The sequence below is a fragment of the Devosia sp. FJ2-5-3 genome (assembly GCF_029201545.1).
Taxonomy (GTDB): Bacteria; Pseudomonadota; Alphaproteobacteria; order Rhizobiales; family Devosiaceae; genus Devosia.
Genome location: NZ_CP104007.1, coordinates 706050 through 935610, shown reverse-complemented (window position 1 = coordinate 935610; position 229561 = coordinate 706050). Strand labels below are relative to the sequence as shown.

Below are 229561 nucleotides of genomic sequence, written 5' to 3'. Positions count from 1 at the left end.
CTCGATCTCGTGGCTCACGCTGCGCGACAGTCCATCCGTGCCGAAGCGGGCCACCGGAGCCGCCGTTCGGCCCAGCCCGGCCAGATGGGCCGCCGTGATCAGCGCGCCGCCGCCCGGGGTCAGCTTGAAATCTTCGGCGAAAACTTCGCGACCCAGTTGTGGCGGGCCATCGAGCCCCCGGAAGACGAGGTCGCAATAGATGCGGCCGAGGCTGAGAACAGCCCCGGCTTTGGAAGAGGAAGTCATGCGCGGCCCAGGGCCTTTTCTGTGGCGGCATCGAAGAGATAGATCGAGCCTGCCCCTGCCCTGATCGAGACCATGCTGCCAACGGCCGGAACTACGCGCCCCGGAGCGGTGGCAATGATGAGGCTGTCGCCCAGCTTGACGTGGACCAGCGTTTCCGAGCCGAGGGGCTCGACCGCCTCGACCTCGCCGCGGGCGCTCAGCCCCGCGCCGCCGATTTCTTCCGTCACCACCAGATCATGCGGGCGGATGCCGACCAGCACCTTGCCGTCGTGAGGCGGCAGGGTCAGCCCCGAAACGGTCGCGCCGTTAACGGAAAGCACACCGGAGGCCACGGATCCAGAAACCATGTTCATGGAAGGGCTGCCGATGAACCGTGCCGTAAAGACGTCCTGCGGATTTTCATAGAGATCGGTGGGCGTGCCCACCTGCAGGATATGGCCGTCCTTCATCACCACGATCTTGTCGGCCATGGTCATGGCTTCGACCTGGTCGTGGGTCACATAGACGATGGTCGTCCCCAGCCGGCGATGGAGGCTCTTGATCTCCATGCGCATCTGGCTGCGCAGCTGCGCATCGAGATTGGACAGCGGCTCGTCGAACAGGAACGCCACCGGGTCGCGCACCATGGCACGGCCAATGGCGACGCGCTGGCGCTGGCCACCCGAAAGCGCCGCCGGACGCCGATCGAGCAGCTTTTCGAGTCCGAGGATCTTGCCGGTCTCGGCGATCCGCTGCTGCTTTTCCGCCTTGGACAGCTTGGACGTATAAAGCCCGAAGCCGATATTCTGCCCCACCGTCATGTGGGGGTAGATGGCGTAGTTCTGGAACACCATGGCGATATTGCGCTGCTTGGGCTCGCGCTGGTTCACCACTTCGTCGCCGATCAGGAGCTTGCCGCCCGAAATATCCTCGAGCCCGGCAATCATGCGCAGCGTCGTCGACTTCCCGCATCCCGACGGCCCCACGAAGACGACGAACTCGCCGTCCTCGATCTTGAGGTCAATGCCGTGCACGGCGCGGGCCTTGCCGTATTCCTTGACCAGTCCCTGCAGTTCGATCGAGGCCATTATGCGGCTCCCTTCAATGCGTTGAAGCGCTCATTGAGCGTGCGCGCGGCCTCAGCCTGACGGCGCAAAATTGTCTGGTGACGTGTGGCGAGTTCGCTTGCCTCTGCCCTGTAGCCGGCAATGGCCGCATTGAGCGGCTCCGGCGCCGGCCCGCCATAGCGGGTGCGTACCGCCACGAAATATTCCGGCGACACGATCTCGGCGAAAGCGGCAGCATCGAGCTTGGTCTCGCGCCCCGTCGCGTGCTGGAACGCTTTCCTGAAGGCCTCAAAACCGTCGCGCGCCAGATCGCCCTGTTTGGCAACCACATCCTTGGCCACGGCCGCGGCAATTTCGTGCCCCTCGCGGAAGGACAGCCCTTCGCGCCGCACAAGGCTGTCGGCCAGCTCGGTAATGGTGATGCACGACCGCGAGATGTTTTCCCGCACCCGGTCCGGATTGATCCGGATTTGCGCCACCAGCGCCGCCAGCAGATCGAGCACGCGATAGGCGCTGGCAAAGGCGCCATAGCCCATGGACTGCGTCTCGCCCTCGCTGTCGTTCATGTCGGTGAACGGGGTATTGTGCATCACCGTCAGCATGGCCTGCGCCCGCCCGACGGTCTGGCTCGAGAGATGCCGCAAATGCTCGATCGGCACCGGATTGCGCTTCTGCGGCATGATCGAGGAAATCTGCACGAGGCTGTTGGGCACATAGATCTGCCCCACCTCAAAGCTCGTCCACACCTGGAAATCCTGGATAACGCGCCCCAGGTGGAGGAACATCAGCTCGATGCCCGAATAGGTCGAGGTGATGTAGTCCACCCCGGCGATGCAGGAATAGGAATTCTGCAGCGGCGCGGCAAAGCCCAAGAGCTCCGCCACCCTGTGCCGATCGATCGGAAAACCCGAAGTGGTGATCGCCGCAGCGCCCATCGGCGACAGATCGAGAATGCGATAGGCTTCAAAGAGCCGCTCGATGTCCCGCCCGACAAATTCCACCACGGCTGAGAGATAATGCCCGAACGTCGTCGGCTGCGCCGGCTGGCCATGGGTATAGGCGACGATCAGCGTCGCCTTTTCCCGCTCCGCCGCCGCGATCAGTGCGCCATGCAGCGCCAGCGCCTTTTCGAGCAGCACATTCATCCGCTCGCGCAGCCCGAGCTTGAACAGCGTATGGTCGATATCATTGCGCGACCGCGAGGTGTGCAGCCGCCCGCCGAGGTCCGGCCCGACGCGCTTTTTCAGTTCCTTCTCGATGAGGAAGAAAAAGTCCTCCACCTCACCGGTGTAGACCAGCTTCGAGGGATCGATTTCGGCATCGATGCCCTCGAGCGCCTTGGCGATATCGCGGGACTGTTCGCCATCGAGAATGCCGGTTTCCGCCAGCATCACCAGATGCGCCCGGTCGATGGCCCGAAACCCAGCGACATGGTGGTCCTTGGCGCCATCGAACAGCGGCGCCAGGACGGTTTCCTTATAGACCGGATCGGGAAAGACCGAGATGTCTGAAAGTCTTGGATCGGTCATGACTTAACCCTTGAGGCCGGCGAGCATCACGCCGCGGACGATGTAGCGCTGCAGCACAAGGAAGACGAGCAGCGTCGGGATCGTGCCGATAGCCGCACCGGTCATGATCAGCTCCCACTGGATCGACGCTTCCGCCGAGAAGGAGGAGATGCCCACCGGCAGCGTATAAAGCTCCTTGGAGGTGGTCACGATCAGCGGCCAGAAGAAGGCCGTCCAATTGCCGAGGAAGGTGAAGATGGCCAGCGCCGAGATCGCCGGCACCACCATGGGCATGGCGATCTTCCACCAGATGGTGAATTCGTTCAGCCCGTCGACGCGCGCCGCCTCGAGGAAGTCGTTCGGCACGCCCTCGAAGAACTGCTTCATCAGGAACGTCCCGAAGGCCGTCATCATGCCGGGGAACATGATGCCCCAATAGCTGTCGAGCCAACCGAGCTGGCTGCTCATCAGATACCATGGGATCACCAGCATTTCGGTGGGGATCATCAGGGTCGAGAGAATGGCGAGGAAGATGAAATACCGCCCCCGGAACTCAAACTTGGCCAGCGTATAGCCCACGAGGCTGTCGAAGAAGACGTTCGACGCCGTCACCGTCAGCGCGATGAAGGTGGAATTGAAGAACCACTGCATGAAGCGGCCGTCATTCAGCACCTTGAAATAATTCTCGAGGGTCGGCGCGATCGGGATCAGCCGCAGATCATAGACCTGGGCCGAGGTCTTGAGCGAGGTGGAGAACATGAACAAGAGCGGCGTGATCATGATCAGCCCGCCGATCAGCAATAGCGTCCAGGCGATGATGCGCCCGGGGCGGATGTCCCGACGGTTGGCCGACAGCTCCGTGGTCGAATTGGTTGCGGTCATTTCTTTTCCCTCAGCACGTAGAGCTGGAGCAGGGATACGATGAGCAGGATGGTGAACAACACCACGGTCTGCGCAGCGGCATAGCCCATCTGGTAGGACGAAAAGGCGGTCTGGTAGATCATGAGCACCAGCGGCTTGGTCGCATTGAGCGGCCCGCCGGGATCATTAGTGGTCATGTTGTAGACCTGGTCGAAAATGCGCAGGAACCCGATCGAGGAGAACACCACGAGGAACACCGTGGTCGGCTTGAGCAGCGGAACGGTGATCTTGCGCAGGATCGCGCCTTCACCCAGCCCATCGATCCGCGCCGCTTCGTAGAATGTGCCGGGAATGGCGCGCAGGCCCGCCATGAAGATGATGATCTGGAAGCCGAGGCCCGCCCAGATCGCAGGAATGAGGATGGAGATCAGCGCCTGGTCCATCGAGCGAAGGAAAGGCTGCTGGGCAATGCCGACCGAGCTCAGCATGCCATTGATCACCCCGATCGGCACCGGCTGGTAGAACCAGCGCCACACCCAGCCCATGGCCGCGGCCGTGGTCAGGAAGGGCAGGAAATAGAGCGCGCGAATGAAGCCGTGCATGAACCGGACGCGATCGAGATAGAAGGCGATCACGAAGGAGATGACGAGGCTGAGCGGCGTACCGATGATGAGATAGAGGAACGTGTTCTGGAACACTTTCCAGAACACCGGGTCGGCAAACATCTTCTGGTAGTTCGCAAAGCCGATGAACTGGGCGGGACGCAAAAGGTCCCAATTGGTCAGCGACAGCCAGAACGCCTGGAATGTCGGATAAAACCGGATCCCGGCATAGAACAGGATGGGCAAGGCCAGGAACGTCCAGGCCCAGATGACACGTTTCGTGCCGATGCTCTGCCTGTCCCAGAAGCGAACAGGGCCAGCTTGTGGAGTTGCGTTCACCGACGCCATTTTCGCTCCTGCGCGTTTAGCCGGGGCTCCCTTGGGGGGCCCTGGCAATTGATCCCGCTTTCCGCCCCGGCGCGAGCCGGAGCGGAGAAAAGTCGGGGAGCCTGCTTACTGGCGACCGGCGTCGATGATCGCCTGCTCGGCCTGTGCAGCCTGGGCCAGCGAATCCTCGATCGACTGGCCTTCGAGCAGCACGCGATTGACCATGTCGATCGCAGTCTGGCGCTGGGCCGCTTCGTCGTAGAAGCGCGTGGTCTGGGCGTATTCGAGACCCTTGAGGAAAGGCGCACGAATTGGATCGGCCAGATTCGCCTCGGTCAGCGCCACGTCGCGGCGAGCCGGAAGCTCACCAACGGTGTTGAGCCAGATTTCCATCGCCTCGGGCGAGGAGATGTACTTGAGGAACTTCTGGGCCGCTTCGAGCTCTTCGCCCTCAGCGGTCGCACCGATGCCGTTGGCGAAATAGCTCGAATAGTTCGAGCGCATGCCGTTGGCGTCGGCCGGCAGCTCGACGACACCCCATTCGAACGGGTTGCCGGCAAAGGCGCCGAGGCGGAACGTGCCGTCGATGGTCATGGCAGCAAGACCGGCGCGGAATGCGGCCTGGCCTTCATCCATGAAGCCAACGAGGCCGACATTCTGTTCGGTCTGAAGGTCGGTGTAGAACTTCAGCGCAGCAGCACCGGCGGCGTCGTTATAGGCCACATTGCCTTCGGCGTCATAAGGCACGCCGCCGTTCTGGCGCACGAGAGCCTCGCGCCACCAGTGGTGGTCCTGGCCGGCCATGTCGAGCGTGATGCCGGCAGTGGTGATATTGCCGCTACCGTCGCGCTTGGTGGTGGCCTCGGCAGCCGCGAGGAATTCCTCGAGATTGGTCGGCGGCTCGATACCGGCTTCGGCAAACAGCGCCTTGTTGTAGAACAGGGCGAGCGAACGAACGGCCGTCGGCAGGCCATAATAGTCTTCGCCGCGCTTCATTGCCGAAACGATGGGGAAGAATTCGGATTCGATCTCGTCATGCGGGAACACGGCCGGATCGAGCGGCTGGATCAGCCCGCCATTCACGAACTGGTCGGTCCAGCCATAGAACAGCTGCACGACATCGGGACCCTGCCCTGCGACCTTGGCCGCGACGACGCGCGTCTGGTAGTCGGCATAGGGGAAGGTCGTGTGCTTGACGGTGATGTCCGGATTGGCTTCCTGGAACTTGGCGATCAGCTGATCCATGGCCTGGATACGGCTGTCGAACACATACTGCCAATATTCGATTTCCACTGCCTGGGCGGCACCCATCGCCAGGAAGCTGACGCCGGCGACGAGCCCGGCCAATTTTGCCTTGGTGAGCATTCTTTTCCTCCGTATGGCCGTCGAACCCTGCGACAGCCCTCTCTCCGAGCCTGAGGCGGACTCCCGCCTAGCTGTCCTTAGCGTCGAACAGATCAGCGGGGCCTGTCAATAAAATAATCTACTTGAGTTATTTTGTCCCCGTTCTATCGTTAGCGACAGGATAGGGGAGGGCATCACATTGAACGGCCGCACGAAATCGGAATTGCGCCAGCGCGTGGCCATCGGCTCGAACCCCGAGCGCAACCGCGCGCATAATCGCCGCGTCGTCCTCGAAGTCATCCGCATGCACGAGCACCTCGGCCGCACGGAGATTGCCCGCCGCGCTCGCCTCACCCCGCAGGCCGTTGCCAATATCGTGGAAGAACTGCTCTCTGAGGGCCTGCTTATCGAGCTCGGTCGCCTGCGCTCGGGTCGCGGCCAGCCGCCAATCCAGTTCGCCGTCAATCCCGACGGCCCGCTCACCGCCGGGGTCGAAATCGCTGCCGACCACATGGTCACCGCGCTCCTCGATCTCTCCGGCGGCATTCGCGGCCAGTCCACCATCCCCCTCACCGACGCCAGCCCCGACATCGTGCCCGGCCTCGTCGCCAAGGAAGTCGCGCGCCTCGAAGCCTCGCTCGGTGCCGACCGCAGCAAATTGCTCGGCCTCGGCATCGTCATGCCCGGCCCCTTCGAGGTTGAAGGCATGAGTTCGGTCGGCCCGGCGACGTTGCCCGGCTGGACCGGCGTCGATCCTGTCGCCCTTTTCGCCAAGGCAACCGGCCAGCATGTCGTGGTCGAAAACGACGCGACCGCCGCCGTCGTCGGCGAACGTCTCTATGGCGCCGGCCGCCAATTGGGCTCGTTCTGCTATCTCTATTTCGGCGTCGGCCTCGGCCTCGGTGTTATCCAGGACGGTCGCCCCCTGCGCGGCGCCTTTGGCAATGCGGGCGAAATCGGCCATGTCGGGCTCGTGCCGCGCAATGGCGCCACTCGCTATGGCCCGGCGGGCGCGCTCGAGCGCTTCGTCTCCGTCTTCGCCCTGCGCGAGCGCCTCGCCATGGCCGGCATCTATGCCGCCACTGTCGAGGATATCCAGAAGCTCCATGACGAGGGCGACAAGACCCTGCTCGACTGGATCGCCATGGCGGCCGACTACCTCGCCCCCACCGTCGCCATGCTGGAAAACATCTTCGACCCCGAAACCGTCATCTTCGGTGGCGGCCTGCCCGATTCGGTGCTCGAGGCGGTGATCGCCGCCCTCGACCCCCTGCCGGTTTCCGTCGCCACCCGCCAGCAGCGCACCCTGCCCCGCGTCATCCGGGGCCAGACCGGCCGCCTCACCGCCGCCCTCGGCGCCGCCGCCCTGCCGCTGCTCGACACGGTCTCGCCGCACCTCAGCGTCGCCGGCCCCGCCACCTGACACTCAACTACCGGACTTTCGTCATGCTGCCAGATCGTGATCGCCTGCGCCGCCGCGCTGCCCAGCCCCGCCTCGTTGCGCTTCACCGTGCCCTTGGGCGCCTGCGCTCCACGATCGGCGTGATGAATACCGGCGCCCATCCCGACGACGAGCACAACGAGATGCTCGCGACCCTCCGCCACCAGCATGGCGTGCGAATCATCGTCGCCTGCTCCACCCGCGGCGAAGGCGGCCAGAACATTCTCGGCCCCGAACGCCAGGGTCCGCTTGGAATCATGCGCAGCCGCGAGATGGAGGAAGCCGCGCGCGCCATCGATGCCGACATCGCCTGGCTCGGCCACGGCCCGGACGACCCGGTCCACGATTTCGGCTTCTCCAAATCCGGCCCCGACACGCTCGGCCGCTGGGGCGAGGACCGCACCATCGAGCGCCTCGTGCGCGCCTATCGCCAGTTCCGCCCCGATATCGTCATCCCGACCTTTCTCGACGTGCCCGGCCAGCATGGCCACCACCGCGCCATGACCGAGGCCGCCGAGCGCGCCCTCGCCCTCGCCGCCGACCCCGCTTACATCACCGAGGGCTTCACCCCGTGGCGGGTTGCAAAATACTATCTCCCGGCCTGGTCGGGCGGCGACAATGGCTATTATGACGACGAAGTCCGCCCGCCGCCGATGACCACGGAAGTGATCGCAAACGACAGCGACCCCGTCACCGGCATGAGCTTTGGCCGTCTCGGCGAAGTGTCCCGCGCCTATCACGCCAGCCAGAACATGGGGTTCTGGCGCCACCCGGCCCAGACGAGATGGCCCCTCCATCTCGTTGGCAGCAGCGCCGAGTCCAGCGTTTTCGACGGCCTCCCCACGCGCCTCGCCGATCTCGGGGACCATCCCGCCCTCGCCGAGGCCGACGCCGCCATCGGAACGGCCATCGCCGCCTTCCCACACGCTCAACCCCTCATCGCTGCACTCGCCAAAGCCCGCCGCGCCCTCACCGCAGCCAGCGCGACGATCGCCCCCGAACACGCCCACCGCCTGACGCGAAAACTGCGCGAAATCGACGCCGCCCTGTCCCTCGCCGCCGGCATCGACATCTCCGCCGCCTTCACATCGCCAAGCCTCACGCCGGGCAATTCCGTCGACCTCGTCGTCGAAGCCGAAACCGGCCTTGCCGGCGCGCTCACCATCTCCCCCCGCGCCCACCCCGCCATTTCGGCACCGGCAGCGATCACCCTCGAGAACGGCCGCACGACGCTCGCCATCGCAGCCGGCGCCGACGCCCCCATCGGCAATCCCTTCCATCCCGACTGGCAAAGTCTCGGCGGCAACGGTCTTTTGTCCCTTGAAGTGACCGCACATATCGGCGGCGAGGACATCAGCTTCTCCCTCGACACCGAAGAACCGCTCGCCATCGACCCGGCCCACGCGCTGTCCGTCGGCCCCAGCGCCCTGATCATCCCCAAGGGCGCGACCAATTCGCAATACGTCGCCATCAAGGGCGCAAAACCGAGCGCGCTGACCCTCCCCCCCGTGCCGGGCCTCGCCATCACCCCCACCGACACCGGCCTCACCCTCACCCCGGCGGAAAATCTCGCCCCGGGCCGCCACAGCCTCCCGATCTGCATCGACGGACAACAGGCCTATGCGCTGACCCCCATCGCCTATCCCCATATCGGCCGCACCCGCTTCGTGCGCCCGCAAGCCCTCGACATCCTCGCCCTCGATCTCGCCCTCCCGAAAACCCGCATCGGCTATATCGGCGGGGGCGCCGACAATGTCGGCCTCTGGCTCGAGCGCATCGGCGCCGACGTAACCCTCCTCGACGCCGATGCCTTCTCGGGCGATCTCGCGCGCTTCGACACCATCGTGGTCGGCATCTTCGCCTTCGGCACCCGCCCCGACCTCGCCGCCGCCACGGCGCGCCTCCACGCCTTTGTCAGCGCCGGTGGTCATCTCGTCACCCTCTATCATCGCCCCGCCGACGGCTGGCAGCCCCAGACAACGCCGCCGCTCCCCCTCACTATCGGCAGCCCCTCCCTCCGCTGGCGCGTCACCAATCCGGCCGCCCCCGTCACAATGATCGCCCCCGACCACCCCCTGTTCGCCGGCCCAAACCGAATCACTGCGGCCGATTTCGAGAGCTGGGACAAGGAACGCGGCCTCTACTTCGCCTCCTCATGGGACAGCGCCTACACCCCGCTTTTGTCCATGAGCGACGCCGGCGAAGCCCCTCTCACCGGCTCCCTGCTCTCGGCAAAAATCGGCGATGGCCGCCACACCCATACGAGCCTCGTGCTCCATCACCAGATGGACAAGCTCGTCTCCGGCGCCTTCCGGCTCATGGCAAATCTTCTGCAATCGGCCTGAAACCTATGCCCGCCCCATCGCGCCTCGCTGTCGCCTGGCTCCTCAGCGACATGGTGCTCGTCACCATCATGACCGTTCTGGTCAAGCTCGGCGGGGCGAGCTATCCGGCGGTGCAGATGGTCTTCATCCGCTCGCTGATCGGCCTCGTCAGCGTGCTGCCGCTGGCCTGGCGCCATCGCCATGCCCTGCGCACCACCCGCCAATGGAGCCGCCATGGCTTTCGCGTGCTCTGCAACACGCTCGCCCTCAATGCCAATTTCGCCGCGCTGACGGCCCTGCCCCTGGCGCTCGTCAACGCCATCGGCTTCATGCGCCCGCTGGTCGTGCTGGCGCTCGCCACTTTCATGCTCGGCGAACGCTCCGGCCCCTGGCGCTGGATCGGCGCCTGCATCGGCTTTGTCGGCGTGCTGATCATGGTCGGCCCCAGCGAAATCTCCTGGGATTTCGGGCTCCTCGCCGCCCTCGCCATGGTCGTCTTCGGCTCGCTCGCCACCGTACAGACCCGGGCCCTCGCCGGCGAAAACACCACCGTCCTCATGGTCTTTTACACGGTCGGGCTGACGCTCTTTACGGCCCTCCCCGCCCTCTGGGTCTGGCAACCCGTGACCACAGCCGACTGGCCTCTTCTCCTTGCCATCGGCGTCCTCGCCCAGATCGGCCAATATTGTTATCTGCGCGCCTATCAGTCGAGCCCGGCCAATAGGCTCGCCCCGTTCCATTATCTGTCCATCGTACTGGCCAGCCTCGCCGGCTTCCTCGCCTTCGGCGAAGTCCCCGCTCCCACCACTTTTGCCGGCATCGCCATCATCATCGCGGCGCTCGTGCTCACAACCCGCCTCGACCGGCGCAGCCAGAACACGCCCCAATAAAAAGCCCCCGGCCACGAGGACCGGGGGTTTCAGCCGCCTGGGGGTGCGGCCTTGTGGTTCGCGCCCGGGAGGCAAGCGCGAACCGTTGGGGGATCAATCCTTGCGCTTGGCCGGCTGGATCAGATTGGCCATGATGCGGAAAGCGCCCGGGGTCAGCTTGTCGAGCTGGTGATGCAGCACGAGGCTGGTGTGGGTGTGGCGCCCCTCGCCGATCTCTGCAGACAGCAGTGACCCGGTCAGAGGCTCTTCGCCCGCATCGCTCATCGCCAGCAGCGGCACATAGGCCTCGCCCCATTCCGAAGCGAAATAGAGCCCGCGTTCCTTGTCCCAGCCGGCCCAATCCTCGGGCCCGATCGTGTTGGGATAGTTCAGCAGCGGATGGTCCGGCACCAGCGCTTCCACCGGCGCCTTGGCATCGGTCACGCGATAGCGGATCGAGGGCGTGCCGATCTTGAGATAGGCCAGCGGCACGGTCTCGCTGTCCCAGCCGTCCGAGGGACGGTGGTAAAGCGTCACCAGATGCCCGCCATTGCGCACCCATTCATGCACGCCCCGCAGGGCCGCCACGAGGTCCTGCCGGCGCCCGAACGAGAAGATGCCGACCACGAGCGTATCGAGATTGCGATAGGCGCCCGCTTCCATATCGGCCGGGGTCAGTTCCTTGAGGTCCACCCCAAGGCGCTTGAGCCAGATCGCGACATTGTCGTTGCCGCCACCGATATAGCCGATCTTGCCTTCCGGGATGATCGCCTCGACCGACTGCACCGGCACCGCCACCTCGGTCGGCACGACAGAACGTCCGATATGAGGATAGCTGAAGACGTTGATCGCATAGGCCTGCTTGCCGAGCAGCTTTGGCGAGATGGTGATCCGCGTCGTGCCGAGGTCAGTCGGCGGCGTCAGGTCGAATGTTCCGGCCTCGCTGCCCTCGCCATTGGCGCGCATCGTCCAGCCTGCTGGCAGGTCGAAATCGAGATCGGCAATCGTACCGCCCGAAACGACAGCCGTCATTTCGACTGGATTGATCTCGGTCTGGGTGTTGAACACCACCGCATCCGGCTTGAGCTCGAGCGACGCCTCGGGCAGCACCCGCAGCGCATCTTCGAGGTCGACATCGATCACCGCCTGGTGGCCATCGATCTCGGCCGTCAGGCGCACAAAGGCGTCTCCATTGCCCCCGAGCGGGTCGAACTGCTCGTTGAGCGGGTTGGTCAGCGCGGCATTGTCGGCCACGGTGACGGTAACGCCATCCGCGGTGTTTTCACCGCCGGTAATCCCCTCGCGGGCAATCACTTCCACCTTGGACAAGGTGACCGCCTCGGGTGCATCGACGACCGTCTTGACCACGATCTCGTCGCCCGGATGCAGGTCCCCGCCATCGGTATAGGCGCGGATATGCATGCCTGCGGCCGTGGCCAGCGCCAGATCGGTCTCCTTGATCTTGCGATCGAGGCGATGGGCGATATTGGCTTCGAGCTCGACCGGCAGCGTCCTGCGGGCTTCGGCCAGGGCCTTGGCGATTTCCACCAGCTTGCCTGTCACCCCGACTGGATCGCCATAATCATCCACGGCTTCGTCGACCAGCCCCTGCGCATTGCGCAAGGCATCGGCGGCGGAAGCCGGCAGGCCATCGACTTCGGCGATCTGGCCGAGCGTCGCCAGGATGCCCTCGCGAATGTCGCTCTCGGCCTTGCCCGCTTCACCGATGCTGGCCCAGCTCAGATTGATCGGCCACTCGGTCTGCGGAGCGGGGCGCCAATTGCCCATGCCCTGAGTCAGATGGCAGGAGCGGGACCACTCGCCCATCTGCGGGAAGGTCGCGCCGGAGATCGGGTCGCGCTCGGGCGCCTTGACCACCAGGGTCGTCGGCGGCGGCGGGGTTTCGTCGTCATAGACGCCGCCACCACCACCCCATGCCGGCTGATAGATCTTGGGCACGGTCCAAGGCTTGAGCCCGGCCGCGATCTGCTCGGGAAATTGCGTCTCGTCGCCGGAAAGATCGGCCACGATGAAGGTCGCCACATTGGCGGCGCGGTGGTGGCCATGCTGGCCGCCCACATCGAGGAAGCAGTTCATGATGGCGTCGGGCTTGTACTGGCGGACGGCCCAGGTCATGCGCTCGACGACGCGGTCGCGGCCCCAGCGATCGATGGTCGCATTGGGGTCCTTGGAGAAACCGAAATCGTGCATGTGGTCGTGGTGACCCTGGCTGCCGAAGGCCAGCGAGGCGTCGAGCGAGCGGGAAGCCTCGGTCATTTCCCGCGTGCGCAGCACGCCCAGCACCGAGCCGCGCTCCGGGCCGATGGCGTTCTGTCCGCCTTCGCCGCGCGTAATGCAATAGAGCACCGGGTGAATGCCATAGACGTGGCGCAGCGCCGCCAGCATGCCGCTCGGCTCGTCGTCGGGATGCGCGCCTGTCGTCATCAGCGTCATGGTGGACGTCAGTCGCTCGAGCTGGCGATACAGTTTGACGATGGCTGGCTCGCCCTTCTGCGCCGCAATCAATTCAAGATTTGAGGCCGGTGCTGCCCAGGCGGGAATCTGTGTCGACGCAAGCAGCGGCGGCACGGAGGCGATGAAGGTACGCCGGGTCAAACGTGTCATGAAACTTTTCCTCTCCTTATCCGACACGGGGATCGAGGGGCGATCCCAATGACGGCTATCGAGGACTATGGGCGGACGAATAACTCAACTCAAGTATGTTATTGAAGACAATTTGCCTGTGAAGATCGGCATCGCCCCGCGATCAATCCACCAGTCATCCAACTGTCACATAAGGAAAAAACCGGACCACAAGGCGTCAGGGCTGACTTTCGGACCGTTGAAAAAAACGCATGTCCTACGAAAGGCTTAGGGCGCCGTTCCCACCCCGCCCCGACCACGTCCCTCCTGAAAACGACCGATTCGAAATACCGGGAGAGAACCCGCAGGACACACGTCGCACCGGCGCCCACATCGGATCGGCCGGCGCGATGGCCCGCGCTCAGCTGTCCTCTGAAAACCGGCCCCGCTCGTCCGCTTCCAGCAATTCGCTGATGACATTGCGGATATGGCGCGACATCGCCTTATAGGCGGCGTCGGGATTGCGCAGGCGCAGCGCCGCCAGGATCGAATGATGATCCCCGATCCACAGCGGCCGCACATTTTCGGCGTGGATATGCTCGTGCAGTTTCTTCCACATCACGGATTGATCGCGCTGCACCCACAGCGCCTCGATCATCGACACGATGATGGCATTATTGGTCATCTTGGCGATGGTGAGGTGAAAATCGCGGTCGCCCTTTTCGTGCAGCAGCACCACGTCGCGCTCGCGCTCCATCTGCACGATGCACTCTTCGAGCACCATCAGATCATAGGCCGTGGCCCGTTCTGCAGCCATGGCGGCGGCGCTGGATTCCAGCGCCAGCCGCGCCTCCAGCAATTCGAACGGTCCGGGCCCGACATCCACCCCGACCCGGTCGAAATTGACCTGACCGGCGCGCGGGGGCAGCACGACAATGCCCGCCCGTCCCCGCACTTCGACGACACCCCGCATCTCGAGCGCAATGACCGCCTCCCGGATTACCGGTCGGCTGACATTGAGCTCCTCGGCCAGTTCCCGCTCCGAGGGCATGCGCCAGCCTTTGACCTGCGCATTCTCCTCGATCAGCTTGGCGATCCGGCGGGCAACGACCTGATACAGGCGCTGCCCCCCGATCAGATGCGGAATGTGGTCCCCCTGCATGGCATCTCCTCTTGTCTGGCCGCTCAGGGCAGCCAGGACCTGTAGTACGGATGCTCTGGCGTCACGGGGAGCTTGGAAACCTGGCCTGTACGCTGGGAGTGATAGGCCGCTGTCACCAGCTCGATGGTCATGCGCGCCTGCTCGAGTGTCACCGGCACTTCCGTGTCATTGACCACCGCCTCGTGGAACAGCTGGAACTGGCGCGGATAGCTCACATCCTTGTCGACATATTCGGCCAGCGCCGCATCGATCTTGGCCTGGTGCGCCGGATCGCGCGAGGTAAAGGTCCAGGGATCTTCACCAAAAGTGTAGGGCGCATGGACGCTCTCGGCCGTCATGTCCGAGAAGCAGAAGCGCAGGCGCGACAGCTCCTTGTGCGAGCCCAGCGTCACCGACAATGCGGCCAGCGAGCCGTTCTGCATCGTCACCGAGGCCACCATCGTGTCCTCGACCTCGATCTTGTGCATCAGCGTCGCGCCATGGGCCGACACGGCCGCAACAGGCCCCTGGATATAGCAGAGCATGTCATGAATATGGATGGCATGGCCGAGGAAGCTGCCGCCCAATTCGCTCTTCCACTTGCCGCGCCATTCGACGTCGTAATATTCCGGCCCGCGCCACCAATGGGTTTCGATGGTCGAGAGATAGGCCTTCCCCGTCAGTCCCTTGTCGACCAGCATTTTCATCTTCTGCAGCCCGCTGCCATAGCGGTACTGGAAGATCGGCATGAATTTGCGATCCGACTTGGCGAGGATCTCCGCCATCGCATCGACCTCGGCGACCGAGCCGAACAGCGGCTTTTCGCAGATCACATGCTTGCCCGCCTCGATGGCCCGCTTGCAGAGCTCGAAATGCGGCACGGGCGGGGTGCAGATATCGATCACGTCGATATCGTCGCGGGTAAACAGGGAGTCGAGATCACTCGTGAATTCCCCCACCCCGTGCTTTTCGACCGCCTGCCGCCCCCGCTCCTCATCGAGCGAGGTCAGCACCGGAACCTCGAACAGGTCACTATTGTCGGCGTAGCCTTCCAGGTGCGCCTGCGCGATGCCGGCACCAATTACGCCGACGCGGAGTTTGCGGGTCATTACTGTTATCCTCCTTGAGAAATTCTTGCGGCCTTGGTCTGCGCCTCGAGCGAGAGGCGGCAGACTTCATAGACATGGTCCTGGGTCATCGCCGTTTCGGTCCGGTTCTCGACATCGCTGAGGAACTGACGGAAATAGTCGAGCTCCTCGCCCGAGCAGTCGATGTACTGCACCCCGCTCCCGTTCACGAGAAAGAGGTGATCCTTCCCCTCGCGTCCGGCAATGTCGATATATTTGCGCAGCTCGATATAGCCTTCAGTTCCCAGAATGGTCAGGCGACCATCGCCCCAACTGGGCAGCCCATCAGGCGTGAACCAATCGACGCGGATATACCCGCTGGCCTTGTCGCTGCGCAACAGCAGATCCCCGAAATCCTCGAAGCCCGGCGCCTGCTCATTGGCGAAATTGCCCACCTGCGAGGCCACCATTTCCGCCCTGTCCGACCCGGTATAGAACAGGAACTGGTCGATCTGATGGGAGGCGATATCGACGATGATCCCGCCAAAGGCATCGTGCTCCCAGAACCAGTCTGGCCGTCCGCTGCCCAGCCGGTGCGGCCCGACCCCCATGGTCTGGATCACCCGCCCGATCGCCCCCTCGGCCACCAGCTTTCCCGCCTTCACCGCCGAACGCACGCAATGGCGCTCGGTAAAGCAGATCGAAAACATCCGCCCCGTCTCCGCCACCGCCTGGCGCACGGCCTCGAGCTGCTCGAAAGTCGTGACGCCCGGCTTGTCGGTGATGACATCCTTGCCAGCCCGCATCGCTGCGATTCCGATCCCCGCCCGGTCGCGCGGAATGGCGGCGGTGCAGATAATGTCGATGCTGTCGTCGGCCAGCAGCGCCTCGCGCTCAATCCTCGGCGCATCCGGATAGGTCGCCGCAAACTGCTCGACCAGCGCCGGCACCGAGCTGCGCGGGCAATAGCCCACAAACTCCGCGCCGGCCCGCAGCAGCCCCTTCACATGATCATGAATATGGCCGTGGTCGATGCCGATCACTCCAAATCTGGTCATTGTTGCCATGACCTCCTCTGTGTCCAATAGTGTAGCTGAAAGTGCACGGAGTGCGTTTTTGGTAAGACCAGATAGAAACCACCCCGGGGTGTCAACCCTTCGAGCGGAACCGAGCCGAACCATCGATAATCGACCAAAATGGTCTAGATTTCCCGCGCTATGAGCCGTTTGATCTCCCCACCGGCACGGACCACAGCGCCCCCGGGCAGCCTCCTCGCCCCAACCTCTTGACAATCTGGTCTGACCAGAACAGGCTTTCTGAAATGACCGCAAAAGCGGCATCAGGAGGAGGAAAGTCTAGATGATACGCAGATCCTTGACGACATCCACCGCTTTGGCCCTGCTCATGGCCAGCGCGACTTCCATGGCCCATGGCCAGCAGATCACACTCATGGTGGGCGATACCGGCAGTGGCGGCACGCTGTTCGAGGAAATGTCCAAATCCTTCGAGGCCGAAAATCCGGGCGTGGACGTGGTCATCGAGGAGGTCAGTTACCAGACCATCGTCGAAAGCCTGCCCGTCCAGCTCGAAGCCGGTGAAGGTCCCGATATCGCCATCATCACCGATCTGGGCGGCCTGTCCCGTTTCTACCAGGACATCACGCCCTATGTGGATGCCGCCTATTTCGAGCAGGAATGGGGCCAGACGCTGCAGTGGCTGCGCGGCGGCATTGCCGGCAGCACGGCGATCAACGGCATGCCGACGACGCTCACCGTCAATGGCGCCTATGTCAATCTGACCCTCTTCGAGCAGGCCGGCGTGCCCGTTCCGCAGGAGGGTGCCACCTGGAAGGAATGGGCCGAGGCCACCCGCCAGGTCGCCGAAGCCACCGGCACCGAGTTCGCCATGGAAATGGATCGCTCCGGCCACCGCTTCGCCAGCCTCGCCATCAGCCACGGCGCCCAGATGGTCGACGAAGCCGGCAAGCCAGTGGTCGATGATGGCCTCAAGGCCGCCATCGAGCAGTTCGTCGAATGGCATCAGGACGGCACCATGCCGATGGATCTCTGGGGCGCTGTCGGCGGGGCCACCCACCGCGAACTCTTCTCCGACTTCCTCAACGCCAATGTCGTGCTCTATTTCGGCGGCTCGTGGACCTTGGCGCAGATGGATAGCGAAGTCGGCGATCTCTTCGACTGGGCCGTCATGCCCGCGCCCTGCGGCCCGTCCTCCTGCACGGTCATGCCGGGCGGCGGCGCCATGACTGTCTTCTCCCACACCGATAACCCCGAACTGGCGGGCAAGCTGATCGCCCATTTCGCCAAGCCGGAAAACCTCGACTACTACATCTCCAACGAAGTCGAGCTTCCCTCGGCCGCCTCCCAGATCGCCAATGGCGTCGACTATCCGTCGGCGTCCCAGCGCACTTCCGAGGCGCTTGCGACCTTCATCAACCAGATCCCCAAGATGGACCCAGCGGCCTTCCGCTTCCAGGGCTGGCGCTATCAGCGCGCCATGATGAACGCGCTGACCACCCGCATCAGCCAGGTGCTCAACAGTGAGCTGACCGTCGATGAGGCCCTGGTGCGCATCGAGGAAGACGTCAATCTCGCCATCCAGGCCGCTGGCGGCTAGTCCCGACACGATCCCGGGCCGCCCTTCCGGGGGCGGCCTTTCTGCGCCTCTCGGAGATATGCCGGATGAGTGTTCGAACCCAGTTCGCCTCGAGTGCCGCCGTGATCCTGGCCCTGCCGGCCCGGCTGATCGAGCCCTTCATGTCGGGCGTCCAGAAGCTCGTCGGCATCAAGCGCATGCCCTGGGTCTTCCTGGCGCCCAATCTCACCGCCGTGGTGCTCTTCGCCCTTCTGCCGGTGTTCATCAACATCTTCTATTCGGTCAGCGGCAGCGACCGCCTCTACCCCTGGGATCGCCCCCTGGTCGGCGGCGCCAATTACCAGACCCTCTTCGACTGCGGCAATTATTTCGATCCCTCCACCTGCTCGCGCGACCTCTTCTGGCGCGCCCTGGGCAACACCATGGTCTTCGTGCCCATTCAGGTGGTGTGCATGATCGTGGTGGCCCTGCTCACCGCCCTCTGCCTCAATCGCGACATTCGCGGACGCGGATTCTTTCGCGGCATTTTCTTTTTCCCGGTCATGCTGTCGCCCGTCGTCGTGGCGCTGACCTGGCAGTGGATCCTCCAGCGCAATGGCGCCCTCAACGGGCTGATCTCCTATGTGGGGCTGACGCCGGTCAACTGGCTGGTCTTTCCCAACACGGCCTTCTTCTGGTCGGTCTTCATCACCGTCTGGGCCCATATGGGCTTTTACACCATCATCCTCCTCGCCGGGCTCCAGGCCATTCCGCGCGATGTCTATGAGGCGGCGCGCATGGACAGCGCCACGCCCACCCGCGTCTTTTTCAAGATCACCCTGCCGCTCCTCAAGCCGGTCCTGCTCGTCGTCTTCATCCTCGCCGTCATCCGCTCGGTGCAGACCTTCGACGAGCTCTATGTGCTGACCGGCGGCGGGCCCGGCTCGGCCACGATGCTCATGGTGCAATATATCTACGAGGTAGGCTTCGCCTCCCAGCCGCGCAATTTCGGGCTGGCCGCCGCCGCCTCCCTGCTGCTCGGCCTCGCGCTCCTCATCTTCACCGGCATCCAGATGCGTATTTCCCGCGGGGGCAACAATGACTGACACCGGCCTCGTCCGCTCCGGCGCCTCCGTAACCGACTTCGTCCTCCGCCGGCGCGGCCGCAAGAAGCGCGACTGGACCGATTGGCTGACCTATCTCTACCTGCTGATCGGCATGGTGATCATGTTCACCCCGGTGCTCTGGGTCGTGGTGTCTTCGTTCAAGACCCCGGCCAATCTCACCGAATTTCCGCCCACCCTTCTGCCCTACGCCGCCGAGACCATAATGGTGGACGGCTACGACAATCCGCTCCCCCTATTCGATGTCGTCACCCAATCCGGCGAGACCGTCCGCCTCGCCCAGCTGCGGCGCGTCGGCATCCAGGCCCAGATGGTCGACCCGGCCAACCCCACCGAGCGCATCACCGTGCCGGTTGCCAATGCCACCCCGGTCCGGCAGGTCTATCTCGCCTTCGAAAACTACACCAATCTGCTTGAAGGCTCCGGCGGCCAGATCTGGCGCCATGTGTTCAACAGCCTCTTCATTACCGTGGTGGCCACCATCATCACCCTGGTGATGAATTCCATGGCCGCCTTCGCGCTCTCCAAATACCGCTTCCGCGGCTCCAATGTGGCGCTGGTTTCCATCCTCGCCACGCTGATGATCCCCGCGACGGTCGTCCTCGTCCCCACCTATATGATCGTTGCCCAGCTGGGCCTCGTCGGCAATCTCTGGGGCGTCATCCTCCCCACCGTGGCCACGCCCACCGGGGTCTTTCTCCTCCGCCAATATATGCTGACCATCCCCGACGAGCTGATCGAGGCCGCGCGCATGGACCACGCCAGCGAATGGCGCATCTTCTGGCGCATCATCCTGCCGCTCTCCTCGCCGGCCCTCGCCGTCGTTGCCATCTTCTCCATTCTCTCGCGCTGGAACGACTTCCTTTTGCCCCTCGTCGTCCTCACGCGGCGCGAGTCCTATACGCTCCAGCTCGCCCTCGCCTCGTTCCAGACCGAATACGGCATTCGCTACGAGATCCTACTGGCCATGACCACGCTGACGGCCCTGCCGCTCGCCTTCGCCTTCATTTTCCTCCAGCGCTACATCACCAGCGGCATCGCTTCGACCGGCATCAAGTAAGGATCTTTGTCATGGCCAATCTCACCCTCGACAATGTCACCAAATCCTTCGGCCTGGTCGAAGTCATTCCCGGGGTCGATCTCGAAATCAATGACGGTGAATTCGTCGTCTTTGTCGGGCCGTCCGGCTGCGGCAAGTCCACGCTGCTGCGCCTCATCGCCGGGCTCGAGGACGTCTCGGGCGGCGACATCCGCATTGATGGCCAGAGCGTCGTCGACACCCCGGCCGCAGATCGCGGTGTCGCCATGGTGTTCCAGTCCTATGCGCTCTACCCGCACATGACCGTGCGCCAGAACCTCAGCTTCGGCCTCGAGAACATTCGCATGCCCAAGCCCGAGATCGAGCGCCGGGTCAGCGACGCCGCAAAACTGCTCCAGATCGAACAATTGCTCGAACGCCGTCCCAAGCAATTGTCCGGCGGCCAGCGCCAGCGCGTTGCCATCGGCCGCGCCATCACCCGCGACCCCAAGATCTTTCTCTTCGACGAACCGCTCTCCAATCTCGATGCCGAGCTGCGCGTTCTCATGCGCGTCGAGATCACCAAGCTCCATGAGCGCCTCGGCAACACCATGATCTACGTCACCCACGACCAGATCGAGGCCATGACCATGGCCGACAAGATCGTCGTGCTGCGCAGGGGCATTATCGAGCAGGTCGGCGCCCCGCTCGATCTCTACAACAATCCGCTCAATCTTTTCGTCGCCGGCTTCATCGGCTCGCCCCGCATGAACTTCGTCACCGGCACGCTGACGGCCGATGGCCCGACCCTCGTCTTCAACGCCCCCGGCCTGCCGCCCCTGCCCCTCGCCGGCACTATCGTCACCCCGCGCGATCCCGGCGAGACCGTCACCCTCGGCGTCCGTCCCGAAGATTTCACCGTCTCCCGCGATCCCGGGGCCGGCTGGCCGGTCACGGTCGGGGTGGCCGAACAATATGGCGCCTCAAGCTATCTGCACTGCACCCTTGCCGGCGACATACCGCTCCTTATTCACGAGGCCGGGCAAAGCCAGGCTCGCCGTGGCGACCAGCTTTACGTCGCACCCCGCAACACCCACTGGCACCTCTTCGGCGCCGATGGCCTCGCCCTCACCCGCACCGCAAGCTGAAGGACCAAAACCATGCTGCTGGGCTTTGAACATGTCGGCATTACCGTCAGCGACCTCGACCGCAGCCTCCAGTTCTACTGCGACCTCATCGGCATGAAGCTGATCCTGCGCAAGACCATGCCGCGCGGCTCTGGCGAGCTCGCCTTCGTCGACATGGGCAATGGCCAGCTCGAACTCGTCTGCCCCTCGCCCGCGGTCGTCACCCCGGCCGCCGCGCTCGAGCCCACCCGCGCCGGCATCCGCCACCTCACCCTCGCCTTCACCGATATCGATGCGACCTATGCCAAACTCATCGCCGCCGGAGCGCCCTCGATCGAGCCACCGCGCGATGCGCACAATCGTGAAATCCTCGCCCGCGTCGCCTTCCTGTCCGACCCGGATGGCAATGTCATCGAATTAGCACAGCGCCAATCTCAACGTTAACAGTCTGCTAACATCTACACGGCACATGCGGACATTTCCGGGACGCTTGGTCGACTGTATTTCCCGCCCGACGGGCAAAGAAAATTCATGCCAGACGCCTTGCCGGAACAGCACTCCACTTGACTTGTATGGAAGATATTGCGATCTTCCGACGGTCTGAGCGGGGTCAACCTCTCAGGAACGGCCGGAGACACGTCATGGGCGAAAAGCCCAGCCAGGGTATGTGGTTAAGCGTGAGCTACGCGGTACGTCTGCTGTCTGACCGCCTAAACCCCGGACAGTTGCTCGTATCGACCTTCTGAGTTGCCCGCAAAAGGAACACAACCGTGCGGTCGCGGTTGGCGGGACGAGAAATTCTCTCCAGCAGCGCCGCCTGATGACCCCGAACGGGGCAGCGGGATATGGGATGGAGAACGGTCTTGCCGCAGGCGCGCCCTGCACCGACCTAGAGCGCTATCTGTTTGATCTCAATGGATATTTGGTCCTGCGCAACGCGCTGTCTTCCGAGGAAGTCGCCGCCTGCAATCGCCTCCTCGACGATGTCGATGGCTTTGTCGGCGACGGCTGGCATGGCCAGGTCAAGCTCTACAACAATCCCGACCGCCAGGAAGGATTGATCCTCCAGCAGGTCTACGAAGGCGGCCCGATCTGGGAGAGCTTCATCGACCATCCGTCCTGGTTCCGCAAGGCCGTCCACTTCATCGGTTCGGACGACCCCGAAAATTTTGACGGCCACCACGGCCCTGCCTTTATCGACGAGTGTTTCGCCTCGGTCCGCGGCCCCGGCCAGGCGCTGCGCCTCCACTCGGGCGGCCATGTCGGCACCATCCGCACCCAGTACCGCTTCCACGCCGGAAAATTCCACTGCGGCCAGGTCAACGTCTTGATTGCGCTCAATGATATCGGCCCCGGCGATGGCGCCACCATGGTCATTCCCGGCAGCCACAAATCCAATTTGCGCCACCCCCAGACCGTCGCTCTCGACAAGCGCGACGAGCAATCCTCGGTCGATGGCGTTGCCGGAGCAGTGGAAATTCATCTCAAGGCTGGCGATGCTCTGATGTTCGTCGACGCCATCATGCACGGCGCCGCCCGCCGCACCAATCCCGGCCAGCGCCGAATGACCGTCTACCGCTACGGGCCCAGCTGGGGCTATTTCCGACACTCATACGTGCCGAGCCCGGAACTACTGGCCCAGCTGTCGCCCGAACGCCGCCAGATCATCATGCCGCACAAACTGCCGGCCGCCGCCAATGGCTGACCGCAATCGGCAAAAGCGTCTGACTTGCCCCAACAAGAGGTACGTAAGTCAGCCTCAAGATTAGGACCTCGCATCGTTAGGGAGTGATGCGAGGAAGACGTAGACTGCTCACGGGAGGAACTAATGAGCAAACTCAACAGACGCCTGTTTATGGGAGCCGCCGGCTCCGTCATCGCGCTCTCGGCCCTTGGCCGCCCCGCCTTCGCGCAGGGCACGCAGATCCGCCATTTCTGGTGGGGCAACCCCGAGCGCGACAAGCGCACCTTTGCCGTGATCGAACTTTTCAACCAGAAGAATCCCAATATCACCGTCAGTGGTGAAACGCTTGGCTTTGCTGATTATTTCACCAAGCTGACCACCCAGATCGCCGGCGGCAACATGCCCGACGTGATCCAGCAGGGCTATGGCGTGCTGTTCGAATACATCGCCAATGGCGCGGTCGTTCCGCTCGACGACTATGTCGGCAAGACCCTCGACATCTCCAAGATCGACCAGTCCGCCATCGATGCCGGCACGGTGGATGGCAAGTTCTACGCCCTCTCCATCGGCGCCAATTCTCACATGGCGATCTACAACACCCGCCTCTACGAAGAGGCTGGCATCAAGATCGGCGAAGGCGCCGATTTCGATCCTTATGGCTACACCTATGATGACCTCGCCCGCATCGGCGCGCAGATCAAGCAAGCCACCGGCGTCCCCGGCACCGACGACAACACGGCCGACTACCAGAATTTCTCCGACTTCACCGCCCAGAAGGGCGTGGCGATGTACAATGATGACGGCACCTATGGCGTCACCCAGGAAATCGTCGAGGAATACTGGAGCATCTGGCAGAAGATCCGCGAGGCCGGCGCCACCCCGGCAGGTCCGGAATCTGCGGGTCTCGCTGGCGTGTCCGACCTCAGCCAGCTCGGCGTTGTCACCGGCAAGACGGCCACATCCTATGTCTGGAGCAACCAGCTTGTCGGCGCCCAGGGCCTGGTCCAGGATCCGCTCGGCGCGGCCATGTACCCCAATACCCCGGATATGATCCCCGGCTCGATCATCCAGCCGAGCCAGTTCGTCTGCCTCACCCGCGACAGTGTCGATCCCGAAGCCGCCACCGCCTATATGAGCGCATTCGTCAACGATCTCGACATCACCGCCATCCTTGGTCTCGAGCGCGGCATCCCCTCCAATCCGGACGTTCGCGCGGCCCTCGAACCCAACCTCTCGGCTGCCGAAGCAGTGTCGGTGGCCTTCTTCGATGCCATCCAGGGCAAGACCGCCGCCCTCGCGCCGCCGCCGCCGTCCGGCTCCAACGAAGTCGAACAGACTTTTGAACGCGTGGCGGTCTCGGTCCTCCTCGGCGAAAAGTCGATCAGCGACGTCGCCACCGACTTCCTCGCCCAGGCCAAGGCCATCCTGGCCCGCGCTTGATCTCCGGGCGTCGCAACAACGGCGCCACATTCACGAACAGCACCTCCCCCTTGAAGGGGGAGGTTGGGAGGGGGTGGCGGTTTGGCACCTGGCCTTGACCGTCGCCTGCCACCCCATGACCGAGTAGGACCAGTGCCATGGAAAAATTCTTCCGACGCAATTTCGCCGGCTATGCGTTTCTATCGCCTTGGCTGATCGGCTTTTTCCTGCTCGCGATCGGTCCGATCCTGGCCTCGCTCTATCTCAGCTTCACCAAGTACAACATCGTGCGCCCCCCGCAGTGGATCGGGCTCGACAATTTTGTCTACATGTTCGAGTTCGACGACCGCTTCAAGAAGGCGCTTCAGGTCACTTTCACCTTTGTCGTGATTTCCGTGCCCGCCAAGCTGATCTTCGCCCTCGGCGTCGCCATGGCGCTCGACAAGGGCATCAGGGCCATCGGCTGGTATCGCGCACTCTTTTACCTGCCCTCGATCCTCGGCGGCTCTATCGCCGTCGCCATCCTCTGGCGCCAGCTGTTCAATTATGATGGCGTTATCAACGGCATACTGCGCGTCTTCGGTGGCGACGGCCCCTATTGGCTGGCCGACCCAAAATATTCGCTCTGGACGCTGATTGTCCTTGCCGTCTGGCAGTTCGGCTCGCCCATGCTGATCTTTCTGGCCGGCCTCCGCGCCATTCCCCAGGAACTCTACGAGGCCGCCGAGATCGACGCCGCCGGCCCTATCCGAAAATTCTTCGCCATCACCGTGCCGCTGCTGGCGCCCGTCATCTTCTTCAATCTGGTCCTGCAGATGATCGAGGCCTTCAAGAGCTTTTCCGGCGCCTTCATCATCTCCGGCGGCAGCGGCGCCCCGCTCGACAGCCTTCTGTTCTTCACCGTCTATCTCTACGAAGAGGCCTTCAGCTATCTGCGCATGGGCTATGCCTCGGCTCTCGCCTGGGTGCTCCTCGTGATCATCGCGGCCTTCACCGCAATCGCCTTCTGGACCTCCAAATATTGGGTCCACTACGAAAACGAGCGGGGTTGAGCCATGACCGACGCCACTTTGCCCACCACCCCCATGACCGCCAGGGACTATCGTGAGCTCAAGGCCAAGCGCGCTAGGCGCGCGGGCGTGTTCAAGCACATTTTTCTCATCATAACCTCGCTGATCATGACCTATCCGCTGATCTGGATGCTGGCGGCCTCGTTCAAGCCCGACAACCAGATCTTTGGCTCGCTCTCGCTCTGGCCGACCGAGTTTGACTGGCTGAATTACTGGCAGGGCTGGAACGCGCTCTCGGTCGATTTCGGACGCTTCTTCTGGAATTCCACCGTCGTGACCGTGCTCTCGGTCATCGGCAATGTGCTCTCCTGTTCCTTTGCCGCCTATGCCTTTGCCCGGCTCGAATTTACCGGGAAGAACATCTGGTTCGCCCTGATGATGATGACGCTGATGATCCCCTATCACGTCGTTCTCATCCCCCAGTACCTGCTGTTCCTGCAGCTGGGCTGGGTGAACACCTATCTGCCCCTGATCGTGCCGCAGTTCCTTGCTGGCGACGCCTTCTTCATCTTCCTGATGGTGCAGTTTTTCCGCCAGCTGCCGCGCGAACTCGACGAGGCGGCCATGATCGACGGCTGCTCGCCGTTCAAGATCTATTGGGCCATCATCCTGCCGCTGAGCCTGCCTGCCATGGCAACCGCCGCCATCTTCAGCTTCATCTGGACCTGGCAGGATTTTCTGGGCCCGCTGGTCTATCTCAACAAGGTCGAGGACTACACCGTCCCGCTCGCCCTGCGCATGTTCCTCAGCCAGGATGGGGCCAGCCAGTACGGGCCGATGTTCGCCATGTCGATCCTCTCGATCCTGCCGATCTTCCTCTTCTTCATCATCTTCCAGCGCCTCATCATCCGCGGCATCGCCATGAGCGGACTAAAGTAAGGACGAAGCCATGGCATCCGTTACCCTTTCAGAAGTCCGCAAGGCTTATTCCGGCTTCGAAGTCGTCCACGGCATCGACCTCGAAGTGCAGTCCGGCGAATTCCTCGTGCTGGTCGGCCCATCCGGCTGCGGAAAATCAACGCTCCTGCGCATGATCGCCGGGCTCGAGGAGATCACCGACGGCACGATTTCCATTGGCGACCGCGTGGTCAACGACCTCCCGGCCAGCCAGCGCAACCTCTCCATGGTGTTCCAGTCCTACGCCCTCTACCCGCACATGTCGGTGCGCAAGAACCTGGCGTTCGGCCTCGGCAATCTGCGCATGCCCAAGGACGAGATCGCCCGCCGCGTTGCCGAAGCCGCAAAAATCCTCCAGATCGAGGAACTGCTTGAGCGCAAGCCCCGCCAGCTCTCCGGCGGCCAGAAGCAGCGCGTCGCAATCGGCCGCGCCATTGTGCGCGAACCGCAGCTTTTCCTTTTTGACGAACCCCTCTCCAACCTCGATGCGGAATTGCGCGTGCAGATGCGCGTCGAACTCGCCGGGCTCTACAATCGCCTCGGCACCACCATGATCTACGTCACCCACGACCAGATCGAGGCCATGACCATGGCGACCCGCATCGCCGTGCTCAACAAGGGTCGGCTCGAGCAGGTCGGCACCCCCTACGAGCTCTACAACGCGCCGAAAAACCTCTTCGTCGCCAGCTTCATCGGCTCGCCGAAGATGAACCTCATCAAGGGCAATTCGAGCGGCACCGCTATCGATCTGACGGGCCTCGGGACTTTGCCGCGCGCAGCCGGGGCTGGACCGGTCACCCTCGGCGTTCGCCCCGAACATCTGGCCCTCGGCGCCCCCGGCGACATCTCGGTCGAGGGCACGATCACCCTCATCGAATATCTCGGCAGCGAGGTCTTTATCTATGTCGCCCTGCCTGACGGACAGACCCTTCTCGCCCAGGCGCCCGGCAATGTCCGCCACCAGCGCGGGGAAAAGGTTAGCGTGAGTTTCCGCGCCGAAGACACCCACCTCTTCGACGCCGATGGCCTGCGCATCGAGGCCGCCCAGTGACCGAGGATCTTCTCGCCGCCTTGCGCGCCACCGACATCGCCGCAGCCATCGGCCCCCTCGGCAAGCCCGCGGACGCTGCCCTCCTCGACGAGTGGCAGCGTTCCGGCGTGCGCTTCGTGTCCAACGCGCCCAAACTGACCGCCCGCTACTATCAGGCGGTGCGCGAACTGTTCGACTGCATCGCCCCCGCCGCCGACGACACGCCGATCCTGCACGAAGGCGGCATTTATCACGGCTGCTGGCTCGAAAGCACCGGCACGATCAATGCCGAACTCCTGAGCCGCTTCCTGCCCTCCATCAGCGGCGCCACCTTTGCCGCCTTTGCCAGACACCAGCGCGACGACGGGCTCTTTCCCTATAAGATGACGGCCGGCGGCCCCGGCTTCAGCCAGATCCAGTTGGTAAGCCCCCTCGCCCGCTCCGTCTGGAACCATTTTTGCCTCAACGGTCGCGACACGGCCTGGCTGCGCACCCAATACGACGCCATGTCACGCTACGACGCCTGGATCGCGCGACACCGCGATACATTGGGCACCGGCGCCGTCGAGGCCTTCTCGACCTACGACACTGGCCACGACCTCTCCTCGCGCTTCTGGCATGTGCCGGACAGCCCCTTCGGCAATGACCCCGCGCGCTGCGATCCCGACAATCCCATCCTGCCCTTCATCGCGCCCGACCTGACGGCGAACATCGCCTGCCAGCGGCATTATCTCGCCCGCATCGCCGATGCCCTGGGCGAAGACGCTGCCGGCTGGACCGACAAGGCAGACGCGAGCACCGAGGCGCTGTTTGCCCAATGCTTCGATGCCGAGGACGCCTTCTTCTACGATCGAGACCGGCATGGCCGGCCTGTCCGGCTCCAGTCAGACGTCCTGCTCCGCGTCCTCGCCTGCGAGATCGGAGAGGGCGACCTGTTCCGGGAGGCACTCGGGCGCTATCTGCTCAACACAAGAAAATTCTTCGCCAAATTCCCGCTGACCTCCATTGCCCTCGATGATCCGCGCTTCGATCCAAACTTCGCGCAGAACAGCTGGGCCGGCCCAACCAATTTCCTCACCCTCATCCGCACGGCGCACGCCTTCGAGCACCATGGCCACCACGTCGAACTGAGCTGGATCACCCAACCCACGCTCGCCGCACTTTTCGAGGCCGACCGCTTTCCGCAAACGCTCAATCCCTTTACCGGAGCGGCAGGGTTCACCGAGAAATACTCCCCGTCCATTCTCTGCCTGCTCGACTTCATCGAGCGTCTCTCGGGCATTCTGCCTCGCCCTGACGGAACCGTGTGGTTCACCTGCCTCCTGCCCAAGCCCGTCACGCACAAGTACGAAACCTGGAACACCGCCTACGCCCGGACAATCGACGGCGTCACCTTCGAGCTCGTCAACACATTGGAGGGCGGCGAAATCTATCGGGCTCGTCACCTGCTCTGCCGCTTTCCAGCCGGGACACGGATGATCCTTGATCGCTCCGGCGGTCTCCTGGGCGTCGTCGGCCTTACAAGCCGGATCGTCGAGGGGAGCGTCTGGTTTGACGGCCGTGAACTGCCGCTCTCGCTCGCCCCAAACGATCAATGGACCTGGGACGGCGCGGCCTTGCATCCGACCGGCGGCCCTGGACTTGTCCTGCCGCAATATTCCTGAGCTTGCATGCTTTTGGTCCGCATCGGTCGGGCCAGAAACCCAGGTCAGGGGATGAGTTTGCCCCTGCCTCACCCCAGATGATGACATCTGGCCGTGTGACCGGGTCCCACAGCCGCAGCTTCCGGCATCGTCTCCTTGCAGATCGCGCTGGCGCGGGGGCAACGCGAGACGAACGGACAGCCACGGCTATGGTTGGTCCAGAGCGGGATGTCTGTTGCCCGACGGCCTGGCACGACGGCGATCTTTCGATGCGGGTTGGGCACGGCTTCGATCAGCAATTGCGTATAGGGGTGTCGGGGATTGTCGGTGATTTCCCGGCTCGGGCCCTGCTCCACCACATGGCCTGCATACATGACTGCGGCCTCTTCGGCAAAATAGCGGGCCGTCGCGATATCATGCGTGATGTAGAGCGCGGCAAGCTGCCGATCCCGCTTGAGGTCTTCGAGCAGATTGAGGATGCCGAGGCGCACGGAAACGTCGAGCATGGAGGTTGGCTCATCGGCCAGAAGCACTTGCGGCTGCACAGAAAGCGCGCGGGCAATGGCAACGCGCTGGCGCTGGCCCCCGGACAGTTCGTGCGGGCGGCGCTTGAGGTAGTCGGCGGCCGGTCGTAGTCCGACACTTTCGAGAAGTTGGAGCATTTCGGCCTCGATCGCCGCTTTGCCGACAATATCGGGGCGATGCAGGCGCAGTGGGCGCTCGAGGTGATAGCCAATGGACTGCGTAGGATTGAGTGATCCAAACGGATCCTGGAACACCATCTGCACATCCGAGCGATATCGCTGCAGGCGAGCGCCCCTGAAGCCGCTGATATCTTCGCCGTGGAAACGGATGACGCCACCCGTTGGCTCATAGGCGCGGGCCAGCATGCGGGCACAGGTCGATTTCCCCGACCCGGATTCGCCGACCAGCGCGAGGGCGCGGCCCCGCGTCAGCTTGATCGAGACCCCGGTCAGGGCCTTGAGAAGGGTCTGGTTGAGAAAGGCCCCGCCGAGGACGAATTCCTTGTCGACATTGTCCATCTCGATGACGGTATCGCCGGCCCGATCAATGGTGCCCAATGGGTCTAGTTCAGCAAGTGACATGCGGCCTCGCTCTTGCTTTCGGGATAAAAGCGCAACTCGGGATTGATCGAGCGGCAGATGTCCATCGCGTGCGGACAACGCGGGGCAAACCGGCAGCCTTGCGGCAGCGAGCGCAGATCGGGCGGCGTGCCCGGAATACCCTCCATGCGCAGTCGTGGCCCGGTCAGCGGCGGAAAGCTGTTGCCGAGCGCGCGGGTATAGGGGTGAAGCGCGTTCTCGAGGATGGACTCGGCCGGAGCGACTTCAACCAATTCCCCCGAATACATCACGCCTATGCGGTCGCAAAACTCGATCATCAGCCCGAGATCATGGGTGATGAAGAGGACGGAAAACCCAAGCCGGGCCTTCAGTTCGACGATCTGCTCGATGATGTCGCGCTGCACCACCACGTCGAGCGCCGTGGTCGGCTCGTCCATGATGATGAGGCGCGGATTGAGCGCCAGTGCGATGGCGATACAGATGCGCTGGCGCATGCCGCCGGAGAACTGGTGCGAATAATCGTCGAGGCGGCGCGGTGGAATGCCGACCAGTTCGAACAATTCGATGGCCCGCTTGCGGGCACCGTCTTCGCCAAGCTCTGGCTGGTGCGTCTCGATCACATCCATGATCTGCTCGGACACCGGGATCACCGGATTGAGCGCATTCATGGCCGACTGGAAGACGAAGCTGACCTCGTTCCAGCGATAGGCCTTGAGCCGCGCCTTGTCGAATTTGAGCACGTCCTCGCCATTGAGGCGGATTTCGCCGCCCGAGACGAGACCCGGCAAGCGGGTCAACCGGGCGAGTGCGAACGCCACGGTGGACTTGCCACAGCCACTCTCGCCTGCGAGCCCGAAGGCCTCGCCTTCGCGGATGTCAAAATCGATGCCATTCACCGCGCGGGCAATAGAATGCTCGCCCACATAATCGACGGTGAGGTTTCGGACCTCCATCAGGGCACGATCAGAAGACATCGGCACTTCTCCCCCGGCGCCGCAGATAGCGTTTGATACGGCCGATCCCGCGCGAGGCCTTGAGCTGGGGATTGGTGATCTCATCGACGGCGAAATTGATCATCACCAGCGCCGCGCCAGTGAGCATGATGGCGACGGCCGGCGGCCAGATCTCCCACCAGGCCCCCGATTGCAGCGCCATATTGTTCTGCGCCCAGTAGAGCATGGTGCCCCAGGTCACGGCGTTGGGATCGCCGAGACCGATGAAGCTCAGCGCCGCCTCGGCGAGGATGGCCGAAATCGTGCCCAGCACCAGCCCGCCCATGAAGAAGCTGAGCATGTTGGGGAAGATTTCCTTGAGGATGATGCGCCATTTCCTCTCGCCCATCAGCTCGGCGGAGAGAACGAATTCCCGCGTGCGCAGGGAAAGCGTCTGCGTCCTGATGGTGCGTGCGGACCAGCCCCAGCCGGTCAGCGCCAGGACAATGCCGATGACAAGGGGCCCTGCACTATCCACAAGGCTCGCGATGACGATGATCAGCGGCAGCCCCGGCAGGACCAGTACGACATTGACGAAGAAGGTGAGGATATCGTCGACCCTGCCCCCGAAATAGCCTGCCGCAATGCCAATGGCCAAGCCGATTGCCGCCGAGGCGAGGCCGGCCCCGAAACCCACCGCAAGGCTGATGCGCCCGCCATAGGCCACCTGCGTATAGACATCCTTGCCCATCCGCGTGGTCCCCAGAACATGTTCGTAGCCCGGCGCGACGTGGGGTTTGCCGGCGCGGCGGTGCGGATTGTAGTCGCTGAAAATGGGCGCAAGGATCGAAAAGAGGATCAAGGCGAGAAGTAGGATGACGCCGAACATCCCTTTTGGATTGGTGACGAAAGCGGCAAGTGAAGGCGGCAGGCTGCTCGTCCATCCCGGCCGCGCCTTGATGCACAATTCCCGCATCAATTCTTCCTGGGTCGGCGCAGCGCTGGCGAGGGCTGCCTCGTCGAGGCGATCAAGCAGTGAAGCCGCTCTGGTCTGGGTAATGTCGGCCATGGATCAACCCTTTCTCAAACGGGGGTCGAGAATGACATTGGCGATGTCGGACAGGAGGTTGGCGACCAGCACCGACATGGTCAGCAACAGGAGCTGGGCCTGGATGAAGGAATAGTCCCGGCTCTCGATGGCGGTGATGGTGAATTTGCCGAGCCCGGGATAGTTGAACACCTGCTCGGTCACGAGCGCCCCGCCAAGCAGGAAACCGACGGACAGCGCCAGCGAGGTGATCTGCGGCATGATCGCGTTGCGGGCGACATAGCGGTAGCGCACGCGGCGGTCGCTCAGCCCCTTGGCGCGGGCCAGGATCACGAAATCCTCGTTGAGCAGATTGATCATGACGTTGCGCATGCCCAGATGCCAGCCGCCGAAGCTGACGATCAGGATGGAGAGCACCGGCAGGGTCGCGTGATAGAGCACGCTGCCGATGAAATTGAGATCGAACCCCGGCGACAGGCCGGTAGCGTGTGCGCGCCCGAGCGGAAACCATTTGAGCTCAAGGGAAAACGCATAGAACAGCAACAGTGCCACCACCGCCGGCGTAAAGGCATTGAGCATGACATTGAGCGGGGTGAACACGCTGTCGAAAAACCCGCCGCGGTTCCAGGCCGCGTGGATGCCCATCATGGTGCCGATCAGGAAGGCGAAGGTTATGGCGATGCCAACCAGAACGAGCGTCCAGGTCGCGCCGTAAAACAACAGCGACGACGTGGGTTCGGGGAACTGGACGGTGGAGATGCCGAAGTCGAAGCGCAGCACCTGCAGGACATAGCCGACATACTGCTCCCAGAGGGACCCTGTCGCTCCATAGGATGCGCGGATGGCCTCCACCTGCGCTTCGTTCAACCGCCCCTGGAAAGAGGCGATGATCCGCGCCGAAGGATCGCCCGGCATGACGCGCGGAATAAAGAAATTGAGCGTCACCGCAACGAAGAACGCCGCCAGGTAAAAGGCGACACGCCGCAGGATGTAGATCATTGCGCTTCCTCCGAATGGGCCGGACCGCAGCAACGGCGCTCGCCGCCCTTCTCGCTCGGGGGAGCCAGGGTGGGCCGTTCCAAAGGGAACGATGCCCACCCCGACCCTCCCCCCGGGAGACAAGAGCCGCGAATGCCGTGGCTGAACGGCTATCGGGCGATTGGCTTCAGCGCGAGAGCGTGGATGACGCGCTCCCGTGTGCCTTCATGCACGGTGGGACGGACGAAGGGATTTTCCGCCGTCACCCAGCCCTCGAAATTGCGCGTCGAGTATTCGTACCAGGTCGGGTTGGCGAAGAGCCCGATGACCGGCAGGTTTTCGGCGATGGTCGTGTGGATGGTATTCATATGCACCATCTGCTCGTCGCGATCGGCTGTGCTGCGGAAGGCCTGGAGCGCCTCTTCGATTTCAGGCAGACGCATCTGGTGCATGGCCTGGTAGTCGACGCGGCCCTTTTCCATGTTCCGCGGATTGAACATCGGATTGTAGGTGTTGTATGGCGTCGCCCCGCCATTGGTCCACATGATGTAGCTGTCGAAATCGCCGGTGCGGGCCTGATCGTTCCAGGCGCCCTGGTCCATGGTGCGGACGCTAGCATTGATGCCGACGTCCTGCAGGTTTTCCGAAATCGTCTGCCCGGTATTGATCCAGTCGGTCCAGCCATTGGGAATGTTGATATCGAACTGGATCGGCGTGCCATCGGGATTGTCGCGCCAATTGTCACCATCGGCGTCCACGAACCCGGCGGCGTCGAGCAACTCGGCCGCCCGATCGGGATCATACTGCATCAGCCATGTATAGGGCTCGAGCGCCTCTTCGTTGAACCAGGATGCATAGGCCTCCCCGGTACCGACAGGAAAGCGCGTATGGCTGGTCAGCCCGAACGTTGAAATATCGACAATTGTCTCGCGATCGATGGCGACCGACAGCGCCTTGCGGAATTCCAGATTGTTGAACGGAGCCTTGGTGGTATTGATCTGCAGGTTCACGTCACCACCGGGCGGCAACCAGTAATTGTTGAATTCCGATTGCGGTTTGAAAGTGATTTCCGGATCGGTCAGCCCCGTCCCCAACCAGTCGACATCGCCTGCGGACATGGACGCGATGATCTGTTCATTGCCGTTGAGCTGGAGGAAACGCAGGCAGTCTATGGCGTTTTCTTCATTGTAGCGGCTGGTTTCATTGCGACAGAAATCGACCGACGAGCGACTGAAATTGGCCACTTCGGTCCAGGGGCCCGTGGCGACCGGCTTGGTATTGGCAAAATTCTTGGGGTCATCCACGTCGGCCCAGATATGCTCTGGCAAGGTGTAGATGCCGCCGATGGCGTAGCGCGCCAGCGAATCCGGCACCTTGAGGTTAAACTTGACCGTATGGTCGTCGATCTTTTCCACGCTGACGATACTGCCGGTATTTGTCGCCTCCACATAGACGTCGATCCCCATCGGATAATCCTGATGGGCCTTGGCGTATTCGAAGGTGAACACGACGTCGTCGGCGTTGAACGCCTCGCCATCGCTCCACTGCACGCCTTCGCGCAGCTTGTAGGTGATCGACATCAGATCTTCGGCGATCTCATAGGAGGTCGCGAGCGCCGGAAAATCGTTTCCTGGATTCCAGACATTGTCGATCCAGAGCGGCTCGTAGGCGAAATCGCGCACGATCTGCTGCGGCATGGTCGGATTGTTGGGATTGAAGTTTTCGACGAATGCGTCGCTGTCCAGCACATGCAGCCGCAGGATGACCGGATTGTCCTGGGCGAGGACCGGCAGGCTCAGACCCAGCGCCGCCAAACCGACGGTCGCCATGGCGAAACGTCTCACCTTGTTCATTTTTATTCCCTCCACTTGTATTCTCCTCCTCGAGAATGTGTTGGTGAGACAGGTCTCACGGTGAACGATGCCGTTTCGTTGGCTTTTGCCGACGCGGCGTCTTGGCTAGACAACCTCCACTTCTGGTGGGTGCACAGCCACGCTGGAGCGCACCACGAGTTGGGTCTGCACCAGCGATTGCAACGGCCCGGTTTCCGGGTCCGCCAGCAAGGTCAGGAGATGTTCGGCAGCCAAATCGCCCAGCCGATCCGGCTTCTGCCTGATGGTGGTGAGCGGGGGCGCCATGAACTGGGCGTGATAACCATCGTCAAAGCCGATGACGGACACATCGTCCGGCACGGAAAGCCCGGCCTCGCCCAGGGCCATGTAGAGGCCGGCGGCGATGACATCGGCGCCGGCAAACACGGCCGTGAAGTCGCGGCGGCGCTTCAACAGGTTGCGACCGGCCGCATAGCCGAAATTTTCATGAAAGAGGCCGGAGCTGATCTCGATATCGTCGAGCGACAGCCCGAACTCGGCCAGCCCCGCTTCCACGCCATTGAGCCGATCGATCGCGTCGCCGATCCCCAGATCTCCCGAGAGATAGACGATCTTGCGATGCCCCTGTTCGAGCAGGTACCGCATTGCTGCGCGCGCGCCTTCGAAATTGTCGAGAAGCACTTTTCCACCCGACAAGGGACAATGGTCGTGCCCGATGGATACGACCGGGATGCGGGCCTTGCGCAGGATTTCGACGGCGTCGGCGCGCATGGGACGCTCGAGATAGAGCACGAGGCCATCGCAGGAGCGGTCGACGAGTTCGATGATGGCCCGCGCCTCCTGGTCCTGGTCGGCATAGCCAGAGGATACCATCAGCGACTTGCCGGCCGGGCGGATGCTGCGCTGGACGCCATAGACGATATTGGCAAAGTAAGGCGTGCCGATATCCACCATGACGGCGCCGATGACGTTTGAACGGTTGGATCGCAGGGCCTGCGCCATGGCATTGGGACGATAGCCAAGCTCCGCTATCGCCAGCTCGATCGCCCGTCGCTTCTCGCTGGAGACATAGCCATTGCCGGCGACGACCCGGGACACGGTCGACCGGGAAACACCCGCGCGTTTCGATACATCGGAGATGGTCGCCATATCGCAGCTCCCCTCCCAAGGCGCGCTATGAAATCGATCCCACCCAGCATGGGATCGATTTCATAGCCTGTCAAGCGCCTCTACCACTTTCGTCGGACGCCTTCAGGCGCCATGGTCTTGCGCCATGCAAACCTCCCACAAAAGAGAGGCGGCGCGTCGATCCCGCCTGATGCAACAGCGCGGACCACTCTTGGTCCCGCAGGGAAATTCCCTGCGGCAACGCGCATCTCACACCTTAGATTGCTGCCGTCATTTTCAGGAAAATCGAGGGGATTGACTCCGGGCGGAAAATAAATGCATACATGACACCGATGTCATGACATCGGTGTCACAAAGCGCCGCGGACATCGTGGTCGACTGGATTGCACGCACGCGGGAGGCGCGAGGTGTAAAGAACAGCTCGACCGAAGGAGGAACGCATGGCCACAATTTATGACGTCGCCAAAGCCGCAGGTGTCTCACCCAAGACTGTGAGCCGGGTGATGAACGGGGATGCCCCGGTCAACCAGACGACACGTGAGGCCGTTGAAAAGGCGATGGCCGCGCTCAATTACGCGCCCTCGAGCGCCGCCCGGGCCATGCGCTCGCAGCGCTCGGGCCTGATCGGTATGATTACCGGCGCCATCAGCACCACCCACCAGTTCGAAGACACCGGCCTGCCTGAAATCTATCTCGTCCAGGGCGCGCAGCGCGTTATCGGCCAGAGCAATCGCACCTTGCTGATCGCGGACAGCGGCGGCCAGGCCGACCGCATTCCAGCGCTGCTGCAGACGTTCCGCGAACACCGGGTCGAGGGCATTCTCTATGTCGCCGAATACCACCGCGAAGTCACGCTTCCGGCAAATCTGCGCGACCTGCCCATCGTTCTGGTCAATTGCTTTGACGCGGATGACACCCCTGCCATCCTGCCCGACGACGAGGGCGGACAATTTGCGCTCGTCGATGGCCTGATCCGGCGCGGCCACCGCCGCATCGGTTACCTGACCCTGCCCGAGAGCCAGATTGCCTCCGGCCTGCGCGTCGACGGCTACGCAAGGGCGCTGCAGGCCAACGACATTGCCTTTGACGAGCAATTGGTCCAGGTCGGCGCGCTGCCCATTGCCGCCAATGAATTCGACATTCTCTGGGACGCGCTCGACCGCGTCCTGCGGGCCGAGCCGACGGTCATCTGCTGCGCCAATGATAAGATGGCCATGCGTGTCTACGGCCTGCTGCGGGAACGCGGCATCACCATTCCGCAGCAGATGTCAGTCGCCGGCTACGACGACTACCGCATGATCGCCGAGCACCTTCATCCCGGCCTGACCAGCGCCGAGCTGCCATACGCAGCAATGGGCGCGAGGGCCGCCGACAAGCTGCTGCGCCTCATCAACGGCGCCACCAAACCTAACGAGCCGAACCGCGAACTGGTCTCGGCACCGGTCGCCTGGCGCGGAAGCGTCCAGACGCGTGACGACAATGTCACCAATTTGCATTCACGGAGGAAAGACACATGACATCCCTGCGCATTCTGGCAGCCAGCCTTGCGATAACGACCGCCATGAGCACCGCCGCCATGGCTCAGACGGAACTGAGCTTTTGGTACCACGGCGCCGGCAACCCGGTTGAGCGTGAAATCCTGGTCGGCATCATTGATGACTTCAACGCATCCCAGGCCGATTGGAAGGTCGTACTGCAGGAGTTTCCGCAGGCCGCCTACAACGATTCCGTTGTCGCCGCTGCCGTGGCCGGCAACCTTCCCGACATTATCGACGTCGATGGCCCGGTCATGCCCAATTGGGCCTGGGCCGGCTATATGCAGCCGCTGCAGCTTTCCGAAGGCGCGCTTGATGGCTTCCTGCCCGGCGCCATTGGCGAATATAACGGCGAGGTCTATTCGGTCGGACTCTGGGATGCGGCGATTGCCATGTATGCCCGCAAGTCGACGCTCGAAAAATTCGACATCCGCGTCCCAACCCTCGAGGAACCCTGGACCCGCGAAGAGTTCGACGAGATCCTGGCAACGCTCAAGGCCTCCGGCGAATTCGAATATCCGCTGAACCTGGGCATGGCCGACCAGGGTGAATGGTACCCTTATGCGTTCGGGCCGTTCCTGTGGAGCTTTGGTGGCGACATGGTGGACCGCACCACCTACGAAACCGCTGAAGGCGCCCTCAATGGCGACGCGGCAATCGCCTTTGGCGAATGGTGGCAGAGCCTGTTCACCAATGAATATGTCCCCGGCACCAGCCAGGACATGGCCGATCACGAGACCGGCTTTATTGATGGCGACTACGCCCTGCAGTGGAACGGCAATTGGGTCGCCGTGAATACGCTTAACGCACTTGGCGATGACGTGCTCTTCCTGCCGGCCCCCGACTTCGGCAACGGCCCCAAGATCGGCGGCGCATCCTGGCAGTTCGGCGTGTCCGCAACATCGGCCAATCCGGAGGGCGCCAGCGCCTTTATCGAATTTGCCCTGAAGCCGGAATATCTGGCGGCCTTCTCCGATGCCATCGGCCTGGTTCCCGCCACCGCCGAAGCCGCCGCTTTGACGAAGAACTACGCGCCCGGCGGCGCCCTCGAAGTCTTCTACGGCCTCTCCGAAGCCCAGGCCATGTTGCGTCCGGTCACCCCGGGCTATGTCTTCGAAGCGCTCGAATTCCGCAAGGCGCTGTCTGACATCGCCAATGGCGCCGATGTCGTCGACGCCCTCGACGCGGCAACCGACGCCATCAATGCCGATATCGCCCGCAACAACAATTACGCGGTGGCCAACTAGTCGCCCGCTCCTGACCACGGTCGGCCCGGATCATCCGGGCCGGCCTCCCGGCCCGTCTTAAAGGCAGTCGCACATGCGCCCCAGTCAGACCAAATCGCTACAGTCCAATACGCTGGCCGGATGGCTGATGAGCGGCCCGGCCCTCGTGCTGATCACGCTGTTCCTGATCGTGCCGTTCCTTCTGGCCTTCTGGTTCTCCTTCACCAACCAGCGGCTGATCTCGCCCAATCCGACGCAATTCGTGGGCACGTCCAATTTCGAGCAATTGCTGGGCATGGGCACGCTGGTGCTGGAGCCTGAAACGGCAGCGGACGGCAGCCTTCTCGTTAGCGAAAGCGGCGAGTTGAGCTATCCGCGCGTGCGCGATTTCACCCGCAACAATCCCGATTTCCAGCACCTCAACGGCATGCGCGAATGGTTCGGCTGGGACTGGGGCAATTCCAGGGTCCTTGTGCTGGCGCGCGACCTCGTCTTCATGAAGGCGCTGACCAATACGCTGTTCTTCGTGGCTGTTGTCGCGCCCCTGCAATCCCTGATTGCCCTGCTGCTGGCGCTGATGATCAACCAGAAGCTGCGTGGCATCAATATTTTCCGCACCGTCTATTTCATGCCGGTGGTGGTCTCGATTGTCGTCGTCTCCCTCCTCTGGCGCTTCATCTATGACGGGCGCAGCGGGCTGTTGAACAATCTGCTGCAGTTTCTCTCTTTCGGGCATTTCCAGCCTGTCGATTGGCTCGGCAATCCCGATACGGCCATGTGGGCCATCATCGTCATGTCGATCTGGCAGGCGGTCGGCTTCCACATGGTGATCTGGCTGGCCGGCCTCCAGAATATTCCGCTGACGCTCTACGAGGCCGCCGACATCGAGGGCGCCTCGAGCTGGCAGAAATTCCGCTTCGTCACCTGGCCTGGGCTGCGCAACACCGCCGTCCTGATCCTCGTCGTTATCACCATGCAGGCCTTTGCGCTCTTTTCCCAGATCGACGTCATGACCAATGGCGGGCCGCTCGATTCCACCCAGACGCTGGTCTTCCAGGCCGTGCAGCGCGGATATGGGCAACAGAACATCGCCGGTGGCTCCGCCATCTCAGTGCTGCTCTTCCTCATCGTGCTCACGATCTCGATGGTCCAGCGCTACCTCACCCGGGAGCGCTAGGAAATGGCCGCTGTCACGTCGCCCAATCAAAGCCTCAAGACCAGTCTCAAATACCTGCTGCTGATCCTTGTCGCACTGGTTTTCGTCTTCCCCATCGTCTTCATGGTGGTGAGCTCGTTCAAGCCGGACCTGCAATTGCTGCGCGATACATCCTCGTTCCGCGCCTTCCTGCCGGTCGGCGACATTTCCCTCGACAACTATTTCGCCGCCTTCCGGCGCGCGCCGGTGGGGCTCTTTGTCTTCAATTCCATTTTCGTCACCACGCTGACGGTGCTGGGGTCGCTGTTCCTGTGCTCGATGGCCGCCTTTGCCTTCGTGTTCCTCGAGTTCCGGGGCAAGGAGATCGTGCTGTCGATCATCATCGCGACGCTGATCGTGCCGTTCGAAACCATCGCCGTGCCGATGCTGATGGTGGTCAATTCGCTCCCCTGGATCGGCGGCAATGGCATCACCTGGGGCTGGCTGAACACCTATCACGTCCAGATCGTGCCCTTCCTCGCCGACGCGCTGACCATCTTCCTCTTCGTGCAGTTCTTTCGCGACTTGCCGAAGGAGTTGATCGAGGCAGCGCGCCTCGATGGCGCCATCTGGTTCCAGATCTACTCCATGGTCATCGTGCCGATCGCCGGGCCGGTCTTTGCCACGGCCGCGATCCTCAAATTCCTCGCCATGTACAATCAATATCTCTGGCCGCTCATGGTGACCCAATCCGAGCAGTTCCGACCGGTCATGGTGGGCCTGCAATACTTCTTCCAGCTCAACACCGCCTGGGGCGAAGTCATGGCCTATCTGTCCATGATCACCCTGCCCGTTCTCGCCTTCTATCTCTTCCTGCAACGCGCCTTCATCACCTCGATCGCCTCGACCGGCATCAAGGGCTGACACTTCCAGCTAGAAAGACACGACCTTGGTTCTCGCACTTAAAGACAAATGGATTTGGGATTTCTGGACCTATCGCGATGGTGAGGACTACCACGTCTACTTCCTGCAGGCAGACAACACCCTGGCCCATCCCGACATGCGCCATCGCAATGTCACCCAGGGCCACGCAATCTCCAGGGACCTGATCAACTGGACCCATCTGGGCACGACCTTCGCCCCTGCTGCACCGACGGCCTGGGACGATTGGACCACTTGGACCGGCTCCACCCTGCGCGACGACACCGGCCTCTGGCATCTCTTTTACACCGGCACCGAACACGCCGAAGAGGGCATGAAACAGCGCATCGGCCACGCCACCTCCACCGATGGCCACAATTGGACCCGCGTCGGTGATGGACTGGCGCTAGATATTTCGGGCCCGGACTATGAAGAATACACCCCGGGACACTGGCATGACCGGGCCTTCCGCGATCCCTGGGTGATGAAGAACCCCCAGGGCGAGGGCTGGATCATGTATTTCGTCGCCCGCAAGCCCGGCATTGCCGAGCCCAATGCCGGCGGCAGCATCGGCTTTGCCACCTCCCCCGATCTCTACAGCTGGACCCTTCAGCCCCCGGTTTATGCCGGCGGCATGTTCGGCCAGATGGAGGTGCCGCAGGTCTTCGAGGTCAACGGCAAATGGTACATGCTGTTCTGCACCGATGGCACGCACTGGTCCGAGGCCTACAGGAAACTCAATCCGGAAACACCGGTACGCGGCTCGCATTACCTCATGGCCGACGATCCGTTCGGCCCCTGGGAAGTGGCGCCCGGCCCCTTCTTCGATGGCGCCCAGGGCAGCCGCTATGCCGGCAAGATTGTCGAAACCGACGCAGGCCTGGTGTTCATGGGTTTCCTCCATGACGCCGCCGATGGCTCGTTCATCGGTCAGGTGTCAGACCCCATCCCGGTGCGCGTCGATGCCGACGGCCTCTTGCATACCGAACTCGACAAGCTGCCGCCCGGCGCCCGGGTCTGAGCGGAAAGGGAGAGAACATCATGGCCGGACTGAGCCTACAGAACCTGCAGAAGACCTATGGCAAGGTTGAAGTCATCAAGGGCGTCAACCTTGAGATCGAACACGGCGAGTTCGTCGTCTTCGTTGGCCCGTCCGGCTGCGGGAAATCCACCCTGCTGCGCATGATCGCGGGGCTCGAGGATATCACCGGCGGCGAGCTCAGCATCGGGGGCAAGGTGGTCAACACCATGCAGCCGCGCGATCGCGGCGTCGCCATGGTGTTCCAGTCCTACGCGCTCTATCCGCACATGACCGTCTACGACAATGTTGGATTTGGCCTTCGCATCAAGAAGACGCCCAAGGACGAACGCGACGCCAGGATCCGCGAAGCCGCACGCATCCTGCAGATGGAGCATCTGCTCGATCGCAAGCCGGCGCAGCTTTCGGGTGGCCAGCGCCAGCGCGTCGCCATCGGCCGCGCCATCGTGCGCGAACCCGAAGTGTTCCTCTTCGACGAACCGCTATCAAACCTCGACGCGTCGCTGCGCATGGACATGCGGATGGAAATCTCCAAGCTCCATCAGGATCTCGGCGCCACCATGATCTACGTGACCCATGATCAGGTCGAGGCTATGACCCTCGCCGACAAGATCGTCGTGCTCAATGGCGGCGTGGTGCAACAGGTCGGCTCGCCGCTGGAGCTCTATCACCGCCCGGCCAATCTGTTCGTCGCCGGTTTCATCGGCTCGCCCAAGATGAATTTCATCGCGGTGAAGATCGATGCCATCGGCGCGGGGACGGTCACCGTCTCCGGCCCGGACATGAAGGCAGTGTCCGTGCCGGTCGCCACCGACGGCTTGCAGATCGGCAGCGCCCTGACCCTCGGCACCCGCCCGCATCAATTGCTTCCCGCCGAACAGGGCGCCATCACCGGGACGGTGACCCTGGTCGAGCATCTGGGCAATGAAACCATCGTCAATCTGCGGCTGGCCTCGGGCAAGGCCGTCGTGGTCGGGCTCGGCGGCGACTTCCAGGTAGCGCTGGGCGACAGTTTGCACCTCAATCCCGAAGTCAGGAACGCCGTGCTCTTCGACGCCGATGGCCAGGCTTTGCCCAATTAGGGAACGGAGCCCCGCCCTCACCGCAGCACCGCCACTCCCACTTTAAAGTCGGACGCATCGCGTCCGCCTTTGGAGCCCGCCTCCGCCGCACGGGGCTCAGAGGCCCGTGGGCATGCTCACATCGGCAAGCATCTCCTCCGCACACCGGCGGGTCCAAGGATGAGCTTTCAAAACTGTTTGGGACGGGGAGGCCTAACACGGACCATAGTGCCCACATTGGCTCGAAAATGGCGCACCCGACACGATTCGAACGTGTGGCCTCTGCCTTCGGAGGGCAGCGCTCTATCCAGCTGAGCTACGGGTGCATCCGTGGGCGCGGGGTGTTCTCCCCGGCTGAATGGGCGCAACCTAACCAAAGCCGCTCGGGCTGGCAACGGCTTCAGCGAAGTTTTGCGCAGAATGGCAGCGCAATCGCGAAAGGGCCACCCGGCCACCGTCGCCACCGCGACCGGCCGCAAGTTTCCCCGGAGAACTTCGCGCCGTCCCGCCTCGTTGAGCCCGACAAGGCCTCAGCGCACTGTTCCCAAGCCCGTCTTTGCCCCATCATCGGCGCAGATCCGATTCTCGCCTTGGGGAAAACCGATGAGCCTCTTTATAGGGCCCGACCAGAAGCCGCGATGCCAATGGTGCGGCGGGGCGCCGGAATTCCTCTCCTATCATGACACCGAATGGGGGTTCCCGGTCGCCAGCGACCAAAGGCTCTTTGAAAAGCTCAGCCTCGAAGCCTTTCAATCCGGATTGAGCTGGCGCACCATTCTCAACAAGCGCGAGGCCTTTCGCGCCGCCTTTGCCCAGTTCGATATTGCCAGCGTCGCGCGCTTCGGTCCGGCCGATGTCGAAAGGCTGCTTGCCGATGCTGGCATTGTCCGGCACCGCGGCAAGATTGAAGCCGTGATCAACAATGCCCAGCGGGCACTGGAGCTGATTGCCAGCGAGAATTCCCTGGCCGCCTATGTCTGGCGCTACGAGGCTCCGCTCGAAACCGGTCCGCAAACCGCCTCCACCTCGCCGGCCTCCATTGCCTTGTCGAAGGATCTCAAGAAACGGGGATGGAAATTCGTCGGTCCCACGACGGTCTTTGCCTTCATGCAGGCCATGGGGCTGGTCAATGACCACGCCGAAGGCTGTGTGGTCCGCGATCGGGTCGACGAGGCCAGGGCCGATTTCATCGTCCCGGGGAAATGATCACCCGCGACCAACCAGCCCGTACTAGAACACGAAACTCCACTCCCCGTCGCCCGGCACGAAGCGCCCCGGCGTAACCGCCGACCACCCCCGACCGAGCGAATAGATGCGCACCTGGCAGCTGAATTCCCCCCGCGGCATCGGCACGCAGCGGCTCGCATCGAGCCGCACATTGCGCAATTCGGACGCCACGGCATTCCGCGGCAGGATGCGGGGATTGCCCAGGACCGCCCGGATCGCCTCACTGGTCGTAGGCCCGCCATCGATAATTCGCGGCTCCGGCGACTGACAGGCCGCAAGCAGCAACACGAATGCAATCACGAACAAAACAGACGCGCGCATAGCCCCCTCACGCAACACCTCGACTTGAGCATAGCGGCAAGCCGCGTGCGGGGCCAGATGGCGCGTCCTCGCCACACATCTTCCACGGTCACGGCCCGTAAATATGCCTAAGGATTAATCACTTCTTAGAGCCGATTTCGTAGCTTCACCTCCTAGTGAAGGCACGAATTATTACGGCAGGGGAGCGGTTTAGTGTTACCGGTGGAGGGCAAGGAACATGTGATGGGGGCGCACGACCTCATTGTCAGCAAGACCGATTTGAAAGGTCACATAACCTACGCCAACGACACATTTCTCCGGATGGCCGAGCTTACCCTGGCCGAAACCATCGGCAAGCCGCATTCGGTGATACGCAGCCGCGCCATGCCGCGCAGCGTCTTCCAGCTTTTGTGGGAAAAGATCCAATCGGGCGAGGAAATCTTCGCCTATGTGGTCAACCGCAGCAAATCGAACAATCACTATTGGGTTTTGGCCCATGTGACGCCCAGCTATGACGCCACCGGCAAGCTGTGCGGCTACCACTCCAATCGTCGCAAGCCGAACTCTGCTGCCATCGCCCGGATTTCCCAGCTCTATGCCGAATTGCTGGCAGAAGAACAGGGCGTCAAGAACGCCAAGCAGGGCATGCACGCCGGATATGCACGGCTCACCAGCACACTCCAGAACATCGGCATGGACTATGACCGCTTTGTTTTCTCCCTCTAGGACTTTTGCCTGCGGCCTGATCCTTGCAGCGACCTCGATCATCGCCGCCATCGGCGTTGTGTTGGGCCTCTCGGGCGCAATCCTGCTGTCGATTGCCGGCCTGCAATTTCTGCTCGCCACCGCAGTGCTGGTGGGGCTGGGCAATCTGCGCGGCTTTCTCGGCCAATTGCGCAGCGTCAGCGCAGATATCGTCGGCGGCAATTTTGAAAGCCGCCTCGACCTGACCAAGGCCTCGGGCGAAACCCTTGCCGCCGGCCATGCCGTCAATGGCGTGATCGATATCAACGACACCTTCGTGCGCGAAGCAGCCCTGGCCATGACCGCCGCCAGCGAAGGCCGGTTCTATCGAAAGATCCGTGGTGAAGGCCTGCGCGGCGCTCACCTCAAGAGCGCCGGCACCATCAACACCGCCGTCGATCGCCTGGCCGACCGCCCTGCCCTGATGGCCGAGCTCCAGCAATCCTTCGGCGCCGTGGTCGACGCCGCGGTGGCCGGCGATCTCTCGCGTCGTGTCGCGCCGCGTTTCCCAGATCCGGAGCTCAACGCGCTCGCCCACAGCATCAATCTTTTCGTCGAAACGGTCGATCGCGGCATCGGCGAAACCGGTCGCGTGCTGTCGGCCCTCGCCAATGCCGATCTCGACCACCGCGTCGAGGGCGAATATCTGGGGGCTTTCCTCCAGCTCAAGGACGACACCAATGCCGTCGGCGACAAGCTCGCCTCGGTCGTCGACCAATTGCGCGACACTTCTCGCTCGCTGCGCACCGCCACCGGCGAAATCCTCGCGGGCATCAATGATCTGGCCGACCGCACCACGCGTCAGGCTTCGGCCATCGAGCGCACCAGCGCCACCATGCGCAGCCTTGCCACCACCGTGACAGACACCGCTTCGCGCGCCCAAAGCGCCAGTGAAAAGGCTCAGGCGGCGCGTCTCGTCGCCGAAGACGGGCGTGAGGTCATGGTCAATGCCACCCATGCCATGGAACAGATCTCCGCCTCTTCGGCGATGATCTCGAAAATCGTCACCATGATGGACGACATCTCCTTCCAGACCAATCTGCTGGCGCTCAACGCTTCGGTCGAGGCCGCCCGGGCCGGCGATGCAGGCAAGGGTTTTGCCGTCGTGGCCGTCGAAGTCCGTCGCCTCGCCCAATCCTCTGCCTCGGCCGCCGAAGACATCAAGGGTCTCATAGACAAGAGCGCCCGCGAAGTCACCTCTGGCTCCGCCCTCGTGCAGGAGGCCGCAGACCGTCTCGCCTCCATGCTCGATCTCGTGCGTGAAAACAGCGAAATGCTGGCGGAGATTTCCCGCTCGAGCCGCGCTCAGGCCGAATCCATCGAGGATGCCTCCGCTGCCGTTCTCGAAATGGATGAGATGACCCATCACAACGCGGCCCTCGTCGAAGAGACCAATGCCGCCATCGAGCAGACCAATGGCCAGGCCCACGAACTCGAAGGCCTGATCGAACTCTTCGGCTCCAGCAAGCGCGAGACCACCCGCTTCAGCCGAGCCGCCTGATCTGGCTTTGGACGCCGGGTTAAGCTCCCGGCGTCCAGTCCACCATCTGCAGCACATTGCCGCCCAGCCGTGCAAAGGCCCGCTGGCGGCAGGAAAAGACGAGGATTTGCTGGTCCCGCGCCTGCCGGTGCAGTGCGTCGAACATCCGCTCGATCCGGTCGTCATCCGAATAGACCAGCGCATCGTCGAGGATCACCGGCGCCGCCCGTCCATCCCGCGCCAGAAGCCGCGCAAAGGCGAGCCGCGTCAGGATGGACAATTGCTCGCGCATCCCCCCGCTGAGGCGGTCCACATCCTCGTCAAGGCCATTCCGGCGCACGCTCTGGGGCAACAGCGTCTCTTCGTCAAAGACGATGTCGATATCGTCGAACAGCAGCCCCAGCATGGGCAAAAGCTCGCTCACCACCGGCTTCAAATAGAGATCGCGCGCCGCTGAACGCGCCGCGACCAATTCCCGCCGCAGCCGCTCGAGCACCGCGATCTCGGTGCGGAACCGCGCAACGCTGGCGCGCGCCGCCTCCAATTGCTCCTGCACCTCGATGAGATGTTCCTCGACCGCATCGCTTGAGCGGCTGGATATCTGCCCGTTGAGGTCCGCGAGGACGACGTTGAGCTGCGCCATGGCCTGGTCCGCCGCGGCCTCGATGGAGCGCACGCGCCTCAGCGTATCTTCGGCCGCGCTCACATCCTGCGCCAGCGGCCGCAATTGCTCCACCTGCGCCTGCGCCAGCGCCAATGCCACCCGGGCATTCTGCTCGCGGTTCCGAAGCCCCTCGAGCCTCTCCACCCGCAACGCCTCGGCGCCGAGCAGGCCCTGCAGCGCAGCCCATTCGCTGTCGATCCCGGCCAGCGTCGTTTCTGCCTCCACCACGCCATTGCCGGCCTGTTCCACCAGCGGCGCCAGTTCCCGGGCTGCATTGCGGGTCCTGGCGACCTTGGCGCCGGCAGCCTCCACCGCCTGCCGCGCCCTCTGCGGGTCACCCTTGATTTCGAGCCTGTCGACCTGCGCGGCGGCCAGCCGGGCGATCTCGCCCTGAAGCGGAACCAACCCCTCCGGCGCCAGATCGGCGAGGCGCTGCCGCGCCAGTTTCACGCTTCCGGCCTTGTCCTGCGCTGCCGCAAGCCGCGTTTGCGCCGCCGCAAGAGTGTCGACGCCCAGCGCCGACACCATCTGGCGGCGCTGCTCCTCCAGCGCGGCCAGCCCGCCATCGTCGCGCTCCGCACCGGCCCGCAGCGTCAGCGTTCCAACGCCCTCGATCTCGAGCTGCGTCGTCGCGGCAAAGACCTGATCCTGCCCTCCGGCAATCGGCGTCCCCCCCTGCCTCACCCGCCCTTCGGCGCCCTCATGATAGTCGATCCGGAAATTGGGGCGATGGGCATCTCGCGCCGTCCTCCGGCGCAGCAGATCAAGCTCGATCTCCTGCAATTGCCGCACCTTTGCCGCCGGAATATCCAGCGCCACAAAGGCGGCCTCCTCCGCCTCGACCAGCGCCCGCTGCGCCTCGGCCTTTTCCAGCTGCTGACGGAGCCTTTCGAGATGCTCTGCCGCGTCGCGCGCCCGGAGTGCGGCGTCCAGCCGCCCGAGCAGGGCCTGCTGTTCGCGCTCCTCCGCTTCAGCCGCGTCCAATTCGGCCTGCGCCGCATCATTGTTCGCCCGCACCGAATCGCGCCGCGCTCTCGCCGCATCCCGTCGCTCCAGCGCCTGCTCGCGCCGCACCGCCAGTTCGGCCGCCCGCCGCAACCCCGCCTCGAAATCGGAGAGTGTCTTCAGCGCCTCTTCGTGCCGGTGTTGCGCGAGGCCGGCCTCGGCCTCCGCCGTCTTCAGCGCCTCGCCGTGCCGCCGCGCCGCCTCATAGGCCGCCTCCGCCGCTTCCGTATCGCGCCGGCGCCGCGCCTTCTCTTCCACGTTCTCCAGCTCGGCGAGCCTTTGCCGCGTTGCCCGACGCCGATCGAGCGCATCGCGCAGCGCCGCCATTTCGACGGCGAGACGCGCCTCCTCCGCGACCAGCCGCTCGAAATCCTCGATCGCGGCAGCATAGCGTCCGCCGACCTTGGGCCGCCCCGTCGCCGTCACTAGCGGCCCGAGTTCCGCTTCGCAGGCAGCCAGTATCCTGGCCATGCGCCGCCCGCCGGTCAGCGCTTCAACCTCGCCCTGCACCGAGGTGAGGAGCGTTTCGCGCACCCGCCGCTCGCCCTCTTCCTCGCCCTTCGTACGCTGGTCGATGCCGGTCAGCCCCTGCCGCACCCAGAGGAGCCCCGCCGGCCCGCCGGCTCCGCCCCGCGTCAGCTCGGCGATAAAGGCCTCCGCCTCGTCGGCCTGGGCAATCAGCCGCCCGCTGCCGAGATCGGTCACACTGGCCCGCTTGCCGCCGTAAAATTGCTTGGTCAGCCGAAACCGGCCTTCTACATTGTCGATATCGGCCTCGACCAGCGGATTGCCCCCACTATAGGGCCGCAGCGACTGCACTGCCTTTCCCGTCCCGCTATGGGCCTGGAAAAACAGCGCATGCAGCGCCTCGAACGCCGTCGACTTGCCCTGTTCATTGGCCGCGCAGAGCACATTGACCCCCGCGCCGATCCCCTCGATAGCCACACCCTTCCCGGCGAAGCGGCGCACATTGTGCAGCCGCAGGGCTGTCAGCTTCATGGCCCGACCTCTTCGCAATAGGAAAAGAGCCTCACCAGCGCCGCCGCCGCAATCTCCCGCTCCTGTTCCGATTTCGCTGCGTCAACGCTCTCCGCGAGGAGCCCATCGGCCGCCACCCTCAAAGCCCCGGCGTAGTCGATCCGGTCGAGGTCATCCGCCTCGCTCTGGGTCGCCAGCGCCGCATCCTCGAGTTCGAGATGGGCAAATTCGGGTGCAATATCCTTGATCGCGGCCACCAGCCGGCTGCGCGCCGCCAGCCCCGTGCGCCCCTGCAGCACGATGCGGATCATTGTCTGTCGCCGCGCCTGACTGGGCAAAAGTCCCCGCAGTGCCTCTTCGCCGTCCTCTCCAGCCAGCAGGTCCAGCGTCAGCGTGCGCCACGAAAACTGCCCGATATCGAGGCTCCGCACTTCGGGCACGGCCCCCGGTCCGGCCACACTCACCAACAACGCCTGTCCCGGCCGCTCATGCTTGAACCGGTCCGGCTCGGGCGAACCGCTATAATGGGTTCGCTCATTGACCGCGATCTGGCCATGCCAATCGCCCAGCGCCAGATAGTCGAGCCCCGCGCGCCTGGCCCGATCGGGCGCGATCACATCGCCCGCCACTCCGTCTTCGGAAAAAGTCTGGATCGGCCCATGCGCCAGCCCGACGCGCAACACCCCCTCGGCCGACGCCGCGCCGTCCATCCATTCGGTGAGATCGCGTCCCGGTCGCCGCGTCGTGCACGGGGCGGGCAGGACGATTGCCTGCTCGCCCAGGCGGATCGGCGTATTGGTCAGCGCCAACGTCACATTGGCCGGTGCCGCCCCCTGCACGCCGTCCCAAAGCTGGTCGGCCTGCAGACTGTCGTGATTGCCGGGCAGGATGACCCAGCTGAGATCGGCATGCTGCCCCATTTCAGCCAGCGCCTGCCGCAGCACGGACTCAGCCGGCGTTTCGGTATCAAAACTATCGCCTGCGAGCAGGATCGCGCTCGCGCCCTCCCGCCGCGCCGCCGCCGCCAGCCGGCCCAAAACGCCGTGCCGCGCCTCGCGCAACCGCCCGCGCAAATCCTCGGGAAAATTCCCGAAGCGTTTTCCCAGGTGAAGATCGGAACTGTGCAGAAATCGAACCATGCCCCACCCCTACCCATCACGCCGACAATTGCAACATCCTCGAACAGACCGCGCTCCCACCCCACGCACAATCTATCCCTCCCCCGACCAGGCGGAGGCTAGGTGGGGGTCTCCACTCCGCGAAAGACCGCCCCCATCCCTACCGACCACCTCAAACCGACCCGCCTCGGGCCCATCTCTCCCCAGCCGCAGTGCTGCCCTCGGGCCCGACCCGAGGGCCATGCCGAGCGCCCCATTGCCGGTTCCGCCCCCCATGCATCAAGCCCGACACGCGACCACCAGCCCTTACCCCACGCACAATCTGTCCCTCCCCCTACCAGGGGGAGGTCAGGTGGGGGTCTCCCATTTCGCGACAGCCCCCGGCCCCATACCGGCCACCTCAAAACCGACCGCCTCAGGCCCATCTCTCCCCCACCGCGACGCTGCCCTCGGGCTCGACCCGAGCTCCATGCCGAGCACCCCATTGCCGGTTCCGCCCACCGACAGCGCCCTGCGCATCAAGCCCGATACGCGACCACCAGCCCTCACCCCACGCACAATCTGTCCCTACCCCTACCAGGGGGAGGTTAGGAGGGGGTCTCCACTCCGCGACAGCCCCAGGCCCCACACCGGCCACCTCAAACCGACCGCCTCGAGCCCATCTCTACGCCACCGCGACGCTGCCCTTGGACTCGACCCGAGGGCCTCCCTCCACGCGGCACATGCCAATATTGGGCTCCCCACCGCCCCTCGAAACTGGCGCCCCGTTCAATCGAGCGATGCGAACCCATCCTCCATCCCCCCAAAAACAAAAAGAGCCGCCGCATTGCTGCGACGGCTCCAGCGCTCGAAAGCGCTCATAGTCTTGAAGCGTGAATTACTTCAGCAGGGTCAGGTTCACGGCAGAAACCTTGCCGTCACGACCGCTTTCGAGGTCGAAGGAAACCTTGTCACCTTCGTACAGGCCATCGATGCCCGAACGCTGGACAGCGGAGATGTGCACGAATGCATCCTTCTCGCCATTGTCGGGGGAGATGAAGCCGAAGCCCTTGGTGGTGTTGAAGAACTTCACGGTACCGTTGTAGGCTGCCATGGGATTATTCCTTATCTTAGCTCGAAGCGCAGGCAAACGAGCGGTTCTTCCAGGGCGACATGCCAGGGAAGCCGAAGACGTTTGCAATTCAAAGCGAGCCAGAACCGAAAATGATCGGAAGCAGCAGCCGACTTAGGCTGAAAACGTAGCCCATACAATGGCATCAACGCGTTCCGAAATCAAGAGCAAAGCAGACCCACGCCATTTGCCCGCCTTTTCTCGCAAACTGAGACAGGCCGTCAATTTTCGCGTCGCCGGATCAGTTCGGGCTCATCATATCGAAGAATTCCACAAGGAAGTCGGAACCAAGAGGCTCGCTCCCGACGCGCACGGCATTGGCAAATCCGATCAGCGAAGAGGTCCGATTGTGTCTCCCCGCGCCCGCCCGCAAATTCATGACCAGTGTCGGGCAGAGAAAGAGGCCCAACCGGATGACCTCCCGCCAGTCGGCCGGCAGGAGCCCTCGCGCCTTCAGCAGCGCCAAAAGCGGCCTCCAGCTCTCCTCGGCTTTCAGCCGGAGCATATCCCGGCGTACCGGGGTCAGCGCCCAATCGGTTTCCACACGCAGCACGCCATCATCAAAGCGCGCCTCTGCCGAATAGCGCTGCGCCGCCTCATCGGGGTCATAGAGCCAAAGCGGATGGGCCAGAATATTGTGAAACGTGGTCTTTACCTCGGCCAGCAGCGACGGCACATGCTCGCCGGCAAAGGCTGGATCAAAGAAACTCAGCTCTGCCGCGCCCTGCCCCTCGCTATACCAGACATTGGCATTATGCGCGTCGCCATGGGCCACCACGCCCCCGGCATCAGCGAGCCGGAGGGGATCGAGCCGCCCATGGGCGGAAGCGAACAATTCCCCCACGCTCCGCTCATAGGTCGTCCCATTGATGACGAAGCGGGCGGAGGAAAACTGCTCCCAGCCCAGCGTCACGCCGGGAAATTCAAAATCCTGCCCGACATAAAAGCTCTTGAGCCGCCCACCGGGAAAAGCGCCCGTCGGCGGGTCGATCAGCCGCTCGAAAAACAGCCTGTTGATCGGTTCGCTCCGCGCCTCGGCCGGGGTGATCGGGTGCAGCGATCGCTCATAGACCGCCATCACCTTCTTTGACAGCACCGCCTCGGCCGCTACGGCCCGCGCCCGGCCCGCCGCGTCATCGGACAGGTCCAGCGCCCGCAGTACATCGGAAAAGCGCGGATCGCGCCGCCTGCGATAAACAAGAATCTGCTCGCCCGGCAGCACCGACATATGCACTGCCTGGTCCACCGGCAGCCCCGCCCGTGCCAGGATATCGGCGCGATAATATTCCCCGCTCATCGCCTCTTCGCCTTCCTCCTGATGGAATTTGAAGAAGAATTCGCCCGCCTTGGTCTCGAAGAACCCATTGAGCGAATTGAGGCTGTACTGATCGTAATTGATCCTCACATTCTTCGGCGCAATGTCGAAAAGGTCCGCGAGCAAATCGGCGAGCATGGCCTCGGCCCCGGCACTGTCCGTCTGCGAGAGCGCGCGGATTTCCGCCGTCCGGCTCTTCACCCCACTCACGACCGAACACCTTCGTCCACCGCTTTCATCGGCCTACTTCACATATTTCTGGCGCAGATCCGACACCGCCAGCGCATGGGACGAAAAGCCCTCATAAAGCGCCAGCTCATGGGCGTGTCCTGCCAAGAGCGGGAAGCCCGCAGCCGTCACATAACCGATGGAGCTGCGCTTGACGAAATCGGTCACCGATAGCGGCCCAAAAGTGCGGGCCCAGCGGCTGGTCGGCAGCACGGCATTGGGCCCGAGCCCGAAATTGCCGATCGAGCAGGGCGTGTGCTGGCCCAGCAGGATTTCCGACGCCTCGCTGATCCGCCCCAGATGGTCGAACGGCTCCTTGGAGAGGATTTCGAGGTGCTCGGGCGCATAGGAATTGACGAATTGATAGCTCTCCTCGATCGAGGAGGTGAGGATCACCCCGCCTGTCTTGCCGGTTAGCACGGTGCGCGAAAATTCGACGCGCTGCGGCGTCATCTGCGCCCACAGCCCCGGCAGTTCGGCCAGCGCCTCTTCCGCCACGCGGCGGGAATGCGTCACGAGATAAGCCGAAGAATCCGGCCCATGCTCGGCTTCGATCAGCAGATCGAGCGCCGCTAGGCCACCATGGACACTGTCATCGGCAAAGATCAGCGCTTCGGACGGGCCAGCCGGCAGGCCGGTGTCGATCACGCCCGAGAGGAGGCGCTTTGCCGCCACCACCCAGGGGCTGCCCGGACCCACGATTTTCAGGGCCGGCAAAATAGTCTCGGTGCCATAGGCAATCGCGGCCACCGCCTGCGCGCCACCCACCTTATAGACCGTGCTGACACCGGCCAGCCGCGCCGCCACCAGTGTTGCCGCATCCACCGAACCATCCGGCGCGGGCGGGGTCACAATGGCCAGGTTCGGCACGCCCGCCACCACGGCCGGCACAGCGGTCATCATGGTCACGGACGGGAACGAGCCCTTGCCGCGCGGCACATAGAGCGCCACCGACTGGATGGGGGTAAACCGGTCCCCGGCAAATGCGCCGGGCCGGAATTCCTTCATCCACATGGTCTCTGGCTTCTGCTCCTCGTGGAAGCTGCGGATATTGTCGATGCCGAACTGGATGGCATCGATGACCTTTTGGTCCACCAGCTTGAAGGCGGCGTCGAATTCAGCCTCGGTCACCTTGAGATTGTGCGGCGTCACATTCTCGGCCCGGTCGAAATCCCGCGCAAACCGCGCCAGCGCCACATCGCCCTCGGTGCGCACGGCCTCGATGATGGGTTTGACCTTCTCGATCACGCCCGAAAGATCGGCTTCCGAGCGACGGAGCAGCGCCGCCTTTCCCTCGGCGGAGAGGGCAGCGTAATCGTAAAAGGACACGTCAGACATGAAACATCACTCGCATTGGCGACGCCGTGGCGTCACTTGGACTTGAGGAAAATATCGAGGCCCACCAGCTTGTCGAGGAGGGCAATCACCAGCGCCGCGCAGACGATGAACACCACCGAAATGGCGGCCAGGTCCGGCGTGATGATCGAGCGGATGGAATTGTAAATCTGCACCGGCAGCGTCACCGTGCGCGCATCGGTGAGCAGCAGGCTCACGAGGAACTCGTTGAGCGCCAGGATAAACATCAGCAGCGACCCGCTGATCACCCCCGGCAACACGGCCGGCAGGGTCACATGGAAAAAGGTCGCGACCGGCGGCGCCCCGCAATTGGCCGCCGCCAGCTCGAGATCGGGATCAAGGCTCGACGCACTCGCTGTCACCGCCCAGATCATAAAGGGCAGATTGATCACGCAGCAGGCAATGCCGATCGGCCAGATCTGCCCTATGATCCCCCACTGCCCGAACAGCAGCATCAGCCCGATCCCCGAGCCGATCAGCGGCACGGTAAACGGCAGCAGCAGATAGATCTGAAGCGTCTTTTCGAACTTCATCGCGTATTTGGAGAGCGCGATCCCCGCCAGCGTCCCCACCGGAATGGCAATCAGCGTGCAGATGGACGCCACCGCCAGCGAACGCATGAACGCGTTGCGCAGATCGGCCGCCATCGCAATCTTGGCGTACCATTGCAGCGAAAACCCGTCGGGCGGAAATTTGATGATATTGCCCGAGGTGAACGATGCACCCAGCACCACAATGGTCGGCGCCGACAGCACCACCAACACGGCGATCACCATGGTCCAGATGACGATGGACTTGCTCAGCGGCTGGATCATTTTTTCTCCCTCCCCATGGCCAGCGTCCCGGCCCCGAAGAGCGTGAAGACGATCCCAACCAGCAGCGACCCCACCCCGACAAGGATCAGCGTCAGCGCCGCGCCCATGCCCTGGTCGGAGGTGCGGAAGAACTGGTCATAGATCGCATTGGCGATGAAATCCTGCGACCCGCCGCCCAGAATGGCCGGCATGGCAAAATCGGTCAGCGACAGGGTCAGCACGACCAGCCCCGCGCCCACCAGACCCGGCTTGGCCATCGGCAACAGCACATGGACGAAGGTGCGCCACCAATTGGCCCCCAGCGAATTGGCCGCCGACTCCATTTCCTCGGGGATCGCCGTCAGCGCCGGCGCCAGCATCAGCACGGCAAAGGGGATCATATATTGCACGAGCCCAAACAGCACGGCGGGGTAATTATAAAGCAGCCGCATCGGCTCGATGCCGATCAACCCCAGCATCTCGTTGACCACCCCCTGATTGCCCAGAATGATCAGCCAGCCATAGGCCCGCACCACCTGACCGATGAAGAAGGGCAGGAACAGCGCGATCAGCAGGAATTTGCGCAGCAGCGCCGAGGGCGTGCGCACCATGAGATAGCTATAGGGAAAGGCAAAGACGAGGCTGATCGCGGTGACAACAAGCGAGCCCAGGAGGCTCCGCCACAATATGCTCCAATAGAGCCCATCGGTGAAAATGCGCCCGTAATTCTCGGCCGTATAATAGTCCGAGGGCAAAAATGTGGAGCGATCCAGCGTCCGCGCGCTCGAATCCCCGATCTGGATAAGACCGATGACCAGCAGCATCACCAGAAGGATCGCGGGCAGGACCATCACATAGGGCAGCGCCCGCGCAAAATTCTTCGGCCAGAGCGCCGCCACCACGGCCTCCAGACCATCCATGACCCGCCAACGCAGGGGATAAGCGGCTTTGGACATGAATTACTCCGTGGCACTCTTTTGTCCCTCGCCCCTCTTGCGAGAGGCGTGGGATGGAGGTGCAGGCCCTGTGACCAGCACCCTTTCTCCTCCCTCCCCACAAGGGGGAGGGCCGGGGTGAGGGGTGCAAGCCTCTCAGCTAACACCCCCATTCTTCTCCCGTTGTGGGGAGGGCCAGGGTGAAAGGCCTTGGGACAACCACCTCAACCCCGGCTCTATCGCCCCCTCGCCCCTTCGGGGAGAGGGCCGGGGTGAGGGGCCTAGGACACCCCCGCCCCCTCGGCTCTATCGTCCCCTCTCCCCTCAGGGGAGAGGGTCAGGGTGAGGGGTGAAAGCCTCTCGTCGAGCCACCCGCCCCTTCGCCCAACAGGCGACACTCACCCCTGCATGATCGACTTGAACTTGCCGAACCATTCGCTCTCATGCTCGACCTGGATCGCGGTCGGGATGCGGATGAGACGCTCAAAATCTTCCGGCTCGGTCGGATAGGACGGATCTCCCGCCAGACCTTCCGGAGGCGTCAGGCCCGGCACCACGCCCGGCAGACCCAGGCCATCGAGCCAGACCTGCTGGGCTTCCTTGGTCAGCGCGAAATTGATGTACTGCTTGGCCCAGTAGAGCTCGTTCTCCGGCAGGCCCTTGGGAATCCAGAGGCCATCGGTCTCGAACTTCGAGCCTTCTTCCGGCACGGTCCAGGCCAGGTCGATGCCGTTCTTCATGGCTTCGCGGGCATTGGTCGAGATGGTCACGGCAAGGTCGATTTCGCCGTTCTGGAACCAGTTGGTGAAGTCCGGATCTTCGCCCAGCAGCGGCTGCTGTTCCTTGACCTTGGCGATGAAGTCCCAGGCGGCATCCATATTGTCGGGAATGTCCTCGAGCTTTCCGCCGCCGGCGACCTGTGCCGGGAAGTGGAAACCGATGCCGTCATTATAGAGCGCGATGCGGCCCTTGAACTTGGGATCGAGCAGCACCTGCAGCGAGGTCGGCGCGCCTTCGGGGAAGGCCGAGGGGCGATAGGCCAGCACATAGACATAGCCATAGGTGTTGACGATTGGATAGCCGTCCATGCCGACGGGCTTGGCCAGCTCGGTCACATTGGCCAAATTCGGCAGGTCCGAGAGATCTTCGGTGATGCCGCGCAGCGCCGACTTGGTGGCGTTGGTGGTGGTGTCCCAGTTGATGTGGATCGGGGGCACGCGGCCCTGCGCCACGGCGGCCCAGACCTTGGGCTGAATTTCATTGTCTTCGGTCAGGTCGTGACGCACGGCAATGCCAGTGGCCGCGGTGAACGGATCCGACACCCCGGCCTGCAGGCTCGCCACCCACGAGCCGCCCCAGGCACGCACGATGATTTCGGCGGGCTTTTCGGGCTCTTGCGCGAAAGCCTTGCCGGTCCAGCCACTTGCCACCAGCCCACCCAGTGCAGCCGCACCGCCCAGAAACCGGCGTCGCGACAGGGCGAGGATCGATTTTGTCTTGGTCATCCCATTCTCTCCAGATGCAGCCGAAACCAGCCGGCCTTAATTGGGGAAGATCAGCACGTCGCGTGCATTCCACCCCATCGCCATCGTCTCCCCAATGGCAAATTGCTTATGCGTCGTCGGGTCATGATCGAATACCCGCACAATAGTCTGAGGCGAAGACGCCAGGGCAATCTCATAGACGATCCGCTCGCCCTCAAAGATCGCGTCCCGCACCACCCCGTCCCTTACGCTCTGGCAATGCGCAAGCTCTGCCGCCGTGGCGCCAAGCCGGATCTGCTCGGCCCGCAGGGCGCCGGTTACATTGCCCCCAATTGCCGGAGCGCCCGGTGCCGACCACGTTCCCGCCAGTGCCTCGCCGGCTGCCTCGAACTCCACGACATCGCCGTTGATCGCGCTCACCCGGCCCGAAAGAAAATTGGTCACCCCGATAAATCCGGCAACAAAGGCATTGGCCGGGGTCCGGTATGTGTCCGCAGGCGCCGCCTTTTGCTGGATGACGCCCTTGTCCATCACGATCACATCGTCCGACACCACCAGCGCCTCGCGCTGATCATGGGTCACATTGATCGTGGTCACGCCCAGCTCGCGCTGGATGCGACGGAATTCAAGCTGCATTTCCTCGCGCAGCTTGCGGTCGAGCGCCGCCAGCGGCTCGTCGAGCAAGAGCAGATCCGGCTCGAACACCAGCGCCCGGGCAATGGCCACGCGCTGCTGCTGGCCGCCAGACAGCTGATGAATCCGCCGATCCGCATAGGGACCGAGCTGAACGAGGTCGAGATAGCGCTTCACCCGCGCCGGAATGGTGGTCGCGTCGAACCGGCGCATCTTGAGCGGAAAGGCGACGTTCTCGGCCGCGCTCATATGCGGAAACAGTGCCAGCTTCTGGAACACCATGCCGATAGAGCGCTTGTGCGGCGGCGCGGCGCTCACCGGCGTTCCGTTGATGTAGATCTCGCCCGCGCTCGGCCGCTGGAACCCAGCGATCATGCGCAACAGCGTGGTCTTGCCCGACCCAGAGGGACCCAGAATGGTCAGGAACCGCCCCTCGGTGAGGTCGAAAGAAGCCCCTTTGACCGCATGAGTGCCATCAAAGACCATATCGACGTCTCTGACCGAAACGGCGACAGAAGGTCCGGGCTCATTGGTCATAGGCAGGCACCTCTACGGTCAGGCACGTCACGGCAGGGATTGCTATAAGAACGAGATGCCCAATCTTGTCCAGACTATCCCCGGCGCCCGGTACCGGTTTTTGTGAAACTCCCGCCCCGCCTACGCCTTTCGCACTAGATGGAAGCGAGATAGCCCCCGTCTATGGGCAGGCACTGGCCGGTAATATAGGCCGCGGCGTCACTGGCGAGGAACACCACCGCCCCTCCGACATCGCTCATGTCGCCGAACCGCCCCTGCGGGATTTTCGCCAGCATGCCCGTCGCCCAGTCCTCGTCGGCATAAAAACCTTCGGTCATGTCGGTGCGGAAATAGCCCGGCGCGATGGCATTGACCCGTATACCCTTGCCCGCCCATTCGGCCGACAGCGCCCGCGTCATGCCCAGGAGCCCGGTCTTCGACGCGCCATAGGGCACCGCTGTGGGAATGCCGACATAGGAGGTCAGCGAGCACAGATTGATGATCGCCCCGCCCCTTCCCCGTGCCGCCATCCCGCGCGCCACGGCCTGGGCGCAAAAGAAGCTGCCCTTCAAATTCGTATCGACGATGGCATCCCAGATCGCCTCGTCGACATCGAGCGAGGGCGCCACGTTCTCGAACCCCGCATTGTTGACGAGAATATCGATCGGCCATACCCCGTCGAGCGTCGCCAGCGCCGCGCCTGTTGCGGCGACGTCGCGCACATCGAGCACCAGTCCCCGCGCCGCAATGCCCTCGGCCTCAAGCGCCAGAAGCGTCCCTTCGAGCCCCGCATGCGAGCGGGCCGTCACGCAGATAGAGGCGCCCATCTTGCCCAGCGCCATGGCAATGGCCTGCCCCAGCCCGCGGCTGCCCCCGGTTACCAGTGCATTCCTGCCCGTCAGGTCGAACAATTGCGGACCAAACATCAGCTGCCCCCAGCCCGCAGGCCCTATTGACCCTGCGCCAGCGCCTCGCGCACCGCCAGATCGGCCATGGCGAGCGCGGCCTCGCGCGTCCGCGCAGCGGCGATGAACCGGCCATTATGGCAAAAGCTCGCGCCGGCCACGCCGCTCGCCGCCTCCAGCGCCTCATTGGTCAGTCCCGCCCAGGCCACGGGCAAATCGGCGCGCAACTCGAAACCCTCATCGCCCCGGCGAATACCGGTGAGGCACCAATCCTTGTCGCGCGGATGCACCACGAACAGGAGATGCTCGGCCTTCGCCTTGACCACTGCCGGGCGGAACGGCATGCCCATGGGCAACTCCAGCACCCGCTCGGCCCCGGCCGCCTCGATGGCACGCATAACCACCGCCTCAGCCCGCAGTTTCGCCGCGCTCTTGGAGATCGACGCCTCCACGAAGCTGCGGGCAATGCCCATGGCCGCATGAAAGGCGCGTTCCTCGGCCTCGGCTGAATTCTCGTCGAACGCCGGTTTGAGCGTTTCCAGCAGCGCCGTCAGCGTCAGCCCGGCCAGCGGCCCCGTCGCGTCGAGGGCGCCATTATCCACCAGATCCACGGGCAAGACGAAGCTGGCATCGAACTTGGCGTGCACCTGCTCGACATGCTCTGCCGGGATCCCCTGCGCGACCAGATAGTCGCCGCCGAAATGCTTCCAGATCAGCCCGAACGAGCTATAGGGCTGCCCATCCTCCCGCAGCGGCGCGCCGCGCTGGTGGTGGTCGAAAATCCGGAGGGCGGCATCGTAAGCCCCGCCCACATCATAAATGATGCGGTCCGGCGCGGGCGTGATCCATTCCGGCGAACGGCTGCGAACGACCCGGGCCTCCGGGAAAAGCCGGGTCAGGATGACGCTGGAGAGCAGTTCGTCGGCATGAAAGCCGCCCGAATGGGTGACGAGAAACTCTGGTGCCATTGCTGGAGGCGCTCTCTGTTCGCGAAAGTCTGCTGATCTGCGTTATGGAATAGCCATAGAGGCTCTCCATCACAAGCCGACATTTCGGGCGATCCGGTCGCACCCCATAGCTCCCGTCCGTGCAAAAGGGGCCGCCGGCCCGGCGACCCCTGCAGCAATGGCTCAGGCCAGCCAGATGCCGTTGTCGATCTGCTCGGCAACGCGCTGCTGGTTTTCCGGGCTCTCGGCAAAGAAAGCCAGCACGTCCGCCCGGCTGGAGGCCTGGGAATCGAGCCGCTGCGCCCAGAAATCGAGCCCCGCCTTGTCGAATGTCCGTCCCAGCGTATGGGTATACATCAGCTCCACGAAACGCGCATTGCTGACGCTCTGGGTGGTGCCGAACGTATTGATGAACTCGGCCGAGTGGATGAAGTGGTTGGCGATTGCCGTAAAGCTTGCCGCGCCGCTATCGAGCGTTCCCAGCCAGAATTCCAGCCCATCCGCATCGGGCGTGCGGTTGAACGCCGCCTGATAGATACGATAGGCCATGCCCGCATTTTCGCCTGCGCCGGTATCGAGCAGCAGCGTGCCCTCGAGGAAACTGACGCGCTCCACGTCGCGCATGAAATAGACCGTACCCTCATCGGCGAACACCACGCCGTTTCGCCCGACGGCAAAGCTCAGCCCCTCGGCGCTGCGGGCGAAATTGGCGATGTCGATATCGCCGCGCCCGTCCACATAGGTGGATTCCATCGGGATGGTGAAAATGTCCCGCTTGCTGGTGCCGATCAGCTGGTGATCGAAGGCATTGGGGTCGACCTCGCCATCCGGGTCGATCGGATCATCCGGCTTCAGCACGCCCCCGGGGCTCAGGAGCTTGAGCACCTCCCCAAGAATTCCGCCCAGCGAAAGCACGCCATTGTCCAGCAGGCCCGTCAGATTGAGCAGCCCTGCATCGCTGAGCAGCCCATCGAGCTCGATGATCTGCGTCAGCCCGCCCAGCGCTCCGCCACCCAGCCCGCCAGGCCCGAGCATGTCGGCACTGATGATGCCGCCATTATTGGGCAGGACGATCAGATCCTTGCCGAGCACGGTCAGTTGGACGACGCCCTTGTCGTTGAGCAGGTCGAAATCGAGCACGCCCCCGACCAGCCCGCCCGTCCCCAGCCCAGTACCGGCCCCGGTGATATTGGTAATCAGGCTGGTCACCGGCGACAGCAGGCCGCCACCCAGTCCCAGCCCGCCGCCGGTGCCACCGGTGCCGCCCGCGCCAACCCCGCCGAGTATCCCGGCCAGCGTCTTATCGATATTGAACAGACCACCAAAAATGCTCACGCCAAACCTCCACGCAACAACTCATGAAGTCAGCATCGGTTTGCGCACTTAATATATCAAGCACGTCCAATATACTTGGAATCTGCAATGTTCACGCAAAAAATAAGATTGATACAATTTTATCTGTAGTTGTACGTACTCGATAATTCTTGGAATTTATCCAGACAATATTTGGAACAACGCCAAGAAAAAAGGTCTCCGCAATCCGCCGCGGGAAATCCGGGCGTGATGAGGTCTGAAACCCGAAATGTGGGATGGAGAGCGTCGCGCCTTTGGCGTGCCGGCGGTGCCGCCTGCCCGCGGGCAGGAATCACGCGACGTGGATGCCGCCCTTGATCATGGATTTGCCCTGCAGCATCGCGCGGAACTTCACCTCGGGCACCGGCCGGCTGAAATAATAGCCCTGCGCTTCCGAACAGCCGGCATCGGTGATGATATCGAGCTGTTCCTTGGTCTCGACGCCCTCTGCCGTGGTCAGCATGTGCAGATTGTGCCCCAGCGTGGCGATGGACTGGATGATGGCCGAACTATCGGGCCGATCGCCGAGATCGCGCACGAAACTCTGGTCGATCTTGATCTTGTCGAATGGGAAACGCTGCAGATAGCTCAGCGAGGAATAGCCGGTGCCGAAATCGTCGAGCGCAATGGTCAGTCCCAGGCCGCGCAGGCGGTGAAGCGCGTTGAAATTGGCGGCATTGTTCTGCAGCAGCACGGATTCGGTGATTTCGAGTTCGAGGCGCTTGGGGTCGAGCGCCGTTGTGTCGAGCACGTCCTTCACCCCGTCCACGAGGCCTTCGTCGCGGAACTGCACCGGCGACAGATTGACCGAAAGGCGGACATTGTCCGGCCAGTTGAGTGCGTGCTCGCAGGCTTGCTGCAGCGCCCATTGGCCGAGCGCGCCGATCATGCCGGTGTCTTCCGCCAGCGGAATGAATTCGGCCGGCGAGATCATGCCCTTTTCCGGGTGGCGCCAGCGCATCAGCGCCTCGCCCGCCACGATCGCGCCGGTCGTCAGGCTCACGAGCGGCTGATAATACAGCTCGAATTGACCCAGCTTGATGCCCTGGCGCAGATCGGCCTCGAGGTTGCGCCGGTGCTGCAATTGCTCTTCCATCTGCGGCGAGAAGAACCGGTATGCCGCCGGTCCGTCGGCCTTGGCCTGGTAGAGCGCCAGATCGGCGTTTTTCATCAGCTGATCGGCGTCCAGCGCCTCCCCGGTCGACAGCGCGATGCCGACACTGGTGCTGACCAGGATCTCATTGCCATCGATATGATATGTCCGCCCGACCGCTGCGATCAGCCCCTCCGCAAGGTCGCGCGCGCTCTCGAAGATGCGATCGGGCGAATGGTGGAGGACCGCGAATTCGTCCCCACCGAGCCGGCCGACCATATCCTGGCCCGCCGCCTTGCGCAGCCGCTCCGAAACCTGGCGCAGCAGCGCATCACCGACGGGATGACCCAGCGTGTCATTGACCTCCTTGAACCGGTCGAGGTCGAGATAGAGCACGGCAAAGGGCTTGTTCTGGGCGCCTGATTTGCGCAGGGCCTGGTTGATGCATTCCCAGAAGCGCATGCGGTTCGGCATTCCGGTCAGCGCGTCATGGTGGGCCATGTGCACGACGCGGTCCTGCGCCCGATGCCGTTCAGTTACGTCCTCGAACGTATAGACCCAGCCGCCCTCGGAGGTCGGCTCGCGCGACACCATCAGCACCGTGCCGTCGTTCATGTGATAGGCATGGTCGTTGAGCAGCGCGATATCGTCCGTATCCCCCGGCTCTCCATCCTTGTTCAGCTTGCTGCGCGACCGGTCCGGCAGCATTTCGGTGGCGATCAGATCGGCAAGACGGCGGCCCTCGATCTGCGCATCGCTGTCAAAACCGAAAATGGTCAGGAAGCGCTGGTTATAGACGATGACGCGCTCTTCCGCGTCGAGCAGGCAGAGGCCCAGCGACATGGCTTCCAGGGCCGCGTCGAAGCGGGCATTCTGCAGCGCCAGCGTGCGCTCTTTCTGCTGCAGGATTTTCTGGGCACGCGAGAGCAGCCTGTTATGCACCAGCAGCAGGAAGATCAGTGCGCATCCACAGGCAATCAGCCCCGCCGCGATATAGGTCGAGGCCCATTGCAGCGCATAGAGCCCCTCGCGGTCCGCCTTGATCCGGGCGATGTTCCACACATTCGCATCGGTCGATAGGCGCGCCAGTTTCGGATAGATTGGCTCGAGGATCGCCAGGATCCGGCCCGGTGTGGCCGGATCGTCCAACGCGCTCAGCAGCGGTCGCGTCGCATCGAGCGCGGCTTCGAGTTCGTCGAGAATTTGGCCGATGCGCGGGTCGGAATGAGCGAATTCGGCGACCGCGCTGGCGCGCAGCGTCTTGAGCCGATTGACCACAATGTCAAAGCGGAGCCGGACCTCGGCGGCATCGGTCCTGCCGTCCCCGACGGCAAATGAACTCACCCTTTGTTCGAGCCGGGCAAACTCGCTGGGCGCCTGGGCCACCATCCAGGTTACGTTGTTCAACCCTACACCTTCCAGCGCAACCTGGCGCTGGAAGGTGAGCACGGAAATGTAGATTGCCGAGGCAATGAAGCCCAGGATCACGATGGTCAGCGCTGTGCGCAAGAACCGCATGTTTACGACGCTATTCCCATATCCGGGTCGCCGGTTTTCGGCCGGCCCGGCGTCCTACTGAACGGTGATTTCCTTGACCTGCCAAACAGCGCGACCATAGTAAGGCTGTCCCTGCAGAACCGGGTCGCTGTCGAATGGATAGACGACGAAAAATGGACCCTGGTCATCCACGGGCATGTATTCGCCATTGCGCTTGAAAGCCAGGATCGTGCCGAACTCTGCGAAATCAGCTCTGGGTACGTCGACGCTGTAGTCGTTGAGCGCCGTGACGATCGCTGTCTCGCCTTGGGCGTTGACCTTTGCGAGCAGGACGGTAAGCGGCACGCCCTCGAACTTTACCACGCCCTCGTTCCAGGGGGTGGTGGTCTCGATGGTCACCACGTCCATGGCCTCGAGTTCGTCGCGGGTGAACGTCGCAGTCTCGCTGCCGCTCGAAACGGTGATCGTCGGAGTGTCCTGGGCAGACGCGCCGAGCGGAAAAGCAGCGGTAAGGGCCATGACGAGGGCCATAAAAATGCGCTTCAGGGCCATATTAAGCTCCTTTGATCCCTTAAACTACGCTTTGAGCTCTTAAAACCTGTTAAGCTCGCGACTAAATCATAACGGCCTTAACGGCCTCTGTTCGCGCTGTCCGCAATTTTCCCCAACGGACTTTTACCCCACTCGGAATTGTAATTATGGCAGCAAGGCCATCAAAACATGGCCCCACCATGACGCAACGGGAAAGGTGGCAAAAAGTCACCTCTTTAAAATTCCAGGGCAGAAAGCCGGTCATCTCCTCGAGCGGAATTATCGCAGCGGCGAGAGATTGAATCCATCTATTTGTCGCTCCTGTAAAAAAATTCCGCGCCACGCAATCTCCGGCCCCGCACGCGTCGTAGAGGATGACTTGGCTTCCACAATAACACGGATTGGCTGCCTTGACGCGGCCCATAAGCTGTGCGCACGGCAACAGAGGGCAACACAATCATGGCGTGCGGCATCCCCGCCCCCCATGCTTGTTGGAAGGAGGGCGTGCCATGTTGGAGGAAACCACCGAGCTTGAAAGGCAATTCAAGCCATTCTTCGATCGGATCCGCCTCAGGGACACGCTCGGGCCCGAAGAAGAGCGTGCCATAAAGGCGGCTGCCCGCGAAAGACTGCAATTCGCACCCGGCGAAGACCTGGTCCGCGAGGGTGATCGCCCGATGCGCAGCATCCTTCTGACAAGGGGCATCACCTGCCGGTATCGCATCGTGTCCGGCGGAGCGCGCCAATTGGTGGCGATCCACCTGCCGGGCGATTTCGTCGACCTGCACAGTTTCCTGCTCAAGCAGATGGACCATTCTGTCGGTGCGCTGACGGCCTGCGACGTGATCACTTTCCCGCACGAGAACCTGGTGCGCGTCACCGAGCGCCTTCCCCACCTCACCCGCATGCTCTGGCTGATGACGCTGATCGACGGCTCTGCTCACCGGGAATGGCTGGTCGGCATGGGGCTGCTCTCGGCCACCCAGCGCGCCGCCCACCTCTTCTGCGAAATCTATCGCCGTCTCGAAGTCGTCGGGCTCGCCCGGGATAATCGCTTCAGCTTCCCCGTTACCCAGGCCGCTCTTGCCGATGCGGTCGGCACCTCGTCCGTTCATGTGAACCGGGTCATTCAGGAATTGCGCCAGCGCGACCTCATCACCTGGGAAGGCGGCGTCATCACCATCCGGGACTGGGATGCCCTCAGCCATCTCGCCGATTTCGACGATGGCTATCTCCACCTCACCCAGGAGTGCCGCTGACCTGAGTTAGCTGCCCTGCCGCAAGGCAACGGAATAGTCCCGGGGATCGTTGGTGACCCAGCAGTCAACCCATCCGACGAGACGATAATTCCCCATGCCCAACATCCCTCAGATCCCCTTGAATGATGGCAAGGCCATCCCCCAGCTCGGCTTCGGCGTCTGGCAGGTTCCCGATGACGAAGCCCAACCCGCCGTCGCCGCAGCCATCCGCTCCGGCTATCGGCTGATCGACACGGCCCAGGGTTACGACAATGAAGAAGGCGTCGGCCGCGCCATTGCCGAAGCCGGCATTGGCCGCGACCAGCTCTTCATCACCTCCAAGCTCCGCAACGGCGCCCACGAATACGACGCGGCGCGCAAAGCCTTCGACGAAAGCCTCAAGAAGCTTGGCCTCGACTATCTCGACATGTTCCTCATCCACTGGCCCGTGCCCGATCAGGACAAATTTGCCGACGCCTGGCGCGCCCTCGTCGCCCTCAGGAACGAAGGCCGCATCCGCTCCATCGGCGTGTCCAATTTCCTGCCCAGCCATATCGACCGCATCGTCGCCGAGACCGGCGTCAAGCCGGTGATCAACCAGCTCGAGCTGCACCCTCAATACCAGCAGCGCGATATCCGCGACTATCACGCCCGGCACGACATCAAGCTCGAATGCTACAGCCCCCTCGGCAGCGGCGCCGTGCTCGACAACGACACCATCGCCGAGATCGCCGAAAAACACGGCCGCAGCGTCTCCCAGATCATCCTCCGCTGGGAGCTCGACCAGGGCCTCATCGTCATCCCCAAATCGACCCATGAGGAACGCATCGCCGAAAATATCGAAGTCTTCGACTTCTCACTCGACGACGAGGACCGCCGCCGCATCGACGCCCTCGATGACCCCGAGAACGGCAAGACCGGCAGCTTCCCCGAAACCATGAACGACCTCTTCTAGAACAATCCCCCCAATCGAGCACAAAGCCCGAAGGATCGCTCCTTCGGGCTTTTTCATGCCGGCGATCGGTCTATTCGCTCTTCCCCTGGCCGTTGCCTGGTCCGCGCCGCATCAGCGCCGCAAATGGCAGGGCCAGCGCCAGCGATTTCACCGGAAACCGCCGCCGCGGTCGATGCACCGTCTCCGCCTCCACGCCCGTCGCCGCCTTCGGCCAGGTTTCGCCCACGCTGTCGGCCATGTGCGCCCCGCGCTGGCCCAGTCCCCTCGCCGGCCCGCTCGTCGTATCATGAGCGGTCTGGTGCTCGATTTCCGAATTGAGCTCCGCCCCGACGATCACCAGGATGGCCGAAATCCACAACCAGGTCATGAGGCCGATCACCGCCCCCAGCGAGCCATAAGTGGCGTTGTCGTCGGTAAAATTGGTCACGTACCAGGAAAAGATGATCGAGGTCAGGCCCAGCGCCACCACGGCCAGAACCGTCCCCGGCGTCACCCAGCGCCATTTGGCGTTCGCCCGGCTCGGCCCCCAGCGATATAGGCAGGCCAACGCCAGCGACATCAGCGCCAGCATCGCCGCATAGGCCGCCACCCGCACCGTCCAGGCCAGCCCCTCCCCGCCCGGCAGATAGGCGACGATCAGCGGCATCACGATCACCACGGCCGCAACGAGCACTGCCCCGACCGCGCCCGCAAATGTAAACAGCAGCGCCAGTCCGTTGAACACGAGAAAGGAGCGCTTCTCCTCCTCGTGATAGGCAATGTTCATGGCGTCGAACATCGCCTTGATGCCGGCGCTCGCGCTCCACAGGGCGATGGCCAGCGACACCAGCAGGGTGAGGCCCAGCCGCTCGGTGCTCTCCGCCGTCAGGCGCACCAGCTGCTCGCGAATGACCCCCAGCGCCCCCGGCGGCACGATGCCGGCGAGAAGCTCGAGATGATCCACCGCGTCCGCGGGATTGTTGAACAGACCATAGATGGAAACGAATGCATTCAGCGTCGGCACCAGGGCCAACAGCACGTAAAAGGCCACGCCCGCCGCCGTCAGCAGGATCCGGTCTTCGGCAATGGCCTTGTAAAGGCGCCAGCAAATATCCCTCCAGCCGGCCGGAGGGATTTGGGTTGGCGCGGTGGCGCTGCGCCCGCGCCCGGACTGCGCCGCATTGCGCAGGTCGGTCTGGTCCATGATTTACCCCGCAAGAAAAGGCGGGGAGGCTTTCGCCTCCCCTTCCGGTCAATTGGTGCTGGAGTCGCCAGAGCCCGGATTGGTCTCTCCGATCAGGCCTTCCTTGGCCTGCTGGTAGATTTCGCCCGTCTTCTCGCTGGCGTTCGCATAAAGTTCGGCAGCCTTGTCGCGGCCTTGTTCATAGAGCTCGGAGGCAGTCTCGCCCACCTTGCCCTTGACCGCGTCGGCCGCCTCGCCCATCAGCGCATCTTCCTGCTCGGTTCGCGGCAGGGTCGCGCCGAGTGCAGCACCCAGCGCGAAGGCCAGTGCTCCACCCACCAGCGGCTGGTCGCGGAACTGGTGCATGATGGTCCGGTTGAGGCTGTCGACCTGGTTCATCATGGCGTCGCCGGCCTGCGCAGCGCGGGCCTTGCCCATGTCGGCACCCGAGCTGATTGCGTCACGGGCGTCGTGGAGCTTTTCGCGCGCCTTCTGCCAGTTTTCTGCAGCCCAGCCGGAAGCCTCGTCGAGGATATTGCCGGCTTCGTCGCGGAAGTGTTTCACCTGCTCGCCTGCGGCATTGGTGAAACCCTTGTAGCGATTTCCGGCCTCATCCATGAAGTGCCCGGCGCGGCGCCCGCTTTCATCGGCTCTTGCCTTGAATTTGCGACCGCTATCGTCGGCGAACTCGCTGAAGCTGCGGCCGCGCTCGTCACGCACACTGCCGAGGCGCTGCAGGCTGTCACCCGAGATGATGGTCACCGGGTAATCTTCATATTCGTCGAAATCATCGTCGTCATCGACGCCATAGGCGCGATTGCGATTGATGCTGTTGTCCCATTGCCGGTCCGAGCGGGCAGTGCTGGACAGATCCGCACTGGCCGAGGCCGGCTTGGCCATCAGCCAGGCAATGCTGACGCCAAGCAGCGCCACCGGCAGCGGATTGGCCGTCACATTGCGCTGCAGGCTGGCGACAAATTCGCCGCCGCCGCCCTTGGTATAGGCCAGCAATTCATCCACCAGCTGGCCGGGCGAAAGCTTGTCCTGGATCTGGTCGATCGTGTCCTCGACCCGGCTGCGCTGCATTTCGATCTCGCGCTGCAGTTCGGCCGAACTCTTGTTGTCGCTGTCATATGCCATCACAGCCGCTCCTTGACGATGTCGGCGTCTCGACCAAGCGAGGCTGCCGTCCTGTTCAGATTGAGATTGCTCGCCTTGAGGGCGTTCAACCCCTTGGAAATGAAAGTCCAACCGATAATGCCGACGATGACGGTAACGATGATCGCCGCCAGCGCATTGGCCATGGTCGGGTCCATGCCCTGATTGACGAAGAAGGCCGCGACCAGCGACACCACCGCGCTGAGGAACACCCCGAGCGCACCGAGGGCCAGAACGCCCCCGATCGCAATCGAAGAGACCCCACCCATGGTCTGGGAGACCTTCTCGCCGGCTTCAGTCTTGGCGAGTTGGACTTCCTGACGGAAAAGGGTGGAGAGGTCGCTCACAAGCCCACCCAACAATTCTGCCAGCGGGCGGCTTTCAGTATTGCCGGGCATCACAAGCCTCCCTTGCGATCTGTCTGGGTGTTCTGGGTGGCCTGCGACGTTTCACTGCGATAGCTCTCCGAACCCATGCCAGAGCCGCCTTGCATGCCGGTCCCGGACGAGCCTGTCTGGCCGCTGCCATAGGAAGAGCCTGGCTGGGTCCGACCCGGATTGCCGCCGCTATAGCTCGTGGAGCCCGGCGCCATTCCGCCCCGGTTTTGCGCGCCGCCGGTCGAGTTCACCATCGAAGACTTGCTCTCGAGACGATGCGACGAGGCCAGGGCAAACCGGCTGGCGACAAACCCCGCCAATGCCGCTGCACCCAGAAAGGCCAGGGGCTGCTTGCGTCCGAAATCCTGGGCGAGGCCCATCAGATCGTCGACGTCGCGATTTTCGATGGTCTTGCCGAGATTGGTGAGGCCCGAGGCGAGGTCGCGTGCATAGCGGCCCACGACCGGCTGGTCCGAGCCGTCCAGCTCATCGGCTACCTTGCCGATTGCACTGGCAATGCCGCCAATCTGGCCAGCGGCAAAATCCTTCTGCTCGACGGCGAAGGATTTGGCCTTCTCCTTGACCTCTCCGACCTTGGCGCCGGCTTCCTTGCCCAGCTCGCGCACATCGTCAGCCGCTTGCCGCTTGATCGCTTCAAGGTCGTGCTGGGCCGTTTCGGCAACCTTGGTCAGGTCGCGCTCGGCCTGCGCGGGAATGGGAGTGGACGATACACCCCCTGGCGAACCACCGGGATTGTCGCTGCTCATTTGCAATACTCCTCGTGAATCATGCGACTGACACGCAGCCGCTTTCGAGATCACAACGGAATGCAAGCCCTTTTGTTCCAAAAAATATAATTAGATCAATGGGTTAAATAAGCACGCACCAGCCCGGCCCAAGGCGCGCCGCTGGCAGCTTTGGTAGATTCACGGGCTCAGACCGGTGCCGAACTGGCGTTACCAGCGCCCGCGCAGGCGATCGACCAGCTGGGACAGCATCAACGCGCCAGCGGGCGTAAAGATCAATTTTTCATCCGTCGTCTGCGCCAGACCGAGGCCGGTCAGTTCTGCCGTCGCCTTGTCGTCGATGCGATGGCCTGCCCCGTCTGCGACAGTGACGGCCGAAACCACCTCCCCGCTGCTGAGCTGGTGGTAGAGGGCGAAAGCAAAGACCGCCAACGCCTTGTCGCTCAGCTCGTTCGGCGTTGTCATGCGACCCCACCCGGCTTGAGGACGACCTTGATCCACTCGTTCTGCTGATCGCGGAAATTCTTGTATCCCGTCGGCGCATCCTCGAGCGAAAGACGGTGGCTGATGAGGAAGGTCGTATCGATCTCCCCCTCCTGGATGCGAGCCAGCAGGTCCGCGGTGTATTTCTGCACATGGGTCTGCCCGCTCCGGATCTGCAGACCCTTTTCCATCATCGCCCCGAGCGGCCATTTGTCGAGCATACCGCCATAGACGCCAGGCACCGACACGCGCCCGCCCTTGCGGCAGGCCAGCAGCGCCTGCCGCAAGGCGTGGCCGCGATCCGCGCCGGGGGCAATCTTCTGCTTGATGACATCGAGCACATTGTCCGGCGAAAAGCCGTGCGCTTCCATGCCCACCGCGTCGATGACCGCATCCGGCCCAATGCCGCCGGTCATTTCCATCAGCGCTTCGCGCACATGGGTTTCTTCGAAATTGATGATTTTGGCCCCGAACTTCTGGGCCAGCGCCAACCTGTTCGGATGGTGGTCGATGCAGATGATCTGCTCTGCCCCCATCAGCTTGGCGCTCTGCACGGCAAAGAGCCCAACCGGTCCTGCGCCCCACACCGCAACCGTATCGCCCGGCTCGATCTGCGCATTCTCCGCCGCCATCCAGCCCGTGGGCAAAATGTCGGAGAGGAACAGAACCTCGTCGTCTTCCATTCCGTCCGGGATCACGATCGGGCCGACATCGGAAAAGGGCACCCGCACATATTCCGCCTGCCCACCGGCATAGCCCCCGGTCAGATGGGTATAGCCGAAGGCACCGCCCATCGGATGCCCATAGAGCATCTCCGAAGCGTCCTGTTTTTCGACAGGATTGCCATTGTCGCAGGCTGAGAACTGCTGCTTGCGGCAATGGAAACACTGGCCGCAGGAAATGGTGAAGGGCACCACGACGCGCTGGCCCTTTTGCAGCGTGCTCCTGGTGCCGGTCTCGACCACTTCCCCCATGAATTCGTGGCCGAGGATGTCGCCCGATTTCAGGCCGGGGATCACCCCATCGTAAAGGTGCAGATCCGAGCCGCAGATCGCCGTCGAGGTGATCTTGATGATGGCGTCCCGGGGATTGATGATTTCCGGATCGGGATGGGTATCGACGCGCACATCATTGGTGCCGTGCCAGGTCAGAGCGCGCATCATTGTTCTCCGTCATTGTCTTTGTGATTGGCCCCGGTGGCGATCTCGCCTGTCTCCATGAGCATCTTGAAGCGCTTGAGTTCGTGTCGCGCCTGAATATTGGGCTCGGCCTGGAAAATCTTGGCAAAGAGACGGCCGATATCGCCTCCGGGCGGCTCATAGCCGATCTCGGCGCTCACCACCGTGCCACGATCGGCTGGCGCATCCTCGAACGTCACCCGGCCCCTGGTCCTGATCTCTGATCCCTCGACCGATTGCCAGCCGAGGATCTTGTTTTCGACCATGTCGACCAGTTCGGTTTCGAGCGTCACATGCTGCCCGGCCGGAGCCTTCATCGTCCACGTCGAGCGATCGCCATTGACCACGACCTTTTCGACCGCGTGCATGAATTGGGGGAGGTTGGAAAAGTCGCGCCAGAAGGCGTAGAGCGCGCTGCGCGGCCGGTTGATGGTTACGCTTCTGCCGACGATGGCCAGTGCGCCATCCTTGTCGTCCCGCTGCGCCAGTTTGGGGGCGTCGTCCTGCGAAGTCTGGCTCGCCATCGGCATGCTCCTGGATCATGTCTGGGAAGTCGAACCGCGGCGTTCAAGGCGCGGCACGACAGTCAGACAGATCCAATCCCTGCTGGTGGCGATGGTTCCTGTTCCTAACCTCGGCTGGAACCACCAATTCTCATCTTAGGGCCCTCGAAATGCTAACATCCTGCTAACACTAACTGTAGTCGATGCGAGGATCGACATAGGCATAGAGCACGTCGACGACCAGGTTGATCAGGATGTAGAGCACGAGGATAACGATGATACATCCCTGGATCAGCGGGTAATCGCGCGTCGAAATCGCCTGGATCAACAGCCGCCCCAGCCCCGGATAGGTGAACACCGCCTCGGTCACCACCGCCCCGCCGATGAAATTGGCGACCATCAACCCCACAATGGTGATGAACGGCAAAAGCGCGTTCCGCATGATGTGGACGCCGACAATTGTGTGTTCCGGCAAGCCCTTGGACCGCGCCGTGCGCACATAGTCGGCATTGAGTTCGCTCACCAGCGAGGCCCGCAGGAAGCGCGCGAGAATGCCCGAAACATAGATCCCCAGCGTCAGCGCCGGCATGGCAAGGTTCCGTATCGCCCCGATCGGATCGACCCAGATCGGCACATAGGCCGAGGCCGAGGGTAACCAGCGCAACTGCACCGCAAAAAGCAGGATCATCAAAATCCCGAGCCAGAACGTCGGCACCCCAAGCGCCACCGCACTCCACCCGCTCAACACCCGATCAACCCAGGATCCAGGCCGCAGAGCCGACAAAATCGCGACTGGAATTCCAATGGAAAGCGCCACGATTGTCGCCGCACCGGCGAGCTGTAAGGTGGCTGGAAGCCGCTGTCCGATGAGATCGAGAACAGGCTCCCGGCCAAAGATCGACATGCCGAAATTGCCAGTTAAAGCCTTGACCAGCCAATCGAAATATTGGAGCAGCACCGGCCGATCGAGTCCCAGCTGGGCCGTCACCGCCGCGATCTGCTGAGGCGTCGCGTTCTCTCCGACAAGGCTCCCGATTGGACCGCCCGGCACCGCGTAAAGCATGCCCCAAACGCCAATAGAGGCAATCAGCACCACCGGCAGCAACTGGCTTAATCGCCTGATAACAAAGCCAATCATGGCGTATTGCCCTCCAGTTTCGCTCCGCCAGCAACGGCTGACCGCCCCCCAAGTCGGTTGTCGAGATACCGCCCCAGACTATCGAAGGAGAGGATGGTCAAGGTCAGCACAATCCCCGGAAGCACCGCATAATAAGGCGCTTCATAGAGATAGGATTTCCCCGTCCCAAGCATCTCGCCCCAACTCGGCGTCGGCGGCGGCACCCCGACCCCGAGAAAGGCCAACGCCGCCTCGAGGAGGATCGCGACCGAACAGAGAACCACCACCTGAACAAGGATCGGGCTCCACGAATTGGGCAGGATGGTGCGGAACATATTGTAGGTCGAGGATCCGCCAAAGGCCTCCACCGCCGTCACAAAATCGCGTTTCTTGAGCGAAAGCACCTGTGCCCGGGTGATGCGGGCAAAGCTCGGAACCCCGGTGATACCCACCGCAATGAAGGCCGCCATCTGGCTCCGCCCGAACACCGCAATCATCGCCATCGCGAACAGAATTGCCGGCAAGGCCAGCAACACGTCAACAAAACGCATCAGCACCGCATCCCGCCAGCCGCCAAAAAACCCGGCGATCAACCCTATCGGTACCCCGATGGCGACCGCGATCAGAACGGCCGCCCCGGCCGTCAACAGCGATGTCCGCGCGCCATAGATGACCCGGGAAAGGATGTCCCTGCCCAACTCGTCGGTGCCGAAAAGAGCCGTCCCGGAAGGCGCTTCCAGCGCCCGAACCAAATTTTGGGCAAATGGCTTGAGCGGCAGGAAATCGGCCAGCGCCGCAAGCACGATGAGGATGGCGAGAAACGAGAATGCGAGGAAAAGGCCGGGATGACGGCGCAGATCCCGGAAAAACGCTGATATTTGGGTCAATTCAGCACCTCTTCCGCTTTCGGGACGTTGCGCGCCAGGGGTCCGGCGTGATGGCACGCCACCATCGTCTTCGAGGCCTCGTATCGCCCAAAGGCCGGAGCCTCGGTGACGCATGTGGCCGTCGCCCGAAAGCAGCGCGGGTGGAAGGTGCACCCACTCGGGGGCTTGGCGGGATTGGGAATTTCGCCTTCAAGCACGATCCGCCGCCGACTATCCCTCACAGCCGGATCCGGCACTGGCGCTGCCGAAAGGAGGCTCTGGGTATAGGGATGGACTGGCCTGTCATAGAGCTCGTCCCGCGTGCTCTCTTCGACGATCTTGCCCAGATACATCACCGCGACGCGATCGGAGATATGCCGCACGACCGAGAGATTGTGGGCGATAAAGAGGTAGGCAAGGCCTAGCTCGCGTTGCAGATCCTGGAGCAGATTGATGACCTGGGCCTGGATGGAGACATCGAGGGCGGCGACCGGCTCGTCCAGAATGAGCAGCCGCGGCCGCAGCGACAGCGCCCGTGCAATACCGATCCGCTGCCGCTGACCACCGGAAAACTCCGATGGCAGGCGCGTCATCATGCTCCGCGACAGACCGACCATGTCGAACAATTCGGCAATATGCTTTTCGCCCCCAAACTCGTCATAGAGCCCGTGAATGCGTAGCGGTTCGGCAACGATGTCGGAGACCTGCAGAACCGGGTTGAGCGACGAATAAGGATCCTGGAAGATATACTGCATCTGCCGGCGGGCCCGGCGCATATCGCCACGGCCAAGGTCCCGGATACTCTCGCCATCGAACGCGATCTTGCCAGAACTGGCCTTGATGAGCCCCATGATCGTCCGGCCCGTCGTGGTCTTGCCGCAACCGGACTCGCCGACGAGGCTGACGGTTTCGCCGGGGCGCACGGAAAGGCTGACGCCATCGACCGCTCGGACATGCCCGACGACCCGTCGCAAAATCCCCTTCCGGATCGGAAAGTGCACCTTCAGATTGTCGACGACCAGCAACGGAGCTTGCTCCGAAACATCTATCGCCGGTTCCCGAAGCGTCGGCGCAGCCGGCTCCACCCCGATTTCGCGAGCGAAATGGCACGCCGCATGTTGGGTCGGGGTCACCTCGAGCAGCGCGGGATCATCTGACTGGCAGATCGATCGCCCGTTGCCGAGGCTGCAGCGCGGATGGAACTTGCAACCGGATGGCAGATCGCTCGGGGTCGGCGGCTGGCCGGGTATCGGCTCGAGCTTGGCCGACTGACCGTCGACCCGCGGGATGGACCGCAGCAAGGCGCGTGTATAGGGGTGCCGCGGGGCACTGAAGAGCTCCCCCACCGGACCGGTCTCGACGATCCGTCCGCCATACATCACCGCCACTCGGTCGGCGACCTCTGCCACGACGCCAAGATCGTGCGTAATCAGGATGACGGCAGCGCCCGTCTCGGCCTGCCGACGCGCCAGCACCGACAGAACCTGGGCTTGCACCGTAACGTCGAGAGCGGTGGTCGGCTCATCGGCGATGATCAGATTGGGTCGCCCCGCCATGGCCATGGCAATGACCGCACGCTGGCGCATGCCGCCGGAAAACTCGTGAGGATATTGTCCCACCCTGCCTTCAGGATCGGCGATATCAACCTCGCGCAATAGGGACACGGCCCTGTCATTGGCCTCGTGCTTGGGCATGAGGCCGTGAGCGATCTGCCCTTCCGTGATCTGGCGGCCAACTGGCAACACCGGATTGAGCGTGGTCGAGGGGTCCTGGAAGATGAACCCGACATCACGTCCACGCATGGTCCTGAGCGTTTGCGGGTCGGCGCCGATGATTTCGGTGTCGCCAATTCGAACATGGCCGGAAACCCTGGCGGTCGGCGGCAACAGCCCTGTAATCGCCAGGGAAGTCACGCTCTTGCCCGATCCGCTTTCGCCGACGATGCAGAGCACTTCGTTCGGATAGACGTCGAAATCTATCCCTCTGACGACGGGCACCGCACGACCAGAGCCTACAAAGTCCACCCGCAGGTCCCGGACTGAAAGAATGGGCGCCGCGGTGGGTTGTGCTTCAGCTCGTGCGGTACGCGTCATGTCTATTCCTTGAAGCCGAGAGTACGCGCGACCAAAAGGTTATCCATGTCGAGTGTGAACCCATCGAGATTGGGGGAGGCCACGATCAATCCGGTGTCGTAGGTATTGGTTGGGATTGCGAAGGCGGCCTTCACCAACACTTCGTTGAGATTGTCATAGGCGGCCTGCACGGCGTCTGCTGGGCCGGATGTGCTCTCGACCCGCTTGATGGCCTCCACATATTCCGGGAAGGGATGAGGGTCCTTGAGCACCGGATTGTTGACGACCCGATAGATCGAATTGGTGGCGACACGGGACGGGAACTTCTGGATATTACCCACGGCACCGAAAGTGGCCTGGAAGTCACCAGCCAACTGCGCATCGATATATTCAGAGCCCTGGCGGATATCGAGTTCGATATTGATGCCGGCTTCGCTCAACGTACTCTGCAGAATCTGGCTGATCGTTACAGCAGCCTGATCAGTGCCATAGGTCAGCAGTTTCCAGTCGCTCTGCTGCTCGGGCGTCAGCCCGCTCTCTCCCAGGAGAACCTTTGCCTGGTCGATGTTGAAGGCCAATTTCTCAGTGTAGCTGGCGTCGAACGCCGGGCTGGCCGGCGCCCACGGAAGGGCCACGACCTCGCCAAGGCCTGCATAGCCAACCTTGAGAATGCCCTCGCGATCCATCAGATAGCTGAATGCCTGGCGGAACTTCTCATTGGTGAACGGCTCACGGGTCGCATTGATGCGGAAGACCTGTGTCAGCGGGCCGGGCCCACGCAGGACCTGATAGCCGGCCGCTTCGAGGCGCACTGCGCTGCGCGCCGTTCCACCGTAGACCACGTCGGCCGCCCCGGATTCCAGCGCCGCCGAGGCGGAAGCGTCATCGCTGAAAATGGTGAATTCGAGCGTGTCGAGCGTCGGCTCGCCCGCGCGCCAGTAATTGGGGTTCTTCTTGAGAACGATTGACTGGCCGACCGCGCGATTGTCCAGCACATAGGCGCCCGTGCCGGCCGGGATGTCCTCGACAGTGTCGATTCCGGCCGCCTCGATTGGGATCATGAACTGCAGGAGATCGAGAATCTGCCGCTCGGGAACAGGAGCGTTGAAATTGATCTTCACCGAGTGTGCGTCAGGGGTTTCCCAGTCCTTGACGATCGCCATGGTGGCGTAAACGTTCTTGCCCCGCGCAGGATCGGAGGCTTTCACCAAGGTCGCCGCGACGTCTTCGGAGGTGAAGGGGTTTCCGCTCGCGCCGAAAGTAACGTCGTCACGCAATTTCACCAGAACGGATGTGCTGTCCTCGGCGATCGTCCATTCCGTCGCGAGGCTGGGGATCGCCTGTCCATCCGGGGTGTATTCGACGAGACTGTCGTAAAGGTTCTTGATCAGAAAGAAATTGACGGTTGAAAACTGCTGCGGATCAAAGTTCGTCATGTCGGCAAGGACGGCGACTTTGAGCGCGCCGCCCTTGAGTTCCTGCGCAATGGCAGTATTTGGCGCCAGGCCAACCGAGATTGCCAATGGCATAGTGGCGGTGAGTAATGCGGCTCCCAGCACTCTGAGCGGCCTGAACAGTCTGTTCTTCACTTTAGTGTCTCCCTGTTTTTCGAAATGAGGCACGTAACGACTAGACAGTTCGATGCGTTCGCGAGGGGCCCCCTCCACCTGGCATCGAGGACACAGCCCGCCAGTCATCGACCGGATCGAGCGGGTAGATCGGCCGCGGAATGCGCTTCCACGGCAGGGTAAAAACGTCCGATTGACCAGGACCGGGCGTGTCCGCCCGGATGACGCAACTGGCAATTTTGGAAAAATACTGGAAGTTGGACGCGGTCTTGAGCACCGCAATCCCATAGTCTCGAGGATCGATTCCGAAGGCTTCGTAGAGCTCGGGCAAATTGCCCGCGAGGCCCCGCAATTCTGTGATCATCATCGTCACGGAGCCGATATCGAAGATCACTGCGATCCCCAGATCGACTGCGCCATGGTGCCCTTCGACAATGTTGAGCACGCCTCCGCCGACCTTGCGCACAGTGCCTGTGACTTCAATCGGAGAGAAAAACTCTGGCGCTCCATCCCCACCGAGCGCGATGGTGACGCTGGCGCCCTCCCCCGCCTCCGCCAGCGTGCGAGCTGCAGCCGGCGAGATCATCGGGATGAGTATGGGCTTCTTGATGCCGAGGCGCAGAACCGCTTCAAGGATCACATTGCTGTCGCCGGCCGCTCCACCAAAGACCGTATCGCCGGTGTCTGACAGCACGACGAGCCCCTCGGGCTCTGCATCGGCCATCAAGACCGCCGCATCGACATCCACAGCCTCCCGCTCCTGGAATTCATCGCGCAACGACCAGCAGAGATCCGCCAATTCATCGGCCAGTTCCTCTGCAAGGGCCTGATCATCATTGGTGACGACGATTGTCGACCAGCCGCCGTCTTCCACATCGAGCCAGGGCTGCATCGGGTAATTGGAGGCTTGCAGCACCCTCGGATCCGCTTCCATGGCACGTGCACGGTCGAACCATTTCTTCATCGGGCCATGGGCGGTCAGGAATTTCTCCTGGTGCGAAACCAGCGGTATCTTGCGCCAGGCCGTGGTGGGCCTGAGCTTATTGGCAATGATGTCGAGCAAGAGCTCGGTCCCGATCACACCGGTATCGAAGACGTCGTGGGGTTGAGTGCGGTGCCCCACGATGGCGTCGACGTTTTCGACAATCTTGCGCGTGATATTGGCGTGGTGATCGATGCCGAGCACGATGGGTACGTTGGGGCCCAGTATCGCCCGGCAAAGTGCGGCCTGCTGACCCTCGACATCGTCGATACCATCGGCTGCGCAGGCGCCGTGAAGTTGCAGCGCCAACCCGTCCAGCGGCCCAGCTGCCCTCAGGCCGTCTTCAATCTTGTGCTGGAAATAATCGAATGCATCCCGCGTAATCCGGCCACCGGCGCAAGACCACGCCCGGATGATCGGCACGATTTCGATATCCAGGCCTGAATCGGCCACCACCTGCAGAAAGCCGCCCACCTGCCCGGCACCCTGCATGCGGTCGATGACGGCCTGCCCTTCAAAAATGCCAAAGGCTTCATAGTCCTGCAGCGTGGTCGGCAGAGGGTTGAAGTCGTTTGTTTCCTGCGCCACGTATATGATTGCGATGCGCATGCGTCTCCCCTCGCGGGCCAGCGACCAAACCGCAGGACCCACAGACTAACAAGCCAAATCATCAGATTACGCCGGTGCTGCCGGCAGTGTTGAGGCACCTTCCCTCAGGCGCCCCAACTTCCCTTATTCGCAGGCTAGGGACGGCCAATAATGGCGTCAATGACGCCAAGTTCCACCTCAAGAAACAACTTCAGCATGACACCCCCCTCGACCAGCGCCTACCCAAAAGTACTTTGCGGGCCCCGCTAGAGCAGTGGATTTGGGTCGAGCGGAGCGATCGGCCGCGCCAGCTTGGTATAGGCGATCTTGCGAGGATCGCTCGGGAAGGGTCCGCCGGAGTCGAGGTAGTGAATCGCCGCCGCAATCTTGGAAAATGCGGCATAGAAATGGTTGGACGATTTGACGACCACGATCTTCTTCTGGGCAAGGTCGATGCCAAGATTGGTGAAAGCAGGTGGGCTGAATGTCTGCGCCCGCCCCGTTACGAGAACAATATCGACAGCGCCGATGCTGATCGCGGCAGCAGGCCCGAGAGAGACCCAACTCTGCTCGAACGGGATCAGCAAATCCTCGCTTACAGCTTTCACGAGCACGTCCGCATCGATGGGAGAACCCGATGTTTCAGAGACTTTTCCGCAAAACCGGAGGCGGATCTTTTCCCCTGCACCGGCAGCCCGGCAAAACTGAACAGCGACGGGATCCCACAATGCACCGATGGCCGAAGGGATTTCGGGATGTGCGAGCAATTCGCGCACCATAACCGAGGAATCGCCCGCAACGCCGCCGCCGGGGCTGTCCCATCTGTCCGCAAAAACGATAGGCTGACCAGGCTCCTGCAACGCCTGGGCGATTGCCTCTGCGGGCTTGAAATGCGGTGGTGAGGATGATCCGGGAGGCCAAGCCAATATTTCACGGCCGAGCTTTTCCGCCAGCGCCTTCGCCTTGCCCCGGTTCGCCTCGCCATCAGCCACGACAAACACCTTGCACCCGACATCCGGCACATCGGCCGGGGTAAAGCCGTGCGTCACCGAGATGGAAAGGATCCCGTCCTTTCCTTCCATTGCCATGAGGCGGTCGACGAAACTGCGCCCCGGCTCCCGGCTGGTCATGAAGCTGGCAGCAAGAGAGCGCATGTCGAACACCTCTGTCACCGGCTGTATCTCACCCCGAGCGGCACGGAGACAAAGCTCCAGAAGATCTTCGGCGCGCGCCAGAAAATCGGTATGCGGAAACTCCTTGAAGGCCACGAGAATGTCCGCGCTTTGCACCCGCTTGCGCGTCAAGTGATGATGCATGTCCAACTCGGCGCCGATAACGACGTCGGGACCCACGATCTCGCGTGTACGCGCCAGGAGATCGCCTTCGGGATCATCATATCCCCGGGCCACCATCGCACCGTGGAGGCCATAGACGACGATGTCGACCGGCATTACGGCCTTGAGCTGATCCAGAATTTCATCCCGCAGACTTTCGTACGCCCCTTGCGAAATAAGTCCGGCCGGCTCAGCCCAGCTCGCCGTGCCTTCAATCAGCGTAAAGCCATCCGTCTCGGCCCGGCGTCGCGCGGCGACCATTGGCGCTGAACAGAGGGTGGGTGTGTCCGGATGCGTTCCCGGCGTGCAATAGAAGGCCGTTTCGAACCCGCTTCGATCGGTAAAGATCGGCGAAAAGGTATTTGTTTCTGTGGCCAGCGACGCTGCAAAAACCCGCATAATTCTCCCCACCGCCTTGAGCGATCAGCAATTGTTCCACCCAACGAAACAAGCGCAAGTTCAGATAATGCACAAATGTAAGTAGGCTTTCAAAGTCACTGTCAATAGCGACAACCAAGGCAATATTCTAAAGTAGTATTCGACCATCTCGTGTATATTTCTGACGCTTTCTTAGTAGAAAGCGCGTCTGTTCGTCATGAATTTTGCTCATGACTAATTCGAGACAGAGTCAATTAGAAGACCCGGCGTGCGTAATTGCACGTCGGGTCATTCCCACCGACGCGGGCCACAGTATGACAAAGACGATCCTGATCGCCGCTCTGTTTCACGAAACGCATTCCTTCGTTGAGCAGGGAACTTCCTTGGACGATTTCTCGATCAAGCGCGGTGCTGAGCTGCTCGCCCGCCGGGGAGATGCCTCAACGATAGATGGCTTTCTGGAGGTCGCTGATGAACACGGCTGGACCGTCATTCCCGCCAATGACTATCAAGCCGCGCCTGCCGGCCCGGTAGACCATTCGGTCTTTGTTCAGTTCACCGCGGAATTGCTGAACACGTTGCGCGACAGCCTGGCGCGCGGCCGGCTCGACGGGATTTGGCTGTCTTTGCACGGGGCCCACGTGACCACCGAGAGCGTGGATGTGGAAGGCGACTTGTTACGCATGATCCGAACGGTTCCTGGAGCGGAAACCCTCCCCGTATTTGGTGTTTTTGACCTGCATGCCAACTTCACGGAGCTGATGTCGGAGGGGGCGAATTGCCTGGTCGCGTATCGGGAAAATCCCCACACAGACAGCCGCGATATGGCTGTCCTGTCCGCCCGCCTTTTGGCCCGGTGTTTGAACGAGGGCGCCGTGCCCCGCATGTACACGCGCAATGCCCCGGTTATGTGGGCGCCGCCGGGCACGGGGACAGCCGATAGCCCGATGAAGGATTTGGAAGCCCTGGCCCGACAGATCGAGGCAGAGGACAATGGCATCTGGGTCGCCAATGTTATCGGCGGCTACTCCTTTTCCGACGTGCCGTCTGCAGGCGTGGCTTTCTCCGTCGTCACCACGGGACCGGCCGAAGAGGCGGCACACGCACTGGACCGGCTCGAACAACTCGCGGTCGACATGCGCGAACTTGGACAGCCACCCGAATGGGATCTCGATGCGGCGGTTCTTGATATCAAATCGAAAAGCGACGAGGGTGGTCCATTTCTTATCGTAGAACCATCGGACAATATCGGTGGGGGCGCGCCCGGAGACGATACTGCAGTGCTCCGGGCCTTCCTTCGTCACGGCATTGACAATGCGGCCGTGGCCATCGCCGATGCAGAAGCCGTGGCAGCACTGGCAAGTGCCAAACCCGGTGACACCGTAAAACTCACTATCGGCGGAAAAGGAAGCAAGTTGGGCGCTGGCCCGCTGGAGGTTGAGGGCACTTTTTTGCGCCGCAGTGACGGAAAATACGTCCTCGAGGACCGAAACAGCCACATCGTGGCATCGCGCGGCGTCAATATCGATATGGGGCCTTCGGCGGTGATCCAAGTCGCCGGCGTCACCGTTCTTCTCAGCTCCGTCAAAATGGCTCCCGCAGACCTCGGGCAGTTGCGCTCCCAAGGAATCATTCCCGAAAGTCTCAAGGCAATCGACATCAAGGCCGCGGTGCAGCACCGGCGGGCCTATGACAAGATCATGCGCGGGTCCTACACTGTCTCCACCCCTGGACCATGCACGAGCAACATCGCGACATTGCCCTTTCGCCGACTTCGCGCTGGCGTTTTCCCGTTCGATGCCTAGAGGACTTCACCGCGTCGTTGACGCGATGAAATCACTCTAAGTCGTTGCTTTGTCACGCTCCCGAACAGGAAAAGTGGCGTCCACTTTTCCTCGGAACGCTTTAGCGTGACGTGCGACTGACATCGCCCAAGGCTGTGATGGCCTTCTCGAGCAGCTGAACGAGTTGTTTCCTCTCAGAGCGATCAAGCCCGGCAACGAGTTGCTCCTGTGCCGCCCGCACAATTTCATTTGCGCGTTCCAGGATTGCCGCCCCTGCCGGTGTGGAGACGAGCACTTTGGCCCTGCGATCGCCGGGATTGGTGCTACGGGCCACAAAACCCTTGTCGCACAACCTGTCCACGACGCCGCCTATGGTCGTTCGATCGTATCCGATAAGGCCTGCCAGCGAGGCTTGATCGATTTCCGGTTTGGCGAAAATGGCGGCGAGCGCAGCATATTGAACAGGCGTCAGGTCGATCCCGCTCCGCTGCATCTCAACGTCGAACAGCGCGGTGGAGAGCTGATGAAAGCGGCGCGCCAGATGGCCTGGCAATGAACTGACCGGCAAGAACTCAACCCCGAAATTGACAAGCATACCGATGATCAGTATACTGATTATATGGCAACCCGATACAGGCGCATGCCTGGGGCTGCGCGTGCTGGAGACTGTGAAGATTTGAGCGAGCAGATGCAATCGACGCGGTACCAACCGTCGGTGGCACCCGGATCAAAACTCTGCTCCCAACATCGCGTCATTCATCTCTCTGGCGGCCGAAAACGTAATCGCGACACGACGACACGGCGCGCCAAATGGGCATTCTGGCTCGTCTCCATGGGCTTCCTGCTCGTCGCAGCTCGATTGGTGTGGTTTGGCTCCTTGGATACGACGCGATCCATCGACGGCCGGGTGCTCAATTCCACCCTTGCCTCGCGCCCAACCATTGTGGACCGAAATGGGGTTGCAATGGCGCTGGACATCAGGGTGCCTTCCCTTTTTGCTGAACCGCGAAACATCGTGGATGTTGCCGAAGCCGCTTCGGCCATCCACTCTGTCTTGCCGCAACTCGATCTCGATCGGCTGCACAGCCGCCTCTCGGGGAACAGTGGTTTCGCATGGATTGCGCGTGAGCTCACACCGAATATCCAGTCCGACATCATGCGGCTGGGCATACCTGGTATCGACTTTTTGTCCGAGACGAAGCGGTTCTATCCCGGTTTCAGTCAGGCGTCCCATATTCTTGGCGCGGTCGACATCGACAACCGCGGAATAGCCGGCATCGAGCATTACCTCGACAAGAATGGCGACCTCGCCCTCTTGCACCAATTGGGACTTGCCCACGATACCGCACTCAAGCCGGTCCGCCTCTCCATCGACATGCGTGTCCAGCACGTACTGCATTCAGAACTGAGGGATGCTCTGACGCGCTATCAGGCGGCCGCCGCAGCCGGATCCATCATCGACGTGCAAACCGGGGAATTGCTGGCCTTGGCGTCCTTGCCGGATTTTGACCCCAATGACCCGACGACGATGCTTAAGGATGGCCGGTTCAACCGCATGACAGCGGCAAAATTCGAGCCTGCGTCCATCTTCAAGCCAATCACCATCGCCGGGGCCCTCGATGCCGGCGCGATAAGACTGACGGACAAGGTAGACGCCAGCACGCCGGTACGGTTCGGACGGCACACGATCTCCGACTATTACGGAAAATATCGTCACCTCTCCATCCCCGAGGTGTTCACCTATTCCTCGAACATCGGGACCGTGCGTATTGCCGAGAAAATGGGCGCCGACGCGTTCCGGCAGTTCCTGTCCCGCATGGGCTTTGACGACATGCCGCGGATCGAACTGCCCGAGGTCACCGCTTCTGTTGTCCCAAAAAAGCTCTCAAGTGTCGCAGCGGCCACCGTGTCCTTTGGCCACGGCCTGAGCGTGACGCCTATCCAGATGCTCTCGGCCACTGCCGCGCTGGTCAATGGCGGGCATCTGCTTACCCCTACATTGCTGAGGCTAGCCGAAGATGACGGGCAGCAAACAGTCAGGCGGGTCATCAGCGGCACAACTAGCGAACAGATGCGGTACCTCCTCCGTCTCAATGCCCTCGAGGGCTCCGCCCGCCGTGCCGACAAGCTGGCCGACGGCTACCGCGTCGGGGGCAAGACGGGGACCGCAGAGAAGGTCGTCGGCGGTCGATATTCCAACGAGAAAGTCACGACCTTTTTTTCCTCGGCCTTCCCGCTGGATGCTCCCCGCTATGCGATGATCGTCATGGTCGACGAACCTCGCCCCGAGCGGCCTGGAACCGGGCGCACCGCCGCGTACAATGCAGGCGACATGACAGGCCGCATCATCGCCCGGATCGGGCCCATGCTTGGCATCATTCCCACGAAATGGGAAAACGACCCTCCCAGCGAAAGCGTAGAATGAAACGGGACCGGTCTAGCGCGGGTTCAGCTTTCGCCAGGCCTCGTATTCTTCCTGCGCATCCGGGTGGAGCGGATAATAGCGCTGGAGCGGAGCCCCAGCCATGAGCTTTTCGCGGGAAAAATCTTCCCAGTCATGATGTTCGCGCGCCTTGGCGATCACCTCCGAGGCGAGCGCAACTGGTACGACAACCGCCCCATCATCATCGGCAACGATGATGTCGCCTGGCATGACCGTCACGCCGCCGCAGGCGACCGGCACATTGACGGCGAAAGGCATGAGGCCCGTCTGCGTGTGAAAGTTCGGAGTCCATCCGCGCAGCCACACTGGCAGGTCAAGTTTCCGCACGTTCGGGAAGTCGCGCATGCAGCCATCGATGATGATGCCGGCCCCGCCTCGACCCTTGAAATAGGTACTCATCATGTCGCCGAAGACGCCCGAGCTCATGTCTGCGCGCGCATCGACGACAACCACATCGCCCTCCTCGACATGATACAGAACATGCCGATGCAGCTGCTTTTCAGGATCGGCATATTCCCCCTCGTCGTAAAGATCCTCGCGTTTGGGCATGAACTGCAACGTGAGCGCCGGACCGACGATCGACTTGCCCGGATTCCAGCTGACGGGACCCTGCATATGCGGATTGCGTATGCCCATGTGGCCCAGCGTTCCGGCCACAGTTGCAGCGCCGATTGCCTTTAGCGCCTCGATGGTCGCCCTTGGCGGCCGTGTGATCGCCGGTGTGTGCGTCACTGAATTTCTCCGATCTACCAATTAGTGACTGAACCGTCGGTGCGGCGCAGATGCGGCGCCTCCCAGAACTCAAAACTCTGCTGCGCCAGGAGCGCCTCATTGACTTCGACACCAAGGCCCGGCGCATCGCTGACCGGATAGACGGCGCCCTGCAATTGCGGCTGCACTGGAAAGAAATCGGCATTGTCGAAGCCCAGCCCTCTTTCGGGCGCGCGCGTTTCCAGCCAGGCGAAATTGGGCACGGCGGCCGCAAAGTGGATCGTCGCTGCGGTGCACACGGGCCCCAGGGGGTTGTGCGGCATCAGGTCGACATAGTGCGCCTCGCTCCAGCCGGCCACTTTCATCGCCTCGGTGAGACCACCCACATTGCAGACGTCGAGACGATTGAACTGATGGATGCCACGCTCGATGTAAGGCAGGAACTGCCATTTGCTGGCGAACTCCTCCCCTATGGCAAAGGGGATATCCGTCATCGTCCGCAGCGACTGGTAGGCCTCCGGCGTTTCGTCCCGAATTGGCTCTTCGAGAAAATCGAGAACGCCCCGATCGAGCTTGGCGCAAAAACTGGCGGCTTCGGCGACGGAGAGGCGGTGATGATAGTCGATCCCCAGCACCACCTCACTGCCCAATTCCTCCCTGGCTCTATTGAGAAGACGGGCTGTCGCGGCGATCGATTGGCGCGGCTCGAAGAAATCGGCGCTATCCTGGCCAATGGGGAAAAAGCGGATGGCGCCAAAGCCCTCCGCCATTAACTGTTTGGCCCGATCGACTGCGCCTTCGCCTGCACTGTCGCCGGTCGATGCAAAAGTTGGGATAACATGCCGTTGCCGGCCTCCGAGCAATTCGTAGACTGGAACGCCGAGTGCCTTGCCCTTGATGTCATGAAGCGCAATGTCGATCGCCGAAATCGCTGCCTGCAGCACCCGCCCCCCCTCGAAATACTGACTGCGATACATCTCCTGCCAGATGCGACCGATCTGCATGGCATCCTGGCCAATCAGGAATTCCCGGTAGTGTTCGATGGCTCCGGCCACCGCTTTTTCCCGGCCCGTCAGGCCACTCTCGCCCCAACCGCTGATGCCTTGATCCGTTTCCACCTTCACCAGGAATTGGTTTCGTATCCCCACCCGAACGGGGAAGGGCTTGATTGCAGTAATCTTCAATGTGACAGGCATAAAAATCTCGAAGTGGTTCAGTCGGCGCTAAGCGCCATCTCAGTCTGGCCATCAAAAAGATGGATCCGATCCTGGTCGAATTCGAGCCACACATTCTCATCGGGCTCGACCATAACCGATGGTGGCAGGCTGATGTTCACGACTGCTCCCGCGAGGAATGCCTGAACGAACGTGATGTCCCCGGTGGGTTCAACCGTGTAGACGCGGGCGGGAACGGAGCCCTCAACTGCGCTCTTGTGAAGCTTAATGGTGGAGTGGCGGGCACCAAGGACGATCTTGTTTGACGTGGCCTTGGCCACCTTTCGGGCGTTGCGCTCGGAGAGCAGCAAGTGCCATCCGTCGCTGCTGGCAACAGCGACCCGACCGTCGACCTTGGTGAGTTCCAGTGGCACAAGGCTCATGGCCGGGCTGCCGATAAAGCTCGCGACGAACATGTTCACCGGATTGGCGAAGACCTGCGCCGGCGTGTCGTATTGCTGGAGCATCCCGCCGTTCATGACCGCCATCTTGTCGGCCATTGTGACGGCCTCGAGCTGGTCATGCGTCACATAAATGATGGTGGCATGCAGATCCTGATGGAAGCGCTTGATCTCGCTTCGCATCTGTACGCGCAGCTTTGCGTCGAGATTGCTGAGCGGCTCGTCCATCAGAAATACCGCGGGGTCGCGCACCAGAGCGCGGCCGAGGGCGACACGCTGCTGTTGGCCGCCCGAAAGTTCGCGCGGTCGCCGCTCGAGCAAATGGGTGATGTCGAGCACCTTGGCCGCCTCCATCACCTTGGCTTCGACCTCGGCCTTTGGCAGTTTTCGCATCTGCAGCGGGAAGGCGAGGTTCTGGAACACCGTCTTCTGCGGATAGAGCGCATAGTTCTGGAACACCATCGCAATGTCCCGGTCCTTGGGGTCGAGATCGTTGACGACCCTGTCGCCGATGACGATGTCGCCCGATGTGATGGGGATGAGACCGGCCACGAGGTTGAGCGTTGTCGTCTTGCCGCAGCCAGACGGCCCGACCAGCGCGACGAACTCGCCATCATTGACGGTCAGGGACACTTTGTTAGCGGCGAAGACGGGGCCGTAGGACTTGACGAGATCTTTGAGAACGACCTGAGCCATTGAAAACCCTTCTAGTGCTTGACCGCGCCTTCGGTGAGGGCACGCACGAAATATTTCTGCAGGATGAGGAAAAGCACGACGACCGGCACGCTCATCATGAAGCTGGCCGCCATCAGCCCGGGGAAATCCGTGGTGTTCTCGGAGAAAAACCGCTGGATCCCGACCGGCAGTGTCAGCTGTTCGTTCTTGGTGAGGAAGGTGGCGGCAAAGATGTATTCATTCCACGCGCCGATGAAGGAATAGATCGCTGTCGCGATGATGCCCGGAACCGAGAGCGGCATCACGATGAGGAAGAATGCCTGGAAGCGCGTCGCGCCATCGATCCGCGCGGCCTGTTCGAGCTGGACGGGAATGTTGTCGTAAAACCCCTTGAGCAGCCAGATGGCGAGCGGAAGTCCGAAGGTGAGATAGGTAAGGATCAGCGAGCCGTGCGTATTCACCAGACCCAAAAGGCGCATCAGGATAAACAGTGGCACGAGGAAGATGACCGCCGGAAACATGTTGCGCAGCAGCACCGCGAAAAACAGGAACCGGCGCCCCGGAAAGCGGAAGCGCGAGAAGGCATAGGCGGCCGGGACTGCGACCACCACGGCCAGAACGGTGGTGCAGACCGAAACAAAAAGGCTGTTCCAGAAGAAGCGCAGAAAGTCCTGCCCCACGCTGTTTTGGGGGTCGAGTAGCTTCTGGTAGCTCGCGAGAGTTGGCTCCGCGGGCCACCATTGAGGCGGAAACTGCATCGCCGCGAAACCGGACTTGATCGAGGTCAACAGCATCCAGATCATCGGCACAGCCGTGTAGAGAAGCATGAGGAACAGGAAAATGCGGCCCGCCCAGCGCCAGCCATCAATGCGTTTCCGGCTCCGAGGGGTCTCACGTATGGAGGTCACGCTCATGCGCCCTGCTCCTGCTTTTCATTGCCGCTGAGCGCCTTCACGTAGAAGTAGCCGAGCATCATCAGGATAATGAAGAGCAGCACCGAATAGGCCGCCGCAACACCCCAGCGCTGTCGCCCGAAGGCAAGCTCGTAGATGTGTGTGATCCAGATGTGAGACGCGTTGGATGGTCCGCCCCCGGTCATGATCCATGGCACGATGAACGAATTGAAATTGGCCACGGACAGCAGGAGGATGGTAACCGTCGAGACACTGCGCAGGTGCGGAAACGTGACGTGCCAGAAGCGCTGCCAGGCCGAAGCACCATCGACCTTTGCCGCACGCAGCAGCTGATCGGGGACGGTCTGCAGGCCAGCCATTACCATGATCATGGCAAACGGGAATTCCCGCCAGATATTGACCACGATCAGTGAAGGCAGAACTGTGTTGACGTTGTCGATGAAATTGGGTTGGCGAGCGACGAGACCGAGCTGCACCATTACCGCGCCGATGATGCCGAAATCGGAGTGATAGATCCACTTCCAGATATAGGAGGCGGCCACGGCGCTGATCACCCACGGAATAATCAGGATGGCGCGCAATATGGCGCGACCACCAAAGTCCCGGTGCAATGCCAGCGCGGATGCGAAGCCCAGGATGAAGGCGATGACCGTGGAAGCCAGGGTCCAGATCGCCGTGTTGAGCGTCACCCGCCAAAAAACGTCGCTGGACAGGATGGTGGTATAGTTATCTACGCCGATAAACACCTTGTCGCGCAGCTGCAGGCCAGGCGGCGTTCTGAAAAAGGAGAGGTCAACCGTGTAGTAGATCGGGTACGCGATCACGACCAGCATCACGACGATAGCCGGCAGCACATAGAGATAATCGGAACGGCTGGCCCACATCTGCTGGAAGAGGCCCGGGGGCTTGTTCCTGACAGCCTGGGCGGACCCGGCATAGCCTGTATGGACGGTCAAGTTGGTGCTCCATATCCTGGCAGGATGAGGATCGGCAGCCAAAGGCCGCCGATCACCTTCGAAAAGCAGGGAGCTAGAGCCCGCCGCCCTCCCGGATATCCCGGACCTTCTGGGCTGCGTCCTTGGCCGCTTCTTCCACTGTCATCGCGCCCGTCAGAGCATTCTGGATCATGTCCGGAATGATGATGTTCATGATCTCGGGCGTTTCCGGCAGGGTCGGGAACGGCACGCCATAGGGGAGCATCGACGTCGTGACATCCAGGAACTCGATACTGTCGAGGCGCTCCTTCATCCATTCGGTCTTGAAGCCGTTGAGGTTACCGGGGTTGGACCCCGCATAGGCCATCTTCAGCGACCATTCGGGACTGGTCCAGAAGCAGACCATCGCCTTTGCCGCGGCCTCGTCGACTTCCCCGCCTTCAACATATTCGGGGTTGAGTATGTGGATATTGGAGCCACCGAAGACGACAGCGCGCCGCCCGTCCGGACCGGTCGGGATGAGGCCATAGCGCATATTGTCGATGACGGTCTGTGCCTTTTCCTTATCGGAACCGGTGGCCTTGGCCTGCAGATCGAGCATCACGTCGTAGTCGGACGGATGCGAGATCATCATGGCCAACTGGCCGGCGAGGAACAGTGGCTGGTTGTCCGCCTGCTGGTTGGTCAATGCCGAAACCGGGACCGACTGGTCGCGGACATACATATCGTAGGATGCCTGCAGGGCGCGGATGCTCTCCGGGCTATCAAGGCGGATTTCGTCATAGGTCGGGTTGGCGTCCGCCTCGTCGAACACGCCACCACCATAGCCCCACAGCTGCGGCATGAAGCGATACGGCGTGTTGCCAGCATTCTTCCGGGCCACGAGGCCATAACCGGCGACCCCAAGCGTATCGTGGATCTGCTTGGAATAGGCGACAACGTCATCCCAGGTTGCAGGCGGCACCTCAGGATCGAGGCCTGCACGCTCAAAGATGTCGGCGTTCCAGATCAAAGCCATGGTTTCATTATTGGTGGGAATACCATAGGCCTTGCCTTCCCACATGACGGACTTGAGCGCGCCCGGCCAGAAATCCTCAGACTTCCAGCCGACGTCTTCTGGCTTGAGTTCCTGCAGATAACCTTTCGAGGCAAACTCGACGCCGCCGAGAATTTGCAGGCGCACGACCATCGGGCCGGCATTGCCAAGCAGAGCGGTCCTGAACTTATCCAGAAGATCGTTATAGGTGAGCGCCTGCTCTTCGAGCTGGATATTGGGATAGGTGGTGCGGAACGCCTCGAAGAAGTCGCGGTAATACTGGCGCAGGAGATCGGGGTCACCCTCGAAAACGCCTTGATACCAGAAGGTTAGCTTGCCCTCATAATCGAGTGGCGTAACCGCTCCGCATTGCTCGGCGGTGTTGTAGGTCTCCGTCCCCGCGATGGATCGCACATATTCGGGCGACCACTGACTGAGATCGACGCTTTGGGCGAATACTGAATTGCCCATCATAGACACGGCAAGTGCAGAGACTACTGCGCCGCGCGCCAAAGCGCGGCCCATCGGGTAGTTCCTCATCTAGTCCTCCTGTGCCCCTGCCAGCGTCCCTCCGCGGCAGGTATCCTCCTCGTGACACGGTGATCGAGCCTTGGGCCTTCTGATGCACGTCAGTCACAAATGGCAACGTTACAGATGAGAAATTGCGTGTCAACCGTGCATTATTGTACATTATCCAAGCAGTTTGCTGTACGATCTAGGGAAATAGATGCGTAATTCTGCAGTTGCTTGACGAATTGCAGCGCTGGAAAATTTCGGAATAACAGGACTTTAGATGCAGCAATACAAGGCGCAGCCGCCCGCGGGCCTGGCTCTCAGCGGCGCCACACCGGCAGGAGACTCGGTCTACCAGCAGATCCGCGACGACATAATTTCCGGTCGCCTGGAGGCAAATGCGCGCCTCGTGGTCGCCGAACTGGCACAGCGGCACGAAACCTCGACCAACCCGGTTCGGGAGGCGCTGCAGCTCCTGAGAGGAGAGGGCTTTGTCGTTATTTCACCCAATCGTGGCGCCCGGGTTCGGCCGATCGACCAGGATTTCGTGAGGGATATCTATGAGATAGGGGTGCTTATCGAGCCAGCGCTGACCCGCTGGTTCGTGGGCATGGCGACGCCGGAAGATATCACCCAGCTTGAACGGGTGCAGGCCGAAATCGAGGAAAACAACTTCGCCGATCAACTCCAGCACAGCGAGCTCGACACGCGCTTTCACACAATCATGTATGAACGGCACTATAACAGGCACGCAGCAGAACTCTGGTGGAAGCATCGAGAAGTCTTGCGCGCTGTCAGCCGTCGCTTCAACTTTACTTTGGCGCGACGCGCGCAGGTGATTCGCGAACACAGAGAACTTATTGAACTCATCAAGAATGGCGAAGCCGACAGGGCGGCAGCACTGGTGGCCCAGCATGTCGAAGGCTCCGGGCGCCACATTCTCGAGCATATGCGAGCGGTGGAGGCAGCGCGCGCGAGTTAGCATCTGCCGGTCTAATGTTAACGGAGGGGTAACATATGAAGGTCACCGGTGTGAAACCGTGGCTGATCAAATCGGACGCATCGTATTGGGGGGAATTCCTGTTCGTCGAGGTGACGACTGACGAGGGGATTTCGGGCTGGGGCGAGATCACCACCACGACCTTCGTGGCCAATCGCGCCCTCTGTCTCATGCTGCGCCAGATCGGCAAGATCATCGAGGGGGATGATCCCGCCCATATCGAACGGATCTGGCACAAGATCTTCCGCAACTTCACCTATATGGGCAGCCGGGGGGCGGCGGTGGAATGCGTCAGCGCCATCGATATCGCCCTTTGGGACATTCGCGGCAAGGTCCTGGGCCAGCCGATATACGAATTGCTCGGCGGACCGGTGCGGGACGATATCCTGCTCTACACCCACCCCGACCAGCGCAAATTCACCTCGAAGGAGGCGGTGCAGCAGGAGATCCGCGACATCATCGCGTCCGGACACACGGCCCTGAAATTTGACCCCTTCGCCCAGCAGAGGCCGCTCGACAACAAGGGCGTGCCCCGTGAGCAGTCCGAGGGCTATCTTGATGGCTCGATGACCCGCAAGGACGAGCGTGAAGCGGCCGAACTCACCGCCCTTATTCGCCAAACCGCTGGACCGGACATCGAAATCCTGATCGACGCCCATGGGCGCTTTGACGTTCCGACAGCCATACGGCTCTGCAATACACTGGAGGAAGCGGGCGATATCGACTGGTTCGAAGAGCCCGTGCCACCCGAAAGTTTCAACGCCCTCAAGCAGGTTCGCGACAAGGTCAACGTCCCCATTTCCTGGGGCGAGCGCGGTCACACCAAATGGGATTTCGTGCCCATTCTCGAGAACAAGCTTGCCGACTACATCATGCCCGACGTTACCTGGACCGGCGGCATTACCGAGCTCAAGAAGATTTCGGCGCTGTGCGAGGCCTATTACATCCCGGTTTCGCCACACGATGCCGCCGGCCCCATCAACGTCATTGCCGGCGCCCAGGTGATGATGACGGTGCCGAATTTCTACCGGCTCGAGACCTCCGAATGGAATCTCAGCAAATATGACCATCTGATCGACCGCCCGCTGGACAATTCCAATGGCAGCCTCAAGCTCAGCCGCGCGCCCGGCCTCGGCGTCGAGATGAACCGGGACTATCTCGACGCCAACAGGATCGACATCGACTGAACTTGAATTCAGGCCAGACGGTAGGGAGGGACCAGATGGACGCCAAAGCTGCAGGAGAAACAGTCGAGGAGAATGTGAGGACCGCGTCGCGGCCGAGCGCGCTCCGCATCACCGACCTGCGGGTCGCCGAAATCGTCGGCGCCCCGTTCACTTCGGCACTGATCAAGATCTATACCAACCAGGGGCTGGTGGGATTTGGGGAGGTGCGCGACGGGGCCAGCGCCACCTATGCGCTGATGCTCAAGAGCCGGCTCCTCGGTGAAAACCCCTGCGATATCGACCGCCTTTTTCGTCGCATCAAGCAGTTCGGTGGCCACGGGCGGCAGGGCGGCGGCGTTTCGGGCATCGAGATCGCCCTCTGGGACCTCGCCGGCAAGGCCTATGGCGTGCCGATCTACCAGATGCTGGGCGGCAAATTTCGCGACAAGGTGCGCTGCTATTGCGATACGGACGCCGAAAAGCCGAGCGGCACCGAAACCGGCAAGCGCCTCAAAGCCCGCATGGACATGGGCTTCACCTTCCTCAAGATGGATCTGGGGCTGATGCAGATCGCCGATATCCCCGGTGCCGTCGTTGCCCCCGCCGGTTCCCTCGAGGGATACCGCGTCGCGCCCGGCCATGGCCGCTCCCGTACCGCCGAGGAGCGCATTGCCCGCAACGCCGTCTATGACATCCACAATGTGCGGCACCCTTTCACCGGCCTGCATTTCAGCGACAAGGGACTCGATCTTCTCGAGCAATATATCCACGAAGTACGCGAGGTGATCGGCTACGAAGTGCCGCTCGCCATCGATCATGTCGGCCATATCTCGCTGCAAAGCGGCATACGCCTGGCCCGGCGCATCGAAAAATACGTGCCCGCCTGGCTCGAAGACGTGATCCCCTGGCAATATACCGAGCAGTATCGGCACCTTCAGGAGGCCACAACGGTGCCGATCTGCACCGGCGAGGACATCTATCTCAAGGAGGGTTTCGAGCCCCTGCTCAAGGCCGGGATTTCGGTGATCCACCCGGACCTCCTGACCTCGGGCGGCATTCTGGAAACCAAGAAGATCGGCGACATGGCGCAGGACCACGGGGTCGCCATGGCCATCCACATGGCCGAAAGCCCGATTGCCGCCATGGCGGCAGCCCATGTCGCCGTCGCCACCGAGAATTTCATGGCGCTCGAATACCACTCGGTGGAGGTGGATTGGTGGGACGACATCGTCACCGGGCTACCCAAGCCACTGATCAGGAACGGCTTCATCGAAGTGCCGGACAAGCCGGGCCTCGGCATAGACGATGTTGTCGACGAGATCATCAGCCAGCATCTCCAACCCGGCGTCTCCGGCATCTGGCAGCCGACCGACCATTGGGATTTCGAACATTCCTGGGACCGCACCTGGAGTTGATGGCTTGCACCGGCACTAGGCCGGCGTTTTTTGGGGGGATATCAGATTGATTTACGAAATGCGGATCTACACCTGCCTGCCGGGCCGCATGCCGGCGCTGCTCAAGCGATTTTCCGACCACACCTGCGCCCTGTTCGAAAAACACGGGATGCGCCAGGCCGGCTTCTTCACCACCCTGGCCGGGGAGAGCAATAACCATCTCACCTATTTCCTCGCCTGGGAAAGCCTGGCCGAGCGCGAGACCAAATGGGATCTATTTGGCAGGGACCCCGACTGGATCAGGGTGCGCGACGCCTCGGAAAGAGATGGGCCGATCATTGCCAATGTGTCCACGCAGTTTCTGACACCCACCGCCTTTTCGGCCGTCAAATAGGGTCAAGCATGAAGATCACCGATCTCCGCTGCGCCGTTATCGGGCAGCACCCCATTGTCCGCATCGTGACCGATGAGGGCCTGCATGGCCTGGGCGAGGTGGAATTCACCAAGCCCTATATAAAACCCTTCGTGCTGCACTTTCGGGAGGCGCTGATCGGCGAGGACCCAACCGATGTCGAACGCTGCATGCTCAAGATCCGCCAGCGCGGCAGCTTCAAACCCTATGGCGCAGCCGTCAGCGCCATCGAGCACGCGCTATGGGACATTGCCGGCAAGGCCGCCAATGTGCCCGTCTATAAGCTTTTGGGCGGAAAGGTGCGCGACAGGGTGCGCGTCTATAACGGCTCGATCCGCCGCAAACGCAGCGGCGACAGGCCCGAAGACTATGCCGAAGACGTCAAATGGATGATGGAGCGGCCCGAAAACTTCTTCATGATCAAGCAGGGCATTTCCTTCCATTCCAAGATGAAGGACACCATTGCCGACTTCCACTATGGCGTGCGCCAGAACAATTCCGACTTTCACGGCGCCATGGACCAGGGGCAGATTTCCGAGCGCGGCTTCAACCACATGCTCGATTGCGTCGCGGCCATGAAGGAGGTCCTGGGGGACAAGGTGTCCCTGGCGCTCGATTGCGGACCCGGCTGGTTCCTCAACGATGCCATCCGCTTTGCGCGGGCGGTCGAGAAATACAATCTCATGTGGCTCGAGGACATGCTGACCGGCGACTACGTTCCCTGGGTCAATCCGCAGGCCTATCGCGAGCTGACCGTTTCGACCACGACACCGATCCATACCGGCGAGCAGATCTATTCCCGGCACAATTTCAAGGAGCTGATCGAGACCCAGGCAGTGCGCGTCGTCGGACCGGACCCGGCCGATATCGGTGGCATTGCCGAACTCAAATGGGTCGCCGAGCACGCCTATATGCACTCGATCATGATGGCACCGCATGGCACCGCCAATGGCCTTCTCGGGCTCGGTGCCCTCATCAATGTGTGCGCCACCCTGCCCGCCAACTACATCGCCTTCGAATATCCCAGCGCCTCAGATCCCTGGTGGAAGGATATCGTCATCGGCCTGCCCGAGCGGATCGTTACCGATAGCCACGTCGACCTGCTCGAAGCCCCCGGCCTTGGCCTCGACATCGATGCCGAGGCCGCAAGGCCCTATTTGCAGGAGGAAGACGCCGACTTCTTCCTGCCCTGACAGCGGGCTGGAGAGGAGATGACCTGAGACGGCCGAAAATGCGCACAAAGCCTGACGCGCCGGCATTTCGGCCGGCTATCCCAGCTGGGCTTCGATGGCCGCCTTGTCGATCACCGACCACACCTCGCGGATCTTGCCCCCACGGTATGCATAAATGGCATTTTCTGAGAATGAGACTGTGCGCCCATTGACCGGCAGACCAAGGAAGGCGCCTATTGGCGTGACTTCGAACCAGAGCCGCACCGCGACATGGGGCGCATCGACGACGATAATATCGATCTCGAAACGAAGATCAGGGATCTGCTCGAAATCTTGCTCGAGCATTTTCCTGTATCCCGGCAGGCCGAATTGCCGGGCATTATGGCGCACGCCTTCATCGACAAAGCGGCCAAGCCGGTCCCAGTCCTGCCTGTTCAGGCAGTCGATATAGTCGCGGTAAACATCGGCAAGATCTGCTGTCGCCATCGATCCGCCTCCCGGGCAAGAGCCTGTGACGGGCGCATATCGTCTCTACGATCCCGACATCATTTCAGCTATCGGCAGTGATGCCCATCGTTGACTGGCAAATATGCGCCCCTTCATCGGACTCGATGACTTCACCCATCGTCTTGCCTTCAAGCCCGGCTATTTTCATCAGTGACTGGTGAAACTGCGCTGCGTCCTCGCCCCCGAGCCGTCCCAGAATATTGTGCTCGATTTCACCGACTGCCTTGGCGAGCCGCGCGAGGGCCGATGCGCCCTCCGTGGTGAGCGTGATATGGCGGCTGCGCCTGTCATTGGGGTCCGTGGTGCGCCTGACGAGCCCTTCTTTTTCCAGGGCATCGAGCAAATAGGTGAGCGTCGTCTTGTCCAGGTCGAGATGCTCGGCAATCGAAATCTGGCTCTGGCAGGTCTTCTGTTCGACATGGGACATGACCAGGAATGCGCGCGCGCCACCGGGCAGCCCTTCAAGGGCCGCCTCCAATTGGCTCTGATAGTCTTTCAGCAGTGCGGCCAAGGCCCAGCCCAGCCCAACGCCGAAGGACGGTTCGCATGATTTCGTCCGGCTCTTGCTCATGGACGCATTTTAGCGCGCCCCGGCAACCAAGTCGAGAACCGGAACGGCATCGAGACGTTCGGCCATGAACTGGCCGTTGCGATGGGCTGCTTCATGCGCCTTGGCAAGGTTTTCGGCGGCCAGCCCTCGCAATTGTTCCATGGCGGGGGTGACATCGGCCAGCGTCAGTTCACATTCGATGATTTCGACGTCCAGCTGCCAGATATCCTCCAAGACGCGCCGATACCATGCCGTCCCGTGATCCCAGCCATGGCGGGGCGAACCGGGGCCATAACCGCCACCCCGGGCGATGACCAATTGTGCCGGACGCCCGGCAATGGGAGAGGCCCCGCCGGCCGGAAAGCGGGAATCGGCCAGCACGATGTCGACATAGGCCTTAAAATGCTGGGAGACGCCGTAATTGTAGAACGGCAGCGCGAAGATATAGGCGTCGGCGGCAATCAGTTCATCGGCAAGTTCGGCGGCCAGGGCAATGCCTTGCACCTGCTCGGGCGTACGCTGGGCCTCGGGGATATGGGGCCCGAAAATGGCCCCTGCCCACGCCGTCGACGGCAAGGGGGACAGGCCGATATCGCGCTGCGTCAATGACGGGCTGGACAAGCCGGACACCAGCTTCTCCTGAAGGCTGTTCGCAACGGCGCGCGTGACGGACCCAGCCTCCCTTATGCTGGCATCCAGGCGAAAAATCGCGGTCATGATCTAGACTCCATATGATCAGTTATAAAGATCATCTATGAATTAGATGATCTGGAGTCAAGACCAATATTCCGTTGCCGACGAAACGGCGCAGCAAAGCTCCAGCACGCGGTGCCGGTGTGCGGGCGCGACGGACCCATCTTTCCATCGAGGCGACGGGAGTGGCTTAGCCGGCCAGTTTTTCCATGATGATGCGGCGTGCCTCGACCGGGTCGGGCGGGAGCACGGCATTTCGAAGCGCGCGGGAATAGGCCTGCTGCGGGTTGCCGAGAACCGATTTGGCGTCGCCGGCCTCCACCACATCGCCCCGGTGCATGATGATCACACGGTCCGAGATATAGTAGGCCGTCGAGAGATCGTGGGTGATGTAGATGATGGAGACCCCAAGATTGTCCCGGAGGTCGCGGAAGAGGTTGACGATGGACATGCGCAGGGATGCGTCGACCATCGACACCGGCTCGTCGGCAACGATCAGTTTGGGATCGGGGATGAGCGCCCGTGCGACGGCGATGCGCTGCAATTGCCCGCCCGAGAGCTCGTGGGAATAGCGCCCGCGTACTTCGGCGAGGGAAAGACCGACATGCTGGAGGGCCTTGTCGGCGGCGGCTTCGACCTCGGTCTTGGCGGTGAGATTGAGGAAGCGCCGGGCCGTCGAGAACAGGTAATAGTCCAGCGTTGTCAGCGGATTGAAGGCCTCGAAGGGGTTCTGGAAGATCGGCTGGGCTTTTGCCATGAAGGCGAGGCGGGCCTTTCGGCTGCGAATGCCGGCTATGTCCTCGCCCATGAAGCGGAGCGTGCCGCTGGTGGGGATTTCATTGCCGAGGATCATGCGCGCCGTCGTGGTCTTGCCGCTGCCGGACTCCCCGACAATGGTGAAGATCTCCGGCCTGGCAGCATCGAGGGTGAAGCTGACATCCTTGACGGCATGCAGGGTCGAGCGGTCGAAGAAGCCGCCGATGCGATAGTCCTTGTTGACGTGGCTCAGTTCAAGCAGCGGGCTCATGCGACTTCGACCTCTCCGGCGCGCCAGCAGGCGACCCGACCGGAATTGCGGGCCTCAAGTGGCGGATTTTCCACGCGGCATTTATCGATGGCGAGCGGGCACCGCGGATGGAACCGACAGCCGCTCGGGGGCTCGGCAAGATTGGGCGGTTTTCCCGGCAGGGCCTTGCGCTTGCGGGTGTCCCCGATGCGCGGAAGGCTGCTGATGAGGTGCGCCGTATAGGGGTGCTGCGGCCGCTCGAACACATCGATGGTTGGCCCCTCCTCCACCAGCCGCCCGGCATAGACGATGCCGATGCGATCGGCGATGGCGGCATGCACGGTCATGTCGTGGGTCACGAAAATGATCGAAGAGCCCATGCGCTGCTGCAAATCCTTGATCAGCGCGAGCACATCCTGTTGGACCAATACGTCGAGCGCCGTGGTCGGCTCGTCAGCGATGATGAATTCCGGCTCGCAGACCGTGGCCAGCGCAATGGTCAGTCTTTGCCGCATGCCGCCCGAAAGCTGGTGCGGAAATGCCTCGAGCACATGCGGATCGAGCCCGATGCGGTGAAGATGGGCTTCCACCCGCGTGCGGAACGCGGCCTCGGACAGGCCCATATGCTTGAAGGCGAAGTCGTGGAAAGCGTGCTTTACCCGGCGTACCGGATTGAGCACGTTCATGGACCCCTGCATGATGTAGGACAGGTGCTTCCAGCGCGCCGCCTTCATCCTGCCGGGTTCGGCATAGACGTCGAGCGTCTTGCCGCCGAACTCGAATTTGACCGAGCCTTCCACAACGCGCAGCGGCGGGGTGATGGCACCGGCGATGGTCTTGATCAGCGAGGATTTGCCGGAAGAGGATTCCCCGGCAATGCCGTAGATCTCGTTCCGCTTGATGGTCAAGGTCACATCGTCGACCGCCCGAACCTCACGGCGCACGCCGAAATAGTTCATCTGGTAGTAGGCCTTGAGCCCCTCGACGCGCAGCACGTCTTGCACCGCGGCCTCGGTCTTGACCTCCAAAGTTTCGAGCATGATCAGGCTCCCATCCGGCTGAGGCGGCTGCGCGGGTCGATATATTCGTTGACGGAAATGGCGAGGAGAAACAGCCCCAGAAACAGCAGCACCACAGCAATGATCGGGAACGCCATCCACCACCATATGCCTGCAATGATCGCCTGGTGCTGGTTGGCCCAATAGATCATGCCGCCAATGGTCGGCCGGTTGATGTCGGAAAACCCCAGAACCGACAGCGTCACCTCGAGGCCGATGGCCCAGATGAGGTTGTTCATGGCGGTAAAGAAGATCACCGGCATGACATAGGGCAGATGCTGGCGCACCAGAATCTGCGGCACGCTCATCCCCGCAAAGACGGCGTGACGGGTGAATTCGCGGTTGCGCAGGCTCAGCGTCACCGAGCGGATGAGGCGGGCGTCATAATTCCAGCCGAGCAGCGCTGCGGTGAGCGCCAGGATCGGCCAGCTCATCTGGTCGCGCATGACGAAGTAGACGAGGAGCAGGATCGGGATGTTCGGCAGTGCGATCATCGTGTCGTTGATCGTCATCAAGAACTCGTCCCACTTGCCGCCGAGATAACCCGAGAGCATGCCCACCGTGACGGCGAGCAGACGGCTGAGCACGGTGACGGTCAACCCGAACAGCATGGTGTTCCAGATCGCCGAACTCATCTGCCAGAGGACGTCCTGTCCACGAGACGTGGTCCCCAGCCAGTATTCGGCCGAAGGCGGCATGTCGGGCGGGAGGAGGTAGATGGCGGAGTCAGGGAGCGGCGCCCAGAAATGGGCCAGCGCAAACAGGAATATCCCCATCGTCAGGATAAATCCGATGGTGAACTCGATATTGTAGCGCAGCAGGTCACGCAGGATCTTGAACATGGTCAGCCCAGCCTCACGCGCGGATCAATAAGGGGGTAGATGAGGTCGATGATGAAGACGGCCACGGCCACAGCAATGATCGACATGGTGGTGACACCCAGCACCAGCGAATAATCGCCGCGGTAAATGCCCTGGATGAGCAATCGCCCGACCCCGGGATAGTTGAACAGGAACTCGGTGATCACGGCGCCGCCAAAGACATTGCCGAGGCTCAGTGCCAGGCCGGTCAGTTGCGGCAACAGCGCATTGCGCGCCACATATTGAGAAAATATCTTGCCCGAATTGACCCCGCCAAGCTCGGCATAGACCACGTGATCGTCGGTGACGATGTTGGAGACCAGCGAGCGCATGGAGATGAACCAGCTGCCGATGCCCACCAGGACCAGGGTCAGTGCCGGCAACGTGCCATGCACGATGAGCGAGCGGATATAGTCAAAGGTGAAGCCCGGCTGAAGGTTCATCTGCGCCCCACCTGAAATGGGCAGAACCGGCCAGATAAAACCGAAGGTCAGCAACAGAACGAGGCCCACGATATAGGCCGGCACCGGATGCAGCGCCATGATCGCCGCGCCCGAAAGCTTCAGCAGCAGATTTGAGCGGTAATAGCCGGCCAGCGCGCCAAGCAAATTGCCCAGCGACCATGTGATGACCAAGGCCAGTGACAGCAGACCGATGGTCCAGGGCAGCGCCCCCATGATCAGCGACATGACCGGCGTCGGGAAGGCCGACAGCGAGGGACCGAAATCGCCGCGCAGGACGCGTCCCCAGAATGAGAGGTATTGATCGAGCATGGAGCCCTGCAGCCCATAGAGCTGCTCGAGCGCCTCGCGCATCAATTCCACCGAGCGCGGATCGGTTGCGCCAAAACTGGTCATCAGCGCAACCGACTGCTCCACCGGATTGACCGGAGACAGGTTGGTGATGAGGAAGGCCAGCGACACGCCCAGGAAGATCACGAGGAAAAACTGGAAGAGGCGCCGGACGAGATATTTGGCGAAGCCGTCCATCGTATCCGCTCTCGCATAAATGAGTGTCGGTGATGGGCGGGGTCAGACCCCGCCCACCCGGAACTTACTGCGCAGCCGGTGCAGCAGGATTGGATTCCAGCGCAACGATCATGTAGCGCAGGTTCGACCAGTTCGGACCCGAGGCGGCATAGGGGTTTGCCGCGCTTGGGTAACCTGTCCAATAGGTCGTGTCGAAGGGCGCGAACTTGTTGTAGGCCATGAGCGGAATGAACGGCATCTCTTCGACGGCGAGCTTGAGATAGTCCATGCCGAGCTCGGCGACCTTCGGATCATCGAAACCGACCGTCCGGTTTGCTTCGATGATGGTATCGAGACGCTCATCCTGCCAGCGCGTCAGATTGCGCGGTGGCTGCGTTTCACCCTTGGGCTTGATGAAATCCGAGTGGTAGCTCTCAAGGAAGAACGAGAGGTCGGGGTGGCCGCCCCAGGTCTCGACGGTCCAATAGACCGCAGCCTCGAAATCGCCACCGCCAAGACGCTGGCCGTTTGTCGGGCCGGCGACGTCGACCGTGGTCTGGATGCCCTCCATCGACCATTGCTGGGCGATGATGGTACCGGCGCGGGCCAGCGTCGGAATGGCGTCGCCTTCGACCATCAGCTTGATGGTGAACGGGGTGCCATCGGGCTTCATCCACTGATTGCCGTTCTTGGTGAAGCCGGCCTTCTGCAGGAGTTCTGCGGCTGCAGCCAGATCCTGTTTCCACCAGCCATGGCCGAACATGGCCTTGAGCTGTTCCGGATCTGAGGGAATCTGGTCGCCCCATTGCGGACGAACGAGCGCTGCAATCTGCTCGGCCGTGGTCGGGTCGTAGGGCTTTACCTTGCGCGTACCCGTGTCGACTTCGTAATTGGCAAGCCAATCCTGCATCGGCACATAATAATCGGTGATTGCCGAACCCGTGGGCGGGGTAGAAAGAGCAGCCAGATTGGCCGCACCGCGATAGGAACCCATGGCGACGGCGCGAATGTCGATCATCAGCGCCAGAGCCCAGCGGACGTCCTTGTCGGCAAAGGCTTCGACCTGGTGATTGAACAGCACTGAAGGCAGGGTTGGATCCGGATGGGCAAAGGGGAAGCCCGGGAACCAATAGGCCGTGCTGTCGCCGGCATCGCGAGCGATGGTAAACATGCCTTCGGGCGCGATGTCGTTGATGACGTCGAGATTGTGGTTCATCTGCTCGATGACGCGCGCATCGGGGTTACCCGCATTGCGATAGACCACGTATTTGACGTCCGGCTCCTTGGTCAGGCCCATGCCGATCGAGGTCCGCTGCCAGTCGTCGCGCAGCTTCCAGATCGCCCAATTGCCGGCCGAGTCATAGCTGTGAAGCACATAGGCAGACAGCGAAATCGGCGGATTGAAAGGATCCTTGAGCGGGTCTTCGACCTTTTCGAACACATGCTTGGGCATGATCCAGGCCGCATTCCAGCGCACCGTGAAGAGCGTGTGGAAACGCGAGTTCGGCGATTTGAGGTTGAACACCACCGTATTGCGGTCGGGCACCTCGACATTGTCGACGTTGACGGTGAAGGGCGCGCTCCAGCCCATCCCGGGATTGGCCATCTGGGTGTCGACGGTGAACTTGACGTCGTCGGCGGTGAACTCGACGCCATCGCTCCAGAAGATACCTTCCTTGAGCGTCACGGTCATCTGGGTGAAGTCGTCGTTATAAACCGGCTTGTCCGCAGCCAGGGCGTTGGTCCAGGCCGCGTCACCCGTGCCTTCCGGATTGATCCACCAGAGCGTATCGGCCGAGAGCTGCTGGTTGCCATTGACCGAAGCGCCACCACCGGGCGCCCACAGATTGAACCATTCGGCGTTCTGCGCCGCCGGCCCCTGGACAATCAGAGCCTCGTTGCGGGGAATGCCCGCGATGAAATCCTGGGCGACAGCCGGCACCGCCATGGCGGCGATGGCTAAAGCGGCTGCGGCCAGTTTTTTGAACAGCATGGTCTTTCCTCCTCATGCCCGCAAAAGCGGACAGCGACCTTGCCGAGCTTTGCGCCCGGCTTTGTCGCCTCCTCAGTTTCTGACAGCGCCGCGTTTCCCCCCTCGGCAGCTTCTGTACACGGTCTTTATCGACAATTTTGCAGGAAAGGGCAACAGGATTATCGACAAAGCGACAGGGTCATTCGGAGTTTTATCAGGATTTCTCGGATAGACCTCCGCAATATCACCCCCTATTATTGACAAGATGACCAGTTGAGGTAGGCTGGTATCGACGATCGCAGCGATCTGCCTGCGTTCGCTTCCATGCATAAAATGAGGGTGGAGAGTATAGATGACAGCGACTTATGACGTCCGCATCGACGTCGACGCGAGCGCCAGCCGAGGAGCATACAGGCCATTGTGGAACTGGTTCGGCTATGATGAGCCGAACTATACCTACACGGCCAATGGCAAGAAGCTGCTCAAGGAACTGACTGAGCTTAGCCCGGAGCCGCCCCGCATCCGAACCCACAATCTCCTGTCCTCCGGCGACGGGAAATACGCCCTCAAATGGGGATCCACCAACGCCTATACCGAGGACGCGAACGGCAATCCGGTCTATGACTGGACTGTCATGGACCAGATTTTCGACGCCTATGTGGAGGCCGGCAATATCCCGCTGGTGCAGGTCGGGTTCACCCCCGAAGCGCTCTCCGACGATCCCGGCCCCTATCGGCACTCCTGGTCGCTCGAGGATCGCTATGCCAGCATCATGACCGGCTGGGCCATGCCGCCGAACGACCTCAAGAAGTGGGGCGACCTCGTCCACGCCTGGGCACGCCATCTCGCAGACCGCTATGGCGAGGAAAAAGTGCTGACCTGGCCCTGGGAAGTCTGGAACGAACCGGACGGCCATTATTGGAAGGGCACGGTCCGCGAATTCTGTGACATGTACGACGTCACCGCCAAGGCGATAAAGTCGGCCCTGCCTGGCACCCGCGTCGGCGGCCCGCACACTTGCGGCGCCTTCAACAACCCGAAAGCCCAGGCATTCCTGCGCGAATTCCTGCAATATGTGGTCGACAACAATTCACCGATCGACTTCATCGCCTTCCACGCCAAGGGCAATCCGGTGATCTGGAAGGACCATGTCCGCATGGGCCTGCACAAGCAGCTGCGCGATATCGAAGCCAATCTCGCCATCGTCAACGAATTCCCCACGCTACGGCACCTGCCGACCGTCATCGGAGAATCGGATCCGGAAGGCTGCGCCGCCTGCTCGGCGCGCGTCCACGCCCAGAATGGATATCGCAACGGACCGCTTTACGGTGCCTATGTCGTCGAGAGCATGATCCGCACCTATGAGCTGAGCCAGCGCGCCGGGATCGAGATCGAAGGGGCCGTGACCTGGGCATTCCTGTTTGAAGACCAGCCCTGGTATGACGGCTTCCGCGATCTGGCGACCAATGGCGTCGACAAGGCAGTGCTCAATGGCTTCCGCATGCTCGGCAAGCTCAAGGGCGAGTGGATCGAGGCAAAGTCCGACCACGCCGTCGACATAGAGACCATCATGGAACACGGCGTGCGCGAACAGCCGGACGTCAATGCCGTGGCCACGCGCGACGACACCGGCGTTTCCATCCTCGTCTGGAATTACCATGACGACGATGTGGACGAGGGCGCCGCCAATGTCACCATCGCCCTCAAGAACCTGACCCCGGGCAAGCACAAGCTGACCCATTTCCGCATGGACAAGGATCACTCCAATTCCTACGGCGTGTGGCAGGCCATGGGCTCACCGCAGACCATTTCCGCAGATGACTTCAAGACGCTTGAAGCGTCGGGCCAACTCGCCGTTCTTGAAACCGGCACTGCAGACGCCAGCGATGGCGCAGTCACCCTGACCACCAACCTCCCCCGTCAGGGTATCTCCCTCCTGCGCATCGACTATTGATGCGCCTGCACCTCGCCGACCCTCCCTCGGCGGGGTGCTTCACACTCGGGGGGGGGGGGGCCGACCTCACGGCACTCTGCGCGCTTTACGCGCGAGCGCTATCCCTCGACCAGGTCGATATAACGACGCTTCGAAGGCTGCAGATGGTCGACGCAGAGCTGGGACAGGAGCCAATTGTCGCGTCCGCTCAGCATGTCGATCATCAGCTTGTGCTGGCTGTGGGCGATATCGAGCGCCGTCCTGTCGGCCATGGAATTGGCGCGCACCGGCAGGCTGTAGCGCATATAGAGCTCGATGGTCTGGACCAGATATTTGTTGCCGCAAGCACCGAAAAACTTGAGGTGAAAACGGTCATTGGTGTCGTGCACACCGCGCAGGTAACCGTTTTCGATATGCTCGCCGTGCTCCCTATGGATTTCGAGCAATTCGACAATCAACGCCCGCGGCGCCGGGAGCGGGATCAAGAGCGCCGCCTGGCGTTGCACCAGTTCGCGCACGGCATAGATCTGGCGCACCTCATCAGGCGTGAGGGAACGAACCGTTGCCCCCTTGTTGCGCTCGCGCACGACGATACCGACCTGCTCGAGCTGCACCAGCGCCTGACGCACAAAGTGCCGCGTCACGGGAAAACGCGACAACAGCGAATCCTCGGTCAACCGCGCGCCCGGCGCGAGACGGCCAAAGATTATGTCCTCTTCCAGCGCCCGAGCGATGGCCTCGTGATCGAGGTCGGGGTCTTCAATGTTGTCGGCCATGACAATGCCTCGCGCGCGTCCTGCCCCCACCTTTATCAGAAACTTCCTGACGGGTTAAATCCGCTCAGCTGATAGGCCGCCTCGACAAGGCGCAAAGTTTCGAGATTGTCCGGCGCACTGGTTTCGAACCGCGCCCCATCCCGAAGACACGAAACGAAGTGGGCGATCGCCCCATCATAGGCCGCCTGATAGCTGGCGCCGGGATCAAAGCTCATTTCCCGCGGGTGATCCCCAAAGAGCCGCAAGGTGGAGTCATCGAGATGGACAGTGCCTTTCGAGCCGAAAATCCACAACTGGTCCATGGGCGCGGCCGGGGCGCCGTGCACGCCAAGATTGCCCGACACGGCGAGCGGCACGCCATCGTCGCGCCGGACAAGGCTCAATATGGCGCTGTCCTCGCCGACGATCTCCTCATTGCTCCGCCCAAGCCTTGCCGATCGAAGGTCGAATTCGCCAAAGAGCGAGCGTAGCGTGTCAAGGTGGTGGATCAGAACCTCCATCACCAGAAGCCGCCGCTCGCTGCGGAAGAAGGGCTGGCGCACGATGGCCGGCCGAAGCCCATCTGCCCCCGGGATCATGCCGCTCGAGTGGAAATCCAGACGGATGGAAACGACCTCCCCGACAACCCCCTCGTCGAGCCAACGCTTCAATTCACGATAATAAGGGCGGAAGCGCCAGTTTTCGTGGACCATGAGAGGCACCGCATCGCCAATCTCGGCGACCAATGTCTCGGCCTCAAAAAGATCGACGCCCAACGGCTTCTGACACAGCATGGCAAGCCCCCGCGCAGCGCCTTGTCGGACATTGGCGGCATGCAGCCGCCGGGGCGTCGCAATGTCGAGCGCGTCGATCTCGATGTTTTCGAGCATGTCCTTAAGGCTCGGATAGCGCCCCGTAATGCCGAAGGCGTTGGCGCGCGACCCGAGGGCAATGGGGTCGGGATCACAGATCGCGACCACTTCAGCACCGTCGACATTGGCCCAAGCCGGAAGGTGATATTGGGTGACCCAGCCCGCACCAACCAAACCAACCCGCATGACTACCGCCTCTTATCAATAATTTGGAGCATCCCCTCGAACCATATCGGAGAGACGCCGATCATCATCCATCAGAGTTTATGCGCATTTCGGGCTTTCGCACAACTGCCAACGGACAAAGAGCATCTCGCATTATTGACAATAATCGAAATGACTGTAGGAATGTCGGCCTAGGCCGCACAGCTTCGCGGCGAGGAGGGAAATGGTGACGCGTGGGCTTCGCAGACGATTGACGAGCTATGGCGACCAGGACTTTTCGCTGTTCCTGCGCAAGGCTTTCATCAAGGCAATGGGTTATTCCGACGACGCGCTGGATCGGCCGATCGTGGGCATTGCCAACACCTATTCAGACTACAATCCCTGTCATGGCAACGTGCCGCAACTGATCGAGGCGGCCAAGCGCGGCGTCATGCTGGCGGGCGGCATGCCCATGGTGTTTCCCACCATGTCCATCCATGAAAGCTTCGCTTCGCCCACCTCGATGTTCCTGCGCAATCTGATGGCCATGGAAACCGAAGAAATGGTGCGCGCGCAGCCCATGGATTCGGTGATCCTGATCGGGGGCTGCGACAAGACCATCCCCGCGCAGGTGATGGCTGCGGCATCGAGCGAAGTACCGGCGATTGTGCTGCCGACCGGCCCCATGGACACCGGCAACCACCGCGGGGAGCGCCTTGGCGCCTGCACCGACTGTCGTCGCCTCTGGGCCCAGTTCCGCGCCGATGCCATCGGCGACGCCGAAATCGCCGAGATCAATGGCCGCCTCGCAAGCTCCGTCGGCACCTGCACCGTCATGGGCACCGCATCGACCATGGCAGCCCTGGTCGAAGCCATGGGGCTGGCGCTCCCCATGGCCGGCTCCGCCCCCGCCACCTCCTCCGAGCGGTTCCGCCTCGCCGAGGAAACCGGCCGCGCCGCGGTGGCCATGACCGAAACCGGACTGACCACCGCCGAAGTCCTGACGCCTGCCTCCCTGCGCAATGGCCTCATCACCCTGCAGGCCCTAGGCGGCTCCACCAATGCCGTCGTGCATCTTGCTGCCATCTATGGCCGGCTCGGCCGGAAGCTCGACATGGGCGAGTTGGACACCATTGGCCGCCAGGTACCCGTGCTGGTCGATCTCAAGCCGACGGGCAGCGGCTATATGGGCGAGTTCCACGCAGCCGGCGGCGTGCCACGGCTGCTTTCGGAGCTAACCGACCTTTTGGACCTCAGCGCTCCACGCGCTTTTGGTGGCACGATCGGAGATGCACTGGACGGCCTCTCCACGCGCCACGAAGAACAGATCATTCGCCCCCGCGGCAGGCCGATCTCTGCCGGAGGCGGCATTGCCGTACTCTCGGGCAATCTCGCCCCGCGCGGCGCCGTCATCAAGCATGCAGCGGCCGATCCGGCGCTGCAGGTCCATGAAGGGCGCGCCGTCGTGTTCGATTCGGTGAAGGACATGACCGAGCGCCTCGAAGATCCCGACTTGGAAATTGCCGCGGACGACGTGCTGGTGCTGCGCAATGCAGGCCCCAAAGGCGCGCCCGGCATGCCCGAGGCCGGCTATATCCCCATTCCGCGCCATCTTGCGCGTCAGGGCGTCAAGGACATGGTGCGGATATCGGACGCCCGCATGAGCGGCACGGCCTATGGCACGATCGTGCTTCATATTACGCCGGAATCGGCCGATGGCGGCCCACTCGCCATTGTAAGGACCGGCGACCGGATCCGCCTCGACGTGCCGGCACGAAGCCTTGAGCTTCTGGTCGGGCCGGAGGAATTTGCCGCTCGAATGACCACCCTGCGCCCCGCACCACCCCCACCTGAGCGCGGCTACGCCCGGCTCTATGACCAGCACGTGACGCAGGCGGATGACGGACTGGATTTCGATTTCCTGATGGCCGCGAGCGATGACTGATCCGGACGAGGCTCCCCTTTGCCTGCCGCCCCGCCCTTTGCGCAATGCGACGGGCCTCAGACTTCCAATCGGCACCTGCGACACGCATTTCCATGTGTTCGCCGCTGACGCACCACTCGCCTCGCCGCGCAGCTATACGCCGCGCATGGAGGAGATTGATGGCTGGCTGGCGCTGTCGGAGAGTTTTGGCATTGCCACGGGCGTACTGGTTCAGCCGAGCGTCTATGGCCTCGACAACAGCGTTCTGCTCGATGCGCTGGCGCGCCATGGAGAGCGGCTCCGGGGCATCGTGGTCATTTCACCACAAACCAGCGACGCGAAATTGCGGCAAATGGACGAACTTGGCGTCCGCGGCATTCGCATCAATTTGCGGAACAGGTCGGGCGTGGGATTTGATGCCCTCGCCAATCTGGCCCCGCGTATTCGGGCCCTCGGCTGGCATGTGCAATTCCAGGTTGGGCCCGAGGCCATAGACCAGGTCGCCGAACTGACAGAACGCCACGACATCGCCGGGGTCATCGACCACCTCGCCTTCATGCCGCTCGATCCACCCGGCCCGGTGCTGGACGCGCTCGACCGGGCGCTGGACACCGGTCGGGTCTACACCAAGATTTCCGCGCCCTATCGCCTTCGCGACAGCCAGACCTATGACGGCTATCGCCAGGCGGTTGCTGCGCTGTCCGCACATCACCCTGAGCGCCTCCTCTGGGCCAGCGATTGGCCGCATACCGAACTTTTCGGCGCTGTTCCCGAGGAAGACGACCTCGTCGCATTGAGCATTTCGGCCGTGCCGGAAAGGGACCAGTCGGCGATCTTTGCCGGCAATGCGCAGGCACTCTATTTCGCGCATTGATCTGGGGGAGCGGCCCAGCGTGAGGTCCGCTGCAGGCAAGGCGATGACAATTCAGCGAAAAGCCCTTCCGCTGCCGTTGCCAACTGCGTCGGTGAAGGGATACCTGATTTCAAGATTACGCCTATGAGGGAACACGAAGTTGAGCGTCGAAGCGAAGTTCAAGAATCTCGGAATTGACAATGCACCGGGCCAGGAGGTTCGCCAGCAGGCCGCTGACGCATTGAACGCCCTGGTGCGCGGCGACGCATTGCCCGGCGCGCTCGTCGACTTCTCGCACGGCGATGTCGACGCCTTTACGCCCCCTCCGGGATCGTTCGAAGCGTTCACCCTTGCGGTCGAAGCCGGTGGCCAGCAGGCCTATACCGAATATCGCGGTTCGGCCGACATTCGGGCCGAGCTCGCCGTCCATCTCTCCGCCTTCACCGGCGCCGATATTGCGCCTGATCTCGGCGTCATCATCACGCCCGGCACGCAGGGCGCGCTGTTCCTTGCGGTTGCCTCCACGGTTTCGACCGGCGACAAGGTTGCCATCGTCCAGCCGGACTATTTCGCCAACCGCAAGCTGGTGGAATTCTTCGGCGGCGAGATCATGCCGATCCGCATGGATTATCTGGGCTCCGACGAACAGGCGGGTCTTGATCTCGAGCAGCTGCGCGCGGCCTTCGCGGCCGGGGCGCGGACGTTCCTCTTCTCCAATCCGAACAATCCCACCGGGGCTGTCTATTCGGCCGACGAGATTGCTCAAATCGTCGCCCTCGCCAAGGAATATGACGCAACGGTCATCGCCGACCAGCTCTATTCCCGCCTGCGCTACAGCGGCCAATCCTACGCCCATATCTGCGCTAGCGATCTCAGCGAGAACAAGATCCTGACCATCATGGGCCCGTCCAAGACCGAGTCGCTCAGCGGCTACCGGCTGGGCGTGGCTTTCGGCTCGCCCGAGATCATCGCCCGGATGGAAAAGCTGCAGGCGATCGTGTCGCTCCGTGCCCCCGGCTATAACCAGGCGGTGCTGCGCACCTGGTTCAACGAGCCGGAAGGCTGGATCGACGAGCGCATTGCCGCGCACGAGGCCATTCGCGACGATCTGCTGGCCATTTTCCGCGATGCCGGGATGGCGACGCGGACGCCGCAGGCGGGCAGCTATGTGTTCCCGACCCTGCCGAAACTGGCGATCGGCCTCAATGATTTCGTCAAGCTGCTGCGCCAGCAGGCCAATGTGATCGTGACGCCCGGCACCGAATTCGGGCCGCACGAGCACAGCATCCGCCTCAATTACTCCCAGGACCATCAGGCGGCGGTCGCGGCTGCGCACCGCATCGTCGAGATGGCAAAACGCTATAGCGCGGAGTAGCGACATGGCTTCCATCGCGCCCCCGCCCCAAGGGCTCTACCTGCCCGCCAAGCGCCACGGCGATCTGATCTTTGTGTCCGGCATGACGCCACGGCAGGAGGGCGTCCTTATGTTCACGGGCAAGGTCGATGCTGCCAGCGACATGGATCGGCTCCGCGCCGCGACCGAGCTGGCGACACAAAATTCCCTGTCAGCCGCCAGAGCCCAGCTTGAACCGGGCGAGGCCCTGGCCGGCCCGATCAGCCTGACGGTGTATGTGAACGCCGACCCATCCTACACAGCCCATTCCAAGGTCGCGGACTTTGCGTCCGCGCACCTGGCCGGCCAGTTCGAGGGAGACATCCCGAGCCGGGCCGCCATCGGTGTTGCCTCCCTCCCCGGCGATGCGCCGGTTGAGATATCGGCGATTTTCAGCGTGGGGCCATCGGCGCCCCGCAGCTGAAAGGTCCCCGCAAGACCAGCAACCAGACTTGAAGGCGAGCGCAGGACGTCGAGTCCCTGATCGGCGTGGCCGCCTGATAATTTGACCAAGCTTCTTATTGTTGACGATTCCGCGCTCATGCGGCGCCAGCTGACGCAATTGTTTGCCTCAGCTGGCGACTTCGAAATCCTGCAGGCGAGAAATGGCCGGGAGGCGGTGGAACAAAACCGCCTCTTCCAACCGGACGTGGTCACGCTCGATATCAATATGCCCGAGATGGACGGCCTGACCGCCCTCTCCCAGATCATGGTCGAAAGACCCATACCGGTCGTCATGGTTTCCTCGCTCACCGAAAAGGGTGCGCTGGCGACGTTCGAGGCCCTCAGCCTCGGCGCCGTGGATTTCATCGTCAAGCCGGGCGGGACAATCTCGCTCTCCATCGACGAGATCGGGGATGTGCTGATCAGTAAGGTCAGGGCAGCGGCCCGTGCACGCCTGAGGAAGAAACCTTCGGGTGTGCGAAGCCTGATAACCCGGATCGCGGCCGACAAGGACGCCACCGAGGCGCGCCGGAGCACTCGCGCGGCCCCCACGAACGGCGTCGTGGTGATCGGGGTGTCCACGGGCGGACCGCGGACCCTCGATGACATCTTGCCTGCGCTGCCCGCGAGTTTTCCCTGGCCGGTATTGATCGCGCAGCACATGCCTGCCGCTTTCACCAAGGCGTTCGCCGAACGGCTGAACCAGAACTGCCGGCTGCGTGTCGTCGAGGTGAGCTCACCGACCCCTGTCGAGGCAGGAACGGTCTACATCGCCCGAGGGGGCGCCGACATGGTGCTGACGCAGCGCGTCAAGAAGCTGACTTTGGTGCCACAGCCGGAAAACGCACAACATCTCTGGCACCCCTCTGTGGAACTGCTGGGACGATCGGTGCTCGAACATTGCGATCCGGCCAGTGTCATCGGGGTGATGCTGACGGGCATGGGCTCGGACGGCGCCGAGGCCTTCGCCGAGATCAAGCAACGGGGCGGCCGCACAATCGCGGAGTCGGAGGACACTGCGGTGGTTTTCGGCATGCCCAAGGAACTCATCAATCGACGCGGCGCCAGCGTGGTCCTGGCGGCGGACAAAATTGCCGGCCAGCTCAACCACTGGGCAGCACGGTAAAGGAACATTCGATGGCCCTGATCAGAGCCCTACAGAACCCGAGCGAAGAGACATTCGGGCATATTGGCGAGCGCGAAAAGCTGCTCCTCGATCTCGACGACAGCGATCCCGCCAAGCGCCGTTGGGCGGCACGCGACCTTCTCGGCCATGCCGAGGTCTCCGTCCCCCTTCTCGCCCGTCTCAACAGCGAGCAGGATTTGTCGGTGCGTGAAGTCATTCTCACCAGCCTGACCCGGATCGGCGACCAGGACGCGGTGACTGGCCTCGTGGACTGCCTGCGAAGCGAGGACGCGGCGCTGAGGAACGAGGCGATCGAAGCCATGCAGAGCCTCCCCGAGGCCGTCGGGCCGATGATGCAGGGCCTGCTCGCGGACACGAATGCCGACCTTCGGATCTTTGCCGTCAATATCCTTGAATCCCTGCGCCACCCTGACGTCGAAGCCTGGCTGATCGCAGTCATCGAGACGGATCGACACGTCAATGTCTGCGCCACGGCCGTCGATCTCCTGGCCGAGGTCGGTACATCTGCCTCGCGCGCGGCCTTGCTGGGCCTCAAGGCCCGCTTCGCGGACGAGCCCTATATCCAGTTCGCCGCCGATCTGTCGTTGAGGCGTATCGATGCGCACTGACAAGAACGACATCACCGACGACGATTTCCAGAAATTCCGCGAATATTTCTATCGCAAGACCGGGATCGATTTCGACCTCGCCAAGCGCTATTTCGTGGACCGGCGGCTGCTGGAGCGCATCGAGGCGACCAATAGCGGGTCCTTCCGCACCTATTTCAACAAATTGCGTCTTGAGGCATCGGGCCTGGAGCTCCAGCAGCTCACCAATCTGATGACCATCAACGAGACCTATTTTGCGCGCGAGGAATATCAGTTCGAGGCGCTGGTAAATTCGCTTTTGCCCGACCTGATCAAGCGCAAGACCGATACCAAGCCGATCCGCATCTGGTGCATTCCATCATCCTCGGGCGAGGAAGCCTATACGGTCGCCATGTTCCTGCTCGAGCGTTGGCCGGGCATCAACAAATGGGATGTCGAGATCATCTCCTCCGATATCGACACCGGCATTCTCATCAAGGCTCGGGCGGGGCGGTATTCTGCGCGTTCCGTGCATCATCTACCCCGGACCTGGCTGCAGAAATATTTCCGACCCATCAAGGACGAATTCCAGATCAGCGACGAATTGCGCGAAGCGGTGGAATTCACCCGGGTCAATCTCGCGGCCCCTGCAGACACCAGATCCTATCGCAATTTCGACGTGATATTTTGTCGTAACCTACTGATTTATTTTGACGATGTGTCCCGGAAGGCTGCCGCCGAAACGTTCTTCGACGCGCTCAATCCTGGCGGTTTCCTGTGCCTTGGCCACTCTGAATCGATGAGCCGGATCTCCTCGATCTACACCGTGCGCAAGTTCCCCTCCGCCATCGTCTACCAAAAACCCCTGGAGTCGAGATGAAACGCATCCTCGTGATTGACGATGCTGCCACCGTGCGCATGTACCACCGCAATATCCTCGAGGCGGCGGACTATGTGGTTGAGGAGGCCGTCAACGGCATCGAGGCCCTCGAGAAGGCCCTGATCCAGAAGATGGATCTCTACCTGGTCGACATCAACATGCCCAAGCTCGACGGCTATGGGTTCCTCCGGCGCTTGCGCAGCGAGGATATGGAACAGGCCCCTGCCATCATGGTTTCGACGGAGGCGGCGCCCGAAGACCAGCGCCTCGCCTTCCAGTCCGGTGCAAACCTATACCTGATCAAGCCGATCAAGCCGGCCCAATTGCTTTCCCATGTTCGCATGCTGCTCGGCGAGGCTGCACAGTGAACCCGCTTCTCGAGCAATTCCTGTCCGAAACGCGCGACTTCCTGCAGGGGATCGGCGAAAAGCTGATGGAACTGGAGCATGCACCGGGCGATGCCGGGGTGATGGTCGAGCTGTTTCGCCTGGTTCACACCCTCAAGGGCAATAGCGGTCTTTTCGATTTCCCGGAAATGACGCGCGTGCTGCATGCCGGGGAAGACCTCATGGATGCGGTGCGCGAAATGCGCATCCCCTATTCCCAGACGCTGGCCGACAACCTGCTGGACGCAATGGACTTCGTCGGCACACTCTGCGACGAGATCGAGGCAACGGGGCGGATCGGCCCGGCCAGCACGCCGGCTTCGGCAAATCTTGCGGCAGCGTTGCGCGCTTTGACCCTTGCCAGCGCGCAAGCCGTGCCGGCGATGCCGACGGAGCCCTCCCAGGAGGCAGGGTCGTCAAAAGTGCCCGACATGGCCTTGACGGCCGAGCTCGCGGCCCTGCGGGAGGCGGACTTGATGGACGCCTATCGGCAGGCCCTGTCGGGCGCTTCCATCCACTGGCTGACCTACGTGCCAGACGAGCAGTGCTTTTTTCAGGGGGACGATCCCCTCTTCACTATCCGCCAGATCGAGGGGACCGTGTCGGCGCGGATCTCACCGAGGGATCGCTGGCCGGCACTCGAGGAGTTGGACGCCTATCGCTGTGCCCTCAACTTCCAGATCCTGACCACGGCGCCGCTGGCAACCCTCATCGAGCACTTCCGCTACGTACCAGACCAGGTCGATATCGTGGCAGTGGATGCGCTCTCGCTGGTTCAGCCAAGCGGCATAGTCGACGACAATTCCAGTGAAGAAGACTTTGTCGCCGACGCCTTCAAGCTGCTCGACGCCGGCAATTTGACGACCCTGCGACTGGCCGCCCAGACCCTGCTCGGGCTGAAAAATCCGCATCTCTGGACATCCTCGGCGCTCCGCTGGCTGGTCGTGATCCTCGACCTCGAGCCGACAGATCATGCAATTCTGCGCAGCCTGCTGCAGGCAATCGGCAGCCAGTCGATGGACAGTGGCCCCCATACGGGCTCGGTCGAGCGCGAGGCATCGGCCCGGGCCCCGGCGGAGGTCAACACGGAACTTCAAGACGTCATCGCGGCGCAACGATCGATCCTGCTTCTCGACGATCACCCGGCCTGGGAAAAGGGGCGGATCATCGCCGCAGCCGGGGCCCTGGCAAGTTCGAGCCGCGCCGCGGGTGATGCAGAGGGCGCGGCGCGCTACGACCAGGCTCTGGCGCAATGCCTCAAGGCTGGAAATAGCGACGCCTTGCTGGCTGCGATCCCGACGCCAAAGGGCGGAGACACGCCCCGGGCCCCTGAGGTCACGACAAAGGGCGCGACGCCGGCGTCAGACGAGCACCCGCCCGAGCTCCTCGACCTTCCTGAAGGCCAGAAATCGGGGCGCCGCGGTGAGGAGCCAGTCTCCGGTCCGAAGAGCATCAAGGTTGAACAGGCCAAGATCGATTTGCTGATGAACCTGATCGGAGAAATGGTCGTCGCCAAGAACGCCATGCCCTACCTGGCGCAGCGTGCCGAGGACGAATTCGGCGTGCGCGAACTCTCGCGCGAGATCAAGGCGCAGCATGCCGTGATCAACCGCATTGCCGAGGAAATGCAGGGGGCGATCATGCAGGTGCGGATGATGCCTGTGTCGTTTGTGTTCCAGCGTTTCCCCCGCCTGGTCCGGGACATTTCCCGCAAGCTCAGCAAGGACGTTCAACTGCTGCTCGAGGGCGAAGAGACCGAGGCGGACAAGAACATCATCGAGGCACTCGCCGACCCGCTGATCCACATCGTGCGCAATAGCCTCGATCATGGGATCGAAGCGCCCGACGTCCGGCTGGCCGCTGGAAAGCCGGCTCTCGGCACGCTCACCATTCGCGCCCACCAGGAAGGCGACCATGTGGTCATCGAGATCATCGATGACGGCAAGGGCATAGATCCCGCCATCATCAAGCGCAAGGCTTATGAAAAGGGCGTCATCGACGAGGTGGGGCTGGAGCGGATTACCGACAGGGAAGCGGTCAATCTCGTCTTCGCCGCCGGTTTCTCCACCGCGGACGTGGTGTCCGATCTTTCGGGGCGCGGGGTCGGCATGGACGTCGTCCGCACCGCCGTAGAAAAGGTCAATGGCAACATTGTGCTCGACAGCGAAGTCGGCAAGGGAACGCGCATCCGCATCGTTCTGCCCCTCTCCATGGCCATCACCAAGGTGATGATCATCGAATCCGACGCGCAGACTTTCGGCATTCCGATGGAACATGTGCTCGAAACCGTGCGCGTGCCGAGCCACTCCATCCAGACCATCAAGGACAAGCAGGTCATCCTCCTGCGTGGCAGCGTGGTGCCGCTTGCGCCGCTCAACACGTTGCTGGGGATGGGCGTACCGCCCCGCCCCCAATGACGACGGAGAGCTGGCGGTGCTGGTGACACGAATTGCCGGAGAAGCAATCGGCCTCATCGTCGACGACTTCCACGAAAGCATCGATGTCATCCAAAAACCCCTCGGCGGCGTCCTTGGCGCGCTGAGTGTCTATTCCGGCTCGGCGCTCATGGGGAACGGGTCCGTTCTCATGGTGCTCAATGTCAAGGAGATGCTGTGATGCCGATCCAGTACAAGAAGAACCTCGCCACCTTCGTCGACGTGGTGACCGTGGACGAAGCCGAGCCGCTGCTCAACTGGCTTCAGGAGAGGCGCAACGCCAAGGTGAACCTTGCCGATTGCAGCCACATGCATCCAGCCAACCTCCAAGTTCTCATGGCGTCGAAATGCGCGGTCACGGCCTGGCCGTCCGACCGGCCATTCTCCGCCATGCTCAAGGCTGCTCTCGAAAACTAACTGCAAAGGTGCCGCTCGTGGCAAAGTCAATTTTTCTCGTCGACGACTCCCTCACCATGCTGATGAGCGTCAAAGCCACCCTCGAGATGGCCGGGTTCGCCGTGAGCACAGCCAGCGATGGTGAGGACGCGCTAGCCAAACTCAAAACGGCCCCCAAGCCCGATTTGATCATCACTGATATCAACATGCCCAAAATGGGTGGTCTCGAACTGATCAAGAATCTGAGGGGCATGCCGGCTTTCAGGTTCACCCCGATCCTGACCCTGACCACCGAAAGCAATGCCGAAAAGCGCGGTGAAGGCAAGAAGCTGGGCGCCACTGGCTGGCTGGTCAAGCCGATCGCGGGGCCGGACCTCATAAAAGTGGTCAAACAGGTCGTTCCCGGAGCCTGATGATGATCCAAGCAAAACACAGGCAAATGTCGGCATTTCGCAGGGCACAATCCCTCGTCCGCGGCCTCAACCCGTTTGGCGCCGCCACGGCAAGGGCGAGCACGGCAGAGGCCCTTCCGGACGCGGCCGAACCGCACCATGGAGAAGGTGTGGCAATCCCTGCCTCCGCTCATGACACATCCCCTTTCGACGAGAGCCTGAGCGCAGAAGAGAATGCCTTCCGGGTCGACGCGTTGATCGATGTCGACTTATCGGGGGCGGAGAGCCTGGCGGTACTTCGCGAGAACCTGCACCAGATCCATGGCTTCATGCAGTCGTCGTCCGACCTGACGCGCCTCCTCTCGGTTCATCTCGACCAGACGAACCGCACCACCGAGGCGGCGGCCGTGGAGATCATGCAGAGGCTCATTCAGGTCGACGGAGAAACCGCCCAATTGCTGGAAACCCAGCAGCACGGCACTCAACGCGCGGCGACGCTCTACCAGAATGCCGAAGTGCTGCTCAATGAGAGCAAGCGCGATCTGGTCGCCATGGCCGCTTTTCGCATCCAGCGCGAAAAGGATGCCAAAGCGACACGGGACGAAAGCGCGGCCATTTTGGGATTGATCGGGCAGGTCCGCAACCTAAAGACGCTGACCGGAGCCATCCAGAACGTCACCCGATCCACCAATTTGCTGGCGGTGAACGCCGCGATCGAAGCGGCGCGGGCCGGCGAGGCGGGCAAGGGGTTTGCCGTTGTGGCCATCGAAGTGCGCACTCTCTCCGGCCAGATCGCCGCCTTTGCCCAGCGTATCGAAAACAGCATCGACGAGGTGTCGAACTCGGTCAACGCGACCTTTGGAGCCCGGGTCGCTGCCCAACATGACGTGGCCAAATCGCAGTCTACCGACGAAACACGCTGGATCACGACGCTGACGAGCACGATCGAGCAATTATCCGAGGACTTCCAGGGCACGATCAGCGAACTCCACGCCATGACGCGCAACACCTATGCCTCGGTCAGCTCCATCAAGGAGACTATCGTCGGTGTGCTGGGCGAGGCGCAGTTTCAGGATACGACACGCCAGCAGATCGAGCAGGTGCAAAACGGTCTCAGCATGTGGAATGACCGCATTTGCGAGGTGGAGCAAAGGCTCGGCATCGATGTCGACCAACCGTTGGATATTGAACCTTTGGCCCAAATGTTGGAGAAGCTCAGTTCGAGCTACACGATGGCGTCGCAAGTCGATGCCCATGCGGCCATGGTCGGCAGCCAGGAGGCTTCCGAAGCGGATGCTCGGCCTGCAATCGAACTCTTTTAGGATTATGCCGTGACCGCAACACTGGTTGTCTCGAACCGAAAGGGCGGGACCGGCAAGACCACGGTTTCGGTCAATATTGCAGCCGAGTTGGCGGCGCGTGGCCAAAGGGTGCTTCTGGTCGATCTCGATACCCAGGGCCATTGCGCGGTGGGGCTGGGCGTAAGCGTATCGCGCAGCGCGCGCACCGCACATGATCTCTTCCGCAGCGCGGAAGCCACACTGGCCGGGGTCGTGGTTCCAACAAGCTGCGAGCGACTGGCTCTGGCACCCGCCGATCGCCTGTTTCACCACGGTCAAGGCCTGCAGGATGAAGGCATCCTGAGGCGTGCCATCGGCGAAGACGCCATCCAGCGGGACTTCGACGTCGTCATCATCGACACCCCGCCCTCGCTCGACGCATTGCTGATCAATGGTCTTGTCGCCGCCGACTGGTTGCTCGTGCCCTTCGTGCCCCACCCTCTGGCCGGCGAAGGCATCAAGCAATTGATGCGCATCCTTCTCAAGGTGATCACCGAGTCCAACCACGAGTTGAAGATCGCGGGTTTCCTGCCCGTCATGTCCAACGACCGGATCCGCCTGCACCGGTCCGTCGGTGCCGACGTATCCCTGCAGTTCGGCGCCTTCAAGGTTCTGCCCCCGGTCAGGAACGACATCAGGCTGGCGGAAGCTTTCGCCCTTGGGCAGCCAGTGCGATACACCGCCCCCTCCAGCCGGGCCGCTTCGGACTTTGCCGAGATCGGCGACATCGTCGCCCGTCGTTGCCTGGGCGACACCGCCGGGACGGCGTAAGGGCTTATCGCAAGGTGCCGTCAGGATCAGCGGCCCAGAAATGGATGGCTGCAGGGGCACGCAGGCTGCGCGAGCGTCCATATCCGATGGACCGGCGATCTCGTGCAGCTGGCATTTGCGGCTGCAGGAAGGTGCTGCAGGCCGATATCAAAATGTAAATCTGCAGTGGATCCGTGTTCAGTCAAGAAGACTGAAATGGCGCGCCCGGAACGATTCGAACGTCCGACCCCCAGATTCGTAGTCTGGTGCTCTATCCAGCTGAGCTACGGGCGCGCATGCCGGTTTTCCCGGCTTTCGTTGGGGCGAAACAATCTCGCCGTCCAACGAGGCAACCCATTACATTGGTGTTTTCTGCATTGCAAGCGACAGCGGAAACTTTTTGCGAGATTGTCTCATTGCCTGTGCATATCCACAGGAAGCACCATTTCGAACCGCGTTCCACCCCCCTCGGGATCGACATGGCGCAAATGGCCGCCATTGGCCTCGGTCAATTCACGGGCGATCGCCAGGCCAAGCCCCGTACCCCCAGCGCGCGCTGAACCCTCGAAGGCGACGAAGAGATTGTCGCGGGCCCGAGGCGGCAGTCCCGGACCGTTATCGGTCACCCCGACGCTGACGCCGGAACTGGTGACCTGCGAATCCACGGCGATCCGGGCCCCATCGCGTGGGCCGGCCGCTTCAAGCGCCTCGCGGGCATTTTTGAAGAGATTGACGAATACCCGCCCCATCTGGCCGGCATCGATGAAAACGACGACATCGTCCCCCACCGCATTGTCGAACGCGATGTCCGGGTGCCCGGCCACGCGCGCCTCGAAGGCCGCGTCTTCAACCAGGCTGCGCAGATTGACCGGGGCCAGCACCGGTACGCTCGCGGCCTCGCGCCCGTAATCAAGCACCGACTGCGCAAAGCCGATGGCCTTGTCGAGCGTGGTGACGAGGCGCGGTGCAAGGCGCTGAACCTTCGGATCATCGAGCGTCGCCACCTGATCGGAGAGCAATTGCGCAGATGTGAGGGTGTTGCGCAGATCGTGGTTGATCTTGGCGACGGCCAGACCCAGATCGGCCAGATGCCGTTGCTGGCGCAGCATGGAGAACAATTCCCCCTCCATGGCCGACAATTCGCGCTCGAGCACGCCGATCTCGTCCCGTCGCGTCGTCGCGCTCAGAATCAGCGAGGCGTTCTCCGGCGCCTTGCGGAAGCTCAATATGTTCCTCGAAAGCCGTTGGATCGGCAGGATGAACAGCTGGCTGACAAGCATGTAGAGCGCAAAGGCCGTCACCGCCGCGATGCCGAGCGAGACAAGGACGATATTCCGCGAATAGTCGAGCATGTCCCGCCGGAGCGGCGTTTCGGGCATGAGGATCTCAATCAGGCTCTCGTCGCTATCGCCCTCCCCGATGATGCGCAGGGTCCGCCCGGGACCGGCAAAGAGCGTGTCGATGGCCCCCGCCATGAGGCTGCCGATGTCGCGCTGGCGCATATCGGCGCTGACGACGATGTCGGGGGAAACCGGCTCGGCCAATTCGATCAACTGGCTCTGGCCGGCGCGGCGATAGACGATGGCATTGGCGCCGGCCGAGGTGAGCAGGCGATCCGTCAGATTGCGCGGCAAGGCCATGACATCGGGAACGGCGTCGAGGACCCTTGCCGCCACGACGCCGACGCGCAGGCGGTCATCGAGCCAGGTGGCCCGGAACATGGCCAGGGAGGGCAAGTAGATGACGATTTCGACGAGAAGGATGACAGCAATGATCGCGGCTATCAGCTTGTTCGACAGGCTGGAAAGACGAACGGTATTGGCACGAGATTCGTCGGACATTGTGATTCGATATTATGCCAAGCTCCCGCTGCGGTCACCCCTCCGCCAATATTAGCGTGCGACGAGGGATCGCCATGCCCGGTGCAGCTTCAATTGCAGGGAAGGCGCGCGACTGGGCAGGGCCTCCTCGGCAAGCTCCTGCAGCGCCGCAGAAAGGCTCGGACGCGGAGCGGGCATGGCCGATAGCCCGCGAAGGCCGATCCGCCTGTGCATGGCGAGAGCGACAAGGCCGGCGATCTCCCCGGCATCGGGCGCCACGATGACCGCCCCGACAATGTGATCACGCTTCTCTGCAAGAACCTTGACCAGGCCCCTGTCCCGGCCCCGCGATGCCATCAAGCCGTTCTCGCCGAGATTGGCGCGCAGAACCTGCCGGCCCGATCTGTTGCCGCCCTGCGCGATGGAGCCGACCTGCGCCAGGGCGGGATCGGTCCTGACAAGGCGCGGCGCGATCGGGCTGGTGCCGTTCCCCCCATGGACCAGTGCTTCGATGACTGCACGGCCATGGGCCAGCGCTTCGGCCCATTGCTCGATGCCGGCGGCCGCGCCCACGAGGCGCACGGCGCGATTGGACGTCTGCCCCAGGGGACCATGCACAAGCCCTGCTGGATTGCCCTTGGCGGGCCGCAGCCGGGCCTTGGCAAGGTCAAGATCGCGCCAGTCAGCAGAGTGGCCCAACGCGACGAGAATATGGGAGACGTCGAGCGCCTCGACCTCCCCCTGTGCCGTGGAGACCAGGACACCGGTGCCCTGGGCCCGGGGTATGATCTTGCTGACATGGCAGTCAGAAAGGATGCGCACCCCTTCCGATTGAAGGCCGGGCAGAAGGATATCAACACCCTCCCGATCATAGCCCGGCAAGGGCTCGCCCTGTGTCACAAGGGTAATTTCTGCACCGAGTCGGCGCTGGATCTGCGCCATTTCGACGGCGGCCTCTCCACCGCCGATGACGACGAGATGGGTCAGCTTGCGGGTATTCTCGACAATGGAATGGGGAGTGAAATAGGCGACCCGATCAAGCCCCTCGATCACCGGCAATCGGGGTATCGAACCAGGGGCAAGGACGGTGTAGCGCGGCTTGACCACCGTGTCGCCGACCTGAATTGAACGTGGATTGGCAAATTGCACCGGCCCTTCGAGACGCTGTATGCCCCTTGCGGCCAGGATCGAATGATCCTGTTCGACGGATTGCTGCGCGACGACCCGATCGACGCGCTCGGACACAGCCTTGAGTGCGAGTTTCCGGGGCTCGGGCCCAAGCCCCATGCCGGCCGCCCGACGGAGGGTTTCTGCGACGGAAGCGCTGGCAGAAAGCGCGGACAGCCGGAGGTCAGACTGGGCCTCCCCGCCCGTCTCCTCCCCTTCGCGCCCGACCAGCACCACACTGGCCCCGAGGCGGCGCGCATAAAGAGCCAGAGCGATGCCAAGGGCACCGGCACCCACAATGCACAGGTCAGGAGATTGGGACACGAGGCAAATCCGCCGCAGGCACTGAAGAACGTAATCGTTATGGTGACATATGGATCGGTTGACAACAGGGCGGAAACCTTGCCCTTTCCACCTGCTGCTGCGTTGACTTGATGCCGGCTTTTCCCTATAGACCCCTCGACCCGAAGTCGACGTGGCTTGCTCCCGTCGGCCAAACGAATTTTTCTGCGTCCCGCAGTACCCAAGAAGAGGAACCGTGCTCCGCGCGGTCTGAAGTCATGAAGCGTACTTATCAGCCCAGCAAGCTCGTGCGTGCTCGCCGTCACGGTTTCCGCGCCCGCATGGCCACCAAGGACGGCCGCGCGATTCTCAATCGCCGCCGCCGCGACGGCCGCAAGAAGCTTTCGGCTTAAGGATTTTGGCCGGATGACGGCCGAACTCCCATTCCAAGCTGTGAAATTGCGCCGCCTGAAGCGGCGCTCGCAATTTCTGAGGGCTGCCCGGGGCAATCGCGCCGGGCGGTCTGCATTTGGACTGCAGGCAATTCCGGCCCCGGAAGACGACGCTGGCGTCGGCTTCACCGTCACCAAGAAGGTCGGCAACTCCCCCGAGCGAAACCGCATGAAGCGCCGCCTGCGTGCGGCTGCGGCAGCGTGCGCCGGTGACTTTGTGCCCAGCCATGATTATGTGCTTGTGGCAAGGCGTGAGGCGCTGAGCCAGCCTTTTGCCAAGCTGGTCGCCGATCTGGGCGGCCTCATTATCCGCGTGCATGACGAGAAGGCGGGGAATAACCGCTCCCATACCGGCCGTGGCCAACGGAACCTCAGACCATGAATTCTGACAATCGCAATGTCATCCTAGCCGTCGTGCTGAGCATGCTCGTGCTGTTCGGCTGGCAGTTCTTCATCGCCGGACCCCAGCTCGAACGGGCGCAGCAGCAGGCCGAAATCGCCGCCACGCAGCAAGCCGAAGCCCAGAGCAATCTGGCCGTGCCGCAGGACGGGACCACGCCAGCAGCAGGCGCCACGCCGGCCAGCGGCGGCGTAGCCACCTTTGCCGACCGTGCCAGCGCCATCGCCGCGTCCGCGCGCGTCGAGATCAACACCCCCGACCTCGATGGCTCGATCAATCTGGTCGGTGCGCGGATCGACGATCTCGAACTCAAGCAATATCGCGAGACCACGGCCCCCGATTCTCCCATCATCACCCTGCTCTCGCCTGCCGGCGCGCCGGGTGGCTATTATATCGAGCAGGGCTGGGCCCCCGCAGCGGGCGCAAACATCGCCCTGCCCGACGGCCAGACCGTGTGGTCCCTCGTTGGCGACACCACCACGCTGACATCTGCGACGCCAGTGACGCTGCGCTATGAGAATGGCCAGGGCCTGATCTTCACGCGCACCATCGCGGTCGACGACTATTATCTCTTCACCATCACCCAGACCGTTGAAAATACCGGTTCGGGCGATGTGGCGCTGTTCCCCTATGCTCGCGTCGTGCGGCAGGGTACGCCCCCGGTCCAGAACTTCTTCATCCAGCATGAGGGTCTGCTCGGTGTGCTCGGCTCCAACAATTGGGTCGCGCGCAAATATCACGACATCCAGAACGACCGTCAGGTCGACTTCGCCTCGACCACCGGCTGGCTCGGCATTGCCGACAAATATTGGGCGACCGCCGTGCTGCCCAAGCCGGGAACGCAGATCAACGCGCGCTTTGCCCATACCCTGCAGGGCCAGACGCCGGTCTACCAATCCAATTATGTCGAGACCCAGCCCGTCGTCGTTCCCGCTGGCGGCACTGCAAGCAGCGAGAGCTTCGTCTTCGCAGGCGCCAAGGAAGAACAGGTCATCGCCGCCTATGAGCGCGACCATGGCTTCGACCGGCTTGAACTGCTGATCGATTGGGGCTGGTTCCATTTCCTGACCAAGCCGATGCACTGGTTGCTGGTGACGCTCTACGGCATCCTGGGCAATTTCGGCCTCGCCATCCTGGCCGTGACCGTTATCGTCAAGGCCATCTTCTTCCCGCTGGCAAACCGCTCCTACGCCTCCATGGCCGCCATGCGCCGCGTGCAGCCGGAAATGAAGGCCATCCAGGAGCGCCTCAAGGACGACCGCCCCGCCCAGCAGCAGGCGATGATGGAGCTCTACAAGAAGGAAAAGATCAACCCGCTGTCGGGTTGCTGGCCGGTGCTCGTGCAGATCCCGGTGTTCTTCTCGCTCTACACCGTCATCTTCATCAGCCTTGAAATGCGCCACGCGCCGTTCTTTGGCTGGATCCAGGATCTGGCTGCGCCCGATCCGACCAATATCTTTACCCTGTTCGGCCTGATTCCGTGGGATCCGACCGTGATGCCGCTGATCGGTTCGTTCCTGCACCTGGGTATCTGGCCGGTGATCATGGGCATTTCCATGTGGGTGCAGATGCGCCTCAACCCGCCGCCGCCGGATCCGACGCAGGCCATGATCTTCAACTGGATGCCGGTGATCTTCACCTTCATGCTGGGCGCATTCCCGGCGGGTCTGGTGATCTATTGGGCCTGGAACAACACGCTTTCGATCATCCAGCAGTGGACGATCATGAAGCGGCACGGCGCAGAGGTGAACCTCTTCGGCAATATCCTCGACAGCTTCAAGCGCAAGCCCAAGCCCGCCGACACCACCAAGAGCTGACCTCGGCCAGAACCCTAACCGAGGCCCGTCGGCAACGCCGGCGGGCCTTGCCTTTGAAAGGCACGACATGAGCACCATACCGGATTTTCCGACCGACATTATCGAGCGTGGGCGCCTCCTGTTCGCGCGGCCCTTCCTCTTCGTCAAAGGCTGTGTCCGCATCGCCGACCTGCCGGAAATGGACCGGGTGGAAATCGCCTTCGCCGGCCGCTCCAATGTCGGAAAGTCGAGCCTGATCAACGCCTTGTGCGGCACCTCGGGCCTGGCGCGCACGTCCAATACACCGGGCCGCACCCAGGAACTCAACATCTTCGAAAGCCAGAGCGAAAATCTGCGCATCGTCGACATGCCCGGCTATGGCTACGCCAAGGCCCCCGAGCCCAAGGTGCGGGCCTGGACGGCCCTCATCCATCAATACCTTACGGGTCGCGCAACGCTGCGCCGGGTCTATGTTCTGGTCGATAGCCGCCATGGCCCCAAGGACAACGACATCTCGGTGATGAACGAGCTCGACCGGGCGGCCGTGAGCTACCAGGTGGTGCTGACCAAGGTCGACAAGCCGCTGGCCAAGGATCTGGAAAAGGCGATCGAGGCGACCCGCGCCACCATTGCCAAGCGCCCCGCCGCACACCCGGACATCATCCAGACCTCAAGCGAAAAAGGCACTGGGCTCAAGCATTTGCGCAGTGAGATCGCCCTGCTGCTGGCCGCCAGCGACGTCTAGGATCCAGCGTCAGGCGACGGCCTGGCGGAAGAAGTCGACGATGTAGCGGGACAGCAGATCGCTGTCCGATGGGGTGGAAAAACTGGCCGCTGCGCGATCGGCCTTTTCCGCTCCCAGCGCCTCGCGGCGCAACTCGGACAGCGCCAGGGCGTAATCATCCTTGAACTCGGGATGTGGCTGGAAACTCAGCGCTTTTTCATTTGAGTAATAAAGCCCGGCATTGGGTGTGAAGGGGGTCGAAAGGATCACCTTCGCCGCCTCGGGCGGCACGATCACCTGGTCCTGGTGCGAACAGGCGATGGCGAGGCTTTCGGGCGCATCCGCCATGAAATCGGGACGATCCACCACGGAATAGCTGTGGCGGCCAACGCCCCATCCCTTCTCGGATTTTCTCACCTCTCCGCCCAGCGCATCGGCCATGATCTGGTGGCCAAAACAGATGCCGAGCATGGGAATTCCGGCGCCATAGGCCTTGCGGATGAACTGGCGCAGCGGCTCGATCCAGGGCAGATCGTCGTAAACCCCGGCCGGCGAGCCCGTGATGACGATTGCCGTCATTTCGGTGGGATCGGGTAGCGGATCGTTCGCGTTGACCACGACCAGATCGTACTCAAAACTATCCGAAATGCTGTCGAACATCCGCTCGAACATGCGGGAATAGTCGCCGAACTGCGGTCGCAGCGGCGCCGGAACGTCGCCGGTCTGAAGAATGGTGATTTTCACGGATCTGCGCCAGGAAAAGGGATCACTGCGCAGATAAAGCCAGTCCAGAGCCATGGCAAGGAGGGGGGACAGATTGCCGCCCCCTACCGGATCGCCCGGACTAGGCCGCCTTGAAGTTCAGCGCCACGCCGTTGATGCAGTAGCGCAGGCCCGTCGGGGGAGGACCATCCTCGAACACGTGGCCCTGGTGGCCACCGCAATTGGCGCAATGGACTTCGACGCGAAGCATGCCGAAGGAATTGTCTTCCGAGGTTCCGATGGCGCCGCCGATGAAATCCCAGAAGCTGGGCCAGCCCGTGCCGCTTTCGAACTTGGTGTCGGAGGAAAACAGCGCCGAGTCGCAGCCCGCGCAGTGAAACAGGCCCGCCCGTTTCTCGTCATTGAGCGGGGATGTAAACGCCCGCTCTGTGCCTTCGCGACGCAGGACCTCGAAAGCCTCCGGCGAGAGGCGAGACCGCCATTCATCATCGCTCAGCTTGACGGGGAAATGACCCTCTGCGGCACCGGCAAGGCCTTGCGGCCGCCACAGCCCCAGCGCCATTGCCAAAGCAAGGGCGGAGCCGGAAATAAGAAAGCCGCGTCGCGTCTGCATCATAGTTCTCTTCCCCTGCACCTGCCGTCATGCGGCGGTGCTTTGGCACCGACTATAGGACAAGCACGCACAAGCCGGCGTCAAGTTTTAGTGAGACGCCGCGCGAGAGGAACGCGGCGTCTCGGGATATAAGATCTTAGCTCTTGGGGGTCAGGACCGCGTCGATGACGTGGATGACGCCATTGGACTGAATAACGTCAGCAATGGTTACATTGGCGACCGTACCGTTTTCATCCGTAACGGTGACCTTGCCGTCAGCGGCCTTGAGGGTCAGCTTGCAACCGCCGACAGTGTCGACCACATGCTCGCCGCCATCATCATTGACCATCTGCACGATATCAGTGGACAGCGCCTTGGCCGGGATGACGTGGCAGGTCAGGATCTGGGTCAGCATGTCCTTGTTCTCAGGGAGGAGAAGGGTGTCGACCGTCCCTGCCGGGAGCGCGTCAAAGGCAGCATTGACCGGTGCGAGAACGGTGAAGGGACCGGCGCCGGAGAGCGTTTCAACGAGGCCCGCAGCCTGGACGGCAGCGACCAGCGTGGTGTGATCGGCCGAATTGACGGCGTTCTCGACGATGTTCTTGTCAGCGAACATGGCAGCGCCGCCGACTTCGGGATTGTCCTGGGCAAGGGACGCACCGGTGAGCGCGCCGAAAGAGAGAAGAGTAGCGACGGAGAGAGCACGAAGCGAAAGGGTCATGGCGAGGTCTTTCCTGTTGAATTTTTCTCCCGTGTGATCGGGACAAGGGGAGTTACGGGAGCGCCGAAAAAAGAGTTTCAGGATTTTTTGCTTTTTTTGTTTTTGGGGGACGTTTTGGGGCGCGTTGAGGGTGTGGGCCCCCCTCCAGCGCCGCGACGGTCTGACGGCCTAGCTTTGCTCCGCCGTTCGAGCCGAGCTCTCACGGCCTTCTCGCCTAAAATTGCTCCGCTGGAGCATTTTTGCCTTCGTCCTGGTCGAATCCCTCTCAAGGGAGGGTGGGCATTGCGCTTGGGGAGGGGCATTGCGTAAGCCCCTGCCCCGTTAGATCCGGGTGACGGCGCCCTGGGCGACGATGGGGCCGGTTGCGATGCCATTGGGGGCGCCGCCCTTGGGTTCGAGGGTGATGGCGAGGACCGAGCCTTCGCCCCAGCCGGCCTGGATCGCGGGACTGAGTTCCACGACGCTGCGGGCGTTGACCGGGACGATACCCATGGAAACCGGCGCGCCACCGCCCTGGATGGCCCAGAGTTCGTAGTCGCGGTCGGGGATTTCGGAGCCGGAAAGCGCGGTCAGCCGGACAGCCCCCGAGCCGTCATAGAGCGCGACGAACTGCACATCGCTCCCCTCGGCGCGCAGGGCGGCGACCAATTGGGTGGTGAGTGCGGCAGAATCGGGGGCAGGCTGCACCAGCGAGAAGCCCACAGCAGCCACCGCAATGGCAAGTGCCCCGGCGGTGATGCCGCGCCAGAGCGCAAGACTATCCCACCACGATGCGCGGACGGGCGTGGGGAAAAGACGCATCTCGATGCTCTGCCAGGTGCGTGCCGGCGGGGTCACTTCGGAAAATTCGCTATCGAGCGCGGCAAAGCGGGCGCTCCAGAAATCGCGCTCCTTCTGCAGCGCCGGACTATCGGCGATGAGCTTCTCAACGCGCAGATGTTCGGCACTGTCGAGCAGACCGAGCACATATTCGGCCACGAGCGGGGAGCCGCCCTGCCCTTTGCTGTCTTGTGAACCCGTGCTCATGCCGTCAAACACTCTCGCAGTTTTAAAAGGCTGCGGCGCAGCCATGTTCGCATCGTATTGAGCGGCACCGCATAGCGCTGCGCCAGCTCCTCGTAGCTGAAGCCATCGAGATAGGCGCCCCGCACCGCCTCGGCTCGTTCAGGATCGAGCGTGGCGAGGCATTTCGTGATCCGCTGCCCATCTTCATTCGTTTCGGCGACCCGATCAGGCGTGGGCATATCGTCCGCCAGATCGAGGACCTGATCAATATCGTCCGTCGCGGGCCGGCGGGCCCGCAGCATGTCGAGCGCGTGATTGCGCGCGACCGCCACCAGCCAGCTGATCGGGCTCGTCTGGCCGGGCATATACTGACCGGCCCGCTGCCAAATCTTGACATAGACTTCCTGAACGGCCTCTTCGGCCTCCCCCCTGTCCCGCAAGATACGCAGCACGACGCCGAAAAGTTTCGCGCTGGTGCGGTCATAGAGGTGGCGGAAGGCGTCCCTGTCGCGCAGGGCGCAGCGTGCAATCAAATCTGCCACTTCCCGAGCAGCCGGTTGCATGGTCATATTCGGCAAGCCTCCGAGGCCCACACAATAATGCGGGCGTGTGCGGTTTGGGAGAGAATACGCAATCGGGGGACAATCGGATCATCCGACATGATTTTGTCGGGCTTGCCGATTTAAACCGAAGAGCAAATAGACTAGACCCATTGCCCGACTGCAGGCCTAGCCAGGGAAACGCCTACCCATGTCCGACCAAGCCTCCACCGATCGGTTCAGCCACGACGCCGGTATCCTCGCCCAGGCCCTGCCCTATATGCAGCGCTATGAGGGCAAGACTGTCGTCGTCAAATATGGCGGCCACGCCATGGGCAATATCGAGCTCGGCCGCGCCTTTGCCCGCGATATCGCGCTGCTTAAACAATCCCGCGTCAATCCGATCGTGGTCCATGGTGGTGGCCCCCAGATCGCCTCCATGCTGAAGAACCTCGGCATCGAGTCCAAATTCGAGGGCGGGCTGCGCGTCACCGATGCCCGGACCATGGAAATCGTCGAGATGGTTCTGGCCGGCTCGATCAACAAGGAAATCGTCGCGCTGATCAATGCCGAAGGCGAATGGGCCATCGGCCTCTGCGGCAAGGACGGCAACATGGTCTTTGCGAAAAAGGCGGAAAAGACCGTCAAGGACCCCGGCTCCAATATCGAGCGCGTGCTCGATCTCGGGTTTGTTGGCGAGCCGGTCGAAGTCGACCGCACCCTGCTCGACACCCTGGCCCGTTCCGAAATGATCCCGGTCATCGCTCCGGTCGCCCCGGGCCGTGACGGCGCCACCTACAATATCAACGCCGATACCTTTGCCGGCGCCATTGCCGGATCGCTCGGCGCCAAGCGCCTCCTGTTCCTGACCGACGTCGACGGCGTGCTCGACGCCAACAAGAAGCTGATCCCCGAGCTGACGGTGCGCGACGCCAAGGCGCTGATCGCCGATGGCACCATTTCGGGCGGCATGATTCCCAAGGTGGAAACCTGCCTCGAGGCGCTCGAAAACGGCGTCGAGGGCGTGGTGATCCTCAATGGCAAGCAGCCGCATGTGGTGCTGGTGGAACTGTTCACCGAATTCGGCGCCGGCACGCTGATCGTGCGCTGATCCATTTCCTGGCCGCCGCTGCGGCCCTAGAACTGCAACTGGCTGGGGGCACGCACGTTCCCCCAGCACGGGACGCCACTGCAGCCCGGACAGGTTGGGGGGCGATTTGCCGGAAGAATTCCTGATTTTCGCGATGGTGGGCTTCCTGGCCCAGATCGTTGATGGCGCGCTGGGCATGGCCTATGGCGTGGTCAGTTCCACCATGCTGCTGGCCTTCGGCGTGTCGCCGGCCGCAGCCTCGGCCAGCGTCCATGCCGCCGAAATGTTCACCACGGCCGCTTCGGCCACGAGCCATGTGACCCACAAAAACGTCAATTGGCGCCTGTTCTGGCGACTGGCCCCGGCCGGTGTGATCGGGGGCGTGCTGGGCGCCTATGTGCTGACCTCGATCGACGGCGCGGTGCTGCGCCCCTGGGTGACGACCTATCTCGCCCTGCTCGGCGTCTACATCCTCTACCGCGCCCTGCGCGTGCGCCCGGCCTACAAGGAGCCGCGCAAGCGTGTGGTTATGCCCCTGGGCGTGGTCGGCGGCTTTGTCGACGCCGCAGGCGGCGGCGGCTGGGGACCGATCGTCACCTCGAGCCTGATCGGGGGCGGCGCGGCGCCGCGCTATGTCGTCGGCACGGTCAATTGCGTCGAATTCTTCGTCACCACTGCCGTTTCGGCGGCTTTCGTCGTCGCGCTGCTGACCGGCCATTGGCAGGATGCGGAGGGCCTTGCCGACCATGCCTGGTCGGTGGGCGGGCTGGTGGTGGGCGGCGTGCTGGCAGCGCCGCTGGCCGGGTTCGTGGTGCGGATCATCCCGGCGCAAAAACTGATGCTGCTGGTCGGCACGCTGGTGCTGTGCCTGGCCGGTTATCAGACCTGGCAATTGCTCAGCGCGTAAGCCCTGGTGTTGACTTTTGCCGACGGCAGGCCTTTGTCCCCACTGCCGATCCGGAGCCCGCCATGCACGATTATGTCCGCAAGATTCTCTCCTCGTCCGTCTATGAAGTGGCCGAGCAGACCCCGCTCGAGAAGATGAAGCGCCTCTCCGAGCGTCTGGGGCAGACTATCCTGCTCAAGCGCGAGGACGAACAGCCGGTGTTCTCCTTCAAGATCCGCGGCGCCCATAACCGCATCGCCCATCTCACCGCCGAGGAGCGGGCGCGCGGCGTCATCTGCGCCTCGGCCGGAAACCATGCGCAGGGCGTGGCGTTGTCGGCGAGCCGGGCGGGCATTCGCGCTGTCATCGTCATGCCAACCACGACGCCGGATATCAAGGTTTCCTCGGTGCGCCAGCTGGGCGGGGAAGTCGTACTGTTCGGCGACGGCTTCGACGCCGCCCGCGTCCATGCCGAGGGGCTGGCCGAGCGGCACGGCTATGTGTTCGTGCACCCGTTCGACGATCCCGACGTCATTGCCGGCCAGGGCACGATCGGGCTCGAGCTGGTGCGCCAGCATCCGGGGCCGATCGGGGCCATCTATGTGCCCATCGGCGGGGGTGGGCTGGCGGCCGGGATCGCCAGCTTCGTCAAATTCCTGCGGCCCGAAATCCGCGTCATCGGCGTCGAGCCGGAGGAAGCGGCGAGCATGAAGGCGGCGATTGCAGCGGGGCACCCCGTGGCGCTGGATCAGGTGGGGCTCTTTGCCGATGGCGTCGCGGTGCGCCAAGTGGGCAACGAGACGTTCCGGCTCTGCCGCGATTTGCTCGACGATATCGTCACCGTTTCGGCCGACGAAATCTGCGCCGCCATCAAGGATATATTTGACGACATGCGTGCCATTGCCGAGCCGGCGGGGGCTCTGGCGCTGGCGGGATTGCGGCGCGAGATCGAGACCGGCGCGGCGCCGGAGGGCGCGCTCATCGCCATCAATTCGGGCGCCAATGTCAATTTCGACCGCCTGCGCTATGTCGCCGAACGCGCCGAGATCGGCGAGCGAGCCGAGGCGCTGCTCGGGGTCACCATTCCGGAAAGGCCGGGCAGCTATCGCGCTTTCATCCGCCTTCTGGGGCGGCGCGCCATCACCGAGTTCAACTATCGATATGCTGCGGGCAGCGAGGCGCATATCTTTGTCGGCATCAAGCTGGCGAATGGCGAAAGGGAAAAGCAGGAGATCGTCGAGCATCTGACTGCCAATGGGCTCAAGGTGACCGATCTCACCGATAACGAGGTCGCCAAGCTCCATGTCCGGCATATGGTGGGCGGGCGCGTCGCCGGGCTCGACCACGAGATGATCTTCCGCTTCCAGTTCCCCGAACGGCCCGGCGCGCTCCTGAAATTCCTCGAGGGCCTCAACGATGGGTGGAATATCTCGCTCTTCCACTATCGCAATCACGGTGCCGATTACGGTCGCGTGCTGGTCGGCGTCGAGGTGCCGCCCGAGACCCGCGCCGACCTTTTCGCGCATATCGAAGCCATCGGCTTTCCCTATTGGGACGAAACCGAAAATCCCGTCTACAGGCAATTTCTGCAGGCGAATTGAACCAATACCCCGCAAACGGGGTTCGACTTTAGCATTTCACTTACCGCTTATGGCCGCACTTCCTGTGACGGCTGCTTAGCACTTGCAATCGGGCCCTCACGGGGCAACACAAAAGGGACATGTGCGCCTGTTTCGATAGGCGCATAAGCACGATATCGGGATGACGCAGACCATGATGACGACCACCAAGATCAAGGGCTTGATGCTGGCTTCGGGCCTGGCGACGCTGGCCATGTTGCAACCGGCAATGGCGCTCGACGCCCAGGCCTTCGTCCAGCGCATTGCCGAGGTCTACAAGGTCGGCGGCTATGACATCACTTTCGGCCCGGCCACCGCCGAGGGCGACACCGTGGTCGTGGACGGGCTGACGCTCTCCTTGGCCGGGGTGGACGATCCGATGAAGATCGATACGCAACTGACCTTCTCCGGCGTGACCGACACCGATGATGGCGGCTTTACAGCCGAGCGCCTCAGCGTGCCCGATATCGACACCGAATTTTCCGACGAACCAGTCGGCCGGCTGACGCTGAGCGACATCGTGGCCGAGGACATCTACCTGCCGCCCGCAGGGGCGATGGATACGATCGACCTGATGCAGAGTGTGGGCCGCATTTCCACTGGCCCGCTCAGCGTGACCCGTGACGGCGCCGACTTCCTCGCGATTGCCGGCTTCGAGGCGAGCAATGAGTTCACCTTTGACGGTGACGACGCGCTGACCGATATCGTTTCGATTTTCGAGGTCTCCGGGATCTGGGCCGATCTGTCCAGCGCCGGCGAAGAAGACCCCGAGACGGGCGCAATGATCGAGGCGCTGGGCCTGACCGAAATCAACGGCAACATCAGCCAGTCCATGAGCTGGAACCTGGTCGACGGCCATATGGTGATCGACCAGTTCCTGTTCGATTTCGACGATGTCGGCGCCATCGACTTCAAGGGCGACATCTCCGGATTGACCCCGGCCGTGATCGACAAGATCAACGCCATGCAGGCCAGCACTGTCGACCCCACAAGCGAGGCAGCACAGGCCCAGCAGATGATGCTCGGAATGGAACTGCTCCAGGCGATCACCATCACCGGGTCGAGCCTGCGCTATGACGATGCTTCGCTGGCCGGCCGGATGATCGATTTCTTCGCCGAACAGTCCGGTGCTGACCGCGCCGACTTCGTCGAAGGCCTCAAGGCGATGGCACAGCAGAGCGTGAGCCAGCTCGGCATTGCGGCGCTGACGGAAATGGTGACCCCGGCCATCAACGCCTTCCTCGACGACCCGCAGAGCTTCGAGATCGGTGTGCGTCCGCCCAAGCCGACGACCCTTCTGGTGCTGAGCGCCGCCGCGGCAAACCCCGCCGGCCTGATCTCGGCCGTCGGCCTCTCGGTCAAGGCCAACCAGCCGGCCGAATAAGACCTCGCTGTTTCAAGTATTGGCCCTCTCCCGCCACGCGGGGGAGGGTTTTTGTTTTTTGGGGGGCTGTGCGTAGGAGAACCCCCACCCGGCCTCCCCCTGATAGGGGGAGGAGTGGATCGGGGCTTTCGATGTCTGGGGCTCCATCGGCCAGTCCCTCCCCCTGTCAGGGGGAGGTTAGGTGGGGGCCTCCGCTTTCAGTCGATGGGCACCGGCCCTGCATTTTTTGGCGGGTGAAGCCGCCTCCAGGTTCTGGTAAGCTTGCGCTCATGAACAGTTCTGCGCCGCGCCTCGATCATATCACCGACTGGGTTTTCGACCTCGACAACACGCTCTATCCGCGAGAGTGCAACCTCTTCGCGCAGGTGGATATCCGCATTACCCATTATGTGATGGACGTCACAAAACTCGAGTTCGACGCAGCTCGGCGGCTGCAGAAGGACTATTACCGGGATTTCGGCACCACGCTGAACGGGCTGATGACACAGCACCGGATAGACCCCGACCACTTTCTCAACACCGTCCATGCCATCGACTATTCGCCGGTGATGCCGCATCCCGAACTGATCGCGGCGATCCGCGATTTGCCTGGGCGCAAGCTGATCCTGACCAATGGCGACACCGGCCACGCCCGCAATGTGCTGAAAAAGCTGGGCGGCGATGATCTGTTCGAGCATGTGCACGATATCCGCGCCATGACCTTCGTGCCCAAGCCGCACCGCCAGGCCTATGACGGCTTTTTCGCGCGCTACGACATCGACCCAACCCGCGCAGCCATGTTCGACGATCTGGAGAAAAACCTCATCGTGCCGCACGAACAAGGCATGGCGACGGTGCAGGTCGTCGCGGCGGAAGGCTTTGCCCATGACCAGGTCGAAGCCTGGGAACTGGACCAGGCCGCGGGCCCGCATGTGCACCATGTCACGGCCGATCTTGCCGGCTTCCTGCGGGCGCTGCGATAGGATTTTGGTGCTGCTGACGGAATTTGTCGCGCAACGGGCGATTAAATCGCGTCGGGCTTATTTCCCGGCTGGCCCCGCCGCACTACATTGGTGGCCATGACCGACATGCCCGGGCGCCGCCCGCCCCCAATTCCCGACAAGACTCCGACATTCCGCGAGCGCCTCGACAATCTGCGCCATCTGGGGCGGCTCGTCGCCCAGATCTGGCGCACCAGCCGATGGCTGACCAGCGCAACGGTGGTGCTGCGACTGATCGCGGCGCTGCAACCCGTGGCCGTGCTCTATGCAGCCAAGCTGATCGTTGATGAAGTGGTGCGCCTGACCGGTATCGCCGCGCCGGGGCCGGACTTTATCGACTGGTGGAATTCGGGCCTCTTGACCCCGGTGCTCTGGTTGCTGGTGCTGGAATTCTCGCTGGTCTTTGCCAATGACATCATCGCGCGGGCAACGGGACTGGTGGATTCGATCCTCTCCGAACTCCATTCCAACCAGGTCAGCATCGAGCTCATGGCCCATGCTGCCCGGCTCGATCTCATGCATTTCGAGAGCGCCGAATATCAGGACCGGCTGGAGCGGGCTCGGCGACAGGCGGCCGGCCGAAATGCGCTGCTCAGCCAGATGTTCGGCCAGGCGCAGGACATCATCACCGTACTGACCCTGGCGGGTGGCCTCTTCTTCTACGCGCCCTGGCTGATCCTGCTGCTGCCGCTGAGCTTTATTCCCTCGATCTGGGGGGAAACGCGGTTCAACACGCTGGCCTATATGCTCAGCCGCTGGCGCACCCCTGAGCGCCGCGAGATCGAATATATCCGCCATATCGGCGCCAGCGCTGAAACGGCCAAGGAGGTGAAACTCTTTGGGCTCGGTGATTATCTCATCGACCGTTTCCGCACGCTGGCCCGGCAGATCTTTCTCGAAAACCGGCGCATTTCCATTTTGCGCGCCAGCTGGGGCGCCGTATTCGCCGGCATTGCCAGCCTCGCCTATTACGCCGCCTATGGTTACATCGTCTGGCGCACCATTACCGGGGAATTCACCCTGGGCGACCTGGCCTTCCTCTCCGGCTCGTTCCTGCGCCTCAATGGGCTCTTCCAGCGCATCCTCCTCGGCTTCACCCAGATCGCCGGGCAATCCCTCTATCTCGACGATCTCTTTTCCTTCTTCGAGATCGAGCCGACGGTTTTGGCGCCCGCATCCCCAAGACCCTTTCCCGCGCCGATCCGGCAGGAGATCGCCTTCGAAAATGTCGGTTTCCGCTATCCCGAAACGGAAAGCTGGGTGGTGCGCAACCTCTCCTTCACCCTTGCGGCCGGCGAAACACTGGCCCTGGTTGGGGAAAACGGGGCGGGCAAGACGACGATCGCCAAGCTTCTGACCCGGCTTTACGACCCCAGCGAAGGCCGCATCACCATTGACGGCATCGATCTCAAGGAGATGGACCCCAGGGATATCCATGCCCATGTCGGCGTGATCTTCCAGGATTTCATCCGCTATTCCTTCACCGCCCGCGACAATATCGGGGTGGGGCGCATCGAGGCACGCGAGGACCAAGAGCGCATCGACCTCGCCGCCGAGCAGAGCCTTGCCGACAGCGTCATCGCAAAGCTGCCCAAGGGCTATGACCAGCAATTGGGGCGCCTCTTCAAGCAGGGCCGCGACCTTTCGGGTGGAGAATGGCAGAAAGTGGCCATCGCCCGCGCCTATATGCGCGATGCCGAACTGATCATTCTCGACGAGCCGACCGCCGCGCTCGACGCCAAGGCGGAGGCCGAAGTCTTCGCGCGCTTCAAGAATTTGGCGCATGGCAAGTCGGCCGTGATCATCTCGCACCGGTTCTCGACCGTGCGCATGGCCGACCGCATCCTCGTGCTCGACAATGGCGCCATTCTGGAAGCCGGCACGCATGAAGAATTGCTCGAAAGGGCCGGACGCTATGCCGAACTGTTCGAAATGCAAGCGGCGGGATATCGCTGATCCCTATGCTCCTGTTCTGGCCAAGGCCGGCGAACGCGCCTAACTAGATGATGCCCAGACGCCGAACCGACGAGCCAGCCGTGCCCCTGCCCGAGGACAATACCATCACCGTGATTGCCGAGACCTTTCGGCTGCTGGGTGACCCGACGCGCCTCAAAATCGTCCTAACCTGTCTCGAGGGCCCGATTGCCGTCGGCGACATTGCCAAGGCGACCGGGGCCAGCCAGTCCCTGGTGAGCCACCATCTGCGCCTCTTGCGCGCCGCAAGGCTGGTGCGCGGCACGCGGCGCAACAAGCAGGTGTTCTACGAGGCCGCAGACGCCCACATCGCCAACATATTGGCCGATATGGTGGCCCATTCCCTGGAAGAGCACGAGGACGACGAGGGGTAAGTTTTTGTCCTTCGCTCGTTTCCCACTCGCCGCAAAACCTGGCTTCCCTCGGGCTCGACCCGAGGGCCCCTAGAGCATTTCACCCGCGTCGTTAACGCGATGAAATCACTCTAAATCCTTGTTTGTCGCGTTTCCGAACCGGAAAAGTGGTGTCCACTTTTCCTGGAAACGCTCTAGCCGCGCCCACGATGGCAGAGTGGGGCTCGCGGAGCGGCTCTCGGGTCGAGCCCGAGGGAAGCGGGGCGGTAGATTGACGTCATCCGAATTCTGCGGCGGCATTCCTCTGTGGGGTTTCCCCCCTTGACCCCATTCATATGAACGCATATTCATATGTAGACTGATGGAGGATAATCATGTCCGGGCACGACCACAGCCATGATCACGGCGAGCATAGCCACGGCGAACACGACCATTCGGGGCATGACCACGACCATGCAGGCCATAGCCACGCGCCCAAGGTGAGCGCGGGCAATGAGCGGGCCGTGCTGATCGGGCTGGTGCTGACCGGTTCGTTCATGATCGCCGAACTGGTGGGCGGCTATCTCTCCGGCTCACTGGCGCTGATTGCCGATGCCGGACACATGCTGACTGACACGGTGGCGCTGTTCCTCGCCTGGCTCGGTTTCCGCCTCGGCAGCCGGCCTGCCGACGCCAAGCGCAGTTTTGGTTATGCGCGGCTGGAAGTGCTGGCGGGGCTGCTCAATGCCATCACCCTTTTCGCGCTGGTCGGCTGGATCATCTACGAGGCCGTGAACCGGCTGTTTGCGCCGCAGGAGGTGCTGGCGGGGCCGATGTTTATCGTCGCAATGCTGGGGCTGCTGGTCAATCTCGGTGTATTCCGCATTCTCCAGAGCGCCGATAATGACCACGTCAACATCAAGGGCGCGAGCCTGCATGTGCTGGGCGATCTGTTGGGATCGGTCGGCGCGATTCTGGCCGCCATCATCATCTGGCTGACCGGCTGGATGCCGATCGACCCGATCCTCTCGGTTTTCGTCAGCCTGCTGATCCTGCGCAGCGGCTGGGCGCTGTTGATGCGGACGTTCAACATTCTGATGGAAGGCGCGCCGGAAGGCTTTGACAGCGCCACGCTGCAGAATGGGCTGGTGGAGGCCGTGCCGGGACTAGCCCGGGTGAGCCATCTGCATGTCTGGTCGCTGTCCTCGGGCCGGACCATGGCAACGCTCGATATCGTGCTCGCCGACGGCGCCGACCCGGCCATCGTCACCGCGGCGATCAAGACTGCACTGATGACGGATTATGACATCGGGCACAGTACGATCGAGATCGACTGGGCCGGCAATGGGCTCGCCTGCCCGGCCGGGCAAATCAGCCCTTGAGATAGGTCATCGCACCATGGGCGGCGGCGCGGCCGGTGGCAAAGCAGGCAGTAAGGAGATACCCGCCTGTCGGGGCTTCCCAATCGAGCATTTCGCCGGCCGGGAACAGGCCCGGCACCTCCCGCAACATGCCATTGTCGTCGAGCGCGGCGAATTCGACGCCCCCGGCCGTCGAAATGGCGCGGTCGATAGGCCGTGGCCGGACCAGCGGAATGGGCAGGGCCTTGAGGGCACCGGCCAATTGGTCTGGCGACATCTGGGCCGCACCGGGAAAAATTTCGCGCAGCAATCCTGCCTTGACCGGATCCAGACCCGCCCCCTTGCGCAGGCGATTGGAAAAGCTGAGCTTTTGCGGCTGGCGGGCGATGTCGGCGGCAAGCCGCTCGGCCGGGCGGCCGGGAACGAGATCGAGCAGCAGCGACGCGGATTGCCCGGCCAGCAAGGCGTCGCGCAGGGGCGCGGCATGGGCATAGACGAGCCCGCCCTCGACCCCGCTCGTGGTGATGACGAACTCACCCTGGATGGTGCCGGCGGCGCTGGTGGCGGTGACCGATTTGACCGGCGCACCGGCAAAGCGCTCGACGAAAATCGGGCTCCACGCGATTTCGAACCCGCAATTGGCGGGCTTGAACGGGGCAAGCGCCACGCCTTTTTCAGCCAGAAGCGTGGCCCAGGCGCCATCCGACCCCAGTCGCGGCCAGGACGCCCCGCCCAGCGCCAATATGGTGGCGTCGAACCGTTCTGAAATAATCCCGTCAGGGGTGTCGAAGGCAAGCGTTTCACCCTCAAGACCCACCCAGCGATGGCGGGTCCTGAGGCTGACCCCCAAAGCCTCGAGCCGGGCGAGCCAGGCCCGCAACATTGGCGAGGCCTTCATGACTTTCGGGAAGACACGGCCGGAGGAACCTACAAAGGTCTCGACGCCAAGACCGTCGCACCAGGCGCGCAGATCGTCAGCGGTGAAGGCGTCGAGCGCCGCGGAAAAGCTCTGGGGAACAGCGCTATAGCGCTCGCGCAGCGCCCCATGCGGCTCGGAATGGGTGATATTGAGCCCGGATTTGCCGGCCATCAGGAATTTGCGGCCCATTGTGGGCATGGCCTCGAAGACCGTAACCGCGTGCCCTGCCTCGGCCAGCACTTCTGCAGCCATGAGCCCCGCCGGGCCGCCGCCGATGACAGCCATTCGGGCCATGCAAAATTCTCCTGAAACCGGCCACGAGGGCCCTGCCCTTCCTTTGCGACAATTGCGCGCCGGGCGCAACTGAGGCATAGCCTCATCCCATGGACGCGATGGGGTCGCCGCAATGATTACCGCATTCGACATTGGCGGCTCGACCATCAAGGCGGCTCTGGCCAGGGGGCCGGAAAGCCTCACCCTGCTCGACCGCGTGCCGACGCCGCGTGATGATTTCTCCGCTTTTTCCGATGCGATCGCCCGCTGTGTCGACGCTGCGGGTGCCCTGGCGGACAGCCCTGTGGCCATTTCGGTGACCGGCGTGGTCGATCCCGAAAGCGGCATCGTCACCTGCGCCAATATCCCCTGCATCGATGGGAAGAACCTTGCCGCGGAGCTTGGCCAGCGGCTCGGCCGAAAAGTGCTGGTGGCCAATGATGCCGACTGCTTCGTTCTGGCCGAGGCCCATGCCGGTGCCGGTCGGGGGCATCGCGTCGTCTTCGGGGCCATCTTGGGCACGGGCGTCGGCGGCGGCATCGTGGTCGATGGGAAACTCCATCCCGGGGCCGGTGGGCTGGCGGGGGAATGGGGCCATGGCACCATTGTTGCCACGAAAACCAGCGTGCCCCCTTACGATCTGCCGCATTTTCCCTGCGGGTGCGGGCTCTGGGGATGCCTCGACACTGTGGGTGCCGCGCGTGGCATTGAACGGCTGCACCGGCACCTTCACAGCGAGGAGCTGGACAGCACCACCATCCTCGCCCATTGGGAAGCGGGCGACCCAAGGGCCGAAGCGACCATCGCCCTTCAGGTGGAACTGGTTGCCCAGCCGCTGGCGCTGGTCGTCAACTTTGTCGGCCCCGGCATCGTGCCGGTGGGAGGAGGGCTCGGCAATAGTGCGGCCCTGATTGCCCGGCTCGATGCGGCGGTGCGACCGCGCATCCTGAGAAAACTCGACCGGCCCCTCGTGGTGCCGGCCCAATTGACCGCCGATGCCGGTTTGATCGGCGCGGCCATGCTCGGACTGGAGGCGACATCGCCATGATCCTGATTGAAATCTGCGTCGACGACGCGCAGGGCCTTGCCGCGGCCATTGCCGGTGGCGCCGACCGCGTCGAATTGTGCTCGACCCTCGAAATGGGCGGCCTCACCCCTGCCCCCGGCCTTATGGCCCTGGCAGGCAAGGCGCCGATCCGCAGCCGGGCCATGATCCGGCACCGGCCCGGCGATTTCGTTCTCGACAAGGCCGATATCGCCACCATGCGGGGAGACATCGCAGCGTCGCGCCAGGCGGGGCTGGAGGGCGTGGTGCTGGGCGCAAGCCTTGCCGATGGACGGCTCGACCTCGAAGCCCTCAAAAACCTTGTCGGCGCCGCGGGCGACATGGGCAAGACGCTGCACCGCGCCATCGACCTCGTGCCGGACATGGCCGAGGCGGTCGAACAGGCCATTGCGCTGGGCTTTGACACCATCCTCACCTCCGGTCGGGCCCCCAGCGCCCTCGAAGGCCTCGATGACATTGCTCTCGCCCATAAAATCGCGGCGGGCCGGATCACCATCATGCCCGGCTCGGGCGTCGACCACACCAACGCCACGCACATCCTGGCGCGGGCCCCCCTCGAGGCGCTGCATGCGTCCTGCTCCGAGCCGGCGCGTGCGGCCAGTGTACCGGCTGCGCGACTGGGCTTTTCCAGCCCGCAGCGGCGCAGCACCAGCCCGGCCAAAGTCTCCGCGCTCAAGGCCATTAGCGCAGCAGCCAAGTAAGCGTCCAGTGACCGCTCGCATCCCCTTGCCTGATCTCCAGGCGGGGCGGGCACGCCCCTGTTAACCTTCACCAAGTCTTAAGGGGAATACTGGCATCTACTGATCTGATCGGCGTCTTGGCGAGAACAACTCGCATAAGCGGCGGGCACGACTGATATGCTGGTCCAGGAGGACCGAGCCGGTCACCAGGAGGTCACTAGGTCTATGCGTATACGCGGTAAACTCCTCACCATTGTCGCGGTGATGGGAATCGTCTCGGCCCTCATCACTGGCATGGGGCTCTACATCGTCCAGGAATACGGCCAGCAGATTGACCGCCTCGACAACGCCTCCAAGCGCGCCCTGTCCGGAGAAAAACTCAACCGTCTCGTGACCGCCGTGGTCATGGATTCCCGCGGCATCTATGTTTCGGCCGACACTGCGGCGGCCGCCCAGTTCGCCGATGGGATCATGACCCATCTGGACAATATCGACCTCGTCCTCGAGGGCTGGAAGCCCCTGCTGGCGCCCAGCGATTTGCCGGGCTTCGAGGCCATGGCCGAGCGCGCCGCCGAGTTCCGCGCCTTCCGCACCGAAACGGCGCGCCTTGGCCGCGACGTCGACCCGGCCGCAGCCAATCGCCTGGGCAATAACGAGGCAAACCGGGCCAATCGCAAGGCCTTCCAGACCGAGATCGACGCCATCGTCACCACCGACGTCGAACGTTTTTCCCAGATCCAGTCGGAAATCGCCGGCTTCCAGACAGCCATGCAGACCATGCTGCTGCTCGCTGCAGGCCTCGGCATCGCGGCCGGCACTGCGGGCGCCCTCTATATGGGTACGCGCCAGATGAGCCGCCCGATCGGGCTGCTGACCCTGGCCATGCGCGACCTGGCCGACGGCAAGTTCGAGACCGAAGTTCCGGGCGCCGAACGCAAGGACGAAATCGGCGAGATGGCCGCAGCCGTGCAGGTGTTCAAGGAAAACGGCATCCGCATCGCCAATATGAGCGCCGAGGAACAGGCCCGCGCCCTGCGCACCGCCGCCCGCGCCAAGGTGATGGAAGACTTCCAGGGCGAATTCGACACTGTCGTGGCCGCCGCCATGGCCGGCGATTTCTCGCACGCCATCAATGGCCAGTTCGACGACAGCGACATCACCCGCATTGCGCGCAATTTCAACGCCATGGTGCAGAGCATTCGCCATGGCCTCGACGACGCGACCTCGGTGTTGTCGGCACTTGCCGATACCGACCTCAGCCAGCGCATGGAAGGGGACCATAAGGGCGCCTTCCTCAAGCTCAAGACCGACATGAACCGTGTGGCCGAAACCCTTTCGGACGTGGTGACACGGCTACGGGCGACCTCGCGCGGGGTCAAGACCGCCACCGGGGAAATCCTGGCAGGCGCCAATGATCTGTCCGAGCGCACCACGCGCCAGGCCGCCACGATCGAGGAAACCTCGGCCGCCATCGAGCAGCTGGCCGTTACGGTGACTGAGAACGCCAAGCGCGCCCAGGACGGCACGGTAACCGCCGAGGCGGTGACCAATGCCGCGCTGCAGGGCGGCCAGGTGATGAAGCAGGCGACCGAGGCCATGGACCGGATTTCGTCCTCGTCCTCGAAAATCTCCAACATCATCGGCATGATCGATGACATTGCCTTCCAGACCAACCTCCTGGCGCTCAACGCTTCGGTGGAAGCGGCCCGTGCCGGCGACGCCGGCAAGGGTTTTGCCGTGGTTGCGGTCGAAGTGCGGCGCCTCGCCCAGTCTTCGGCGGAGGCCTCCTCGGAAATAAAGGCACTCATCGAACAGAGCGCCGCCGAGGTCAGCGGCGGCACGCGCCTCGTTGGCGATGCCGCGGCAAAGCTCGAAGCCATGCTCGAAGCGGTGCGCACCAACAGCGCGCTGATGTCCGACATTGCGCGCGAAAGCAGCCAGCAGGCAGCGGCCATCGAAGAAGTGACCGTGGCCGTGCGTCAGATGGATGAAATGACCCAGCACAATGCGGCGCTGGTGGAAGAAACCAATGCCGCCATCGAGCAGACCGAGGCTCGCGCCAACGAGCTGGACAAGATCGTGGAAGTGTTCCGCCTCAACGAGACGAATGACTGGGCGGAAACAGCCTCGAGCCTGCGCAGCGCCCCCCGCAAGCCAGTGCCGGCAAGGCCCGCGCAGACAAAGCCCGCCAAGGCCGCCTATCTCAGTCAGGGCAATGCGGCGATCTCAGCCGACTGGAGCGAGTTTTAGGCGGCGGGGGGCTATCATCCTTTGATCAGGGCGTACGACCGGACTGTCGGCTCCTGCGCTCCCTCCCCCTTGTGGGGAGGGTAGCAAAGCTAGGCCAAAGGCCGTAGCGACGCTGGGGTGGGGGAGTGTTGTCCGCTCCCGTCCGAGTACAAACCACCCCCCACCCTCATTCCCTCCCCACAAGGGGGAGGGAGGCGATGGAACAGCGGCCAGCACTCAAATGAAACTTCTGCGCTTTAAGTGAGCGCCGGCTACCAGCCGTAATCGAGCACGGTGAGGGTGCGGACCTGGCCGCCATCGAGCCATTCGATTGTGGAATTGCGGTGCATACCGATCAGCGCGGCCCCCACCGCACCGAGAATAGGCACATTGCCCCGCTCGCCCAGCAGCCGGTTGGGATAGGCCAGCCGACCGAGCCGCACCTGGGGCGCATCATCGAGCCGAAACATCACTCTTTGGCCCATCGAAACACCGGCAACATCCCAGGGATCGCAGATATCGGCGCGGTTGAGCTCCCGCTCGAGATAGGCCGACACCTGCGGCATGGCCCGCACGGCCTGCTCGGCCAGGACGGATACGCGCGTGTAATCGTCTGAGGTGATACGAATTTCTGGCAAGGGCAAAGAGAGCGTCACCGGACCGATCCAGCAGGGAGGGGCGTGTATTGTCAGGTGAAAAGCTGCTCGGTCAATAGGCAGCTTGGTGAATTTCCGACCATTTTCAGTCAGGATTGTTGACCTAAGCGTCCAAAAATGCGACGGATTGCGCCTTCCATTTGTGCACTCTGCACAGTCCCTACCCATTCAAAGGCTCGAAATGACAGAAGACACCCTGCTAGACCGCGCGCTTATTCGCCTTGAAGAAGCTGCAAGCCATCTTCAGATCGACCAGGATGTCATCGAGAAACTCAAATACCCGCGCGAAACCACCAAGACCCGTCTGCTGATCCGCATGGATGACGGCTCGCGCAAGTCGTTCCTGGCCTGGCGCTGCCGCTATGACGATACCCGCGGCCCGACCAAGGGCGGCATCCGCTTCCATCCTGACAGCAATATCGAGGAAGTCGAGACGCTCGCCTTCTGGATGACCTTCAAATGCGCGGTGATGAACCTGCCCTATGGTGGCGGCAAGGGTGCCGTGCGCGTTGATCCGCGCACCCTGTCCAAGACCGAGCTGGAGCGCCTGTCGCGCGCCTATATGCAGGCCTTCGCCTCCACGGTCGGCCCCGATCGCGATATTCCCGCGCCCGACGTCTACACCAACGCCATGATCATGGGCTGGATGTCCGACGAATACAACCAGATCACCGGCTCGGTCTCCCCCGCCGTCATCACCGGCAAGCCGATCGCCCTTGGCGGTTCGCTCGGCCGCAATGACGCCACCGCGCGCGGCGGCTTCTACCTGGTCCGTCACCTCGCCAGCGAACTGGGTCTTGCGCGCGACCACACCGTCGCCATCCAGGGTTTCGGCAATGCCGGCCAGTTCTATGCCCAGCTGACCGCTTCGGACGGTAACAAGGTCGTCGCCGTCTCCGACTCGGCCGGCGCCATCCACAAGGCTGACGGTCTCGACGTCGCCAAGCTGATCGCCGGCAAGACGGCCGGCAAGCGCGTGGCCGACCTCGCCGCCGAACTGGGCGCGACCGTGATCGCCGCCGACGACCTGATTTCGGTGGAAGCCGATTTGCTGGTGCCCGCTGCGCTGGAAGAAATGATCACCGTCGACAATGCCGGTTCGATCAAGGCCAAGGTCGTCCTCGAGCTGGCCAATGGCCCCGTCACTGCCGATGCGGACAAGGTTCTGGCCCAGAACGGCGTTGTCGTGCTGCCCGATATCCTGGCCAATGCCGGTGGCGTCACCGTTTCCTACTTCGAATGGGTGCAGAACCGTCAGGGCTTCTATTGGGACCTCGAAGAGATCCATGCCCGCCTCAAGAAGATGATGGAACGCGAAGGCCGCGCCGTGTGGGATATCGCCAAGGAGCGCGACGTTTCGGTTCGCTCCGCTGCCTATATCCACGCGCTGGGCCGTCTTGCCACAGCCATTGAAGCGCACGGCACCCAGCCCTTCTTCGCCGGCTGAAAAGCTCTGGTGCAATAAGTTCGAAAGCCCCGCCCTGTGGCGGGGCTTTTTTTCTAGCGCAACATGGCCCGAACTTCGGCCTGCACGCCCGGAAGCGCGCCGAGAAATCTGGGCGCCAACTCCTCAAGGGCCACCTGGCCCGCGGCCACGCCCACATTGAGCGCGGCAACGACACTGCCCCGGGCGTTGAGCAATGGCACTGCGATGGAGCGGAGGCCCAACTCGACCTCCTGGTCGATGACCGCAAATCCCTGCTCGCGCACAAGGACAAGTTCGGCCATCAAGGTGTCGATGTCGGTCTGGGTGAAGCGCGTGCGGGCGACCAGCGGGCCTGCCCCGAGAAGGCCGCGAGCAGCTTCGGGAGGCATCGCAGCCAACATGACCCGCCCCATAGAGGTGCAGAAGGCCGGCAGGCGCGAACCCGGCATCAGCGCGATGGACATGACCTTGCGCTGTGCGGCGCGCGCGACATAGACGATTTCCGGCCCATCGAGGATCGAGACCGAGGAGCTCTCCCCCAATTCCTCGGAGAGCTTGTCGAGCAGCGGCTGGACCAGTTGCGGCAGCGGCATGGTGGCAAGGCACGCCGTGCCCAGCCGCAGCACGCGCGGCGTCAGGGTGAAATATTTCCCGTCATAATCGGCGTATCCCATATGCGCGAGGGTGAGGAGGCACCGGCGAGCGGTCGCTCGATCAAGGCCGGACGCTTCGGCGACTTCGCTGATCGACTGGCGCGGGCGGGTGGCGGTGAAGGTCTCGATGACCAGCAGACCCTTGCCCAGCCCGCCCATGATGTCGCGCTCCAGAATAGCCATCTCCGCACCCCATACTTGTGCGATTACTCAACAAATACAGCATATCGCACATAATGCTTGGCCCGCAATGCTGGCCTTGGGCATAGTCGGGTCAACGCTCCACAAGGGATAATCGCATGGACAAGAGTGTTCCCGATCTCGCCACCGCCGTGGCCGGGATCGAAGATGGCATGGTGCTGATGGTGGGCGGATTTGGCGGCTCTGGCGCGCCGATCGAGCTCATCCACGCACTGATCGACCGGTTCAAGGCCACTGGCAGCCCCAAGAATCTGACTGTCGTTAACAATAATGCCGGCAATGGCCGCATCGGCATTGCCGCCATGATCGATGCGGGCATGGTCAAGAAGATGGTCTGCTCGTTCCCGCGCTCGGCCGATCCGCGCGCCTTCACCGAAAAATATCTCGCCGGGGAAATCGAGCTCGAGCTGGTGCCCCAGGGCACGCTGGCCGAGCGCATCCGCGCCGGTGGCGCCGGCATTCCGGCCTTCTACACCCCCGCGAGCTATGGCACCGACGTCGCCAAGGGCAAGCCTGTGGGCGAATTCGACGGCAAGCACTATGTGCAGGAACGCTGGCTCAAGGCCGACGCTGCGCTGATCAAGGCAGAGCTGGCCGACACCATGGGCAATCTCACCTATCGCAAGGCAGCGCGCAATTTCTCGCCCCTGATGGCGGCAGCGGCCAAGGTGACCATCGTGCAGGCCACCAAGGTGGTTGCGCCGGGCGAAATCGACCCAGAGCACGTCGTTACCCCCGGCATTTTCGTCAACCGGATCGTTGAAGTGGCAGACGCCAGGCAGGAAGAGGCGCTGATGCGCGAAGGAGTGGCCTATTCATGAGCGCGACTAAGCTTTCCAACGCCCAGATCGCCTGGCGCGCAGCCCAGGACATTGAAGACGGCGCCTATGTGAACCTCGGCATCGGCTTTCCCGAAATGGTGGCGAAGTTCCAGCCGCCCGGGCGCCAGGCCATTTTTCACACCGAGAACGGCGTGCTCAATTTCGGTGAAAGCCCCGCCGAGGGCGAAGAGGACTGGGACCTTATCAATGCCGGCAAGAAGGCGATCACGCTCAAACCCGGCGCCGTCTTTTTCCACCATGCCGACAGCTTTGCCATGGTGCGCGGCGGGCATCTCGATGTAGCGATCCTCGGCGCCTATGAAGTCGCCGAAAACGGCGATCTCGCCAATTGGTCGACCGGTCCCAAGGGCGTGCCGGCCGTTGGCGGCGCCATGGATCTGGTGCACGGCGCCAAGCGCGTCGCGGTGATCACCGACCACGTGACCAAGGACGGCAAGCCGAAACTCGTCAAGCGCTGCACCCTGCCGCTGACCGGCGTGGGCTGCGTGACCCGCGTCTATACCAGCCTTGCCGTGATCGACATCGAGGATGGCCGCTTCGTGCTGCGCGAGAAGCTGGCAGGCATGAATGTCGAGGATTTGCAGGCCGTGACCGGCGCCGAACTGGTGCTGCCCGAAACGATTGGCGACCTTGTCGCCGCAGAGGTCTGAGACAAATGGCTGAAGCCTATATTTGCGCCTATAAGCGCACCCCCATTGGCCGCTTTGGCGGCTCTCTTTCCTCTGTCCGCCCTGACGATCTCGGTGCCATTCCGCTGCGCGCGCTCATGGCCGAACAGACCGGTGTCGATTGGGACGCTGTCGACGACGTCATCTTCGGCAATGCCAATCAGGCCGGCGAGGACAATCGCAATGTGGCGCGCATGAGCAGCCTGCTCGCGGGCCTACCCGTGGGCGTGACCGGCACGACCATCAACCGCCTCTGCGGCTCGGGCATGGATGCGGTGATCGCGGCCGCGCGCGCCATCAAGGCGGGCGAGGCGGAACTGATGATCGCCGGCGGGACCGAATCCATGTCGCGCGCGCCCTTCGTCATGCCCAAGGCGGATACCGCCTTTTCCCGCAATGCCGAGATTTATGACACGACCATCGGCTGGCGTTTCGTCAACCCGGCCATGAAGGCGCAATATGGCGTCGATTCCATGCCCGAGACCGGCGAAAACGTGGCTCAGGATTTTGCCGTGTCGCGTGAGGCCCAGGACGCCTTCGCCGTCCGCAGCCAGGAAAAGGCCGTGGCGGCGCAAAAAAATGGCCGACTGGCGCAGGAAATCGTTCCGGTGACCATTCCGCAGAAAAAGGGCGAGGCGGTGATCGTCGAGACCGACGAGCATCCGCGCGCGGGCACGACGATAGAAACGCTGTCCAAGCTGCGCCCGCTGTTTCCCAATGGCAGTGTGACCGCCGGCAATGCTTCGGGCGTCAATGATGGCGCGGCCGCGCTCATCATCGCCTCGGAAGCGGCCGTGAAAAAATATGGCCTCACCCCCATTGCCCGCATTTTGGGGGGCGCCACGGCCGGTGTGCCGCCCCGCATCATGGGCATGGGCCCTGCTCCCGCCTCGAAGAAACTCTTCGAGCGTCTGGGTCTGAATGCCGCCGATTTCGACGTGATCGAGCTCAATGAAGCCTTCGCCAGCCAGGGGATCGCGGTGTTGCGCGATCTTGGCATCGCCGAGGACGATCCGCGCGTGAACCCCAATGGCGGGGCCATTGCGCTGGGCCATCCGCTGGGCATGAGCGGGGCGCGCATCACCGGGACAGCGGCGCTGGAATTGGCGCTCGGCGGCGGCAAGCGTGCGCTGGCGACCATGTGTATTGGTGTTGGCCAGGGCATTGCTGTGGGGCTCGAGCGGGTTTAGTCGCTCTTCGGCATCCGGGCTCTCGCTCCCCCTCCCAGCCTCCCCCGTTACGGGGGAGGAGCCGGCCCGTGGGTGAGGCGGTTTATTGCCAAAGGCACAGATCGGCCTCCCTCCCCCTTGTGGGGAGGGAATGAGGGTGGGGGGACGAGAGCCACGGTCAGCTGACTTTTCGTTCTATCTGCCTCCCCATCCATCCGGGCTTCCGCTCCCCCTCCCAGCCTCCCCCGTTACGGGGGAGGAGCCGGTCCTGTGGGTGTGGCGGGGGCAGCGCGTTCCCCTTGTGCACACCAGATGCGCGCATGCGTCTCTTGCGCCTTGGGGCCAGGAATGCTTTAGGGGCGCGTCCCGTGTCCGAAAGTATTTGTGCCCATGATCCGCCTTGAAAACATCGCCAAGCAGAACGGCAAGCAGATCGTCTTCATCGACGCGTCCGCTGCGCTGCAAAAGGGCGAGAAGGTGGGGCTGGTCGGGCCCAATGGCGCGGGCAAGTCGACGCTGTTCCGCATGATCGCCGGCGAGGAACTGCCCGATGAGGGCCAGGTCTCCGTCGATCGCGGCGTCACCATCGGCTATTTCGACCAGGATGTGGGCGAAATGTCGGGACGCCCTGCCGTTGTGGAAGTGATGGAAGGCGTCGGCCCCATCGCCGCGCTGACCGCCGAAATGGCCGAGCTGGAAGCGGCCATGGCCGATCCTGACAAGGCCGACGAGATGGACGCCATCATCGAACGCTATGGCGATGTGCAGGCCCAGTTCCAGGAGCTGGATGGCTATGCCCTCGACGCCCGGGCCCGCGAAGTGCTCGATGGACTGGGCTTTTCCCAGGAAATGATGGACGGCGATGTCGGCGCCCTGTCAGGCGGCTGGAAGATGAGGGTGGCGCTAGCCAAAATCCTTCTCAAGCGCCCGGACGCCCTGCTGCTCGACGAACCGAGCAACCATCTCGATATCGAAAGCCTGATCTGGCTCGAGGATTTTCTCAGAAGCTATGAGGGCGCGCTGTTGATGACTTCGCACGATCGCGCCTTCATGGACCGGATCGTCAACAAGATCATCGAGATCGATGCCGGCACGCTCACCGCCTATTCGGGCGACTACGAATTTTACCAGCAGCAGCGGGCGCTCTCCGACAAGAACCAGCAGGCCCAGTTCGAACGTCAGCAGGCCATGCTGGCCAAGGAAATCGCCTTTATCGAGCGCTTCAAGGCGCGCGCCAGCCATGCCGCTCAGGTGCAGAGCCGGGTGAAAAAGCTCGACAAGATCGACAAGGTCGAAATGCCCAAGACCCGCCAGACCGTGGTCTTCGAATTCCGCCCTGCCCCACGCTCGGGCGAGGACGTGGCCATCCTCAAGAACGTGCACAAGCGCTATGGCAACAAGACCATCTATGAAGGGCTCGACTTCCATGTGCGCCGCCGCGAGCGCTGGTGCATCATGGGCGTCAACGGGGCGGGCAAATCCACTCTGCTCAAGCTGATCGCCGGAGGGGCCGACCCCGACACGGGGACGGTCAATATCGGGCCGAGCGTCAAGATGGGCTATTTCGCCCAGCACGCCATGGACGTGCTCGATGGCGACCGCACCATTTTCCAGACGCTGGAAGACAATTTCCCGCAGGCCGGACAGGCTCCGCTGCGCGCCCTCGCCGGATGCTTCGGCTTTTCAGGCGACGATATCGAAAAGAAATGCCGGGTGCTCTCGGGCGGCGAGAAGGCCCGGCTGGTGATGGCCATCCTGTTGTTCGATCCGCCGAACTTCCTCGTGCTCGACGAGCCCACCAACCATCTCGACATCGCCACCAAGGAAATGCTGATCGAGGCGCTCAAGGACTATGCGGGCACCATGCTGTTCGTTTCGCACGACCGCCATTTCCTCGCCGCCCTCTCCAACCGCGTGCTGGAGCTGACCCCGGACGGGGTGCATGTCTATGGCGGCGGCTACAGCGAATATGTGCAGTCGACTGGGCAGGAAGCGCCCGGCCTGCGCCACTGATCCTGACGAGCAGCCGGGCTAAAGCAGCACCGGCTCCTGATGGAGTTCGACGCCGAACCGGGCCCTGATCGTCGCCTTGATGTGGCTGGCGAGTGCGGAAATATCGTCGGCGCTTGCACCGCCATGGTTGACCACCACGAGGGCATGGCGTTCGGAAATGCCGGCCGGGCCCAGGGTAAATCCTTTCAGGCCAGCCTGCTCGATCAGCCAGCCCGCGGAGAGTTTCAGCTTTCCATCGGCTTGCGGATATTTCGGCGCATTGGGGAATTCGGCAAGGATCGGCTCCACCTGCGATGGCGCAACGACAGGGTTCTGGAAAAAGGAGCCTGCATTTGGCGTGACGCGCCAATCGGGCAGCTTGGACTGGCGCAGGGCGATGACCCGGTCCATCACCAGGCCAGGGGTGAGGTCGTCTCGTCCGGCCAGCTCGGAAAGTCCGGCAAAACCCAGATTGGGCTGCCATGGCTTGGGCAGGCGCAGGCGCAGCGATAGCACGACGAAGCGCCCGGCCTGCTGCTTGAAGACGCTGTCGCGATAGGCAAAGCCGCAATCCTGTCGCGAAAATTCGACGACTTCCCCGGTCGCGCTGTCATAGGCGGTAAGGCTCTCAAAGACATCGGCGATTTCGGCGCCATAAGCGCCGATATTCTGCACCGGGGCCGCGCCGACCGTGCCTGGGATGAGGGCGAGGTTCTCGATGCCGCCGAACCCGGCCTTGACCGTGTAGGCGACAAGATCGTTCCAGTTTTCCCCTGCCGCCGCCTCGACCAGAACGTGTTCGTCGGTTTCTTCGCGGATGGAGCGACCCTTGATCGCGACAAGAGCCGTGATCCCCTCGAACTCGGGCGAAAGCACGACATTGCTGCCGCCGCCGAGAATGCGCAGGCCGAGGCCGCGCTTTTCCGCCAGGGCAAAGGCAGCCGGGACCTGGTCGGGCGCATCCAGCACAAGGCCGAAGCGTGAGCGGGCTTTAAGGGCCAAAGTATTGCGCGCCGAAAGGTCGAAATCGGGAATCAGGGAAAGGGTCTGCTCGGTCATGTCGGGACATTGATCGGAGTTGGGCGGCAACACAATGGCAAGCCTCTGGGGCATGTCGCCGCCCATCGATAAAGCGCAGCCACTACCCCTGTTAGAGGGTCATGCCCGGATGCCGACGCCTGTATCCTCAGGCCCGATCCGGCCCAAGGCGTGCAGATTGCGGTCCGGAACGCTAGGAACCAGAGGGAGACCACAATCTTGGCAACACAAACCATGACGATCGGCGATCTGAAGGGATTTATCGATCTGTCCAAATCCATGGTCGGTGGCCTGACCATCACCAGCTTCGACGCGCTCTTCAACAAGATCGAAGAATTGCTGCGCAGTTTTAACCAATGGACGCCCGAGCTTGAGGCCAATCTGAAACTGGCCCGCGCCGAGCTGAATGCCAATCCGCAGCTCTTCGAGATGGGCAAGGCGGAATTCATCTCTTCGGTCGACGCGCTGCTCGCCAAATATCCCCCATCGACGCTGCTGAGTGACATTCCCGAACTGGGCGGGGCGGGTGGTGGCGGCAGCACGGGCAATCCGGTGGTGGTATCGATCGGCGACATCGACATCGCCCGCATTCAAAAGGTCTTTGCCGAAATTACCGCAAAATACGACCCGGTCACCAAGATCGTGACGGTTGAAGGGGCCAGCTACAGCTACAAGGCACCCAATATCGAGCGCCTGCAATTCAATGACGGCATCCTGGCCTTTGATATCGACGGGGCGCCGGGCCAGATGGTGCGGCTCTACAAGGCCGCGTTCAACCGCGATCCTGATGATGCCGGTCTCGGCTTCTGGATCCGCCACCAGGATGACCGCATTGCCGATCTCAAGGCAGTTGCTGCCGGCTTCATGGGATCGGCGGAGTTTGCTGCGCTCTACGGAACAGAAGCGACGGTCAGCAACAGCGCCTTCGTGGGCCTGCTCTATACCAATGCGCTTGGCCGCGAGAAGGATCAGGCCGGATTTGATTTCTGGGTGGGCCAGCTCGAAAGCGGCCAGTATTCGCGACAGGACATGCTGCTGTTTTTCGCGGACAGCGCGGAGAACAAGGCAACCACCGCGCCTGGTATGGCGGATGGAATCTGGTACGTTTGATTGGACGGCACTGCGTTATGTCCAAAAGGAAATCCCCCCAGCCGCAGCCGGGGGGATTTTTGACATTAGGCGCGATCAGACGATCAGGTTTGCGGCGGTAAGGTCCGCAACCGCCACGCCGGTCAGCTGGATCAGTGCGTCGTCGATGGAAAGTGCGCCGTCGAAGTTCGCGTCTGCGTAGAGATAGGTGTTGCCTTCGAAAGCGAAGAAGGCGTAGTCACCTGCCGCAACCAGGGCACCGGCCACTGCATCCGCAGCCTCAAAGAGGTTTGCCGGATCGGCGGCCGTCAGGGCAATGTTGACGACATTCTGCGTCGTCCGCACGCCACCGCCAAGGGCAACCACACCCGAGATGTCCAGGACGTCTTCAGCACCTTCGAAGTCGGTGATGGTGATTAGGTTGTCTTCGAGATCACCGGTATTGGTTGCGGCAGACAAATTGCCGTTCGCCGCTCCGGAGAGGATGAAGGTATCGCCACCAACACCACCCGTCAGGGACGACGTGTTGCCGGCCACACTGTGATCGATCGCATAGGTGATGGTATCAACGCCGGCACCGGCGTCGATGGTTATAGCCGCCGCCGTGAGGACGGCGCTGTCTGCCGTCAGCGTGTCATTGCCTGAGCCGCCATTAAAGGTTTCAAGGGCGGTGATCAGGGATGCATCAAGGGTGAGATTGCCCGAGGAGTCAGAAGCATCGACGGTAATGGTCGCTGCCAGTCCGACATTGAGCGTAATGATGCCATTGGTCGTCAATGCGATAGTGACGGTGTCGACCGCCGTGGTGAGACCGGCTGTATCGATGGTCAAATCGCCCGTGCCGTCGACGCTTCCCGAGACCTTGACAGAGGTCAGATCGCCAGCAGTGGTCTCGGCGAAGGCTACGGTGGAAGCAGCCGTGACATTATCGAGGGCCACGCTCGCTGATGCAACGCCGTCATCGGCGGTCACGACTTCTGCCGCAGTCACCGCGACATTGCGGAAGCCGGCGGTAACGCCATCACCCACGGTAACGGCGCCTGCGACGCCGATCTGCCAGAGTTGCTGAATGCCCTGGAAGGAGGCCGAATTCAGGTTAGTGAGCGCAGCGGTGGTGCCGATATTGACGACTTCGACGTTCTTGAAGGTAACGTTTGCAGGCACGTCGACCGCGCCAGCACCAACGATCAGCAGCGTATCGTTGCCGGCATTGCCGTCGATACTGTCAAACGTGTTGATGGTGTCGGTCGCGCCGCCGTCCAGAATGGCCTGGAAGGTATCGTTATTGAGCGTGCCGAGCAGCGTGTCCACACCGGTGGTCAGCGTGAAAGTGTCACCCGGTACGCCTCCCGGGCCAACCATTTCTGCCACGGCGGCGTCAACGGCGGCCTGATCTGGAACAGTGGTGCTCACCGGCTGAAGGAAGGCACGACCAGCGGCTGCAGCAGCATTGCCCGAATAGGCAATGATTTCCTCGGTCGTATCGAGAGCGTCTGTATAAAGATTGGCAGCGGCGACCTTGGTGTCGACCACCGTCCGGTCTGTGCCCTGGGCGCCATCCAGGATGCGAATTGCGATGTCGTTGATCGAGAACTCACCGGTCAACAGGCCATTGACGAAGAATGTCAGGCCGGCGACTTCGGCATTTCGATTGAACAGCGACTGATAGATGGAATTCACGATCTGTGCCGGCGTCTGTCCGGCGAAGCGATCCTGATATTCCTGAGTGGAGGCCAGATCACCGATTTGAGTAAGATCGGCGCCGTTATTGGTCACGCTGTTAAAGTAGGCCAGGCCTGTTGGGTCAGCAGGACGGCCGAACAGGGCGACATATACGCCTTGAATTGTTGCCATTGGAATGCACCTCTCGAATTGAGTGACCTGTTTCTTCGGTCTGTGCATTCCTAGGCGCGAGGATTAGTAATCGTCACTAGCCTATTCGGTTTAGTGTTTACTATACCGTACGCAATTTCACTCATCAGATGTAGCTATTTTGCAAAGATAATCAAAGGGATAGTCTTAACATAGAGAAGGGTTATGGTTTTGGACGTTACGTAGCCACATAACGGCGCATAATCCGCCCCAGGGAGCACCGGGATGTATACACACCCACAGTTCGGGCAGAGCACGGCCGAAATTCAAATGCTGCGGCAACAGGCTGGCCGCTGGCTGCGTGCTCTTAGAGAGCGGGCGGGGATGAGCCAGCGCGAATTGGCCAAGGCGGTGGGCTTCGAATATTACACCTTTATTTCCCAGCTCGAAGGCGGCCGGGGGCGGCTTCCTCCGGCACAATATCTGGCATTTGCCGAGGCCCTCGACATTCCCCTGCACGATTTCGTGAAGACGCTGATGCGCTATTACGATCCGATCACTTATTATGCGCTGTTCGAGATTTCCTCGCCGACGCCGTCCCAGCCCCTTCCGGACGTGCCCAGCGAGGCTGAGCAGCCCAAAGAGGACAATGTGGTCGAACTGACGGCAAGGATTGCGCGGCTCGAGGCGCTGCTCGTCGGCAAGAAATGATCGACTCGTCGGTGAGAGCCTTGCCCTGCCGCTTTGGCAGGGTTTTTGTTTGCCTGCCCCGCCGCTCTAGCCTCTGTGCACCGAGAAGCGGCGACGCCGCCCATCTCGAATAGAGGATGGAGGCGTCTTGCGTTCAGTCGGCGCGGACCACCACCATGTCGAGCGCCGGACCACCCGATGCGATGGCGAGCAGGCGGTCGATATTGGGGTGGGCGCCCGGACGGCTCTGTGCGTCGGCAGTGTGTTCGGCGAAGAGGGCGAGGCCATGGTCGGCGGCTGCAGCGTCCAGCGTCCCGAATTCCTGGCGCAGATACTGGTACACAGCGAACGAGCCCTGCTTGCCGGGCTGGTTTTCGATGCTGGCGACGACAGTGCCGGCGCCGTCGATCAGATCGATCCGCTTGACGCCATCGATGGTCGGAAGCTGTTGCAGATTGTCCTTGAAGGATGCGCCTGGGGCAATCATCGCCTGATGTCCTCTATTCGGTCGAAACTGAGCCGGCTGTAGCATCGCGCCGGCCGTTTCGCCAAGGCGGCGCTCAGTCTTCCAGCGAGGGAAGGCTGGTGAAGGCGGACTTCAGCGCGTTGGACCAACCGTCGGATACGGCGAGATAATAGGGATCGTCGCGCTCGAAGCGGCGTCGGGCGCCAAGGTGAAGGCTGTTGGCCGCATAGATCTGCATGTCGAGCGGCAGGCCGACCGAGAGATTGGATTTGAGCGTGGAATCGAACGAGACGAGGAGCAGTTTTACCGCGTCCGCCATGCTCATCTCGGGGTCGTAGGCGCGGATCAGGATGGGCTTGCCATATTTGTGCTCGCCGATCTGGAAGAAGGGCGTATCCGCCGAGCACTCGATGAAATTGCCCTCGGGATAGATATAGAACAGACGCGGCTCGCCACCCTTGATCTGGCCACCGAGAATGAAACTCGCCCCGAAGGCATCGGCGGTCTGCCCGGCCGGCGCGGCCTGGGCGATCACTTCCTTGACCACATCGCCGATGAGGCGGGCCGTCTGGAACATGGACGGCGTGTCGAGCAGCGAGGAATGGCGCTCGGCAACGGCCTTGGAGCGTTCGTCGAGGAGGCTTATGACGGCCTGCGTCGTCGCCAGATTACCAGCGGAGAGCAGCACGATGACGCGCTCGCCCGGCACTTCCCACGTCCGCATCTTGGGGAAGGTGGAAATATTGTCGAGGCCCGCATTGGTGCGGGTATCGGACATGAAGATAAGCCCGCCGGCAGTCCTCAATCCAACGCAATACGTCATGGCAAATTCCAGATAGGCAGCAAAGAGCAGGGATTACTGCTCCACATTAAGGGCAACGGCAAGCGACTCGGTAGACGATCCACTCCGCAATCCGGTGATCGGCGCGGCCTGGCCATAGTCGAGACCGCACGCGATCCGCACGTATTTTTCGTCGGGCGCGACGCCATTGGCAATATCGAACCCGACCCAGCCCAGATCGTCCACATAGGCCTCGGCCCAAGCATGGGTTGCGGTCTGTTCGGTGCGCCCCTCGATGAGGAGATAGCCCGAGACATAGCGCGCCGGAACGCCGAGCAGGCGCGCCGCGGAGAGGAAGATATGGGCATGATCCTGGCAGACGCCGCTGCCGCTGGCGAGCGCCGCTTCGGCCGGTGTGGCCACGTCGGTCGTGTCGGGAATATAGGCGACGCGGGCCGTGATATCGCCGGACAGCCTGTGGAGGAGATCGAGCCGGTTGGCGATGCCGGAAAGTGGCGCGGCCAATTGCCTGATGGCTTCGCCCGGCTCGGTCAGGCCCGTCTGGCGGTGATAGGTCCAAAGCGGTGGCACCCCGCTCCCGGGCCCGGAGACACCGGCGGTATCGCGGGTTTCCACCTGCCCCACGGCGTGAATGATGATTTCGGCGGTCTGTGGCGTCGAGCGCAGGAGTTCGGTGCGATTGCCGAACGCGTCATTATAGCTGAGCTCGGACTGCGCCCCGGCCACGTCGAGCCGCCAATCATGCACGGTCTGAACGGTTGAACTGGTGGGCCAGAGCCGCAGGCGCTGCACGGCATAGGCCACCGGGGCGTCATAGCGATAGGTCGATGTGTGACTGATGGATAGCAGCACGGGCGATCAATCGAAGTTGTAGGCATGGGCGATGGAAGCACCCAGCCTGTTGTTCTGGGAGATAAAGTCGGTCAGGAATTCGTGCAGGCCATGGTCGAACACATCCTCGATCTGCTTGCCGCGAATGCTCGCCAGCGTGCGGGAAGCCTGTTCGTGACAGCCATGGCGCAGGCCATAGTCCTCGGCCAGAAAATCGAGATTTTCGACGATATTGCGATAGCAGAAGTGCAGCGAGCGCGGCATGCGCCCGTTGAGCATGAGATAGTCGGCGATGTGGGTAGGATTGTACTGGCTGTCATAGACCCAGCGATAGGAGCGATGGGCGGAGACGGAGCGCAGGATCGACTCCCACTGATAATTGTCCATTGTGCCGCCGACATAGGACATGGCCGGCAGGAGGACGTAATATTTAACGTCGAGAATGCGCGAAGTGTTGTCCGCCCGTTCGATAAAGGTGCCGATGCGCGCGAAATTGAAGATCTCGTTGCGCAGCATGGTGCCATGGAAGGCGCCGCGAATGAGCGAGGTTTCGCGCTTGATGGCGTCGAGGAGGCGCGGCAGCTCGCTTTCCTGCAAGGGGCAGTCGAGCGCAGTCTTGAGCGCCATCCAGGCTTCGTTCACGGCCTCCCAGGCATCGCGGGTCAGCGCGGTGCGAACCATGCGGGCATTGAAGCGCGCGGCTTCGATGGAGGCAATGACGCTGGAGGGATTGTCGGGATCACGCAGCAGGAAGTCGGCGACATTGCCGGCCGAATACTGATCATATTTGCCTTGATAGCCGTGCATGGCGCCGGCGGAGAGGACCACAGAGGACCATTCCTCCGACGCATTGGACGTGCGCGTGAGGGCCATGCGCAGGCCGGCATCGACGATGCGCGCCATGTTTTCGGCCCGCTCGATATAGCGATGCATCCAGAACAGGCCATTGGCGGTGCGCCCCAAGAGCATGTGTGCGTTCCTCCCCTGCCCTAATCGTCGAGAACCCAAGTGTCCTTGGTGCCGCCGCCCTGGCTCGAATTGACCACGAGCGATCCCTCGGTCAGCGCCACGCGGGTGAGCCCGCCCGGCGCGATGCGAATACGGTCGGACACGAGCACGAACGGCCTGAGATCAACGTGCCGTGGGGCAAGCCCCGCCTCGGTCAATATGGGTGAGGTGGACAGGGCCAGCGTCGGCTGGGCGATGTAGTTCCCAGGCCGCGCTTTCAGCTTGTCGGCAAAATCGGCCAGTTCCTGGCGCGAGGCGGCAGGCCCTACCAGCATGCCATAGCCGCCCGAACCGTGGACTTCCTTGACCACCAGTTCATCGAGATGCTCGAGCACATATTTGAGGCTGTCCGGCTCGGTGCAGCGATAGGTCGGCACGTTTTCGAGGATGGCGCGGCGCCCGGTGTAGAACTCGATGATTTCGGGCATGTAGGAATAGATCGCCTTGTCATCGGCGATGCCGGTGCCCGGGGCATTGGCGATGGTAATGCGCCCGGCCCGATAGACATCCATGATGCCCGCGACACCCAACGTTGAATCCGGTCGAAACGTCAGCGGGTCGAGATAGGCGTCGTCGACGCGACGATAGAGCACGTCGATGGGTCGGAACCCCTCGGTGGTGCGCATGGCAATGCGCCCATCGGCAATCCGCAGATCGCTGCCCTCGACCAGTTCGACGCCCATCTGGTCGGCGAGGAAGGCATGCTCGAAATAGGCGGAGTTGTGGATCCCCGGCGTCAGCACCGCGATGGTCGGCTTTTCATTCAGCCGATCGGGCGGCGCGACCGCGGCCAGCGACTGGCGCAACAATTGAGGATAGTTTTCGACCTGCTGGACCTTTACCTGCTGGAACAGCTCGGGGAAGAGCTGCAGCATGGTCTCGCGGTTTTCGAGCATGTAGGAGACGCCCGAGGGCGTGCGCGCATTGTCCTCGAGGACGTAAAACTGGTTTTCGGAGGTGCGCACCAGATCGACGCCGATGATGTGGGTATAGACGTTTCGCGGCGGGCGAAACCCGATCATCTCAAGCAGGAATGCGGCGTTGTGGGCGATGAGTTCCTTGGGAATGCGCCCGGCACGGATGATTTCCTGGCGATGATAGATATCGTCGAGGAAAGCGTTGATGGCCATGACGCGCTGTTCGATCCCTTGGGAGAGATAGCGCCATTCGCGGCCGGTGATAATGCGAGGCACGAGATCGAAGGGGATCAGCCGCTCGGCCGCTTCCTCCTCGCCATAGACGGCGAAGGTGATCCCGGTCCTTCGAAAAACGCCCTCGGCGTCGCGGGCCTTTTTCTCCAGGGCCGCAGGCGTTTGTTGGTCGAGCCAGGTTTTTACCGGCGCATAGGGCGACCTGACCTGACCATCGGCGGTAAGCATTTCGTCGAAAGGCGGCACACAAACCTCCGGCTTCTCGGCACCATAAGAGCGCCAAAACCGGTCGCCTGCAAGCGATTGTTCAGATGTTGTGCACTCGGTGTTTCTGCTGACGGATTAGGCGGCGTGCGCTCGGCCCGGGACGGGCCGAGCGGTCAGGGGATCAGTGGCCCAACATGCGCTCGATTGCGCCGGGTTGGTCGTGCACGGCGAATTTGTCCATGATGGTGGCACTGGCTTGATTGAGGCCGATGATCTCGACCTCGGCGCCGGCCCGGCGGAATTTGAGCACGGCGGTGTCGATGGCATTGACGCCGGTCAGATCCCAGAGATGGGCGGCGCTGAGGTCGAGACGCACGTGCTCGAGCGCCTCGACAAAATCCATGGCGGCGAGAAAATCCTCGGCCGTGGCGAAGAAGAGCTGGCCTTCGACCCGGTAGATGCGCAGGGTGCCATCATCGGAAAGCGCGGAGAAGACCCTGAAAATCTGGGCGACCTTCCAGGCAAAGAAAATGCCCGAGAGCAGCACGCCGACGCCAACACCCAGCGCCAGATTGTGGGTGGCCAGAACGGTAGCGACGGTCGCCAGCATGACGACGCTGGAGCGGCGCGGATGGGAGGCGAGGTCGCGCAGAGACCCCCAGTTGAAGGTACCGATGGAGACCATGATCATGATCGCCACGAGCGCCGGCATGGGGATGAGCCCCACCCACTCACCCAGCACGACGAGCAAGAAGAGCAGGATCGCCCCGGCTGCAAAGGTTGAGAGGCGCGTGCGCCCGCCCAGTTTCACATTGATCGTCGACTGGCCGATCATGGCGCAGCCGGCCATGCCGCCAAAGAGGCCGGAGACGAAATTGGCGATGCCCTGGCCGATACTCTCCCGGTTCTTGTCGCTGGTCGTTTCGGTCATCTGGTCGACGATGGAGGCGGTAAGCAGGCTTTCGAGCAGGCCCACCGCCGCCACGGCGATGGAATAGGGCAGGATGATCCAGAAGGTTTCGAGCGTCAGGGGCACATTGGGCAGGACCAATGTGGGCAGCGCGTCCGGCAGCGTGCCGAGATCGGCCACGGAGCGTGTATCGATCCCGAAGGTCAGCGCGATGGCGGTAAGGATAAAGATGCACACCAGCGGCGACGGAATGGACTTCGTTATGCGGGGGAAGAGATAGAGGATGGCAAGGCCCGCCGCGATCATCACATAGCTCTGCCAGGTGACGCCGGTCAGCTCGGGCAATTGCGCCATGAAGATGAGGATGGCCAGCGCATTGACGAAGCCGGTGATCACCGAGCGCGATACAAAGCGCATGACATATCCGACCCGCGCCAGCCCCATGCCGACCTGGATGATGCCGGCCAGAATGGTGGCAGCGAGAAGATAGTCGAGGCCGTGCTCACGCACCAGCGAGCCCATCAGCACCGCCGTGGCGGCCGTTGCGGCCGAGATCATCGCCGGACGTCCGCCTGAAAAGGAGATGACGATAGCGATGATCACCGAGGCATAGAGCCCGACCCTGGGATCGACGCCAGCAATCAACGAAAAACCGATCGCCTCGGGGATCAGCGCCAGGGCGACGACCAGGCCAGACAGGAGATCGCCGCGCACATTGGAAAACCAGTCACGGCGGAGGGTAGACACAAGAATCATCGGGAGGGTCCAGCAATATCTGCGCGGCGCCTATATGGATTGGCACGGCGATGTCTGGATTGTCCGGCGGATCGGCGGCCGGAAGAGCCACCCGGAATTGCACCGGGTCCATGTCGAGTGGGATGAGGTTTGCCAGAACGGGCCGGCAGGTTCAACCCTGCGGCGGCATTATTGGGCGAGCGAGCGGGCGAGCGCGGAGGTCGCGGCGTCTAGCCCGGCAAGGGCCTCGCCATAGCCGGTGGCAGCAACGGCCGAAAAGATGCGCTGGGCTTCGCGATAGCGGCGGAGATGATAATAGCTCCAGGCGCGCAGGGTCAGAAGGTCATTGCGCTCGGCGGCATAATTGGAGCGGGCATCGAGGATGGCGAGCGCCTTGGCATAGTCGCCAATGCCATAGGCGCTGGTGGCCTGCTGGGTGAGGATGGCAACCTCGAGCTCGAGCGCCCGCTGATTGGTCACCGGCGCTGCGGCGGCAGCGACGGCGGCCTCATGCGGCAGGCCGAGCCTAATATAGGCCAGCGACTGGCCGTAAGCCGCGTCCGAGCGCACCCGCTCCGAGCCCGATTGCAGCGCACGGGCGAAATGATCCACCGCCTGGGCAGGACGATTGAGATCCATCAGGCACCAGGCATGGCTGAGGGCGGTCGACGCGGACAGACTCGCCGCCGGCACATAGTCCTGGCAGCTACGGCTGCCGGAGGCTCGCTGGGGAGCCTGCTGGACGCTGAGTTCGCTTGCCACCTGATTGACCGGGCGCGCCGCCTGCACTGGGGCAGAGGGCCGCTGCGCGGCCGCAGCGGGGATGGGCGCCGTGGCGGGAGCCACAGTGGTCGCTGACGTCTTGCCGAAATCCGTGATGCGGGCGGAACGCCCGGCCCACTGGCTGCGGATCGACTCGACCGTCGCAGCATCGCCCAGCGCGTTGGCAGCGACCATCATGCCATAGGCGGCCGGCTCCAGATCGGACTTGAACCGAAGGGCAACGGTAAACCACTCCACCGCGGTCTGCGGCTGCCCGAAGGCATAGGAATACCAGCCCAGCTCCTGGGCCGTATTGGCATCGCGTGCCGACATCGTCGTGTCGACGATGCGTCCGAGCACTGTCTCGCCGATGTTCTTCCGCGGTTCGGTGGCGAGGAGCGCGGCAGCCGCCTGAAGATAGAGCGCGGTCAGCTCTTCGCTCTCGTCCCGGTAGGAGGCCAGCACGGCCTCGGCCTTTTCCCCATCCTGGAGCTGAAGCAGCGTTACGGCCAGCCCTTCGGCGGTTGCTGCGGTAGGGGCGGCATCATGGGCCGTCTGGAACAGCCTGCGGGCTTCATTGGGGCGATCCCGGCCGAGTTCGAAATAGGCGAGAAGCTGGAGATCATCGCCGTTCTTCTCGACAGTGGCCGATTGCTCGAGCAGCGCCAGATCGGCCGGTCCGGGCGCCGGTCCGCCATCGAGCGACGCCGATACGGCGCGACGGGCCAGATCGAGCCGGAGCCCCGCGAACTCGCCCAGTCCCGCCTCGTCGGTGCGCTCCATCTGGAGGAGCGGCTCAAGCTCGGCGCGGGGCAGTTGCTCCATCGCCTTCTGCATGGTGGCGAAGCGTTCCCCGGTATCGGTGCAGTTGGAAAGGACATAGGCATAGGCGTCGACTGAGCGGGAAAGGCTACCCGTTTCCGCAAAGGCCTCGGCCAGCCGCCAGAGATTGTCGACCGAGGCGCAGACCAGCAATTGCGGGCTGTTGGCGGCAATGGTGATAACCGTCTGGTTGTCGCCGGCATCGGAGGCATTGCGCAGGCGCATGGTAGCCTCGCCATTGGCAAGGCTCTGCAGAAGATCAGTCGAGGGCACGAAGCTCGGGTCCGCTGCCTGCTTGGCGGCAATGGCGGCGCGGGCGCCGGCGAAATCGCCGGCGCTGAACATATCCCAGATCGACACGATATCCGGATCGGGAACATAGTCCTGCGACAGCAAATTTGACGGTGGCTCCCAACCCGGATGCAGGGCGCGCAGGCGCTCGATTTCACGCTGGACCCGAACTTCATCGCCCTTTTGCGCAAAATAGCGCAGGGCCGTCTCATCGACGGCGCCGGGGCTTTGCGACGGGGGAGGATTGGCGCTGACCTGGGCGAGCAGCGATTTGACCGCGCCCGAAGGCTGTCCACGCACGACCGGCTCTTCAGCGGCAAGGCCATTGCTGCCCAGCGCGAGCGGCAGGGCCACCATGAAGGGGCGCACGCCCAGAACCGGCTGAGCGAGCTGGGCATCCTGGGCCATGACGGCAAGGGCCGGCGCCGGCATGGCGGCATCCTGGGCGTAAGCGGGCAGCATGGTGCTGCCCAACAGGCTTAGCCCGGCGATATAGGTACTCAGCCGCATTACCAGGGGCCTTTCTCGAGGCAATCAGGCCGATTTCGACGCAGGTGATCGAGCGCCAGCAATTGCAGGGTCGCTGCATAATAGCTGGTTGCCTGCATCTGGGCCAGTTCGGGCGGAATCGGTTTATCGGAGAGCGTGCATTCCATGGCGGCCTGGATCAGCCGATAGCCCGGCTCGGAGATCGGCTCGAGCAGCTCTCCGGTCACCACATCGACCTTGCGCAGGCCCGTTTCATCGGCATTGGCGCGGAAAGGCTGGAGATAGGCTGGGTCGAGGCCCGCCCGCATCAGATAAAGCGGCACCCGAATGCCGTTATATCCGAACTCTGGTGGAAAATTCTCGGCCGGGACGATGCCGTCCCCTTCGAGGACGACCCAGTCCGCAGGTAGGCCGGTCTTCGTTCCAGCGGCGCGCTCCAGCAGGTCAAGCCCGCTTTCGGTGACCGCATTCCAATTGATGGTCGGATCGATCTCGGCAAAGATTGGGATGGTCTCGAACACCCAATAGGATGGGTTGAGCACCACTGCGCCGGTTTCCGGGCTGACAAATCCCACCGCACCCGGCAGGATGACCGGCAGTTCATCGACTGCGACGAGCAGATTGTGTCCGATGGTCCGGACCATGCCTGCGGCGATGTCGGTATAGGCGGGCTGGTCCCAGGCCGCTCCAGCCAGGACCAGGCCATAGGCGATCAATATGTCCCCATCGGTGGCGTTGTTGGGATCGGTGATCTTCGGGTCGGCCTCGGGCTCCCAGCGCCAGGCAGCAAGGCCGTCATGCCGCACCATCAATTCGGTGCGGGTAAAGTCCCAGACGCGCTCAAACGTCGCGCGGTCATCGGCCAGTACGGAAAGGATGAGCCCATAGCCCTGCCCTTCGCTGTGGCTGATGCTGTTATTGGCATAGTCCACCACCCGCCCCGTCTCGCTGATATAGGCGGTGCGATAGCTCTCCCATTCTTGCGGGAGGATGGTGGAAGCGGAAACGGGAACGGGTGGGATCATGAGCGTTGCCGCAAGTGCCACTCCCAGAACATTACAATTCATTGCCGGCGTCCAAGCTGTTTGAGCATGAGAGAGGTTGCTGTCATCAGCAGAACGCACGCCGCCGCGATCAGTGCGGTGAACATCAAGATATTGGCGGAAAACCAATTGGCGGCCACGAGCCGGAGATTGGCGGGCGAGAAAGAGGTGACATTGAGCACCGGATTGGCGGCCGATGTGGCCGTAATGGTCTGGTCGGTGGGAGCGATCGTGCTGACGCGGCCATTGATCTCGCGCCAATGCCGGGTTTCGATCAACTGGTTCACCCCGGAAACCAGGCGCCCGCCATCGGGCGCGGTCAGGACCGTCCAGAGCCCGCCCTCAGGCTGGCGCGCCTGCGACAGTGCCACGGAAGTGGCAATGGAAATGGCCTGGTCCCGTTCGGGTACTATGCGCAAATCTCCCAATTGCAGCCCGACGCGATCAAGAAACCACGCGACCGGGCCCGGCAGCGGGTTGGCAACCGAGCCGGAGGCAAACTGGTCGAGCACTGTGGAGTCGCGCCCTGTCGAGCCGAAGCGTCCATCGGTGAGCCCGGCGCGCGACAGGATATCAGGCGCCAGCGCAGAGGCCGGCTTGACGACGAAGCCGTTGCGATCCGGGGGCAATTGCGTTTCGGCCACGACCGAAAGTGGCGTAACCAGACCAGAAGCCGTGGCAATCCGGGCCGCCAGAGTGAGCGCGGCAATCTCGGATTCCCTGTCCTGCCCGACGACGATGGGCACATCCTGTTCCAGGGCATAGGGCCAGGCCGCACCGGTTAGCAGGCGCAGATCCGGCAGCGCTGCGGCGCGGGCATAGTCGGGCAGGCGCAGTTCCGAGCTACCCGAAAAGACAAAGCGCGTCGGCGCTTGTCCGGTCCAGCCGGCCACGCAGGAGGCGTCCGAACGGGTGTTGAGATTGACGGCAATATCGACCTCGTTTCGCCCCGGCCGCAGATTGGTCATCGGCACGCGGATAATCGTATTGCGCAGCAAACCGCCATCGGTCTGCAGCAATGGCGTTGCCGAGGCGATCTGACCATTGGTGTAGATGTCGATCTCGCTGCCTGGCTGCACATCGGACGAATAGGCCGCGTCGAGGACAAGCTCGGCATTGCCGTAGCGATAGGCGTAGAAATCGGGCGGCAGTTCGAATTGGAAGCGCGTGGTGAAGCGTCTCCCGTTGAACTCCACCGTGCCTGCGCCCACCGAAGAGAGTTCGACCTGTGCACCGCCTTCGAGCAGGGGCGCGCCATAGCCCAGATCGACACGCGGCCGCGAGGCTGGTGCGGCGGCGAGGACTTCGGCGCCGGTGCGCGCAATATTGCTCCAATCGGGTCCCGACAACACAAGTGTGGGCATGCCGCCATCGAGCACGGCCATGGTGGCCAGCGGCCCGGAGCCGGCCGCCCCGCGCATCTCGGCCAATTCTTCAGGCAATGATGCCGCGGTGCCGATGACGACGTCGAGGACGCCGGGCTCCGCTGCGGAGGAAAGTGCGTCCACGACTTCAATGCGCGGGTCGGCGACGCGCAGGGCAATGGCCACCTGTTGGACGAGGCGCAGCGCGGCACTCATCGTCTGCGGATCATTGAGGCCCGGCGCGAAAAGGCGCAATCGCGTCTGCCCGTCTGCGCCGACGCCGACCGCCGAGACATCGGCAAGCTGGGTTATCCGCCCGGCATCGGGGTCCTGGAAGGTGAGCTGCAGCCCCTCGGCCGCGAGATCCGTCCACAATTCATAGGTGGATTGAATAGTGCAGTCGGTCCGGTGTCGCTGGGAGGCGTGGATTTCGATGATATTGGCGCCGGCTCGCAAGAGGCCGGCAGGGATGTCGACGCTCACAGCGCCCGGTGCCGAGGCGGCAGCGATCGGGGTGCGGGAAACGCTCGTCTGATTGATCGAAAAATTGAGGCTGGAATATTCCGGCGCCACAACAACCGCGTTGAGATAGCTCAGCTGCAGGCGCGCCTGACTCTGGGCCTCCGCCTCGGTCAGGTAGAAGACGATCGCGTGTCGGCTCTCTTCCCCGGCGAGGCGCACGCTGGGCGTCGGCAGGAGAAAACGCGAATGCCCAGCTGGAGCAGGCTCGGGGATTGTCTCGACAGGCAAGGGCACGGAAGGGGTCGGAGCCGGCTCGACCAGATCACTCTCGGGCGTCATGTCGAACGGAGCAGGCTGTGCCATGGCCGGCACCATCGCCACGGACATCAGCAGACCGGCAAGCCAAACGCGATCAATCATGGGCGCCGCTCCTCTTCGAGCCAAAGCGCAGGAGATATCCGAGGCCTCTTCCCGTCTGGTAGAGCGCGACGCCAAGGAAGCGGACAGTACCGCGCAGAATGCCGATATTGACCTGGCGAGATTGTTGGCGCTGCAGCCATGTGGCCGAGTTGGCGTAGAGAAGGTCGGCAATGAGGCGATAGTCCTGCCCGCGCTGGGGTGTGAAGCGACAGCCGAGCACCGCACCCTTGTCCTCCGACCCCGTGGAACGCACGGCAACAGGCATTTCATTGCCCCCCGTGTCGGATTGCGGGGTGAAGCGGATCAGCGTGGAGGCGCCGCGGGCAAGCCCCAGGGGGCCTCCCGGCAGGCGCATGGCCAAGCCACCACTCGAAACGTTGACGATGACACCCTTGGCCCAATTGCCGTCAGCGCCGCGCACTTCGCAACGGCGCTCGACATTGACCCGGCGGCTGGACCGCACTTCGCGCCGCTCGGAAACCACGCCCAGGGCGCAGCCGGCAAGGATCAGGTTGAAGATGTTCCATCCGCCCACCACCATGGTGATTTCGGCCTGGTAGGGCTCGTTGAAGACCTTGAAGATCGTCATGCCGACAGTGAGCACGAGCAGCAGGAAGATGATGTAGAAGGGCCGCGCCAGCTCCGAGAGGCGTGAAATGTCGACGCTCTCGTCCTTTGCCGTCACATTGAACGTGGGCTTGGACGGGTTGCGCAGCACCGAGAGAATGGCGCCGAGCAGGTGTACCGACTGGATATATTCGTAGAGTTCCGAGATCCACGGCCAGCGCCAGCGCCCAAAGAGCGAGTTCTGCATGACCAGGTTCACGACGAAATAGGTCAGCGTATAGGCCGCGAACTCACCGCCCGAAGCGGTAAAGATCTGCAGATCGAAGAAGAGATAGAACAGCGGCGCAAAGAGAAAGATGATGCGCGGCAGTGGAAACAGCCAGAACATCGTCGAAGAGAGATAGGCGAGGCGCTGTGCGGCGCGCAGGCCCGGCTTGAACAGCGGAAAACTGAACAGCATGATCTGCATCATGCCCTGTGCCCATCGGCTGCGCTGGCCGATAAAGCTTGCAAATGTCGCCGGCTGAAGTCCCGCCACCAGCGGGCGGTCGACATAGATCGAGTTCCAGCCCCGGCTGTGCAGCTCGAGCGCGGTCTCGCAATCCTCGGTGATGCTGCGACCCGCAAAGCCATTGGTCACTTCGAGCGCCTCGCGGCGCAGCAGGGCCGCAGAGCCGCAGAAGAACGCCGCATTCCAGCGATCGAGCCCGCGCTGGATGATGCCGTAGAACATCTCGTTTTCCGAAGGCATGACTTCGAAAGTGCGCAGATTGCGCTCGAGCGGATCGGGATTGAGGAAGAAGTGCGGGGTCTGCACGAGGAAGAGGCGATGGTCCCTGGCGAAATAGGGAACGGTTTCCTGAAGGAAATCGCGGGCCGGCGCATGGTCGGCGTCAAACACGGCGACGAACTCGCCGGAGGAATGGGCCAGGCCATTGTTGAGATTGCCGGCCTTGGCATGCTCGTTGCGCGCACGCGTCAGATAGTGGCACCCCAACTCGTCGCAGAGCTGGCGCAATTGGTCATACCGCTCTTGGGCAACGACGGCGGCCTCTGCGTCCGAGCTGTTGCGCTTGGCCTCGGTGGCGCCGTCGTCGAGCAGCCAGACCTTGAACCGGTCCACCGGATAGTCGATTGCCTTGGCTGCGGCGAGCGTGCCGGCCAAAAGGTCATAATCCTCGTTATAGGTCGGGATGAAGACATCCACGAAGGGCACCGGATCGTCCGGGCGCAATCGGACCGAGGGACGCGGGGGAATGGGCCGGATAACCACGAACAGGCTGAGGAACAGCATGAGAATGCAGTACATCTCGGCAAGGTAGAGGATCAGCCCCGGGATGAAGTCGGCCCATTGCTCGATCGGGGGAATGGTGCTCGTCGTGCGCCAGAACGCATAGCGCAGCACGATGACCGTGCCGAACGTCAACAGCAGCAGGCGCCAATTGCCGTCAAGCCGCAGCAACTTGATCCCCGCCATGGCCAGGATGAACAGCACCGCCATGACCAGGTGCACCTGCAGGCTCACCGGAATGGTGATGATGACCAGCATGGCAAGGGACATAGCCAGCCAGATGAGGATCGTCAGCGCTTTCGACATATTCGCTCCCGTGGCGGCCTAGTCGCCGGAGGAAGGCGGCGAAGGAATAGTGACATTGCCCGAGGGCGGTCTGGGGACAACCGGTCCTGTCCCGGTCGCCGTGCCGGTCGGCGAGGGCACGATCGGCGCACCTGCCGGCGGCGGCGCTACCGTGACCGGTGTTGTTGCCGTGGTGACAACGGTTTGCGTTCTGCGCGGCTGCGGGGCTGCCGCCGGGGCCGAGGGAATGACCTCGCTGAACCCTGCGGCCCCGATGGGACGCACTGGAATACCGATGCGCCCGATTGCGGCGGGCGCCGCATTTGGCGGGAACACCGCGGCATTGAGCCGGAGCTTGTACATGATCTCGAGCAGGCTTTGTTCGCTGGCGCCCCGGCGGCAAAGCTGCAGACGGATATTGATGGTGCCACGATCCACGGCACCCGAAGGCTTTAGCGTGGGACTGATGCGCTGCCAAGCATAGATGCAGGTATCCCCTGTTGCCGGCTTGCCGATGGCATAGCCGAAGGGTCCATAGGCGTTCTGCACATAGTATGGCGAAACCGCCATGCCCGTGCCGGGCCAGGCCGCAAGGGCCTCCTCGGTCAAATTGACCTGGGTAAACGGTATGTCGCGCAGGCGCGCATCGCTGCCATCGCCACCTTTTGCAGTGAAGCGCACAATGCTGATCTTGTTCTCGCCCGGGGTCCGCGCATTGGTGGCCAGGGAGATGTCCTGCCGGACGGCGTTGGGAAAAGTGGTCGAGGCAACAGTCACGATCCCCGGACCGCCGGGGGGCGGGATGATGAGGGCATCGGCTGGCGTGATGATGCGTGCTTCACTGACGGGCGCATCGCTGGTGGTGGCGCAGGCGCCGAGCAGGCTTGCAAGCGCCAGCGTCCCCAGCACCTTTAGGGCCCACCGCCCGCTTCGTGGCGTGTGAACTGATATCACAGACAAAACTGCCCTTTGCGCTCGCATATTAACAAAGGTTTAGAGCCTTTGCGGTCTCCCCAAAGGTCGATGAAGAGTGTTAATCGGCGGTTAACGAGCGGCCCTTGGTAATTGCGAATTGCAAGATTCAACCGCATTGTGATCGGCCTTTGAGTATTACCATGCGTGTCGACCCCGCCTAGGCCCATGTCGAATGCAGATGGAGGAGTGTGTTGTCCGTGCACGATAAGATCGCGGTTGTTACCGGCGCTGCGTCGGGGATTGGATTGGCAACGACGAAGGCCCTGCTTGCGGAAGGGGCCATGGTGGTGCTCGTGGATCGCAACGAGACCGCGCTTGCGGCCCTGACGGCGGAGCTCGGCGAGAGGGCCATTGCCCAGGTCACCGACCTCCTCGATCTCCAAAGCTGCAATGCCATGGTGCCGGAAATTCTCGACAAGGTCAGCCATATCGACATCCTGCATTGCAACGCAGGCGTCTATATCGGCGGAGATCTCACCGAGACCACGCCCGAAGCCATCGACCGCATGCTCAATCTCAATGTCAACGCGGTGATGAAGAACGTTCATGCCGTTGTGCCCCACATGATCGCGCGCAGGACGGGAGACATCCTTGTCACCTGCTCGGTGGCCGGGCACTTCCCCACCTATTGGGAACCGGTCTACTCCGGCTCGAAATGGGCGATCACCAGTTTCGTGCAGGGCATGCGCCGACAGATGATCCCCCATGGCGTTCGGGTGGCACAGATTTCGCCTGGCCCGGTCGTCTCCGCCCTGCTCGCCGACTGGCCGGAGGAAAATCTGCGCAAGGCGCGGGAAGCGGGTGGGCTGATCGAGCCGGAAGATGTCGCCGAAGCCATTCTCTTCATGCTCACGCGGCGCCGGAGCGTGACCATCCGCGACATGATCATCCTGCCCAGCAATTTCGACCGAGTCTGACCTCACGCAAAAGCAGACCGGCCACCAGGGTGGTGACCGGTCCGCCACGGCCTGACCGGGGCAGGTCAGAACACGTAGACTGTGAGCGTCGTGCCGCTGGCCTGAACCCCCAGCACCTGGCCGGGCTGATAATTGCCCCGGCTGAGGGCGGCATTGATGAGCGCATCCGAAGAGACCGCGCCGATCATGCGGTGATACTCACTGTTGCCGGCCAGCCAGCTCGAGACTTGGCGACGCAGATCCGAGCAGACCCGGATCGGGACGAGCTGGATGTTGGTTGCCCGGTTCCAGCCCCTGAGACGCGTCGACTGGAAAAGCCCGATCAGCTGGTTGGGATTGACCCCGGTGCAGGATTGGCCGGCAGTGAAGCTTGGGCTGGACGAGCCACCCGAGGAAAGCCAGGTACCGCCATTGCCGCCGCCGGAGCCGCCACCCGAGCCGCCGCCACCGCCAGAACCGCCACCGCCGCCATTGCCGCCGCCGGATCCACCACCGCCGCCGCCACCTGTGCCGCCACCGCCACCTGTGCTGCCGCCGCCGAGGCCCAGGCCGACATCGATCAAGCCGTTCTTGCCGCCGACATTGACATTGGCGTCAAGCAGTCCCCCAACGCCCGCACTCACATCGAGCAGGCCCTTGCTGCCGCCCAGCGACACATTTGCGTCGACCAGGGAGCTGGCGCCACCAATATTGACGTCCAGCAGATTTCCGTCGCCACCCAGCAGGCCGAGATTGACGAGGCCCGAAGAACCGGCGCTGCCGCTTCCCAGAGTGACCAGCCCGCCATCCCCGAGAAGCCCGCCTTCCGAGCCGCCGGTGAGGCCGCCAAGCAGACCACCGCCGCCATCCCCGCCAAGTACGCCCCCGAGAAGCCCTTCAGCCTGGGCCACATTGGGCGACAAGAATACGGAGCACATTAGCACAAGAGCAAATTTTATCTTTTTCATGATGACTACCTCCTGGAACAATTACTATTGCCGTCCTGGAGATCGTCCCGCTTTTCTCGATGCATCGTAATTGTGGTATACGCGTATATATTGGCCTTTTGAAACAGATGGTTATTCAACCAATAATATCAGATAAAATTGTATTCAACTCTATACTTCCTCAAACATCTTCATATCGGGAAACATTTCTGGCCAATAGGCGCCAGGTTCTATCACGACATAAACATCTGCATCATCCGGCAACTGCGCCATGAGGCGGCAGATGACGAGAACCAGGTCGTGCGGAGAAGGATCGTTCGGCACGCGTCGCTCCAGCGTGCCATCGGGGCAGTGCTCGATAATACCTGCGCACAGCTCGTCACGCGCAGTAAAGAGCAAGAGGGCCATCTGGCCCGGCGGGATCTGCGTCTCCGCAACTCGGACATAAGCGGTCATTCGGCACCTGAACTGGAAAGCGGTTTCGTCAGGAGCATCCTGGCGCAGCCGCCCTTTGATCCCGCTTGCCCACGCCGCCCGCAAAGCTACGGAGCATCTCGGGGGATATACGGATGTTGCCGCTGAGAGCACTCCGCATGACCGGCCTGAACCATCTGGCGGACGGATCGTTAGACTGAAGTGTCCTCCAGACAGGATTGCTTGCGTGCAACAGACCCACTGCCATATCCTGCTCAATGCCAAGGCCGGCACGGCCAACGCCTTGTCCATCTCCGGGGCGGACCTTGCTGCAAAGCTGGCCGAGCGGGGCCTCATCGCCGAGATCGACGAAAACACGGACCGTCCGATGTCGGAAAGGCTGATCCGGGCCGCCACCAGCGCGGCGCCCATCGTGGTGGCGGCGGGAGGGGATGGCACGATCACAGCTCTCGCCAATTCCATTCTCGGGTCCGACAAGAAGCTCGGCATCCTGCCCCTGGGCACGGTCAATGCCCTCGCCAAGGATCTCAACATCCCCCTCGAGCTCGACCTGGCAATCGATGTGCTGGCGAGCCAGAATTGCCGCACGATCGATGTGGGACGCGTCGACGGACGAATATTTCTGCACAAGGTCGTCGTCGGCGTTGTCCCAGAACTGGCGGCGGGGCGCGAGCACATCAGGGGACGTACCGATTTCCGTGCCAAATGGGGCTTCTTCCTCTTTATCCTGAGGCGCCTGGCCCGGACACGACGTTTCGCAGTTGCCATGGATCTCGGCGATGGAAACGTCCGGATCGAGCGCGTTCAGGCGCTTGCCGTCGCCAGCAATGCCTATGAGCAGGGCGTGGGCCGGATTTTCTCGCGGCAGCGCCTCGATGAGGGCAGCCTCTACGTCTACCTTCTGAGTCACCTCAATATTCGCGATTTTTTCCGCCTCTGGGGAGGCATGATCATGGGGACCTGGCAGAACGATTCCGAGCTGACCATCCTCAAGACGCGGCAGGTGACCCTGACGACCCATAAGAAAGCAATGAATGTGATGTTTGACGGTGAAGTGGAAAAACTTGAGACGCCCATGACCTTCGAGGTCCTGCCCGCCGCGCTCTGCGTCATAGCCCCGGCATCCGTGCTTCCCGATACCCCTGCGGCGGATCCGGACAAGGTGGCGCTATGAAGTTCGTACACCTCTCTGATCTGCATTTCGGCCATCATGATCCTGCAGCCGCCGAGACCCTTGCCGCTGACATTGAAAGTCTCACTCCCGACCTCATCGTCATCAGCGGCGACTTCACTCAAGTCGGCACCAAGGCTGAGTTCGAGCAGGCCCGCGCCTTTCTCGACACGCTAAGCGCCCCGGTATTTGCCGTGCCGGGCAATCACGACGTGCCGGCTATCAATATTTTCCGGCGGTTCTTCAACCCCTATGGCCTCTACCGTCGATATATCGCGAGGGATACCGAGCCCTTTCTCGAGATGAACGGCGTGGCGTTCCTGGGCATGCGCACGTCCCGTCGCGCCCGGCTGGAATGGAATTGGGGCCACGGCACCATTTCCCGCAGCCAGCTCGAGGACCTTGAGGAACGCTTCGCCCAGGCCTCCCCCGATGCAGTGCGCGTGATCGTGGCCCATCATCCGGTTCTCTTCCCCACCGAGCCGATGATGCAGAAGACAAAACGCGTGAAACGGGCGGACGAGGCGCTGGCCACTTTCGCGCGCCTTGGCGTGCGCCTGGTGCTATCGGGCCATTTCCACCTCTCCTATGTGCGCAAGCACGAGGCACCCGACACGATTACCGCCGGCGAACCCGTGGGCCTGCGCAAATCGGCTGTCGCACCGATCCTCGTCGCCCAGGCCTCCTCGACGATTTCGACACGGCTGCGGGGCGAGGCGAATTCCTACAATCTCGTCCATGTAACGCCGGACGAAATCATCATCGATGTGCGCGACTGGACCGGGGCCGGTTGGGTGACGCGGGTACGCGAGAGCGAGCCGGCGCCAGCGCCGGCCGAGCCGATCGGCCTGGTCGAACCGGGCGCCGGGGAACTCTAGCCGAGCCTTCCGCCCATCTCGTCCTCGATATGGGCGCGAATGATCTCGTCGAAGCTCTTCTCGGCGGCAAAGCCGAGGGCCAGCGCCCGTTTGGCCGAAAAAGCCTGTGGCCAGCCGGCGACGATGCCTGCGATGACCGCATCGGGCTCGTGACGGATCAGCGCAACAGCTTGCTCGCCCGCGACGCGCCGCAGAGCCGCAATCTCCTCGCCCACAGTGGCCGCGAGCCCGGGCATGGTCAGGCTGCGGCGCTGGCCAAGCGGCGCACTGTCCATCTCGGCGGCATGCAGCAGGAAATTGACCGCGGCACGCGGACTGGCAAACCAGTGCCGCACATCCTCCGACACGGGGAGGACGGCCTCCATACCCGCCAAAGGCTCGCGGATGATGCCTGAAAAAAAGCCCGACGCGGCCTTGTTGGGCTTGCCGGGTCGAATGGCGATGGTGGGCAGGCGGATGCCGATGCCGTCGACGAAGCCGCGGCGGGAATAGTCTGCGAGCAGCAGCTCGCCAATGGCCTTCTGCGTGCCATAGCTGGTGAGCGGGGTCAGCGCCTGCTCGTCTGGAATTTCGGCCGGCAGAGGTTCACCGAAGACAGCTATGGACGAGGTGAAAACGAGGCGCGGGCGATAGGCTCCCCCCTGCCCTGCCTGCCGTATCGCCTCGAGCAGGAAGCGCGTGCCATCGAGATTGATCCGGTAACCCTTGTCGAAATCCGCCTCTGCTTCGCCCGAGACAATGGCTGCGAGGTGAAAGATGACATCTGGCCGGTCGGCGAGCAGCGTCTCGGCGGTGCCGGGAGCGGAGAGATCGGCTGCAATGGTCCTGGCCGATGGAAAACCGGCAGGGGCTTCGGGTGTCACGATGTCGACCAGCGTCATCCCATCGATGTCCTGCTGGCCGACATGGCCGCGCCGGACCAACGCACCCACCAGTTTGCGCCCGATCATGCCGGCCGCACCGATCACCAAAATCTTCATGCGTTTCCTCCTGTTGGGGGAAACAAGCATCGCAGCACACTGATGTCCATGGGCCGCCACCAAGAAAAAGGCGCGACCCGGGGGCCGCGCCTTTTACGAAAGAGGTTGGAAACCGATCAGTTGAAGCGATAGCGCACTGTGCCGCGGACTTCATGCAGCCAGTTGTTCTCGGTCCAGGCCGTATCCAGAATGGCAGCGCTGTTGCTGATCTTGTTGATGTAGACGCCGCGATAGCCCAGATCGGCCACCACGGTGCCGAAATCGTAGCCCACGCCGACCATGCCGGCAGCGGCCAGCGAGGTGTTCTGGCCCGAGGGCACCGTCGGGCCGCCAACCGGACCCTGGACGGAGATATCGTTGAACGCAGCGCCGATACCGGCACCGACATAACCAAAGGCACCGCCTGCGGCGCCATAGCCGTAATTGCCGCCAAAGGAGAAATCGTAATAGGCGTTGGCGAGCGCAATGGTGGAGCGAAGGGTGGTCTTGTAATCCCCGGCGCGCCAGCCCGCGCTGGCCGGATGCGTGGCCGTGAGGCCGGAATTGTTGACCAGGTCGACGGTCGCGTCGAAGCGCAGGCCCGTACCGGTTTCATAGCCGAAGCCCGCACCGACGCTGTAGCCATAGCCCCAAGCCGTCACCGGAACGGCAATCTGGACCGGACCACACGCGAAGCAATCCCAGGCGTAGGCTTCCTTGCTCCAGAGTGCGTTGCCCGCCGCGCTACCACGAAGGTAAAACGAGCCCGAAACGCCGTAGTCGACATCGGGAACGTCAATCACGGGTGGATAGAAAGGCATGTCCGCGGCAAGTGCCGGGACGGCTGCTAGGACGGCGCCAGCCGCCAGGAACGCAGCGGAGAGCTTGCGCATGGGTTCAGTCCTCTAGTTGCCACAAGAGCAGTCAATTTCGAGCGACTATCGACCAACTTTATTAAAGCGCGCTTAACCCTAAAGATTAACTGTGTCCGGGCGCACCCGGACACAATTGAAAATGGTCAATTAGCCAATTGCGCGTATGGCGGCCTCGACCTGGCCCACAGCGGTCTGCACGAGATCGGCATCGTCGGCTTCGCCCATGACCCGGATCACAGGCTCGGTGCCGGACGGGCGAACGACGAGCCGCCCCCCGCTGCCAAGCGACGCCTCGGCATCGGCGATGGCCTGCTTGACCCGCTTGTCCTCAAGCGGCTTGCCGGCCTTGAAGCGGACGCTCCGCAGCAATTGCGGGACCTTTTCGAAGCGGGTGCAGATTTCCGAGACCGGCCGGTTCTGCTGCTGCAGCACCGCCAGCAATTGCAGTGCGGCGACAAGCCCGTCGCCGGTGGTGGTAAAATCGGAGAGGATGATGTGGCCGGACTGTTCGCCGCCGACATTGAAACCCTTGGACCGCATGGCTTCGAGCACATAACGGTCACCGACCTGGGTGCGTTCGAGCGTCAGGCCCAGGCCACCGAGATAGCGTTCCAGCCCCAGATTGCTCATGATGGTGGCGACGATGCCGCCGCCCAGCAGCATTTCGCGTTCGAGCCAGCTATGGGCGATGACGGCCATGAACTGGTCGCCATCGACGACATTGCCCTTCTCGTCGATGATGATGACCCGGTCGGCGTCGCCATCGAGTGCGATGCCGAGATCGGCGCGCACCTCCTTGACCTTAGCCGAGACGGCCTCAGGGGCAGTTGAGCCGACCTTGTAATTGATATTGTAGCCGTTCGGTTCGTCACCGATGGCGATCACCTCGGCACCCAACTCCCACAAGGTCATCGGAGCGACCTTGTAGGCTGCACCATTGGCGCAATCGAGCACGATGCGCAGGCCGGTGAGATCGATATTTCGCGGCAGGGTGCGCTTGGCATATTCCACATAGCGCGTGCGGGCTTCGTCGTCGCGATAGGCACGGCCGATATTCATGCCATGGGCAAGGAGCTTGGAGGTGTCGCTTTCCATCAGCCGCTCGATCTCGCCCTCGAGCTCGTCGCTGAGCTTGTAACCGTCCGGCCGGAAGAACTTTATCCCGTTATCATCATAGGGATTGTGCGAGGCCGAAATCATCACGCCAAGATCGGCGCGGAGCGAGCGGGTGAGCATGGCGACGGCGGGCGTCGGCATGGGCCCGAGGAAATAGACGTCCATGCCGACGGCGGTAAATCCGGCCGCCAGCGCGCTCTCCAGCATATAGCCGGAGCGTCGCGTATCCTTGCCGATAACCACCCGGTTGCGGTGATCGCCACGCACGAACTTGGTTCCCGCGGCCATGCCGACTTTCATGGCCAGCTCCGGGGTCAGCTTCTCGCCATTGGCAAGGCCCCGAATGCCGTCGGTACCGAAATATTTCCTGGCCATGAGATGCGTTCTCCGAAAGCTGATCTATGCCGCTCTTATCAGTTCATTCGACATAGCGCAGCGGCGCGCTACGAAAAAGGGCCACTCGAGAGTGACCCTTAATTCTTAGCTTTCCGGCTGGGGTTCCAACCCCGGCTCCGGCGGCGCATCGGGACGCTTCTTGTCCACCTTACCGGCCGTCGGCACGCCCGAAGCCTTCGGTGCTGCCGGACCGTCGTCCGGGCGCGTCGGCTGCTTGCCATCCATCAGGGCGCGCAATTCGTCGCCGGTAAGGGTCTCGAATTCGAGCAGGGCCTGGGCAATCGCCTCCCACTGGTCGTGGTAGGTGGTCAGGATTTCGCGGGCCGAAGCTTCGCCATCCTCGATCAATTTGCGCACTTCCTGGTCGATGATCCGCGCCGTGTCGTCAGACATGTGCTGGGACTGGGTAACCGAGTGACCGAGGAAAACCTCCTGGTCATTGGACTTGTAGCGGACGCGGCCGAGCTTTTCGCTCATGCCCCATTCCATCACCATCGAGCGGGCGAGGCTGGTAGCCATCTGGATGTCGCCCGAAGCACCCGAAGTGACCTTTGCCGGACCAAACTTGATGATCTCGGCCTCGCGGCCGCCAAACAGCATGGTCAGGCGGGCAAGGGCCTTTTCGCGGCTGAAAGAATAACTGTCCGTCTCCGGCAGGGTCATCACCATGCCCAAGGCACGCCCGCGCGGAATGATGGTGGCCTTGTGGATCGGATCGATACCCGCAACCTTGAGCGCGATGATGGCGTGACCGGCTTCGTGGTAGGCGGTCAGCTTCTTCTCGTCATCGGTCATGGCCATGGTGCGGCGCTCGGCGCCCATCATGATCTTGTCCTTGGCGTCTTCGAATTCCTGATGGGTAACGAAGCGCTTGTTCCTGCGCGCCGCCATCAGGGCCGCCTCGTTGACGAGGTTCATCAGATCGGCGCCGGAGAAACCCGGTGTGCCGCGCGCCAGAACCTTGAGATCGACGTCAGGAGCCAGTGGCACCTTGCGCACATGCACCTTGAGCACTTTTTCGCGACCGGCAACGTCCGGGTTCGGCACGACGACCTGGCGGTCGAAGCGACCGGGACGCAGCAGTGCAGGATCGAGCACGTCCGGACGGTTGGTCGCGGCGATCAGGATGATGCCTTCATTGGCCTCAAAGCCGTCCATCTCGACGAGGAGCTGGTTGAGGGTCTGTTCGCGTTCGTCGTTACCGCCGCCAAGACCGGCGCCACGCTGGCGACCGACGGCGTCGATTTCGTCGATGAAGATGATACAGGGCGCGTTCTTCTTGGCCTGTTCGAACATGTCGCGGACGCGCGAGGCACCCACGCCGACGAACATTTCAACGAAGTCGGAACCCGAAATTGTGAAGAACGGCACATTGGCTTCGCCGGCCACCGAACGGGCCAGAAGCGTCTTACCGGTACCCGGAGGGCCGACGAGCAGCACACCGCGCGGAATACGACCACCGAGGCGCTGGAACTTGCCGGGATCGCGAAGGAATTCGACGATTTCCTCGAGATCCTGCTTGGCTTCGTCCACGCCCGCAACGTCCTCGAACGTCACCTTGCCCTGGGTTTCGGTCAAGAGCTTGGCGCGCGACTTGCCAAATCCCATCGCGCCACCGCGGCCGCCACCCTGCATCTGCCGGATGAAGAAGAACCACACGCCGATAATGACGATGAAGGGCAACCAGCTCGAGAGCAGGATCGACCAGAACGGGCTCGATTCCGGGGCGCGCGCCGTGATCGACACATTGCGGTCCTCGAGGCGCGAGATGATCTCTGCGCCGTCGGGCAAGGTTGTCTCAAAGCGGCTGCCGTCATTGAGGACGCCGGACACGACATTATTGGTGATGGTCACGCTGGAAACGCGACCGCCCTCCACGTCTGTGACGAACTGGCTGTAGCTTTTTTCGGCGACGGAAATCGACCGCGTGGATGACTGGAAGACCTGGAACAGGCCCATCAGCATGAAGAGTATGACCAGCCAGATGGCAAAGTTGCGGAAATTTCCGTTCATCAATCCTGTCCCGGAGGGGTGCCGGCGCAATGCGCGGCAGCATGGGGCGAATGTAAGTCCGTCATTGGGGCGTTACAAGGGCAAGACCTGAGGCCTCCGCGCCCTGCCGTCCAGTCATATTGTCGCGACGGGGTTAATACGGTGTCATTGTCAAAGGTTGCAGGATCAGTCCACAAGAAGTTCGACAGTGACGCGATCGTCGAATGACCACCCGCCAAGCGAGAGTACGGCACCACTGGCATCGCGGACAATGGGCGCGGTCCGAATCGCCTCTGCCGGTGTCGTCACCTTGAAACCGAGCACTTCTTCGAGGCGGTGACGGGGAAAGAAATCCGTCGCCGCTGCAACAAGTCCGGCTTCGCCGGATAGATTGGCGATGCGGAACCGCTCGTCCCACACAAGAGCCGAATGCGGCGACAGCGCCCGCTCCTCCGGCAGGACGCGGCCGGGTTCGCGCGCCACGATCAAGCCATCGCCCTTGACGCGAATAACCGCGCCCAGAAGCGTCGCGCCACGCGGCAGCGTATCAGTGGTCAATTGTTCGAAAAGCCGCTCCACCTGCCCCAGGGCCCGGGGGCGCTGGCGGCCGCCGACGATGGTGAGCACGCGGCTGAGGACGCGTCGCCCCACGGCCGGGCTCAACGCCGTCAAGGTTGCGAGCGGCAGGCTGGCCGCGCCAAAGCCGTCGAAGACGACAAGCTCTGCAAAGGCGGCGTCGGTGAGTTGGGTCAGGGCCAGGTCGGCCTCTGCCATCCGCGCCGCAAAACGGGCAATTGCCCCGCCATCGAGACCTTCCGCGGCGAGAGCGGGCAGCAATTGACGCCAGCGCACCCGCTCATAGCTGGTGTCATGGTTCGAGGGGTCCTGGGCCGGCACCATGCCGGCATCGGCCACCAGCTTGGCAAGCGTCTGCGGCTCGACATCGAGCAGAGGGCGAAAGACTTTGACCCCCTCGACCTGCGACAGCACCGTCATGCCCTTGAGGCCATCGAGCCCGCTGCCATGGGCGAGGCGCATCAAAATGGTTTCGGCCTGGTCGCCACGATGGTGCCCGGTGGCCAGCACGGTGACGCCGTCCGCAGCCATGGCCTCCCCGATAATCCGGTAACGAGCGAGGCGCGCCGCCTCGAGCACGCCGGTTTCAGGCGCGGGCCCCTCCCAGACCAGTCCCCGCGCGGTCAGTCCCAGGCGCTCCGCCTCAGCCAGAACCATGGCGACTTCCGAGGCGGCTTCGGGCCTCAGGCCGTGATCGAGACTATAGACGAAGAGGCGCGGCGGCTGGGCCTGCGCCACCGCCCAACGTTGGGCCAAAAGCATGAGGGCAAGGCTGTCGGGCCCGCCGGAAACGGCAAGGCCCAGTGCCTGCTCCCCCGCGACGGGCGCAAACAGGCGCGTCAGTGTATCCGCATCGGCGAGGTCGGGGGTTACGCTGGCGGACATGCGGCCTTGGCTCTCTCCTCGGCGAGGCGGCTGGTGAAAGCCGGCTGGGTAGCGGCAAACCTTCGGCTCACTTCGTCAAATGTCCGGCAGGCGGTTTCCCGCTCCCCGGCGCCGGCCAGGGCAATGCCGAGCTTGAGCAGCAGGTCCGGCGCCCGGGTATTTTCCGGCTGCTTCTCGAAGGCTTCCAGCAACACTTCGGCCGCCCGATCATAGGCGCCACGGGCCAGCAGCGCTTCGCCGAGAAAATTGGCCGCGTCCGTCACCCTCGGGCTATTGGGGTAGAGCTCGACGAACTGACTGAACTGATCTTCCGCAAAGGCATAGTCGCCCGAGCTCAGCGCCTCATATCCGGCGGTGAACTGGGCGTCCGCATCGGCATTGCCGCTCTGTGGCGCGCGCGGGTCATAGGAGAGATTGAGCGGTTGGCCGGTGACGAGATCGACGGCGCCCCCCCGACCTGTGCCGACTAGAGGATCGGCCGATGCGCCGAGATCGTCCTCCGGAGCGCCCTGACCCTGGTCGAATGTGGGGTCGAACTCCTGCTCGCCCGGCAGGGGCTGAACGCCCTGGGACGGCACGACGGTCGCTGGCGCTTCTTCTGTTTGCGCTGGGGTCTGCGGCAACGCCTCGGGCTGCGTCACGCTGCCCGGTTGGGTTGCCGCATCAGTTTTTCCCCCAGCACCGCCTTCCAGTGCCTGGAAGCGAAACTCGTTGTCTTCCTGCATCCGGTTGATGATTTCCTGCATCTGGGTGAGCTGGAAGGTCAGCCCCTCGATCTGCCCGTTGAGGGAGCGCAGCTGCTCCTCGAGCTGCTGGATGCGCACCATGAGCTGGGCGCTATCGGCCTGGGCCACGAGGACCCGGCCCGGCTGGGTATTGTTGAATGCCAAGCCCTGCAGCTCGGCCGGGGGAAAGGCGCTTTGCGCCATTACCGTGGCCGAGCCACCGCCCATGCCCAGGGCCATGGCGCAAATGCCTGCGCCCAGCTTTTTGCCGACTATTCCGAAATTCAAAGCGTATCCTCCAGTGGATGCTCGCCAAGATGGGTATCATTGGCCCGCCGATAAAGGCCAATTTTGGTCAAAACAAAGCGCCCGGCCCACTTTAGTGGTACCGGGCGCTCCTTGCCTCCAGTTCTAGGACTGGAATTGGGCGCCCCTTCTGGGGCGCCAAACTTGTTACTGGACCACAGTAACCGCGCGGCGGTTCTGGCTCCAGCAGGAAATGTCGTTACAGATCGCGACGGGGCGTTCCTTGCCGAAGGACTGGCTGGTGATGCGCTGGCCGTTCACGCCCTTGGAGACGAGATAGTTGACCACGACATTGGAGCGTCGGGCGCCCAGCGCGATGTTGTATTCGCGAGTGCCGCGTTCGTCGGCATGGCCTTCGATGAGGATACGATAGTTCTGGTACTGGTTGAGCCAGGCAGCCTGCTTGTCGAGCGTGGCCATGGCTTCGGTGGTCAGCGAGCTGGAATCGGTGGTGAAGAACACGCGGTCGCCCACGGTCACGATGAATTCCTGCTGGCTGCCGGGGGCACCGCCACCGGGGCCGAGATTGCCGGCGCCGGTCAGGCCGACATTATCATTTGCACTACGCGAACAGGCCGCGATGACGACGACGAAGAGAAGCATCGCGGCAGCGCGCAACGCGGTATTGATGGGTGCGGGAATGACCACGGAAGGCTCCTGGAAAGGCAATAATCTTAAGCAAGGCATTTACCGCGCTTAATCTTAAGACCGGGTTGTCAGGCATGGTTAATCTTTGCCTATTGGGGCGCGGATGTGGCGGGAATCCGGGCTTTTTTGTGGCGTTGCCAATGGGCAACAGGGCGTCTCGTCGATCACGTTAAGGTTAAGCCGCCCGATTGGCGCTTCGATATTTGCCCGAGCAAAGCAAAGCCCCCGGAGCGGTCCGGGGGCTTTGTTCAAATGCGTTGCGAGATCTTAGCCGCGCAGCCCCGACCAGGCCGGGTCGGATGCATAGCTTTCGGTGGGAATGGTCAGCGGATTGCGGCCCCAGATATCGACGCTCATCAGGCGCGGGCCGTCATTGCCACCCGGATCCTGGAAGAACATGATCACGCGGCCATTGGGTGCCCAGGTCGGGCCCTCGGCGTGGTAGCTCGAATAGAGCAGGCGCTCGCCCGAGCCGTCTGGCGCCATGGTGCCGATATGGAACTGGCCGCCGGACTGACGGGTAAAGGCGATGAGGTCGCCCTTGGGGGACCAGACCGGCGTCGAATAGCTGCCTTGGCCGAAGCTGACCCGCTGGGCGTTGCCGCCGCCGGCGCCCATCATGTAGATCTGGGGCGAGCCGCCGCGATCGCTTTCGAAGACGATGCGCGAGCCATCGGGCGAATAGGAGGGACCGGTGTCGATCGCCGCGCCCGAGGTCAGCTGCATGGGCTGGCCGCCGCCTGTGCCGACGGAATAGATATTGGTGGCCCCACCCTGCTCGACCGAAAAGGCAACGGTGCCGCCATCAGGCGAGAAGCGCGGCGCAAAAGTCATGGCGCCGACATTGGCGAGCCGCTGCTGACGGCCGCTCGAGAGCTGCAGCAGATAGACCTGCGGATTGCCCTCGGCAAAATTCATATAGGTGACCATATCGCCATTTGGCGAAAAGCGCGGGGTCAGCGCCATGGTCGAACCATCGGTCAGATACTGCGAATTGGCGCCATCCTGATCCATGATGGCAAGGCGCCGCGTACGGTTGGCCTTGGGTCCGCTTTCGGCGACGTAGATCACGCGCGTATCGAAATAGCCCGTGCCACCGGCCAATTGCTCGTAGATCGCGTCGGACACGATATGCGCGATGCGACGCGCCGAGTTGGGATCAGTATTGTAGCTCTTGCCCACGACCTGGGCCGCCTGTTGCGTATCCCAGACGCGCACCGACGAAGAGATCTGCCCGCCGCGCTCGACCGCGCCCATGACCAGCGCATCGACATTGGCGGTGCGCCAGATGTTGAAGTCCGGTGTGCCATTGACATCGCCCACCTGCACCGGCAGCGAGGCCGGATCGAGGGGGAGGAAGAGGCCGGAGCGGCGCAGATTGTTGCGCACGATCTCGGCAATCTCGCGCCCGAAATTGGGGTCGGATGACGCGAAATCAGGAATGGCGATCGGCAGGGGCTGGAAGTTGGCGCCTTCCACCACGATGCGCAGCTGGGCCATCGCCAGGGAAGAAGTGGCCATAAGGGCGCCGCCTGCAAGGCCAAGCTTGAGCGCATTGCGCCGGGTTAGCAGAGTCATCTTTGTTCATGTCTCCAATCGCGCCGTTTGAGGTCCAGCCATACTGGCCAGCAAACAGGCAAATTCAAGGTCAGGGCCTCAGTTCCAATTCGAGCTGGCGCCATTGGTCATAGGCATCGGCAGAAAGAGTGAACGGTCCTTCCTGGGTTGCGGCGACAACGGCGCGCTGTGCGGCCCGTGCAATCGCTGCCCCTTCAGGGGACGGATCCGCCGAAACGACTTCGGGAATACCATTGACTGTGCCGTCCCGATTAAGGCTGAGGCGCAGGACAACCGTCTTGCCGCTATTGATGTCGCTGGGCAGCAGGTTCCAGTATTTGCGAACCCGACCTGCGAGCCCGTCGATTTCCGAACGGCTGAGGCGCGCCGACGTTCCGGTGGTGTCGCCAAGGGTCGGCGAGCCGCCCTGTCCGGTCGTGCCGCCGGTGGTGGGCGCATTGTTGATGAGCGCGGCGATGTCGTCGGCATTGCTGCTATTGCTTTGCGTCGGACCCGGACGGGTCGGCGCCGGTGCCGGCGTTTGGGACTGGGACTGGTTCTGCTGCGCACGGGCGGCGGCCACGCGCTGGCGTTCTTCTTCCTCGCGCTTTTTGCGCTCGGCTTCCGCTGCAGCGAATTGCTCGCGCAGCCGTGCCAGATTGCTCGGCCGCTGGGCGGGCGTGGGCGCGGCAACCCGCGGCGTCTGGGGCTCTGCCGTGGGCTGGGGCTCGGGCGTGGGTTCTGGCGTCGGCTCCGGTGTCGGCTCTGGCACGGGAGCAGGTGCAGGTGTCGGCGCGGGCGTCGGCGCAGGCGTCGGTTCCGGCTCTGGGGTCGGCTCGGGTTCAGGCTCGGGAGTTGGTTCCGGAGTGGGCGGACGGGTCTGCGGCACCGGGGGCACCGGTGTCGGCGCGGGCGTCGGCTCCGGCTCCGGTGTGGGCTCGGGCTCCGGCTCGGGCGTCGGTTCCGGTTCCGGCTCCGGCTGGGGAGCGGGCTCTGGCGCGGGTGCGGTTTCGGTCACCGGCGCAGGCGTCGGCACATCGGCCGGAGACGGCGTCGGCTGGTCCTGCTCGGTATTGCCGGTTGGCTGCGCCAGTTCGGCCGGCTGGTCGCTTTCGACGACAGACGGCGTATTGGTCTCGACAACAGTGCTGTCGAGTTGGCCCATGCGAATATTGGTGTATTCCTCGATCGGCACGAGATCGACAGAGATCGATTCAACGCTGGCCTCGAGCGGGTCGGTCGAGCCCAGGCTGATCAGGCCAAGCGCGATCAGCACCACATGCGCTGTAACCGATACGACGACACCCGTCCGCATGCCCGGCGCCTTATTGTTCGCGCTCGGTGACGAGACCGATTTTGGAATAGCCTGCAGACGAGAGCAGGCCCATGATCCGCATCACCGTACCGTAATTGGCCGTAGTATCGCCCCGCAGGAAGATACGATCTTCCGGCGTCGCGAGGGCCGCGACGGTGGCGACGAGTTCGGCTTCGCCCACGGGTGTCTCGTCGACGTAGAGCGCCCCATCGGGGGTCACGGCCACGGTGATGGGCTGGGTCTGGCTGGGCATGTCAGCGGCAGCCGTGCGCGGCAGGTCGACCGGCACGCCCGCCGTCATCATTGGCGCCGCGACCATGAAGATAATCAGCAGAACGAGCATCACGTCCACCATGGGTGTGATGTTGATTTCGCTCATGACTGCCTTGCCGCGGCGACGCCGACGGCGTCCGCCGCCTCCGCCACCCGCCGATGAACCACCCATGCCCATGTCAGCGGTTCCGGGCTTCGAGCTGGCGGCTGAGGATGGTCGAGAATTCGTCGGCAAACCCTTCGAGACGACCGATCATCTTTCCGGCATCCGAAGACAGCTTGTTGTAGGCGATAACTGCGGGGATAGCGGCGACGAGGCCGATGGCCGTCGCGAACAGCGCCTCGGCGATGGGACCGGCCACCACGGCCAGATTGGTCGAGGACGACTGGGCGATGTTGGTGAAGGCGTTCATGATGCCCCACACGGTGCCGAACAGACCGATGAACGGACCAGCCGAACCGACCGTGGCAAGGAAACCCAGGCGCTTTTCGAGAAATTCGCTTTCGCGGGCGATGGCGACGTCGAGCACCTTGTCGAGGCGCTGTTGCATCCCGACAAAACTGGCCGCGTTCTGCTCGTGGCTGCGCTTCCATTCTTTCATGGCCGCGACAAACACCGATCCCATACCACCGGCAGGCTTGTCCGCCTGCTGCTGGTAAAGTTCTTCAAGCGACTGCCCCGACCAGAAAATGCGCTCGAAGCGGTTCATTTCCGCCTGGGAGCGTCTATAGGCGATGGATTTGTCGACAATGATCGCCCAGCACCAGATGGAGGCGGCCAACAGCCCCAGCATCACGGTCTTGACGACAATGTCCGCCGCCCAAAACAGTCCCCAGATGGAGAGGTCCGCATGGGGAGCGACTGTCCCCACGGCATCCATGGCTTCCATGAAGTGATCCTTTCAGCCCGGCCCAAGCGCCCGACCCCGATGCTGGTGCGATGGGGGCGGAATCTGTCAAAATTAAGAGAAATGCCGCCGAACCGGAACTTTGCTGCCCCGGACGATGGCCGTTGATCTCTTTGCCGCGATTATGGTCACCAAGTGGTTAAGAAACCCGATGCGCTGGCGATCACAATGCAGGATCGCCAGCCAGGCGGGCCCGCAGCGCCGCGGGCAGACGCGCCGGCCCGCCGCTGGTTTTGATGGCTGCAACGACCACCCGGGCCTTTGTCAGCACCTTTTCCTCACGCAGAATTGTCTGGTTGAGCGTGAGCCTCGCGCCGCTCAATTCGGCCACCTCGGTCGAAACGATCAATTCGTCATCGATATGGGCGGCGCCAAGAAAGTCCAGTTCCATGGCGCGGACAGCAAAAGCGATGCCGTCCCTAGCCAGCTCCGTATGGCTGATACCGATGTCGCGCAGGAATTCGGTGCGGCCGCGTTCGAAAAACTTGAGATAGGCCGCATGATAGACATTGCCCGAAAAGTCGGTGTCTTCGTAGTAGATCCGAACTGGGAAACGGTGAAGGCTCATGCCTGGCGCTCGTCATGGATGATGTGGGCATGGGTCGCCGGCAGGTTCCGAAAGAACCGGGGGAGCCAGCGCGGCAGGAGGTTCATCTCTTCGAGTGCCCCGCCCTCGATCGGCACCCAATAAAAATAGAGATCGTGCCCCTCGTCCTGCCGCACCAGCCAGGGGGAATTGCCATTGGGCCCCTGCCCCGGCAAACCGGCCTGATAGAAAAAGCCAAGCTCGTGAAAATCCTCGCCTTCCCGGCGATAAAAGCTCTCCGAAGTCGCCAGCATCCTGCCAACATCGGCCGGCAGACCAATTTCCTCGGCCAGTTCCCGCGCCAGGCTGAGCGCGCTTGGTTCGCCCATTTCGACCCGGCCACCGGGCAGCATTGTGTAGTCGTCATCGTCCTCGCGGCTGACGAGGACATGCCCATCGACGATGATGATAGCGGCGACCCTGTAGTTGAACCTTTGGCCCGATATGGGAAAACTCAGCACATGGCGGTCAGCTTGCATTCGGTTCTCCCAGTTCGATCATGACGATTTCCGGCGGCGCATCGAGCCGCAGCGGCAGGCCGGAATGCCCGAGCCCGCTGCCGACAATGAGGTGACGGCCCTTCTCGACGATGTGCCCATGCAGGAAACGCTGCCGATAGAGCGAAGGCACAACCGGGGCATAGCCGAAAAAACGGATCTGCCCGCGATGATGGTGTCCCGAAATGGTCAGTGCCACCCTGTCGCCAATTTCGGCAAAACTGTCGGGTTCGTGCGCCATCAGGAGCACGGGGGCGTCATCACTGATCTGGGCCAGCGTCTCCGGCAGATTTGCCAGTCTGCGGCCATCTTCATGCTCGGCAACGAGGTCGCCCAAGCCGGCCAACCAGAAATGCCTGCCCCGCCAATCGACCCGGACTGCACGATTGACGTAGACGCCAATGCCTTGGCTTTCCAGCGCTTTCTGGGCCGGCGGCGCGAAGGCGGCGAGGCGGCGCCGCTTCCCTTCCGGCGCATAGTCGTGATTGCCGAGGACAGCATGGACGCCGAGTGGTGCTCTGAGCCGGCCCAGCGCGGCCGCCCAGAGTTCGGGAGCGACGGGGCGGGAATAGCGCGGGCCGTCTTCGTAATCGCCGAGCAGCAGGATGATATCGGGCGCCAGGTCATTGGTCCGACTGACCAGCTGTTCCAGCGCCCGCAAGCCGAGCCAGGGTTCGCCGATATGGAAATCGCTGAGCATGGCAATGCGCAGGGGAAGGTCGGCGGGCCACGCCGGAATATCAGGCCGATAGCGGGCGATACGCACATGGGCAGGGTCGATCCACATCTGTGCATTGGCCAGGCGAAGCCCGGCCTTCAGCGCAGATTTCGCCAGCCTTCTCATGGGCTCAGCTTTGCTCAGTGCCATCATCGAACAGCGTGGCCTGCACGCCCACAAAGCCCTGGGGCACGGCGCGGTTGAGGTGCTGGAAGGCTATGCCGGTCAGCATGCGACCCCGCGAGGTGCGCTGGATGAAACCCTGCTGGAGGAGGTAGGGTTCGACGATTTCCTCAATGGCATCCCGGGGTTCGGACAGGGCAGCCGCAATGGTCTCGATGCCGACAGGTCCGCCGCCATAGAAATCCGCGATGGTGGTGAGATAGCGCCGGTCGAGCTGATCGAGGCCGCGGGCGTCGACATCCAGTCGCAGCAGAGCCTTGTCGGCCAGGAGACGGTTCACTTCCGCCGCCCCATCCACCAGGGCGAAATCGATGACCCGGCGCAGCAGTCGACCAGCGATACGCGGCGTGCCGCGCGACCGGCGCGCAATCTCGAGAGCACCATCAGGCGCCAGCGGCATGCCCATGAGGCGGGCGCCGCGCGTCACGATGCTGACCAACTCTTCGGGCGTATAGAAATTGAGCCGGACAGGGATGCCGAAGCGGTCGCGCAAGGGCGTGGTGAGCAGGCCCGCGCGGGTGGTCGCGCCGACCAGCGTGAATTTTGCCAGGTCGATGCGGACGGACCGCGCGGCCGGGCCCTCGCCGATGATGAGGTCGAGCTGGAAATCCTCCATGGCCGGATAGAGGACTTCCTCGATGGCCGGGTTGAGGCGGTGGATTTCGTCGATGAAGAGCACGTCGCGATCTTCGAGATTGGTGAGGAGCGCGGCGAGGTCACCTGCCTTGGCGATGACCGGACCGGACGTGGCGCGAAAGCCGACGCCCAGTTCCTTGGCGATGATCTGGGCCAGCGTGGTCTTGCCCAGGCCGGGCGGACCGACGAAGAGTACGTGGTCGAGCGCGGCACCGCGCTTCTTGGCCGCCTCGATGAACACTTCGAGATTGGCGCGCGCATCCGCCTGTCCCACGAAATCGGCAAAGCCGGACGGGCGCAGGGAAACGTCGAAATTATCGTCGCGGCCGGCGCTGGCGGAGGTCAAGGTGGTCAAGAGAGCAGTTCCATTCCGGGAATGTATTTTGACGCCGGGACGTCGAAGATTTTAGCGATAGGGCGGCCCACTCTACTGGCTCAGCTCGCGCAGGCCCAGCCGGATCAGCTTTTCGGTGGCCGTATCCTCGCCTTCCCTGGCGACGATCCGGGCGAGCACTGCCGACGCCTGCGCGCTGGAATAGCCCAGATTGGTGAGCGCGGAGACGGCATCGGCGACATTGGACCTGGCAATGCCCTCGCCTAGGGCCGCCTGCAGGCCAAGTGTTCCGGCGTCAATGGCGCCCACATCGGGGACCTTGCCCTTGAGTTCGGTGACGATGCGTACGGCCAGTTTAGGGCCAACGCCATTGGCGCGTCCGATCATGGCCTTGTCCTGCAACGCAATGGCACTGGAGAGTTCCGATGCGCTGAGCGTCGACAGAATGGCCAGGGCCACCTTGGACCCCACTCCCTGCACGCTGGTCAACAGCAGGAACCAGGCCTTTTCGGCCTGGCTCGCAAATCCGTAGAGCCGGATGAGATCTTCGCGCACGATGGTCTCGATGAAGACCACGGCCGCTTCGCCCACTTTGGGCAGGGTTTGCAGCGTGCGGCTGGAGCAATGCACCTCATAGCAGACGCCGCCACAATCGATCAGGACCCAGTCGTCGCCAAAGCTGTCGACCATCCCCTTGAGCTTGCCAATCAAATCAATGCCCTCGTTCTTTGCGCGGAGACCCGGTGATGGGCGTGGCAGATGGCGACAGCCAGCGCATCGGCAGCGTCGGCGCCCTTGAAACTCGCAGTGGGCAGGAGCGTGCGCACCATCAATTCCACCTGCTTCTTTTCGGCGTGGCCGGTGCCGACCACCGATTTCTTGACGAGGTTGGTGGCATATTCGGCCACTTCCAGCCCGTGCTGGGCCGGCGTCAGCAGCACCACGCCGCGCGCCTGCCCGAGAATGAGGGCCGAGCGCGGCCCGGCATTGACAAAGGTCTCTTCCACCGCCGCCTCGTCGGGGTGATGGAGGGATAGAACATCGGCGATGCCGGCGGCCAGCACCACAAGGCGCTCGGCGAGCGAGCCGTCGGTCGGTGGCGTCACCGTGCCGGCGGCCACGAAACTCAGCCGGTTGTCCAGCGCATCGACAATGCCCCAGCCACAGCGGCGCAGGCCCGGATCGATGCCGATGATTCGCACGGTTTTTCTCATGGCTTTCCTTCTAGCAGCTTCAATGAGACTACCAAGGCCAATGTGAACAAATTGGCAACACACCCATGAAGCCGGGGGGCGAGATAGATAAAATTGCTCTCCTGGAAGGAACGCCGTGTTGAGGAAGCGGGCCTACCGTTCGCCTCGGGAATTCAGGGGCATAGAATCATCATGACGTCACAGGACGCTTCGGGGGCATATCGTTGCCCCGATATCGCCATTGGACGCGGCTATCGGAAAGACACCGATTAGGGCGAGCAGACCAGCAGCGACGCAATACTCGCTTCGGGGAGCCGGTCAGCAATGACTGCCTCCGGCTATCCTGCAATTTCGACGAAAGTGTCCTCGATGTACCTGTCCCCTCAGATGGTAAACTCCCTGCAAGGCTGGTCCAGCGTCGCGCGCTGGACGGTGTTCGGCACCCTGGCCTGCGTGGTCATTTCGATCGTCTTCAATGCGCTGATGTTTCATGACCTGGAGCCAGAGGCGATGCGTCGCGCCTTGATCAGTTCCACCGTCTTGCCCATCGGGCTGGCCGTGCCCCTGTTTCTCTATCTGGGAATAAGGCTGCGTGGGCTGGCCATCACCAATAGGCGACTGGGATTGGTCGCCCGCACCGACAGCCTGACGGCCTGCCTCAATCGCGGTGCCTTTACGGCCAAGGTTGAGATGCAGTTGAGCGAAGGCCGCAGCGCCGGCGCCCTGCTCATGGTCGACGCCGACAATTTCAAGGTCATCAACGATCTCTTTGGCCATGACAATGGCGATGAAGCGCTGATGGTCATTGCCCGGGCGATCCGCGGCGTCCTGCGCGCCGGCGACCTCGTGGGGCGCATGGGCGGCGAGGAATTCGCCGTGTTCCTGCCGGGCGTCGACAAGAAGGCCGCCGAGGCCGTGGCAGAACGCATCCGGCGCTCGGTCAATTTGTCTAGCTTCTGCCCCGACGGCCGCCATCACCGCCTTGCCGTGAGCATAGGGGGTGCGGTGTTCGAGCACACAACGAGTTTTGCCGAGCTGTTCCGCATCGCCGACCAGCGTCTCTATGGCGCCAAGCGAGCCGGGCGCAACTGCGCCAATATCCAGTACACCACCGGGATGCCCACCATCGACATGCGTAAGCGGGCATAGGCCGGGCAAAAAAGCCCCCGCACGAGGCGGGGGCCGTTGGGTCAATTCGCTTCGGCCCCAGGGGACCTCAGGACGCCAGTTTCGCCGCGTCTTCGTCGCTCAGCTCGAAATTGGCGTAGACGTTCTGGACGTCATCATCTTCCTCGAGCGTGTTGATGAGCTTCATCAGTGTCGCGCCCTTGTCGGCGTCGATCGGGGTAGAGGTCTGGGGCCTCCAGATCGCCTTCACCGACTCGGCTTCGCCCAGCACCTTTTCAAGCGCGCCGGCCACTTCGGCCATGCTCTCGAAGCTGGTGTAGACATAGTGCCCTTCATCATCGCTCTCGACGTCGTCGGCACCGGCCTCGATGGCCGCTTCCATGACCTTGTCTTCAGAGCCGATCTCGGCCGGGTAGGTAATCTCGCCGACGCGGTCGAACATGAAGCCCACCGAACCGGTTTCGCCCAGGGCCCCGCCATTCTTGGAGAAATAGGAGCGCACATTCGAAGCGGTGCGGTTGCGGTTGTCGGTCAGCGCCTCGACGATGACGGCCACACCACCCGGGCCATAGCCCTCATAGCGGATTTCGTCATAGTTCTCGGCATCGCCGCCGGACGCCTTTTTCACAGCGCGCTCGATATTGTCCTTGGGCATGGACTGGGCGCGCGCATTGGTGATGGCAAGGCGCAGGCGCGGATTGAACGCGGGATCGGGCTGGCCCATCTTCGCGGCCACGGTGATTTCGCGGGCGAGCTTGGAAAAGATCTTGGACCGGATCGCGTCCGACTTGCCCTTGCGGTGCATGATATTCTTGGCGTGTGAATGGCCGGCCATCGGTCACCCCGAACTCTATGACTGTGGGAATAGGTGGGGCCTTATATGCAAACACGCGCCAATTGTGAAGCACCCAGGCCACGACGCGGCAGAAAAGCTAGGGCGCAAAGGGGCGTACGCCGATGCCCCCGCCATCCGCGGTCAGCTTTTCGGCCAGAATCTCGGCCTCTTCCTGGCTAAAGCCACCCGAGATCATCAACAGTTCGGACTGGATGGGCGACTGGATGAAGGGCGAGGTCAGGACTTCGCCATCGACCATGACGTCGACCCGGCTGCCAATGTGCTGGTGGGAAAAATCGGTAAAGCCCTCCCGCCCGCGCTGGGACAGCCAGATGAGGAGCAGGGTATCGCCGGTAGCGGAATCGATGCTGACCGTCGCGCGCTCTACCGGAAGAAGGAGGATGTCTTGCTGCGCAACGACCGGCTGGACCATCAGCAGAGCCAGCGCCACTACCCCCGTACGACTGATCTTACCCATTATCTCCATTATCCGCCCCCCGGCCCGAGGCGGGACCATATCGAACCTGCAAATGTGCGCAAACGATGTCGAGCCAAAAATGCACCCGGCCATCGGCCTTAGAAATTCGGCTCGGCCTGGGCCAGCGTGCCGCCGATGCGGACCGGCATGACCTTTGTGGCAAGGCCAGTGCGCGGATCGGTCTCGACAGCCACCCCGCAAAGGGTCGCCTCGCCATCGGCCGGCGTAAACCGCCCATTGGGAATGCCGGTGAGGAAGCGATTGAGAGGCTCGTCGGCCTCGACCCCGATAATGCTGTCGAAATCGCCGCACATGCCGGCATCGGCCATCAGCGCCGTGCCGTTCCGAAGAATGCGGTGGTCCGAGGTGGGGATATGGGTGTGCGTTCCCACCACCAGCGTCGCCTTGCCATCGAGGAAGAAGCCCATGGCCTGGATTTCCGACGTGGCCTCGGTGTGAAAATCGACAATGATGGCGTCGGCGACCTCGCCGAGGGGACATGCGGCGATGGCCGCTTCCACGGCACGGAAGGGATCGTCGATGGGCGGCATGAACACGCGGCCCAGGGCGTTGATGACCAGAACGCGATGACCATTGCGCCCTTCGACCATCATGGCGCCCCGCCCCGGCGTGCCATTGACCATGTTGATCGGGCGGATGAGGGTACCCTCCCGCTGGATAAAGCTCAGCGTTTCGCGCTGGTCGAAGGCATGGTCGCCCAGGGTGACGATATCGGCACCGGCATCACGTAGCAGGCGATAGTGGGATTCGATCAGGCCCTTGCCATGGCTGGCGTTTTCGCCATTGACCACGACGAAGTCGAAGCCGTGGCGGGCGATCAGCCCCGGGAGGCGCTCGCTGACCGCATCGCGGCCGGCCCGGCCCACCACATCGCCCAAAAACAATAGTCTCATTCCGTCGCGCCGAAGAACCGGACGCCCTCTTCTGTTATGACCGCATCGAGCGGCACGTCATGCGCCTCGCGCGGTATTTCGTCAAATTCCTGGGCCGAGAAAGCCAGTCCCACGAGAAGCGGCTTTTTCTCGAGCGCAGCGATGGTGCGGTCGTAATAGCCGCCGCCATAGCCAAGCCGCGTGCCCTTGCCGTCAAAACCGAGGAGGGGGACGAGAATAAGGTCCGGGACGGCGCGCGGCGCCAGATCGGACGGCGCAAGCGTTCCGAAACCGGCTTCGTAAAGCGGGGCATCCGCTTCCCAGAGGCGCAGATCGAGCGGCGCGTCCTCGCCTGCAACGACCGGCAGGACGACCTTCTGGCCGTTATCCATCAGGCGAATGAGGATAGGCTTGCAGTCGGTTTCGTCCCGAATGCGCCAATAGCCGGCGATGACATCGTCGGGCCCATAGGCAATATGCTGGAAGAACAGCCCGGCGATCAAGGCGGCATGTTCAGTGCGGGCATCGGGCGGAATGGCGGCTCGCCGCGCATGCGCATCTCTGCGCAATGCGGCTTTTGCCGCGTCCATCGCCTCTTCCGCCATGCCGGTTTCCAGCCCTCGACTTTGCTCACCAGAAAAATAGGGGCCACCCTGGCCGTGGGACGTGCGATCCCGGGAACCTACTCACGTAGGTGGGCGCCGTATGTCCGAGCCCACGGGCCCGGTCAGGGACAGCTCCCTCAAGATCGATTAAGGCCCCAGGAATATGAAGTCCTCACGCGCCGGGCAGCGACACAGATATAGGCGCTTCGGTGCGCCGCTGCAAACGGCGCATTGCGTTTTTCGCAGAGAGTTTACGCCTTGCCCAATCATCCGGCGGGCGCCCGCGCCCCCTCCGCCGAGTTCAGTATACGGCGCAAGAACTTGCGCACGGGTTGGTCATACAGGCGATCCACCAGCGGGCATAGAATGAGCAGGACAACCAGCGACACGATGGCGAGGCTTAAGGGACTGATACCAAGCACACGACCGGCGGCGAAAATCCCTCCTTGGATCGGCCCGTGAAGCATGTAGAGGCTGAAGGAGATCGCGCCAAGATAATGCGCCACCCGCAACTGTGCCCCCTGCGGTTCGGAAGACGCCCCGAGCATTACAATGAGTGGAGACGCGACGAAGACGAAGGCCATGTCGTAGATCATGCGCACTTCATCAGGCACAGGCCAGGCGAGAAAAAGCACAAGCAACATCACGGGCAGGACCGGCCCCACCGAGAGGCGAATATTGGACCTGCACAGCACGACGCCAAACAGGAAGCCGAAACTGGCCCGCGCCACACCGCCCCAGAAAGTGGAGACTGAAGCGCCGAGATCGTTGGACCCAAAATTTGCGATGAGCGCCGCCAGCCATATACCACTCACAAGAAGCGTCAACGCGAGCCCCCTTCTGACAAAAAGCGGGAAAAGTAGTGCGAACGCGGCGCTGAGATAAAGCTCCAGCGCCAGTGTCCAAAGGGGAACATTGGCTGGAAACAGGTAATTGTCGCCACCGACTGGCAACGGCAAAAGAAATACCGAGGCAAATATAGCAGACGTTTCGATAGAGATGGGAAGGCCGGAAGCAGAGTCCACAATCTCCGACGCCAGCGCCTTTAAAAGACAAATTATGGCGGCGAGCACGACTAAGGGCCAAAAGCGAATGATGCGCGCCCGGGCCAGTATTTTCCAACCACCACGGCCTGACAGTCTATCATCATAGCTGTGCGCGATGACAAATCCGCTAAGAACAAAAAACATGTCCACAGCCAGATACCCATTTGGCACAACAACTCCAATGGCGTGAGATATATGAAACAGAACTACCAATATCGCCGCGACACCACGAAGGGCATCCAGTGTTTCATACTTTCGTCGAACTGAAGAACCCATCACCCCCCCAAGACATCTCAAAGATATCTACGGGAATTGACGATATGGGCACACCTCTACGCCTGTAAAGTCAATCAGACGCCACAGAACCCGGGAGAGATAATACTGGTTAATTAGAGAGCTGCCTCAGCTTGGCAGCGGGGCCGTCGAGTCAAGCGTAGAGGCGACCGCTTCGAGGACGCGGCTGGCGTCGTCGAGCTTGGCGGAGAATTTCTGCTCGGTCCGTTCGAGTTCGTCGGCGATCTCGTGGCCCGCCCGGGTCAGCTCGGCCACTTCCGCTTCAAGCCGGGCGATGCGCTTTTCGGCCTCGGCCAGCTCATCGACCACGGCTATTCCGGCCATGACTGTGAGGCGGGTATCGCCGATTTCACCGACGGCGCCCTTGAGCTCTTCGACCTGGGTATTGAAGCGTTCGGCCAGCGCAATCAGGCGCTTCTGCTGGCCTTCCTCGCAGGCCATGCGATAGCGGCGGCCATTGATCTCGACATTTACCTCGGGCATCGCCTACTCCGCCTTGGCCAGAACTTCACGAACGGTTTCCATGGCCACGACGAGCCGGCGCGATACTTCATGGGCACCATCGTCGAGGCGCTTGGCGCGCGCCGAAGTCTTGTCGAGTTCGGTGGCGAGGCGCGCCCGCTCATGCACGAGACGCTGTGTATCGACCTCGATGCGGTTGAGACGCTGCATCCGACCTGTCAAATCGCGCAGGCTCTTTTCCATGCGCTCCATCGCCCTATCAAACCGGGCAGTGGCTGCGACGAGACTGTTTTCCGCATCCATCTCACTCATGGCGGCAACCATCCTTCACACGCATTGATACGACCCTGCCCCAGCCGCCCCGCCTTTGCAACAGGCTGGGCGCCAAAGACCCCGGAATTGGGGCGAAACCACACGGCAAAGCCGGGTGCCGACATTGACACAAGGGCCGAACCTGTTATGCCTCAACCGCGCCTTTGGGAGGAGGTCTGGCGGCCCCTTCCTTACGATTTCTCCAGCCTTCTTTAACGAAAGAAAGCGGCTTGCCGATGACAAACACAGCCCAGCAGAACGATTTGGCCAATGCAATCCGGTCGCTGTCCATGGATGCGGTCGAAAAGGCCAATTCCGGCCATCCGGGCCTGCCGATGGGTTGTGCGGATATCGCCACGGTGCTCTTCACCAAGATCATGAAGTTCGATCCCACCAATCCCCATTGGGCCGATCGCGATCGCTTCATTCTCTCGGCCGGCCACGGCTCGATGCTGCTCTATTCCTCGCTCTACCTGCTGGGCTATGAGGACATGACCATCGACCAGGTCAAGAACTTCCGCCAGATCGGCAGCAAGACTGCCGGACACCCCGAATTCGGCCACGCCACGGGCATCGAAACCACCACCGGCCCGCTCGGCCAGGGCCTGGGCAATTCGGTCGGCTTTGCTGTAGCCGAAGCCAAGCTCGCCGCCGAATTCGGCTCCGACATTGTCGACCACCACACCTATGTCCTCGCTGGTGACGGGTGCCTTATGGAAGGCATTTCCCAGGAGGCCATCGCGCTGGCGGGCCACCTCAAGCTCAACAAGCTTGTCGTGATCTGGGACAATAACGACATCACCATCGACGGCAAGGTTTCCAATTCGGACTCGACCGATCAGATCGCCCGTTTTAAGGCCGTCGGCTGGAACACGATCGAGATCGACGGCCACGACCAGGACGCCATTGAAAAGGCGCTGATCCAGGCCAAGGCCTCGACCGACAAGCCGACCCTGATCGCCGCCAAGACCACAATCGGCTTTGGTGCCCCCAAGAAGGCCGGCACCGAGAAGGTCCACGGCTCCCCGCTCGGCGCCGAGGAACTGGCCGGTGCCAAGGCCGCACTCGGCATCACCTATCCCGCCTTTGAAATCCCCGCTGCCACGCTCGACGCCTGGCGCGCTGCCGGCACCCGCAGCCAGAATGTGCGCGGCGAATGGGAAGCCCGCCTCGACAAGTCGGACAAGAAGGATGAGTTCACCCGCCGCATGTCCGGCGCCCTGCCCGCCGATTTCTCGGCGGCCATGGCTGCCTACAAGGACAAGCTGGTCGCCGACAAGCCGAAGGTCGCGACCCGCAAGTCCAGCCAGATGGCGCTCGAGATCATCAACAAGGTGGTCCCCGAGACCCTGGGCGGCTCGGCCGACCTCACCGGCTCGAACCTGACCAACACACCCGAAACCCTGCCCTTCCAGGCCAATAGCCGCGACGGCCGCTACATGATGTACGGCATTCGCGAGCATGAAATGGCCGCGGCCATGAACGGCGTTGCGCTCCATGGCGGCCTCATTCCCTATGGCGGCACTTTCATGGTCTTCACCGACTATGCCCGCCCGGCCATTCGCCTTTCGGCGCTGATGGAACAGCGCGTCATCTATGTGATGACCCATGACAGCATCGGCCTGGGCGAAGACGGCCCCACCCACCAGCCCGTCGAGCATCTGAGCGCGATGCGCGCCATCCCCAACCTGCTCGTCTTCCGCCCCGCAGACGCGGTCGAAACGGCCGAGTGCTGGGAGCTGGCGCTTGCCAGCACCAAGGCGCCCTCGATCCTTGCCCTCTCCCGCCAGAACCTGCCGGCCGTGCGCACCGAGGCCTCGACCGAGAACAAATCGGCAAAGGGTGCCTATTCGCTCGTCGGTCCGGCCGATGCCCAGGCCGTGATCTTCGCCACCGGTTCGGAAGTCGCAATCGCCGTCGAAGCGCAAAAGCAGCTCAACGAGCAGGGTATTTCGGCCCGCGTCGTCTCGGTGCCCTCCATGGAGCTCTTTGCCAAGCAGTCCGACGCCTACAAGGCCGAAGTTCTGGGCACGGCCCGGGCGCGCGTCGCCGTCGAGGCTGGCATCGAGATGAGCTGGAACAAGTTGCTCGGCGACAAGGGCCGCTTTGTCGGCATGACCTCCTTCGGCGCTTCCGGTCCGATCGACGCGCTCTATGACCACTTTGGCATTACGCCTAAGGCCGTTGTTGAAGCCGTCACCGCACAGTTGTAAGAGAGCCCCGCCTCCCTTTTCCCAATCCTCCCTCAAGGAGCGTCAAATATGGCAGTTCGCGTCGCCATCAATGGCTTTGGCCGCATCGGCCGCAATGTCCTGCGCGCCATCATCGAATCCGGCCGCACCGATATCGAGGTCGTTGCCATCAACGATCTCGGCCCGGTTGAAACCAATGCGCACCTGCTGCGCTTCGACAGCGTCCATGGCCGCTTTCCGCACCAGGTGACCGTCTCCGGCGACACCATCGATGTCGGCCGGGGCCCGATCAAGGTGACCGCAGAGCGCGATCCGGCAAACCTGCCGCACGCCGCCATGAACGTCGACATCGCGCTCGAATGCACCGGCATCTTCACCTCCAAGGAAAAGGCCTCGGCACATCTCAAGGCCGGCGCCAAGAAGGTGATCATCTCGGCTCCGGGCGAAGGCGCGGACAAGACCATCGTCTACGGCATCAACCACCAGAGCCTGACCAAGGACGACGTGGTGATCTCGAACGCCTCGTGCACCACCAATTGCCTGGCGCCCGTCGCCTATGTGCTGCACAAGGAATTCGGCATCGAAAAGGGAATGATGACCACCATCCATTCCTATACGGGCGACCAGCCGACGCTCGACACCATGCACAAGGATCTCTATCGCGGCCGCGCGGCTGCGCTTTCGCAGATCCCGACCTCGACCGGCGCTGCCAAGGCCATCGGCCTCGTCCTGCCCGAGCTCAAGGGCAAGCTGGATGGCGTTTCGGTGCGCGTGCCGACCCCGAACGTTTCCTGCGTCGACCTCAAGTTCATCGCCAGCCGCGATGTGACCGCCGAGGAAATCAACGCGGCGATCAAGAAGTATGCCGATGGCGAGCTCAAGGGCATCCTTGGCTACACCGAAGTGCCGAACGTCTCGATCGACTTCAACCACGACCCGCATTCCTCCACCATGGCTCTGGATCAGACCAAGGTTCTGGGCGGCAATTTCGTGTCGATCCTGTCCTGGTACGACAATGAATGGGGTTTCTCGAACCGTATGAGCGACACCGCCGTGGCGCTCGCCAAGACGCTCTGATCCCCAGCGTTCAAAATGAACAGAAAGGCGTCCTTCGGGGCGCCTTTTTTGTTTCCGGCACTCTGTTGGCGAGAAAAGAACCGCGCTAAACAGAACATCCGCTTCGGCGGAGCGCTGGGGAGAGGGACCTTCCACATGCTCAATCGATCCATACGCTGGCAGGGCCTTGATCCCGCCAGCATCGAGCATTGCCACGTCATCGCCAATGGCCGCGACACCCGAATTCGATCGGCCATTATCGGGCCCGATTTCGGGTTGTTCTACCGGCTCAAGCTCGACGAACGCGGCCATGTGCGCACGGTCAAGATCGAGCGGGCCGACGGCAGGAGCCTCGAGCTTTTCGCCGATGGTGCCGGCGGCTGGTCGGACGACCGGGCTGAGCCCCTCGACGGGCTGCGCGGCTGCATCGATGTCGATATCTGGCCCACGCCCCTCACCAATTCGCTGCCCATCTGGCGCACGCAGTGGACCGACCAGCCCACGCGCTTTGCCATGGCTTGGATCGACGCCACCACAATGGAATTCAAGCGCACCGAGCAGATCTATACAAAGCTCGACGACAGCCATTTCCGCTTTCAGTCTGCCGATTTCGAGGCGCTGCTGGCGGTGGATGAAACCGGCTTGGTGGTCGATTACCCGGGCCTGTTCACGGTCGCGACCTGACCGCGACGCCTGCCCGCGGCTCCGCTGCCGTCATGACCGCCCGGCCGCCTCAATCCAGGCGATATCGCGGGCAATTTCGGAGAAATCCTCGTTGAGCTGGTGGTCGCGGCCCGCCAGTGGATGTTGGACAGCCTGCGGCAGCATTGCGCCATAAAGCGCCATATGCGCGAACGGAACGAAGGGGTCGTCTTCGCCATGATAGAGGTGGACGGGCAGGCCTGCAGGGAAATGGCTGCTTGCGTCATGAGGCAGCGCACACTCATCCCAGCGCCAGAACGCATCGTCATGCCAGAACGGCGCTGAAGCGAGGAAGAGCCCGCGGCATGTGCCGGCAATCGGATTGTCACTGGAGAAGATCCTGGCCAGCACGGATGCGCCGATCGAATGCCCGACAAGGAATGCGGGGGCACCTATCTCCGCCATTTCGGCCTCAATCGTTTGCCTCCAGGCCACAAAGTCCGGCTCGGCCTCATTGGGCATGAGCGGATACCGGACCCGGTAATTGCCGCCCAGATGTTCCGACAGGCTGTCGGCGAGCGCCCTGTCCTCCTCATGCGCCCCTGCGCTTCCCGCGCCCTGGATAAACAGAACCTGCTGCATGGCTTCACTCCTCAGGGGCATTGCGCTGCGGTCGGCAAATCCGTTCACCGGCCCAGCAAATCCCCTAACGCCTTCAAGAGATCGTGGTCACTGGGAGGCTTGCCGATGTTCTTGATTCCATCGAAAGCGTCCAGTTGAGACAGTTGATCGCTCAATTGCGCACTCGAGACGACGAACGGTATGCCTCGCCGCTTCAATTGCGCTGCGACCGGCGTGCTGAATTCCCCGCGCAGATCGATATCCAGAATGCAGGCGTCAGGCGCTTCTCCCTCCAGGAAGACCAGGGCCCGTGACACGCTGGGCATGGGGCCGAGCGCTTCGTAGCCGGCGGCCTCGATCGTTTTTTGCAGATCCATGGCGACGAGATATTCGTCTTCCACGATCAGTATCCGCGTTGGCATGGCGGCTCCCGGAGCGGGAGCCCAAGCTCATTGGCAGGAGTTCCCCTTTGGCTTGGCGGGCCGGCCATCGGTCCGCCCGCCTGTGCCAGACCTAGGCAAAGTGCCGGCCTGCGCCCCCGGTTCCACTTCCCAACGCAGGTTTATGCGCCCCGCTTCATGCTGGTGGGGCCCGATATTTCCCGCTCTAAAGCGATTGCCCGTGCCGGAACAGATTGGTGGGGTCAAATTGGGCCTTGATCTCTGTGAGACGGGGGAGATTGGCGCCGTAATAGCGGGCGCGCCAGTCGACCAGCGAGGCATCCGGGAAATTCTGGAAGGCGCCCTGCCCGCCGCGCGCCGACATGAAACCATAAAAATCATCCTGCCAGTCCCGGGCCGCGCGCAAGCGCTCGGGCAGGGCCAGATCATCCTCGCTCCAACTGATGCCCACCACCGAGAGGAACCGGCTGTCGCGGTGAACGAAGGCGGTGTCCGCTGGCGCCAGTTCGTTGATGCGCCCGCCGGTCTGGAAGAAGAAATAATTGGCTTCCGCACCAGTGCCCGGCCAGGACTGGAGTTTTTCGAAGGCTTCGCCGAGATGATCGGCATTGGGCGGGCTGGAGATAAAGGCCGAACGCTCGCGGAAGTAGGCCGGCTCGCCGGGTTCGGAGAGAAAATTCTGCCCCGACCAATAGGGCTTTTCCTGCACATCGATAAACTCGGGAGCGGCGATGGCGTTTACCGGCGCGAGGATTTCGAGCAGATCCTCCTTGCTGCCGGCATATTGGCCAAGCAGCGTCACCGGCACCTGACGGCCACGCGCGCCCAAGTCTGGCGTTACCCCACCCAGCGCAATGCGGGTGCCCAGTTCCACCGGTGCCGCATCAACCGCCGCAAACAGCGCGTGCGCGACCTCCAGTGTTTTTGACCGCCACACCATCCGGAACACGGTCAGCGTTTCATCCATCGGCACAGTGTTGAGCGTAAAGGAAGTGCTGACCCCGAAATTGCCGCCTGCCCCGCCGCGGATGGCCCAGAAGAGATCGGCGTTCTCCGTCGCAGAGAGCCTGTGCAACTGCCCGTCGGCGGTGACGATTTCGGCTCTGGTCAGCGCATCGGCCGCCATGCCCAGCCGGCGCATGTTAAAGCCGATACCGCCGCCGAGGAGATAGCCTGCCGCGCCCACGCTGGGGCAGCGGCCATGGGTGATCATCCGCCCGGCCTTGCTGAGCGCCGAATAGAGCTGTCCATTGAGCACGCCGGCTTCCACCCGCACCTGCCCGGTTTCAGCGTCATGGGAAATGGCCCGCATTTCGCGCATGTCGATGACGAGGTCGTGGCTGGATGAATAGCCCGAATAGGAATGGCCGCCGCCGCGAATGGCAAACGGCATGTCGTGGTCTCGGGCCCAGTTGAGCACATCGGCCACCATTTGCGGCGTGCTGCAATAGGCAACCCCCTGGGGTCGCATGTCGCGGAAATGCAGATTGTTGGGCAGCGCCGCCTTGCCGTAGCCGGTGTCGCCAGGGCGCAGCAGGCGATCGCCGGTCAACCGCCGCAGCACTTCCCAACGATCCGGCCCGGCATTGGCCAAGACGCCTTCGGAAACGGTCTCCTCCGCCCAGACCGGCCCCAGCGCCGCCATCCCCGCTGCGGCAGTTCCGACGGCCAGGAAATGTCGGCGCGATAAATGTTTGGGCGAAGTCATGGATTGGTCCGTTTCGTGCTGTTCCAGTCCGATGCTTGCCACGGGAGACGTTAAGGCAGGGTGAGTGGGGCAAACCCCGGACAAACGAAAAGGGGGCCGAAGCCCCCTTGCCGTCCCTTGCGGGAAAGATTGCGAAGGCGGCGAACCGCCTTCGGGATGTCGTCGCGATTAACGCAGGAGCTGCAGAACAGCCTGGTCCTGCTGGCTGGCCATCGACAGTGCCGAAGACGACAGCTGCTGACGGGTCTGGAGAGCCAGGAGGTTGGCGGCTTCTTCGTTGGTGTCGGCCAAGGTCAGGTTCGCCGCGCCGGTTTCCAGCGTGTTGATCATGTTCTTGGTGAACGACTGGCGGTTCTCGACAGAAGACAGGTTCGAACCGAAGGACGAAGCCTGCGAACGCAGTTCGGTCAGAGCCGAAGACAGCGTGGCGAGGAAAGCGTCGATCTTCTCGTCGGTGTCGAGGTCTTCGGCCACCAGCGTGTCGATGTTCAGGTTCGAGGCGTTGATGCCGCGGACGTTGCCGTCCTTGTCCTTTGCCTGGATGTCGATCGACGACGTGCCGGACTCGTTGAAGGTGATCTTCAGCTTGTCGCCACGCAGCAGGTTGATGCCGTTGAACGAGGCGTCGTCGGAGAGCTTGTCGAGCTGGTCACGCAGTTCGTTGAACTGCTTGGACAGGTTCGCACGCACTGAGTTGCCGTCGACCTTGAGCGCGCTCACTGCACCGCCGGTGTCGATACCGATATCAAGGGCCTGGGTCGAGAGGTTCTCGATCCGCAGCTTGCCGTTGTCGTTCGACGCACGGACCTGGCCGCCCATCTCGCGATTGATCAGTTCGACGAACTTGTCGACCGTCTTGGTGGAGTTGAGTTCGCTCTTTTCGGCCTGGCCGGTGTGAACACCGTTGGTGCCGAACAGTGCAGTCGCATCCGTACCGGAAACAGCCAGGGTCTTGGCTTCGGCAGTCTTGGCAACGAAGGCAAGCTTGCCAGCGTCGTCGAACTGAGCCGCAACGCCCAGGATGCCCTGGTTGGCAAGCTGGTTGTTGACGTCTGTCAGGGTAGCATCCTGCCAGTTCTTGACTTCCAGAGCATTGGCCGAGGAGCCAATACCACCCTTGACGGCGCCGATCGAGATGTTTGCAGTCTTGCCGTCATAGGAAACGGTGAACTGATCCTTCTCGGCAGCGACCTCGTTGGTCCAGGCGCGGTTTGCACCATCAACCGAAGTGTAGCCGTCGACTGCCGCAGTGTCAGCGGTACCGACCGAAGACGTGACTGCACCGATACCAGCCGGCTCAGCCGGGATACCGTCGGTCGAGGAGGCAGAGCCCGGCAGACCAAAGCCCGGAGCACCCGTGATCGACAGCGTGAAGTTGTCGCCGGTGGCGCTGGTGATGTTGAAGCCGTTTGCAGTACCGGTAACGGTCCAGTTGCCGCCGCCCAGGGCGTTGAGCAGATCGTCAACGGTTTCACCGGCAGCCAGCGTGTGCGACGCGTTCGTGGCGTTGCCATCGCTGATGGTGAAGGTCGCGCCAACGTTGGTGGTGCCGATATCGGTCGCCCCAGCGCTCAGGTCGACGGTGCTGCCAGTGGTGGTCAGCGTGGCCGGAACCATCGTGACGGCAGCCTTGTCAGACGTCACGGTCGCAGCAGCTGCGCCATTGGTCTTCGAGGTCAGCGTCACGGCAAGCGTCGTTGCATCGACCGCAACCGTGTAGAGCGCGTCGAGGCCATCATCGGCTTCAAGTGCGGACTTGATCGCCGCAGCGTTCATGCCCGAGGTCAGCTCGATAGCAGCATCGGCGCCGGCGATCGTCAGTTCCTGGTCATCGCGCAAGGAACCGGCAGCACCATTGGCCAGCGTGAAGGACGTGGTTGTGGCCGTACCGGTCGAGCCGGTACCAGTCTGCGGAACGCCCGAGATGGTCGGAGCGGCAGCACCGAAGTCCTTGCTGATGAGGCTGATCACGCCGGTATCAGCGTCGGCTTCAACTTCATAATTGCCAGCAGCAGCGCCGGCCTCAAGATTGCCAACGAATTCTTCGAACGAAGAACCGGTCGAGATCGGCTGCGAGCCAACCGACACCGACGAGGTGATGGCGCTGTAGTTGAAGGTCGTCTTGCCCTTGGTCGCCGAGTCAGCAGTCTGGAAGACCACTTCTGCAGCTCCTGCGGAGGTGTCGACGGTCTCGATGATGATCTTGCCAGCGTTGTCGCCAGTACCCGCGGTTGCGGTGTACTTGCCGGTCATGCCGGGGGTCAGATCGAGCTGCGACTGGATGGAGGCAGCAAGGCCTTCATCGGTCACGTCTGCACCGGCAGTGATGGTCACGCCAGCAACGGTGAAGGTCTCACCGGTTGCGATCGCGCCATTGGTGCGGATCTCGGTGCGTGCGCCCGCGCCGGTTGCGCTGGCATCCGACGAGACAGGGCCGAGATAGGCAGTGTTGCCGGCCGTGGTGACCTGCGACTTGATGCCCGGCTTGACGGCGTCCGCCAGCTTGATCTCGGTCGACACGTCGCCGAACTGACCACCACCGAGCTTGAGCACGGTGTTGTCGCTGACTTCGAACGACTGGGTCTGGAACGACTTGTCCTGGCGAGCCTGACGCAGGGTCGACTGCATGGATTCGAGGTTCTTGGTCAGCGCGGTGATGCCGTTATTGGCAGCCTCGATGACCTTGATGCCCGACGCCATGGAATCGAGCAGATTGCTCATGTCGGCGGCGCGGCTGTTGAGGGCCGAAGCGGTGAAGAAGTTGGACGGGTTGTCCAGCGCAGAGTTCACCTTGTTGCCGGTGGCAAGACGGTTCTGCGTCTTGTTCATCATTTCGGCGGTGTTCTGGAGGCTCAGAAGGTTCGCGCGAACGGCCTTCGAGAGAGAGATATCGGAACCCATGTGTGGTGCTTTCCTTCTGGAAACTTCGAGCCGCTTCATGCAGCCCTTTCACGATGGGTAGAATTGTACCGATCCTCTTAAAGCCCAGTTAATGATGGCAGGTCACCGCCGATTAATTATGGCCGTTGGGGAATTTATCATCATTACCCGGTTCTTAATCATCGCGCCCAGGCAATGACTTAGCCCTCGCTCTCTGCCCCGTGACTGTGGGAAAAGGCGTCGCGCCACTGCCCATATTGTGGGGCGAAACGGGCATTGAGCTCGGCCAGCGACACTTCCCCGAACCGCGCCAGCAAAAGAGTTTCGGCGGCAGCAAAACTCTCTTCGAGAGCGGAGTTGACCGCCTTTTCGACCGCACAATCGGGATGGTCCGAGCGATGTCCGATCGCAAGGAGCGAAGGACTGCCCAGCGCCCTGTAGATATCGAGAAGGGTGATCGACGCCAGCTCGACGGCCAGCCGCCAGCCTCCGCCATGCCCCTTTTCGGAGCGCACATACCCCGCCTCGCGCAGGCCCGCCATGACGCGCCGAACGACCACGGGATTGGTATCCATCGCGCGGGCGAGAGTTTCGGAGGTAACGGGGCCATCATACTGCGCCATGTGCAGCAGCACATGCAGCACGCCGGAAAGTCGACTGTCTCGGTTCATGCCAAGGAGATGGTGCGCCGGCACGAGCAATGTCAAGTCGGCCGGTTACACGCATGTTCCGCCTCGACAGGCCGGCCATGCGGCACCACAGTGAAAGCTGCCCGGAAAGGAGTTCGCCGATGACCTGGCTCCCCCATTACGATCCCATTGCCGGTGACACCGAGAGCTGTGACGCCCTCGAACTGGTTATCGTCCCTCGAACCCGCGATCTGGGCGACGGCTTTCCAGTCCGCCGGGCCCTGCCCCATGGCAAGCGGCAGATGGTTGGCCCCTTCATCTTCTTTGACCATTTCGGGCCGGTGCAGTTCCTCGCCGGCCAGGGCATGGACGTCAAACCTCATCCCCATATCGGATTGTCGACGGTCACCTATCTCTTCGATGGAAAAATCACTCACCGCGACAGCGAGGGGAATGTCCAGGATATCCGTCCGGGCGCGATGAACTTGATGACCGCCGGCAGCGGCATAACCCATTCGGAGCGGACGCCGGAAGTCGAACGCGCCAGCGGCCACACCATGCTGGGCCTGCAGAGCTGGATCGCCCTGCCGCAGGACCGTGAGGAGATCGCCCCCAGCTTCCAGCATTTCGCCTCGCAAATCCTTCCCACCGTCAGTGACAACGGGCTCTCGGCCCGCATCATTGCCGGACGGGCCTTTGGCCGCCTGTCCCCGGTGCAGACGGTGTCGGACTGGTTCTATGTCGAGGTGAGCCTCGCCGCAGGGCTCAGCGCCCCGCTCGACACCGAATATGAGGAGCGCGCCATCTATCTGGTGGAGGGCACCATCACCATTGCCGGCGACACCTTCGAAGGGCCGCGCCTGCTCGTCTTCCGGCCCGGCGACGCCATTACCGTAAAGGCAGTGACCCCGGCGCGGATGATGTTCCTCGGCGGCACCGCGCTCGAAGGCCCGCGCTATATCTGGTGGAACTTCGTCTCCTCGAGCCGCGAGCGGATCGAACAGGCCAAGCAGGACTGGAAGCAGGCCCGCTTCGGCGCCGTGCCCGATGAGAGCGAGTTTATTCCTCTGCCCGAGAAGAGCTACTGACCGGATCCGGCGTTTCCGGGCTGGCATCGGGCGTGGGTGTCGCCTTGTCCATCACCGGCGCGGCGGGCGTCACCCGGGGCATGCGGTTCCAGGCATCGAGCGCGGCGATCTTGTAGGCCTCGGCCAGCGTCGGATAGTTGAAGGTGTTCTCGACGAAATAGTCGAGCGTGGCGCCCAGATTGAGCACGGCCTGGCCGATATGGATGAGCTCGGTGGCTCCTTCGCCCACGATGTGCACGCCGAGCAGCTTTCGCGTGTCGAGCGCCACGATCATCTTCATCATGCCCGACTGCAGCCCCATGATGTGACCGCGCGAGGTTTCGCGGAACCGCGCCACGCCGCATTCATAGGGGATCTTCTGCTCGCGCACCTGTTGCTCGGTGAGCCCGATGGTCGAAATCTCGGGCACCGCATAAATCCCATAGGGAAAGAAAGCCGGTGCCGGGGGCATCCTCGCGCCAAAGGCGTGCAGCGCAGCGATTCGCCCCTGTTCCATCGAAGTCGAGGCAAGGGCGGGAAACCCGATGACGTCACCGGCGGCGTAAATATGAGGTATTTGCGTCTGAAACGTCGCCGGGTCGACATGGAGACGCCCGCGTTCATCGGGCACGACCCCACAGGAGGCGAGCCCCAGATCGGATGTGGCGCCCACGCGGCCGGCTGCATAAAGCAGCATGTCCGAACGGATCTGCCGGCCATCGGTAAGATGGGCAATGGCCCAGCCCTGAGCATCCTTTTCGACCCGATCCACCTTGCCGCCCAACCGCATGGTCAGCCCGCGATGACGCAGGTCATGGGTAAATTCCTCGATGATCTCGCGATCGATGAAGTCGAGGAAATTGTCGCGCGGCTCGATGACCGTGACCGGCACGTCCAGCGCCGAGAAGATCGTGGCATATTCGATGCCGATAACGCCCGCGCCCACGACCGTCAGGCTGCGCGGCACGCGCAGATCGCTGATCAAGGTGTCGCTGTCGAGAATTGTATGGGTGTCGAACTCGATATTGGCCGGCCTGAACGGGGCCGTTCCCACCGCGATAACGGCGAAGTCGAACCCGAAGACGACTTCGTCTCCGGCATGATCGGTCACCACGACATGGTGGTCGTCGCGAAAGCGCGCGATGCCGCCGAAAGTCTTGACACCATTGCGGGCAAACTGGTGTTCGAGCACCTCGATCTCATAGTCGAGCGTCTTGCGCAGCCGCGCGCCGAGATCCTTGCCCTCGATGTCCTTCTTGACGCGATAGGACATGCCGTAAAAGCCGCGCTCCCGCCAACCGGAGAGATTGAGCACGGTCTCGCGCAGGGTTTTGGAGGGAATGGTGCCGGTATGCACCGACACTCCACCGAGGCGCATGCGGTTCTCCACCACCAGCACGGACTTGCCCAGCTTTGCCGCCTGTATGGCGGCGCGGCGACCGGCCGGTCCCGAACCGATGACGATGAGATCGAAATGCTCCACGGGATTTGCCCTCGTTTCCAGACAATGGATCGACGCAGGGCGCACCACCCTGCAGCTACAGGGTGGACCATTGTCTCAGCAGTCGCGCAAGAAGAAAAAAGCAAATGGCTTTCAGCGGACTGCAGATTGGAACGGCAGGACTACTCGCCCGGCTGGGAAGACGGATAGACGCCCAGGATGCGGAAGTAATCGGTAAAGAAATTCAGCTCCTCGAATGCCAACTGCACGGACCGGTCGTCCGGATGGCCTTCGATATCGGCGTAGAACTGGGTGGCCGTAAAAGCCCCGCCCACCATATAGCTTTCCAGCTTGGTCATGTTGACGCTGTTGGTGGCGAACCCGCCCATGGCCTTGTAGAGCGCAGCCGGCACGTTGCGGACGCGGAACACAAAAGTGGTCTTGACGGCAGCACCCTGTTCGGCTCGCTTTTCACTGGGCGAAAGAACCAGGAACCGCGTCGTATTGTGGTCGGCGTCCTCGATATTGGATGCCAGGACATCGAGCCCGTAGATTTCGCCCGCAAAGCGCGAGGCGATGGCGGCCACGCTGCGGTCACCTTTTTCGGAGACTTCGCGCGCCGAGCCGGCCGTATCGACCGAGTTGATGGTGCGCAGGCCGTTCTGGCTGATGAAACGGCGGCACTGGCCCAGCGCGACCGAAAGCGACTGCACCGCCTTGATATCCTCGAGCGACGCACCCGGCACGCCCAGGAGCGTCATTTCCACCCGCAGATAGGTCTCTCCCACGATGTGAAGGCCGCTCTCGGGCAGCAAGTGATGGATATCGGTGATGCGGCCATAGAGCGAATTTTCCACCGGCACGACGGCAAAATCGGCGCGTCCGGACTGAACGGCGGCAAGCGTCTCCTCGAAGGTGACGCAGCCCACGAACTCCTCCCCCGGAAACACTTTGGCAGCCGCTGCGTGGCTGAAGGCTCCAGGTTCGCCCTGGAAGGCGATTTTCTTGCTCATGGGAGGATCCGTTAAAGGTGGGACCTGCGGGCTTTAGACGCGCCCCCATGGGGTGTCAATCTCGCGCGGTTGCAGCTAGGAAGGGGAAAGGAACGGGGGAAATGTCGCACCGTGGTTTTGCCCTGTTGCACAGGGCGGGCCGTGATACTATCTTCCGCGCGCGCCGGACTGGCCTGTTGAGGCGGATATCTTCGTTGATATCGGGCTTGGCCAGTCTGTAGAATTGTCCACGGGGATGGACCGGCAGAGAGACCAAATGGATTCGTTCGAGCTAAATAAAATCATGGGCGCCGTCCTCGGCACGTTGTTGTTTGTGATGGGCGTCGGCTTCTTGGCCGAAGCTATCTATCACCCGGTTGAGGGCCAGGGCCCGGGCTATGCCCTGCCCGAACCTGAACTGGTTGCCGGCGCGCCGGCGGAAGAGGCACCAGCGCAGTCGATTGGTTTCTTCCTGGCCAGCGCCAGCGCCGAGCGCGGCGCTGCAGCGGCTCGCAAGTGCCAGTCCTGCCACAGCTTCGGCGAAGGCGAGCCCAACAAGATGGGCCCGAACCTCTACAACATCGTCGAGGCCTCCAAGGCCCACGCCGAGGGCTTTGCCTATTCCGACATCCTGCTCCAGCAGAAGGCAGAAGGTCAGGTCTGGTCCTATGACAACCTCAATGCCTTCCTGACCGATCCCAAGGCCTATGCCCCGGGCACCAAGATGAATTTTGCCGGTGTTCGTTCGCCTGAAGAACGCGCCGACATCCTGGCCTATCTCCAGACCTTGTCCGCCACGCCCGTAGCCTTCCCTGCCGCGGAAGATGTTGCTCCTGCCGCCGACCAGCAGGCCGGTGCCGCCGAAGACAATGGCCAGTCCGAAGAAGACGCGCAGATTGCCCTTCTGATGGCCAGCGCCACCGCAGAGCGCGGCGAAGCTGCCGCACGCAAGTGCCAGTCCTGCCACAGCTTCGGCGAGGGCGAGCCCAACAAGATGGGTCCGAACCTCTACAATCTGGTCAATGGCCCCAAGGCCCACGCCGCCGACTACGCCTATTCGGACATCCTGCTCCAGCAGAAGGCCGAAGGTCAGATCTGGTCCTTCGCCAATCTGGACGCTTTCCTGACCGACCCGAAGGCCCACGCCCCCGGCACCAAGATGAACTTCGCCGGTGTGCGCGCCCCCGAAGAACGCGCCAACATCATGGCCTATATGCGCAGCCTGTCGCCCGACCCCGTTCCGCTGCCGGGCGCCGGCAGTGCCGCTGACGCACCCGCAGTCGACGCGCAGACCACCCCGGCCCCGGAAGGCACCGAGCCGACGGCACCTGCTGCGGCCACCGCGACGCCGACCACCACCTCGACCGAAACGCAGGTCGAAGGCACACCGGTTGGTTCGGGCACTCCGGCAACCGAGTCGGCCCCGGCAAATCCTGCGCCTGCCGCAGGCGCCGACGCACCGGCAACGCCTGCCGCGCCCGCCCAGTAGGCACTCGCCTTCTGATGCAAAACCATTCGAGCCGCGCCCTTGCGCGGCTCTTTTTTTGAGGGGGTAGACCAGACCAATGTTGTTGCTTCACCTGACCGATGTCGACGAGTCCCGCTGGGGCAACGCCTATGCAGAGGCGCTCGGAACCTATCCCGTGGTGCGCCGGGGAGACGATTTTAACCCCGCCGATATCGAGTATATCTTTGTCTGGAAACCCAAGGCCGACGCCTTTGACGGCCTGACCGGCCTCAAGGCCGTGCTCTCGCTCGGCGCCGGCGTCGATGCGCTGCTCAAGCATCCGAATTTGCCCGATGTTCCTATCGTACGCTTCGTCGATGATCAGCTCAGCCAGCAGATGACCGATTATGTGGTGGCACACGTCACCATGCATCACCGGCGCTTCACCCGCTTTGCCGCCGACCAGAAGGCGCGGACCTGGCGCCAGTTCTATCCCCCCATTTCAAGCGAAACGAGTGTGGGTATCATGGGCCTCGGCGTGCTCGGCCAGGACGCAGCCCGCCGCCTGCGCGCACTCGATTTCACCGTGCGCGGCTGGAGCCGCAGCCCCAAGAGCATCGAGGGTGTGGAGTGTTTCGCCGGCCCCGGGCAGTTCGAAGCCTTTCTCGCGGAAACCGATATTCTCGTCGATCTTTTGCCGCTGACCCCCGACACGACCGGCATCCTCAATATGGAGACGTTCCGCAAACTGCGGCGCGGGCGCCTCGAAGACGGACCAGTCATCATCAACGCTGCGCGGGGCGGCCATCAGCGCGAAGCCGATATCGTCGCAGCCCTCCAGGACGGCACGCTGGGGGCCGCCAGCCTTGACGTGTTCGAAGTGGAGCCGCTGCCCCAGGACAGCCCGCTCTGGTCCCTGGAAAATTGCTTTGTCACCCCGCACATCGCGGCAATTTCCAACCCCCGGACCGGGGTTCGCTACTTCTCCAAGATCATCAGCGACCATCGCTCCGGCAAGCCCTTGGTCAATGTCGTGGACCGCGACCGCGGCTATTGACGCAATTTTCACTGGCGCCGTGACATTTTTGCAGGCAAGCATGGTGCCAGGACCAGACTATCAAGAGATTGCATGACCGAAACCGCGATTGCCAACAAGACCAGCCTGTACGACCGCCTGAAGCGGGCGACCCGGCACAGGCTGGCCGAGCCGATCCTCGCAGCATTGTGCTTCCTCGAAGCCATGATCCTCCCGATATTCCCGGAGATCATGCTGGCCCCGATGATCATAGCAGACCGGACGCGCGCCTGGAGACTGGCCGCAATCTGCACGATCTCCTCCGTGATCGGCGGTCTCGCCGGTTATGCGATCGGCTATTTTCTCTTCGATACCGTCGGGCGGCCGATCATCGATTTCTATGGTGCCGGGGACGGGTTCGAATCCCTGCGCCACAGCTTTATCGACAACGGCCCGCTGATGATCATCATCGGAGCCATCTCTCCCATCCCCTATAAGGTGATCACCATCACCTCGGGCGTGGCGGGATTGGACCTCTGGACCTTTGTCATCTACGGGCTGATCGGGCGGGGTCTCCGCTATTTCGTGCCCTGCGGCCTCTTCTACTTTTTTGGCCCCATCGCCGGCGAATTTATCGACAAGCACAAGAAATGGGCCGGCTGGGGCATGGTCGTCCTCGTGGTCGTCGGTTTTGCCATGGCCCCGCTCCTGTTTCCCAAGAGCGGCACGGCAGTGATGGATGCGCCGATCGAGCAGGCCGTCGGCGTCGACCTAGTGCCCGAAAGCTGAAATGAAAAACGGGGGCCGAGGCCCCCGTTTCCTTTTGGCGATTGTGCTCCGCCTATGATCCGTAGCGTTGCCGGATCACGCCATAGACGGCGCGGATCGCCTGGTCGGTGGCGCCCACTGGCCGCCCGGGACGCGCTTCCGGCGCCCATCCGAAAATGTCGAGATGCACCCAGGCCTTCGCCTTCGACACGAAGCGGCGCAGGAACAACGCAGCCGTCACCGATCCGGCAAAGCCACCCGCACCGGTATTGTTGATATCGGCGATCTTGGACGAGAGCTGCCCGTCATAATTGCCCCAGAGCGGCATGTGCCACAGCGGGTCTTCCACCGTCAGGCCGGTTTTTACCAGGTCCTGGGCCAATGTCTCATCCGTCGCATAGAGCGCCGGCAATTCCGGCCCCAGCGCGACGCGGGCAGCGCCGGTCAAAGTGGCCATGTCGACAATGAGATCGGGGCTTTCCTCGTCGGCCAGCGCCAGCGCATCGGCGAGGATCAACCGCCCTTCGGCATCGGTATTGCCGATTTCGACCGTGAGCCCCTTGCGGGAGTGCAGGATATCGCTGGGCCGGAAGGCATTGCCTGAAATGGCATTTTCCACCACCGGCAGCAAGACGCGCAGCCGCACCTTCAGCTTTGCGGACACAATCGCATGGGCAAGGCCCAGCACATTGGCCGCCCCGCCCATATCCTTCTTCATCGCCAGCATGCCGGCCGCGGACTTGATATCCAGCCCACCCGTATCGAAGGTGACGCCCTTGCCCACCAGTGTCACCTTGGGGTGGCTCTCATCACCCCAGCTGAGGTCGATGAGGCGCGGCTCCTGCGCACTGGCGCGGCCGACGGCGTGGATCATCGGGAAATTGGCAGCCAGGAGCGCCTCGCCCCGGGTCACATGGATCTCCATATAGCGCTCGCGGGCGAAATCCCCGACGATCATCTCAAGCTCGTTCGGGCCGAGATCGCTGGCCGGCGTATTGATGAGATCCCGCGCGAGGGTCGCGGCCACCACGTGCCGGTCCACTTCCGCGGCATCGGCCCGCTCATCGAGCACCAGTTCGGCCACGTTCTTGGCCTCCCGATAGCGATCGAAACGATAGGCGCCGAGACGGAACGCGATGGACGCCAGCGTATGGTCGCCAACTTCCCCTTCGAGCTTGTATTGCCCCGGCGGCAGCGCCGCAGCGGCCAATCCGGCAACAAAAGCGGGCCGTGCGTCCTCGGGCCCGATGCCGAACACATAGGCCTCGATCCCGCCCTCGCCATCCGGCAGTGCCAGAAGCTTGCCGCGCTGGCCTGAAAAGCCGTTGGCTTCGGCCCATTGACGATTTTTGGGGGACAGGCCGGCGGCATCGAGTCCCGTGTCGGACACAAGGCGCACGGGCAGTACAGTCGGGGCGGACATGAACATCTCCAGAATATGGAATTGGCTACGCTTCTATCCCCCCGGCAGGGCTGCGGCAACGCCCCAGAAAACCTCCGTTTAACCGGCTGTTAGGGTTAATGATTTATTGCTCGAAGCGTGGATTTGTCGCCCGCGTCGGGAGTGCCGTGCCGTGTTGCCATCGAACCGCTTAGTCCAATCCTGCCGTGTCCTGCTTCTGGCCGGCGTCGCAGCTTTGGCTCTGGGGGCCTGCGCCTCCAATCGCGGTCAGCTCGGCAGCACGGACTATGCCGGCCTCTCCGCCAGCGACCGCCAACAGACGCTTGCGGAACTGACCGCCCGCTACAAATCCAATCCGCGCGACCGCAACCTCGTCATCCACTACACCGCCGCCCTGCGCGCCGCCGGACAGTCCGAGCAGGCCGCCGCGGCCCTCGAACAGGCCATGTCCGCCTATCCGGGGGACGCCGAACTCGCCATCGCCTACGCCAAGGCCCTGACGGCCATGGGCCGGTTCGACCAGTCCATCGGCGTGCTCGACAGGGTCATCCGCCCCGACGCGCCAGATTGGAACGCGCTTCTCGTCAAGGGCGCCGCGCTCGACCAGATGGGCAGGCATGCCGAGGCCCGCGCGCTCTACCAGCAGGCTGCACTGATCGCCCCAGCCGAAGCCTCGGTCGAAACCAATCTCGGCCTGTCCTATGCCATGACGAGCGATCTCGCTTCGGCGGAGCAGCATTTGCGCCGGGCCCTGCAGATGCGTGGCGCCAATACCAGGACCCGCCAGAACCTGGCCCTGGTCGTCGGACTGCAAGGCCGGTTCAGCGAAAGCCGGGCCCTCTATTCCGCCGAGCTGCCGCCTGAGCAGGTCGAGGCCAACATGGCCTATGTCCGGGCCCTGCTGACCCAGCAGAACCGCTGGGATCTCATCGAAAAAAGCTGAGTTTGCGGAGGGCGCTTCCGCGGCCCCACCCACCGGACCGATCCCTTCCCCTTCCAGCGGAGGTTGGGAGGGAGCGCGCCAAGGCGTCGAACGCGCCTACCCCATCAGCCCGTTGCTCATCACCTTAATGATGGCTGGGGCCATGATGACGATGAACAATACCGGCAGGAAGAACAGGATCAGCGGCACGGTCAGCTTCGGCGGCAGGGCTGCGGCCTTCTTTTCGGCGTCCATCATCCGGGTTTCGCGCCCCTCTTCGGCCATCACGCGCAGCGCCTGGCCCACGGACGTGCCGTAGCGATCGGCCTGGATCAGCGCGGTCATCACCGCTTTGACATTGTCCAGCCCGGTGCGGCGCCCGAGATTGTCGTAGGCGCGGCTGCGCTCCTCGAGAAATGACAGTTCGGCCGTGGTCAGCGTCAGCTCTTCTGCCAGTTCGGCGCTCTGCTGCCCGATCTCCCGCGCCACCCGCTTGAAGGCGTGCTCCATCGACATGCCCGCCTCCACACAGAGCAGCAGCAGGTCGAGGCAATCCGGCCAGGCGCGCCGGATCGAGGCCTGTCGCTTCTGCGTCGCGTTCTTGAGCATCAGCACCGGCAGATAGGCGCCCACCAGCCCGGCACCGATTGCATAAGTGACGTTGAGGAAGACCGGCCGTTCACCCGGCATGACGACGAGCAGGTAGAAAGCGGCAATCGCGAAGATGATGATCGGGGCGGCAAGGCGCTGGAAGAGGAACGTCGTCAAATGTCCCTGGCCGCGAAAGCCGGCCATGGCAAGCTTGTCGAGCGTGGTGTCGTCCTGGAAGGCGCGCTTGAGATCAAACCGATCCACCGCCCGCTTCATATAGGCCTTGGTTTCGCCGCTCCGGCGCGCGCTTGTGCGCGCATCCGCAGCATTGCCGCCGCGCAGGCGCGCCATTTCCTCGGCGCGCAAGCGGTCGCGCTCGACAGCGACCCGCCTGATGCGCTTGCGCATATCCTGCTTGACGACGAGGCTGGAGCCGAAGGTGAAAACCATGGCGGCAGCAGAGATCGCGGCCAGGATGCCGATCAGAAATTCCCGCTGGGTCAAGAGTTCGACAATGTTCACGCCATTACCCGCCTGAAGCTAGATTTCGAACTGGATCATGCGGTTCATGGCGAACGCGCCCAGGCACATCATGAGAAACGCCACGCCGAGCCAGAGATTGCCAAGCGGGGTATGGAACAAGGGCTGGAGATATTCTGGCGATACCAGCGAGACGAGGATGGAGACCACCACCGGCAAGGATCCGATAATGCCGGCAGATGCCTTTGCCTCCGAGGACATGGCGGCGACCTTCTGCTTCATCTTCTTGCGATTGCGCAGCACCCGCGCCAGATTGCCCAACGCTTCGGAGAGATTGCCGCCGGCCTGTTGCTGGACCGAGATCACCACCACGAAGAAATTGACCTCCGGCAGCGGCACCCGTTCATAAAGCACCTGCACGGCCTCGGTCATGGAAAAGCCGAAGGCCTGCTGGTCGAGGACGCGGCCGAATTCGGAGCGCACGGGCTCTTTGGTGTCCTTGGCCACGACGCGCATGGAATCATTGAGCGGCAGGCCGGTCTTGACGCCGCGCACGATCGCTTCCACCGCATTGGGCAGCTCATCGAGGAAAGCGTTCTGATATTTCTTTCGCTTGCGACCGATATAGAGCCGCGGCAGCAGATAGGCGCCAGCCAGCGCCAGGATCGCCGCGAAATAATAGGGCACCTGGATGACGAGCAGGACCAGGAACAGGACAATTCCCAGGATCACGCTGTTGCGGATGAAATGGCCGGTACTGATGGTCATGCCCGCCTGGAACAGGAGATCGGGCAGACGCACGCGGCGCTTGGCCGCCAGCTCCTCGTTCTGGGCCTTGAGCGCCTGTTGCACGCTCTTGCGGCGCTGGTCGCGGACGCGTCCGGCATCGACCTCGCGCCGATTGGTGCGGATGTCGCCCTGCAGCGCCTTGCGGCGCTTCTGCGCGCGGTCATCGCCCAGAACCGAGGGAACGAGCGCCACGCCGGCCGCTCCGATTGAAATCACGGCCAGGATGAACAGCAGCACCACATTGGTCATCGATCAGCGCCCCAATATCTCGCGTTGCTCGGTATTGGACTGTTCCAGCGCCTCGACCAGATTGGCCTCCTCGTTGAAATAGCGGGCCCGCTCGGTAAATTGTGGCTTCGTGATGCCGGTCGAGCGGTGCTTGCCGAGCAGCATGCCGTTCCCGTCTTCCCCCATGATGTCATAGACGAAGATGTCCTGGGTCACGATCACGTCGCCTTCCATGCCCAGCACTTCGGAAATGTGGGTGATGCGGCGCGAGCCGTCGCGCAGGCGGGCTGCCTGGACGATGACGTCGATCGAGGAAACGATCATCTCGCGGATCGTGCGGCTGGGGAGGCTATAGCCGCCCATGGTGATCATGGATTCAAGGCGCGACAGGGCTTCGCGCGGGCTGTTGGCGTGCAGCGTGCCCATCGAGCCGTCATGGCCCGTATTCATCGCCTGGAGCAGGTCGAAGCTTTCGGGTCCGCGCACTTCGCCCACGATGATGCGTTCGGGACGCATGCGCAGGCAGTTCTTGATCAGATCGCGCATGGTGATCTCGCCCTCGCCCTCGAGATTGGGGGGGCGGGTTTCGAGGCGTACCACATGGGGCTGCTGCAGCTGGAGCTCGGCGGAGTCCTCGCAGGTGATGACGCGCTCATCCTTTTCGATGAAGGCGGTCAGGCAATTGAGGAGCGTCGTCTTGCCCGAGCCGGTGCCGCCGGAGATCAGCACATTGGCGCGGACGCGGCCAAGGATGCGCAGCACTTCGGCCCCTTCGGGCGATATGGAGCCATATTTGACCAGCTGCGCGAGCGTCAGCTTGTCCTTCTTGAATTTTCGAATTGTCAGCGCTGCGCCATCAATAGCCAGCGGTGGCGCGATGACGTTGACGCGCGAGCCATCGGGAAGACGGGCGTCGCATATGGGCGAGCCTTCATCGACGCGGCGGCCGACCTGGCTGACGATGCGCTGGCAGACATTCATCAGATGGGCGTCGTCGCGGAAGCGCACATTGGTCAGGCGCACCTTGCCGCCGACTTCGATGTAGCATTTCTGGCTGCCGTTCACCATTATGTCGGAGATGTCGTCCCGCGCCAGCAGCGGCTCGAGCGGACCATAGCCGAGCACGTCGTTGCAGATATCCTCGAGCAGATCTTCCTGCTCGGAGATCGACATGACGATGGATTTCAGCGCGATGATCTCGGCGACGATATCGCGGATTTCCTCGCGCGCCGCCTGGCTTTCCATGGTCGCCAGCTGGCTGAGATCGATGGAGTCGATCAGCGCGTTGAAGATGGCCGACTTGGTCTGGAAATACTCCCGGTCGCGCTGGACATCGGCCGGCGCGCGCACATCGAGAACGTCGTCCGTGGTCTTGACCCGCCCCGCCATGCCTTCGTCAAATGTCCGGCGCGCCTGTTCGGGCGTCGGCGCAATCGGCGCAGCGCGAGGCGGACTGGAGATGGGCCGGGGGATTTCCCCGACGCCCGGAGTATTTCCGCCGAAACTGGTACGCTTGCCAAACATTGTCGAAAATTCCTTGCTTCGTCAGTCCCCTTGCCGATCAGGCACGCTTCTTGAGGAAGGACGGCATTCTGATGAGGCTGGCGGGCTTGGCGGCGCCGTGCACGCCCTGCCGTCCGGTCACATGCATGCCGATGCTGCGATAGATTTCATTGGCCTTATGGTTCGCTGAGATCTCGGCGATCATCTGCCCGTTATTGGCGGCGGTACCGAAAAGCTGCGCGTCGAACCCGATCTGGCCGATGAGCTGGCAATCGATCGAGGAGGCGAATTCAGTGGCCGAGATCTCGGGCCGGCGCGGCACGCCCTGCTTGTTGATCACGAGGCTTGCCGGGCGCTCGGTCGGGCGCAGGGCGCGGATCGCGTCGCTGAGGTTTTTCGCATTGCGCAGATTGGCAAGGTCCGGCTCGGCCACGATGACCACTTCATCGATCGTCGCCAGCGTATGGCGAACCCAGCCGTTCCAGCTGTGCGGCAGGTCCAGAATGACCACCGGCACCGAGCGCTGGCAGATCTCGATGATCTGCTCGAAATCGCGCTCCTCGAAATCCCAGGTCCGGTCCAGCGTCGCCGGAGCAGTCAGCAGGTTGACGTGATTGGCCGCCTTGCTCATCAGCCGGTCCAGCATGGTCTGGTCGACCTTCTGGTTGGCGAGAAGCGCGTCGGCAAGGCCGTGGGGTGGGTCCTGGTTGAAATTGAGCCCCGCCGTGCCAAAGCCGAGATCCATGTCGAGGATCAGCGTGTCCTGGCGCAGGCCGGTGGCGATAGCCCAGGCGACGTTGTGGGCGAGGGTGGATCCCCCTGCCCCGCCCTTGGCGGAGACGAAACCGATCGAGCGCCCGATGGGAGCGGCGCCATCGCCGGCAAAGAGATCGGTGATCGCCGTGACCAGCAATTGCGATGTCGCCGGCAGCACCAGATATTCGGAAATGCCCGAGCGGATCAGGTCGCGATAGAGCAGCACGTCATTGACATGGCCCAGGACGATGACGCGCGTGCTGGCGTCGCAGACCTCCGCAAGGCGCTCCAGCGCCCCCGGAATGGCATCGGGCGGCAATGTGGTTTCGATGATGACGAGGTTGGGCGTTGGATTGGACCGATAGGTCTCGATGGCCCCGTCGAGCCCGCCATTATGCGTGGTCAGCGCCACCTTGGACATGCGCCGGTCGTAGATCGCGCTTTCGACCAATTGAGCCGTCTGGGAGTGCTCGCAGAAAGCCTGGATGGTAATGCGCGGCACGAGCCGAGCGCCTGCGGCGATCTCGGCTGCCGGCTCTTCGGCCTTGGGATTTTGATCGGGGGTCAGAAAACTCATCGTGCCGAATTCCTTGCAAACTGGCCCAATTTCAATCGAGCACGAAGCCCACTGAACCGCTGAAACTGCCGCGCATCCCTGCGCCGCCACCGACGCTGTATTGCTTTTCGAGCCGACCGAGGAAAATGGCCTCGGCGTCGCTCGACGCCTGGACATGATCGGTCGGGACGGCAATCGCGTTCACGGGGCTCGGAGCCACGAGGTACGGCGTTACCAGGATGACCAGCTCGGTTTCTTCGCGCTTGAAGTTGTTCGAGCGGAACAGCGCCCCCAGGATCGGTACATTGGCGAGGCCCGGAAGCTGATCGATGGCGCGGCTCATCCGCTCATCCAGCAAGCCTCCGATTGCCAGCGTCGAGCCCACGGGCAGCTCGACACTGGTCTTGACGTCTCGCCGCGATAGCGTCGGTTCGCCCTGCGAGCCAGCCTGCACCTCCGAGACGCCGGTCTGAATGGCGATATTGACCGAACCGTTCGAGCGCACCACCGGGGTGAATTTCAGCTCCACCCCATAGGGCTTGAAGCTCGTGACCTGCTTGCCATCCGAGTCAGTCGTCCTATAGGGAAACTCGCCGCCCACGAGGAACTCGGCGCTTTCCCCCGACATGGCCGTCAGCGTCGGCTGGGCCAGGAGACGCAGGGCTCCGCGTTGCTCCAGCGCCCGCACGGCCGCATTGATCTGCGTATTGCCGATCGGGAAATTTCCGGAAACGCCGTTGGTCAGCGTCGTCTGGGCACTATTGAAGCTGAGGCTGCCTGCCCCCAACGTGACCATGCCGGAGAGATTAATGCCAAGCTGCAGGGCGTCGGAGCGACGGATTTCGGACACCGTGACCTGCAGCATGACCTGCTGGGCGCCGGCGACCTCGAGAATATTGGCGACGTTTTGCGGATCGCCCGCAAACTGGATGGCCACCTGTTCGGCCCGCGCCTTGTCATCGGACGAGAGCACGGAACCCGTCAGCACAACCCGGTTGGTGTCGTCCTTGAGCGTCACCGATTCCACCGAGATCTTGGATCCCGGGATCACGCGCGCCAGCGCCTCTTCAAGCGCATTGCCGACCTGGGACGGCTCCTTGATGACGCGCAGATCGAGCACCTGGATGGTGCGGCCATTGTCGTCGAGGAAAAAGATATTGGTGTCGCCGCCGCCAATGCCCTGGACGATGGCGCGGGTGCGGGTGCGCATGATCGCGGCCGCGACGCTCGGCTGGGACACGATCACCTCGGCGACCCCCGCCGGCAGGTCGACGATCATCGATTTGTTGAGTTCAAGATCGATATTGCGCACGCCGCCATAGGCAGAAGATGAAACGGCGATCTGGGCGTCTTGGCCCATGGCCGGAAGCGCCTGTGCGCCAAGGCTGACAAGGCCGGCCAGGAGAAGCGGACGAAACAAGGCGGTGGTGGCTTTATTCATCGGAAACTCCGGCCTATTGCGGCATCATCTGCGGCTGGACCGCATCGACCTGAAACTGGGATTCGCTGTAATATTCGTCGGAAGAGCTGTAATCCTCGCCCATGGGATAGAGCTCCGGCTGCGTCGTGACCTGCGCAACGCTGCCCGCCAGAACATTCTGCTCCTTGCCCGCCCGGATCACCCGCACGGTCTGGCTCGAGCCGGCAGGCCGCTGCACGTCGGCCGCGCGTCCGAAATCGACGACCGAGCGCAGGGTCAGCGACAATTGCCCGCGCATGGACGCGTTGATCAGGGACTCTGCCTGGACCGGCGTCAGTTCGAGCGTTGCGATCGTGCTCTTGTCGAAGGTTACGGGAACGGTGTTGTCACTGCTCGTCGAATTGCCCCCGCTGGCGCCCATTTCGCCCAGCCGCTTGCCGATGGCGAGCACCCGCACATCGGAGAGAACCACTTCCGACTGCTGCCCCATAGTGGTGGACGTCGTCAGGATGACATCCACATGATCGTTTGGCACGACAAAGCCACCGGCGCTCGAGACGGCGCTCACACCCACCGACACGCCGCGCATGCCCTGGGCGAGCACGGCCGACAGATAGCCCTGGTCGGAGTGCACCAGCTTTTGCTCCCGGATGGGCTCGCCCGGGAAAAATTCAAACCGCGCCACTGCCCCGGTGAGTTCGACCGGCGCATCGGGCATCGCCGATATGGTGACATATTCGGGACGCAGTGCGCCCTCGGGCCAGTCCTGCCATTCCAGCGCGTTGGCCGTCAGTCGCTCGCCGATGCCGATGCCCGCCTTGGCGACGAGGATCTGTGTCTTGGCCTCTTCGACGACCTGCGTCACCACCTCGCGTGAGGGTGCCGGCGCGCTGCCCGAGCGGGTCACCAGGAACGCGGCAAGACCGCCGGCCACCAGGGCAACCACGACAAGGATAATACGGGCTGGACTCATTAACCCCACTCCGGTTCTGCACGGACGACTTCGCCCAATTGCACGGGGTGGACTATGTCTCTAAAGGGTCAAAGTTTGGTTAACCGGTGCTTGCTCTATAAGGTAAACAACTTATGAAGCTTGGCATTCTGCAAGTAATGGGCACAAGTGCGACGTCCAAATCCCGAACTGCGCAGGCTTTATTCAGCACTGCGCCGGCGTGGGGGAACTGAGGGACGGAACGGATGAAGCCCGGTCAGGCTGCCAGATGGGCAAAAATGGCAGTATTGGAATAGACAACGACGCCCGCGGCGGCCATGGCGATGCCATAGGGAACGCCGGTCTTCTTGTCATGCAGGCGCTCGAGCCAGGCAAAACGCGCCAACATCGGAAAAAGCGGCAGGCGACGCAGCGCCAGGATGAGGAGGGTCAGCAGGCCCCCGAACACCGCCGAATAGACGAGGTAGGGCAATGTTAGCCCGAAGCCGAGCCAGAGCGTTGTCGCCGCCGCCAGCTTGGCGTCTCCGCCCCCCACCCAGCCCATGGCAAAGAAGGTGAAGGCGACGGCCAGCACCACGAGGGCGCACAGGACATGCATGGCCAATTGCTGCATGGGCATGTTGATTGCCAGCGCCACGACAAAAAACCCGGCCGCAAGCAACAGCACGAGCTTGTTGGAAATGCGCATCGTCAGGAGATCTGACGAAGCGGCAAACGCCATCAGCGCGGGAAAGAAGAACAGGGCGATGGTCGACATGATCATTGTCCCCGAAGCGCCGGATCCAGGGTTCTTTCGATATAGCCGAAGAGATCGACCATGCGCTCGTTGACGACGACGAGCGAGGACACAATGGCGACGGTGATCAGGGACGCGATCAGGGCGTATTCGATCGCGGTTGCGCCGCCTTCGTCATTGCAAAACTTCCACACCAAATGTCGCATCGTCCCTCGAATATCCGGAGAACACGCAGAGCGCTTCGGCCAAGCTGCCATCGAAAGGTTAAGCATTGGAAAAGCGAGGGCCCCCAATATGGGGGCCCTCTAAAACTATGTCACGACGGATAGATTAGTTTCCGGCTGGAGGGGTACCGCCGCCGCCAGCTGGAGGCACCAGCGCGTTGGCGATATCGTCAAACACGGTGGTCAGATTGTTGCCCAAGAGGGTGACGGCCGTGATGATGACAACGGAAATAAGAGCGGCGATCAGGCCATACTCGATAGCGGTTGCGCCGGACTCGTCCTGCGCGAAGCGTGCAAAAATGTTCATGTCCCTGGCTCCTTTGTATAACGTCCCCGAGTGACGGCTGTTCGCTTACGTCACACAACGAAGATGCCAAGACACTAGCCGGCACTCATTGCAATTGGGTTAATCGCAGAGCGCGGCGCAAAGCAAAACGGGCAAGAAAAATGTATCACTTACAGCACCTTAATGCAATGCGTTGCATTTTAGGCAAGAACATCGGCAGCCGCGAAATAAGTGTCGAAGACGAGCTGAAACAGATCGAGGCATGAGCGCAGGGAGCCGCCTCTTCATCGCTGAACAGGCCATTTGCAAATCTTTGGGCGCGCGTTTGCCAAGTCTTTACCATTCGAGGCGAAACATGTGGGCCTGTCGTCGTACCGGATAATCGCCATGTTCCGCCTGAGTGTCCTTGCCAGCCTCTGTCTTGCTACCCTGGCCTTTCAGGGACCCGTGCTGGCGCAGGACAATGCGCCGATCTCCGTCAACATGAATATGGCACGCGTGTTGCGCATCAGCGCACCTGCCGCCACTGTCATTGTCGGCAATCCCGGCATTGCCGATGTCACCATTCAGGACCCCATGACCCTGATCCTCACCGGCAAGAGCTACGGCCAGACAAATCTGATCGTCCTGGATGCCGGTGGCGAGCCGATTGCCGATACATTGATCGAAGTCATGCAGATGCAGGCCGGCGTCATGACGGTCTATCAGGGGCAGTCTCGCACCACCTTGACCTGCGCTCCCGTCTGCCAGCCAACCGTTGCGGTCGGCGATGACAATACTTTCACCACCCAGACCCTGGCCTCCTCACAATTGGTGCAGTCGATAGGCAACTAGGCCGCGCGCCGATTTGCGATAGTCTTCCCTTAGGCAGG

The 229561-nt window shown here is 62.5% G+C and carries 209 protein-coding genes, 2 tRNA genes, 1 other RNA gene and 1 other annotated feature (1 of these 213 running past the window's edge); of the genes, 82 read left to right on the top strand and 130 right to left on the bottom strand.

The features are described from left to right. The 6 genes from N0P34_RS04575 to N0P34_RS04550 form a co-directional block, all read right to left on the bottom strand. A protein-coding gene (locus N0P34_RS04575) for a sugar kinase (RefSeq protein ID WP_275605831.1) crosses the window boundary here: on the bottom strand, positions 1-246 show its beginning. It extends 651 nt beyond the left edge of the window; 246 of the gene's 897 nt are visible here — the first part of the coding sequence; the start codon lies at positions 244-246; the stop codon falls past the left edge of the window. Beyond that, positions 243-1313 (bottom strand): sn-glycerol-3-phosphate ABC transporter ATP-binding protein UgpC, encoded by a 1071-nt coding sequence (ugpC, locus tag N0P34_RS04570; RefSeq protein ID WP_275605830.1) that lies wholly within the window; start codon positions 1311-1313, stop codon positions 243-245. Before ugpC (N0P34_RS04570) ends, N0P34_RS04575 begins: the two co-directional genes overlap by 4 nt. Then, entirely contained in the window at positions 1313-2821 is a 1509-nt protein-coding gene (gene argH / locus N0P34_RS04565) for an argininosuccinate lyase (RefSeq protein WP_275605829.1), read from the bottom strand. Before argH ends, ugpC (N0P34_RS04570) begins: the two co-directional genes overlap by 1 nt. A gap of 3 nt (positions 2822-2824) precedes the next feature. Then, on the bottom strand, positions 2825-3682 hold the full coding sequence (locus N0P34_RS04560; RefSeq protein WP_275605828.1) for a carbohydrate ABC transporter permease: 858 nt from the start codon (positions 3680-3682) through the stop codon (positions 2825-2827). Then, entirely contained in the window at positions 3679-4611 is a 933-nt protein-coding gene (locus tag N0P34_RS04555) for a sugar ABC transporter permease (RefSeq protein ID WP_275605827.1), read from the bottom strand. The genes N0P34_RS04560 and N0P34_RS04555 overlap by 4 nt, the downstream gene beginning before the upstream one ends. A gap of 105 nt (positions 4612-4716) precedes the next feature. Continuing rightward, positions 4717-5955, bottom strand: coding sequence for an extracellular solute-binding protein (locus N0P34_RS04550; RefSeq protein WP_275605826.1), 1239 nt, complete (start codon positions 5953-5955; stop codon positions 4717-4719). A 178-nt stretch (positions 5956-6133) separates the two neighbouring features. Here N0P34_RS04550 and N0P34_RS04545 point away from each other — a divergent pair, with 178 nt between their 5' ends. The 3 genes from N0P34_RS04545 to N0P34_RS04535 are packed head-to-tail and all read left to right on the top strand — an operon-like array spanning position 6134 to position 10589. Next, positions 6134-7357: an ROK family transcriptional regulator gene (locus N0P34_RS04545; protein ID WP_275605825.1), complete on the top strand. Its 1224-nt coding sequence runs from the start codon at positions 6134-6136 to the stop codon at positions 7355-7357. 23 nt (positions 7358-7380) lie between these two features. Continuing rightward, entirely contained in the window at positions 7381-9720 is a 2340-nt protein-coding gene (locus tag N0P34_RS04540; RefSeq protein ID WP_275605824.1) for a PIG-L family deacetylase, read from the top strand. 5 nt (positions 9721-9725) lie between these two features. Then, a complete protein-coding gene (locus N0P34_RS04535) occupies positions 9726-10589 on the top strand; it encodes a DMT family transporter (protein ID WP_275605823.1) in 864 nt (287 codons plus the stop codon). 93 nt (positions 10590-10682) lie between these two features. On the opposite strand, the gene N0P34_RS04530 is transcribed toward N0P34_RS04535, so the two are convergent. From N0P34_RS04530 to N0P34_RS04515, 4 genes are all read right to left on the bottom strand, one after another. Further along, positions 10683-13193, bottom strand: coding sequence for a PIG-L family deacetylase (locus tag N0P34_RS04530; protein WP_275605822.1), 2511 nt, complete (start codon positions 13191-13193; stop codon positions 10683-10685). A gap of 379 nt (positions 13194-13572) precedes the next feature. Continuing rightward, a complete protein-coding gene (locus tag N0P34_RS04525) occupies positions 13573-14313 on the bottom strand; it encodes a FadR/GntR family transcriptional regulator (protein WP_275605821.1) in 741 nt (246 codons plus the stop codon). 23 nt (positions 14314-14336) lie between these two features. After that, a complete protein-coding gene (locus N0P34_RS04520) occupies positions 14337-15401 on the bottom strand; it encodes a Gfo/Idh/MocA family oxidoreductase (protein WP_275605820.1) in 1065 nt (354 codons plus the stop codon). A 5-nt stretch (positions 15402-15406) separates the two neighbouring features. Beyond that, the gene (locus N0P34_RS04515) at positions 15407-16417 is read right to left on the bottom strand and encodes a Gfo/Idh/MocA family oxidoreductase (RefSeq protein WP_275605819.1); all 1011 of its coding nucleotides are present in this window, start codon (positions 16415-16417) and stop codon (positions 15407-15409) included. A 301-nt stretch (positions 16418-16718) separates the two neighbouring features. Between N0P34_RS04515 and N0P34_RS04510 the strand changes: the two genes are divergently transcribed. From N0P34_RS04510 to N0P34_RS04460, 11 genes are all read left to right on the top strand, one after another. Then, the gene (locus N0P34_RS04510) at positions 16719-17993 is read left to right on the top strand and encodes an ABC transporter substrate-binding protein (protein ID WP_275605818.1); all 1275 of its coding nucleotides are present in this window, start codon (positions 16719-16721) and stop codon (positions 17991-17993) included. A gap of 65 nt (positions 17994-18058) precedes the next feature. Continuing rightward, positions 18059-19057 carry a sugar ABC transporter permease gene (locus N0P34_RS04505; protein ID WP_275605817.1) on the top strand — a complete coding sequence of 333 codons (999 nt, stop codon included), beginning with the start codon at positions 18059-18061 and terminating at the stop codon, positions 19055-19057. Beyond that, a complete protein-coding gene (locus N0P34_RS04500) occupies positions 19050-20135 on the top strand; it encodes a carbohydrate ABC transporter permease (RefSeq protein WP_275605816.1) in 1086 nt (361 codons plus the stop codon). The genes N0P34_RS04505 and N0P34_RS04500 overlap by 8 nt, the downstream gene beginning before the upstream one ends. Positions 20136-20146: 11 nt before the next feature. Beyond that, positions 20147-21241, top strand: a complete 1095-nt coding sequence (ugpC, locus tag N0P34_RS04495; RefSeq protein ID WP_275605815.1) for a sn-glycerol-3-phosphate ABC transporter ATP-binding protein UgpC — start codon at positions 20147-20149, stop codon at positions 21239-21241. A gap of 12 nt (positions 21242-21253) precedes the next feature. Continuing rightward, positions 21254-21664: a VOC family protein gene (locus N0P34_RS04490; RefSeq protein WP_275605814.1), complete on the top strand. Its 411-nt coding sequence runs from the start codon at positions 21254-21256 to the stop codon at positions 21662-21664. A gap of 376 nt (positions 21665-22040) precedes the next feature. Further along, the gene (locus N0P34_RS04485; protein ID WP_275605813.1) at positions 22041-22925 is read left to right on the top strand and encodes a phytanoyl-CoA dioxygenase family protein; all 885 of its coding nucleotides are present in this window, start codon (positions 22041-22043) and stop codon (positions 22923-22925) included. Positions 22926-23048: 123 nt separating this feature from the next. Next, on the top strand, positions 23049-24344 hold the full coding sequence (locus N0P34_RS04480; protein ID WP_275605812.1) for an ABC transporter substrate-binding protein: 1296 nt from the start codon (positions 23049-23051) through the stop codon (positions 24342-24344). Positions 24345-24481: 137 nt separating this feature from the next. Then, positions 24482-25375, top strand: coding sequence for a sugar ABC transporter permease (locus N0P34_RS04475; protein ID WP_275605811.1), 894 nt, complete (start codon positions 24482-24484; stop codon positions 25373-25375). Positions 25376-25501: 126 nt separating this feature from the next. After that, on the top strand, positions 25502-26272 hold the full coding sequence (locus N0P34_RS04470; RefSeq protein ID WP_275606923.1) for a carbohydrate ABC transporter permease: 771 nt from the start codon (positions 25502-25504) through the stop codon (positions 26270-26272). A 10-nt stretch (positions 26273-26282) separates the two neighbouring features. Next, positions 26283-27341, top strand: coding sequence for a sn-glycerol-3-phosphate ABC transporter ATP-binding protein UgpC (gene ugpC / locus N0P34_RS04465; RefSeq protein WP_275605810.1), 1059 nt, complete (start codon positions 26283-26285; stop codon positions 27339-27341). Continuing rightward, a complete protein-coding gene (locus tag N0P34_RS04460; RefSeq protein WP_275605809.1) occupies positions 27338-28984 on the top strand; it encodes a hypothetical protein in 1647 nt (548 codons plus the stop codon). Before ugpC (N0P34_RS04465) ends, N0P34_RS04460 begins: the two co-directional genes overlap by 4 nt. A 68-nt stretch (positions 28985-29052) precedes the next feature. Here N0P34_RS04460 and N0P34_RS04455 read toward each other — a convergent pair whose 3' ends face one another. From N0P34_RS04455 to N0P34_RS04430, 6 genes are all read right to left on the bottom strand, one after another. Continuing rightward, positions 29053-30069, bottom strand: coding sequence for an ABC transporter ATP-binding protein (locus N0P34_RS04455; RefSeq protein ID WP_275605808.1), 1017 nt, complete (start codon positions 30067-30069; stop codon positions 29053-29055). Next, on the bottom strand, positions 30051-31022 hold the full coding sequence (locus N0P34_RS04450; protein WP_275605807.1) for an ABC transporter ATP-binding protein: 972 nt from the start codon (positions 31020-31022) through the stop codon (positions 30051-30053). The genes N0P34_RS04455 and N0P34_RS04450 overlap by 19 nt, the downstream gene beginning before the upstream one ends. After that, on the bottom strand, positions 31012-32049 hold the full coding sequence (locus N0P34_RS04445; RefSeq protein WP_275605806.1) for an ABC transporter permease: 1038 nt from the start codon (positions 32047-32049) through the stop codon (positions 31012-31014). Before N0P34_RS04445 ends, N0P34_RS04450 begins: the two co-directional genes overlap by 11 nt. A 3-nt stretch (positions 32050-32052) precedes the next feature. Next, positions 32053-33027, bottom strand: coding sequence for an ABC transporter permease (locus N0P34_RS04440; RefSeq protein ID WP_275605805.1), 975 nt, complete (start codon positions 33025-33027; stop codon positions 32053-32055). Between the two features lie 149 nt (positions 33028-33176). Further along, a complete protein-coding gene (locus N0P34_RS04435) occupies positions 33177-34859 on the bottom strand; it encodes an ABC transporter substrate-binding protein (RefSeq protein ID WP_275605804.1) in 1683 nt (560 codons plus the stop codon). 105 nt (positions 34860-34964) lie between these two features. Beyond that, complete coding sequence (locus tag N0P34_RS04430; RefSeq protein ID WP_275605803.1) at positions 34965-35987, bottom strand: LacI family DNA-binding transcriptional regulator; 1023 nt, start codon at positions 35985-35987, stop codon at positions 34965-34967. A gap of 419 nt (positions 35988-36406) precedes the next feature. Between N0P34_RS04430 and N0P34_RS04425 the strand changes: the two genes are divergently transcribed. The 6 genes from N0P34_RS04425 to ugpC (N0P34_RS04400) all read left to right on the top strand — a co-directional run bounded on the left by N0P34_RS04425 (position 36407) and on the right by ugpC (N0P34_RS04400) (position 42904). Next, positions 36407-37483, top strand: coding sequence for a LacI family DNA-binding transcriptional regulator (locus N0P34_RS04425; RefSeq protein WP_275605802.1), 1077 nt, complete (start codon positions 36407-36409; stop codon positions 37481-37483). Then, positions 37480-38748 (top strand): extracellular solute-binding protein, encoded by a 1269-nt coding sequence (locus N0P34_RS04420; protein ID WP_275605801.1) that lies wholly within the window; start codon positions 37480-37482, stop codon positions 38746-38748. The genes N0P34_RS04425 and N0P34_RS04420 overlap by 4 nt, the downstream gene beginning before the upstream one ends. A gap of 73 nt (positions 38749-38821) precedes the next feature. After that, positions 38822-39904, top strand: coding sequence for a sugar ABC transporter permease (locus tag N0P34_RS04415; protein ID WP_275605800.1), 1083 nt, complete (start codon positions 38822-38824; stop codon positions 39902-39904). A gap of 3 nt (positions 39905-39907) precedes the next feature. Beyond that, a complete protein-coding gene (locus tag N0P34_RS04410) occupies positions 39908-40786 on the top strand; it encodes a carbohydrate ABC transporter permease (protein WP_275605799.1) in 879 nt (292 codons plus the stop codon). 25 nt (positions 40787-40811) lie between these two features. Continuing rightward, positions 40812-41804: a hypothetical protein gene (locus N0P34_RS04405; protein ID WP_275605798.1), complete on the top strand. Its 993-nt coding sequence runs from the start codon at positions 40812-40814 to the stop codon at positions 41802-41804. Positions 41805-41824: 20 nt separating this feature from the next. After that, a complete protein-coding gene (gene ugpC, locus N0P34_RS04400; RefSeq protein ID WP_275605797.1) occupies positions 41825-42904 on the top strand; it encodes a sn-glycerol-3-phosphate ABC transporter ATP-binding protein UgpC in 1080 nt (359 codons plus the stop codon). Positions 42905-43132: 228 nt separating this feature from the next. On the opposite strand, the gene N0P34_RS04395 is transcribed toward ugpC (N0P34_RS04400), so the two are convergent. Further along, positions 43133-43209, bottom strand: a tRNA-Arg gene (locus tag N0P34_RS04395). 277 nt (positions 43210-43486) lie between these two features. Between N0P34_RS04395 and N0P34_RS04390 the strand changes: the two genes are divergently transcribed. Beyond that, positions 43487-44089, top strand: a complete 603-nt coding sequence (locus N0P34_RS04390) for a DNA-3-methyladenine glycosylase I (RefSeq protein ID WP_275605796.1) — start codon at positions 43487-43489, stop codon at positions 44087-44089. 24 nt (positions 44090-44113) lie between these two features. Here N0P34_RS04390 and N0P34_RS04385 read toward each other — a convergent pair whose 3' ends face one another. Next, the gene (locus N0P34_RS04385; RefSeq protein ID WP_275605795.1) at positions 44114-44431 is read right to left on the bottom strand and encodes a hypothetical protein; all 318 of its coding nucleotides are present in this window, start codon (positions 44429-44431) and stop codon (positions 44114-44116) included. A 222-nt stretch (positions 44432-44653) separates the two neighbouring features. On the opposite strand from N0P34_RS04385, the gene N0P34_RS04380 reads away from it, so the two are divergent. Both N0P34_RS04380 and N0P34_RS04375 read left to right on the top strand, forming a co-directional pair. Next, positions 44654-45136, top strand: a complete 483-nt coding sequence (locus N0P34_RS04380; protein ID WP_275606922.1) for a PAS domain-containing protein — start codon at positions 44654-44656, stop codon at positions 45134-45136. Beyond that, a complete protein-coding gene (locus tag N0P34_RS04375) occupies positions 45111-46655 on the top strand; it encodes a methyl-accepting chemotaxis protein (protein WP_275605794.1) in 1545 nt (514 codons plus the stop codon). The genes N0P34_RS04380 and N0P34_RS04375 overlap by 26 nt, the downstream gene beginning before the upstream one ends. A gap of 19 nt (positions 46656-46674) precedes the next feature. On the opposite strand, the gene N0P34_RS04370 is transcribed toward N0P34_RS04375, so the two are convergent. The 14 genes from N0P34_RS04370 to N0P34_RS04305 all read right to left on the bottom strand — a co-directional run bounded on the left by N0P34_RS04370 (position 46675) and on the right by N0P34_RS04305 (position 65118). Further along, positions 46675-49302, bottom strand: a complete 2628-nt coding sequence (locus tag N0P34_RS04370) for an AAA family ATPase (protein ID WP_275605793.1) — start codon at positions 49300-49302, stop codon at positions 46675-46677. Next, the gene (locus N0P34_RS04365) at positions 49299-50420 is read right to left on the bottom strand and encodes a DNA repair exonuclease (protein ID WP_275605792.1); all 1122 of its coding nucleotides are present in this window, start codon (positions 50418-50420) and stop codon (positions 49299-49301) included. Before N0P34_RS04365 ends, N0P34_RS04370 begins: the two co-directional genes overlap by 4 nt. Positions 50421-51276: 856 nt before the next feature. Next, positions 51277-51492 carry a cold-shock protein gene (locus N0P34_RS04360; RefSeq protein WP_275605791.1) on the bottom strand — a complete coding sequence of 72 codons (216 nt, stop codon included), beginning with the start codon at positions 51490-51492 and terminating at the stop codon, positions 51277-51279. 259 nt (positions 51493-51751) lie between these two features. Beyond that, a complete protein-coding gene (locus N0P34_RS04355; protein ID WP_275606921.1) occupies positions 51752-52963 on the bottom strand; it encodes a hypothetical protein in 1212 nt (403 codons plus the stop codon). Positions 52964-53068: 105 nt separating this feature from the next. Then, positions 53069-54391: a histidinol dehydrogenase gene (hisD, locus tag N0P34_RS04350; protein ID WP_275605790.1), complete on the bottom strand. Its 1323-nt coding sequence runs from the start codon at positions 54389-54391 to the stop codon at positions 53069-53071. A gap of 32 nt (positions 54392-54423) precedes the next feature. Further along, positions 54424-55224 (bottom strand): ABC transporter permease, encoded by an 801-nt coding sequence (locus tag N0P34_RS04345; protein WP_275605789.1) that lies wholly within the window; start codon positions 55222-55224, stop codon positions 54424-54426. Next, positions 55221-56159 (bottom strand): ABC transporter permease, encoded by a 939-nt coding sequence (locus N0P34_RS04340; RefSeq protein WP_275605788.1) that lies wholly within the window; start codon positions 56157-56159, stop codon positions 55221-55223. Before N0P34_RS04340 ends, N0P34_RS04345 begins: the two co-directional genes overlap by 4 nt. A 377-nt stretch (positions 56160-56536) precedes the next feature. Then, positions 56537-57643, bottom strand: a complete 1107-nt coding sequence (locus N0P34_RS04335; protein ID WP_275605787.1) for a PotD/PotF family extracellular solute-binding protein — start codon at positions 57641-57643, stop codon at positions 56537-56539. Between the two features lie 36 nt (positions 57644-57679). Continuing rightward, the gene (locus N0P34_RS04330; RefSeq protein ID WP_275605786.1) at positions 57680-58792 is read right to left on the bottom strand and encodes an ABC transporter ATP-binding protein; all 1113 of its coding nucleotides are present in this window, start codon (positions 58790-58792) and stop codon (positions 57680-57682) included. A gap of 134 nt (positions 58793-58926) precedes the next feature. After that, positions 58927-59697 carry an SDR family oxidoreductase gene (locus N0P34_RS04325; protein ID WP_275605785.1) on the bottom strand — a complete coding sequence of 257 codons (771 nt, stop codon included), beginning with the start codon at positions 59695-59697 and terminating at the stop codon, positions 58927-58929. A gap of 23 nt (positions 59698-59720) precedes the next feature. After that, positions 59721-60644 carry an MYG1 family protein gene (locus N0P34_RS04320; protein WP_275605784.1) on the bottom strand — a complete coding sequence of 308 codons (924 nt, stop codon included), beginning with the start codon at positions 60642-60644 and terminating at the stop codon, positions 59721-59723. Positions 60645-60806: 162 nt separating this feature from the next. Beyond that, on the bottom strand, positions 60807-61958 hold the full coding sequence (locus N0P34_RS04315) for a DUF4214 domain-containing protein (protein ID WP_275605783.1): 1152 nt from the start codon (positions 61956-61958) through the stop codon (positions 60807-60809). A gap of 310 nt (positions 61959-62268) precedes the next feature. Further along, positions 62269-64587, bottom strand: coding sequence for an EAL domain-containing protein (locus N0P34_RS04310; RefSeq protein ID WP_275605782.1), 2319 nt, complete (start codon positions 64585-64587; stop codon positions 62269-62271). A gap of 54 nt (positions 64588-64641) precedes the next feature. Further along, a complete protein-coding gene (locus N0P34_RS04305) occupies positions 64642-65118 on the bottom strand; it encodes a molybdopterin-dependent oxidoreductase (RefSeq protein WP_275605781.1) in 477 nt (158 codons plus the stop codon). A 488-nt stretch (positions 65119-65606) separates the two neighbouring features. On the opposite strand from N0P34_RS04305, the gene N0P34_RS04300 reads away from it, so the two are divergent. Both N0P34_RS04300 and N0P34_RS04295 read left to right on the top strand, forming a co-directional pair. Further along, positions 65607-66356 (top strand): Crp/Fnr family transcriptional regulator, encoded by a 750-nt coding sequence (locus tag N0P34_RS04300; protein WP_275605780.1) that lies wholly within the window; start codon positions 65607-65609, stop codon positions 66354-66356. 94 nt (positions 66357-66450) lie between these two features. After that, a complete protein-coding gene (locus tag N0P34_RS04295; RefSeq protein WP_275605779.1) occupies positions 66451-67290 on the top strand; it encodes an aldo/keto reductase in 840 nt (279 codons plus the stop codon). A gap of 70 nt (positions 67291-67360) precedes the next feature. Here the strand turns inward: N0P34_RS04295 and N0P34_RS04290 are convergent, their stop codons facing one another. The 13 genes from N0P34_RS04290 to N0P34_RS04230 form a co-directional block, all read right to left on the bottom strand. After that, entirely contained in the window at positions 67361-68473 is a 1113-nt protein-coding gene (locus tag N0P34_RS04290) for a YihY/virulence factor BrkB family protein (RefSeq protein WP_275605778.1), read from the bottom strand. A gap of 48 nt (positions 68474-68521) precedes the next feature. Beyond that, the gene (locus N0P34_RS04285; protein ID WP_275605777.1) at positions 68522-69592 is read right to left on the bottom strand and encodes a DUF3618 domain-containing protein; all 1071 of its coding nucleotides are present in this window, start codon (positions 69590-69592) and stop codon (positions 68522-68524) included. Further along, positions 69592-70008 (bottom strand): phage holin family protein, encoded by a 417-nt coding sequence (locus tag N0P34_RS04280; protein WP_275605776.1) that lies wholly within the window; start codon positions 70006-70008, stop codon positions 69592-69594. The genes N0P34_RS04285 and N0P34_RS04280 overlap by 1 nt, the downstream gene beginning before the upstream one ends. Next, entirely contained in the window at positions 70008-70754 is a 747-nt protein-coding gene (locus N0P34_RS04275; RefSeq protein WP_275605775.1) for a hypothetical protein, read from the bottom strand. The genes N0P34_RS04280 and N0P34_RS04275 overlap by 1 nt, the downstream gene beginning before the upstream one ends. 189 nt (positions 70755-70943) lie before the next feature. After that, positions 70944-71198 carry a hypothetical protein gene (locus N0P34_RS04270; RefSeq protein ID WP_275605774.1) on the bottom strand — a complete coding sequence of 85 codons (255 nt, stop codon included), beginning with the start codon at positions 71196-71198 and terminating at the stop codon, positions 70944-70946. Next, complete coding sequence (locus N0P34_RS04265) at positions 71195-72376, bottom strand: zinc-dependent alcohol dehydrogenase (RefSeq protein ID WP_275605773.1); 1182 nt, start codon at positions 72374-72376, stop codon at positions 71195-71197. The genes N0P34_RS04270 and N0P34_RS04265 overlap by 4 nt, the downstream gene beginning before the upstream one ends. After that, positions 72376-72918: an SRPBCC family protein gene (locus N0P34_RS04260; RefSeq protein WP_275605772.1), complete on the bottom strand. Its 543-nt coding sequence runs from the start codon at positions 72916-72918 to the stop codon at positions 72376-72378. Before N0P34_RS04260 ends, N0P34_RS04265 begins: the two co-directional genes overlap by 1 nt. Before the next feature lie 169 nt (positions 72919-73087). Continuing rightward, positions 73088-74035, bottom strand: coding sequence for an ABC transporter permease (locus N0P34_RS04255; RefSeq protein WP_275605771.1), 948 nt, complete (start codon positions 74033-74035; stop codon positions 73088-73090). After that, positions 74032-74901, bottom strand: coding sequence for an ABC transporter permease (locus N0P34_RS04250; protein WP_275605770.1), 870 nt, complete (start codon positions 74899-74901; stop codon positions 74032-74034). The genes N0P34_RS04255 and N0P34_RS04250 overlap by 4 nt, the downstream gene beginning before the upstream one ends. Beyond that, positions 74898-76973 (bottom strand): ABC transporter ATP-binding protein, encoded by a 2076-nt coding sequence (locus tag N0P34_RS04245; protein ID WP_275605769.1) that lies wholly within the window; start codon positions 76971-76973, stop codon positions 74898-74900. The genes N0P34_RS04250 and N0P34_RS04245 overlap by 4 nt, the downstream gene beginning before the upstream one ends. Before the next feature lie 2 nt (positions 76974-76975). After that, positions 76976-78541, bottom strand: a complete 1566-nt coding sequence (locus N0P34_RS04240) for an ABC transporter substrate-binding protein (RefSeq protein WP_275605768.1) — start codon at positions 78539-78541, stop codon at positions 76976-76978. Positions 78542-78581: 40 nt separating this feature from the next. Continuing rightward, positions 78582-80111 (bottom strand): M81 family metallopeptidase, encoded by a 1530-nt coding sequence (locus N0P34_RS04235; RefSeq protein ID WP_275605767.1) that lies wholly within the window; start codon positions 80109-80111, stop codon positions 78582-78584. Between the two features lie 245 nt (positions 80112-80356). After that, on the bottom strand, positions 80357-81823 hold the full coding sequence (locus N0P34_RS04230; RefSeq protein WP_275605766.1) for a M81 family metallopeptidase: 1467 nt from the start codon (positions 81821-81823) through the stop codon (positions 80357-80359). 293 nt (positions 81824-82116) lie between these two features. Between N0P34_RS04230 and N0P34_RS04225 the strand changes: the two genes are divergently transcribed. Beyond that, the gene (locus N0P34_RS04225; protein WP_275605765.1) at positions 82117-83607 is read left to right on the top strand and encodes a M81 family metallopeptidase; all 1491 of its coding nucleotides are present in this window, start codon (positions 82117-82119) and stop codon (positions 83605-83607) included. A 100-nt stretch (positions 83608-83707) separates the two neighbouring features. Here the strand turns inward: N0P34_RS04225 and N0P34_RS04220 are convergent, their stop codons facing one another. After that, on the bottom strand, positions 83708-84181 hold the full coding sequence (locus N0P34_RS04220) for a MarR family winged helix-turn-helix transcriptional regulator (RefSeq protein WP_275605764.1): 474 nt from the start codon (positions 84179-84181) through the stop codon (positions 83708-83710). Positions 84182-84262: 81 nt separating this feature from the next. Here N0P34_RS04220 and N0P34_RS04215 point away from each other — a divergent pair, with 81 nt between their 5' ends. Then, positions 84263-86011 carry a penicillin-binding protein 2 gene (locus N0P34_RS04215; RefSeq protein ID WP_275605763.1) on the top strand — a complete coding sequence of 583 codons (1749 nt, stop codon included), beginning with the start codon at positions 84263-84265 and terminating at the stop codon, positions 86009-86011. 12 nt (positions 86012-86023) lie between these two features. Here N0P34_RS04215 and N0P34_RS04210 read toward each other — a convergent pair whose 3' ends face one another. The 6 genes from N0P34_RS04210 to N0P34_RS04185 form a co-directional block, all read right to left on the bottom strand. Continuing rightward, positions 86024-86761, bottom strand: a complete 738-nt coding sequence (locus N0P34_RS04210; RefSeq protein WP_275605762.1) for a ribonuclease activity regulator RraA — start codon at positions 86759-86761, stop codon at positions 86024-86026. Positions 86762-86775: 14 nt separating this feature from the next. Beyond that, positions 86776-87936: a mandelate racemase/muconate lactonizing enzyme family protein gene (locus N0P34_RS04205; RefSeq protein ID WP_275605761.1), complete on the bottom strand. Its 1161-nt coding sequence runs from the start codon at positions 87934-87936 to the stop codon at positions 86776-86778. Between the two features lie 17 nt (positions 87937-87953). Continuing rightward, positions 87954-89051, bottom strand: coding sequence for an ABC transporter ATP-binding protein (locus N0P34_RS04200; RefSeq protein WP_275605760.1), 1098 nt, complete (start codon positions 89049-89051; stop codon positions 87954-87956). An 11-nt stretch (positions 89052-89062) separates the two neighbouring features. Next, entirely contained in the window at positions 89063-89944 is an 882-nt protein-coding gene (locus tag N0P34_RS04195) for a carbohydrate ABC transporter permease (protein WP_275605759.1), read from the bottom strand. Then, on the bottom strand, positions 89941-90900 hold the full coding sequence (locus N0P34_RS04190; protein WP_275605758.1) for a sugar ABC transporter permease: 960 nt from the start codon (positions 90898-90900) through the stop codon (positions 89941-89943). Before N0P34_RS04190 ends, N0P34_RS04195 begins: the two co-directional genes overlap by 4 nt. A gap of 73 nt (positions 90901-90973) precedes the next feature. Further along, the gene (locus N0P34_RS04185; RefSeq protein ID WP_275605757.1) at positions 90974-92455 is read right to left on the bottom strand and encodes a sugar ABC transporter substrate-binding protein; all 1482 of its coding nucleotides are present in this window, start codon (positions 92453-92455) and stop codon (positions 90974-90976) included. Between the two features lie 253 nt (positions 92456-92708). Here N0P34_RS04185 and N0P34_RS04180 point away from each other — a divergent pair, with 253 nt between their 5' ends. The 5 genes from N0P34_RS04180 to N0P34_RS04160 are packed head-to-tail and all read left to right on the top strand — an operon-like array spanning position 92709 to position 97593. Beyond that, entirely contained in the window at positions 92709-93410 is a 702-nt protein-coding gene (locus N0P34_RS04180) for a GntR family transcriptional regulator (protein WP_275605756.1), read from the top strand. A 35-nt stretch (positions 93411-93445) separates the two neighbouring features. Beyond that, positions 93446-94615 carry a mandelate racemase/muconate lactonizing enzyme family protein gene (locus N0P34_RS04175; RefSeq protein ID WP_275605755.1) on the top strand — a complete coding sequence of 390 codons (1170 nt, stop codon included), beginning with the start codon at positions 93446-93448 and terminating at the stop codon, positions 94613-94615. A gap of 35 nt (positions 94616-94650) precedes the next feature. Further along, entirely contained in the window at positions 94651-96009 is a 1359-nt protein-coding gene (locus N0P34_RS04170) for a mandelate racemase/muconate lactonizing enzyme family protein (protein WP_275605754.1), read from the top strand. Between the two features lie 46 nt (positions 96010-96055). After that, entirely contained in the window at positions 96056-96382 is a 327-nt protein-coding gene (locus N0P34_RS04165; protein ID WP_275605753.1) for an NIPSNAP family protein, read from the top strand. An 8-nt stretch (positions 96383-96390) separates the two neighbouring features. Beyond that, a complete protein-coding gene (locus N0P34_RS04160) occupies positions 96391-97593 on the top strand; it encodes a mandelate racemase/muconate lactonizing enzyme family protein (protein WP_275605752.1) in 1203 nt (400 codons plus the stop codon). 75 nt (positions 97594-97668) lie between these two features. Here N0P34_RS04160 and N0P34_RS04155 read toward each other — a convergent pair whose 3' ends face one another. From N0P34_RS04155 to N0P34_RS04120, 8 genes are all read right to left on the bottom strand, one after another. Next, the gene (locus tag N0P34_RS04155) at positions 97669-98058 is read right to left on the bottom strand and encodes an ester cyclase (protein ID WP_275605751.1); all 390 of its coding nucleotides are present in this window, start codon (positions 98056-98058) and stop codon (positions 97669-97671) included. 64 nt (positions 98059-98122) lie between these two features. Then, entirely contained in the window at positions 98123-98650 is a 528-nt protein-coding gene (locus tag N0P34_RS04150; RefSeq protein WP_275605750.1) for a MarR family transcriptional regulator, read from the bottom strand. Between the two features lie 9 nt (positions 98651-98659). Beyond that, positions 98660-99346: an NAD(P)H-dependent oxidoreductase gene (locus tag N0P34_RS04145; RefSeq protein WP_275605749.1), complete on the bottom strand. Its 687-nt coding sequence runs from the start codon at positions 99344-99346 to the stop codon at positions 98660-98662. 166 nt (positions 99347-99512) lie between these two features. Then, positions 99513-100349 (bottom strand): ABC transporter ATP-binding protein, encoded by an 837-nt coding sequence (locus tag N0P34_RS04140; protein ID WP_275605748.1) that lies wholly within the window; start codon positions 100347-100349, stop codon positions 99513-99515. Beyond that, positions 100346-101368: an ABC transporter ATP-binding protein gene (locus tag N0P34_RS04135; protein WP_275605747.1), complete on the bottom strand. Its 1023-nt coding sequence runs from the start codon at positions 101366-101368 to the stop codon at positions 100346-100348. The genes N0P34_RS04140 and N0P34_RS04135 overlap by 4 nt, the downstream gene beginning before the upstream one ends. Positions 101369-101370: 2 nt before the next feature. After that, complete coding sequence (locus tag N0P34_RS04130; protein WP_275605746.1) at positions 101371-102228, bottom strand: ABC transporter permease; 858 nt, start codon at positions 102226-102228, stop codon at positions 101371-101373. Between the two features lie 2 nt (positions 102229-102230). Then, the gene (locus N0P34_RS04125; protein WP_275605745.1) at positions 102231-103235 is read right to left on the bottom strand and encodes an ABC transporter permease; all 1005 of its coding nucleotides are present in this window, start codon (positions 103233-103235) and stop codon (positions 102231-102233) included. Positions 103236-103299: 64 nt separating this feature from the next. After that, a complete protein-coding gene (locus N0P34_RS04120; protein WP_275605744.1) occupies positions 103300-105207 on the bottom strand; it encodes an ABC transporter substrate-binding protein in 1908 nt (635 codons plus the stop codon). 331 nt (positions 105208-105538) lie between these two features. On the opposite strand from N0P34_RS04120, the gene N0P34_RS04115 reads away from it, so the two are divergent. Beyond that, positions 105539-107140, top strand: coding sequence for a beta-xylosidase (locus N0P34_RS04115; protein WP_275605743.1), 1602 nt, complete (start codon positions 105539-105541; stop codon positions 107138-107140). 98 nt (positions 107141-107238) lie between these two features. Here N0P34_RS04115 and N0P34_RS04110 read toward each other — a convergent pair whose 3' ends face one another. Both N0P34_RS04110 and N0P34_RS04105 read right to left on the bottom strand, forming a co-directional pair. Next, positions 107239-107895, bottom strand: a complete 657-nt coding sequence (locus tag N0P34_RS04110; protein ID WP_275605742.1) for a GntR family transcriptional regulator — start codon at positions 107893-107895, stop codon at positions 107239-107241. 35 nt (positions 107896-107930) lie between these two features. Then, a complete protein-coding gene (locus tag N0P34_RS04105) occupies positions 107931-108932 on the bottom strand; it encodes a Gfo/Idh/MocA family oxidoreductase (RefSeq protein WP_275605741.1) in 1002 nt (333 codons plus the stop codon). 205 nt (positions 108933-109137) lie between these two features. Here N0P34_RS04105 and N0P34_RS04100 point away from each other — a divergent pair, with 205 nt between their 5' ends. The 14 genes from N0P34_RS04100 to N0P34_RS04035 all read left to right on the top strand — a co-directional run bounded on the left by N0P34_RS04100 (position 109138) and on the right by N0P34_RS04035 (position 121817). Beyond that, positions 109138-110835, top strand: coding sequence for an IlvD/Edd family dehydratase (locus tag N0P34_RS04100; protein WP_275605740.1), 1698 nt, complete (start codon positions 109138-109140; stop codon positions 110833-110835). Then, positions 110828-111688, top strand: a complete 861-nt coding sequence (locus tag N0P34_RS04095; protein ID WP_275605739.1) for an amidohydrolase family protein — start codon at positions 110828-110830, stop codon at positions 111686-111688. The genes N0P34_RS04100 and N0P34_RS04095 overlap by 8 nt, the downstream gene beginning before the upstream one ends. Positions 111689-111827: 139 nt before the next feature. Continuing rightward, positions 111828-113042 carry a pyridoxal phosphate-dependent aminotransferase gene (locus N0P34_RS04090; protein ID WP_275605738.1) on the top strand — a complete coding sequence of 405 codons (1215 nt, stop codon included), beginning with the start codon at positions 111828-111830 and terminating at the stop codon, positions 113040-113042. A 4-nt stretch (positions 113043-113046) separates the two neighbouring features. Continuing rightward, on the top strand, positions 113047-113484 hold the full coding sequence (locus tag N0P34_RS04085) for a RidA family protein (RefSeq protein ID WP_275605737.1): 438 nt from the start codon (positions 113047-113049) through the stop codon (positions 113482-113484). Between the two features lie 81 nt (positions 113485-113565). Then, entirely contained in the window at positions 113566-114630 is a 1065-nt protein-coding gene (gene cheB, locus N0P34_RS04080; protein ID WP_275605736.1) for a chemotaxis-specific protein-glutamate methyltransferase CheB, read from the top strand. Between the two features lie 11 nt (positions 114631-114641). Then, positions 114642-115259, top strand: a complete 618-nt coding sequence (locus N0P34_RS04075; RefSeq protein WP_275605735.1) for a HEAT repeat domain-containing protein — start codon at positions 114642-114644, stop codon at positions 115257-115259. Then, positions 115249-116097, top strand: coding sequence for a protein-glutamate O-methyltransferase CheR (locus N0P34_RS04070; protein WP_275605734.1), 849 nt, complete (start codon positions 115249-115251; stop codon positions 116095-116097). Before N0P34_RS04075 ends, N0P34_RS04070 begins: the two co-directional genes overlap by 11 nt. Further along, a complete protein-coding gene (locus N0P34_RS04065) occupies positions 116094-116465 on the top strand; it encodes a response regulator (RefSeq protein ID WP_275605733.1) in 372 nt (123 codons plus the stop codon). Before N0P34_RS04070 ends, N0P34_RS04065 begins: the two co-directional genes overlap by 4 nt. Then, positions 116462-118900, top strand: a complete 2439-nt coding sequence (locus N0P34_RS04060; RefSeq protein ID WP_275605732.1) for a chemotaxis protein CheA — start codon at positions 116462-116464, stop codon at positions 118898-118900. The genes N0P34_RS04065 and N0P34_RS04060 overlap by 4 nt, the downstream gene beginning before the upstream one ends. Before the next feature lie 16 nt (positions 118901-118916). Next, positions 118917-119099 carry a chemotaxis protein CheW gene (locus N0P34_RS04055; protein WP_275605731.1) on the top strand — a complete coding sequence of 61 codons (183 nt, stop codon included), beginning with the start codon at positions 118917-118919 and terminating at the stop codon, positions 119097-119099. After that, the gene (locus tag N0P34_RS04050) at positions 119099-119335 is read left to right on the top strand and encodes a hypothetical protein (RefSeq protein WP_275605730.1); all 237 of its coding nucleotides are present in this window, start codon (positions 119099-119101) and stop codon (positions 119333-119335) included. The genes N0P34_RS04055 and N0P34_RS04050 overlap by 1 nt, the downstream gene beginning before the upstream one ends. Before the next feature lie 17 nt (positions 119336-119352). After that, entirely contained in the window at positions 119353-119727 is a 375-nt protein-coding gene (locus N0P34_RS04045) for a response regulator (RefSeq protein WP_275605729.1), read from the top strand. 149 nt (positions 119728-119876) lie between these two features. Then, positions 119877-121028: a methyl-accepting chemotaxis protein gene (locus N0P34_RS04040; protein WP_275605728.1), complete on the top strand. Its 1152-nt coding sequence runs from the start codon at positions 119877-119879 to the stop codon at positions 121026-121028. Between the two features lie 9 nt (positions 121029-121037). Continuing rightward, complete coding sequence (locus N0P34_RS04035; RefSeq protein WP_275605727.1) at positions 121038-121817, top strand: ParA family protein; 780 nt, start codon at positions 121038-121040, stop codon at positions 121815-121817. 196 nt (positions 121818-122013) lie between these two features. On the opposite strand, the gene N0P34_RS04030 is transcribed toward N0P34_RS04035, so the two are convergent. From N0P34_RS04030 to N0P34_RS04020, 3 genes are all read right to left on the bottom strand, one after another. After that, positions 122014-122090, bottom strand: a tRNA-Arg gene (locus N0P34_RS04030). A gap of 119 nt (positions 122091-122209) precedes the next feature. Beyond that, entirely contained in the window at positions 122210-123637 is a 1428-nt protein-coding gene (locus N0P34_RS04025; RefSeq protein ID WP_275605726.1) for a HAMP domain-containing sensor histidine kinase, read from the bottom strand. Positions 123638-123688: 51 nt separating this feature from the next. Then, the gene (locus N0P34_RS04020; RefSeq protein WP_275605725.1) at positions 123689-125107 is read right to left on the bottom strand and encodes an FAD-dependent oxidoreductase; all 1419 of its coding nucleotides are present in this window, start codon (positions 125105-125107) and stop codon (positions 123689-123691) included. A gap of 236 nt (positions 125108-125343) precedes the next feature. Here N0P34_RS04020 and rpmH point away from each other — a divergent pair, with 236 nt between their 5' ends. From rpmH to yihA, 4 genes are all read left to right on the top strand, one after another. Continuing rightward, on the top strand, positions 125344-125478 hold the full coding sequence (gene rpmH / locus N0P34_RS04015; protein ID WP_035077916.1) for a 50S ribosomal protein L34: 135 nt from the start codon (positions 125344-125346) through the stop codon (positions 125476-125478). Between the two features lie 13 nt (positions 125479-125491). Next, entirely contained in the window at positions 125492-125899 is a 408-nt protein-coding gene (gene rnpA / locus N0P34_RS04010; protein ID WP_275605724.1) for a ribonuclease P protein component, read from the top strand. Next, the gene (gene yidC, locus N0P34_RS04005) at positions 125896-127734 is read left to right on the top strand and encodes a membrane protein insertase YidC (RefSeq protein ID WP_275605723.1); all 1839 of its coding nucleotides are present in this window, start codon (positions 125896-125898) and stop codon (positions 127732-127734) included. Before rnpA ends, yidC begins: the two co-directional genes overlap by 4 nt. Positions 127735-127801: 67 nt before the next feature. Beyond that, complete coding sequence (yihA, locus tag N0P34_RS04000; RefSeq protein WP_275605722.1) at positions 127802-128458, top strand: ribosome biogenesis GTP-binding protein YihA/YsxC; 657 nt, start codon at positions 127802-127804, stop codon at positions 128456-128458. A 9-nt stretch (positions 128459-128467) separates the two neighbouring features. On the opposite strand, the gene N0P34_RS03995 is transcribed toward yihA, so the two are convergent. The 5 genes from N0P34_RS03995 to N0P34_RS03975 form a co-directional block, all read right to left on the bottom strand. Next, complete coding sequence (locus N0P34_RS03995; protein ID WP_275605721.1) at positions 128468-129181, bottom strand: gamma-glutamyl-gamma-aminobutyrate hydrolase family protein; 714 nt, start codon at positions 129179-129181, stop codon at positions 128468-128470. 100 nt (positions 129182-129281) lie between these two features. Next, entirely contained in the window at positions 129282-129773 is a 492-nt protein-coding gene (gene msrB / locus N0P34_RS03990; RefSeq protein WP_275606920.1) for a peptide-methionine (R)-S-oxide reductase MsrB, read from the bottom strand. 136 nt (positions 129774-129909) lie between these two features. Then, positions 129910-130473: a fasciclin domain-containing protein gene (locus N0P34_RS03985; protein ID WP_275605720.1), complete on the bottom strand. Its 564-nt coding sequence runs from the start codon at positions 130471-130473 to the stop codon at positions 129910-129912. 321 nt (positions 130474-130794) lie between these two features. Next, positions 130795-131499, bottom strand: a complete 705-nt coding sequence (locus N0P34_RS03980) for an anti-sigma factor (RefSeq protein WP_275605719.1) — start codon at positions 131497-131499, stop codon at positions 130795-130797. Beyond that, positions 131496-132041, bottom strand: coding sequence for a sigma-70 family RNA polymerase sigma factor (locus N0P34_RS03975; protein ID WP_275606919.1), 546 nt, complete (start codon positions 132039-132041; stop codon positions 131496-131498). The genes N0P34_RS03980 and N0P34_RS03975 overlap by 4 nt, the downstream gene beginning before the upstream one ends. A 187-nt stretch (positions 132042-132228) precedes the next feature. Between N0P34_RS03975 and argB the strand changes: the two genes are divergently transcribed. The 8 genes from argB to N0P34_RS03935 all read left to right on the top strand — a co-directional run bounded on the left by argB (position 132229) and on the right by N0P34_RS03935 (position 141664). Next, positions 132229-133128, top strand: coding sequence for an acetylglutamate kinase (gene argB / locus N0P34_RS03970; RefSeq protein WP_275605718.1), 900 nt, complete (start codon positions 132229-132231; stop codon positions 133126-133128). A gap of 133 nt (positions 133129-133261) precedes the next feature. Further along, complete coding sequence (locus N0P34_RS03965) at positions 133262-134014, top strand: sulfite exporter TauE/SafE family protein (protein WP_275606918.1); 753 nt, start codon at positions 133262-133264, stop codon at positions 134012-134014. Between the two features lie 62 nt (positions 134015-134076). Continuing rightward, on the top strand, positions 134077-135594 hold the full coding sequence (ilvA, locus tag N0P34_RS03960) for a threonine ammonia-lyase, biosynthetic (protein WP_275605717.1): 1518 nt from the start codon (positions 134077-134079) through the stop codon (positions 135592-135594). 160 nt (positions 135595-135754) lie between these two features. Next, entirely contained in the window at positions 135755-136996 is a 1242-nt protein-coding gene (locus tag N0P34_RS03955) for a hypothetical protein (RefSeq protein WP_275605716.1), read from the top strand. A 269-nt stretch (positions 136997-137265) separates the two neighbouring features. Next, positions 137266-137958: a pyrimidine 5'-nucleotidase gene (locus N0P34_RS03950; protein ID WP_275605715.1), complete on the top strand. Its 693-nt coding sequence runs from the start codon at positions 137266-137268 to the stop codon at positions 137956-137958. Between the two features lie 96 nt (positions 137959-138054). Continuing rightward, positions 138055-139932, top strand: coding sequence for an ABC transporter ATP-binding protein (locus N0P34_RS03945; protein WP_345774450.1), 1878 nt, complete (start codon positions 138055-138057; stop codon positions 139930-139932). 50 nt (positions 139933-139982) lie between these two features. Beyond that, complete coding sequence (locus tag N0P34_RS03940) at positions 139983-140324, top strand: metalloregulator ArsR/SmtB family transcription factor (protein WP_275606916.1); 342 nt, start codon at positions 139983-139985, stop codon at positions 140322-140324. A 353-nt stretch (positions 140325-140677) separates the two neighbouring features. Further along, positions 140678-141664, top strand: a complete 987-nt coding sequence (locus N0P34_RS03935; RefSeq protein WP_275605714.1) for a cation diffusion facilitator family transporter — start codon at positions 140678-140680, stop codon at positions 141662-141664. Here N0P34_RS03935 and N0P34_RS03930 read toward each other — a convergent pair. Beyond that, positions 141654-142856 carry a TIGR03862 family flavoprotein gene (locus N0P34_RS03930; RefSeq protein ID WP_275605713.1) on the bottom strand — a complete coding sequence of 401 codons (1203 nt, stop codon included), beginning with the start codon at positions 142854-142856 and terminating at the stop codon, positions 141654-141656. The two genes, N0P34_RS03935 and N0P34_RS03930, sit on opposite strands and share 11 nt — an antisense overlap. A 112-nt stretch (positions 142857-142968) precedes the next feature. Here N0P34_RS03930 and N0P34_RS03925 point away from each other — a divergent pair, with 112 nt between their 5' ends. The 3 genes from N0P34_RS03925 to N0P34_RS03915 all read left to right on the top strand — a co-directional run bounded on the left by N0P34_RS03925 (position 142969) and on the right by N0P34_RS03915 (position 146831). After that, positions 142969-143883 (top strand): ROK family protein, encoded by a 915-nt coding sequence (locus N0P34_RS03925; protein ID WP_275605712.1) that lies wholly within the window; start codon positions 142969-142971, stop codon positions 143881-143883. Continuing rightward, the gene (locus N0P34_RS03920) at positions 143874-144602 is read left to right on the top strand and encodes a copper homeostasis protein CutC (RefSeq protein ID WP_275606915.1); all 729 of its coding nucleotides are present in this window, start codon (positions 143874-143876) and stop codon (positions 144600-144602) included. The genes N0P34_RS03925 and N0P34_RS03920 overlap by 10 nt, the downstream gene beginning before the upstream one ends. 204 nt (positions 144603-144806) lie before the next feature. Further along, positions 144807-146831, top strand: a complete 2025-nt coding sequence (locus N0P34_RS03915) for a methyl-accepting chemotaxis protein (protein WP_275605711.1) — start codon at positions 144807-144809, stop codon at positions 146829-146831. A 251-nt stretch (positions 146832-147082) separates the two neighbouring features. Here the strand turns inward: N0P34_RS03915 and N0P34_RS03910 are convergent, their stop codons facing one another. After that, entirely contained in the window at positions 147083-147466 is a 384-nt protein-coding gene (locus tag N0P34_RS03910; RefSeq protein ID WP_275605710.1) for a nucleoside diphosphate kinase regulator, read from the bottom strand. A gap of 181 nt (positions 147467-147647) precedes the next feature. On the opposite strand from N0P34_RS03910, the gene N0P34_RS03905 reads away from it, so the two are divergent. Beyond that, the gene (locus N0P34_RS03905) at positions 147648-148913 is read left to right on the top strand and encodes a Glu/Leu/Phe/Val dehydrogenase (protein ID WP_275605709.1); all 1266 of its coding nucleotides are present in this window, start codon (positions 147648-147650) and stop codon (positions 148911-148913) included. 53 nt (positions 148914-148966) lie between these two features. On the opposite strand, the gene N0P34_RS03900 is transcribed toward N0P34_RS03905, so the two are convergent. Continuing rightward, complete coding sequence (locus tag N0P34_RS03900; protein WP_275605708.1) at positions 148967-149728, bottom strand: IclR family transcriptional regulator C-terminal domain-containing protein; 762 nt, start codon at positions 149726-149728, stop codon at positions 148967-148969. A 116-nt stretch (positions 149729-149844) separates the two neighbouring features. Here N0P34_RS03900 and N0P34_RS03895 point away from each other — a divergent pair, with 116 nt between their 5' ends. The 4 genes from N0P34_RS03895 (at position 149845) to N0P34_RS03880 (ending at position 154438) form a co-directional block, all read left to right on the top strand. Then, positions 149845-150567 carry a 3-oxoacid CoA-transferase subunit A gene (locus N0P34_RS03895; RefSeq protein ID WP_275605707.1) on the top strand — a complete coding sequence of 241 codons (723 nt, stop codon included), beginning with the start codon at positions 149845-149847 and terminating at the stop codon, positions 150565-150567. Beyond that, positions 150564-151238: a 3-oxoacid CoA-transferase subunit B gene (locus tag N0P34_RS03890; RefSeq protein WP_275605706.1), complete on the top strand. Its 675-nt coding sequence runs from the start codon at positions 150564-150566 to the stop codon at positions 151236-151238. Before N0P34_RS03895 ends, N0P34_RS03890 begins: the two co-directional genes overlap by 4 nt. Positions 151239-151243: 5 nt before the next feature. After that, positions 151244-152446 carry a 3-oxoadipyl-CoA thiolase gene (pcaF, locus tag N0P34_RS03885; RefSeq protein WP_275605705.1) on the top strand — a complete coding sequence of 401 codons (1203 nt, stop codon included), beginning with the start codon at positions 151244-151246 and terminating at the stop codon, positions 152444-152446. A 369-nt stretch (positions 152447-152815) separates the two neighbouring features. After that, entirely contained in the window at positions 152816-154438 is a 1623-nt protein-coding gene (locus tag N0P34_RS03880; RefSeq protein ID WP_275605704.1) for an ABC-F family ATP-binding cassette domain-containing protein, read from the top strand. Positions 154439-154456: 18 nt separating this feature from the next. Here N0P34_RS03880 and murB read toward each other — a convergent pair whose 3' ends face one another. Beyond that, positions 154457-155530, bottom strand: coding sequence for a UDP-N-acetylmuramate dehydrogenase (gene murB, locus N0P34_RS03875; protein ID WP_275605703.1), 1074 nt, complete (start codon positions 155528-155530; stop codon positions 154457-154459). Positions 155531-155674: 144 nt separating this feature from the next. Between murB and N0P34_RS03870 the strand changes: the two genes are divergently transcribed. Then, positions 155675-156565, top strand: a complete 891-nt coding sequence (locus tag N0P34_RS03870) for a DUF4214 domain-containing protein (protein ID WP_275605702.1) — start codon at positions 155675-155677, stop codon at positions 156563-156565. A gap of 75 nt (positions 156566-156640) precedes the next feature. On the opposite strand, the gene N0P34_RS03865 is transcribed toward N0P34_RS03870, so the two are convergent. Then, positions 156641-158398: a hypothetical protein gene (locus N0P34_RS03865; RefSeq protein WP_275605701.1), complete on the bottom strand. Its 1758-nt coding sequence runs from the start codon at positions 158396-158398 to the stop codon at positions 156641-156643. 243 nt (positions 158399-158641) lie between these two features. Between N0P34_RS03865 and N0P34_RS03860 the strand changes: the two genes are divergently transcribed. Further along, complete coding sequence (locus tag N0P34_RS03860; protein ID WP_275605700.1) at positions 158642-159067, top strand: helix-turn-helix transcriptional regulator; 426 nt, start codon at positions 158642-158644, stop codon at positions 159065-159067. 133 nt (positions 159068-159200) lie between these two features. Here N0P34_RS03860 and N0P34_RS03855 read toward each other — a convergent pair whose 3' ends face one another. The 11 genes from N0P34_RS03855 to bcsN all read right to left on the bottom strand — a co-directional run bounded on the left by N0P34_RS03855 (position 159201) and on the right by bcsN (position 173861). Beyond that, the gene (locus N0P34_RS03855; protein ID WP_275605699.1) at positions 159201-159533 is read right to left on the bottom strand and encodes a DUF2322 family protein; all 333 of its coding nucleotides are present in this window, start codon (positions 159531-159533) and stop codon (positions 159201-159203) included. 73 nt (positions 159534-159606) lie between these two features. Further along, positions 159607-160335, bottom strand: a complete 729-nt coding sequence (locus tag N0P34_RS03850; protein ID WP_275605698.1) for a proteasome-type protease — start codon at positions 160333-160335, stop codon at positions 159607-159609. A gap of 33 nt (positions 160336-160368) precedes the next feature. Then, a complete protein-coding gene (locus N0P34_RS03845; protein WP_275605697.1) occupies positions 160369-161166 on the bottom strand; it encodes a transglutaminase family protein in 798 nt (265 codons plus the stop codon). A gap of 6 nt (positions 161167-161172) precedes the next feature. Further along, on the bottom strand, positions 161173-162114 hold the full coding sequence (locus tag N0P34_RS03840) for an alpha-E domain-containing protein (protein WP_275605696.1): 942 nt from the start codon (positions 162112-162114) through the stop codon (positions 161173-161175). Positions 162115-162134: 20 nt separating this feature from the next. Further along, on the bottom strand, positions 162135-163550 hold the full coding sequence (locus N0P34_RS03835) for a circularly permuted type 2 ATP-grasp protein (protein WP_275605695.1): 1416 nt from the start codon (positions 163548-163550) through the stop codon (positions 162135-162137). A gap of 142 nt (positions 163551-163692) precedes the next feature. After that, entirely contained in the window at positions 163693-165177 is a 1485-nt protein-coding gene (locus tag N0P34_RS03830; protein WP_275605694.1) for a SulP family inorganic anion transporter, read from the bottom strand. Positions 165178-165234: 57 nt separating this feature from the next. Beyond that, positions 165235-165290 (bottom strand) — a sequence feature (sul1 is cis-regulatory element that is thought to sense ions involved in sulfur or methionine metabolism; They are found in Alphaproteobacteria). Between the two features lie 55 nt (positions 165291-165345). After that, on the bottom strand, positions 165346-167541 hold the full coding sequence (locus tag N0P34_RS03825) for a cellulose synthase (protein ID WP_275605693.1): 2196 nt from the start codon (positions 167539-167541) through the stop codon (positions 165346-165348). Then, positions 167541-168545, bottom strand: coding sequence for a glycosyl hydrolase family 8 (locus tag N0P34_RS03820; protein WP_275605692.1), 1005 nt, complete (start codon positions 168543-168545; stop codon positions 167541-167543). The genes N0P34_RS03825 and N0P34_RS03820 overlap by 1 nt, the downstream gene beginning before the upstream one ends. Positions 168546-168583: 38 nt before the next feature. Beyond that, positions 168584-170809, bottom strand: a complete 2226-nt coding sequence (locus N0P34_RS03815; protein ID WP_275605691.1) for a cellulose biosynthesis cyclic di-GMP-binding regulatory protein BcsB — start codon at positions 170807-170809, stop codon at positions 168584-168586. Further along, complete coding sequence (gene bcsA / locus N0P34_RS03810; protein ID WP_275605690.1) at positions 170802-172973, bottom strand: UDP-forming cellulose synthase catalytic subunit; 2172 nt, start codon at positions 172971-172973, stop codon at positions 170802-170804. The genes N0P34_RS03815 and bcsA overlap by 8 nt, the downstream gene beginning before the upstream one ends. Positions 172974-172991: 18 nt before the next feature. Beyond that, a complete protein-coding gene (bcsN, locus tag N0P34_RS03805; protein WP_275605689.1) occupies positions 172992-173861 on the bottom strand; it encodes a cellulose biosynthesis protein BcsN in 870 nt (289 codons plus the stop codon). 254 nt (positions 173862-174115) lie between these two features. Between bcsN and N0P34_RS03800 the strand changes: the two genes are divergently transcribed. Beyond that, positions 174116-174844: an SDR family oxidoreductase gene (locus N0P34_RS03800; protein WP_275605688.1), complete on the top strand. Its 729-nt coding sequence runs from the start codon at positions 174116-174118 to the stop codon at positions 174842-174844. Positions 174845-174909: 65 nt separating this feature from the next. Here the strand turns inward: N0P34_RS03800 and N0P34_RS03795 are convergent, their stop codons facing one another. After that, entirely contained in the window at positions 174910-175791 is an 882-nt protein-coding gene (locus tag N0P34_RS03795) for a hypothetical protein (RefSeq protein WP_275605687.1), read from the bottom strand. 150 nt (positions 175792-175941) lie between these two features. Next, on the bottom strand, positions 175942-176226 hold the full coding sequence (locus N0P34_RS03790; protein ID WP_275605686.1) for a hypothetical protein: 285 nt from the start codon (positions 176224-176226) through the stop codon (positions 175942-175944). Between the two features lie 205 nt (positions 176227-176431). On the opposite strand from N0P34_RS03790, the gene N0P34_RS03785 reads away from it, so the two are divergent. Continuing rightward, positions 176432-177379, top strand: coding sequence for a diacylglycerol kinase family protein (locus N0P34_RS03785; RefSeq protein WP_275605685.1), 948 nt, complete (start codon positions 176432-176434; stop codon positions 177377-177379). Then, on the top strand, positions 177376-178254 hold the full coding sequence (locus tag N0P34_RS03780; RefSeq protein WP_275605684.1) for a metallophosphoesterase: 879 nt from the start codon (positions 177376-177378) through the stop codon (positions 178252-178254). The genes N0P34_RS03785 and N0P34_RS03780 overlap by 4 nt, the downstream gene beginning before the upstream one ends. Here the strand turns inward: N0P34_RS03780 and denD are convergent. The 17 genes from denD to ruvC all read right to left on the bottom strand — a co-directional run bounded on the left by denD (position 178251) and on the right by ruvC (position 194953). Then, the gene (gene denD, locus N0P34_RS03775) at positions 178251-179234 is read right to left on the bottom strand and encodes a D-erythronate dehydrogenase (protein ID WP_275605683.1); all 984 of its coding nucleotides are present in this window, start codon (positions 179232-179234) and stop codon (positions 178251-178253) included. The two genes, N0P34_RS03780 and denD, sit on opposite strands and share 4 nt — an antisense overlap. A 116-nt stretch (positions 179235-179350) precedes the next feature. After that, complete coding sequence (locus tag N0P34_RS03770) at positions 179351-180106, bottom strand: hypothetical protein (protein WP_275605682.1); 756 nt, start codon at positions 180104-180106, stop codon at positions 179351-179353. Positions 180107-180235: 129 nt separating this feature from the next. Next, positions 180236-181579, bottom strand: a complete 1344-nt coding sequence (gene glmM / locus N0P34_RS03765) for a phosphoglucosamine mutase (protein ID WP_275605681.1) — start codon at positions 181577-181579, stop codon at positions 180236-180238. A gap of 105 nt (positions 181580-181684) precedes the next feature. Beyond that, on the bottom strand, positions 181685-183613 hold the full coding sequence (gene ftsH, locus N0P34_RS03760; protein WP_275605680.1) for an ATP-dependent zinc metalloprotease FtsH: 1929 nt from the start codon (positions 183611-183613) through the stop codon (positions 181685-181687). A gap of 165 nt (positions 183614-183778) precedes the next feature. After that, the gene (gene tilS, locus N0P34_RS03755) at positions 183779-185053 is read right to left on the bottom strand and encodes a tRNA lysidine(34) synthetase TilS (RefSeq protein ID WP_275605679.1); all 1275 of its coding nucleotides are present in this window, start codon (positions 185051-185053) and stop codon (positions 183779-183781) included. Then, positions 185038-186066, bottom strand: coding sequence for a tol-pal system protein YbgF (ybgF, locus tag N0P34_RS03750; protein WP_275605678.1), 1029 nt, complete (start codon positions 186064-186066; stop codon positions 185038-185040). Before ybgF ends, tilS begins: the two co-directional genes overlap by 16 nt. A gap of 165 nt (positions 186067-186231) precedes the next feature. Further along, positions 186232-186687: a peptidoglycan-associated lipoprotein Pal gene (gene pal, locus N0P34_RS03745; protein ID WP_275606914.1), complete on the bottom strand. Its 456-nt coding sequence runs from the start codon at positions 186685-186687 to the stop codon at positions 186232-186234. 312 nt (positions 186688-186999) lie between these two features. Continuing rightward, entirely contained in the window at positions 187000-188310 is a 1311-nt protein-coding gene (gene tolB, locus N0P34_RS03740) for a Tol-Pal system beta propeller repeat protein TolB (RefSeq protein WP_275605677.1), read from the bottom strand. A gap of 70 nt (positions 188311-188380) precedes the next feature. Next, a complete protein-coding gene (locus N0P34_RS03735) occupies positions 188381-189604 on the bottom strand; it encodes a hypothetical protein (protein ID WP_275605676.1) in 1224 nt (407 codons plus the stop codon). Positions 189605-189614: 10 nt separating this feature from the next. Beyond that, a complete protein-coding gene (tolR, locus tag N0P34_RS03730; RefSeq protein ID WP_275605675.1) occupies positions 189615-190055 on the bottom strand; it encodes a protein TolR in 441 nt (146 codons plus the stop codon). Position 190056: 1 nt separating this feature from the next. Beyond that, a complete protein-coding gene (tolQ, locus tag N0P34_RS03725) occupies positions 190057-190758 on the bottom strand; it encodes a protein TolQ (protein WP_275606913.1) in 702 nt (233 codons plus the stop codon). A gap of 190 nt (positions 190759-190948) precedes the next feature. Further along, positions 190949-191353, bottom strand: a complete 405-nt coding sequence (ybgC, locus tag N0P34_RS03720) for a tol-pal system-associated acyl-CoA thioesterase (protein WP_275605674.1) — start codon at positions 191351-191353, stop codon at positions 190949-190951. Then, positions 191350-191850, bottom strand: a complete 501-nt coding sequence (locus N0P34_RS03715; protein WP_275605673.1) for an NUDIX hydrolase — start codon at positions 191848-191850, stop codon at positions 191350-191352. Before N0P34_RS03715 ends, ybgC begins: the two co-directional genes overlap by 4 nt. After that, entirely contained in the window at positions 191840-192712 is an 873-nt protein-coding gene (locus tag N0P34_RS03710; RefSeq protein ID WP_275605672.1) for a metallophosphoesterase, read from the bottom strand. Before N0P34_RS03710 ends, N0P34_RS03715 begins: the two co-directional genes overlap by 11 nt. A 4-nt stretch (positions 192713-192716) precedes the next feature. Beyond that, positions 192717-193760: a Holliday junction branch migration DNA helicase RuvB gene (ruvB, locus tag N0P34_RS03705; RefSeq protein WP_275605671.1), complete on the bottom strand. Its 1044-nt coding sequence runs from the start codon at positions 193758-193760 to the stop codon at positions 192717-192719. Between the two features lie 72 nt (positions 193761-193832). Beyond that, positions 193833-194450: a Holliday junction branch migration protein RuvA gene (ruvA, locus tag N0P34_RS03700; protein ID WP_275605670.1), complete on the bottom strand. Its 618-nt coding sequence runs from the start codon at positions 194448-194450 to the stop codon at positions 193833-193835. Next, positions 194447-194953 carry a crossover junction endodeoxyribonuclease RuvC gene (gene ruvC, locus N0P34_RS03695; RefSeq protein ID WP_275605669.1) on the bottom strand — a complete coding sequence of 169 codons (507 nt, stop codon included), beginning with the start codon at positions 194951-194953 and terminating at the stop codon, positions 194447-194449. The genes ruvA and ruvC overlap by 4 nt, the downstream gene beginning before the upstream one ends. Positions 194954-195256: 303 nt before the next feature. Here ruvC and N0P34_RS03690 point away from each other — a divergent pair, with 303 nt between their 5' ends. Beyond that, the gene (locus N0P34_RS03690) at positions 195257-196081 is read left to right on the top strand and encodes a GGDEF domain-containing protein (protein ID WP_275605668.1); all 825 of its coding nucleotides are present in this window, start codon (positions 195257-195259) and stop codon (positions 196079-196081) included. A gap of 67 nt (positions 196082-196148) precedes the next feature. On the opposite strand, the gene N0P34_RS03685 is transcribed toward N0P34_RS03690, so the two are convergent. The 8 genes from N0P34_RS03685 to N0P34_RS03650 form a co-directional block, all read right to left on the bottom strand. Further along, on the bottom strand, positions 196149-196895 hold the full coding sequence (locus N0P34_RS03685; protein WP_275605667.1) for a YebC/PmpR family DNA-binding transcriptional regulator: 747 nt from the start codon (positions 196893-196895) through the stop codon (positions 196149-196151). A gap of 97 nt (positions 196896-196992) precedes the next feature. Beyond that, entirely contained in the window at positions 196993-197373 is a 381-nt protein-coding gene (locus N0P34_RS03680) for a hypothetical protein (RefSeq protein ID WP_275605666.1), read from the bottom strand. Positions 197374-197471: 98 nt separating this feature from the next. Next, entirely contained in the window at positions 197472-198287 is an 816-nt protein-coding gene (locus tag N0P34_RS03675; protein WP_275605665.1) for a TIGR00282 family metallophosphoesterase, read from the bottom strand. Next, positions 198284-198871, bottom strand: a complete 588-nt coding sequence (locus N0P34_RS03670) for a 5-formyltetrahydrofolate cyclo-ligase (RefSeq protein ID WP_275605664.1) — start codon at positions 198869-198871, stop codon at positions 198284-198286. Before N0P34_RS03670 ends, N0P34_RS03675 begins: the two co-directional genes overlap by 4 nt. A 36-nt stretch (positions 198872-198907) precedes the next feature. Then, positions 198908-199064, bottom strand: a non-coding RNA gene (gene ssrS, locus N0P34_RS03665) — 6S RNA. 73 nt (positions 199065-199137) lie between these two features. Next, positions 199138-200193 (bottom strand): acyltransferase, encoded by a 1056-nt coding sequence (locus N0P34_RS03660; protein WP_275605663.1) that lies wholly within the window; start codon positions 200191-200193, stop codon positions 199138-199140. 126 nt (positions 200194-200319) lie between these two features. Then, positions 200320-200694, bottom strand: a complete 375-nt coding sequence (locus tag N0P34_RS03655) for a cell division protein ZapA (RefSeq protein ID WP_275605662.1) — start codon at positions 200692-200694, stop codon at positions 200320-200322. Between the two features lie 3 nt (positions 200695-200697). Further along, a complete protein-coding gene (locus N0P34_RS03650; RefSeq protein WP_275605661.1) occupies positions 200698-200985 on the bottom strand; it encodes a DUF4164 family protein in 288 nt (95 codons plus the stop codon). A 236-nt stretch (positions 200986-201221) separates the two neighbouring features. On the opposite strand from N0P34_RS03650, the gene tkt reads away from it, so the two are divergent. The 3 genes from tkt (at position 201222) to N0P34_RS03635 (ending at position 204917) form a co-directional block, all read left to right on the top strand. Continuing rightward, the gene (tkt, locus tag N0P34_RS03645) at positions 201222-203198 is read left to right on the top strand and encodes a transketolase (protein WP_275605660.1); all 1977 of its coding nucleotides are present in this window, start codon (positions 201222-201224) and stop codon (positions 203196-203198) included. 48 nt (positions 203199-203246) lie between these two features. Next, the gene (gene gap, locus N0P34_RS03640; RefSeq protein ID WP_275605659.1) at positions 203247-204254 is read left to right on the top strand and encodes a type I glyceraldehyde-3-phosphate dehydrogenase; all 1008 of its coding nucleotides are present in this window, start codon (positions 203247-203249) and stop codon (positions 204252-204254) included. A 135-nt stretch (positions 204255-204389) separates the two neighbouring features. Then, complete coding sequence (locus N0P34_RS03635) at positions 204390-204917, top strand: putative glycolipid-binding domain-containing protein (protein WP_275605658.1); 528 nt, start codon at positions 204390-204392, stop codon at positions 204915-204917. Positions 204918-204947: 30 nt separating this feature from the next. On the opposite strand, the gene N0P34_RS03630 is transcribed toward N0P34_RS03635, so the two are convergent. The 5 genes from N0P34_RS03630 to N0P34_RS03610 all read right to left on the bottom strand — a co-directional run bounded on the left by N0P34_RS03630 (position 204948) and on the right by N0P34_RS03610 (position 211156). After that, positions 204948-205517 (bottom strand): alpha/beta hydrolase, encoded by a 570-nt coding sequence (locus N0P34_RS03630; protein WP_275605657.1) that lies wholly within the window; start codon positions 205515-205517, stop codon positions 204948-204950. 44 nt (positions 205518-205561) lie between these two features. After that, positions 205562-205897 (bottom strand): response regulator, encoded by a 336-nt coding sequence (locus tag N0P34_RS03625; protein WP_275605656.1) that lies wholly within the window; start codon positions 205895-205897, stop codon positions 205562-205564. Between the two features lie 205 nt (positions 205898-206102). After that, positions 206103-207605, bottom strand: a complete 1503-nt coding sequence (locus N0P34_RS03620) for an FAD-binding oxidoreductase (RefSeq protein ID WP_275605655.1) — start codon at positions 207603-207605, stop codon at positions 206103-206105. A 168-nt stretch (positions 207606-207773) separates the two neighbouring features. Further along, the gene (locus N0P34_RS03615; RefSeq protein ID WP_275605654.1) at positions 207774-210506 is read right to left on the bottom strand and encodes a flagellin; all 2733 of its coding nucleotides are present in this window, start codon (positions 210504-210506) and stop codon (positions 207774-207776) included. A 179-nt stretch (positions 210507-210685) separates the two neighbouring features. After that, complete coding sequence (locus tag N0P34_RS03610; RefSeq protein ID WP_275605653.1) at positions 210686-211156, bottom strand: Rrf2 family transcriptional regulator; 471 nt, start codon at positions 211154-211156, stop codon at positions 210686-210688. A 119-nt stretch (positions 211157-211275) separates the two neighbouring features. Here N0P34_RS03610 and N0P34_RS03605 point away from each other — a divergent pair, with 119 nt between their 5' ends. Further along, positions 211276-212202: a pirin family protein gene (locus N0P34_RS03605; RefSeq protein ID WP_275605652.1), complete on the top strand. Its 927-nt coding sequence runs from the start codon at positions 211276-211278 to the stop codon at positions 212200-212202. On the opposite strand, the gene sthA is transcribed toward N0P34_RS03605, so the two are convergent. After that, positions 212174-213664 (bottom strand): Si-specific NAD(P)(+) transhydrogenase, encoded by a 1491-nt coding sequence (sthA, locus tag N0P34_RS03600; RefSeq protein ID WP_275605651.1) that lies wholly within the window; start codon positions 213662-213664, stop codon positions 212174-212176. The genes N0P34_RS03605 and sthA overlap by 29 nt on opposite strands. A 140-nt stretch (positions 213665-213804) precedes the next feature. Then, positions 213805-214635, bottom strand: a complete 831-nt coding sequence (locus N0P34_RS03595; protein WP_275605650.1) for a prephenate dehydratase — start codon at positions 214633-214635, stop codon at positions 213805-213807. A 256-nt stretch (positions 214636-214891) separates the two neighbouring features. Between N0P34_RS03595 and N0P34_RS03590 the strand changes: the two genes are divergently transcribed. The 3 genes from N0P34_RS03590 to N0P34_RS03580 all read left to right on the top strand — a co-directional run bounded on the left by N0P34_RS03590 (position 214892) and on the right by N0P34_RS03580 (position 217865). After that, entirely contained in the window at positions 214892-216103 is a 1212-nt protein-coding gene (locus tag N0P34_RS03590) for a cytochrome c family protein (protein WP_275605649.1), read from the top strand. A gap of 76 nt (positions 216104-216179) precedes the next feature. Then, the gene (locus N0P34_RS03585; RefSeq protein ID WP_275605648.1) at positions 216180-217118 is read left to right on the top strand and encodes a glyoxylate/hydroxypyruvate reductase A; all 939 of its coding nucleotides are present in this window, start codon (positions 216180-216182) and stop codon (positions 217116-217118) included. 72 nt (positions 217119-217190) lie between these two features. Beyond that, the gene (locus N0P34_RS03580; RefSeq protein ID WP_275605647.1) at positions 217191-217865 is read left to right on the top strand and encodes a YqaA family protein; all 675 of its coding nucleotides are present in this window, start codon (positions 217191-217193) and stop codon (positions 217863-217865) included. 52 nt (positions 217866-217917) lie between these two features. Here the strand turns inward: N0P34_RS03580 and N0P34_RS03575 are convergent, their stop codons facing one another. Continuing rightward, the gene (locus tag N0P34_RS03575; protein ID WP_275605646.1) at positions 217918-219267 is read right to left on the bottom strand and encodes a leucyl aminopeptidase family protein; all 1350 of its coding nucleotides are present in this window, start codon (positions 219265-219267) and stop codon (positions 217918-217920) included. A gap of 151 nt (positions 219268-219418) precedes the next feature. On the opposite strand from N0P34_RS03575, the gene N0P34_RS03570 reads away from it, so the two are divergent. Next, positions 219419-220189: a tetratricopeptide repeat protein gene (locus tag N0P34_RS03570; RefSeq protein WP_275605645.1), complete on the top strand. Its 771-nt coding sequence runs from the start codon at positions 219419-219421 to the stop codon at positions 220187-220189. A 96-nt stretch (positions 220190-220285) separates the two neighbouring features. Here N0P34_RS03570 and N0P34_RS03565 read toward each other — a convergent pair whose 3' ends face one another. From N0P34_RS03565 to N0P34_RS03525, 9 genes are all read right to left on the bottom strand, one after another. Next, positions 220286-221281, bottom strand: coding sequence for a type II secretion system F family protein (locus N0P34_RS03565; protein WP_275605644.1), 996 nt, complete (start codon positions 221279-221281; stop codon positions 220286-220288). An 18-nt stretch (positions 221282-221299) separates the two neighbouring features. Beyond that, positions 221300-222277 (bottom strand): type II secretion system F family protein, encoded by a 978-nt coding sequence (locus tag N0P34_RS03560; protein WP_275605643.1) that lies wholly within the window; start codon positions 222275-222277, stop codon positions 221300-221302. A gap of 3 nt (positions 222278-222280) precedes the next feature. Beyond that, positions 222281-223780 carry a CpaF family protein gene (locus tag N0P34_RS03555; protein ID WP_275605642.1) on the bottom strand — a complete coding sequence of 500 codons (1500 nt, stop codon included), beginning with the start codon at positions 223778-223780 and terminating at the stop codon, positions 222281-222283. 37 nt (positions 223781-223817) lie between these two features. Further along, the gene (locus tag N0P34_RS03550; RefSeq protein ID WP_275605641.1) at positions 223818-225092 is read right to left on the bottom strand and encodes an AAA family ATPase; all 1275 of its coding nucleotides are present in this window, start codon (positions 225090-225092) and stop codon (positions 223818-223820) included. A gap of 31 nt (positions 225093-225123) precedes the next feature. Next, positions 225124-226512, bottom strand: coding sequence for a type II and III secretion system protein family protein (locus N0P34_RS03545; RefSeq protein WP_275605640.1), 1389 nt, complete (start codon positions 226510-226512; stop codon positions 225124-225126). A gap of 13 nt (positions 226513-226525) precedes the next feature. Beyond that, complete coding sequence (gene cpaB / locus N0P34_RS03540; protein WP_275605639.1) at positions 226526-227464, bottom strand: Flp pilus assembly protein CpaB; 939 nt, start codon at positions 227462-227464, stop codon at positions 226526-226528. Positions 227465-227699: 235 nt separating this feature from the next. Further along, a complete protein-coding gene (locus N0P34_RS03535) occupies positions 227700-228206 on the bottom strand; it encodes a prepilin peptidase (protein ID WP_275605638.1) in 507 nt (168 codons plus the stop codon). After that, positions 228203-228385: a Flp family type IVb pilin gene (locus N0P34_RS03530; RefSeq protein ID WP_275605637.1), complete on the bottom strand. Its 183-nt coding sequence runs from the start codon at positions 228383-228385 to the stop codon at positions 228203-228205. The genes N0P34_RS03535 and N0P34_RS03530 overlap by 4 nt, the downstream gene beginning before the upstream one ends. Before the next feature lie 124 nt (positions 228386-228509). Further along, complete coding sequence (locus tag N0P34_RS03525; protein WP_275605636.1) at positions 228510-228710, bottom strand: Flp family type IVb pilin; 201 nt, start codon at positions 228708-228710, stop codon at positions 228510-228512. Between the two features lie 366 nt (positions 228711-229076). On the opposite strand from N0P34_RS03525, the gene N0P34_RS03520 reads away from it, so the two are divergent. Beyond that, positions 229077-229523, top strand: a complete 447-nt coding sequence (locus N0P34_RS03520) for a pilus assembly protein N-terminal domain-containing protein (RefSeq protein WP_275605635.1) — start codon at positions 229077-229079, stop codon at positions 229521-229523. Positions 229524-229561: the final 38 nt, after the last annotated feature.

Bases quoted from the DNA above. Each gene is read 5' to 3' on its own strand.
- ugpC (WP_275605830.1), bottom strand. From the start codon at position 1,313: ATGGCCTCGATCGAACTGCAGGGACTGGTCAAGGAATACGGCAAGGCC.
- argH (WP_275605829.1), bottom strand. From the start codon at position 2,821: ATGACCGATCCAAGACTTTCAGACATCTCGGTCTTTCCCGATCCGGTC.
- N0P34_RS04560 (WP_275605828.1), bottom strand. From the start codon at position 3,682: ATGACCGCAACCAATTCGACCACGGAGCTGTCGGCCAACCGTCGGGAC.
- N0P34_RS04555 (WP_275605827.1), bottom strand. From the start codon at position 4,611: ATGGCGTCGGTGAACGCAACTCCACAAGCTGGCCCTGTTCGCTTCTGG.
- N0P34_RS04550 (WP_275605826.1), bottom strand. From the start codon at position 5,955: ATGCTCACCAAGGCAAAATTGGCCGGGCTCGTCGCCGGCGTCAGCTTC.
- N0P34_RS04540 (WP_275605824.1), top strand. From the start codon at position 7,381: ATGCTGCCAGATCGTGATCGCCTGCGCCGCCGCGCTGCCCAGCCCCGC.
- N0P34_RS04535 (WP_275605823.1), top strand. From the start codon at position 9,726: ATGCCCGCCCCATCGCGCCTCGCTGTCGCCTGGCTCCTCAGCGACATG.
- N0P34_RS04530 (WP_275605822.1), bottom strand. From the start codon at position 13,193: ATGACACGTTTGACCCGGCGTACCTTCATCGCCTCCGTGCCGCCGCTG.
- N0P34_RS04525 (WP_275605821.1), bottom strand. From the start codon at position 14,313: ATGCAGGGGGACCACATTCCGCATCTGATCGGGGGGCAGCGCCTGTAT.
- N0P34_RS04520 (WP_275605820.1), bottom strand. From the start codon at position 15,401: ATGACCCGCAAACTCCGCGTCGGCGTAATTGGTGCCGGCATCGCGCAG.
- N0P34_RS04515 (WP_275605819.1), bottom strand. From the start codon at position 16,417: ATGACCAGATTTGGAGTGATCGGCATCGACCACGGCCATATTCATGAT.
- N0P34_RS04510 (WP_275605818.1), top strand. From the start codon at position 16,719: ATGATACGCAGATCCTTGACGACATCCACCGCTTTGGCCCTGCTCATG.
- N0P34_RS04505 (WP_275605817.1), top strand. From the start codon at position 18,059: ATGAGTGTTCGAACCCAGTTCGCCTCGAGTGCCGCCGTGATCCTGGCC.
- N0P34_RS04500 (WP_275605816.1), top strand. From the start codon at position 19,050: ATGACTGACACCGGCCTCGTCCGCTCCGGCGCCTCCGTAACCGACTTC.
- ugpC (WP_275605815.1), top strand. From the start codon at position 20,147: ATGGCCAATCTCACCCTCGACAATGTCACCAAATCCTTCGGCCTGGTC.
- N0P34_RS04490 (WP_275605814.1), top strand. From the start codon at position 21,254: ATGCTGCTGGGCTTTGAACATGTCGGCATTACCGTCAGCGACCTCGAC.
- N0P34_RS04485 (WP_275605813.1), top strand. From the start codon at position 22,041: ATGACCCCGAACGGGGCAGCGGGATATGGGATGGAGAACGGTCTTGCC.
- N0P34_RS04480 (WP_275605812.1), top strand. From the start codon at position 23,049: ATGAGCAAACTCAACAGACGCCTGTTTATGGGAGCCGCCGGCTCCGTC.
- N0P34_RS04475 (WP_275605811.1), top strand. From the start codon at position 24,482: ATGGAAAAATTCTTCCGACGCAATTTCGCCGGCTATGCGTTTCTATCG.
- N0P34_RS04470 (WP_275606923.1), top strand. From the start codon at position 25,502: ATGACCTATCCGCTGATCTGGATGCTGGCGGCCTCGTTCAAGCCCGAC.
- ugpC (WP_275605810.1), top strand. From the start codon at position 26,283: ATGGCATCCGTTACCCTTTCAGAAGTCCGCAAGGCTTATTCCGGCTTC.
- N0P34_RS04455 (WP_275605808.1), bottom strand. From the start codon at position 30,069: ATGTCACTTGCTGAACTAGACCCATTGGGCACCATTGATCGGGCCGGC.
- N0P34_RS04450 (WP_275605807.1), bottom strand. From the start codon at position 31,022: ATGTCTTCTGATCGTGCCCTGATGGAGGTCCGAAACCTCACCGTCGAT.
- N0P34_RS04445 (WP_275605806.1), bottom strand. From the start codon at position 32,049: ATGGCCGACATTACCCAGACCAGAGCGGCTTCACTGCTTGATCGCCTC.
- N0P34_RS04440 (WP_275605805.1), bottom strand. From the start codon at position 33,027: ATGATCTACATCCTGCGGCGTGTCGCCTTTTACCTGGCGGCGTTCTTC.
- N0P34_RS04435 (WP_275605804.1), bottom strand. From the start codon at position 34,859: ATGAACAAGGTGAGACGTTTCGCCATGGCGACCGTCGGTTTGGCGGCG.
- N0P34_RS04430 (WP_275605803.1), bottom strand. From the start codon at position 35,987: ATGGCGACCATCTCCGATGTATCGAAACGCGCGGGTGTTTCCCGGTCG.
- N0P34_RS04425 (WP_275605802.1), top strand. From the start codon at position 36,407: ATGGCCACAATTTATGACGTCGCCAAAGCCGCAGGTGTCTCACCCAAG.
- N0P34_RS04420 (WP_275605801.1), top strand. From the start codon at position 37,480: ATGACATCCCTGCGCATTCTGGCAGCCAGCCTTGCGATAACGACCGCC.
- N0P34_RS04415 (WP_275605800.1), top strand. From the start codon at position 38,822: ATGCGCCCCAGTCAGACCAAATCGCTACAGTCCAATACGCTGGCCGGA.
- N0P34_RS04410 (WP_275605799.1), top strand. From the start codon at position 39,908: ATGGCCGCTGTCACGTCGCCCAATCAAAGCCTCAAGACCAGTCTCAAA.
- ugpC (WP_275605797.1), top strand. From the start codon at position 41,825: ATGGCCGGACTGAGCCTACAGAACCTGCAGAAGACCTATGGCAAGGTT.
- N0P34_RS04390 (WP_275605796.1), top strand. From the start codon at position 43,487: ATGAGCCTCTTTATAGGGCCCGACCAGAAGCCGCGATGCCAATGGTGC.
- N0P34_RS04385 (WP_275605795.1), bottom strand. From the start codon at position 44,431: ATGCGCGCGTCTGTTTTGTTCGTGATTGCATTCGTGTTGCTGCTTGCG.
- N0P34_RS04380 (WP_275606922.1), top strand. From the start codon at position 44,654: ATGGGGGCGCACGACCTCATTGTCAGCAAGACCGATTTGAAAGGTCAC.
- N0P34_RS04375 (WP_275605794.1), top strand. From the start codon at position 45,111: ATGACCGCTTTGTTTTCTCCCTCTAGGACTTTTGCCTGCGGCCTGATC.
- N0P34_RS04370 (WP_275605793.1), bottom strand. From the start codon at position 49,302: ATGAAGCTGACAGCCCTGCGGCTGCACAATGTGCGCCGCTTCGCCGGG.
- N0P34_RS04365 (WP_275605792.1), bottom strand. From the start codon at position 50,420: ATGGTTCGATTTCTGCACAGTTCCGATCTTCACCTGGGAAAACGCTTC.
- N0P34_RS04360 (WP_275605791.1), bottom strand. From the start codon at position 51,492: ATGGCAGCCTACAACGGTACCGTGAAGTTCTTCAACACCACCAAGGGC.
- N0P34_RS04355 (WP_275606921.1), bottom strand. From the start codon at position 52,963: ATGCTCGCCGATTTGCTCGCGGACCTTTTCGACATTGCGCCGAAGAAT.
- hisD (WP_275605790.1), bottom strand. From the start codon at position 54,391: ATGTCTGACGTGTCCTTTTACGATTACGCTGCCCTCTCCGCCGAGGGA.
- N0P34_RS04345 (WP_275605789.1), bottom strand. From the start codon at position 55,224: ATGATCCAGCCGCTGAGCAAGTCCATCGTCATCTGGACCATGGTGATC.
- N0P34_RS04340 (WP_275605788.1), bottom strand. From the start codon at position 56,159: ATGTCCAAAGCCGCTTATCCCCTGCGTTGGCGGGTCATGGATGGTCTG.
- N0P34_RS04335 (WP_275605787.1), bottom strand. From the start codon at position 57,643: ATGACCAAGACAAAATCGATCCTCGCCCTGTCGCGACGCCGGTTTCTG.
- N0P34_RS04330 (WP_275605786.1), bottom strand. From the start codon at position 58,792: ATGACCAATGAGCCCGGACCTTCTGTCGCCGTTTCGGTCAGAGACGTC.
- N0P34_RS04325 (WP_275605785.1), bottom strand. From the start codon at position 59,697: ATGTTTGGTCCGCAATTGTTCGACCTGACGGGCAGGAATGCACTGGTA.
- N0P34_RS04320 (WP_275605784.1), bottom strand. From the start codon at position 60,644: ATGGCACCAGAGTTTCTCGTCACCCATTCGGGCGGCTTTCATGCCGAC.
- N0P34_RS04310 (WP_275605782.1), bottom strand. From the start codon at position 64,587: ATGCGGTTCTTGCGCACAGCGCTGACCATCGTGATCCTGGGCTTCATT.
- N0P34_RS04305 (WP_275605781.1), bottom strand. From the start codon at position 65,118: ATGGCCCTGAAGCGCATTTTTATGGCCCTCGTCATGGCCCTTACCGCT.
- N0P34_RS04300 (WP_275605780.1), top strand. From the start codon at position 65,607: ATGTTGGAGGAAACCACCGAGCTTGAAAGGCAATTCAAGCCATTCTTC.
- N0P34_RS04295 (WP_275605779.1), top strand. From the start codon at position 66,451: ATGCCCAACATCCCTCAGATCCCCTTGAATGATGGCAAGGCCATCCCC.
- N0P34_RS04290 (WP_275605778.1), bottom strand. From the start codon at position 68,473: ATGGACCAGACCGACCTGCGCAATGCGGCGCAGTCCGGGCGCGGGCGC.
- N0P34_RS04285 (WP_275605777.1), bottom strand. From the start codon at position 69,592: ATGGCATATGACAGCGACAACAAGAGTTCGGCCGAACTGCAGCGCGAG.
- N0P34_RS04280 (WP_275605776.1), bottom strand. From the start codon at position 70,008: ATGCCCGGCAATACTGAAAGCCGCCCGCTGGCAGAATTGTTGGGTGGG.
- N0P34_RS04275 (WP_275605775.1), bottom strand. From the start codon at position 70,754: ATGAGCAGCGACAATCCCGGTGGTTCGCCAGGGGGTGTATCGTCCACT.
- N0P34_RS04270 (WP_275605774.1), bottom strand. From the start codon at position 71,198: ATGACAACGCCGAACGAGCTGAGCGACAAGGCGTTGGCGGTCTTTGCT.
- N0P34_RS04265 (WP_275605773.1), bottom strand. From the start codon at position 72,376: ATGCGCGCTCTGACCTGGCACGGCACCAATGATGTGCGCGTCGATACC.
- N0P34_RS04260 (WP_275605772.1), bottom strand. From the start codon at position 72,918: ATGGCGAGCCAGACTTCGCAGGACGACGCCCCCAAACTGGCGCAGCGG.
- N0P34_RS04255 (WP_275605771.1), bottom strand. From the start codon at position 74,035: ATGATTGGCTTTGTTATCAGGCGATTAAGCCAGTTGCTGCCGGTGGTG.
- N0P34_RS04245 (WP_275605769.1), bottom strand. From the start codon at position 76,973: ATGACGCGTACCGCACGAGCTGAAGCACAACCCACCGCGGCGCCCATT.
- N0P34_RS04235 (WP_275605767.1), bottom strand. From the start codon at position 80,111: ATGCGCATCGCAATCATATACGTGGCGCAGGAAACAAACGACTTCAAC.
- N0P34_RS04230 (WP_275605766.1), bottom strand. From the start codon at position 81,823: ATGCGGGTTTTTGCAGCGTCGCTGGCCACAGAAACAAATACCTTTTCG.
- N0P34_RS04225 (WP_275605765.1), top strand. From the start codon at position 82,117: ATGACAAAGACGATCCTGATCGCCGCTCTGTTTCACGAAACGCATTCC.
- N0P34_RS04220 (WP_275605764.1), bottom strand. From the start codon at position 84,181: ATGCTTGTCAATTTCGGGGTTGAGTTCTTGCCGGTCAGTTCATTGCCA.
- N0P34_RS04205 (WP_275605761.1), bottom strand. From the start codon at position 87,936: ATGCCTGTCACATTGAAGATTACTGCAATCAAGCCCTTCCCCGTTCGG.
- N0P34_RS04200 (WP_275605760.1), bottom strand. From the start codon at position 89,051: ATGGCTCAGGTCGTTCTCAAAGATCTCGTCAAGTCCTACGGCCCCGTC.
- N0P34_RS04195 (WP_275605759.1), bottom strand. From the start codon at position 89,944: ATGAGCGTGACCTCCATACGTGAGACCCCTCGGAGCCGGAAACGCATT.
- N0P34_RS04185 (WP_275605757.1), bottom strand. From the start codon at position 92,455: ATGAGGAACTACCCGATGGGCCGCGCTTTGGCGCGCGGCGCAGTAGTC.
- N0P34_RS04180 (WP_275605756.1), top strand. From the start codon at position 92,709: ATGCAGCAATACAAGGCGCAGCCGCCCGCGGGCCTGGCTCTCAGCGGC.
- N0P34_RS04175 (WP_275605755.1), top strand. From the start codon at position 93,446: ATGAAGGTCACCGGTGTGAAACCGTGGCTGATCAAATCGGACGCATCG.
- N0P34_RS04170 (WP_275605754.1), top strand. From the start codon at position 94,651: ATGGACGCCAAAGCTGCAGGAGAAACAGTCGAGGAGAATGTGAGGACC.
- N0P34_RS04160 (WP_275605752.1), top strand. From the start codon at position 96,391: ATGAAGATCACCGATCTCCGCTGCGCCGTTATCGGGCAGCACCCCATT.
- N0P34_RS04155 (WP_275605751.1), bottom strand. From the start codon at position 98,058: ATGGCGACAGCAGATCTTGCCGATGTTTACCGCGACTATATCGACTGC.
- N0P34_RS04150 (WP_275605750.1), bottom strand. From the start codon at position 98,650: ATGAGCAAGAGCCGGACGAAATCATGCGAACCGTCCTTCGGCGTTGGG.
- N0P34_RS04145 (WP_275605749.1), bottom strand. From the start codon at position 99,346: ATGACCGCGATTTTTCGCCTGGATGCCAGCATAAGGGAGGCTGGGTCC.
- N0P34_RS04140 (WP_275605748.1), bottom strand. From the start codon at position 100,349: ATGAGCCCGCTGCTTGAACTGAGCCACGTCAACAAGGACTATCGCATC.
- N0P34_RS04135 (WP_275605747.1), bottom strand. From the start codon at position 101,368: ATGCTCGAAACTTTGGAGGTCAAGACCGAGGCCGCGGTGCAAGACGTG.
- N0P34_RS04130 (WP_275605746.1), bottom strand. From the start codon at position 102,228: ATGTTCAAGATCCTGCGTGACCTGCTGCGCTACAATATCGAGTTCACC.
- N0P34_RS04125 (WP_275605745.1), bottom strand. From the start codon at position 103,235: ATGGACGGCTTCGCCAAATATCTCGTCCGGCGCCTCTTCCAGTTTTTC.
- N0P34_RS04120 (WP_275605744.1), bottom strand. From the start codon at position 105,207: ATGCTGTTCAAAAAACTGGCCGCAGCCGCTTTAGCCATCGCCGCCATG.
- N0P34_RS04115 (WP_275605743.1), top strand. From the start codon at position 105,539: ATGACAGCGACTTATGACGTCCGCATCGACGTCGACGCGAGCGCCAGC.
- N0P34_RS04110 (WP_275605742.1), bottom strand. From the start codon at position 107,895: ATGGCCGACAACATTGAAGACCCCGACCTCGATCACGAGGCCATCGCT.
- N0P34_RS04105 (WP_275605741.1), bottom strand. From the start codon at position 108,932: ATGCGGGTTGGTTTGGTTGGTGCGGGCTGGGTCACCCAATATCACCTT.
- N0P34_RS04095 (WP_275605739.1), top strand. From the start codon at position 110,828: ATGACTGATCCGGACGAGGCTCCCCTTTGCCTGCCGCCCCGCCCTTTG.
- N0P34_RS04085 (WP_275605737.1), top strand. From the start codon at position 113,047: ATGGCTTCCATCGCGCCCCCGCCCCAAGGGCTCTACCTGCCCGCCAAG.
- N0P34_RS04075 (WP_275605735.1), top strand. From the start codon at position 114,642: ATGGCCCTGATCAGAGCCCTACAGAACCCGAGCGAAGAGACATTCGGG.
- N0P34_RS04070 (WP_275605734.1), top strand. From the start codon at position 115,249: ATGCGCACTGACAAGAACGACATCACCGACGACGATTTCCAGAAATTC.
- N0P34_RS04065 (WP_275605733.1), top strand. From the start codon at position 116,094: ATGAAACGCATCCTCGTGATTGACGATGCTGCCACCGTGCGCATGTAC.
- N0P34_RS04050 (WP_275605730.1), top strand. From the start codon at position 119,099: ATGCCGATCCAGTACAAGAAGAACCTCGCCACCTTCGTCGACGTGGTG.
- N0P34_RS04025 (WP_275605726.1), bottom strand. From the start codon at position 123,637: ATGTCCGACGAATCTCGTGCCAATACCGTTCGTCTTTCCAGCCTGTCG.
- rpmH (WP_035077916.1), top strand. From the start codon at position 125,344: ATGAAGCGTACTTATCAGCCCAGCAAGCTCGTGCGTGCTCGCCGTCAC.
- rnpA (WP_275605724.1), top strand. From the start codon at position 125,492: ATGACGGCCGAACTCCCATTCCAAGCTGTGAAATTGCGCCGCCTGAAG.
- yidC (WP_275605723.1), top strand. From the start codon at position 125,896: ATGAATTCTGACAATCGCAATGTCATCCTAGCCGTCGTGCTGAGCATG.
- yihA (WP_275605722.1), top strand. From the start codon at position 127,802: ATGAGCACCATACCGGATTTTCCGACCGACATTATCGAGCGTGGGCGC.
- msrB (WP_275606920.1), bottom strand. From the start codon at position 129,773: ATGCAGACGCGACGCGGCTTTCTTATTTCCGGCTCCGCCCTTGCTTTG.
- N0P34_RS03985 (WP_275605720.1), bottom strand. From the start codon at position 130,473: ATGACCCTTTCGCTTCGTGCTCTCTCCGTCGCTACTCTTCTCTCTTTC.
- N0P34_RS03980 (WP_275605719.1), bottom strand. From the start codon at position 131,499: ATGAGCACGGGTTCACAAGACAGCAAAGGGCAGGGCGGCTCCCCGCTC.
- N0P34_RS03975 (WP_275606919.1), bottom strand. From the start codon at position 132,041: ATGCAACCGGCTGCTCGGGAAGTGGCAGATTTGATTGCACGCTGCGCC.
- argB (WP_275605718.1), top strand. From the start codon at position 132,229: ATGTCCGACCAAGCCTCCACCGATCGGTTCAGCCACGACGCCGGTATC.
- N0P34_RS03965 (WP_275606918.1), top strand. From the start codon at position 133,262: ATGGTGGGCTTCCTGGCCCAGATCGTTGATGGCGCGCTGGGCATGGCC.
- ilvA (WP_275605717.1), top strand. From the start codon at position 134,077: ATGCACGATTATGTCCGCAAGATTCTCTCCTCGTCCGTCTATGAAGTG.
- N0P34_RS03955 (WP_275605716.1), top strand. From the start codon at position 135,755: ATGACGCAGACCATGATGACGACCACCAAGATCAAGGGCTTGATGCTG.
- N0P34_RS03950 (WP_275605715.1), top strand. From the start codon at position 137,266: ATGAACAGTTCTGCGCCGCGCCTCGATCATATCACCGACTGGGTTTTC.
- N0P34_RS03945 (WP_345774450.1), top strand. From the start codon at position 138,055: ATGACCGACATGCCCGGGCGCCGCCCGCCCCCAATTCCCGACAAGACT.
- N0P34_RS03940 (WP_275606916.1), top strand. From the start codon at position 139,983: ATGCCCAGACGCCGAACCGACGAGCCAGCCGTGCCCCTGCCCGAGGAC.
- N0P34_RS03935 (WP_275605714.1), top strand. From the start codon at position 140,678: ATGTCCGGGCACGACCACAGCCATGATCACGGCGAGCATAGCCACGGC.
- N0P34_RS03930 (WP_275605713.1), bottom strand. From the start codon at position 142,856: ATGGCCCGAATGGCTGTCATCGGCGGCGGCCCGGCGGGGCTCATGGCT.
- N0P34_RS03925 (WP_275605712.1), top strand. From the start codon at position 142,969: ATGATTACCGCATTCGACATTGGCGGCTCGACCATCAAGGCGGCTCTG.
- N0P34_RS03915 (WP_275605711.1), top strand. From the start codon at position 144,807: ATGCGTATACGCGGTAAACTCCTCACCATTGTCGCGGTGATGGGAATC.
- N0P34_RS03905 (WP_275605709.1), top strand. From the start codon at position 147,648: ATGACAGAAGACACCCTGCTAGACCGCGCGCTTATTCGCCTTGAAGAA.
- N0P34_RS03900 (WP_275605708.1), bottom strand. From the start codon at position 149,728: ATGGCTATTCTGGAGCGCGACATCATGGGCGGGCTGGGCAAGGGTCTG.
- N0P34_RS03895 (WP_275605707.1), top strand. From the start codon at position 149,845: ATGGACAAGAGTGTTCCCGATCTCGCCACCGCCGTGGCCGGGATCGAA.
- N0P34_RS03890 (WP_275605706.1), top strand. From the start codon at position 150,564: ATGAGCGCGACTAAGCTTTCCAACGCCCAGATCGCCTGGCGCGCAGCC.
- pcaF (WP_275605705.1), top strand. From the start codon at position 151,244: ATGGCTGAAGCCTATATTTGCGCCTATAAGCGCACCCCCATTGGCCGC.
- N0P34_RS03880 (WP_275605704.1), top strand. From the start codon at position 152,816: ATGATCCGCCTTGAAAACATCGCCAAGCAGAACGGCAAGCAGATCGTC.
- murB (WP_275605703.1), bottom strand. From the start codon at position 155,530: ATGCCCCAGAGGCTTGCCATTGTGTTGCCGCCCAACTCCGATCAATGT.
- N0P34_RS03865 (WP_275605701.1), bottom strand. From the start codon at position 158,398: ATGGCAACAATTCAAGGCGTATATGTCGCCCTGTTCGGCCGTCCTGCT.
- N0P34_RS03860 (WP_275605700.1), top strand. From the start codon at position 158,642: ATGTATACACACCCACAGTTCGGGCAGAGCACGGCCGAAATTCAAATG.
- N0P34_RS03855 (WP_275605699.1), bottom strand. From the start codon at position 159,533: ATGATTGCCCCAGGCGCATCCTTCAAGGACAATCTGCAACAGCTTCCG.
- N0P34_RS03850 (WP_275605698.1), bottom strand. From the start codon at position 160,335: ATGACGTATTGCGTTGGATTGAGGACTGCCGGCGGGCTTATCTTCATG.
- N0P34_RS03840 (WP_275605696.1), bottom strand. From the start codon at position 162,114: ATGCTCTTGGGGCGCACCGCCAATGGCCTGTTCTGGATGCATCGCTAT.
- N0P34_RS03830 (WP_275605694.1), bottom strand. From the start codon at position 165,177: ATGATTCTTGTGTCTACCCTCCGCCGTGACTGGTTTTCCAATGTGCGC.
- N0P34_RS03825 (WP_275605693.1), bottom strand. From the start codon at position 167,541: ATGCGGCTGAGTACCTATATCGCCGGGCTAAGCCTGTTGGGCAGCACC.
- N0P34_RS03820 (WP_275605692.1), bottom strand. From the start codon at position 168,545: ATGATCCCACCCGTTCCCGTTTCCGCTTCCACCATCCTCCCGCAAGAA.
- N0P34_RS03815 (WP_275605691.1), bottom strand. From the start codon at position 170,809: ATGATTGATCGCGTTTGGCTTGCCGGTCTGCTGATGTCCGTGGCGATG.
- bcsA (WP_275605690.1), bottom strand. From the start codon at position 172,973: ATGTCGAAAGCGCTGACGATCCTCATCTGGCTGGCTATGTCCCTTGCC.
- N0P34_RS03795 (WP_275605687.1), bottom strand. From the start codon at position 175,791: ATGAAAAAGATAAAATTTGCTCTTGTGCTAATGTGCTCCGTATTCTTG.
- N0P34_RS03790 (WP_275605686.1), bottom strand. From the start codon at position 176,226: ATGACCGCTTATGTCCGAGTTGCGGAGACGCAGATCCCGCCGGGCCAG.
- N0P34_RS03780 (WP_275605684.1), top strand. From the start codon at position 177,376: ATGAAGTTCGTACACCTCTCTGATCTGCATTTCGGCCATCATGATCCT.
- denD (WP_275605683.1), bottom strand. From the start codon at position 179,234: ATGAAGATTTTGGTGATCGGTGCGGCCGGCATGATCGGGCGCAAACTG.
- N0P34_RS03770 (WP_275605682.1), bottom strand. From the start codon at position 180,106: ATGCGCAAGCTCTCCGCTGCGTTCCTGGCGGCTGGCGCCGTCCTAGCA.
- glmM (WP_275605681.1), bottom strand. From the start codon at position 181,579: ATGGCCAGGAAATATTTCGGTACCGACGGCATTCGGGGCCTTGCCAAT.
- ftsH (WP_275605680.1), bottom strand. From the start codon at position 183,613: ATGAACGGAAATTTCCGCAACTTTGCCATCTGGCTGGTCATACTCTTC.
- tilS (WP_275605679.1), bottom strand. From the start codon at position 185,053: ATGTCCGCCAGCGTAACCCCCGACCTCGCCGATGCGGATACACTGACG.
- pal (WP_275606914.1), bottom strand. From the start codon at position 186,687: ATGCTTCTCTTCGTCGTCGTCATCGCGGCCTGTTCGCGTAGTGCAAAT.
- tolB (WP_275605677.1), bottom strand. From the start codon at position 188,310: ATGACTCTGCTAACCCGGCGCAATGCGCTCAAGCTTGGCCTTGCAGGC.
- N0P34_RS03735 (WP_275605676.1), bottom strand. From the start codon at position 189,604: ATGCGGACGGGTGTCGTCGTATCGGTTACAGCGCATGTGGTGCTGATC.
- tolR (WP_275605675.1), bottom strand. From the start codon at position 190,055: ATGGGCATGGGTGGTTCATCGGCGGGTGGCGGAGGCGGCGGACGCCGT.
- tolQ (WP_275606913.1), bottom strand. From the start codon at position 190,758: ATGGATGCCGTGGGGACAGTCGCTCCCCATGCGGACCTCTCCATCTGG.
- ybgC (WP_275605674.1), bottom strand. From the start codon at position 191,353: ATGAGCCTTCACCGTTTCCCAGTTCGGATCTACTACGAAGACACCGAC.
- N0P34_RS03715 (WP_275605673.1), bottom strand. From the start codon at position 191,850: ATGCAAGCTGACCGCCATGTGCTGAGTTTTCCCATATCGGGCCAAAGG.
- N0P34_RS03710 (WP_275605672.1), bottom strand. From the start codon at position 192,712: ATGAGAAGGCTGGCGAAATCTGCGCTGAAGGCCGGGCTTCGCCTGGCC.
- ruvC (WP_275605669.1), bottom strand. From the start codon at position 194,953: ATGAGAAAAACCGTGCGAATCATCGGCATCGATCCGGGCCTGCGCCGC.
- N0P34_RS03690 (WP_275605668.1), top strand. From the start codon at position 195,257: ATGACTGCCTCCGGCTATCCTGCAATTTCGACGAAAGTGTCCTCGATG.
- N0P34_RS03685 (WP_275605667.1), bottom strand. From the start codon at position 196,895: ATGGCCGGCCATTCACACGCCAAGAATATCATGCACCGCAAGGGCAAG.
- N0P34_RS03680 (WP_275605666.1), bottom strand. From the start codon at position 197,373: ATGGGTAAGATCAGTCGTACGGGGGTAGTGGCGCTGGCTCTGCTGATG.
- N0P34_RS03675 (WP_275605665.1), bottom strand. From the start codon at position 198,287: ATGAGACTATTGTTTTTGGGCGATGTGGTGGGCCGGGCCGGCCGCGAT.
- N0P34_RS03670 (WP_275605664.1), bottom strand. From the start codon at position 198,871: ATGGCGGAAGAGGCGATGGACGCGGCAAAAGCCGCATTGCGCAGAGAT.
- N0P34_RS03660 (WP_275605663.1), bottom strand. From the start codon at position 200,193: ATGGGTTCTTCAGTTCGACGAAAGTATGAAACACTGGATGCCCTTCGT.
- N0P34_RS03655 (WP_275605662.1), bottom strand. From the start codon at position 200,694: ATGCCCGAGGTAAATGTCGAGATCAATGGCCGCCGCTATCGCATGGCC.
- N0P34_RS03650 (WP_275605661.1), bottom strand. From the start codon at position 200,985: ATGAGTGAGATGGATGCGGAAAACAGTCTCGTCGCAGCCACTGCCCGG.
- tkt (WP_275605660.1), top strand. From the start codon at position 201,222: ATGACAAACACAGCCCAGCAGAACGATTTGGCCAATGCAATCCGGTCG.
- gap (WP_275605659.1), top strand. From the start codon at position 203,247: ATGGCAGTTCGCGTCGCCATCAATGGCTTTGGCCGCATCGGCCGCAAT.
- N0P34_RS03635 (WP_275605658.1), top strand. From the start codon at position 204,390: ATGCTCAATCGATCCATACGCTGGCAGGGCCTTGATCCCGCCAGCATC.
- N0P34_RS03630 (WP_275605657.1), bottom strand. From the start codon at position 205,517: ATGCAGCAGGTTCTGTTTATCCAGGGCGCGGGAAGCGCAGGGGCGCAT.
- N0P34_RS03620 (WP_275605655.1), bottom strand. From the start codon at position 207,605: ATGACTTCGCCCAAACATTTATCGCGCCGACATTTCCTGGCCGTCGGA.
- N0P34_RS03615 (WP_275605654.1), bottom strand. From the start codon at position 210,506: ATGGGTTCCGATATCTCTCTCTCGAAGGCCGTTCGCGCGAACCTTCTG.
- N0P34_RS03610 (WP_275605653.1), bottom strand. From the start codon at position 211,156: ATGAACCGAGACAGTCGACTTTCCGGCGTGCTGCATGTGCTGCTGCAC.
- N0P34_RS03605 (WP_275605652.1), top strand. From the start codon at position 211,276: ATGACCTGGCTCCCCCATTACGATCCCATTGCCGGTGACACCGAGAGC.
- N0P34_RS03595 (WP_275605650.1), bottom strand. From the start codon at position 214,635: ATGAGCAAGAAAATCGCCTTCCAGGGCGAACCTGGAGCCTTCAGCCAC.
- N0P34_RS03590 (WP_275605649.1), top strand. From the start codon at position 214,892: ATGGATTCGTTCGAGCTAAATAAAATCATGGGCGCCGTCCTCGGCACG.
- N0P34_RS03585 (WP_275605648.1), top strand. From the start codon at position 216,180: ATGTTGTTGCTTCACCTGACCGATGTCGACGAGTCCCGCTGGGGCAAC.
- N0P34_RS03580 (WP_275605647.1), top strand. From the start codon at position 217,191: ATGACCGAAACCGCGATTGCCAACAAGACCAGCCTGTACGACCGCCTG.
- N0P34_RS03575 (WP_275605646.1), bottom strand. From the start codon at position 219,267: ATGTCCGCCCCGACTGTACTGCCCGTGCGCCTTGTGTCCGACACGGGA.
- N0P34_RS03560 (WP_275605643.1), bottom strand. From the start codon at position 222,277: ATGACCAATGTGGTGCTGCTGTTCATCCTGGCCGTGATTTCAATCGGA.
- N0P34_RS03555 (WP_275605642.1), bottom strand. From the start codon at position 223,780: ATGTTTGGCAAGCGTACCAGTTTCGGCGGAAATACTCCGGGCGTCGGG.
- N0P34_RS03550 (WP_275605641.1), bottom strand. From the start codon at position 225,092: ATGAGTTTTCTGACCCCCGATCAAAATCCCAAGGCCGAAGAGCCGGCA.
- N0P34_RS03545 (WP_275605640.1), bottom strand. From the start codon at position 226,512: ATGAATAAAGCCACCACCGCCTTGTTTCGTCCGCTTCTCCTGGCCGGC.
- cpaB (WP_275605639.1), bottom strand. From the start codon at position 227,464: ATGAGTCCAGCCCGTATTATCCTTGTCGTGGTTGCCCTGGTGGCCGGC.
- N0P34_RS03535 (WP_275605638.1), bottom strand. From the start codon at position 228,206: ATGATCATGTCGACCATCGCCCTGTTCTTCTTTCCCGCGCTGATGGCG.
- N0P34_RS03530 (WP_275605637.1), bottom strand. From the start codon at position 228,385: ATGCGACATTTGGTGTGGAAGTTTTGCAATGACGAAGGCGGCGCAACC.
- N0P34_RS03525 (WP_275605636.1), bottom strand. From the start codon at position 228,710: ATGAACATTTTTGCACGCTTCGCGCAGGACGAGTCCGGCGCAACCGCT.
- N0P34_RS03520 (WP_275605635.1), top strand. From the start codon at position 229,077: ATGTTCCGCCTGAGTGTCCTTGCCAGCCTCTGTCTTGCTACCCTGGCC.